The organism is Klebsiella sp. 2-CIP_Kleb., assembly GCF_050378715.1.
GTDB classification, from domain to species: domain Bacteria; phylum Pseudomonadota; class Gammaproteobacteria; order Enterobacterales; family Enterobacteriaceae; genus Klebsiella; species Klebsiella quasipneumoniae.
In genome coordinates this window covers 1-225,707 of record NZ_JBNRLG010000001.1, presented here as the reverse complement: position 1 = coordinate 225,707, position 225,707 = coordinate 1, and the positions used below count along the sequence as shown (strand labels likewise).

The 225,707-nt window shown below is 59.9% G+C and carries 207 protein-coding genes and 9 pseudogenes (1 of these 216 running past the window's edge); 99 read left to right on the top strand and 117 right to left on the bottom strand.

Translation table 11 applies throughout. The annotated features are described in order from the left end of the window. Positions 1-595, top strand: the 3' portion of a protein-coding gene (locus ACQUTP_RS01080) for a trypsin-like serine peptidase (protein ID WP_004206054.1). The gene continues 218 nt to the left of window position 1, outside the view; the window shows 595 of its 813 coding nt (coding positions 219-813); its start codon lies off the left edge, out of view; its stop codon occupies positions 593-595. Here ACQUTP_RS01080 and ACQUTP_RS01075 read toward each other — a convergent pair whose 3' ends face one another. Continuing rightward, positions 596-2,698, bottom strand: coding sequence for a putative bifunctional diguanylate cyclase/phosphodiesterase (locus ACQUTP_RS01075; RefSeq protein WP_225855523.1), 2,103 nt, complete (start codon positions 2,696-2,698; stop codon positions 596-598). On the opposite strand from ACQUTP_RS01075, the gene ACQUTP_RS01070 reads away from it, so the two are divergent. Beyond that, positions 2,670-2,783 carry an ArsR family transcriptional regulator gene (locus ACQUTP_RS01070; protein ID WP_224052065.1) on the top strand — a complete coding sequence of 38 codons (114 nt, stop codon included), beginning with the start codon at positions 2,670-2,672 and terminating at the stop codon, positions 2,781-2,783. The two genes, ACQUTP_RS01075 and ACQUTP_RS01070, sit on opposite strands and share 29 nt — an antisense overlap. A 74-nt stretch (positions 2,784-2,857) precedes the next feature. Here the strand turns inward: ACQUTP_RS01070 and kpnF are convergent, their stop codons facing one another. The 3 genes from kpnF to ACQUTP_RS01055 all read right to left on the bottom strand — a co-directional run bounded on the left by kpnF (position 2,858) and on the right by ACQUTP_RS01055 (position 3,840). Beyond that, a complete protein-coding gene (gene kpnF / locus ACQUTP_RS01065; RefSeq protein ID WP_004206057.1) occupies positions 2,858-3,187 on the bottom strand; it encodes a multidrug efflux SMR transporter subunit KpnF in 330 nt (109 codons plus the stop codon). After that, positions 3,174-3,536: a multidrug efflux SMR transporter subunit KpnE gene (kpnE, locus tag ACQUTP_RS01060; RefSeq protein ID WP_004206058.1), complete on the bottom strand. Its 363-nt coding sequence runs from the start codon at positions 3,534-3,536 to the stop codon at positions 3,174-3,176. Before kpnE ends, kpnF begins: the two co-directional genes overlap by 14 nt. A gap of 118 nt (positions 3,537-3,654) precedes the next feature. Then, a complete protein-coding gene (locus tag ACQUTP_RS01055; protein WP_004148297.1) occupies positions 3,655-3,840 on the bottom strand; it encodes a hypothetical protein in 186 nt (61 codons plus the stop codon). A gap of 138 nt (positions 3,841-3,978) precedes the next feature. On the opposite strand from ACQUTP_RS01055, the gene ACQUTP_RS01050 reads away from it, so the two are divergent. From ACQUTP_RS01050 to mdcH, 9 genes are all read left to right on the top strand, one after another. Next, positions 3,979-5,013, top strand: coding sequence for an AI-2E family transporter (locus ACQUTP_RS01050; RefSeq protein ID WP_049092628.1), 1,035 nt, complete (start codon positions 3,979-3,981; stop codon positions 5,011-5,013). Positions 5,014-5,234: 221 nt separating this feature from the next. After that, complete coding sequence (gene mdcA, locus ACQUTP_RS01045) at positions 5,235-6,890, top strand: malonate decarboxylase subunit alpha (RefSeq protein WP_004206060.1); 1,656 nt, start codon at positions 5,235-5,237, stop codon at positions 6,888-6,890. Continuing rightward, positions 6,890-7,732 (top strand): triphosphoribosyl-dephospho-CoA synthase, encoded by an 843-nt coding sequence (locus ACQUTP_RS01040; RefSeq protein ID WP_023318165.1) that lies wholly within the window; start codon positions 6,890-6,892, stop codon positions 7,730-7,732. The genes mdcA and ACQUTP_RS01040 overlap by 1 nt, the downstream gene beginning before the upstream one ends. A 17-nt stretch (positions 7,733-7,749) precedes the next feature. After that, positions 7,750-8,049, top strand: a complete 300-nt coding sequence (gene mdcC / locus ACQUTP_RS01035; protein ID WP_017900317.1) for a malonate decarboxylase acyl carrier protein — start codon at positions 7,750-7,752, stop codon at positions 8,047-8,049. Continuing rightward, complete coding sequence (locus ACQUTP_RS01030; protein WP_049003718.1) at positions 8,042-8,875, top strand: biotin-independent malonate decarboxylase subunit beta; 834 nt, start codon at positions 8,042-8,044, stop codon at positions 8,873-8,875. The genes mdcC and ACQUTP_RS01030 overlap by 8 nt, the downstream gene beginning before the upstream one ends. Beyond that, positions 8,875-9,675 (top strand): biotin-independent malonate decarboxylase subunit gamma, encoded by an 801-nt coding sequence (gene mdcE, locus ACQUTP_RS01025; protein ID WP_096833899.1) that lies wholly within the window; start codon positions 8,875-8,877, stop codon positions 9,673-9,675. Before ACQUTP_RS01030 ends, mdcE begins: the two co-directional genes overlap by 1 nt. 140 nt (positions 9,676-9,815) lie before the next feature. Then, positions 9,816-10,775 (top strand): AEC family transporter, encoded by a 960-nt coding sequence (locus ACQUTP_RS01020; RefSeq protein ID WP_428902327.1) that lies wholly within the window; start codon positions 9,816-9,818, stop codon positions 10,773-10,775. 3 nt (positions 10,776-10,778) lie between these two features. Beyond that, positions 10,779-11,396, top strand: coding sequence for a malonate decarboxylase holo-ACP synthase (locus ACQUTP_RS01015; RefSeq protein WP_017900313.1), 618 nt, complete (start codon positions 10,779-10,781; stop codon positions 11,394-11,396). Beyond that, positions 11,396-12,298, top strand: coding sequence for a malonate decarboxylase subunit epsilon (gene mdcH, locus ACQUTP_RS01010; protein WP_096833898.1), 903 nt, complete (start codon positions 11,396-11,398; stop codon positions 12,296-12,298). The genes ACQUTP_RS01015 and mdcH overlap by 1 nt, the downstream gene beginning before the upstream one ends. Here mdcH and ACQUTP_RS01005 read toward each other — a convergent pair. From ACQUTP_RS01005 to ACQUTP_RS00990, 4 genes are all read right to left on the bottom strand, one after another. Continuing rightward, the gene (locus tag ACQUTP_RS01005) at positions 12,288-13,214 is read right to left on the bottom strand and encodes a LysR family transcriptional regulator (protein ID WP_004206070.1); all 927 of its coding nucleotides are present in this window, start codon (positions 13,212-13,214) and stop codon (positions 12,288-12,290) included. The genes mdcH and ACQUTP_RS01005 overlap by 11 nt on opposite strands. 156 nt (positions 13,215-13,370) lie before the next feature. Further along, positions 13,371-14,981, bottom strand: a complete 1,611-nt coding sequence (gene mqo / locus ACQUTP_RS01000) for a malate dehydrogenase (quinone) (RefSeq protein ID WP_228958665.1) — start codon at positions 14,979-14,981, stop codon at positions 13,371-13,373. Positions 14,982-15,288: 307 nt separating this feature from the next. Beyond that, positions 15,289-16,209: an N-acetylmuramic acid 6-phosphate etherase gene (locus ACQUTP_RS00995; protein WP_017900310.1), complete on the bottom strand. Its 921-nt coding sequence runs from the start codon at positions 16,207-16,209 to the stop codon at positions 15,289-15,291. A 199-nt stretch (positions 16,210-16,408) separates the two neighbouring features. Next, entirely contained in the window at positions 16,409-16,729 is a 321-nt protein-coding gene (locus ACQUTP_RS00990) for a hypothetical protein (RefSeq protein WP_064794824.1), read from the bottom strand. Positions 16,730-16,884: 155 nt separating this feature from the next. Here ACQUTP_RS00990 and ACQUTP_RS00985 point away from each other — a divergent pair, with 155 nt between their 5' ends. Together ACQUTP_RS00985 and dcuR are read left to right on the top strand one after the other, a co-directional pair. After that, complete coding sequence (locus ACQUTP_RS00985; protein ID WP_064177876.1) at positions 16,885-18,501, top strand: sensor histidine kinase; 1,617 nt, start codon at positions 16,885-16,887, stop codon at positions 18,499-18,501. Continuing rightward, a complete protein-coding gene (dcuR, locus tag ACQUTP_RS00980) occupies positions 18,498-19,217 on the top strand; it encodes a two-component system response regulator DcuR (RefSeq protein ID WP_017900307.1) in 720 nt (239 codons plus the stop codon). The genes ACQUTP_RS00985 and dcuR overlap by 4 nt, the downstream gene beginning before the upstream one ends. On the opposite strand, the gene ACQUTP_RS00975 is transcribed toward dcuR, so the two are convergent. Both ACQUTP_RS00975 and ACQUTP_RS00970 read right to left on the bottom strand, forming a co-directional pair. Next, complete coding sequence (locus tag ACQUTP_RS00975; RefSeq protein ID WP_062913911.1) at positions 19,198-20,148, bottom strand: FAD:protein FMN transferase; 951 nt, start codon at positions 20,146-20,148, stop codon at positions 19,198-19,200. The genes dcuR and ACQUTP_RS00975 overlap by 20 nt on opposite strands. Before the next feature lie 65 nt (positions 20,149-20,213). After that, positions 20,214-22,991 carry a flavocytochrome c gene (locus ACQUTP_RS00970; protein ID WP_428902326.1) on the bottom strand — a complete coding sequence of 926 codons (2,778 nt, stop codon included), beginning with the start codon at positions 22,989-22,991 and terminating at the stop codon, positions 20,214-20,216. A gap of 642 nt (positions 22,992-23,633) precedes the next feature. Here ACQUTP_RS00970 and ACQUTP_RS00965 point away from each other — a divergent pair. The 3 genes from ACQUTP_RS00965 to ACQUTP_RS00955 all read left to right on the top strand — a co-directional run bounded on the left by ACQUTP_RS00965 (position 23,634) and on the right by ACQUTP_RS00955 (position 28,633). Further along, positions 23,634-25,145: an anion permease gene (locus tag ACQUTP_RS00965; protein ID WP_049092623.1), complete on the top strand. Its 1,512-nt coding sequence runs from the start codon at positions 23,634-23,636 to the stop codon at positions 25,143-25,145. A 54-nt stretch (positions 25,146-25,199) separates the two neighbouring features. Beyond that, a complete protein-coding gene (fumA, locus tag ACQUTP_RS00960; RefSeq protein ID WP_032455985.1) occupies positions 25,200-26,852 on the top strand; it encodes a class I fumarate hydratase FumA in 1,653 nt (550 codons plus the stop codon). Positions 26,853-27,016: 164 nt separating this feature from the next. Beyond that, a complete protein-coding gene (locus ACQUTP_RS00955) occupies positions 27,017-28,633 on the top strand; it encodes a mechanosensitive ion channel family protein (protein WP_131079793.1) in 1,617 nt (538 codons plus the stop codon). A gap of 754 nt (positions 28,634-29,387) precedes the next feature. Here the strand turns inward: ACQUTP_RS00955 and pcaC are convergent. Genes pcaC through ACQUTP_RS00925 form a run of 6 tightly spaced genes read right to left on the bottom strand, consistent with a single transcriptional unit; the run spans position 29,388 to position 34,452 of the window. Continuing rightward, the gene (gene pcaC, locus ACQUTP_RS00950) at positions 29,388-29,777 is read right to left on the bottom strand and encodes a 4-carboxymuconolactone decarboxylase (protein WP_096833897.1); all 390 of its coding nucleotides are present in this window, start codon (positions 29,775-29,777) and stop codon (positions 29,388-29,390) included. Next, a complete protein-coding gene (gene pcaD / locus ACQUTP_RS00945; RefSeq protein ID WP_048294806.1) occupies positions 29,767-30,534 on the bottom strand; it encodes a 3-oxoadipate enol-lactonase in 768 nt (255 codons plus the stop codon). The genes pcaC and pcaD overlap by 11 nt, the downstream gene beginning before the upstream one ends. Then, complete coding sequence (locus ACQUTP_RS00940; RefSeq protein WP_080935736.1) at positions 30,524-31,876, bottom strand: 3-carboxy-cis,cis-muconate cycloisomerase; 1,353 nt, start codon at positions 31,874-31,876, stop codon at positions 30,524-30,526. Before ACQUTP_RS00940 ends, pcaD begins: the two co-directional genes overlap by 11 nt. Positions 31,877-31,885: 9 nt before the next feature. Beyond that, a complete protein-coding gene (gene pcaF, locus ACQUTP_RS00935; RefSeq protein ID WP_004887005.1) occupies positions 31,886-33,088 on the bottom strand; it encodes a 3-oxoadipyl-CoA thiolase in 1,203 nt (400 codons plus the stop codon). A gap of 10 nt (positions 33,089-33,098) precedes the next feature. Further along, positions 33,099-33,755: a 3-oxoacid CoA-transferase subunit B gene (locus ACQUTP_RS00930; protein WP_004887008.1), complete on the bottom strand. Its 657-nt coding sequence runs from the start codon at positions 33,753-33,755 to the stop codon at positions 33,099-33,101. Positions 33,756-33,765: 10 nt separating this feature from the next. After that, on the bottom strand, positions 33,766-34,452 hold the full coding sequence (locus ACQUTP_RS00925) for a 3-oxoacid CoA-transferase subunit A (protein WP_004887011.1): 687 nt from the start codon (positions 34,450-34,452) through the stop codon (positions 33,766-33,768). Positions 34,453-34,621: 169 nt separating this feature from the next. On the opposite strand from ACQUTP_RS00925, the gene ACQUTP_RS00920 reads away from it, so the two are divergent. Further along, positions 34,622-35,428, top strand: a complete 807-nt coding sequence (locus ACQUTP_RS00920; RefSeq protein WP_004887014.1) for an IclR family transcriptional regulator domain-containing protein — start codon at positions 34,622-34,624, stop codon at positions 35,426-35,428. On the opposite strand, the gene smrA is transcribed toward ACQUTP_RS00920, so the two are convergent. Both smrA and ACQUTP_RS00910 read right to left on the bottom strand, forming a co-directional pair. Next, positions 35,425-35,988 (bottom strand): DNA endonuclease SmrA, encoded by a 564-nt coding sequence (smrA, locus tag ACQUTP_RS00915; RefSeq protein ID WP_004887017.1) that lies wholly within the window; start codon positions 35,986-35,988, stop codon positions 35,425-35,427. The two genes, ACQUTP_RS00920 and smrA, sit on opposite strands and share 4 nt — an antisense overlap. A gap of 101 nt (positions 35,989-36,089) precedes the next feature. Beyond that, positions 36,090-36,998, bottom strand: coding sequence for a LysR family transcriptional regulator (locus ACQUTP_RS00910; RefSeq protein ID WP_048324066.1), 909 nt, complete (start codon positions 36,996-36,998; stop codon positions 36,090-36,092). Between the two features lie 166 nt (positions 36,999-37,164). On the opposite strand from ACQUTP_RS00910, the gene ACQUTP_RS00905 reads away from it, so the two are divergent. The 3 genes from ACQUTP_RS00905 (at position 37,165) to abgT (ending at position 41,569) form a co-directional block, all read left to right on the top strand. Beyond that, on the top strand, positions 37,165-38,475 hold the full coding sequence (locus ACQUTP_RS00905) for a M20 family metallo-hydrolase (RefSeq protein WP_080935737.1): 1,311 nt from the start codon (positions 37,165-37,167) through the stop codon (positions 38,473-38,475). Continuing rightward, entirely contained in the window at positions 38,475-39,920 is a 1,446-nt protein-coding gene (locus tag ACQUTP_RS00900; RefSeq protein ID WP_096833896.1) for a M20 family metallopeptidase, read from the top strand. The genes ACQUTP_RS00905 and ACQUTP_RS00900 overlap by 1 nt, the downstream gene beginning before the upstream one ends. A 122-nt stretch (positions 39,921-40,042) precedes the next feature. Then, the gene (gene abgT, locus ACQUTP_RS00895; RefSeq protein WP_285755210.1) at positions 40,043-41,569 is read left to right on the top strand and encodes a p-aminobenzoyl-glutamate transporter; all 1,527 of its coding nucleotides are present in this window, start codon (positions 40,043-40,045) and stop codon (positions 41,567-41,569) included. 32 nt (positions 41,570-41,601) lie between these two features. On the opposite strand, the gene ACQUTP_RS00890 is transcribed toward abgT, so the two are convergent. After that, entirely contained in the window at positions 41,602-41,760 is a 159-nt protein-coding gene (locus ACQUTP_RS00890) for a phosphatidate cytidylyltransferase (protein ID WP_080935739.1), read from the bottom strand. Positions 41,761-42,027: 267 nt separating this feature from the next. Between ACQUTP_RS00890 and ogt the strand changes: the two genes are divergently transcribed. From ogt to uspE, 3 genes are all read left to right on the top strand, one after another. After that, positions 42,028-42,543 carry a methylated-DNA--[protein]-cysteine S-methyltransferase gene (gene ogt / locus ACQUTP_RS00885; RefSeq protein ID WP_004887029.1) on the top strand — a complete coding sequence of 172 codons (516 nt, stop codon included), beginning with the start codon at positions 42,028-42,030 and terminating at the stop codon, positions 42,541-42,543. Between the two features lie 194 nt (positions 42,544-42,737). After that, positions 42,738-43,490 (top strand): fumarate/nitrate reduction transcriptional regulator Fnr, encoded by a 753-nt coding sequence (gene fnr / locus ACQUTP_RS00880; protein WP_004887031.1) that lies wholly within the window; start codon positions 42,738-42,740, stop codon positions 43,488-43,490. A gap of 138 nt (positions 43,491-43,628) precedes the next feature. Continuing rightward, positions 43,629-44,579 carry a universal stress protein UspE gene (gene uspE, locus ACQUTP_RS00875; RefSeq protein WP_004887033.1) on the top strand — a complete coding sequence of 317 codons (951 nt, stop codon included), beginning with the start codon at positions 43,629-43,631 and terminating at the stop codon, positions 44,577-44,579. Positions 44,580-44,698: 119 nt separating this feature from the next. On the opposite strand, the gene ACQUTP_RS00870 is transcribed toward uspE, so the two are convergent. The 3 genes from ACQUTP_RS00870 to pntA all read right to left on the bottom strand — a co-directional run bounded on the left by ACQUTP_RS00870 (position 44,699) and on the right by pntA (position 47,964). Next, complete coding sequence (locus ACQUTP_RS00870; protein ID WP_004887037.1) at positions 44,699-44,887, bottom strand: YdiH family protein; 189 nt, start codon at positions 44,885-44,887, stop codon at positions 44,699-44,701. Between the two features lie 148 nt (positions 44,888-45,035). Then, the gene (gene pntB / locus ACQUTP_RS00865) at positions 45,036-46,424 is read right to left on the bottom strand and encodes a Re/Si-specific NAD(P)(+) transhydrogenase subunit beta (protein ID WP_004887040.1); all 1,389 of its coding nucleotides are present in this window, start codon (positions 46,422-46,424) and stop codon (positions 45,036-45,038) included. 10 nt (positions 46,425-46,434) lie between these two features. Further along, positions 46,435-47,964, bottom strand: coding sequence for a Re/Si-specific NAD(P)(+) transhydrogenase subunit alpha (gene pntA / locus ACQUTP_RS00860; protein ID WP_023318147.1), 1,530 nt, complete (start codon positions 47,962-47,964; stop codon positions 46,435-46,437). A gap of 521 nt (positions 47,965-48,485) precedes the next feature. On the opposite strand from pntA, the gene ydgH reads away from it, so the two are divergent. The 3 genes from ydgH to folM all read left to right on the top strand — a co-directional run bounded on the left by ydgH (position 48,486) and on the right by folM (position 51,755). Next, a complete protein-coding gene (gene ydgH, locus ACQUTP_RS00855; RefSeq protein ID WP_004887044.1) occupies positions 48,486-49,436 on the top strand; it encodes a DUF1471 family protein YdgH in 951 nt (316 codons plus the stop codon). Positions 49,437-49,613: 177 nt separating this feature from the next. Further along, positions 49,614-50,996 carry an amino acid permease gene (locus ACQUTP_RS00850; protein ID WP_428902325.1) on the top strand — a complete coding sequence of 461 codons (1,383 nt, stop codon included), beginning with the start codon at positions 49,614-49,616 and terminating at the stop codon, positions 50,994-50,996. 36 nt (positions 50,997-51,032) lie between these two features. Continuing rightward, a complete protein-coding gene (gene folM / locus ACQUTP_RS00845) occupies positions 51,033-51,755 on the top strand; it encodes a dihydromonapterin reductase (RefSeq protein ID WP_004887050.1) in 723 nt (240 codons plus the stop codon). Here the strand turns inward: folM and ACQUTP_RS00840 are convergent. Next, positions 51,752-52,087, bottom strand: a complete 336-nt coding sequence (locus ACQUTP_RS00840) for a GlpM family protein (protein WP_004887053.1) — start codon at positions 52,085-52,087, stop codon at positions 51,752-51,754. The two genes, folM and ACQUTP_RS00840, sit on opposite strands and share 4 nt — an antisense overlap. 128 nt (positions 52,088-52,215) lie before the next feature. Here ACQUTP_RS00840 and rstA point away from each other — a divergent pair, with 128 nt between their 5' ends. The 4 genes from rstA to tus all read left to right on the top strand — a co-directional run bounded on the left by rstA (position 52,216) and on the right by tus (position 56,101). Beyond that, positions 52,216-52,932: a two-component system response regulator RstA gene (rstA, locus tag ACQUTP_RS00835; protein ID WP_017898700.1), complete on the top strand. Its 717-nt coding sequence runs from the start codon at positions 52,216-52,218 to the stop codon at positions 52,930-52,932. Positions 52,933-53,165: 233 nt separating this feature from the next. Continuing rightward, positions 53,166-53,528, top strand: coding sequence for a hypothetical protein (locus ACQUTP_RS00830; protein ID WP_004887058.1), 363 nt, complete (start codon positions 53,166-53,168; stop codon positions 53,526-53,528). A 263-nt stretch (positions 53,529-53,791) separates the two neighbouring features. Further along, complete coding sequence (rstB, locus tag ACQUTP_RS00825; protein WP_080935743.1) at positions 53,792-55,093, top strand: two-component system sensor histidine kinase RstB; 1,302 nt, start codon at positions 53,792-53,794, stop codon at positions 55,091-55,093. Between the two features lie 75 nt (positions 55,094-55,168). Beyond that, positions 55,169-56,101 carry a DNA replication terminus site-binding protein gene (gene tus / locus ACQUTP_RS00820; RefSeq protein ID WP_017898702.1) on the top strand — a complete coding sequence of 311 codons (933 nt, stop codon included), beginning with the start codon at positions 55,169-55,171 and terminating at the stop codon, positions 56,099-56,101. Here the strand turns inward: tus and fumC are convergent. Both fumC and fumA (ACQUTP_RS00810) read right to left on the bottom strand, forming a co-directional pair. Beyond that, entirely contained in the window at positions 56,091-57,491 is a 1,401-nt protein-coding gene (gene fumC, locus ACQUTP_RS00815; RefSeq protein WP_004887066.1) for a class II fumarate hydratase, read from the bottom strand. The two genes, tus and fumC, sit on opposite strands and share 11 nt — an antisense overlap. Before the next feature lie 338 nt (positions 57,492-57,829). Then, positions 57,830-59,476, bottom strand: a complete 1,647-nt coding sequence (fumA, locus tag ACQUTP_RS00810) for a class I fumarate hydratase FumA (protein ID WP_023318141.1) — start codon at positions 59,474-59,476, stop codon at positions 57,830-57,832. A 200-nt stretch (positions 59,477-59,676) separates the two neighbouring features. Here fumA (ACQUTP_RS00810) and manA point away from each other — a divergent pair, with 200 nt between their 5' ends. Beyond that, a complete protein-coding gene (gene manA / locus ACQUTP_RS00805) occupies positions 59,677-60,855 on the top strand; it encodes a mannose-6-phosphate isomerase (protein WP_004204108.1) in 1,179 nt (392 codons plus the stop codon). 86 nt (positions 60,856-60,941) lie between these two features. Continuing rightward, positions 60,942-62,501 carry a YdgA family protein gene (locus tag ACQUTP_RS00800; RefSeq protein ID WP_032455952.1) on the top strand — a complete coding sequence of 520 codons (1,560 nt, stop codon included), beginning with the start codon at positions 60,942-60,944 and terminating at the stop codon, positions 62,499-62,501. Between the two features lie 39 nt (positions 62,502-62,540). Here ACQUTP_RS00800 and ACQUTP_RS00795 read toward each other — a convergent pair whose 3' ends face one another. Beyond that, on the bottom strand, positions 62,541-63,569 hold the full coding sequence (locus ACQUTP_RS00795; protein ID WP_023318138.1) for a Mal regulon transcriptional regulator MalI: 1,029 nt from the start codon (positions 63,567-63,569) through the stop codon (positions 62,541-62,543). Positions 63,570-63,742: 173 nt separating this feature from the next. On the opposite strand from ACQUTP_RS00795, the gene malX reads away from it, so the two are divergent. Together malX and ACQUTP_RS00785 are read left to right on the top strand one after the other, a co-directional pair. Next, entirely contained in the window at positions 63,743-65,335 is a 1,593-nt protein-coding gene (malX, locus tag ACQUTP_RS00790; protein ID WP_023318137.1) for a maltose/glucose-specific PTS transporter subunit IIBC, read from the top strand. A 52-nt stretch (positions 65,336-65,387) separates the two neighbouring features. Then, the gene (locus ACQUTP_RS00785) at positions 65,388-66,560 is read left to right on the top strand and encodes a MalY/PatB family protein (RefSeq protein ID WP_087832866.1); all 1,173 of its coding nucleotides are present in this window, start codon (positions 65,388-65,390) and stop codon (positions 66,558-66,560) included. A 13-nt stretch (positions 66,561-66,573) separates the two neighbouring features. Here the strand turns inward: ACQUTP_RS00785 and ACQUTP_RS00780 are convergent, their stop codons facing one another. After that, positions 66,574-67,602 (bottom strand): CorA family divalent cation transporter, encoded by a 1,029-nt coding sequence (locus tag ACQUTP_RS00780; protein ID WP_048294707.1) that lies wholly within the window; start codon positions 67,600-67,602, stop codon positions 66,574-66,576. Between the two features lie 308 nt (positions 67,603-67,910). Between ACQUTP_RS00780 and ydfZ the strand changes: the two genes are divergently transcribed. Next, positions 67,911-68,114, top strand: coding sequence for a putative selenium delivery protein YdfZ (ydfZ, locus tag ACQUTP_RS00775; protein ID WP_004151566.1), 204 nt, complete (start codon positions 67,911-67,913; stop codon positions 68,112-68,114). Positions 68,115-68,184: 70 nt separating this feature from the next. Here ydfZ and ACQUTP_RS00770 read toward each other — a convergent pair whose 3' ends face one another. Continuing rightward, on the bottom strand, positions 68,185-68,664 hold the full coding sequence (locus ACQUTP_RS00770; protein ID WP_075201775.1) for a hypothetical protein: 480 nt from the start codon (positions 68,662-68,664) through the stop codon (positions 68,185-68,187). Between the two features lie 239 nt (positions 68,665-68,903). On the opposite strand from ACQUTP_RS00770, the gene ACQUTP_RS00765 reads away from it, so the two are divergent. From ACQUTP_RS00765 to ACQUTP_RS00750, 4 genes are all read left to right on the top strand, one after another. Then, entirely contained in the window at positions 68,904-69,257 is a 354-nt protein-coding gene (locus ACQUTP_RS00765) for a DUF1304 domain-containing protein (protein ID WP_064150132.1), read from the top strand. A gap of 103 nt (positions 69,258-69,360) precedes the next feature. Next, complete coding sequence (yedE, locus tag ACQUTP_RS00760; protein WP_064150134.1) at positions 69,361-70,572, top strand: selenium metabolism membrane protein YedE/FdhT; 1,212 nt, start codon at positions 69,361-69,363, stop codon at positions 70,570-70,572. Then, the gene (gene yedF, locus ACQUTP_RS00755; protein ID WP_004204092.1) at positions 70,569-70,802 is read left to right on the top strand and encodes a sulfurtransferase-like selenium metabolism protein YedF; all 234 of its coding nucleotides are present in this window, start codon (positions 70,569-70,571) and stop codon (positions 70,800-70,802) included. Before yedE ends, yedF begins: the two co-directional genes overlap by 4 nt. 244 nt (positions 70,803-71,046) lie before the next feature. After that, entirely contained in the window at positions 71,047-71,439 is a 393-nt protein-coding gene (locus ACQUTP_RS00750) for a DUF1398 domain-containing protein (RefSeq protein ID WP_096833843.1), read from the top strand. Between the two features lie 39 nt (positions 71,440-71,478). On the opposite strand, the gene ACQUTP_RS00745 is transcribed toward ACQUTP_RS00750, so the two are convergent. Continuing rightward, on the bottom strand, positions 71,479-71,637 hold the full coding sequence (locus ACQUTP_RS00745) for a YqaE/Pmp3 family membrane protein (protein WP_002903230.1): 159 nt from the start codon (positions 71,635-71,637) through the stop codon (positions 71,479-71,481). Positions 71,638-71,919: 282 nt separating this feature from the next. Between ACQUTP_RS00745 and gap the strand changes: the two genes are divergently transcribed. Continuing rightward, complete coding sequence (gap, locus tag ACQUTP_RS00740; protein ID WP_131079794.1) at positions 71,920-72,918, top strand: type I glyceraldehyde-3-phosphate dehydrogenase; 999 nt, start codon at positions 71,920-71,922, stop codon at positions 72,916-72,918. A 48-nt stretch (positions 72,919-72,966) separates the two neighbouring features. Here gap and aldA read toward each other — a convergent pair whose 3' ends face one another. Further along, complete coding sequence (gene aldA, locus ACQUTP_RS00735; RefSeq protein WP_428902324.1) at positions 72,967-74,406, bottom strand: aldehyde dehydrogenase; 1,440 nt, start codon at positions 74,404-74,406, stop codon at positions 72,967-72,969. Between aldA and ACQUTP_RS00730 the strand changes: the two genes are divergently transcribed. Next, positions 74,405-74,542, top strand: coding sequence for a hypothetical protein (locus ACQUTP_RS00730; RefSeq protein WP_032425978.1), 138 nt, complete (start codon positions 74,405-74,407; stop codon positions 74,540-74,542). The two genes, aldA and ACQUTP_RS00730, sit on opposite strands and share 2 nt — an antisense overlap. Before the next feature lie 61 nt (positions 74,543-74,603). Here ACQUTP_RS00730 and ACQUTP_RS00725 read toward each other — a convergent pair whose 3' ends face one another. Beyond that, positions 74,604-75,404, bottom strand: coding sequence for a YdcF family protein (locus ACQUTP_RS00725; RefSeq protein ID WP_096833845.1), 801 nt, complete (start codon positions 75,402-75,404; stop codon positions 74,604-74,606). Positions 75,405-75,785: 381 nt separating this feature from the next. Between ACQUTP_RS00725 and ACQUTP_RS00720 the strand changes: the two genes are divergently transcribed. Beyond that, a complete protein-coding gene (locus ACQUTP_RS00720) occupies positions 75,786-77,111 on the top strand; it encodes an MFS transporter (RefSeq protein ID WP_004204084.1) in 1,326 nt (441 codons plus the stop codon). A gap of 204 nt (positions 77,112-77,315) precedes the next feature. Here ACQUTP_RS00720 and ACQUTP_RS00715 read toward each other — a convergent pair whose 3' ends face one another. Genes ACQUTP_RS00715 through ACQUTP_RS00690 form a run of 6 tightly spaced genes read right to left on the bottom strand, consistent with a single transcriptional unit; the run spans position 77,316 to position 84,827 of the window. Then, positions 77,316-78,746 carry an amino acid permease gene (locus ACQUTP_RS00715; RefSeq protein ID WP_087770987.1) on the bottom strand — a complete coding sequence of 477 codons (1,431 nt, stop codon included), beginning with the start codon at positions 78,744-78,746 and terminating at the stop codon, positions 77,316-77,318. A gap of 9 nt (positions 78,747-78,755) precedes the next feature. Then, complete coding sequence (astE, locus tag ACQUTP_RS00710) at positions 78,756-79,751, bottom strand: succinylglutamate desuccinylase (RefSeq protein ID WP_004204082.1); 996 nt, start codon at positions 79,749-79,751, stop codon at positions 78,756-78,758. A gap of 10 nt (positions 79,752-79,761) precedes the next feature. Further along, positions 79,762-81,102: an N-succinylarginine dihydrolase gene (gene astB / locus ACQUTP_RS00705; protein ID WP_004204080.1), complete on the bottom strand. Its 1,341-nt coding sequence runs from the start codon at positions 81,100-81,102 to the stop codon at positions 79,762-79,764. 21 nt (positions 81,103-81,123) lie between these two features. Then, positions 81,124-82,590 (bottom strand): succinylglutamate-semialdehyde dehydrogenase, encoded by a 1,467-nt coding sequence (gene astD / locus ACQUTP_RS00700; RefSeq protein ID WP_096833847.1) that lies wholly within the window; start codon positions 82,588-82,590, stop codon positions 81,124-81,126. Next, entirely contained in the window at positions 82,581-83,603 is a 1,023-nt protein-coding gene (astA, locus tag ACQUTP_RS00695) for an arginine N-succinyltransferase (protein ID WP_165473577.1), read from the bottom strand. The genes astD and astA overlap by 10 nt, the downstream gene beginning before the upstream one ends. An 18-nt stretch (positions 83,604-83,621) precedes the next feature. After that, positions 83,622-84,827 carry a bifunctional succinylornithine transaminase/acetylornithine transaminase gene (locus ACQUTP_RS00690; RefSeq protein WP_096833848.1) on the bottom strand — a complete coding sequence of 402 codons (1,206 nt, stop codon included), beginning with the start codon at positions 84,825-84,827 and terminating at the stop codon, positions 83,622-83,624. A 169-nt stretch (positions 84,828-84,996) separates the two neighbouring features. Between ACQUTP_RS00690 and ACQUTP_RS00685 the strand changes: the two are divergent. Both ACQUTP_RS00685 and ACQUTP_RS00680 read left to right on the top strand, forming a co-directional pair. After that, positions 84,997-85,143 (top strand): annotated as a pseudogene (locus ACQUTP_RS00685) (hypothetical protein). A 212-nt stretch (positions 85,144-85,355) separates the two neighbouring features. Beyond that, entirely contained in the window at positions 85,356-86,630 is a 1,275-nt protein-coding gene (locus tag ACQUTP_RS00680; RefSeq protein WP_004204074.1) for a Glu/Leu/Phe/Val family dehydrogenase, read from the top strand. Positions 86,631-86,693: 63 nt separating this feature from the next. Here the strand turns inward: ACQUTP_RS00680 and ACQUTP_RS00675 are convergent, their stop codons facing one another. Genes ACQUTP_RS00675 through ACQUTP_RS00645 form a run of 7 tightly spaced genes read right to left on the bottom strand, consistent with a single transcriptional unit; the run spans position 86,694 to position 94,176 of the window. Beyond that, positions 86,694-87,347 carry an HAD family hydrolase gene (locus tag ACQUTP_RS00675; protein WP_080935748.1) on the bottom strand — a complete coding sequence of 218 codons (654 nt, stop codon included), beginning with the start codon at positions 87,345-87,347 and terminating at the stop codon, positions 86,694-86,696. Beyond that, positions 87,328-88,113: an AfsA-related hotdog domain-containing protein gene (locus ACQUTP_RS00670; RefSeq protein WP_004204071.1), complete on the bottom strand. Its 786-nt coding sequence runs from the start codon at positions 88,111-88,113 to the stop codon at positions 87,328-87,330. The genes ACQUTP_RS00675 and ACQUTP_RS00670 overlap by 20 nt, the downstream gene beginning before the upstream one ends. Positions 88,114-88,126: 13 nt before the next feature. Further along, positions 88,127-89,332, bottom strand: coding sequence for an acetyl-CoA C-acyltransferase (locus ACQUTP_RS00665; protein WP_094334226.1), 1,206 nt, complete (start codon positions 89,330-89,332; stop codon positions 88,127-88,129). A 2-nt stretch (positions 89,333-89,334) separates the two neighbouring features. Then, a complete protein-coding gene (locus ACQUTP_RS00660) occupies positions 89,335-90,819 on the bottom strand; it encodes an FAD-dependent oxidoreductase (RefSeq protein WP_257707889.1) in 1,485 nt (494 codons plus the stop codon). Between the two features lie 60 nt (positions 90,820-90,879). Further along, positions 90,880-91,944, bottom strand: coding sequence for an aldo/keto reductase (locus ACQUTP_RS00655; protein ID WP_428902323.1), 1,065 nt, complete (start codon positions 91,942-91,944; stop codon positions 90,880-90,882). Further along, the gene (locus ACQUTP_RS00650) at positions 91,941-93,128 is read right to left on the bottom strand and encodes an MFS transporter (protein ID WP_017898721.1); all 1,188 of its coding nucleotides are present in this window, start codon (positions 93,126-93,128) and stop codon (positions 91,941-91,943) included. Before ACQUTP_RS00650 ends, ACQUTP_RS00655 begins: the two co-directional genes overlap by 4 nt. 49 nt (positions 93,129-93,177) lie before the next feature. Then, entirely contained in the window at positions 93,178-94,176 is a 999-nt protein-coding gene (locus ACQUTP_RS00645) for an aldo/keto reductase (protein ID WP_017898722.1), read from the bottom strand. Positions 94,177-94,276: 100 nt separating this feature from the next. On the opposite strand from ACQUTP_RS00645, the gene ACQUTP_RS00640 reads away from it, so the two are divergent. The 6 genes from ACQUTP_RS00640 to ACQUTP_RS00615 all read left to right on the top strand — a co-directional run bounded on the left by ACQUTP_RS00640 (position 94,277) and on the right by ACQUTP_RS00615 (position 100,657). After that, on the top strand, positions 94,277-95,191 hold the full coding sequence (locus tag ACQUTP_RS00640) for a LysR family transcriptional regulator (protein WP_117263079.1): 915 nt from the start codon (positions 94,277-94,279) through the stop codon (positions 95,189-95,191). A 135-nt stretch (positions 95,192-95,326) separates the two neighbouring features. Next, the gene (locus ACQUTP_RS00635; RefSeq protein ID WP_004204063.1) at positions 95,327-95,758 is read left to right on the top strand and encodes a MarR family winged helix-turn-helix transcriptional regulator; all 432 of its coding nucleotides are present in this window, start codon (positions 95,327-95,329) and stop codon (positions 95,756-95,758) included. Next, positions 95,758-97,410 carry an MFS transporter gene (locus ACQUTP_RS00630; protein WP_017898724.1) on the top strand — a complete coding sequence of 551 codons (1,653 nt, stop codon included), beginning with the start codon at positions 95,758-95,760 and terminating at the stop codon, positions 97,408-97,410. The genes ACQUTP_RS00635 and ACQUTP_RS00630 overlap by 1 nt, the downstream gene beginning before the upstream one ends. 28 nt (positions 97,411-97,438) lie before the next feature. Beyond that, a complete protein-coding gene (locus ACQUTP_RS00625) occupies positions 97,439-98,524 on the top strand; it encodes an HlyD family secretion protein (protein ID WP_004204059.1) in 1,086 nt (361 codons plus the stop codon). Then, positions 98,521-99,891 (top strand): efflux transporter outer membrane subunit, encoded by a 1,371-nt coding sequence (locus tag ACQUTP_RS00620; RefSeq protein WP_285755224.1) that lies wholly within the window; start codon positions 98,521-98,523, stop codon positions 99,889-99,891. The genes ACQUTP_RS00625 and ACQUTP_RS00620 overlap by 4 nt, the downstream gene beginning before the upstream one ends. Positions 99,892-99,997: 106 nt before the next feature. Next, the gene (locus ACQUTP_RS00615; protein WP_004204056.1) at positions 99,998-100,657 is read left to right on the top strand and encodes an O-methyltransferase; all 660 of its coding nucleotides are present in this window, start codon (positions 99,998-100,000) and stop codon (positions 100,655-100,657) included. A 133-nt stretch (positions 100,658-100,790) separates the two neighbouring features. Here ACQUTP_RS00615 and ACQUTP_RS00610 read toward each other — a convergent pair whose 3' ends face one another. Together ACQUTP_RS00610 and hrpA are read right to left on the bottom strand one after the other, a co-directional pair. After that, a complete protein-coding gene (locus tag ACQUTP_RS00610; RefSeq protein ID WP_285755225.1) occupies positions 100,791-101,666 on the bottom strand; it encodes a hypothetical protein in 876 nt (291 codons plus the stop codon). A gap of 148 nt (positions 101,667-101,814) precedes the next feature. Next, positions 101,815-105,717: an ATP-dependent RNA helicase HrpA gene (gene hrpA / locus ACQUTP_RS00605; protein WP_032455938.1), complete on the bottom strand. Its 3,903-nt coding sequence runs from the start codon at positions 105,715-105,717 to the stop codon at positions 101,815-101,817. 203 nt (positions 105,718-105,920) lie between these two features. Between hrpA and azoR the strand changes: the two genes are divergently transcribed. Further along, a complete protein-coding gene (gene azoR, locus ACQUTP_RS00600; RefSeq protein ID WP_002902889.1) occupies positions 105,921-106,526 on the top strand; it encodes an FMN-dependent NADH-azoreductase in 606 nt (201 codons plus the stop codon). Between the two features lie 3 nt (positions 106,527-106,529). On the opposite strand, the gene ACQUTP_RS00595 is transcribed toward azoR, so the two are convergent. The 14 genes from ACQUTP_RS00595 to paaA form a co-directional block, all read right to left on the bottom strand. Then, positions 106,530-106,973, bottom strand: a complete 444-nt coding sequence (locus ACQUTP_RS00595; RefSeq protein WP_025999094.1) for a GFA family protein — start codon at positions 106,971-106,973, stop codon at positions 106,530-106,532. Between the two features lie 9 nt (positions 106,974-106,982). Then, positions 106,983-107,579 carry a phenylacetic acid degradation protein PaaY gene (gene paaY / locus ACQUTP_RS00590; RefSeq protein ID WP_004204049.1) on the bottom strand — a complete coding sequence of 199 codons (597 nt, stop codon included), beginning with the start codon at positions 107,577-107,579 and terminating at the stop codon, positions 106,983-106,985. A 9-nt stretch (positions 107,580-107,588) separates the two neighbouring features. Then, complete coding sequence (paaX, locus tag ACQUTP_RS00585; protein WP_025999095.1) at positions 107,589-108,515, bottom strand: phenylacetic acid degradation operon negative regulatory protein PaaX; 927 nt, start codon at positions 108,513-108,515, stop codon at positions 107,589-107,591. A 129-nt stretch (positions 108,516-108,644) separates the two neighbouring features. Beyond that, complete coding sequence (paaK, locus tag ACQUTP_RS00580) at positions 108,645-109,961, bottom strand: phenylacetate--CoA ligase PaaK (protein WP_285755226.1); 1,317 nt, start codon at positions 109,959-109,961, stop codon at positions 108,645-108,647. 26 nt (positions 109,962-109,987) lie between these two features. Further along, positions 109,988-111,193, bottom strand: a complete 1,206-nt coding sequence (gene pcaF / locus ACQUTP_RS00575; protein ID WP_062913886.1) for a 3-oxoadipyl-CoA thiolase — start codon at positions 111,191-111,193, stop codon at positions 109,988-109,990. Next, positions 111,193-111,615, bottom strand: a complete 423-nt coding sequence (gene paaI, locus ACQUTP_RS00570) for a hydroxyphenylacetyl-CoA thioesterase PaaI (protein ID WP_004204043.1) — start codon at positions 111,613-111,615, stop codon at positions 111,193-111,195. Before paaI ends, pcaF (ACQUTP_RS00575) begins: the two co-directional genes overlap by 1 nt. Continuing rightward, on the bottom strand, positions 111,605-113,029 hold the full coding sequence (locus tag ACQUTP_RS00565; RefSeq protein ID WP_181962747.1) for a 3-hydroxyacyl-CoA dehydrogenase: 1,425 nt from the start codon (positions 113,027-113,029) through the stop codon (positions 111,605-111,607). Before ACQUTP_RS00565 ends, paaI begins: the two co-directional genes overlap by 11 nt. Further along, positions 113,030-113,818, bottom strand: coding sequence for a 2-(1,2-epoxy-1,2-dihydrophenyl)acetyl-CoA isomerase PaaG (gene paaG, locus ACQUTP_RS00560; protein ID WP_004204040.1), 789 nt, complete (start codon positions 113,816-113,818; stop codon positions 113,030-113,032). It lies immediately after the preceding gene. Between the two features lie 2 nt (positions 113,819-113,820). Further along, on the bottom strand, positions 113,821-114,588 hold the full coding sequence (gene paaF, locus ACQUTP_RS00555; RefSeq protein WP_057214843.1) for a 2,3-dehydroadipyl-CoA hydratase PaaF: 768 nt from the start codon (positions 114,586-114,588) through the stop codon (positions 113,821-113,823). Then, entirely contained in the window at positions 114,585-115,655 is a 1,071-nt protein-coding gene (paaE, locus tag ACQUTP_RS00550; RefSeq protein ID WP_428902322.1) for a 1,2-phenylacetyl-CoA epoxidase subunit PaaE, read from the bottom strand. The genes paaF and paaE overlap by 4 nt, the downstream gene beginning before the upstream one ends. A gap of 7 nt (positions 115,656-115,662) precedes the next feature. Then, positions 115,663-116,160 (bottom strand): 1,2-phenylacetyl-CoA epoxidase subunit PaaD, encoded by a 498-nt coding sequence (gene paaD, locus ACQUTP_RS00545; protein WP_004204037.1) that lies wholly within the window; start codon positions 116,158-116,160, stop codon positions 115,663-115,665. An 11-nt stretch (positions 116,161-116,171) separates the two neighbouring features. Beyond that, entirely contained in the window at positions 116,172-116,927 is a 756-nt protein-coding gene (paaC, locus tag ACQUTP_RS00540) for a 1,2-phenylacetyl-CoA epoxidase subunit PaaC (protein ID WP_096833853.1), read from the bottom strand. Positions 116,928-116,934: 7 nt separating this feature from the next. Continuing rightward, the gene (gene paaB / locus ACQUTP_RS00535; RefSeq protein WP_004224492.1) at positions 116,935-117,222 is read right to left on the bottom strand and encodes a 1,2-phenylacetyl-CoA epoxidase subunit PaaB; all 288 of its coding nucleotides are present in this window, start codon (positions 117,220-117,222) and stop codon (positions 116,935-116,937) included. Between the two features lie 11 nt (positions 117,223-117,233). Then, positions 117,234-118,163, bottom strand: coding sequence for a 1,2-phenylacetyl-CoA epoxidase subunit PaaA (gene paaA / locus ACQUTP_RS00530; RefSeq protein ID WP_004176377.1), 930 nt, complete (start codon positions 118,161-118,163; stop codon positions 117,234-117,236). A 286-nt stretch (positions 118,164-118,449) separates the two neighbouring features. On the opposite strand from paaA, the gene paaZ reads away from it, so the two are divergent. Next, positions 118,450-120,495: a phenylacetic acid degradation bifunctional protein PaaZ gene (gene paaZ, locus ACQUTP_RS00525; protein ID WP_085846197.1), complete on the top strand. Its 2,046-nt coding sequence runs from the start codon at positions 118,450-118,452 to the stop codon at positions 120,493-120,495. Between the two features lie 417 nt (positions 120,496-120,912). Here the strand turns inward: paaZ and ACQUTP_RS00520 are convergent, their stop codons facing one another. Further along, complete coding sequence (locus ACQUTP_RS00520; RefSeq protein WP_032425973.1) at positions 120,913-121,077, bottom strand: hypothetical protein; 165 nt, start codon at positions 121,075-121,077, stop codon at positions 120,913-120,915. 166 nt (positions 121,078-121,243) lie between these two features. Between ACQUTP_RS00520 and tynA the strand changes: the two genes are divergently transcribed. Continuing rightward, the gene (tynA, locus tag ACQUTP_RS00515; protein ID WP_062913881.1) at positions 121,244-123,511 is read left to right on the top strand and encodes a primary-amine oxidase; all 2,268 of its coding nucleotides are present in this window, start codon (positions 121,244-121,246) and stop codon (positions 123,509-123,511) included. 2 nt (positions 123,512-123,513) lie between these two features. Here the strand turns inward: tynA and ACQUTP_RS00510 are convergent, their stop codons facing one another. The 7 genes from ACQUTP_RS00510 to ACQUTP_RS00480 all read right to left on the bottom strand — a co-directional run bounded on the left by ACQUTP_RS00510 (position 123,514) and on the right by ACQUTP_RS00480 (position 129,998). After that, complete coding sequence (locus tag ACQUTP_RS00510; RefSeq protein ID WP_072500739.1) at positions 123,514-124,497, bottom strand: zinc-dependent alcohol dehydrogenase family protein; 984 nt, start codon at positions 124,495-124,497, stop codon at positions 123,514-123,516. 22 nt (positions 124,498-124,519) lie between these two features. Beyond that, the gene (locus ACQUTP_RS00505) at positions 124,520-125,338 is read right to left on the bottom strand and encodes a phytanoyl-CoA dioxygenase family protein (protein WP_004204030.1); all 819 of its coding nucleotides are present in this window, start codon (positions 125,336-125,338) and stop codon (positions 124,520-124,522) included. A 24-nt stretch (positions 125,339-125,362) separates the two neighbouring features. Then, positions 125,363-126,532 (bottom strand): acetylornithine deacetylase, encoded by a 1,170-nt coding sequence (gene argE / locus ACQUTP_RS00500; protein WP_004204029.1) that lies wholly within the window; start codon positions 126,530-126,532, stop codon positions 125,363-125,365. Continuing rightward, positions 126,525-127,199 carry a DUF1028 domain-containing protein gene (locus ACQUTP_RS00495; RefSeq protein ID WP_032455929.1) on the bottom strand — a complete coding sequence of 225 codons (675 nt, stop codon included), beginning with the start codon at positions 127,197-127,199 and terminating at the stop codon, positions 126,525-126,527. Before ACQUTP_RS00495 ends, argE begins: the two co-directional genes overlap by 8 nt. Continuing rightward, positions 127,196-127,630 carry a RidA family protein gene (locus tag ACQUTP_RS00490; protein ID WP_004190423.1) on the bottom strand — a complete coding sequence of 145 codons (435 nt, stop codon included), beginning with the start codon at positions 127,628-127,630 and terminating at the stop codon, positions 127,196-127,198. The genes ACQUTP_RS00495 and ACQUTP_RS00490 overlap by 4 nt, the downstream gene beginning before the upstream one ends. 26 nt (positions 127,631-127,656) lie before the next feature. After that, on the bottom strand, positions 127,657-128,913 hold the full coding sequence (locus ACQUTP_RS00485; protein ID WP_043522031.1) for a flavin-containing monooxygenase: 1,257 nt from the start codon (positions 128,911-128,913) through the stop codon (positions 127,657-127,659). Positions 128,914-129,083: 170 nt separating this feature from the next. Further along, on the bottom strand, positions 129,084-129,998 hold the full coding sequence (locus tag ACQUTP_RS00480; RefSeq protein ID WP_004204026.1) for a LysR substrate-binding domain-containing protein: 915 nt from the start codon (positions 129,996-129,998) through the stop codon (positions 129,084-129,086). Positions 129,999-130,486: 488 nt separating this feature from the next. On the opposite strand from ACQUTP_RS00480, the gene ACQUTP_RS00475 reads away from it, so the two are divergent. The 4 genes from ACQUTP_RS00475 to ACQUTP_RS00460 are packed head-to-tail and all read left to right on the top strand — an operon-like array spanning position 130,487 to position 134,497. Further along, positions 130,487-132,007, top strand: coding sequence for an amino acid ABC transporter permease/ATP-binding protein (locus ACQUTP_RS00475; protein WP_032455927.1), 1,521 nt, complete (start codon positions 130,487-130,489; stop codon positions 132,005-132,007). Positions 132,008-132,033: 26 nt separating this feature from the next. Continuing rightward, the gene (locus ACQUTP_RS00470) at positions 132,034-132,906 is read left to right on the top strand and encodes a phytanoyl-CoA dioxygenase family protein (RefSeq protein WP_163619097.1); all 873 of its coding nucleotides are present in this window, start codon (positions 132,034-132,036) and stop codon (positions 132,904-132,906) included. A gap of 23 nt (positions 132,907-132,929) precedes the next feature. Further along, a complete protein-coding gene (locus ACQUTP_RS00465; RefSeq protein ID WP_004204023.1) occupies positions 132,930-133,760 on the top strand; it encodes an ABC transporter substrate-binding protein in 831 nt (276 codons plus the stop codon). Positions 133,761-133,765: 5 nt separating this feature from the next. Further along, the gene (locus ACQUTP_RS00460; protein ID WP_017898742.1) at positions 133,766-134,497 is read left to right on the top strand and encodes a class II aldolase and adducin N-terminal domain-containing protein; all 732 of its coding nucleotides are present in this window, start codon (positions 133,766-133,768) and stop codon (positions 134,495-134,497) included. An 18-nt stretch (positions 134,498-134,515) separates the two neighbouring features. On the opposite strand, the gene ACQUTP_RS00455 is transcribed toward ACQUTP_RS00460, so the two are convergent. Continuing rightward, entirely contained in the window at positions 134,516-135,406 is an 891-nt protein-coding gene (locus tag ACQUTP_RS00455; protein WP_080935754.1) for an oxidoreductase, read from the bottom strand. A 124-nt stretch (positions 135,407-135,530) separates the two neighbouring features. Next, positions 135,531-137,030 carry an aldehyde dehydrogenase family protein gene (locus ACQUTP_RS00450; RefSeq protein ID WP_048294657.1) on the bottom strand — a complete coding sequence of 500 codons (1,500 nt, stop codon included), beginning with the start codon at positions 137,028-137,030 and terminating at the stop codon, positions 135,531-135,533. A 235-nt stretch (positions 137,031-137,265) separates the two neighbouring features. On the opposite strand from ACQUTP_RS00450, the gene feaR reads away from it, so the two are divergent. Next, on the top strand, positions 137,266-138,168 hold the full coding sequence (gene feaR, locus ACQUTP_RS00445; protein ID WP_428902321.1) for a transcriptional regulator FeaR: 903 nt from the start codon (positions 137,266-137,268) through the stop codon (positions 138,166-138,168). Here the strand turns inward: feaR and ACQUTP_RS00440 are convergent, their stop codons facing one another. Genes ACQUTP_RS00440 through ACQUTP_RS00430 form a run of 3 tightly spaced genes read right to left on the bottom strand, consistent with a single transcriptional unit; the run spans position 138,169 to position 141,321 of the window. Next, the gene (locus ACQUTP_RS00440) at positions 138,169-138,492 is read right to left on the bottom strand and encodes a YdbL family protein (protein WP_004204018.1); all 324 of its coding nucleotides are present in this window, start codon (positions 138,490-138,492) and stop codon (positions 138,169-138,171) included. Between the two features lie 7 nt (positions 138,493-138,499). Next, positions 138,500-138,685: a YnbE family lipoprotein gene (locus tag ACQUTP_RS00435; protein ID WP_049116249.1), complete on the bottom strand. Its 186-nt coding sequence runs from the start codon at positions 138,683-138,685 to the stop codon at positions 138,500-138,502. Beyond that, positions 138,682-141,321: a YdbH family protein gene (locus ACQUTP_RS00430; RefSeq protein WP_428902320.1), complete on the bottom strand. Its 2,640-nt coding sequence runs from the start codon at positions 141,319-141,321 to the stop codon at positions 138,682-138,684. Before ACQUTP_RS00430 ends, ACQUTP_RS00435 begins: the two co-directional genes overlap by 4 nt. A 206-nt stretch (positions 141,322-141,527) precedes the next feature. Here ACQUTP_RS00430 and ACQUTP_RS00425 point away from each other — a divergent pair, with 206 nt between their 5' ends. The 3 genes from ACQUTP_RS00425 (at position 141,528) to hslJ (ending at position 143,730) form a co-directional block, all read left to right on the top strand. Next, positions 141,528-142,028 (top strand): DedA family protein, encoded by a 501-nt coding sequence (locus ACQUTP_RS00425; protein ID WP_004204015.1) that lies wholly within the window; start codon positions 141,528-141,530, stop codon positions 142,026-142,028. Between the two features lie 148 nt (positions 142,029-142,176). Then, positions 142,177-143,166, top strand: coding sequence for a 2-hydroxyacid dehydrogenase (locus ACQUTP_RS00420; RefSeq protein ID WP_004204014.1), 990 nt, complete (start codon positions 142,177-142,179; stop codon positions 143,164-143,166). A 123-nt stretch (positions 143,167-143,289) separates the two neighbouring features. After that, entirely contained in the window at positions 143,290-143,730 is a 441-nt protein-coding gene (gene hslJ, locus ACQUTP_RS00415; RefSeq protein ID WP_069135590.1) for a heat shock protein HslJ, read from the top strand. 31 nt (positions 143,731-143,761) lie between these two features. Here hslJ and ACQUTP_RS00410 read toward each other — a convergent pair whose 3' ends face one another. Next, entirely contained in the window at positions 143,762-144,025 is a 264-nt protein-coding gene (locus ACQUTP_RS00410; RefSeq protein ID WP_004140155.1) for a putative hemolysin, read from the bottom strand. 361 nt (positions 144,026-144,386) lie between these two features. Here ACQUTP_RS00410 and nifJ point away from each other — a divergent pair, with 361 nt between their 5' ends. Together nifJ and ompK37 are read left to right on the top strand one after the other, a co-directional pair. Continuing rightward, the gene (gene nifJ / locus ACQUTP_RS00405; protein ID WP_017898746.1) at positions 144,387-147,914 is read left to right on the top strand and encodes a pyruvate:ferredoxin (flavodoxin) oxidoreductase; all 3,528 of its coding nucleotides are present in this window, start codon (positions 144,387-144,389) and stop codon (positions 147,912-147,914) included. A gap of 357 nt (positions 147,915-148,271) precedes the next feature. After that, a complete protein-coding gene (ompK37, locus tag ACQUTP_RS00400; RefSeq protein WP_023318087.1) occupies positions 148,272-149,396 on the top strand; it encodes a porin OmpK37 in 1,125 nt (374 codons plus the stop codon). On the opposite strand, the gene ACQUTP_RS00395 is transcribed toward ompK37, so the two are convergent. Then, on the bottom strand, positions 149,384-149,542 hold the full coding sequence (locus ACQUTP_RS00395; RefSeq protein WP_165453774.1) for a hypothetical protein: 159 nt from the start codon (positions 149,540-149,542) through the stop codon (positions 149,384-149,386). The two genes, ompK37 and ACQUTP_RS00395, sit on opposite strands and share 13 nt — an antisense overlap. Between ACQUTP_RS00395 and ACQUTP_RS00390 the strand changes: the two genes are divergently transcribed. From ACQUTP_RS00390 to ACQUTP_RS00380, 3 genes and pseudogenes are all read left to right on the top strand, one after another. After that, positions 149,541-149,753 (top strand): KTSC domain-containing protein, encoded by a 213-nt coding sequence (locus tag ACQUTP_RS00390; protein ID WP_004203998.1) that lies wholly within the window; start codon positions 149,541-149,543, stop codon positions 149,751-149,753. The genes ACQUTP_RS00395 and ACQUTP_RS00390 overlap by 2 nt on opposite strands. An 81-nt stretch (positions 149,754-149,834) precedes the next feature. After that, positions 149,835-150,269 (top strand): universal stress protein UspF, encoded by a 435-nt coding sequence (gene uspF, locus ACQUTP_RS00385; protein ID WP_017898748.1) that lies wholly within the window; start codon positions 149,835-149,837, stop codon positions 150,267-150,269. A gap of 338 nt (positions 150,270-150,607) precedes the next feature. Next, positions 150,608-150,775: pseudogene (locus ACQUTP_RS00380) on the top strand (SOS response-associated peptidase); the annotation flags it as partial. Between the two features lie 291 nt (positions 150,776-151,066). Here the strand turns inward: ACQUTP_RS00380 and ACQUTP_RS00375 are convergent. From ACQUTP_RS00375 to ACQUTP_RS00365, 3 genes and pseudogenes are all read right to left on the bottom strand, one after another. Further along, positions 151,067-151,327, bottom strand: coding sequence for a bacteriocin immunity protein (locus tag ACQUTP_RS00375; protein WP_077266838.1), 261 nt, complete (start codon positions 151,325-151,327; stop codon positions 151,067-151,069). A gap of 205 nt (positions 151,328-151,532) precedes the next feature. After that, a pseudogene (locus ACQUTP_RS00370) lies at positions 151,533-151,649 on the bottom strand (hypothetical protein); the annotation flags it as partial. Between the two features lie 172 nt (positions 151,650-151,821). Beyond that, the gene (locus tag ACQUTP_RS00365) at positions 151,822-152,142 is read right to left on the bottom strand and encodes a TonB family protein (RefSeq protein ID WP_071600372.1); all 321 of its coding nucleotides are present in this window, start codon (positions 152,140-152,142) and stop codon (positions 151,822-151,824) included. Positions 152,143-152,588: 446 nt separating this feature from the next. On the opposite strand from ACQUTP_RS00365, the pseudogene ACQUTP_RS00360 reads away from it, so the two are divergent. Further along, positions 152,589-153,023: pseudogene (locus ACQUTP_RS00360) on the top strand (tyrosine-type recombinase/integrase); the annotation flags it as partial. A gap of 48 nt (positions 153,024-153,071) precedes the next feature. Next, positions 153,072-154,007 carry a tRNA 2-thiocytidine(32) synthetase TtcA gene (gene ttcA, locus ACQUTP_RS00355; protein WP_004203988.1) on the top strand — a complete coding sequence of 312 codons (936 nt, stop codon included), beginning with the start codon at positions 153,072-153,074 and terminating at the stop codon, positions 154,005-154,007. Between the two features lie 45 nt (positions 154,008-154,052). On the opposite strand, the gene dbpA is transcribed toward ttcA, so the two are convergent. The 3 genes from dbpA to zntB all read right to left on the bottom strand — a co-directional run bounded on the left by dbpA (position 154,053) and on the right by zntB (position 156,936). Then, entirely contained in the window at positions 154,053-155,426 is a 1,374-nt protein-coding gene (gene dbpA, locus ACQUTP_RS00350) for an ATP-dependent RNA helicase DbpA (RefSeq protein WP_205426048.1), read from the bottom strand. Positions 155,427-155,440: 14 nt separating this feature from the next. Then, entirely contained in the window at positions 155,441-155,617 is a 177-nt protein-coding gene (locus ACQUTP_RS00345) for a hypothetical protein (protein WP_369707506.1), read from the bottom strand. Between the two features lie 335 nt (positions 155,618-155,952). After that, the gene (gene zntB, locus ACQUTP_RS00340; RefSeq protein ID WP_004203984.1) at positions 155,953-156,936 is read right to left on the bottom strand and encodes a zinc transporter ZntB; all 984 of its coding nucleotides are present in this window, start codon (positions 156,934-156,936) and stop codon (positions 155,953-155,955) included. Positions 156,937-157,214: 278 nt separating this feature from the next. On the opposite strand from zntB, the gene ACQUTP_RS00335 reads away from it, so the two are divergent. The 3 genes from ACQUTP_RS00335 to ACQUTP_RS00325 all read left to right on the top strand — a co-directional run bounded on the left by ACQUTP_RS00335 (position 157,215) and on the right by ACQUTP_RS00325 (position 159,470). Beyond that, on the top strand, positions 157,215-157,958 hold the full coding sequence (locus tag ACQUTP_RS00335; RefSeq protein ID WP_117130084.1) for a DeoR/GlpR family DNA-binding transcription regulator: 744 nt from the start codon (positions 157,215-157,217) through the stop codon (positions 157,956-157,958). Then, positions 157,921-159,039, top strand: coding sequence for an oxidoreductase (locus ACQUTP_RS00330; protein ID WP_053810501.1), 1,119 nt, complete (start codon positions 157,921-157,923; stop codon positions 159,037-159,039). Before ACQUTP_RS00335 ends, ACQUTP_RS00330 begins: the two co-directional genes overlap by 38 nt. Positions 159,040-159,275: 236 nt before the next feature. Further along, the gene (locus ACQUTP_RS00325) at positions 159,276-159,470 is read left to right on the top strand and encodes a hypothetical protein (RefSeq protein ID WP_004203980.1); all 195 of its coding nucleotides are present in this window, start codon (positions 159,276-159,278) and stop codon (positions 159,468-159,470) included. A 112-nt stretch (positions 159,471-159,582) separates the two neighbouring features. Here ACQUTP_RS00325 and ACQUTP_RS00320 read toward each other — a convergent pair whose 3' ends face one another. Both ACQUTP_RS00320 and ACQUTP_RS00315 read right to left on the bottom strand, forming a co-directional pair. Beyond that, on the bottom strand, positions 159,583-160,332 hold the full coding sequence (locus ACQUTP_RS00320; protein WP_428902319.1) for a hypothetical protein: 750 nt from the start codon (positions 160,330-160,332) through the stop codon (positions 159,583-159,585). Between the two features lie 250 nt (positions 160,333-160,582). Beyond that, the gene (locus ACQUTP_RS00315; protein WP_126066028.1) at positions 160,583-161,962 is read right to left on the bottom strand and encodes an amino acid permease; all 1,380 of its coding nucleotides are present in this window, start codon (positions 161,960-161,962) and stop codon (positions 160,583-160,585) included. A gap of 334 nt (positions 161,963-162,296) precedes the next feature. On the opposite strand from ACQUTP_RS00315, the gene ACQUTP_RS00310 reads away from it, so the two are divergent. From ACQUTP_RS00310 to ACQUTP_RS00300, 3 genes are all read left to right on the top strand, one after another. After that, a complete protein-coding gene (locus tag ACQUTP_RS00310; RefSeq protein ID WP_080846621.1) occupies positions 162,297-162,776 on the top strand; it encodes an Lrp/AsnC family transcriptional regulator in 480 nt (159 codons plus the stop codon). A gap of 251 nt (positions 162,777-163,027) precedes the next feature. Then, complete coding sequence (locus tag ACQUTP_RS00305) at positions 163,028-163,642, top strand: YitT family protein (RefSeq protein ID WP_004176405.1); 615 nt, start codon at positions 163,028-163,030, stop codon at positions 163,640-163,642. A 38-nt stretch (positions 163,643-163,680) separates the two neighbouring features. Beyond that, complete coding sequence (locus tag ACQUTP_RS00300) at positions 163,681-164,880, top strand: amino acid aminotransferase (RefSeq protein ID WP_064183121.1); 1,200 nt, start codon at positions 163,681-163,683, stop codon at positions 164,878-164,880. A gap of 28 nt (positions 164,881-164,908) precedes the next feature. Here ACQUTP_RS00300 and ACQUTP_RS00295 read toward each other — a convergent pair whose 3' ends face one another. Genes ACQUTP_RS00295 through ACQUTP_RS00285 form a run of 3 tightly spaced genes read right to left on the bottom strand, consistent with a single transcriptional unit; the run spans position 164,909 to position 167,395 of the window. Next, the gene (locus tag ACQUTP_RS00295; RefSeq protein ID WP_004203975.1) at positions 164,909-165,577 is read right to left on the bottom strand and encodes a methionine ABC transporter permease; all 669 of its coding nucleotides are present in this window, start codon (positions 165,575-165,577) and stop codon (positions 164,909-164,911) included. Further along, positions 165,570-166,583: a methionine ABC transporter ATP-binding protein gene (locus ACQUTP_RS00290; RefSeq protein WP_004203973.1), complete on the bottom strand. Its 1,014-nt coding sequence runs from the start codon at positions 166,581-166,583 to the stop codon at positions 165,570-165,572. Before ACQUTP_RS00290 ends, ACQUTP_RS00295 begins: the two co-directional genes overlap by 8 nt. 8 nt (positions 166,584-166,591) lie before the next feature. Beyond that, positions 166,592-167,395 carry a MetQ/NlpA family ABC transporter substrate-binding protein gene (locus ACQUTP_RS00285; protein ID WP_004203972.1) on the bottom strand — a complete coding sequence of 268 codons (804 nt, stop codon included), beginning with the start codon at positions 167,393-167,395 and terminating at the stop codon, positions 166,592-166,594. A gap of 220 nt (positions 167,396-167,615) precedes the next feature. Between ACQUTP_RS00285 and ACQUTP_RS00280 the strand changes: the two genes are divergently transcribed. Continuing rightward, entirely contained in the window at positions 167,616-168,791 is a 1,176-nt protein-coding gene (locus ACQUTP_RS00280) for an aminotransferase class I/II-fold pyridoxal phosphate-dependent enzyme (protein ID WP_064190169.1), read from the top strand. A 19-nt stretch (positions 168,792-168,810) separates the two neighbouring features. On the opposite strand, the gene ACQUTP_RS00275 is transcribed toward ACQUTP_RS00280, so the two are convergent. The 3 genes and pseudogenes from ACQUTP_RS00275 to ACQUTP_RS00265 form a co-directional block, all read right to left on the bottom strand. Further along, positions 168,811-169,170 carry a hypothetical protein gene (locus ACQUTP_RS00275; protein WP_023318077.1) on the bottom strand — a complete coding sequence of 120 codons (360 nt, stop codon included), beginning with the start codon at positions 169,168-169,170 and terminating at the stop codon, positions 168,811-168,813. Positions 169,171-169,375: 205 nt separating this feature from the next. After that, positions 169,376-170,287, bottom strand: coding sequence for an NmrA/HSCARG family protein (locus ACQUTP_RS00270; RefSeq protein WP_285755240.1), 912 nt, complete (start codon positions 170,285-170,287; stop codon positions 169,376-169,378). Then, positions 170,280-171,150: pseudogene (locus tag ACQUTP_RS00265) on the bottom strand (MBL fold metallo-hydrolase). Before ACQUTP_RS00265 ends, ACQUTP_RS00270 begins: the two are co-directional and overlap by 8 nt. A gap of 87 nt (positions 171,151-171,237) precedes the next feature. On the opposite strand from ACQUTP_RS00265, the gene ACQUTP_RS00260 reads away from it, so the two are divergent. Beyond that, entirely contained in the window at positions 171,238-172,161 is a 924-nt protein-coding gene (locus tag ACQUTP_RS00260; RefSeq protein ID WP_064177909.1) for a LysR family transcriptional regulator, read from the top strand. A 21-nt stretch (positions 172,162-172,182) separates the two neighbouring features. On the opposite strand, the gene ACQUTP_RS00255 is transcribed toward ACQUTP_RS00260, so the two are convergent. Next, the gene (locus ACQUTP_RS00255; protein WP_428902318.1) at positions 172,183-173,088 is read right to left on the bottom strand and encodes a LysR family transcriptional regulator; all 906 of its coding nucleotides are present in this window, start codon (positions 173,086-173,088) and stop codon (positions 172,183-172,185) included. 138 nt (positions 173,089-173,226) lie between these two features. Here ACQUTP_RS00255 and ACQUTP_RS00250 point away from each other — a divergent pair, with 138 nt between their 5' ends. Next, a complete protein-coding gene (locus ACQUTP_RS00250; RefSeq protein WP_285755244.1) occupies positions 173,227-174,156 on the top strand; it encodes an aromatic alcohol reductase in 930 nt (309 codons plus the stop codon). Positions 174,157-174,187: 31 nt separating this feature from the next. Further along, positions 174,188-174,394, top strand: a complete 207-nt coding sequence (locus tag ACQUTP_RS00245) for a DUF1471 domain-containing protein (RefSeq protein WP_032431226.1) — start codon at positions 174,188-174,190, stop codon at positions 174,392-174,394. Positions 174,395-174,444: 50 nt separating this feature from the next. Here ACQUTP_RS00245 and ACQUTP_RS00240 read toward each other — a convergent pair whose 3' ends face one another. Next, entirely contained in the window at positions 174,445-175,323 is an 879-nt protein-coding gene (locus ACQUTP_RS00240) for an AraC family transcriptional regulator (RefSeq protein WP_285755247.1), read from the bottom strand. A gap of 158 nt (positions 175,324-175,481) precedes the next feature. Here ACQUTP_RS00240 and ACQUTP_RS00235 point away from each other — a divergent pair, with 158 nt between their 5' ends. Continuing rightward, positions 175,482-176,237 carry an SDR family NAD(P)-dependent oxidoreductase gene (locus tag ACQUTP_RS00235; RefSeq protein WP_428902317.1) on the top strand — a complete coding sequence of 252 codons (756 nt, stop codon included), beginning with the start codon at positions 175,482-175,484 and terminating at the stop codon, positions 176,235-176,237. 4 nt (positions 176,238-176,241) lie between these two features. Here the strand turns inward: ACQUTP_RS00235 and ACQUTP_RS00230 are convergent, their stop codons facing one another. Further along, positions 176,242-176,835: a TetR/AcrR family transcriptional regulator gene (locus ACQUTP_RS00230; RefSeq protein WP_048323940.1), complete on the bottom strand. Its 594-nt coding sequence runs from the start codon at positions 176,833-176,835 to the stop codon at positions 176,242-176,244. A gap of 73 nt (positions 176,836-176,908) precedes the next feature. Here ACQUTP_RS00230 and bdcA point away from each other — a divergent pair, with 73 nt between their 5' ends. Continuing rightward, complete coding sequence (gene bdcA, locus ACQUTP_RS00225) at positions 176,909-177,622, top strand: SDR family oxidoreductase (RefSeq protein WP_004203956.1); 714 nt, start codon at positions 176,909-176,911, stop codon at positions 177,620-177,622. Positions 177,623-178,113: 491 nt separating this feature from the next. After that, complete coding sequence (locus ACQUTP_RS00220) at positions 178,114-178,680, top strand: DJ-1/PfpI family protein (protein ID WP_032446983.1); 567 nt, start codon at positions 178,114-178,116, stop codon at positions 178,678-178,680. Positions 178,681-178,821: 141 nt separating this feature from the next. On the opposite strand, the pseudogene ACQUTP_RS00215 reads toward ACQUTP_RS00220, so the two are convergent. Beyond that, positions 178,822-179,445 (bottom strand): annotated as a pseudogene (locus ACQUTP_RS00215) (SDR family NAD(P)-dependent oxidoreductase); the annotation flags it as partial. Here ACQUTP_RS00215 and ACQUTP_RS00210 point away from each other — a divergent pair. Both ACQUTP_RS00210 and ACQUTP_RS00205 read left to right on the top strand, forming a co-directional pair. Further along, positions 179,443-179,622 (top strand): annotated as a pseudogene (locus ACQUTP_RS00210) (LysR family transcriptional regulator); the annotation flags it as partial. The pseudogenes ACQUTP_RS00215 and ACQUTP_RS00210 overlap by 3 nt on opposite strands. Positions 179,623-179,924: 302 nt before the next feature. Further along, a complete protein-coding gene (locus ACQUTP_RS00205; protein ID WP_004183775.1) occupies positions 179,925-180,113 on the top strand; it encodes a hypothetical protein in 189 nt (62 codons plus the stop codon). A gap of 71 nt (positions 180,114-180,184) precedes the next feature. Here the strand turns inward: ACQUTP_RS00205 and ACQUTP_RS00200 are convergent, their stop codons facing one another. From ACQUTP_RS00200 to opgC, 5 genes are read right to left on the bottom strand one after another with little or no spacing between them, the layout of a single operon-like run. Next, entirely contained in the window at positions 180,185-180,628 is a 444-nt protein-coding gene (locus ACQUTP_RS00200; RefSeq protein WP_135721989.1) for an ATP-binding protein, read from the bottom strand. A 19-nt stretch (positions 180,629-180,647) separates the two neighbouring features. Then, complete coding sequence (locus ACQUTP_RS00195) at positions 180,648-180,986, bottom strand: STAS domain-containing protein (protein ID WP_004183770.1); 339 nt, start codon at positions 180,984-180,986, stop codon at positions 180,648-180,650. Further along, the gene (locus ACQUTP_RS00190) at positions 180,976-182,190 is read right to left on the bottom strand and encodes a PP2C family protein-serine/threonine phosphatase (protein ID WP_285755253.1); all 1,215 of its coding nucleotides are present in this window, start codon (positions 182,188-182,190) and stop codon (positions 180,976-180,978) included. Before ACQUTP_RS00190 ends, ACQUTP_RS00195 begins: the two co-directional genes overlap by 11 nt. 8 nt (positions 182,191-182,198) lie before the next feature. Next, positions 182,199-183,098, bottom strand: coding sequence for a hypothetical protein (locus tag ACQUTP_RS00185; RefSeq protein ID WP_044522506.1), 900 nt, complete (start codon positions 183,096-183,098; stop codon positions 182,199-182,201). Positions 183,099-183,108: 10 nt separating this feature from the next. Beyond that, positions 183,109-184,326, bottom strand: a complete 1,218-nt coding sequence (gene opgC / locus ACQUTP_RS00180; RefSeq protein WP_285755254.1) for an OpgC domain-containing protein — start codon at positions 184,324-184,326, stop codon at positions 183,109-183,111. A 276-nt stretch (positions 184,327-184,602) separates the two neighbouring features. Between opgC and ACQUTP_RS00175 the strand changes: the two genes are divergently transcribed. The 7 genes from ACQUTP_RS00175 to ACQUTP_RS00145 are packed head-to-tail and all read left to right on the top strand — an operon-like array spanning position 184,603 to position 195,986. Continuing rightward, a complete protein-coding gene (locus ACQUTP_RS00175) occupies positions 184,603-186,420 on the top strand; it encodes a glycosyltransferase family 2 protein (protein WP_023318062.1) in 1,818 nt (605 codons plus the stop codon). After that, positions 186,417-187,748, top strand: coding sequence for a DUF3131 domain-containing protein (locus ACQUTP_RS00170; RefSeq protein WP_080846607.1), 1,332 nt, complete (start codon positions 186,417-186,419; stop codon positions 187,746-187,748). The genes ACQUTP_RS00175 and ACQUTP_RS00170 overlap by 4 nt, the downstream gene beginning before the upstream one ends. Next, positions 187,745-189,292 carry a DUF3131 domain-containing protein gene (locus ACQUTP_RS00165; RefSeq protein ID WP_153245206.1) on the top strand — a complete coding sequence of 516 codons (1,548 nt, stop codon included), beginning with the start codon at positions 187,745-187,747 and terminating at the stop codon, positions 189,290-189,292. Before ACQUTP_RS00170 ends, ACQUTP_RS00165 begins: the two co-directional genes overlap by 4 nt. Then, complete coding sequence (locus tag ACQUTP_RS00160) at positions 189,277-190,671, top strand: DUF3131 domain-containing protein (protein WP_155009197.1); 1,395 nt, start codon at positions 189,277-189,279, stop codon at positions 190,669-190,671. Before ACQUTP_RS00165 ends, ACQUTP_RS00160 begins: the two co-directional genes overlap by 16 nt. Beyond that, on the top strand, positions 190,668-191,102 hold the full coding sequence (locus ACQUTP_RS00155; protein WP_004179506.1) for a globin: 435 nt from the start codon (positions 190,668-190,670) through the stop codon (positions 191,100-191,102). Before ACQUTP_RS00160 ends, ACQUTP_RS00155 begins: the two co-directional genes overlap by 4 nt. A 2-nt stretch (positions 191,103-191,104) precedes the next feature. Beyond that, positions 191,105-193,798, top strand: a complete 2,694-nt coding sequence (locus tag ACQUTP_RS00150) for a hybrid sensor histidine kinase/response regulator (RefSeq protein ID WP_080846605.1) — start codon at positions 191,105-191,107, stop codon at positions 193,796-193,798. After that, positions 193,788-195,986 (top strand): glycoside hydrolase family 2 protein, encoded by a 2,199-nt coding sequence (locus tag ACQUTP_RS00145; protein WP_017898780.1) that lies wholly within the window; start codon positions 193,788-193,790, stop codon positions 195,984-195,986. Before ACQUTP_RS00150 ends, ACQUTP_RS00145 begins: the two co-directional genes overlap by 11 nt. A gap of 24 nt (positions 195,987-196,010) precedes the next feature. Here the strand turns inward: ACQUTP_RS00145 and ACQUTP_RS00140 are convergent, their stop codons facing one another. From ACQUTP_RS00140 to ACQUTP_RS00130, 3 genes are all read right to left on the bottom strand, one after another. Continuing rightward, complete coding sequence (locus ACQUTP_RS00140; RefSeq protein ID WP_182971275.1) at positions 196,011-196,880, bottom strand: aldo/keto reductase; 870 nt, start codon at positions 196,878-196,880, stop codon at positions 196,011-196,013. Positions 196,881-196,958: 78 nt separating this feature from the next. Then, positions 196,959-198,161 (bottom strand): MFS transporter, encoded by a 1,203-nt coding sequence (locus tag ACQUTP_RS00135; RefSeq protein ID WP_182971276.1) that lies wholly within the window; start codon positions 198,159-198,161, stop codon positions 196,959-196,961. Between the two features lie 68 nt (positions 198,162-198,229). After that, complete coding sequence (locus ACQUTP_RS00130) at positions 198,230-199,363, bottom strand: alpha/beta hydrolase (protein ID WP_043521183.1); 1,134 nt, start codon at positions 199,361-199,363, stop codon at positions 198,230-198,232. A 169-nt stretch (positions 199,364-199,532) separates the two neighbouring features. Here ACQUTP_RS00130 and ACQUTP_RS00125 point away from each other — a divergent pair, with 169 nt between their 5' ends. Next, entirely contained in the window at positions 199,533-200,417 is an 885-nt protein-coding gene (locus ACQUTP_RS00125; protein WP_004203922.1) for a LysR family transcriptional regulator, read from the top strand. A gap of 302 nt (positions 200,418-200,719) precedes the next feature. Here ACQUTP_RS00125 and ACQUTP_RS00120 read toward each other — a convergent pair whose 3' ends face one another. Both ACQUTP_RS00120 and ACQUTP_RS00115 read right to left on the bottom strand, forming a co-directional pair. Then, positions 200,720-202,336: a peptide ABC transporter substrate-binding protein gene (locus ACQUTP_RS00120; RefSeq protein ID WP_032455964.1), complete on the bottom strand. Its 1,617-nt coding sequence runs from the start codon at positions 202,334-202,336 to the stop codon at positions 200,720-200,722. Then, a pseudogene (locus tag ACQUTP_RS00115) lies at positions 202,337-202,450 on the bottom strand (hypothetical protein); the annotation flags it as partial. A gap of 71 nt (positions 202,451-202,521) precedes the next feature. Between ACQUTP_RS00115 and mpaA the strand changes: the two are divergent. Then, the gene (mpaA, locus tag ACQUTP_RS00110) at positions 202,522-203,229 is read left to right on the top strand and encodes a murein tripeptide amidase MpaA (protein WP_023318054.1); all 708 of its coding nucleotides are present in this window, start codon (positions 202,522-202,524) and stop codon (positions 203,227-203,229) included. Between the two features lie 2 nt (positions 203,230-203,231). Here mpaA and ycjG read toward each other — a convergent pair whose 3' ends face one another. Then, positions 203,232-204,197, bottom strand: coding sequence for an L-Ala-D/L-Glu epimerase (ycjG, locus tag ACQUTP_RS00105; RefSeq protein ID WP_043521190.1), 966 nt, complete (start codon positions 204,195-204,197; stop codon positions 203,232-203,234). 102 nt (positions 204,198-204,299) lie between these two features. Here ycjG and tpx point away from each other — a divergent pair, with 102 nt between their 5' ends. Then, positions 204,300-204,806: a thiol peroxidase gene (tpx, locus tag ACQUTP_RS00100; protein WP_004203917.1), complete on the top strand. Its 507-nt coding sequence runs from the start codon at positions 204,300-204,302 to the stop codon at positions 204,804-204,806. A gap of 70 nt (positions 204,807-204,876) precedes the next feature. Here tpx and ACQUTP_RS00095 read toward each other — a convergent pair whose 3' ends face one another. The 8 genes from ACQUTP_RS00095 to pspA all read right to left on the bottom strand — a co-directional run bounded on the left by ACQUTP_RS00095 (position 204,877) and on the right by pspA (position 211,910). Then, positions 204,877-205,929: an AbrB family transcriptional regulator gene (locus ACQUTP_RS00095; protein ID WP_004203916.1), complete on the bottom strand. Its 1,053-nt coding sequence runs from the start codon at positions 205,927-205,929 to the stop codon at positions 204,877-204,879. A gap of 100 nt (positions 205,930-206,029) precedes the next feature. Beyond that, entirely contained in the window at positions 206,030-207,571 is a 1,542-nt protein-coding gene (gene tyrR, locus ACQUTP_RS00090; RefSeq protein ID WP_004203915.1) for a transcriptional regulator TyrR, read from the bottom strand. 226 nt (positions 207,572-207,797) lie between these two features. Further along, a complete protein-coding gene (locus ACQUTP_RS00085; RefSeq protein WP_017900790.1) occupies positions 207,798-208,859 on the bottom strand; it encodes a YcjF family protein in 1,062 nt (353 codons plus the stop codon). Beyond that, positions 208,856-210,253, bottom strand: coding sequence for a YcjX family protein (locus tag ACQUTP_RS00080; protein WP_017900791.1), 1,398 nt, complete (start codon positions 210,251-210,253; stop codon positions 208,856-208,858). The genes ACQUTP_RS00085 and ACQUTP_RS00080 overlap by 4 nt, the downstream gene beginning before the upstream one ends. 102 nt (positions 210,254-210,355) lie before the next feature. Further along, the gene (gene pspD / locus ACQUTP_RS00075; RefSeq protein WP_002901915.1) at positions 210,356-210,574 is read right to left on the bottom strand and encodes a phage shock protein PspD; all 219 of its coding nucleotides are present in this window, start codon (positions 210,572-210,574) and stop codon (positions 210,356-210,358) included. A gap of 28 nt (positions 210,575-210,602) precedes the next feature. After that, on the bottom strand, positions 210,603-210,962 hold the full coding sequence (gene pspC, locus ACQUTP_RS00070; protein ID WP_004203911.1) for an envelope stress response membrane protein PspC: 360 nt from the start codon (positions 210,960-210,962) through the stop codon (positions 210,603-210,605). Next, positions 210,962-211,186: an envelope stress response membrane protein PspB gene (gene pspB, locus ACQUTP_RS00065; RefSeq protein ID WP_002901911.1), complete on the bottom strand. Its 225-nt coding sequence runs from the start codon at positions 211,184-211,186 to the stop codon at positions 210,962-210,964. Before pspB ends, pspC begins: the two co-directional genes overlap by 1 nt. 55 nt (positions 211,187-211,241) lie before the next feature. Then, positions 211,242-211,910 carry a phage shock protein PspA gene (gene pspA / locus ACQUTP_RS00060; RefSeq protein WP_285755264.1) on the bottom strand — a complete coding sequence of 223 codons (669 nt, stop codon included), beginning with the start codon at positions 211,908-211,910 and terminating at the stop codon, positions 211,242-211,244. A gap of 152 nt (positions 211,911-212,062) precedes the next feature. On the opposite strand from pspA, the gene pspF reads away from it, so the two are divergent. Further along, on the top strand, positions 212,063-213,052 hold the full coding sequence (pspF, locus tag ACQUTP_RS00055; protein WP_165453715.1) for a phage shock protein operon transcriptional activator: 990 nt from the start codon (positions 212,063-212,065) through the stop codon (positions 213,050-213,052). Here the strand turns inward: pspF and ACQUTP_RS00050 are convergent. Both ACQUTP_RS00050 and ACQUTP_RS00045 read right to left on the bottom strand, forming a co-directional pair. Beyond that, on the bottom strand, positions 213,043-214,434 hold the full coding sequence (locus ACQUTP_RS00050) for an MFS transporter (protein WP_094311600.1): 1,392 nt from the start codon (positions 214,432-214,434) through the stop codon (positions 213,043-213,045). The genes pspF and ACQUTP_RS00050 overlap by 10 nt on opposite strands. A 25-nt stretch (positions 214,435-214,459) precedes the next feature. Next, the gene (locus ACQUTP_RS00045) at positions 214,460-215,629 is read right to left on the bottom strand and encodes a M20 aminoacylase family protein (protein WP_032455885.1); all 1,170 of its coding nucleotides are present in this window, start codon (positions 215,627-215,629) and stop codon (positions 214,460-214,462) included. Between the two features lie 171 nt (positions 215,630-215,800). Here ACQUTP_RS00045 and ACQUTP_RS00040 point away from each other — a divergent pair, with 171 nt between their 5' ends. Continuing rightward, positions 215,801-218,122 carry a helix-turn-helix domain-containing protein gene (locus ACQUTP_RS00040; RefSeq protein WP_285755270.1) on the top strand — a complete coding sequence of 774 codons (2,322 nt, stop codon included), beginning with the start codon at positions 215,801-215,803 and terminating at the stop codon, positions 218,120-218,122. Here ACQUTP_RS00040 and ACQUTP_RS00035 read toward each other — a convergent pair. Further along, on the bottom strand, positions 218,089-218,931 hold the full coding sequence (locus ACQUTP_RS00035) for a helix-turn-helix transcriptional regulator (RefSeq protein WP_260205410.1): 843 nt from the start codon (positions 218,929-218,931) through the stop codon (positions 218,089-218,091). The two genes, ACQUTP_RS00040 and ACQUTP_RS00035, sit on opposite strands and share 34 nt — an antisense overlap. Before the next feature lie 107 nt (positions 218,932-219,038). On the opposite strand from ACQUTP_RS00035, the gene ACQUTP_RS00030 reads away from it, so the two are divergent. The 4 genes from ACQUTP_RS00030 to ACQUTP_RS00015 all read left to right on the top strand — a co-directional run bounded on the left by ACQUTP_RS00030 (position 219,039) and on the right by ACQUTP_RS00015 (position 223,771). Further along, complete coding sequence (locus tag ACQUTP_RS00030; protein WP_162574778.1) at positions 219,039-219,947, top strand: SDR family oxidoreductase; 909 nt, start codon at positions 219,039-219,041, stop codon at positions 219,945-219,947. A gap of 334 nt (positions 219,948-220,281) precedes the next feature. Continuing rightward, positions 220,282-221,925 (top strand): ABC transporter substrate-binding protein SapA, encoded by a 1,644-nt coding sequence (sapA, locus tag ACQUTP_RS00025; protein WP_032455881.1) that lies wholly within the window; start codon positions 220,282-220,284, stop codon positions 221,923-221,925. Further along, on the top strand, positions 221,922-222,887 hold the full coding sequence (gene sapB / locus ACQUTP_RS00020) for a putrescine export ABC transporter permease SapB (RefSeq protein ID WP_032455880.1): 966 nt from the start codon (positions 221,922-221,924) through the stop codon (positions 222,885-222,887). The genes sapA and sapB overlap by 4 nt, the downstream gene beginning before the upstream one ends. 206 nt (positions 222,888-223,093) lie before the next feature. Then, positions 223,094-223,771, top strand: a complete 678-nt coding sequence (locus ACQUTP_RS00015) for an SOS response-associated peptidase (protein WP_065804477.1) — start codon at positions 223,094-223,096, stop codon at positions 223,769-223,771. A gap of 136 nt (positions 223,772-223,907) precedes the next feature. Here ACQUTP_RS00015 and ACQUTP_RS00010 read toward each other — a convergent pair whose 3' ends face one another. Both ACQUTP_RS00010 and ACQUTP_RS00005 read right to left on the bottom strand, forming a co-directional pair. Beyond that, a complete protein-coding gene (locus ACQUTP_RS00010) occupies positions 223,908-224,870 on the bottom strand; it encodes a PIN domain-containing protein (protein WP_065804476.1) in 963 nt (320 codons plus the stop codon). 200 nt (positions 224,871-225,070) lie between these two features. Further along, positions 225,071-225,595: pseudogene (locus ACQUTP_RS00005) on the bottom strand (DUF4113 domain-containing protein); the annotation flags it as partial. Positions 225,596-225,707 lie beyond the last annotated feature (112 nt).

Genomic DNA, 225,707 nt, shown 5'->3' with positions numbered 1-225,707 from the left:
CAACCTGGCGCTGACCGCGGGCCACTGCCTGTTAACGCCCCCGCGCGGCAAGCCGGACAAAGCGGTCGCTCTGCGCTTTATTTCCCGCAAGGGGAACTGGGTGTATGAGATCCACGGCATTGACGGACGAGTGGATCCCGGCTTAGGCAAGCGCCTGAAAGCCGACGGCGACGGCTGGATCGTTCCCTCCGCCGCGGCGCCCTCGGATTTTGGCCTGATCGTGCTGCGCTATGCTCCCTCAGGCATCACGCCGATCCCGCTCTTCCCCGGCAGTAAGGCCGATTTAACCGCGGCGCTGAAGGCGGCGGACCGGAAAGTGACCCAGTCAGGTTATCCTGAAGATCATCTGGATAATCTTTATAGCCACCAGGACTGCATCGTCACCGGCTGGGCGCAAAACAGCGTTCTGTCGCACCAGTGTGACACCCTGCCCGGCGACAGCGGCTCGCCGCTGCTGCTGAAAACCGCAGACGGCTGGCAAGTGATCGCCGTGCAAAGTTCGGCTCCCGGCCCGCAGGATCGCTGGCGAGCGGACAACCGCGCCATCGCGGTGACCGGCTTTCGCGATAAGCTGGAGGCGCTGGCCGGAGAGTAATTACCCCTGCTGCTGGCGCCGCTGCAACAGGTCGGCGATCGGCATCGGTTTACTGAAGTAAAAGCCCTGTAGCCGGTCGCAACCGGCCCGCCGCAGCAGCGCCAGCTGTTGCGGATCTTCAACCCCCTCAGCCACGACCGTCATCCCCAGCGCGCGGGCGATGCGCACCGTGCCGCGCACCATCTCCGCCGCCTGCGCATCACAGTCCACCCGCCCGGCGAGGGATTTGTCAATCTTCAGGCTGTCAAAACGAAAGCGGCGTAAATAGCCGATGCTCGAATAACCGGTGCCAAAATCGTCCAGCGCCACGGCGATGCCCTGGGCCTTCAGATTCTCCACCACCGCCTGCGAACGTTCCGGATTTTCCAGCACATAACTCTCCGTCACCTCCACTTGCAGGCGTGACGGCGGAAAGCGGCAGGCAGCGACCGTCTCCATCACCCGGCTTTCAAAGGCCGGATCGCGAAATTGCGCCGGGGAGATGTTCACCGACAGCAGCAGATCGCTCACCGGCTGCAGGTCGCTGCAGGCACGTTGCAGAACGAACTGGCCGAGGGTGTCAATCAGGCCGCTGCTCTCGGCAATGGCGATAAATGCATCCGGCGCCAGCGCACCCTGCGGGCGACGCGGCCAGCGCAGCAGCGCTTCAACGCCGGTCATCGTCAGGGTATCGGCATCGACTACCGGCTGATACCAGACCTCAAATTCATCCTGCTCCAGCCCCTGACGGATGCCATTCTCGATCATCAGCTGATGACGTCGCACGGCATCCAGCGCATCGTCATACCAGGCCGTCTGCCCCTTGCCGCTCTTCTTGGCGTGGTACATGGCGATATCCGCCCGGCGAAACAGTTCGGTACTGGAGCATTCCGCCGGGGTTCCGCTGGCGATGCCGATGCTGGCGCCGATATAAATTTTGCGTTTGCTCAGTGCCACCGGCGCTTTCAGCAGCTCCAGCGCCGCCCAGGCGAACGCCGCCGCCCGGTCGATCGCTTGTTCGCCGCTCACCGCCATGGCGAATTCATCCCCGCCCATTCTTGCCAGCATGGCCTCCGCCGGCACCCGTTTTTGCAGCGCGCTGGCGATATGGCGGATCAGGGCGTCGCCCACATCGTGGCCATAGTTATCATTCACATCTTTAAATCCGTCCAGATCGATAAACACCACGCACTGCATGTCGTGCTTACTCGTGTCACACACCTGGCTTAACCGCAGCAGCAGCGCTCGTCGGTTGGGCAGCCGGCTGAGCCAGTCAATCAGGGCGATCTCCCGCGCCTGACGTTCGCCGCGGGCCAGCTTATACATGCCGAGGCTGCTGAACAGAATAAACAGCAGGATCAGGCTGGCGGCCACCCCGGCGATCAGCCGCATACTGCCTGATGAGGCCAGGGCCGCTTCGGCGCCGGGCAGACGCGGCTGCCACGCCAGATAGCCCAGCACCTCGCCTCCCTGCGTGCGCAATGGAATACGGTGTTCGCCGGGGCCGTCGCTGAGATGGAGATGACTTATCTGGAAGGTGTCGCCTAAACGCTGCAGCAGCTGAGGACTGATGTGCCGGGTAATGACCAGATAGCGCCGGGTATCGTCAGCCACCTGCAGCCGGCCGGTCGTTGGCCGGATCAGACCGATGCCGACGAAAGCGATCCCTGCCTCGGTGCGCGTGATGCCGGCGAAGGCGTTTTTCCCCTCGCGCAGAGCTTTTGCATGATAACGGATCAGGCTGGTCAGCCCGGCGCCGAGAAATGAAAGGTCTGTCCGGGGCATCACCTGACTCTGAAAGGCGCCCCACAGAATGTGATAATGTTCATCAAGGACAAAGGTGCCGTCGTACAGGTTATTGATTTTGAAGCCCGATCCCCAGGTGTCGTACAGCCATTTTTGATCCAGTCTGGGGGCGTAAGTCTGGGTCACCGCATCGTCCCAGATGGCATTGTCCAGCACCAGGGACAGCACCCGGTTGACCGATGTCTGCACCGCCCCTTCCACCGACAGGACCGAACGCTGCTGGTCAATTTCATTGGATTTGCTGGCAATGAGGTGTTGCGACAGGTAAAGCAGGGAGATCACCGACGCGGTGAGGCCGAGCCCGGCGAGAAAAATCATTATTGACAACGTCCTGGCGGAAGGAATTTTCCGCCAGCCGAAAGCTGTGAACATGCGCAGTCCTCATCGTCACCGGGCACAATAACTGCGGGGCCGGTCTTGAGGTAAGCATACTACAGCGGACCCGTTTTGCCGCCTGGCTTTGCAGGCGGCGCGACGTCAGGCGAGTTTAATTAACACCATGCCGGCAACCAACAGGATGACTCCCGCCCAGCCTTTGTTATTCAGGCGCTGGCCAAACAGCACCCAGCCAGCGGCAATGGTCGCCGCGATACCGAAGCCGCCCCACAGCGCATAGGCAACCGACAGATCGATGCCTTTTACCGCCTGCGAGAGGGCGCTGAATGCGCCCAGCACCGCCGCCAGCGACAGAATGCCATAGACCTTGCGGCGGAAACCGTCGGAAAACTTCAAAAAGACGTTGGCAATAATCTCCAGAACAATGGCGATAGCCAACCAGGCGGCGTGGATCCACTCAAACTGCTGCATGAGCCACCTCCTGCTTCGACGACGCTTTTTTCTGGGTGCCGGACTTAATCAGGACGATCCCCACCACCAGTGTGGTCAGACCGGCTATTTTCAGCAGCGACAAGCTTTCATCAAATAACAGAACGCTGAACAGGGTGATCAGCAAAATGCCAATCCCTTCCCATAACGCGTAAGCCACGCCGAGGGCAATTTTTTTAACTGCAAAGGCGAGAAAAATATATGACAGAGCTATCATGGCCAGCATTAAAATATAGCCGGTATGCCCACCGCTGATGCTTGCCCATTTCATCGACAACGTGCCGGTAATTTCAGCAACAATAGCTAAAGCTAATAAAATCCAATAAAACATGATCCCTTCTCCTGCTTGAGAATATAATCCATTACCGTTTACGAGACGCGTAAACCGGAAAATTTCTGACGTAGATTTCGCTGTGCGCTTGGCGCCAGCTCAGGCAGAAAGAAGGTGACTATAGCGCCGAATGCCAGTGCTGTTCGCCGGCAAAACGGGAAAAAGTGAGGGATACTGCGGGGTGATTTAAAATATACATCCTGAACTGATTGTCCATAAAATTACAATTATCCGCGGTGTTGCTTCTCGTCCGGTGCGGATGGAAATTGTCCTCAGTAGTTAAACACAGGTAGATTTGTAGCATAGTGCTACATTTAATTCAAAGACTTTGCAATTCTTTACGCCGCGGTTTTGCAGCAATGCGTTTTTTCTGAAAAAAAACGTCATTATGCTAATGTAACGCAACCTGTTAACAGGCAAGGAAGATTGAGGACGGGATCCTATGGCTAAACCTATTATTACACTTAACGGACTAAAGATGGTCATCATGCTGGGCATGCTGGTGATCATCCTGACCGGCATTCGCTTTGCGGCAGACATTATTGTCCCGTTTATTCTCGCGATTTTTCTGGCGGTGATCCTTAATCCGCTGGTGCAGCTGCTGGTCCGCTGCCGGGTGCCGCGCGTGCTGGCGATCTCACTGCTGATAGGCCTTATCGTGATGTTAGCCGTTGTGCTGCTGGCCTCGCTGGGGACCTCGCTTAACGAGCTGGCGCGCACCCTGCCGCAGTACCGCAACTATCTCTACGAACCGATGCAAACCATCGCCCCCTGGCTGCAGCGCCTGGGTTTTACCGTCTCGGTGGTGGAGCTTAACAAATACATCGACCCCAACGCCGTGATGACCCTGGTCACCAGTCTGCTCACTCAGCTGTCGAACGCCATGTCCTCGATTTTTCTGCTGCTGCTGACGGTGGTGTTTATGCTGCTGGAGGTGCCGCAGCTCCCCGCTAAACTCCAGCAGCTGATGTCCCGCCCGGTAGAAGGCATGGGGGCTATCCAGCGCGCTATCGACAGCGTATCGCATTATCTGGTGCTGAAGACCGCGATTAGCCTGGTCACCGGGCTGGTGGTCTGGGGGATGCTGGTTCTGCTGGACGTGCGCTTCGCCTTTATGTGGGGGCTACTGGCCTTCGCGCTGAACTATATTCCCAATATCGGTTCCGTACTGGCGGCCATCCCGCCGATCCTGCAGGTGCTGGTGTTCGGCGGCCTGTACGAGGCGCTGGTGGTGCTGGCCGGCTATCTGATCGTTAACCTGGTGTTCGGCAATATTCTCGAACCGCGGATCATGGGGCGCGGCCTGGGGCTCTCCACCCTGGTGGTGTTCCTGTCATTGATCTTCTGGGGCTGGCTGCTGGGTCCGGTCGGTATGCTCCTGTCGGTGCCGTTGACGATTATCGTCAAAATTGCCCTTGAGCAGACCAGCGGCGGGCAGAGCATCGCCTTCTTATTAAGTGATGTGAGCAAACAGTAACCCTTCCCCGGGCCGGTGGCTGACCGGCCCTCCTCTCCTTGTCACCTGCAGTAGACCACTACGCCTTTTGTATTATTGATCCTCATCACAAAGGGCCACTCACCATTGTTACTCTCAGGCTAACGATTGGCCGCCGTGCTTAATTGATGCTCCGCGCCCCGCGTCGCACACTACTCTCCACCAGGACAAACAAAACGATTTGTCGAATCAGGAGGTTAATAATGAATGCCGAACAAACGACGGGGCGGGTCTGGAACCGTCGCCGGACGGAAAAGCAACGGCGGCTGGCCGAGGCCAACATCCCGGGCAAAGTCATCCCCACTGACCAGCTGGTCAGCGTACTGGAAAACCTGCTCGCCCCCGGCGACCGGGTGGTGCTGGAAGGCAACAACCAGAAGCAGGCCGATTTTCTCTCCCGCATGCTGGCGGAAGTCAATCCGCAGAAAATCCACGATCTGCATATGATCATGCCCAGCGTCGGGCGCAGCGAGCACCTTGACCTGTTTGAAAAAGGCATCGCCCGTAAGCTCGATTTCTCCTTCTCCGGTACCCAAAGCCTGCGCATTTCGCAGCTGCTGGAAGATGGGCTGCTGGAAATCGGCGCCATTCATACCTATATCGAACTCTACTCCCGCCTGTACGTCGATCTGTCGCCTAACGTCGCGCTGATCGCCGGCTACAAAGCCGACCGCAAAGGTAACCTCTATACCGGGCCGAGTACCGAAGATACCCCGGCGCTGGTGGAGGCCGCCGCCTTCCACGACGGCATTGTTATCGCTCAGGTCAACGAACTGGTGGACGACGAGTGCGATCTGCCCCGCGTCGATATTCCCGGCTCGTGGATTGATTACGTGGTGGTCGCCGACAAGCCGTTCTTTATTGAACCACTGTTCACCCGCGACCCGCGCCTGATTAAGCAAGAACACATTCTGATGGCGATGATGGCGATCAAGGGCATCTACGCAGAGCATCAGGTGCAGTCCCTCAATCACGGGATCGGCTTCAATACCGCCGCCATCGAACTGCTGCTACCGACCTACGGCGAACAGCTCGGCCTGAAAGGCAAAATCTGTAAACACTGGACCCTGAACCCGCATCCGACCCTGATCCCGGCGATCGAGAGCGGCTGGGTGGAGAGCGTGCACTGCTTCGGCGGCGAGCTGGGGATGGAAGAGTACATCCGCGCCCGCCCGGATATCTTCTTTACCGGCCCGGACGGCTCCATGCGTTCCAACCGCGCCTTCTGCCAGCTGGCGGGTCAGTACGCGGTGGATATGTTTATCGGTTCGACCCTGCAGGTGGATGGACTGGCTAACTCCTCGACCGTCACACGCGGCCGCCTTTCCGGCTTCGGCGGCGCGCCGAACATGGGCCACGATCCGCACGGCCGCCGCCACGCTACCCCTGCCTGGCTCAATATGATCACCGAGCCGGACCCAATGCAGCGCGGTAAAAAACTGGTGGTGCAGATGGTCGAAACCTTCCAGGCCGGCGTGAAACCGACCTTCGTTGAGACCCTCGACGCGGTCGACGTCGCTAAAACCTCCGGCATGCCGCTGGCGCCGGTGATGATTTACGGCGATGACGTCACCCACGTGCTGACCGAAGAGGGTATCGCCTATCTGTATCGTGCGGAAAGCCTGGAAGAGCGCCGGGCGATGGTCGCCGCAGTGGCCGGGATCACCGACATTGGCCTCGGGGTGGACGCAAAACGCGTGGCTGCCCTGCGTCAGAGCGGCAAAGTGGTCTACCCGGAAGATCTGGGTATTCGCCGCAGCGAGGCAACCCGTTCACTGCTGGCCGCCGGCAGCGTCGCCGACCTGGTGGAATGGTCCGACGGATTGTACAACCCACCGGCAAAATTCCGGAGCTGGTAATGAAAATTCTCTCTCCCCTGCACGCCGAAAGTCGCGTCAGCTGGCTGGCGGACACCGCCAGCGCCTGCCTGATTGACGAAGCCCGTCTGAGCCCGAAACCGGGTCTGGTCGACAGCCGCGGCAGCGGCGCGCATCAGGACCTCACGCTGGCGCTGATGGAACGCTCCGCCCGCAGCCTGCAGCCGACCTTCCATGCGCTGGCCCAGCAAAGCTGGCGCCGCCCGGCGGATATCGCGCTGCGCGAAACCGTCGGCCGCCTCGGTCGCGAAGGCGAAGCGCAGATGATGCAGGCCACCGGCGGGGTCAATACCCACCGCGGCGCCATCTGGGCGCTGGGGCTGCTGGTAAGCGCGGTGGCGATGTTGGGTGGAGAGGGTCAATCACAGACGATCGCCGACACCGCCGCCGCCCTCGCCCGCCTGCCCGACAGCCTGGCGCCGAAAAGCTTCAGTAAAGGGCTGCGCGCCAGCCGCCGCTGGCAGGTGCCTGGCGCGCGCGAAGAGGCGCAGCGCGGTTTCCCGCATATCACCGCCCTGGCGCTGCCGCAGTTACAGCAAAGCCGCGCCCGGGGCGCCAGCGAGCCGCAGGCGCGACTTGACGCGCTGATGGCCATCATGACCTCGCTGAGCGATACCTGCGTGCTGTCGCGCGCCGGCATGAGCGGCCTGCAGACCATGCAGCAGGGCGCCCGCGAGGTGCTGGCGGCCGGCGGTTGCGCCAGCGTCGCCGGACGCGCCGCCCTGGCGCGGCTTGACGCGCAGATGCTGGCGCACAACGCCTCGCCGGGCGGCGCCGCCGATCTCCTTGCCGCCACCCTGTTTCTCGACCGGGTTGCCGGCTAACGCATTCAGAGGATGTTATGGAACAGATTACATTGTCATTTCCTGCCAGCCGCGCCCTCAGCGGCAGAGCGTTGGCAGGGGTTGTAGGTTCAGGCGATATGGAGGTGCTCTATACCGCCGCCGGGAGCGATACGCTCCGCGTGCAAATTACCACCTCGGTGGATAACAGCCAGGCGCGCTGGCAGGCGCTGTTCGACCGGCTGAACCTGATCAACGGCCTGCCCGCCGGACAGTTGGTTATTCACGACTTCGGCGCCACGCCGGGCGTCGCCCGTATTCGTATTGAACAAGTCTTTGAGGAGGCCGCTCATGCGTAACGATCGCAGCTTTATCGAACTGCGCGCTCGCGAACGCGCCCACGCCCTGCTGGACGACGGCAGTTACCGCGAACTGCTGGATCCGTTTGACGGCATTATGTCGCCGTGGCTCGGCGCGCAGGGCATCGTCCCGCAGTCCGACGACGGTATGGTGGTCGCCAAAGGCACGATCAACGGCCAGCCGGCGGTGGTGATTGCCATCGAAGGCACCTTCCAGGGCGGCAGTATGGGCGAAGTCTCCGGCGCCAAAATGGCCGCCGCGCTGGAGCTGGCGGCGGAAGATAACCGCAACGGTATCCCGACCCAGGCGGTGCTGTGCCTCGAAACCGGCGGCGTACGTCTGCAGGAGGCCAACCTCGGTCTGGCCGCCATCGCCGATATTCATGCCGCGATTGTCGACCTGCGCCGCTACACCCCGGTGGTCGGCATCATCGCTGGCACCGTCGGCTGCTTCGGCGGTATGTCCATCGCCGCGGCGCTGTGCAGCTATCTTATCGTCACCCGTGAAGCCCGTCTTGGTCTCAACGGCCCACAGGTTATCGAGCAGGAAGCCGGCATTGAAGAGTACGACTCCCGCAACCGGCCGTTTATCTGGAGCATGACCGGCGGCGAAATTCGCGCCGCCAGCGGGCTGGTCGACGCGCTGGTTAACGATGGCGTTAACGCCGTTAAAACCGCGATGAACGAGGCGATCGCCAAAGGCGTACCGGCGCAGCACCGCAGCGACAATTATGACGATTACCTGCGCCGTTTAAGCCAGTTCGACACCCGCCAGCAGGCGGATACCGCGCAGATTAAACAGCTTTTTGCCCGGGAGGAGAAATAATGAGCCAGTTCCCAAACCGCGCCGCGCTGTGGCTGAACAAACTGGCGCCCGACGCGCCGCTGATGAGTGGTCTGTGCCCTTCGGTGCAGGTCGCAGATGGCCAGATTGATGGCGAAAGCGTCCGCTTTATCGCCGTGGTACCTGACGCTAACAACCACTACCCGCGCGCCGCCGGCGGCGAAGTCGGCCTGCTGGAAGGCTGGACGCTGGCGAAAGTGGTCAACGAAACCATCGCCGCTGACGCCGACCAGCCTGGTAAACGGCCGATCGTCGCCGTGATCGATGTGCCGAGCCAGGCCTATGGCCGTCGCGAGGAAGCTTTTGGTATTCACCAGGCGCTGGCCGGAGCGGCAGGCGCCTACGCCAAAGCCCGTCTGGCCGGCCACCCGGTGATTGGCCTGATTGTCGGCAAAGCGATGTCCGGGGCGTTTCTGGCCCACGGCTATCAGGCCAACCGCCTGATAGCCTTTAACGACAGCGGCGTACTGGTTCACGCGATGGGGAAAGCATCGGCCGCGCGCATTACCCTGCGCAGCGTAGAGGCGCTGGAGAAACTGGCGGCAACCATCCCGCCGATGGCCTATGACGTCAACAACTACGCCACGCTCGGCCTGCTCTCTGCTCTGCTTGATATCAACCATCCGGATGCGCCAGACGAAGGCGATCTGTCACTGGTCAGCCGTACCCTGCGCGACGCCATCGCTGACGCGCGCCAGGATCCCTCGCTGAAGTGCCGCCTGGGTGCGGAAAACCGCCGCAGTTCGCAGCAGGTCCGCGACCTTATGCGCGCCAGCTGGTAAGACGTTCGTTCGTACGTAAGTAGTAGAAGAAAACCTGCCGGAAGCCGTCCCCCGGAGCGCGTAATAACCGCGCCGGGCAGGGACGGCTTTTAGAAAAAATAACAATCGCGCCAGTACTCTATTTTATTTACAGGTGATTTATGACTTATGTGATTATTCATGCTCTTGCCCCGATTTTCGTCATTATGCTGCTGGGCTTCTGGGCCGGTAAGGCCGGTATGGTAGATAACAAAAACGTCTCGCTGCTTAATATTTTTGTAATGGATTTTGCCTTACCCGCCACGCTGTTTAGCGCGACGGTACAAACGCCGTGGGCCAGTATCGTCGCCCAGTCGCCGCTGGTGCTGGTGCTGACCGGCGCGATGTGGATCACCTACGCCGGGATCTACTTCCTCGCCACCAGCGTGTTCAAACGCACCCCGCAGGATGCCGCGGTGCTGACCCTCACCGTCGCGCTGCCGAACTACGCCGCGCTGGGCCTGCCGATCCTTGGCAGCGTGCTGGGTGAAGGCGCGTCAACCTCGCTGTCGGTGGCGGTCTCTATCGCCTGCGGTTCGGTCCTGATGACCCCCTTCTGCCTGCTCATTCTGGAACGTGAAAAAGCCCGCGCCGCGGGGGAAAACACCGGTTCTACGCTGGCGATGCTGCCGGTGCTGATGTGGCGTTCAGTGAAAAAACCGATCGTCTGGGGCCCGCTGCTTGGGGTGGTGCTTTCCGCGATCGGCATTAACATGCCGGACCTGCTGCTGGCCTCCATCAAACCGCTGGGCCTGGCCGCTACCGCAGCAGCGCTGTTCCTCACCGGGGTAATCCTCTCGGCGCGTAAGCTGCAGCTCAATGCGCTGATCGCCACCTCCACCCTCGTAAAACTGCTGGTACAGCCGTTTATCGCCTGGGGTCTGGTGATGCTGCTGGGTCTGCATGGCTCCATCGCGATTACCGCGATCTTGATGATTGCCCTGGCCGCCGGCTTCTTCGGCGTGGTCTTCGGCAACCGCTTCGGCGTGCAGTCCCCGGATGCTGAAGCCGTGCTGTTGTTAAGCTCGGTTCTGTGTATCCTGTCGTTACCGTTGTTTATCTCTTTGACTTCAGGACTGTAAACCATGTCATCAACGCCGCGTCCCCACGATTTAGTTTGGTTAAACCACGCCAGCGCCCTGGAAGATATTGCCGAGCCGTGGGTGGTTCAGCAGTGGCGAGCCGCGCTGCCGGTGGTGGTGAGGCGCGACGTTGACGGCCAGGCCCGCATCCCTGTTGGGGTGCGGGGCATGAAGCGCGAGCAGCGTGCCGCCGGCTGGGTACAGGCGCAGAATATCGTGCGCAGCGTCACCCCGGAGATGCTGGTGGAGCGCGAGCGCCTGCTGGGCTCCCCTTTTGTTTCGCAGCCGCCGGTGCAGGCGGCTATCGCCCTGACGCTGGACGACTGGCCCTGGCGCTGGGGCGTCACCGGCAGCACTGGCTACGCGCTGGCGACCGAAATCCCGGTACTCCATGCAGCAAGCGATCTGGATCTGCTGATCCGCGCGCCGCAGCCGCTGGCCCGCGAGGCGCTGCTGGAATGGCAGTCCCGGGTGGCCAAGCTCCCGTGCCGCGCCGATACCCAGGTCGAAACGCCGTACGGCGCCTTCGCCCTCAATGAGTGGCTACGCGATGGGCGGGCGCTGCTGAAAACGTCACACGGTGCGCGCTTAACTACTGCGCCGTGGCGCAGGGAGGAATGATGAAGATTTTGTTTACTTTTCCCGGACAGGGCGCCCAGCGTCCCAACATGCTGGCGGCTATCCCCGACCGCGAAGCGATCCTCAGCCAGGCGCGCGCCGTGCTGGGGGATGAAGTCGAGACTCTCGATAGCGCTGATGCGCTAAAACACACCCGTGCGGTCCAGCTCTGTCTGCTGATCGTCGGGGTAGCCTGGGCGCGCGAGCTACAGCGCCAGGGCGTTAATCCGCAGATGGTCAGCGGCCTCTCCATCGGCGCCTTTCCCGCAGCGGTCATTGCCGGCGCGCTCGATTTCGCCAGCGCGCTGCGGCTGGTAGCCCTGCGCGGCGATCTCATGGAACAGGCCTATCCTGAAGATTACGGGCTGACGGCGATTATGGGCCTGACCCGCCCGCGGGTTGAGGCGCTGATGCAGGGCCACGAGGTCTATCTCGCCAACCTCAACGCCGAAACGCAGATTGTAATCGCCGGACGCGATGAAGCCATGGCCGAAGTGGCACAGCTGGCGCTGCAGGCGGGCGCCAGCAAGGCGCAGCGGCTGGCGGTCAGCGTGCCATCGCACTGTGCGCTGCTGGATAAACCCGCCGCCGCGCTGGCAAAAGCCTTTGCCAACCTGACCTTAACGCGCCCGCAGTGCGCCTATTTAAGCGGCTCGACAGCGCGCGTGCTGTGGGATCCGCAGCGGATCGCCGACGATCTGGCGATGAACATGGCGCGCACCGTCCACTGGCAGGAGGCGATGATCGCCGCCGATGAACGCGACGCGAGACTGGCAATCGAGATGCCGCCCGGCGGCGTGCTCACCTGCCTGACCCGCCAGGCGGGCTGGCGCGGGGAGACCCTTTCGCTGGAACGCAGCGGCGTGGACGTTGCCCGCCATCTGGCGCAGCGGCTTAACGAATAAGGCTCCGGGCGTACATCCTTCCTTCCGCCGCCAGCGCCAGCAGGTCGGCATCGCGCTCGCGATGGTGTGAATAGACAATCGAGATCAGCTGGCGCATCTGGTACGGTTCCGCCAGCTTTAACAGCTGTACATCTTTTTCATAGACTTTCTTCATTCGCCCCGGCAGCAGCGCAAACCCGACGCCCGCCTGCACCAGGCTAATCATCGAAAAGATGTCATTCACCCGGGTGACGATCTCCGGCTCGAAACCAGCGATATGGAATGCTTCCCGAAATCCGGCATAGGTGGCGAACCCCTCCGCCAGCGACACAAACTTGCGATCGGCGTAATCGCGCAGGTCGGCGAGTTGTGAGGCATCCAGCTGCTCCGTCGCCGGGGCGGCGAGAAAAATATCGTCCTCAAACAGCGGCACCACGTCGAAAGCGGTATTATTGAATTCCCCTTCATTGGTGGCGATCAGGATAGCGTCGAGAGCGTCGTCTTCCAGCATATCCAGCAGCATCTGGTTAGAGCCCATGGTCAGATCCAGCTCCAGCTCAGGGCGCCGCAGCTTCATGCCCATGATAATGCGCGGGACGGTTTCCAGGGTCAGGGAATAAAGAGTGCCGATGCGCAGCCGCCCCTGGCCGACGCCGGCGACTTTGCGCGTCGCCTCAAGCCCCCGGCTCATCAGACTCATCACATCCTGACAATATTCCAGCAGCGTCCATGCCGCCTGCAGCGGCAGTAAATTGCGCCCTTTGTGAACAAACAGCGGGCAGCCCACCCCCTCTTCCAGCGTATGCAGCGCGCGGTGGACGCTGACGCTGCTGAGCTTCATCGCTTCGGCGGTTCTGGCGATATTGCCTTTCGCCATAAACATCATAAAGACCGACAACTTGCGGAAGGTGATCTCCTGGTTGATATCGTCTTGCATAGCCCTTCCACACTCCTGATTTGCTTTTCTTTTTCAATTCAAATCAGTATATCGTTTATGACGGCAAAGTTGCAGGCAGAGCGCGGCGCAGGCGGGGAATGGACGCAAAAAAGGGAAGACCGTGGTCTTCCCTTTTGTTCACTTTCAAGTTTGCTTTTACAGCGCCATATCATGCTGCGGCGAGGCGTCGCGCTGAGGCTCAACCGGCTTCGCGGTCGCGGTGGGCGCAGCCGCTGGCATCTGGATCACCGGCGGTTTCGTCAGCTGCAGGGTCGCGGCGGTATCATCCCAAACCTGCTGGGTCAGCGCCACGTTGCCGTTCAGCTTCTGGCCGTAGCTCGGCACGATCTGGTGGATACGGGTCTGCCACTCCGGCGAGTTAAACTGCGTCGGGAACATCTGCTTGAGCACATTGAGGGTGATCGGCGCAGCGGTGGAAGCCCCCGGCGACGCGCCAAGCAGCGCGGAAATGGTTTTCTGCTGATCGACCACCACTTCGGTGCCCAGTTTCAACACGCCGCCCTTCTCTGCGTCTTTCTTAATGATCTGCACGCGCTGGCCGGCCTGGATCAGCTTCCAGTCCTCTTTACGCGCGTCAGGGTAGTACTCTTTCAGCGCGGCGAAGCGGTCATCATCGCTGAGCATCACCTGGCTGACGAGATATTTCACCAGATCGAAGTTGTCGAGACCGACGTGGGTCATCGGCAGCACGTTGTCAGTGGTAGTGGTGCTCAACAGGTCGAAGAAGGAACCGTTTTTCAGGAACTTGGTCGAGAAGGTGGCGAAAGGCCCAAACAGCACCACGCGCTTGCCATCGAGGTAGCGGGCGTCAAGGTGCGGTACCGACATCGGTGGTGCGCCGACCGAAGCCTGGCCATACACTTTCTCGAGGTGCTGCGCGGTGACCGCCGGGTTCTCGGTCATCAGGAACGAACCACCCACCGGGAAGCCAGCATAGTTGTCCGCTTCCGGAATACCGGTTTTTTGCAGCAGCTTCAGCGCACCGCCGCCGGCGCCAATAAAGACGTATTTCGCATCGATGGTCTGCGCCTCGCCGCTCTGCACGTTCTTAATGGTCACGTGCCAGGAGTTATCGGCATTGCGTTTGAAATCGGTGACCTCAGAGGAGGTTTGCAGGGTGAAATGGCTGTTTTTCTTCAGGCTGCCGATCAGCTGCCGGGTGATTTCGCCATAGTTAACGTCGGTACCCACCGGCGTCCAGGTGGCAGCCACTTTCTGCTGCGGATCGCGGCCTTCCATCACCAGCGGCGCCCACTGTTTAATTTGCGCGTGGTCGGTGGAGAATTTCATCCCCTGGAATAAGGTGGTCTGCTGCAGCGCGGTATAACGCTTCTGCAGATAGTCGACATTATCGCCCCAGACGAAACTCATATGCGGCGTGGAATTAATAAAGGAGTGCGGGTCGTGCAAAATACCGCGCTTCACCTGTGCCGACCAGAACTGACGGGAAATCATGAACTGTTCGTTAATATCCAGCGCTTTGCTGACGTCAATCGATCCGTCCGCCCGCTCCGGCGTATAGTTCAGCTCCATATTCGCCGAGTGACCGGTACCGGCATTATTCCAGCCGTTGGAGGATTCCAGGGCCACGCCGTCCAGTTTCTCCACCATCGTCAGGTTCCAGTCCGGCTGCAGCGCCTGCAGCCAGGTGCCAAGCGAGGCGCTCATGATCCCGCCGCCAATCAGCAGGAAGTCGGTTTTTTTAGAGGTATCCGCTTCAGCATGCGTCGCCGCGCTGACGAACATCGCTAATGCGGTAAAGGAAATAATCGTTTTTTTCATTGCAGGCATAATAGAATTATCACGTAGCACACGGTAATAAGAGGCAGCATATTAACGCACTTTTACTTTATTTTAAAATATCATTTACACTCTCGCATTTTTAATCAAATAATTATTTAACTTAAAAAATCAGAGCAGCACTAAAAAATAAGCGTCGGCGTAAAATCTCACTGAAAATTCAGCGCAATTACCGGAATAAATAGAAGAGAGGAATTTCTTTAGTTAATAAATTGCAGGCGCGCATACCGTTTGTGCGCGCCTGGCTAAAGGCTTAATGGGCGGGAGTGACAGCGCTGCGCTGGGCTTCGCGCAGGGCGAGACGCAGATGATCGTGATGTTTGGTCAGCAGCTCCCGCGCGTGCCAGGCGTCCAGCCCGCTGAGCAGCATCAGGATGGCGGTGCGGCACTGGTGGTGGCAGCTGGTCAGCGCGGCTTTCGCTTCGCTGCGCGTGCAGTCGGTGGCCGCCATGACAATCGCCACCTGCCGCTCCGCCCAGTGTGGACTGTCAGCCTGCAGATCCACTCGCAGGTTGCTGTACACCCGGCCGTCACGGATAGCGAGGCCCGTCGACACCATGTTAAGGATCTGCCGCTGGGCCAGCCGGGCCTTCGGATTGGTCAAGCCCGCCACCGCTTCCGGCCCGGTTTGCGGAGCAATAATAATATCCGCCAGCTGCGCCGCCTCGCTGGCCGCCTGCTGAGTCACCACCGCGATCGGAGCCCCCAGCGACCAGGCGTGGCGCATCGCCCCCCAGACCCATGGGGTCTTGCCGCTAACGGTAAGCGCCAGCAGCATATCGTGGCTGGAAAAGTCCAGCGACTGCAGCTCGAAGGCGCCTAGATCGTAATTATTCGCCGCGGTCTCCCGCTCGGCCATCGCCGGCGTCTGCCCACCTGCAATCAGCCCCACCAGCGCGTGTTTGCCTTCCGGAGAGTAGTCGCTGACCGCCTGGACAGCCGTGCGGCCTGATTCCCCGGCGCCGATAATAACCAGACGCCCTCCCCGGCTCATTGTCGCGGTGGCAATATCAATCAACCGGGCGATATCCGGCAAACAGGCGCCAACCGCCTCCGATATCTGCTTATCATCCTGATGCAGCATCGCCAGCATGTCGGCGGTGGCGAGGCGATCGATGTGGGTGGTATCCGGGTGACGACGTGCCTGCATTGACGCGGTTAGCGAACTGCTCATAACAACCTCCATTTACGACAGAAAAAGCGCATCTCGGCGAAATCAGCGGCCTGATGCATATCCTTATATTCATCAGGACTATTTAACCTCTGTCGCCACTATAAGGGGAATCTTCCGCGCTTTACCGCCGTCGGGGTCACAGTTTACCGTCCCGATCGCCCATTCACGGGCAATTGCCGATTATCTGAACAATCCTGTCTCAGCTCTCATCTTCGCCGTCCGCCTGCATGGCCAGCCAGAAGGATTGTTGACAGAGGTTATAAAATTGTTTGCGCATTGGCTGCACCACCAGGCCGGCGCTATCGATAACCTGCCACTCGATCCAGCACTCCGGGCAGGAGGCGGCATCCTGTTGCGGAAGTTCGAGTTCGTAGCGGTGCTGGATCACCACCCCGCTGCGATGTCGCCAGCGCGCGATCTGCCACTCTGCTTCCGCTTCATGGTCCTGTTCACGATGCTGCGCCAGTTGTTCAACGTGCTGTTGCCGGAGAATATCCCGGACCAGAGATGCCAGTTCCATCATGTCTGCCTTAAGCCTGTGGCGAAAAGCGACAGTTTATCGTGGACGGGACGAGGCTACCGTAGCAAAAGCGGCCTTTTGCTTTGATTACACGGCTTTATGAATGCCACGCTATCAGCGATAATAATCGTTTACTGACTCTATCCGGGATCGTCATGAAGGCATCAGAGCACCCGCCTCGCGTTCGTCAACGCGCCTTACCGTTAAAGCTGAGCACCGCCGTCTCCTTGATGATCGGCAGCGTGATCGGCGCCGTGCTGCTGCTGGTCTATGCCCTGTGGTATATGCAGATCAGCAATGCCACTCGCGATGGTCTGAAAGAGACCGCGCTGGCGGTGGCGCGCACCATGGCCGATATGCCGCAGGTGAAGCGCGGACTGGAGGCGCCGCCGCAGCAGCAAATTATTCAGCCGCTGGCGCAGGCCATCACCCGGCGCAACGACCTGCTGTACGCTATCGTCACCGATATGCAGGGTATTCGCTATTCGCATCCGGACAGCTCAATTATTGGCAAACCCTTCATCGGCCACGATATCCAGCCGACGCTGCAGGGAAAAGAGAACGTGGCCATTAACCACGGCGTGCTGGCCCCGGCGCTGCGGGTGTTTACCCCGGTGTTCAACGATCAGCATCAGCAGATTGGCGTGGTGGTGGTCGGCATTTCGCTGAGTAAAGTGGACGAGCAGATCGCCAACAGCCGCTGGGACGTGCTGCTGACCATCCTGTTCAGCGCGCTGGTCTGCGCCCTCGGCACCTGGAGCCTGGTGCGCGGCCTGAAGCGCGTCCTGCTGGGACTGGAGCCGCACGAAATCTCCACTCAGTTTCAGCAGCGTCAGGCCATGCTTCACGCCCTCAAGGAGGGGGTGGTGGCCGTCGATGCCCATGGTGAGGTTAACCTGATCAACCCGGCGGCGCGCGAGATCCTCTTTTCCGGGCCGGACAAGACGCTCGCTCATACCCCGCTGCTCGCTGACCTGCAGACGGTTTTGCACAGCGGCGAGCCGATGTACGACCGCGAGCTGGGATGCAATGGCCTGTTGCTAATCAGCAACACGGTGCCTATCCGCAGCCAGGAGGCCGTGGTCGGCGCCATCTGTACCTTCCGCGATAAGACCGAAGTCAGCCAGCTGCTGCAGCGGCTGGACGGTATGATGAGCTATGTCGATGCCCTGCGCACCACCTCCCATGAATTTATGAATAAACTGCATGTGATCCTCGGCCTGCTGAATATGAAAAGCTATGGCAAACTCGAGGAGTACGTGCTGCAGACCGCCCATCGCTACCAGGCGGACATCGGCGATATTCAGCACCGCATAAAATCCCCGGTGGTCGCCGGCTTTCTGATAAGTAAAATGCAGCGCGCCACCGAGTGCGGCTTTACCCTTAAGCTGGCGGATGAGAGCCTGGTGCCGGATTGCCCGAATGAGAAGCAGGTCACCGTGCTGGTGACGGTGCTGGGCAACCTTATTGAGAACGCGCTGGATGCCATGAACGGTCAGGCGGAGGGCGAGATCGGCCTGCTGCTGCACTATCAGGACGGCTGGCTAAGCGGTGAAGTGAGCGACGACGGGCCGGGGATCCCGGAAAACAACATCGACGCTATCTTTAACAAAGGTTTCTCCACCAAAGGGGAGAATCGCGGCGTCGGGCTGTTTCTCGCCAACCAGCAATTACGCGAGCTGGGCGGCACCCTCGCCGTCGAGTCGGAACCCGGCGTATTTACTCAATTTTTTGTTCATCTCCCCTGGGATAGTAAAAGGAAACGTGCGTGATAAATGTGTTAATTGTTGACGATGATGCCATGGTGGCCGAACTGAATCGCCTGTACGTGGCAAGGGTTCCCGGCTTTCGTTGCAGCGGGAGCGCTTCGACGCTCAGTCAAGCCCAGGAGATGATTAACGATCCGCAGCAGGAGATCGATCTGGTGCTGCTGGATGTCTATATGCAGCAGGACAGCGGGCTCGATCTGCTGCCGACTATCCGTCAATCGGGGCGCGCCATTGACGTCATCATGATCACCTCAGCGGCGGATGCCGCCACGGTGCAGACCGCCATGCATTACGGGGTAGTCGATTACCTGATCAAACCCTTCCAGTTTCCCCGTTTTGAAGAGGCGCTCACTACCTGGCGGGAGAAGCGCAAGCTGATAACCGGCCAACCCTATTACGAGCAGGCCGACGTTGACCGCCTGCTGCACGGCGGCACGCCGGAGGCCAGCGACGCGCGCAAGCTGCCCAAGGGGCTTACCGCGCAAACCCTGCGCACGCTGTGCCAGTGGATTGACGCCCACCCGGACGTTGAATTCTCTACCGATGAGCTGGCGGCGGCGGTGAATATCTCCCGCGTATCCTGCCGTAAGTATCTGATCTGGCTGGCGCAGATCAATATTCTCTATACCACTATCCACTACGGCGCCACCGGGCGGCCGGTCTATCGCTACCGGCTGGTGGCCGAACAGTACAGTTTGCTTAAGCAGTACAGTCAATAACGCGGTAGCCGCTATCCAGCGCCGCAAAGCGCAATCGCTGCGGCGATGAAAGTATAATGTCGCGATTTTTGGTGACGAAAATCGCGTCGATATCCTGCCGTTGACGCAGCGCTGCACAGCCTTTCTCGACGCCGAGACCGAACAGCAGCGTGGTCCAGATATCGCCGTCTAAAGAATCAGTGGAAATCACCGTGACGCTGTCGAGTTCGTTATCCAGCGGGTAACCGCTGCGCGGGTCGAGAATATGGTGCCAGCGCCTGCCATCCTGCTCGAAATAACGTTCGTAGGTGCCCGAGGTGACCACCGACTGTCCGTTAACCGTCAGAGAGCCGATCAGCGCCTGCGCATCGGCAAACGGTTTTTTCAGGCCAATGGCCCATTCGCCAAGGGTATGCACGTTGCCGCCGAGGTTGATCAGCGCCTTTTCCACCTGCTGCTGACGGAGATAATCACGCACCCGGTCAGCGATATAGCCTTTGGCGATCGCCCCAAGATCCAGCTCCATCCCCGGCTGCTGAAGAAACACGCTGCCGGTTGCCTCATCCAGGATCACCTCTTGCGGGCGGGTCAGCGCCAGCCGGGCCCTGATTTCGCCGGCGTCAGGCACGCTGTGTCCCTGAAAGCCAATTCGCCACAGCTTCACCAGCGGCCCAATCGCGAGGTTAAAGGCGCTGTCGCGCACCATGCTGGCGGCTTTGGCGCACTGAATGAGCTGAAAGACCGGGCGGCTGACCGTCACCGGGTGACGTCCGGCGGCGTGGTTGATATCCATTACCTGCGACTCGGCGCGGTTAACGGTAAGCAGATCTTCGTAGCGTTTGATTAACTGAAATACGCGGGAGGCCAGCGCCTCATTATGGGAGCAGAGTTTGAGCTGGATGGGAGAACCCATCAGAACGGCGGAGTAGCTATAGACGCGGTTATCAGACATCGGGCTCTCCTTAGAAGGGATAAGCCGGGCGGCGAGAGCGCCAGCCCGGCATCAGCAATTACGTCTTATCCTCTGGCGCGTTTCGCCGCCTGGCGACCCGCGAGGGTGCCGAAGATGATGATATCCGCCACCGCGTTACCACCGATACGGTTGCCGCCGTGGATCCCGCCGACCACCTCACCGGCGGCGTAGGCACCGCGGATCGGCTGCCGGGCAACGTCCAGCACTTCGCCATCGGTGTTAATGGTCACGCCGCCCATGGTGTGGTGCACCCCCGGGGCGATACGGATGGCATGGAACGGACCTTCGTTAATCGGCGCGCGCAGCGCGGTGGTACGGCCAAACTGTTCATCATGCTGTTTTTCCACCGCCCCGTTGTAGCACTCAAGGGTGGCGAGGAAGGCATGGTAATCCATCCCCAGTTTATCCGCCAGTTCACGCGGCGAGCTGGCGCTGGTGACGAAGCCTTTGGCGATGTACTCATCGGCGGCTTTGTTTTTCGCCCGCACATGTTCGTCAAAGACGATGTACGCATAGTGTTCCGGTAGGGCGATAATCGCCGCGGAGACTTTATCGCGGGTCTCCATTTCGTTGAAGAAGCGGTTACCCTGCTGGTTGACGAGGATCGCCCCGCCGCCGCGAATCGACTCGGAAATCAGATAGGAGGTCTGCTGTTCAACGGTCGGGTGGATTTGAATTTCGCCCATATCCACGGTACCGGCGCCAATGCGCTCCAGCAGCGCGATACCGCTCCCGGTGGCCCCTTTGTGGTTGGTGGTGACGAAGCCTTCGAGGTCAGGACGATACTTCACCACCATCGCGCTGTTGGCGCTGAAGCCGCCGGTGGCCACCACAATGCTTTTAGTCTGGACTTCTACGATCTCGTTTTCGTCGTTGATCAGACGCACACCGCTGACTTCATCGCCGCTCATCAGGATCTCTTCCACCGAGGTATCCAGCAGGACGTCGATGCCGCGTTTGGTGATGTTGCGCACCAGGCCGCTAATCAGATAGCCGCCGACCGCTGACCCGTCGCGCGGACGGTGGGTGCGGTCAATGCTCATCCCGCCGGTGGTGGTGATATCGTTGAGCATAATGCCGCGGTCCGCCAGCCATTCAATGGCTTGCGGGGCATTCTCCACAAAGCGGCGCAGCAGCTGCGGATTGTTTTTATTGTGCCCGCCCCTCAGGGTTTCCTGATAGAACAGCTCTTTGCTGTCCTGAATGCCTTTCACGCGCTGGAAGCGGGTCTCCGCGGCGTTCATCCCGGCGGAAGCCTTGATGGTGTTCCCGCCAATGGTCGGCATTTTCTCGACGATCAGCACGCTGGCGCCTTCGTCGTGAGCCTGAATGGCGGCCGCCAGGCCGGCTCCGCCGCTGCCGACGACCACCACATCATAGCTTTTCGGCGCGGCGTCATTGCCGCCCTCTTCCGCCGCCAGCGCTTTGCTCGATTTCAGCATCGCTTTGGCGACCGCTTTTTTCACCGCCTCGCTCTGGCTGGTGGCCCCGGAAATGGCGTCGACGTGCGGGGTATTGGCGGTGAGAATACGTTCGCGGATCTCTTCGAAGCTGGTGGTGAACTCCACGGTCTGCACCGGGCTCGCCGCCAGTTCGATATCGGCGATATGGTCATTTTCGAGGCTGACGTTGATCACCAGTTCATTGGCGTCATCCTGAACGGTTTCAACAAACATCCCCGGCTTAAATTTAGCGTCGCCCATGCTCATGTCGCGGATCATCGCTTCCACCAGCGAGAAGCGCCACAGCGGTTCCGGAATGTGCAGCGCTTCGCGCTGGGTGCTGTCGATAAACAGCTCCAGCTCTTCACCCGCGGCGATACGAGCCGCCCAGTCAGGATAGGCGATGCAGGCGCGGCCCACAGCGATCAGGTCATAGCCGTGATCGAGGCCCAGCTCGGCATCGGCAACGTTAACCACCCCGCCGACGCCCATCACCGGCACCTGAGCCAGAGTGTCAGAGCGCATGGCGCAGTATTTCTCGATCAGCGGCGTCGGGTCGCTGGTATCGACGATAGAGGGACGCAGGGTCGCGCCCACCGAGAAGTGCAGATAATCGACGCCGCGAGCGGCCAGTTTTTCCAGCAGATACATGGTGTCATCGAAGCGGATCCCCGGGACCTCCATCTCTTCTGGCGAGAAGCGGTAGCCGATGATAAAGGCATCGTCAGCGTACTGGCGGGCCATTTTATGGGTGATGTCGAGAACCGCCAGCGGGAAGCGGGCGCGATTGTCGCGGCTACCGCCCCATTCGTCGTCGCGCTGGTTGGAGTTTGGCGAATAGAACTGCTGAATAAGGTAGGTGTTGGCGCCGTGAATTTCGACCCCATCGAAGCCGGCAAGGATAGCGCGGCGGACGCCCTCGCCAAACTTGGCGATCATCCCCTCCACTTCTTCTCCGCTCAGCGCCCGCGGCATCGCGGCGCCCTCACGCGGGGCGGCGATGGCGCTCGGCGCCACGGGCTGACGTCCGCCAATCAGCTGCGGGTCGACCATGCGGCCGCCGTGATAGATCTGCAGAATCGCTTTCGAACCTTCCGCTTTAATTGCTTCAGCGATTTTCGCCAGGCCGGCGATTTTTTCATCGTTATCGATACCGATAGCGCCCGGGAAGGCCAGACCGTAGTCATCAATAAAGCAGCACTCAACAATAATGGTGCCGATACTGCCGGCGCGGGCGCGGTAGTACTCCACCAGCTCGCTGGTGACAGTCCCGTCGAAATAACCGGTGCAGGTGGTCATCGGCGCCATCAGCAAACGGTTTTTCAGCTCCGTACCATTTGGTAAAGTAAATGGCTGCAAAATACATTCGTTACTGGTCATAAGTTACGCTCCAGATTTTGAAATATTAAAAATTCAGAATGGGGTGACGGAATCATTAATGGTTGTGGTTTTTCAATTCCTGTTGTCATGCTAATAATATAGCGACTTTTTTAGTTACTAAATCAATTATGTTAGTTATAAAACTATTTAACCCCAGCAATAACATCGCTACCCCTATTGTATTATTAAAATAATAAATAGCATTTACATAATACAAATGAAGGATAACATTTTAGATACTTTCGTTAACATTCAAAGCGACCAACCATCAAGATTATTTGTTTTTATTTCATAGACATAGGCATGTGTCGAGTAAAAACAGCATTAATTGTACATTTTTATTTTAACATTTATCGATATTTTCGCCAAAATAACACCTCATCAGATAGGGTTATATCGAAAATAAAAAAAATAGTGAAATCACCTGCTTTTCTTGATCTCGATCAATTGCAACGACCATTGAAAGCGCAATATATAAATAACCAACAAATTTAATTTAACGCCCATCAAACCGCGTTAAATAATCGCCAAGACGATACTCAGAAACGCAAAATAAAAACTAAAGTAATTTTTGTAATTAAAGAAATCACTGAGCGCATCGCTGGCGGAAACGTTATTTTCAACAACTTGCAGATACTCATTATGAAAGAGAAAAAGACAACCATACCGCCTGCCGGTGCAGTCAATCCAACGACTGCGAATAAAAAACGTCTCCTGATGATGGCGCTGCCGATTATCGTTGCTGTGCTATTACTCTTCGTCCCGGTCCCGGACGGCCTGCCGCCGTACGCCTGGCACTACTTCGCTATCTTCGTCGGGGTGATCGTCGGGTTGATTTTTGAACCACTGCCGGGCGCCGTTATCGGCATCACCGGCGTGGTGGTCATCGCCCTGTGCAGTCAGTGGCTGCTGTTCAGCCCGGAACAGATGGCCGCACCCGGCTTCAAAATGGCTGGCGCCTCCTTTAAGTGGGCGGTGAGCGGCTTCGGCAACTCCACCGTGTGGCTTATCTTCGGCGCCTTTATGTTCGCCGCCGGCTACGATAAAACCCAGTTCGGCCGCCGCCTGGCGCTGATTCTGGTGAAATATCTCGGCCGTCGCAGCCTGACGCTGGGCTACGCCATCACCTTCGCGGATCTGCTGCTGGCGCCGTTTACGCCGTCGAATACGGCGCGCAGCGGGGGCACCATTTACCCAATTATCGCCAACCTGCCGCCGCTGTACGGTTCAAAACCGAACGATCCTAGCGCGCGTAAAATCGGTTCCTATCTGATGTGGGTAGCGATCACCGCCGCCTGTATCACCAGCTCGATGTTCCTGTCGGCACTGGCGCCGAACCTGCTGGCGCTGGCGCTGGTAAAAAGCATCGTCGGTATCAACATCTCCTGGGGCACCTGGTTCATCGCCTTCCTGCCGCTTGGCGTACTGCTGATCCTGACCATGCCGCTGCTGGCCTACTGGTTCTACCCGCCGGAAGTGAAAGTCAATAACGAAGTGCCGCTGTGGGCCGCTCGTGAACTGGAAAAACTGGGCAAACTGTCGCGCAATGAGATCCTGCTGCTGGTGTTCGTCTGCTTCGCGCTGATGATGTGGATCTTCGCCGCCGACTGGATTGAACCGGCCCTGGCCGCCCTGCTGGTTATCGTGCTGATGCTGTGGACCGGCGTGCTCTCCTGGAGCGATATCACCAACAATAAAGCGGCGTGGAACACCTTTGTCTGGTTCGCCACCCTGGTGGCGCTGGCCGACGGCCTCTCCTCCACCGGCTTTATCGCCTGGCTGGGTAAAGAGGGCGGCGCGCTGATGAGCGGTATCTCCCCGGGGATGGCGACCATCGTCCTGCTGCTGGCGTTCTACCTGCTGCACTATCTGTTTGCCAGCACCACCGCGCACACTACCGCGTTGCTGCCGGCCATGCTGACCATCGCCGCCACCATTCCGGGAATGAATATGGAAGTGTTCGTTCTGCTGATGGTGACCTCGCTGGGCGTGATGGGGATCATCACCCCGTACGGTACCGGCCCGAGCCCGATCTACTACGGCAGCGGCTATCTGCCGACCAAAGATTACTGGCGCCTCGGCACCATCTTTGGCGCCATCTTCCTGGCCGCCCTGCTGCTGATTGGCTATCCGTGGATGTCCATGATGTTCTGATTCATAACCGCCGGGAGCACCCCGGCGGTTTTTATCTTTATGGAGTAAGTGATTATGTCGACTAAACCGTTTGTTTATCAGGATCCATTCCCGCTGGCGCACGACGATACCGAATACTATCTGCTCAGCAAAGAGCACGTCTCCGTCGCCGAGTTTGACGGCCAGGAAGTGCTGAAAGTGGAACCGCAGGCGCTGACCCTGCTGGCGCAACAGGCCTTCCACGATGCCGCCTTTATGCTGCGCGTCTCCCATCAGCAGCAGGTGGCCTCGATTCTGCTCGACCCGGAGGCCAGCGATAACGATAAGTATGTCGCCCTGCAGTTCCTGCGCAACTCGGAAATCGCCGCCAAAGGCGTCCTGCCCACCTGTCAGGACACCGGCACCGCCATCATCATGGGTAAAAAAGGCCAGCGCGTCTGGACCGGCGGCGGCGACGAAGCCGCCCTGGCGCAGGGCGTGTACAACACCTATACCGAAGATAACCTGCGCTACTCCCAGAACGCCCCGCTGGATATGTATAAAGAGGTCAACACCGGCACCAACCTGCCGGCGCAGATCGATCTCTACAGCGTAGACGGCGACGAATATAAATTCCTGTGCATGGCGAAAGGCGGCGGTTCCGCCAATAAAACCTATCTCTATCAGGAAACCAAAGCGCTGATCACCCCGGCGAAGCTGAAAAACTATCTGGTCGAGAAGATGCGCACCCTCGGTACCGCCGCCTGCCCGCCGTACCACATCGCCTTTGTCATCGGCGGGACTTCGGCGGAAGCGACGCTGAAGACCGTCAAGCTGGCCTCCACCCGCTACTACGACGGCCTGCCGACCGAAGGCAACGAGCACGGTCAGGCGTTCCGCGATGTGCAGCTTGAACAGGAACTGCTGCAGGAAGCGCAAAACCTCGGCCTCGGCGCGCAGTTCGGCGGCAAATACTTCGCCCACGATATCCGGGTGATCCGCCTGCCGCGCCACGGCGCCTCCTGTCCGATCGGCATGGGCGTCTCCTGCTCCGCCGACCGCAACATCAAAGCCAAAATCAACCGCGACGGCATCTGGATTGAGAAGCTGGAGAGCAATCCAGGAAAATATATCCCTGAACATCTGCGTCAGCAGGGCGAAGGCAAGGTGGTCAGCATCAACCTGAATCAGCCGATGAGCGAGATCCTGGCGCAACTATCTGCCCATCCGGTTTCCACCCGCCTGAGCCTCAACGGCACCATTATCGTCGCCCGCGATATCGCGCACGCTAAGCTGAAAGAGCTGCTCGACAACGGCGAGGAACTGCCGCAGTACGTGAAAGATCATCCGATCTACTACGCCGGCCCGGCCAAAACGCCTGCCGGTTACGCCTCCGGCTCCCTCGGCCCGACCACCGCTGGCCGCATGGACTCTTACGTCGATCTGCTGCAGTCCCACGGCGCGAGCATGGTGATGCTGGCGAAAGGCAACCGCAGCCAGCAGGTCACCGACGCCTGCCACCAACACGGCGGCTTCTACCTCGGCAGCATCGGCGGCCCGGCGGCGGTGCTGGCGCAACAGAGCATCAAGAGCCTCGAGTGCGTGGCCTACCCGGAACTGGGGATGGAGGCTATCTGGAAAATCGAAGTGGAAGATTTCCCGGCGTTTATTCTCGTCGACGATAAAGGCAACGATTTCTTCCAGCAGATCCAGAACAAGCAGTGCGCTGGCTGTAAACAGCACGGCTAACACCCCCTTCTGGCGCTAACAGCAGGCCGTCGCCGTTCAGGTGACGGCTTTTTTTATGCCCGCGCCGCGCCAGCTTGAATTCACTTCCTGCCAGGCTATGCTCAACTACAAGTCCTACCTTGCTTGCTGAAAAATAACAATAATTCTCTTTCTCAGGTGCTTCTATGAACAGGATAAGCGTGGTTATCCTCTGGGTACTGGCGCTGCTGGCGTTACAGCCGGCGCTGGCCGCAGAGCCTCGGCAGCAGCCAACCGCTCGCGAAAAGGCGCGCACGGTATATATTTTCCACCAGCCGGTAGTGATGTTGCAGGCGACCTTTGGCCAGACGACGCCAGAAGAGCGCGTGCTGCGCACCCGCAGCGCCCTGCGCGCATTTACCGAGGATGATATTCGCCAGCCGCTGCGGATCGTGCCGGTTATTCGCTATGGTCAGCCGGGACGGCTGTTTCTGATGAACGGCAAACCGGTGCTGCTGTTGAGCCAGGCGGATCTCGACGAGGGCGATGACTTAAGCCTCGACCAGGCGGCCCAGCGGGTGCTGGCGCGGATGGAAGCCCAGCGCACCGGCCTGCAGGAACAGTTCAATCAACGCTATCTGCTGATCTCCGCCGGTAAGGCCCTCGCCGGGGCGCTGCTGCTGGCGCTGTTTTACTACGGCGCTTTCCGCGCCTGGCGGCGGGTACGGCGCTTTTTCCAGCTGCGGATCCTCGAAAAGCGCAGCGCTATTCCTCAGCACTGGCGGCGCTTTCTCGGCAATATCGAGGTCCGATTGTATGCCGCGCTGGCGATCCTCGTCGGTGTCCTGGCCTGTTACATCTGGCTGAGCTGGGCCTTCAGTCTGTTTCCCTGGACGCGCGTATGGAGTGAATCGCTGGGTGACTGGTCGCTGGGGGTGATCCGCGATATCTCGCTGTCGATTGTCGCTTCCCTGCCGGGGCTGATGATCGTGGTGCTTATTTTTCTCATTACCTGGCTCATCATTCGCCTGGTGAAGGTGGTTCTCGACCAGGTCGCCGCCGGCCGCATTCAGGTTCCCGGCATTCATCCGGAGACCGTGAGCGCTACCCGTCGGCTTATCTCGGTGGTCATCTGGCTGTTCGCCCTCTCCGCCGCCTACCCGTTTCTTCCCGGCGCCAACTCCCTTGCCTTCAAGGGCATCAGCGTGTTCTTCGGCCTGATGCTGACCCTCGGCTCGACCGGGGTGATGACCCATGCGATGAGCGGCCTGGTGCTAATCTACTCCCGGGCGCTGCGTAAAGGCGACTGGATCCGCCTCGCTGACAATGAGGGACAGGTCAGCGAGATTGGCGTGCTGGCGACCAAGATCCTCACCCGTGAGAATTACATCGTGACGGTACCGAACGCGGTGGTAGTGAGCGGCAAGATTGTCAATCTCAGCGCCGAGAGCAGCGACGGCGGGTTCAATCTCACTACCAATGTCACCATCGGGTACGATACGCCCTGGCGCCAGGTTCATGCGCTTCTGGAGCTGGCGGCGAGACGCACCCCCGGGGTCGATCAGCAAATTGCGCCGGTGGTGCGTAAGCTGGGGTTGCTCGACTGGTACACCTCGTATGAGCTGCAGGTGCGCTTATTACCCGCGACGAAGCTGCCAGATGGCCGTAACGCGTTACACAGCAGCATTATTGATGTGTTTAACGAATTCGGGGTGCAGATTATGTCGCCGAACTATGTGATGCAGCCCCGAGCCGCAGTGGTGGTGCCGCAGGAAGCCTGGTACGCCGCCCCGGCTGTCGCGCCGCAGGAGCCTGAGAAATAAGGGTTAACGTATCGGGAATGTCGCCGGGTGGCGCTGCGCCTTACCCGGCCTACAGGATCCTCTCACAGGCTTACACCTCGCAGGCCCGGCAAGCGCAGCGCCGCTGCGCAATCTATCGGCGCCGTACCCGCCATTATGCCGGGTGGCGGCTACGCCTTACCCGGCCTATGTACGTACGACCTGCCGTTAATTTATTCACCATTGTTGCTGAAACTGCCGATGCTGGCGGCCTCAAAATCGCTGAGACGTTCCCGGAAGGCCGGGGCAGCCCGCATGGATGCGGGCTGAGGGCCGTGTTTTGCAGGGACGCTGCCTCGGCCCGACCCGAAGCCTGCAGGGATAAGTCGAAGGCACCACGCAGTGGCGATTTTGCTGGCCGGAGCCCGGGGGTACAGGGGGCGGCGGCGACTGGCCGCCCCCTGTGCGCTCCCTGCGCCATAAGAGACATAACGCAGAAGATCAACCGGGAGCGCAATCTGCCCGGAATTAACATAGACGTTGTAGCCCTGCCAAACGTTGTGGCCCTGCCAAACATAGTGCGAACAGGGACATTTCCGGTTGTGCCGTTATTTCGCCGGGTGGCGGCTACGCCTTACCCGGCCTACGGGGTCTACAGGCGATCTTCGCTTCCCAGGCCCGGCAAGCGCTGCGCCGCCGGGCAATCTATCGGCGTCATACCCGCCATTATGCCGGGTGGCGGCTGCGCCTTACCCGGCCTACAACAACTGCCGGGCAATCCGACTCGGACGACGACTTAACCCCGCCCGGCGTCGATGTCGTCAAACACCTGCTGCGCCAGATGCATCGTGGCATTGGCCGCCGGCAGTCCGCAATACAGCGCAGAGTGCATGATCAGCTCTTTCAGCTCATCGCGGGTCACCCCGTTGTTAAACGACGCGCGTAGATGCATCTTCAGCTCCGCCTCGCGATTGAGAGCGATCAGCATGGCAATGGTGATCATGCTGCGGGTGTGGTGGTCGAGCCCCGGACGCGTCCAGGTCTCACCCCAGGCGTAGCGGGTGATAAAGTCCTGAAACTCGTCATTCAACGGCGTCAGATACTGCAGGGTACGGTCGACGTGGGCGTCGCCCAACACTTTGCGCCGCACCGCCATTCCGTCCTGGTAGCGCTGTTTATCCTCCATGGCGTTCTCCCTGGAAAAAGCTCAGCAGCGCTGAAGTAAAGCTTTTCGCCGCCTCAATGTTTGACAGATGCGATGCCGGCAGAACCACCACCTGGGAAGCGGGGATCTGCTGCTGCAGAAAATTGGCGTCAGCGACCGTGGTGACAGGGTCACTTTCCCCGGCGATGATTAATGTCGGCAGCGGGATCTTCCCCGCTTCGCCCCGCAGGTCGGCGGCGGCCAGCGCCTCACAGCAGGCGGCATAGCCTTCGGCATCGGTATGGGTCAGCTGGTGACACAGGGCCTCCACCACCTCCGGCGCCTTCTGGCGAAACGCGTGGGTGAACCAGCGGTCCGCCGCCCCGGCGGCCACCACCGCCATTCCTTCCTGGCGTACCGCCCGCGCCCGCGACAGCCAGCTGGCCTGATCGCCGATGCGCGCCGCGGTGTTGGCGACGGCCAGACCATAAAAACGCTCTGGCGCAAAGCGGCCCAGCCACAGACCGGTCAGACCGCCCATCGAAATCCCGCAGAACCAGGCCCGGTCGATATTCAGATGATCGAGCAGCGCAATTACATCTTCCCCCAGCTGGGCGAGGGTCACTTTGCCATTTTTCGTCGTTTTACCGTGGCCGTGGGTGTCGTAGCGCAGCACCCGGAAATGGGCGGTTAGCGCCTCAATTTGCGGCTGCCACATCGCCCGGGTGGTGCCCAGCGAGTTGGAGAGAACGATAACCGGCGCACCTTCCGGTCCGTCGAGTTGATAATCAAGATTCATCATGTTGCTCCTGATAACGCGCCAGCACCTGGCGCACAAAGCATTCGGCGCTGCCGGTCGCCGTTGCCGGGTCCAGCAGCGTGGTTAAACGTTCGCGGGAGAGATACTGGCTGACCTGCGGATCCGCCGCGAGCAGATCGACCAGCGGACAGAGGCGGTCCAGCGCCTGACGGCACAGCGCCTCAATATGATGATGCGCCTCGGCTTTGCCGATGAATTCCGCCAGCGCCAGGGTCACCGCCTCAGCCATAATCAGCCCGTGGGTAATATCGAGGTCGGCGCGCATCTTCTGCGGGAAGACCTGCATGTCGCGCACCAGCGCCTCGCTTTGCGCCAGCGCCCCGCCCACCAGGGTAATCAGCTCCGGCAGCGTCTCCCACTCCGCCTGCCAGCCGCCCAGCGCCCGCTCGTGCTGCTGAATCTGGCTGGCGTAGAGGGTCGCCATCAGCCCCGGCGTGCGCTGGGCGGCGGTCAGGATCGCCGCGCAGGCCACCGGATTGCGCTTATGCGGCATCGTCGACGAGCCGCCGCGCCCTTCCGCTACCGGCTCGCCCACCTCAGCCACTTCGGTCTGCATCAGCAGGGAGAAGTCGTTAGCGAATTTCCCCAGGGTGCCGCAGACGCCGGCGAACCAGGCGCCCGCCTCCAGCAGCCGATCGCGCTGGCTGTGCCACGGGGTATCCGGCAGCGTCAGACCAAGATTCTGCGCCAGCGCCTGGCCAACCGCCGGCCCTTTCTCTTTTAGCGCGTCCAGGGTCCCCGCGGCGCCGCCGAACTGCAGCACCAGCAGACGCGGACGCATCTCGCGCAGCCGCTGCTGCCAGCGCAGGAGCGCGTCGAGGGTACCCGCCAGCTTCAGGCCAAAGGTCACCGGCAGCGCGTGCTGCATCCAGGTCCGGCCCGGCATCACGGTATCGCGATAACGATCCGCCTGGAGAGCCAGGGCCGCCAACAGCTGCTCAAGCAGGGTCTCAGCGGCCTCCAGCGCCCCGCGCAGCTGGAGCACCAGACCTGTGTCGATGGCGTCCTGACTGGTGGCGCCCCAGTGAACGTAGCGCGCGGCGTCCGGATCCCGCGCTTTTACCTGGGCCGTCAGCTGTTTCACCAGCGGGATCGCCAGGTTACCCGCCCCCACCGCCGCCTCGCCGAGGGCGGTAAAATCGATCGCCTCGTGGCGGCAGGCGGCGACAATCGGCCCGACCGCCGCCGTCGGCACCATGCCGCAGGCGGCCTGCGCCTGGGCCAGCGCCGCTTCAAAATCCAGCATGCCCTGCACCCGCTGCGCGTCGCTGAACCAGTCGGTCAGCGGACTGCTGCGCAACATCGGGGTCAACAAACTCATTCTGGCTCCTTAAACACGTTCAATAATCAGGGCGATCCCCTGCCCGACGCCGATGCACATGGTGCACAGCGCGTAGCGGCCGCCGGTCCGTTTCAGCTGGTAAGCCGCGGTCATCGCCAGGCGGCCGCCGGAGGCGCCGAGCGGATGCCCCAGGGCGATCGCCCCGCCGTTGGGGTTCACATGGGCGGCATCGTCCGGTAAGCCCAAATCGCGGGTCACCGCCAGCGCCTGGGCGGCGAAGGCTTCATTCAGCTCAATCACGTCCATCTGGGCTAAAGTCAGGCCGGTCTGCGCCAGCACCTTCCGCACCGCCGGCGCCGGGCCAAAGCCCATAATGCGCGGCGCCACCCCCGCCGTCGCCACGCCGACCACCCGGGCCAGCGGTTGAAGATCGTTGGCCGCCAGCGCGGTTTCGCTGGCCAGCAGCAGCGCGCAGGCGCCATCGTTAACGCCGGAGGCATTCCCGGCGGTGACGCTGCCGTCGGCGCGCACCACGCCGCGCAGTTTAGCCAGCGCCTCCAGCGAGGTGCTGCGCGGGTGTTCATCGCGGCTAAACCGCAGCGGCTCGCCTTTGCGCTGCGGCACCTGGACGGCGATCAGCTCATCGGCGAAACGTCCTGCCTCCTGGGCCGCGGCGGCGCGCAGTTGACTGCGCAAGGCGAACGCGTCCTGATCGGCGCGGGAGATGGCAAACTCATCGGCGACGTTTTCCGCCGTCTCCGGCATGGAATGGACACCGTACAAGGCTTTCATCTGCGGGTTAATAAAGCGCCAGCCGATGGTGGTATCTTCCATCTGCATGTTGCGGCTAAAGGCGCTCTCCGCTTTACCCATCACAAACGGCGCCCGGGACATGCTCTCCACCCCGCCGGCGATCATCAGCTGCGTTTCACCGCTTTTAATCGCCCGCGCCGCGACGCCGATCGCGTCGAGGCTGGAGCCGCACAGGCGGTTGATGGTGCTACCGGGCACGCTCTCCGGCAGCCCGGCCAGCAGCAGCGCCATGCGCGCCACGTTGCGGTTGTCTTCCCCGGCCTGGTTGGCGCAGCCCAGAATCACATCGTCAATGCGCGAGGGATCCAGCCCCGGGTTACGCTCCAGCAGCGCTTTCAGCGGCAGCGCCGCGAGGTCGTCGGCGCGCATCGTCGCCAGAGTACCACCAAAACGGCCAAAGGGTGTACGCACCGCATCACAGATAAATGCCTGATTCATCATAGGTTCCTTACGCGCTTTCCGCCAGTTGTTCAAAGGTCAGCGTCACCGGAGTGATGCGCTGCAGCTCTTCAAAAGAGAGACCGTTAAAGATTTCCCGCACCACCGGGCCGCGGTCGGTAATGTCGATCACCGCCAGGTCGGTATAGATCCGGCTAACGCAGCCGACCCCGGTCAGCGGATAGCTGCACTGTTCCACCAGCTTGCACTCGCCGTCGCGGGTCAGATGGTCCATCATCACAAACACCTGGCGAGCGCCGATGGCCAGATCCATCGCCCCGCCGACCGCCGGGATAGCGTCCGGCGCGCCGGTGCTCCAGTTGGCGAGATCGCCGCTGGCGGAGACCTGATAGGCCCCCAACACGCAGATATCGAGATGGCCGCCGCGCATCATGGCAAAGGAGTCGCCATGGTGGAAATAGCAGCCGCCCTGCAGGAGGGTGACGTACTCTTTTCCGGCATTGATCAGCTCCGGATCTTCTTCGCCAGGCAGCGGTTTCGGCCCCATGCCCAGCAGGCCGTTCTCGCTATGCAGGAACACCTCTTTGTCGGCGGGCAGGTAATTGGCAATCCGGGTCGGCAGGCCAATACCGAGGTTAACGTAAGCGCCTTCGGGGATATCGCGGGCCACGCGCTGGGCCATTTCGTCACGGGTCAGTTTTTGCATCTCGGGCTCCTCAGGCGCGTTGTGCGGCAGTCAGGTTTTCCAGCGAGAAGAGGCGCTGGACGAAAATGCCGGGGGTGATAATGTGTTCAGGGTCGAGGTCGCCCAGCGACACCAGCTGCGAGACTTCAACGATGGTGGTTTTCGCCGCCGTCGCCATAATCGGGCCAAAGTTGCGTGCCGCCTTGCGATACACCAGGTTGCCCCAACGGTCGCCCTGGTGAGCTTTAATCAGCGCGAAATCGGCTTTGATCGGATACTCCAGCACATAGTGGCGGCCGTCGATCTCCCGTGTCTCCTTCCCTTCCGCCAGCGGCGTGCCGTAGCCGGTGGGGGTAAAGACCGCGCCCAGCCCTGCGCCGGCGGCCTGGATCCGCGCCGCGAGGTTGCCCTGCGGCACCAGCTCAAGCTCCACTTTGCCGCGGCGATAGAGGTCATCAAAAATCTGTGAATCGACCTGGCGCGGGAAGGAGCAGATCATTTTGCGCACCCGGCCAGCCTTCAGCAGCGCCGCGAGCCCCACTTCGCCGTTACCGGCGTTGTTGTTAATGATGGTCAGGTCGCGGGCGCCCTGGTCTATCAGGGCGTCAATCAGAAAGGTCGGCTGGCCGGCAGGACCAAAGCCGCCGATCATAATAGTCGCCCCGTCGTGGATCCCGGCGATGGCCTCGCTCAGCGTCGATACGCTTTTATCAATCATCAGGTCGCTCCATTGATGTGCGGTAATCGCACTTTTATTCGTTGTTCGCACAAAATGTGACCCGCTTAACGATGTCGGTCAAGGGCGATAATCGAAATATGGTGCGATAATCGAACATCGGTTATCTTTAGCGAAAGAATGTGATCGATGGCAAATATGGGGAACAGAAATGGATAAGCATCCAGACGATTTACTGACCGGCGACGGAGATCCGTTTAAGGGCGATCCTAACTTTATGGCCTCGCTGGCGCGCGGCCTGGAGGTCATTCAGGCATTCACGCCGCAGCGGCCCCTGCTGTCTATCTCACAGATCAGTCAGAAGACCGGTATTCCGCGCGCCGCGGTGCGCCGCTGCCTGTATACCCTGAGCAAGCTGGGGTTCGTCTATGCCGAAGACGGTAAAAACTTTCAGCTACGGCCGCGGATCCTGGCCCTCGGTCACGCCTGGCTGGCCTCGACGCCGCTGGCGCGTTCGGCGCAGCCGGTGCTGCGGCATCTGAGCGAAATGCTCAACGAGTCCTGCTCCATCGCCACCCTCGATGGCGACGATATTCTGTATATCGCCCGCGCCTCCAGCTCGCGGATCATGACCATCGACCTCGATATCGGCAGCCGCCTTCCGGCGTGGGCGACCTCGATGGGCCGGGTGCTGCTCAGCCATCAGCCAGAGGAGAAGCTCAACGATATGCTGGCCAGGGTAACCATGATCCGCTATACCCCGCAGACGGTGGACTCGGTGGCGAAGCTGCGCGCCGAGCTGAAACGGGTGCATCAACAGGGGTATGCCCTCAACGATCAGGAGCTGGAGATGGGCCTGCGCTCCCTCGCGGTACCGCTGTTTAACGCCCAGGGTCAGGTGCAGGCGGCGCTGAACGTCGGGGTGCATGCGGGCCAGATGTCGGCCCGCGAAATGATCGACCGCGTGCTGCCGGAGCTGCAAAAAGCCGCCCGCGAGCTGACGCTGCTGATGCGCTAACGGCTGCGCTTGGCGTGCTGCTCCCAGGTCTCCTGCTTCGCTTCGGCCGATTTACGCAGCGCGACATAGCAGGCGCCGCTGCCGCCGTGGTGCGGAAGCGCGGCGCAGAAGGCCTGCACCTCTGGCAACTCTTCCAGCCAGCGCGCCAGATAGCTGCGGATGATATTGGCGTGGGACTGATCGTCGCGGCCTTTGCCGTGAACGATCAGCACATTGCGTAACCCCTCTTTCTGCGCCTGCACCATAAAGGCGAAGAGCATCTGCCGGCACTGCTCCACCGGCTGGCGCAGCAGGGAGAGGCTCGCCTGCTGGCCGTATTTCCCCCGCCGCAGCTTATCCAGCACGCCGCTCTGCAGCCCTTCGCGCTTAAACTCCAGCGGCGTGGCGAGCGGTACGATATCGAGATAGCCGGTAGTGAGAAAATTATCCAGTTGCAGGGTGTCGACGCGCTGCGGGGCGCGACTGTTGCGCCCGGGATGCCAGTGCACGTCATTGTTACGTTTCAGGGGCTGGACATCTTCCATGGCGTCAAGAAACAGGGATTTGTCATCAAGGTTCATGGGCTCTCCTCCAGCGGCTGTCGCCAGCTACTATAGCCGCCTCGTGCTCCCCCCTCAATGCGTTTATCCCCGTCTGCTGGCAAAGTGAGCGCGACGGGCGGTTAAGGAAAACATTGTCGACTCTGGCGGCGAAACAGGGTGATCAATGACGCCGTTAGCGGCGTCTGTCGGGTGTCGCGCCGCTGGATCAGAAAATAGGCCGCCGTCGGCAACGCTTCGCGGACGGGGATCATCATCAGCTTGTCCGCCATCAGCGGATCGTTGCCGAGCTCCACCGGCAGGATACTGAGAAAATCGCTTTTCACCACCAGGCTGATGCACGACGAGAAGGTCTCGCACACAATATTCACCTTTGGCGCCAGCCCGGCCTGATTAAACCTGTCCTGCAGCTGTTTAAAGTAGCTGCCGCGCGGCGTCGGCATGGTCCAGTGGTGATCCATCAGCTCCACCAGCGAGGTGGCCTGCGCCGCCGGATGCCCCGCCCGAGCGAACACCGCGAACGGTTTCTCAAACAGTTTTTCAAAGCTGAACTCATGGTCGTACGGCCCGGGATAGTAGGTATTGATGGTGAAATCCAGCTCCCCCTGGCGCAGCTCATTGATCATCGCAAGCAACTGGCCCTCCATGATCCGCACCTTCACCTGAGGATGCTGCTGATGAAAGCGGCAGATCACCGACGGCATCAGCGACCGGGCGACGCTGGCGCCAAGGCCAATATTGATCTGCCCGGCCTGCTCTCCCTGACGCTGCAGCAGTTCATCCTGCGCCGCCCGCAGCTCCTCAAGGATCAGGCTCGCATGTTGATAAAAACTTTCGCCATTGTCAGTCAGCGCCACCCCCTGGCGGCGGCGGACGAACAACTGAGCGGAAAGCCCCTCCTCGAGCTCTTTAATCGCTTTGGTCAGGGCCGGCTGCGAGATCGCCAGCGAGCGGCTGGCGCCGCGAATACTCCCTTCCCGGGCCACCTCGACGAAGGCGCGAATTTGATGAAATTTGATCTGAAAGGCCATGCTTTTGGTGATAACCGTTGTTTATCAGACGCAAGAAAATGACATCTACTGTAATCCATCAGGCTGTGGCAGGTTAAGAGCGTTAAGGCCTGTAGCGCGTCAGTGATAAATAAAAGCTATCACATCGTGAACGCCATCACATTTTTTACTTATGACAGGATAAGCTATGCCGCAACTTGATGAATACCTGCGCCAGCTGGCGCCAGCCATGACCCAATGGCGCCGCGATTTTCACCTGCACGCTGAATCCGGCTGGCTGGAGTTTCGCACCGCCAGTAAGGTGGCGGAGATCCTCGACGGGCTCGGCTACCAGCTGGCGCTGGGGCGCGACGTCATCGATGCCGACAGCCGGATGGGGCTGCCGGATGAGGAGACCCTGGCCCAGGCTTTCGAGCGCGCCCGCGAGCAAGGGGCGCCGGAACGCTGGTTGCCGGCGTTTGAAGGCGGGTTCGCCGGCGTGGTGGCGACGCTCGACACCGGACGTCCCGGCCCAACCCTGGCCTTTCGCGTCGACATGGACGCCCTCGACCTCAATGAGCAGCACGATGACAGCCATCGCCCCCATCGCGACCATTTCGCCTCCTGCAACGCCGGCATGATGCACGCCTGCGGCCACGATGGGCATACCGCCATCGGGCTGGGGCTGGCGCATGTGCTCAAGCAGTATGTCGCCCAGCTCAATGGCGTCATTAAACTGATTTTCCAGCCTGCTGAAGAGGGTACCCGCGGCGCCCGCGCGATGGTGGCCGCCGGCGTGGTGGACGAGGTGGACTATTTTACCGCCATCCATATCGGCACCGGCGTCCCGGTCGGCACCGTGGTGTGCGGTGGCGACAACTTTATGGCCACCACCAAATTCGATGTGCAGTTCAGCGGCGTGGCCGCTCATGCCGGCGGCAAGCCTGAAGATGGGCGCAACGCGCTGCTCGCCGCCGCCCAGGCCGCCCTTGCCCTGCACGCCATCCCACCGCACAGCGCCGGCGCTTCGCGGGTCAACGTCGGGGTGATGCAGGCCGGCACCGGACGCAACGTGGTGCCCTCCTCGGCTCTGTTAAAAGTGGAAACCCGCGGCGAAAGCGAAGCCATCAACCAGTATGTTTTTGACCGGGCGCAGCACGTCATCGCCGGGGCCGCGGCGATGTATCAAGCCGGGTACGAGTTACGCATGATGGGGGCCGCCACCGCCAGCGCCCCGTCGCCGGCGTGGGTGGCGTACCTGCGCGAACAGGCCGCGCGGGTGCCCAGCGTGCAGCAGGCGGTGGATCGCATCGCCGCCCCGGCGGGATCGGAAGACGCCACCCTGATGATGGCCCGGGTCCAGGCGCGCGGCGGCCTTGCGTCATACATGATATTCGGCACCGAACTGAGCGCCGGTCATCACAACGAGAAGTTTGACTTCGACGAGAGCGTAATGACGGTCGCGGTCGACACCCTGGCGCGCGTCGCGCTTAACTTTCCCTGGCAGCGGGGGGTGTGATGGACCCGATTTTTCAGTTTGTTGAAGAGGTAATTGAGGCAAGCCGCGAGACCTATTGCGCCATCGCCGATGATATCTGGGACCACCCGGAGACGCGCTTTGAGGAGTTCTGGTCCGCCCGGCGGCTGGCGGACGCCCTGGAAGCGGAAGGTTTCCAGCTAACCCGTGATGCTGGCGGGATCCCCAATGCTTTTATCGCAAGCGTCGGCGAGGGCCAACCGGTTATTGCCCTGCTGGGCGAGTTTGACGCCCTGGCGGGTCTCAGCCAACAGGCCCATTGCGCGCAGCCGACATCGTCAACGCCAGGGGGCAACGGTCACGGCTGCGGGCACAATCTGCTCGGGACAGCGGCTTTCGCCGCGGCGGTTGCCGCCAAAAAATGGCTGCAGCAGCACGGCGGCGCGGGCACCCTGCGCTTCTACGGTTGCCCGGGGGAAGAAGGCGGCTCGGGCAAAACGTTCATGGTGCGCGAAGGGCTGTTTGATGACGTCGATGCGGCCCTCACCTGGCATCCGGAGGCCTGGGCCGGGATGTTCAGCACCCGCACTCTCGCCAACATTCAGGCGGCGTGGCGCTTTACCGGCACCGCCGCCCACGCCGCCAATTCGCCGCACCTGGGGCGAAGCGCCCTGGACGCGGTCACCCTGATGACCACCGGCAGTAACTTCCTGAATGAACATATTATCGAAAAGGCGCGGGTTCATTACGCCATTACCGATACCGGCGGCGTCTCGCCCAACGTCGTCCAGGCCCAGGCGGAAGTGCTGTATCTGATCCGCGCCCCGGAGATGGCAGATGTAGAACAGATCTTCGCCCGCATTGAGAAGATTGCCCAGGGGGCCGCGCTGATGACCGAGACCCACGTCAGCTGCCGCTTTGAAAAAGCCTGTTCCAGCTATCTGCCCAACCGCACGCTCGAAGCGGCGATGTATCAGGCGGTAGCGCATTACGGCACGCCGGCATGGAGCGACGACGATCGCGCCTTTGCCGCGGCGATCCGCGCCACTCTCAGCGCCAACGATATCAACAACAGCCTGAACAATATCGCCGGCACCGGCGGCGAGGCGGGGAAAACCTTCGCTCGTCGCCACCGCGATACGCTGCTGATTGATGAGGTGGCGCCGTGGGCGGCCACGGATACGATTCTCGCCGGCTCCACCGACGTCGGCGACGTCAGCTGGAAAGCGCCGGTGGCCCAATGCTTCAGCCCCTGCTTCGCGGTGGGTACCCCGCTGCACAGCTGGCAGCTGGTGAGCCAGGGACGCACCGCCATCGCCCATAAAGGGATGCTGCTGGCGGGGAAAGTCCTCGCGGCGACGGCGATCCGTTTATTCAGCGACCGCGCGCTGCTGGAGGACAGCCAGCGAGAGCTCAGGCAGGCGCTGGCAGAACATCCTTACCGCTGCCCGATTCCGGCGGAGGTGAGACCGTCGGTTTTACGATAACCATAAGACCAGACCGCTCCTGACAGACGCTGACCGGCATAGCGGCACGCACCGACCATAATAACCGCCGGCAGTACGGGAGCAGGCCTGCCCAACACAACAACGACAACAGAGGAACGCCCATGAGTATGTCATCCATACCGTCGCCTTCCCCCGCCGGAAAGCGCTATGGCTGGGTAGAGAAGATCGGTAATAAGGTCCCGCACCCGTTTTTGCTGTTTATCTATCTTATCGTGGCGCTGATCGCCGCCACGGCGATACTCTCCGCCTTCAACGTCGGTGTGCAAAACCCGGCGGACGGGTCGCGGGTGGTGGTCAAAAACCTGCTCAGCGTGGAAGGGCTGCACTGGTTTTTACCGAACGTGATTAAAAACTTCAGCGGTTTCGCGCCGCTGGGGGCGATCCTCGCCCTGGTGTTGGGCGCCGGCTTTGCCGAGCGGGTGGGCCTGTTGCCCGCGCTGATGGTCAAGATGGCCTCCCACGTTAGCGCCCGTTATGCCAGCTATATGGTGCTATTCATCGCCTTTTTCAGCCATATCTCTTCCGACGCCGCGCTGGTGATCATGCCGCCGCTGGGGGCGCTGATGTTTCTCGCTGTCGGTCGGCATCCGGTCGCCGGCCTGCTGGCGGCGATAGCCGGCGTGGGCTGCGGCTTTACCGCCAATTTACTGATCGTCACCACCGACGTGCTGCTCTCCGGGATCAGCACCGAGGCGGCCAAATCCATCGATGCCTCTCTGCACGTCAGCGTGATCGACAACTGGTACTTTATGGCGACCTCGGTGATCCTCCTGACCCTCGTCGGCGGTTTAATCACTGACAAGCTGGTGGAGCCGAGGCTGGGACAGTGGCAAGGCAGCCGCGACGAAAAGCTGCAAACCCTGACCACTGAGGAGCGTTTCGGCCTGCGCATCGCCGGGGTAGCAACGCTGGCGTTTGTGGCGGCCATCGCCCTAATGGTGGTTCCTGAAAACGGCATTCTTCGCGATCCGGTTCAGCACACGGTGATGCCCTCGCCGTTTATCAAAGGCATCGTGCCGCTGATCATCTTTTTCTTCTTTGTCGTGTCGCTGGCTTACGGCATCGCCACTGGCAAAATTCGCCGTCAGGCCGATCTGCCGCAGTTGATGATTGAGCCGATGAAAGAGATGGCTGGATTTATCGTGATGGTCTTCCCGCTGGCGCAGTTCGTGGCGATGTTCAACTGGAGCAATATGGGCAAGTTTATGGCCGTTGGCCTGACGGACCTGCTGGAGAGCGCCGGCATGAACGGCGTCCCGGCGTTTGTCGGTCTGGCGCTGCTGTCGGCTTTTCTGTGCATGTTTATCGCCAGCGGCTCGGCCATCTGGTCGATTCTGGCGCCGATCTTCGTGCCGATGTTTATGCTGCTGGGCTTCCACCCGGCGTTTGCGCAGATCCTGTTTCGCATCGCCGATTCATCGGTGCTGCCGCTGGCGCCGGTTTCACCGTTTGTACCGCTGTTTCTCGGTTTTTTACAGCGCTACCGACCCGACGCCCGCCTCGGGACTTACTACTCGCTGGTGCTCCCTTATCCGCTGATTTTTCTCGCCGTCTGGCTGCTGTTGCTGGTGGGCTGGTATCTGGCAGGACTGCCCATCGGCCCTGGCATTTATCCGCGGCTCCCTTAAGCCGTTGAAGCGCCAGGGACGGCTGCTTACTCTTAACGCGGCACCTTCATTTTGACCTTACGGGGGACATCTGCGGCTCCGGCGAAGAAGCCGAAAAGCGCGCGATACCCGCGTTCGAGCAACAGCGAGAGGCCGTGGATAACCAGGCCGCTGAAGATCAATACGATTACGCCAGTCAGTATATATTGCATAGCCCCACCTCTGAGTTATTAACCGCGCCGCGACGACGCGGTGGCACCTTCCCGGGCGCGCAAAGCGGCGCGGAGGACCGGCGTCGTCAGCTTAAAAGTAGCAAAAACCATGCCCGATAACCCGCCAGAATCGATCCAAAAATAAATCAACGTACAGGCCGCAGGAAGCCGGCCGGGGATACGGGTTTATCTTTTGGGAGTATAGTTGACCGCCGCCGGCGCGTGGTATCGTGTGGCCCTCGTGTACGATGGTGGATGACTGAAACGATGTTGACCTTGCTGCAGGATAAAATGGATACCCCGCTGGGGGCGCTGTGGGTACTCTGCGACGAACAGTTTAATTTACGCGCCGTCGAGTGGGACGAGCACCGCGATCGGATGGAAACCCTGCTCGACGTACACTATCGCCGGGAAGGCTATCAGCGCGTTGACTGCCGCAATCCAGGCGGTCTCAGCAGTAAGCTGAACGACTATTTTGCCGGCGATCTGGCCGTTATTGAGACCCTGCCTACCGCCACCGCCGGCACCCCTTTCCAGCGCCAGGTCTGGCAAGCGTTGCGCGATATCCCCTGCGGCCAGGTGATGCACTACGGTCAGCTGGCCGAAGCGCTCGGTCGTCCCGGCGCGGCACGCGCGGTGGGGGCCGCCAATGGCGCCAACCCGGTGAGTATTGTGGTGCCTTGCCATCGGGTCATCGGACGTAACGGTACGATGACCGGCTATGCCGGCGGCGTGCAGCGTAAAGAGTGGCTTCTGCGCCACGAGGGCTATCTGTTGCTTTGACTGAAAATGCCTTTTCTGGAATTTTCAGGTAATTTTACAATCAAATGTGGCTGAATAATCTATTTTTAATCAAGCAGATATCAGCCTGTTTTGATTTCCCCTGCTGATATTACGTGTTTCAGAGCCTGAAGACTTACCTGCTCATCAAAAAGATGTTAAAATTGACCAATATCAATTAAGGCCTGAGCAGACATATGATCCCTGAGAAGCGAATTATTCGACGCATTCAGTCTGGCGGTTGTGCTATCCATTGTCAGGATTGCAGTATCAGCCAGCTCTGCATCCCCTTTACTCTGAACGAGCACGAGCTTGATCAGCTGGATAATATTATCGAGCGGAAAAAGCCCATCCAGAAAGGTCAAACCTTGTTCAAAGCCGGTGATGAGCTGAAATCGTTGTATGCCATTCGCTCCGGGACCATCAAAAGCTACACCATCACCGAGCAAGGCGATGAGCAGATTACCGGCTTCCACCTGGCGGGCGATCTGGTGGGCTTTGACGCCATCGGCACCGGCCTGCACCCGAGCTTCGCCCAAGCGCTGGAAACGTCGATGGTATGCGAGATCCCCTTTGAAACCCTCGACGATCTTTCCGGAAAAATGCCGAATCTGCGTCAGCAGATGATGCGCCTGATGAGCGGTGAGATCAAAGGCGACCAGGATATGATCCTGCTGCTTTCCAAAAAGAACGCCGAAGAGCGCCTGGCCGCGTTTATCTATAACCTGTCCCGCCGTTTCGCGCAGCGCGGTTTCTCTCCCCGTGAGTTCCGTCTGACCATGACCCGCGGCGACATTGGCAACTATCTCGGCCTCACCGTCGAAACCATCAGCCGTCTGCTGGGGCGTTTCCAGAAGAGCGGCATGCTGGCGGTGAAAGGCAAATACATCACCATTGAAAACGGCGACCTGCTGGCCCAGCTGGCCGGTCAGGCGCGTAACGTCGCTTAATCTCCGCGCAACACCTGGTCAGGATCGGCAATTTTTTCAGATTTGTTGATCTGACCAGGCTCCTCCCCTGTTTCAATTCATCCATATAGGTTATCTTTTTAATAACTGACGGTAGCTGCAGTTGTAAGGAGACCCTGTATGGCGAAGTATCAGAGCATGCTGGTAGTAATCGATCCTAACCAGGACGACCAGCCGGCGCTAAGGCGAGCGGTGTACCTGCACCAACGGATTGGTGGACGCATCAAAGCCTTTTTGCCGATCTATGATTTTTCTTATGAAATGACCACCCTGTTGTCGCCGGATGAACGGACGGCGATGCGTCAGGGCGTCATTGCCCAACGAACGGCCTGGATCCGCGAGCAGGCGAAATTCTATCTTGAATCCGGTGTGCCGATTGACGTGAAGGTGGTGTGGCACAACCGCCCCTTCGAAGCCATTATTCAGGAAGTGATCAGTGAGAAACACGACCTGCTGCTGAAGATGGCCCACCAACACGACAAGCTGGAAGCGGTGATCTTCACCCCGACCGACTGGCATCTGCTGCGTAAGTGCCCTTGCCCGGTCTGGATGGTGAAAGACCAGCCATGGCCAGAAGGCGGTAAAGCGCTGGTCGCCGTCAATCTGGCCAGTGAAGAAAATTATCACAACACCCTCAACGAGAAGCTGGTGCGCGAGACCCTGTCGCTGGCGGAAGAAGTCAACCACACTGAAGTGCACCTTATCGGCGCCTATCCGGTCACCCCGATCAATATCGCGATTGAGCTGCCGGATTTCGATCCCAGCGTCTACAACGACGCCATCCGCGGCCAGCATCTGCTGGCGATGAAAGCCCTGCGGCAGAAGTTTGGCATTGACGAGAAATTCACCCACGTGGAAAAAGGGTTGCCTGAGGAGGTGATCCCGGATCTCGCCGAGCATCTGCAGGCGGGGATCGTGGTGCTGGGTACGGTCGGACGAACCGGCCTCTCCGCGGCGTTCCTTGGCAATACCGCGGAGCAGGTTGTCGACCACCTGCGCTGCGATCTGCTGGTGCTTAAACCAGAGGCCTATCAGACGCCGGTGGAACTGGACGACGACGACGACGATTAATCTTCCCTCCCGGAACGTTCATCATCCCCCGCCTCGCGGGGGATTTTTTTGCCCGCTTTCCCTCAGGCACAAAAAAGGGCCGCTTGCGGCCCCGTCATGGCATGGCGACCCTGAACGACTCAGTGGATACCCAGACGCCAGGCCAGATCGATCTCTTCTTTCAGCTCCAGCGAGGAGAGCGCCATCAGGTCAGCAAACTCCAGTTCCAGCAGTTTAAGTTTTTTCAGATACTGCGCTGGAGTCATGACGGTGGTGTCGCGGCGTAAGAATTCGATGGCCATCTGCGTTGGGGTTAACTCGGTATCCATAATATCCTCTGTCTGATGTAAGAACCGGAACATTATATCACCTTTTACCGCTTATTTTATGAACAATCCCTGGCATCCTTGTGCATATAAAAAAGCCGTCTCACAGGAGACGGCTTATAAACAAACGTTGTAAAACAATAATGTTACATTACAGCGCTTTCAGGATCGCATCGACGCTGGCTTTGGCATCACCGAACAGCATATGGGTGTTCTCTTTAAAGAACAGCGGGTTCTGTACGCCGGCGTAACCGGTGTTCATCGAACGCTTAAAGACCACCACGTTCTGCGCTTTCCACACCTCAAGCACCGGCATGCCGGCGATCGGGCTCTTCGGATCGTCCTGCGCCGCCGGGTTGACGGTATCGTTAGCGCCGATGACCAGCACGGTGTCGGTATCGCTGAAATCATCGTTGATCTCATCCATCTCCAGCACGATGTCGTAAGGCACTTTAGCCTCCGCCAGCAGGACGTTCATATGTCCCGGTAGACGGCCGGCGACCGGGTGAATGCCAAAGCGCACCTTAATGCCGCGCGCCCGCAGCTTCTCGGTAATTTCTGCCACCGGATACTGCGCCTGGGCCACCGCCATACCATAGCCCGGGGTGATGATGACCGAGTGCGAATTTTTCAGCATCTCCGCCGTCTCTTCGGCGCTAATTTCACGGTGCTCGCCCACTTCTTCATCGCCGCCGCTGGAGGAACCATCGGTGCCGAAGCCGCCGGCGATCACGCTGATAAAGGAGCGGTTCATCGCCTTACACATAATGTAAGAGAGGATGGCGCCGGAAGAGCCCACCAGCGCGCCGGTGACGATCAGCAGGTCATTGCTCAGCATAAAGCCCGCCGCAGCCGCCGCCCAGCCCGAGTAGGAGTTGAGCATCGAGACCACCACCGGCATGTCCGCGCCGCCGATGGAGGCCACCAGGTGCCAGCCGAAGGCCAGCGCGATCGCGGTCATCACCAGCAGGCACAGGACCTGGGTGCCGGTGCTGTCGGAGCGCACAAAAATCACCATCAGGATGAAGGAAACCACCAGCGCCGCCAGGTTAAGCTTATGGCGATTAGGCAGCATCAGCGGTTTGGAGGAGATCTTGCCGCGCAGTTTACCAAACGCCACTACCGAACCGGTGAAGGTCACCGCGCCGATGAAGATGCCGAGGAACACTTCGGTCAAATGGATATTGACCAGAATCTGCTCCATGCCGGTTTCATGCTGCAGGTAGCTGTTAAACCCTACCAGCACCGCCGCCAGGCCAACGAAGCTGTGCAGGATGGCCACCAGCTCCGGCATCTCGGTCATTTCGACCTTCTTCGCCAGACGGATACCGATTGCCCCACCGATCACCATCGCGAGGATAATCCAGCCGACGTTGCCGGCGTCCGGACCCAGAATAGTGGCAATCAGGGCGATGGCCATCCCGGCGATGCCGAAATAGTTGCCCTGCTGCGAGGTTTCGTGTTTCGACAGACCCGCCAGGCTGAAAATAAACAGGATTGCAGCAACAATGTATGCAGCTGTAACTAATCCACCAGACATGTGCTACCCCTTATCCTTTGCGAAACATTTTCAGCATGCGCTGAGTCACGGTAAAACCACCGAAAATATTAATGCTGGCGATCAGTACCGCGATAAAGCTCAGGAAGCTGACCCAGCCGCCGTGGCCTATCTGCAGCAACGCGCCAACCACGATAATGCCCGAAATGGCGTTCGTCACCGACATCAGCGGCGTATGCAGCGCATGGGAGACATTCCATACCACGTAGTAACCCACCACGCAGGCCAGCGCGAAGACGGTGAAATGGCCGAGGAACTCTTTAGGCGCCACGTTGGCCAGCCAGCCGAAGAGAATAATCGCCAGCGCTATCAGCGCATATTTGCGCCACGGCGACGCCGGTTTCACCTCTTCTTTCGGCGCTTCCACTTTTTTCGCCGCGGCCTGCGGCTGAGCGGAGACCTGAATCGGCGGCGCCGGCCAGGTGATTTCGCCTTCACGCACTACGGTCACGCCGCGCACCACCACGTCATCGAAATCGATGACGATATTGCCGTCTTTCTCTTTGCACAGCAGCTTCAGCAGGTTCACCAGGTTGGTGCCGTAGAGCTGGGAGGACTGGGTCGGCAGACGGCCTGGCAGGTCGGTATAACCGATAATTTTCACGCCGTTGGCGGTGGTCACCACTTCGCCCGGCACGGTGTACTCGCAGTTGCCGCCGTTTTGCGAGGCGAGATCGACCACCACGCTGCCCGACTTCATGGCGTCAACCATTTCCCGGGTGATCAGCTTCGGTGCCGGCTTGCCCGGAATTAACGCCGTGGTGACGATAATATCGACCTCTTTCGCCTGGGCGGCGAACAGCGCCATTTCGGCCTGAATAAAGGCCTCGGACATCACCTTGGCATAGCCGTCGCCGCTGCCCGCTTCCTCTTTAAAATCCAGTTCGAGGAATTCGGCGCCCATACTCTGCACCTGCTCCTTCACTTCCGGACGGGTATCGAAGGCGCGAACAATCGCCCCCAGGCTGTTGGCGGCGCCAATCGCCGCCAGACCGGCCACCCCGGCACCGATAACCATCACCTTGGCGGGCGGAACTTTGCCTGCCGCGGTAATCTGCCCGGTAAAGAAACGGCCGAATTCATGGGCCGCTTCAACGATAGCGCGGTACCCGGCGATATTGGCCATTGAGCTGAGCGCATCCAGCGACTGGGCGCGGGAGATACGCGGCACCGAATCCATCGCCATCACGTTGATATTGCGGGCCGCCAGTTTTTCCATCAGCTGCGGGTTTTGCGCCGGCCAGATAAAACTAATCAGCGTGGTTCCTGGATTCAACAGGGCAATTTCATCGTCATTCGGAGCATTGACCTTGAGGATGACATCAGACTGCCACACCTCGTCGCCGGTCACGATCTCAGCCCCCGCCTGGGCGAAGGCCTCATCGTCAAAGCTGGCCAGCTTCCCGGCGCCGCTTTCTACCGCGACGCTAAAGCCGAGTTTGAGCAACTGCTCAACGGTCTTCGGCGTGGCGGCGGCCCGGGTCTCCTGGGCTAGCCTTTCTTGTGGTACACCAATACGCATAGTTTTCCCTTCCATCGGTTTTTGATGATGGTTTACTTTTCTGACCAACAACGACAGGACGGCAAAATCGTCCTCGCCGTCTTTCGCTGTCTGCAAAATGAAACAGTAACAAACTTTTTATAACCTACTGAAAATAGCGATTGTGATCTACAGCGATAAAACAGAAATTTTGATTTTATTGCTTATTGTCAGCACAGATGGTTCCGGGCAGCAATATTTACCTGAATTTGCCTTTCAGGCCTGATAATCCGCTTATCCAGTGGTATAAAACGCCATTTATCGCCATTGAGATCATTGTATTAACATTACATTAACTAATAAAAGTGGTATCGATTATCGTTTTTGCTGGTCAAGCGGCTGTTTTTTCAACATATCGAAAAATGTTATCTTTCCGTGGTATACGATTCGGGCGGCAAGCAAAAAATGACGCAGACAGTCACGGCGATTAAATGCAATAATCAAACGTTTTCAGTCAACAACAACACCAGTATATGGTTTGCGCAAGGCAAAGGATTATTTTTATGAAGCTTAAAAACACCCTCCTGGCGTCTGCTCTCCTGACAACCGCCACGTTGTCTGCCCACGCAGCGACCGAGTTGACCCCGGAGCAGGCGGCTGCGCTGAAGCCCTACGATCGCGTTGTCGTCACCGGCCGGTTTAATGCCATTGGCGACGCGGTGCAAGCGGTATCGCGCAAAGCTGACAAAGACGGCGCGGCCTCATTCTATGTTGTCGACACGTCGGATTACGGCAATGGCGGCAACTGGCGCGTCACGGCTGACCTCTATAAAGACGACGCGCCGAAAGCGGATGCGCCGAAAAATCGCATCATCAATGGCGTGATGGAGCTGCCGAAAGATCAGGCCGTTGAGCTGATGCCTTACGACACCGTCACCGTCCAGGGCTTCTATCGCAGTCAGCCGGAAGTGAACGACGCCATCACCAAAGCGGCGAAAGCGAAAGGCGCCTATGCGTTCTTCATCGTCCGCCAGGTGGACGCCAACCAGGGCGGCAACCAGCGCATTACCGCCTATATCTACAAAAAAGATGCGGAGAAACGCGTTCTGCAGAGCCCGGACGCAATCCCGGCTGATTCTGAAGCCGGCCGCGCGGCGCTGGCCAAAGGCGGCGAAGCGGCGAAAAACGTCGAAATCCCGGGCGTCGCCACCACCGCGGCGGTTGGCTCCGGCACCGGTGTAGGTCGTTTCTTCGAGACCCAGTCGTCGAAAGGCGGACGTTACACTGTCACGCTGCCGGACGGCACCAAAGTTGAAGAAGTGAACAAAGTGACCGCGGCGCAAATGGTGCCGTTCGATAACATCAAGTTCACCGGCAACTATGGCAACATGACGGAAATCTCTTATCAGACGGCGAAACGCGCGGCGAAGAAAGGGGCGAAGTACTACCACATTACCCGCCAGTGGCAGGAACGCGGCGGCAACATCACCATCAGCGCCGATTTGTACAAATAATCGCTGCTGACTGGCTAAAAAGGCGGCGCATCGCCGCCTTTTCATTTTTTTTCATCCCCCGCCATTGCATGGCCCCCGGACACTCCGTAAAATCCCGCGCCTTAGCGCAATCTTCCATTTTTATGCGATTTCGCAAAATAAATATTCTGGAACAGCCATTTTCACCTCGGGAATGCAATGGAAAAGAAACTGGGCCTGAGCGCCCTGACCGCCCTGGTCCTTAGCTCAATGCTCGGCGCTGGCGTATTCAGTTTGCCGCAAAATATGGCGGCCGTGGCCAGCCCTTCCGCTCTGCTCATCGGCTGGGCGATCACCGGCGTCGGGATCCTGTTCCTCGCCTTCGCGATGCTGCTGTTGACCCGTATTCGCCCCGACCTCGACGGCGGGATCTTCACCTACGCCCGTGAAGGGTTCGGCGAGCTGATCGGCTTCTGTTCCGCGTGGGGCTACTGGCTGTGCGCGGTGATCGCTAATGTCTCCTATCTGGTGATCGTCTTTTCGGCGCTCAGTTTCTTCACCGATACCCCTGAGCTGCGCCTGTTTGGTGATGGCAACACCTGGCAGTCGATCGTCGGCGCTTCAGTTCTGCTGTGGGTAGTCCACTTTCTGGTCCTGCGTGGGGTGCAGACGGCGGCGGGGATTAACCTGGTCGCGACCCTCGCCAAGCTGTTGCCGCTGGGGGCGTTTGTCGCCCTCGCCGCCCTGGCCTTTCAGCTGGATACGTTCCGCCTCGATTTCAGCGGCGTGGCGCTGGGCGTACCGGTGTGGGAGCAGGTTAAAAACACGATGCTGATCACTCTGTGGGTGTTCATCGGCGTCGAAGGCGCGGTGGTGGTCTCCGCCCGCGCGCGTCACAAGCGCGACGTTGGGCGCGCGACGCTGCTCGCGGTGCTTTCGGCCCTCGCGGTGTATCTGCTGGTCACCCTGCTGTCGCTGGGTGTGGTGCCGCGTAGCGAACTGGCCGAAATGCGCAACCCGTCGATGGCGGGACTGATGGTCAGACTGATGGGCTCGTGGGGTGAAATTGTGATTGCCGCCGGGCTTATCGTGTCGGTGTGCGGCGCCTATCTCAGCTGGACCATCATGGCCGCCGAAGTGCCTTACCTCGCGGCCACCCACAAAGCCTTCCCGCGCTTGTTCGCCCGTCAGAACCGCAACAACGCCCCCTCCGCCTCGCTGTGGCTGACCAATATCAGCGTTCAGGCGTCGCTGGTTTTGATCTGGCTGACCGGTTCGGACTACGGCACCCTGCTGACTATTGCGTCAGAGATGATCCTCGTGCCCTATCTGCTGGTCGGCGCCTTTTTGCTGAAAATCGGCACCCGTCCGCTGCATCAAGCGGTGGGTATCGGCGCCTGCATTTATGGCTTATGGTTATTATACGCGTCGGGACCTGTGCATTTGCTGTTGTCGGTGGTACTTTACGCTCCGGGTCTTCTGGTCTTTTTGTACGCGCGGCGTACGCACCAGCACGATCGTTCGCTCAAACGCCGCGAATTGGCGCTAATTGGTTTATTGCTGGTTGCCGCTGTGCCGGCAACGTGGATGCTGGTGGGGTAAGCGGTCGCCCTGCCGCCTAAATCAAAGGAGATACCCATGGCTGAACTACAGCCCCGCCCGGTTCTGATCACAGGAGGAGGCCGCCGCATCGGCCTCGCGCTGGCGCACCATTTTCTGCAGCAACACCAGCCGGTCATCGTCAGCTATCGCACGCCCTATCCGGCGATCGATGACCTGCGCCAGGCAGGCGCTCTCTGTCTGCAGGCCGACTTCAGCAGCGATGACGGCATTCTGACCTTTGCCGAAGCGGTTAAATCGCATACCAGCGGCCTGCGGGCCATCATCCACAACGCCAGTGACTGGATGGCGGAGAAGCCGGGAGTACCGCTCAGCACGGTGATCAACCGCATGATGCAGATCCACGTCCATGCCCCCTATCTGCTCAACCACGCGCTGGAAGAACTCCTGCGCGGTCACGGCCATGCCGCCAGCGACATTATCCATATCACCGATTACGTGGTGGAGCGCGGGAGCGATAAACATATCGCCTACGCCGCCAGCAAGGCCGCGCTGGACAACATGACCCGCTCCTTCGCCCGCAAGCTGGCGCCGGAGATCAAAGTCAACGCTATAGCCCCGTCGCTGATCATGTTCAATGAAGGTGACGACGAGGCCTATCGTCAGCAGGCGCTGGATAAATCGCTGATGAAAATCGCCCCGGGCGAGAAAGAGATCAGCGACCTTATCGACTATCTGTTTACCAGCCGCTACGTGACCGGCCGGTCATACGCCGTCGACGGCGGTCGCCCTCTGCGTTAGTGGAAGCGGCTCCAGCCAACAATCAACAGCCAGGCACACAGCCCCCAGCACCCCACTGCGCCTGCCAGCGCTAACGGCAGGCGCATGATGCCGGTGAAGTACCACAGCGACAGCAGATAGATAAAATAGGGAACGATCGACCACATGCCGAACACGATAGTGGCGCGCAGGGCTTCAATACCACGCTCGCTGGCAACAATATAGTGGGCGATGAGCGCAAAGGTGGGAAACAGCGGAATAAGCCCGGCGATGGCGTAGTTTTTGGTTTTCGCCAGCACGCCAATCAGCACCACCACCAGCGCGCCCAGCAGCCCTTTGATTAACAGCCCCATGTCCATATGCCTTAACAATGAATCAACAAGTTAGCGCAGCATAGCGGAATTAGCGCTGTTTATAAAACAGGAATGGCGGGTAAAATAGCCGCGGTGTATGTTATTTCTTTTACTGATGTGCAATAGACATGAATAAAATCGTTTTTGTTGAGGATGATCCTGAGGTAGGAGCGCTGATCGCCGCCTATCTCGGCAAGCATGATATGGAGGTGGTGGTCGAGCCTCGCGGCGACCGCGCAGAGGAAGTGATCGCGCGGGAGAAACCGGACCTCGTGCTGCTGGACATTATGCTGCCCGGCAAGGACGGAATGACCCTCTGTCGCGATTTGCGTGGGCAATGGCAAGGGCCGATTGTTCTGCTGACCTCGCTCGACAGCGATATGAACCATATCCTCTCCCTGGAGATGGGCGCCAGCGATTATATCCTGAAGACCACACCGCCGGCGGTGCTGCTGGCGCGACTGCGTCTGCATTTGCGCCAGCATATCGCCCCGGCGGGTACAGGCGCGCCTTCGACGCTGACCCCGCACAAGACCATCTCCTTTGGCTCACTGACCATTGACCCGGTCAACCGCCAGGTGCTGCTCGGCGGAGAAAGCGTCGCCCTGTCCACCGCCGATTTCGACCTGCTGTGGGAGCTGGCCACCCACGCCGGGCAGATTATGGACCGCGACGCCTTGCTGAAAAATTTACGCGGCGTCACCTACGACGGGATGGATCGCAGCGTTGACGTCGCTATCTCGCGCCTGCGCAAAAAACTGCTCGATAACGCCACCGAACCCTACCGGATTAAGACGGTACGCAACAAAGGCTACCTCTTCGCCCCCCACGCCTGGGATAACTGAGCGGTCCGTCTGCGGCCCTGAAAGGGGCCCGTTTCACCGCCTGTTCCCCGGCGGTAAGCGCATCACATTTTTTCCGCCGCCTTCGCGCTGGCTGACCGCCGCCCATTTGTCATATTGAGTAAATCAATATGTTTCGCCGTACAGAAGCCCATCACATAACCCCTCAATATGATTGTGCTCAAGGACTTAGCGTTATCAGAGTGGCATAAAGCCTGAAAACACAGGACTTTTGCATGATGAAATACGTTGTACTTTTGGCACTTACTCTCTTCACGTCACTCTCTGGCTGGGCTTTTTCTCTCGACAACGCCGATATCCGGCTCCTCTGTCCACAGCGCGGGCAGATTAAGGTGCTTCTTCACCGCTATCAACATACCCAGCAATCCTGGGGAGATCACCATTTCGAAACCGGCGGCGGATACGTGCGCCAGGGGCCGCTGCTGGTGATCCCGTTTGCTAATCTTGATCAGATGATTTACCACCAGACCACCGGCGAATTTGCTTACTGGTATGCCGAAGCAGAACAGCTGGTGCGCTGTCGGCTGCTGAGCCTGGCCACCCTCTATCCGGTGGATATACCCTACTATCGCGAGTAGCGCCCAGCGGCGCGCAGAATACGCTGGCCACAATCCTGGCCTCATGCAGACGTAAGCCCGCAATGAGTGACAGCGTCACATTTTTAACGGCGTCGCTCCCCCCGGCTGGCTATTGTCAGGGGGCATAAACCCTGCTTTGATAGCGTATCGGTTATGCCCGCGCGGGCTTCGGCTCGCCCCGGTAAATCCGTGACGTTTTCGCCCTGCCCTGCAGATGGTCCGGGGCGCCGGCAGGTTTCTCTTTTTGAATATGCGGTAATGTAATGAAAAAGCTGTTCGTGCAGTTCTATCTTCTGCTCTTCGTCTGCTTTCTGGTGATGACCATGCTGGTGGGCCTGGTCTATAAATTTACCGCTGAACGCGCCGGAAGGCAGTCGCTTGACGATCTGATGAAAAGCTCACTGTATCTGATGCGCAGCGAGTTGCGGGAAATTCCGCCTCGCGACTGGAGCAAGACGCTTAAAGAGCTGGACCTTAATCTGTCGTTCGACCTGCACATCGAGCCGATGAGCAAATTTAAATTGTCGGAAAGCTCGATGCAGCACCTGCGCGCTGGGGATATTGTCGCGCTCGACGACCAGTACACCTTTATCCAGCGCATCCCCCGCAGCCACTATGTGTTATCCGTGGGCCCGGTACCCTATCTCTATTTTCTGCATGAAATGCGCCTGCTGGACGTGGCGCTGATGGCGTTTATCGCTATCTCGCTGGCCTTCCCGGTGTTTATCTGGATGCGTCCGCACTGGCAGGACATGCTGCGCATTGAGACCGCCGCCCAGCGCTTTGGCGAAGGCCACCTCAGCGAGCGTATTCATTTTGACAGCATGTCCAGCTTTGAGCGGCTCGGGGTGGCCTTTAACCAGATGGCCGACAACATTAACGCGCTCATTGCCAGCAAAAAGCAGCTAATTGACGGCATCGCCCATGAGCTCAGGACGCCGCTGGTGCGACTGCGCTACCGTCTGGAGATGAGCGAAAACCTCACCGAGGCGGAATCGCAGGCGCTAAACCGTGATATCGGCCAGCTGGAAGCGCTCATTGAAGAGCTCCTGACCTACGCCCGTCTCGATCGCCCGCAGACGGAGCTCAGCCTGACCACCCCCGATTTTCCCGCCTGGATCAGCGACCACGTCGAGGATATCCAGATGGTCAACCCGCAGCGCGAGGTCTGCCTGGCGACGCTGACCCGCGGCAACTATGGCGCGCTGGATATGCGGTTGATGGAGCGGGTGCTGGATAATCTGGTGAATAACGCCCTGCGCTACAGCAGTCAGCGGGTGGCGGTCAGCCTGACCCTGCAGGGTGCCCGCGCGTCGTTGCAGGTCGACGATGACGGCCCGGGCATTGCCCCCGAGGAGCGCGAGCGGGTGTTCGAGCCTTTTGTTCGTCTTGACCCCAGCCGCGATCGGGCGACCGGAGGCTGCGGCCTCGGCCTGGCCATCGTCCACAGTATCGCCCAGGCGATGGGGGGCGAGGTTCGTTGCAAGGCCAGTCCTCTCGGCGGCGCCCGCTTCTGTTTTAGCTGGCCGGTCTATCATCAGTTGCCCGATTTTACCTCTGCCTGAATAAAAGTTGCGCAGCGGCCGCGGGCTGGGTATGCTGTAAAAATCGAATAGTATGTTGTAACTAAGGTGAATGCGATGGCCAGCTACGACCTCGTTGAACGTCTGAATGATACCTTTCGCCAGATCGAGCTGGAGCTGCAGGCGCTGCGCCAGGCGTTAACGACCTGTCGACTGCTGGCGGGCCGGGTGTTTGAGCTGCCGGCAATCAGTAAAGATGCCGAGCATGACCCGCTGGCGAACATTACTGTCGTCCAGCACACCGGGGAGGCGGCGCTGGATCTCGCCCTGCGACACTATGGCCATCTGTTTATCCAGCAGCAATCGGAAACCCGCAGCAGCAAAGCCGCCGTCCGCCTGCCGGGTGCTATCTGCCTGCAGGTCACCGCCGCGGAACAGCAGGCGCTGCTGGCGCGCATTCAGCAGATCAACACCCTTAAGGCCACCTTCGAGAAAATCGTCACCGTCGACTCTGGCCTGCCCCCCACCGCCCGCTTTGAGTGGGTGCATCGCCATTTGCCTGGATTAATTACCCTCAGCGCCTATCGCACGCTAACGCCCCTTCTCGACCCGAGCACTATCCGCTTCGGTTGGGCCAATAAGCACGTGATCAAAAACCTGACCCGCGACCAGGTGTTGATGATGCTGGAGAAAAGCCTGCAATCGCCACGGGCGGTGCCGCCCTGGACCCGCGAGCAGTGGCAGAGCAAACTGGAGAGGGAGTATCAGGATATCGCCGCCCTGCCGCAGCGGGCGCGGCTGAAAATTAAACGGCCGGTGAAAGTGCAGCCGATTGCCCGCGTCTGGTATGCCAGCGAGCAGAAACAGGTGCAGTACGCCTGCCCCAGCCCGCTGATCGCCCTGATATCCGGCAGCCAGGGGGTCAGCGTGCCGGATATTGGCGAATTGCTCAACTACGATGCCGACAACGTGCAATACCGCTACAAACCGGAGGCGCAGTCGCTGAGATTACTGATCCCTCGCCTGCACCTCTGGCTGGCTAGCGAGTAGCCAGGCTGCCGACCATCAGCTCCGGGCGCACCCAGCTGTCGAATTCGGCTTCCGTCAGGTAGCCCAGCGCCAGCGCCGAGGCCTTCAGGGTCAGCCCCTCATGGTGCGCTTTTTTGGCGATCTCCGCCGCTTTATCATAGCCGATATGGGTATTCAGCGCGGTCACCAGCATCAGCGACTCGTTGAGCAGCTGGTTGATCCGCTCGCGATTCGGCTCAATCCCCACCGCACAGTGCTCGTTAAAGCTCGCCATGCCGTCCGCCAGCAGACGCACCGACTGCAGGAAGTTGTGAATGACCATCGGCCGATAGACGTTGAGCTCGAAGTTACCCGAGGCGCCGCCGATATTCACTGCCACGTCGTTACCCATCACCTGGCAGCAGACCATGGTCAGGGCTTCGCACTGCGTCGGGTTGACTTTGCCGGGCATAATCGATGACCCGGGCTCGTTTTCCGGGATGGCGATTTCCCCTATCCCGCAGCGCGGCCCGGAGGCCAGCCAGCGGACATCGTTAGCGATTTTCATCAGCGAGGCCGCCAGACCTTTCAGCGCGCCGTGGGCATGGACCAGGGCATCGACGGTGGCCAGCGCTTCGAATTTGTTCGGCGCGGTGACAAACGGCTGTCCGCTGAGCGAGGCCAGTTCGGCCGCCACCCGCACGGCATATTCCGGATGGGTATTCAGCCCGGTCCCCACCGCCGTCCCGCCCAGCGCCAGCTCGGCGAGATGCGGCTGGCTGGCGTCAAGATGCTTCAGGTTGTGGTCCAGCATCGCCACCCAGCCGGAGATTTCCTGGCCTAAGGTGAGCGGCGTGGCGTCCTGCAGATGGGTGCGACCGATCTTAACGATATCCCTGAAGGCCACCGCTTTTTCGTTGAGCGTGGCCCGCAGCGCCTGCAGCGGCGGGAGCAATTTTTCCCGCAGGGCAATCAGCGCCGCGACGTGCATGGCGGTGGGGAACACATCATTCGAGCTTTGGCTTTTATTGACATCGTCATTGGGATGGATTTTTCGCGCCATCCCCCGCTCACCGCCGAGCAGTTCACTGGCGCGGTTGGCCAGCACCTCGTTCATATTCATATTGCTCTGGGTGCCGGAACCGGTCTGCCAGATAGCCAGCGGGAACTCCTGGGGGTGTTTTCCGGCCAGCACTTCGTCAGCGGCGGCGACGATCGCCCCGGCTTTCTCCGGCGTCAGCAGGCCAAGATCCTGATTGACCTTCGCCGCCGCCCGCTTGGTCAGCGCGAGGGCATATATCAGTTCCCCGGGCATTTTTTCGGTCGAGATGCGGAAATGCTCCAGAGAACGCTGGGTCTGGGCGCCCCAGAGTTTATCGGCCGGGACGTCGATGGCGCCCATCGAGTCTTTTTCACTGCGATGCGTTGTCATTACTTTCTCCTTGGATGAAAAGTGCGTCATAGCGACAAAGCTCACCTGCTTAAAAGAGTAAGTATTGGCCAGATTGAAAAGTTGTTTTGGTGGTTCGTGCCGCGGAGCGGCATAAAAAAACCGCCCCGAAGGGCGGCCCAGACCGCTGACAAAATGTAATCGTCGGGATTGCCCGGCGGCGCTGCGCTTGCACGGGCCTACAGAGAATTGCCTAACTGTTTAATATTGCTGTTTTTCGTAGGCCGGGTAAGGCGGAAGCCGCCACCCGGCAGAAAGGCGATCACAATAACGAAAACCGGTTTGTCATCGGCCATAGCCGCCCCGAAGGGCGGCCAGGTTTACTTCACGCAGCGGGCGCACTGCGATGTCTGGATCTGCTGGAAGAAGTCGTTGCCTTTATCATCGACGAGAATAAACGCCGGGAAGTCTTCCACGTCGATTTTCCAGATAGCCTCCATCCCCAGTTCCGGATACGCCACGCACTCAAGGCTGCGGATGCTCTGCTGAGCCAGTACCGCCGCCGGGCCGCCGATGCTGCCGAGGTAGAAGCCGCCGTGCTTGTGGCAGGCGTCGGTGACCTGCTGGCTGCGGTTGCCTTTCGCCAGCATGATCTTGCTCGCGCCGTGCGACTGCAGCAGATCGACGTAAGAGTCCATGCGCCCTGCGGTAGTCGGGCCGAGGGAGCCGGAGGCGTAACCGTCCGGCGTCTTGGCCGGGCCGGCGTAGTAGATCGGGTGATCTTTGACGTACTGCGGCAGGGCTTCGCCATTATCAATAAGCTCTTTCAGCTTGGCGTGGGCGATATCGCGGGCCACGATAATAGTGCCGCTCAGCGACAGACGCGTGGACACCGGGTACTGCGACAGCAGCGCCAGGATCTCGCTCATCGGCTGGTTAAGATTCACTTTCACCGCTTCGCCTTCCCCAGCCTGGCGCAGATGCTCAGGGATATATTTCCCCGGATTGCTCTCCAGCTTCTCAATCCAGATGCCGTCGCGGTTGATTTTGGCTTTGATGTTGCGGTCGGCGGAACAGGAGACGCCCATCCCTACCGGGCAGGAAGCGCCGTGACGCGGCAGACGGATCACGCGGATATCGTGGGCGAAATATTTGCCGCCGAACTGCGCGCCGAGGCCGAGGTTCTGCGCTTCCAGCAGCAGTTCTTGCTCCAGTTGCACGTCGCGGAAAGCCTGCCCATGTTCGTTACCTTCGGTCGGCAGGCCATCGTAGTATTTGGTGGAGGCCAGCTTGACGGTTTTCAGCGTCGCTTCCGCCGAAGTCCCGCCGATGACAAAGGCGATATGGTACGGCGGACAAGCGGCGGTCCCCAGGGTGCGCATCTTCTCGACCAGATAGTTTTTCAGCTTCGCCGGGGTGATCAGCGCTTTGGTTTCCTGGTACAGATAGGTTTTGTTAGCCGAGCCGCCGCCCTTGGCGATGCAGAGGAATTTATACTCATCGCCATCGGTAGCATAGAGGTCAATCTGCGCCGGCAGGTTGGTGCCGGTGTTAACCTCTTTATACATATCCAGCGGGGCGTTCTGCGAATAGCGCAGGTTGTCCTGGATATAGGTGTTGTACACCCCCTGCGCCAGGGCGGCCTCATCGCCTCCGCCGGTCCAGACGCGCTGGCCTTTTTTACCCATGATGATCGCGGTGCCGGTGTCCTGACAGGTGGGCAGAATGCCTTTGGCGGCGATATCGGAGTTGCGCAGGAACTGCAGGGCGACGTATTTGTCGTTTTCGCTGGCTTCCGGGTCGTTCAGGATATCCGCCACCTGCTGCTGATGCGCCGGGCGAAGCATAAAGGAGGCGTCGTGGAAGGCATGTTGCGCCAGAAGGGTCAGCGCCTGAGGGTCAACTTTTAGCACTTCCTGGCCGGCAAATTCGGCGACGGAGACGTAATCACTGCTGAGGAGATAATACTCGGTGTCATCCTTTTTGAGGGGAAAAGGATCCTGGTAAACAAACGGTTTATTCGACATTGTACTCTCACTTACTGCTTTGGCTGATTATGTTTCAGGCAGGGACTCCATGTGCCTGTAGAAAAGCGAGTCGATCAATCTTACACAATTTTTTAACAAAAACTGAGACAGGGACGACTTTTTCTTTCAGCAGTTGCTTCTCCAGCGTTTGCTGGTTTAATAGGGCGATAATTTTAATTTGATTGATACAGGGAATGAGAATGCAAAAGCTGATCAACGCCGTACAGAACTATGCCTGGGGAAGCCACACCGCCTTAACTGAACTGTATGGCATCGCCAACCCGGACAACCAGCCGATGGCAGAGCTGTGGATGGGGGCGCATCCGAAGAGCAGCTCGCAGGTCCTGACGGCCGATGGCCAGCCGCGTTCGCTGCGCGAGGTGATTGACGCGGATAAAGCCGCCCTGCTCGGCGAAAAAGTGGCGCAACGCTTCGGTGAGCTGCCGTTCCTGTTTAAAGTGCTGTGCGCCGCGCAGCCTCTCTCCATTCAGGTCCATCCTAACAAGCAGGCCTCCGAAGAGGGTTTCGCCCGCGAGAACGCCGCCGGCATCCCCCTCTCCGCCGCCGAACGTAACTACAAAGATCCGAACCACAAGCCGGAGCTGGTTTTCGCCCTGACCCCGTTCCTGGCGATGAACGCGTTTCGCGAGTTCAGCGAAATTGTCAGCCTGCTGCAGCCGGTGGCCAACGCACACCCGGCGATCGGCGCCTTCCTGCAGCAGCCGGACGCGACTCGCCTGAGCCAGCTGTTTGCCAGCCTGCTGAATATGCAGGGCGAGGAAAAAGCCCAGGCGCTGCAGGCGCTGCGCGAGGTGCTGGACCGTGAGCAGGGCGAACCGTGGCAAACCATCCGCCTGATCGCGGAATTCTATCCCGACGACAGCGGCCTCTTCTCCCCACTGCTGCTGAACGTGGTGAAGTTGAATCCTGGCGAAGCGATGTTCCTGTTTGCCGAAACGCCGCACGCTTATCTGCAAGGGGTAGCGCTGGAGGTGATGGCCAACTCGGATAACGTGCTCCGCGCCGGCCTGACGCCGAAGTACATTGATATCCCTGAGCTGGTGGCCAACGTTAAGTTCGAGGCTAAACCGGCGGGTGAGCTGCTGACCCAGCCGCAGCGCCACGGCGCGGAACTGGACTTCCCGATCCCGGTGGAAGATTTTGCCTTCTCGCTTCACGATCTCTCCACCGAGGCCAGCGATCTGGCCCAGGCGAGCGCGGCGATCGTTTTCTGCGTCGACGGCGAAGCCGTGCTGCGCAAAGGCGACCAGAGCCTGACCCTCAAGCCGGGCGAATCGGCCTTTGTGGCCGCCAATGAATCGCCGGTGCAGGTCAGCGGCCATGGCCGCGTGGCGCGCGTGTTCAATAAGCTCCAGTAAACGACTGACCTTTCAGGTCTCGCTTACTGATTATGACAACTCAGCCAGGCGGTCTCTCCGCCTGGCTTCATTTATGGACAAATGCTATGAAAAAATCGCTGGTCGCAGCAGGAATCATCGTGGCGCTGGGCGTGGTATGGACAGGCGGCGCCTGGTACACCGGTAAACAGCTGGAAGGCCGAATTGCCGATATGGTGCAGCAGGCTAACGCACAGCTACGCAGCAGCGCGCCGGAGTCAGGTCTGGAGCTGAGCTATCAGGACTACCAGCGCGGGCTGTTCAGCAGCCATCTGCAGCTGGTGGTGAAGCCCATCGCCGGTCAGGCTAACGGCTGGCTGGCCGCCGGACAGAGCGTGGTGCTTGACGAGGTGGTCGATCACGGCCCCTTCCCGCTGGCCTCGTTAAAAACCTTTAATCTGGCTCCGGCGATGGCTTCGGTCCACACCACGCTGGTGAAAAACGACGCCAGCCAGGCATTGTTCGAGATAGCCAAAGGCACTACCCCCTTCACCGTTGATACGCGCATCGCCTACAGCGGCGACAGCCAGTCGGCGATCGTTCTCAATGCCCTCGACTACGCCAAAGGGGATGAGAAAGTCACCTTCAGCGGCGGCCAGTTCCAGCTCGACGCCGACCGCGACGGCAAAAACATCAGCCTGAAGGGCCAGGCCGGCAGCGGTCAGATCGATGCCCTCAACGAATATAACCAGAAGGTGCAACTGCGCTTCGTCAACCTGACCACCGACGGCGCCACCGAGCTGGCCAGCTTCAACGAGCGTATCGGCCAGCAAAAAATGACCCTCGATAAGCTGGCCATCAGCGTCGAAGGCAAAGAGCTGGCGCTGGTTGACGGCATGGCGCTGGACGGCGGCTCGACGTTGACCAAGGACGGCAAAGGCGTGAACAGCCAGGTGAACTACACCGTCAACAGCCTTAAGCTGCAGGGTCAGGATATGGGCAGCGGCAAACTGACGCTGAAAGTGGATAACGTCGACGGTCAGGCGTGGCACCAGTTCAGCCAGCAGTACAGCGCGCAGTCTCAAGCGCTGCTGGCGAAGCCAGAGCTGGCGCAGAACCCGGAGCTGTACCAGCAGGCGCTTACCGAAACCCTGTTCAATGCGCTGCCGATCCTGCTTAAGGGCAATCCGTCGGTGACCATCTCCCCGCTGAGCTGGCGCAATGCCAAAGGCGAAAGCACCCTCAACCTCTCGGTTCTGCTGAAAGATCCGGCCCAGGTGACCGCTCCGCCGCAGACGCTGGCGGACAGCCTGGATCGCGTGGTGCAGTCCCTTGACGGCAAAGTGGTGATCCCGGTGGATATGGCGACGGAGTTTATGACTAAGATCGCCGGTCTGGAAGGCTACCAGCCAGCCGACGCCGCCAAACTCGCCGATCAGCAGGTCAAAGGCCTGGCGGCGATGGGCCAGATGTTCCGCATCACCACCATGGAAGATAACGCCATCAGCAGCAGCCTGCAGTACGCGAACGGCCAGGTGACGCTGAACGGCCAGAAAATGCCGCTGGAGGATTTTGCCGCGATGTTTGGTCTGGAAGCGCCTTCGCTACCGGACGGCGCGCCGCAGGACGGCCAGCCGCAGCAGGATGACGCCGCGCCTCAGCAGGACGACGCCGCCCCGCAGCCGTAACTTATCGGCTCAGGAGACGGCCACCGCGCGCCGTCTCCGTCATTTTCTCGTCACCAGCCGCGGGGGCATGATCTGGTTTCGCGTCTCGCCCGCGCCCTCCTCCAGCCGCCGCAGCATCGACTCCGCCAGCGTTTTGCCCATCTCGCGCGCCGGGGTGGTGACCCAGGTGAGCGGCAGGTCGTCAAGCGCGGCCTCGGGCACATCGGCGAACGCCGCCAGCGCCACCCGCTGCTCGAAGTAGCTGTCGACGCCATCTTCCCCGCTCTGCCTTCCAGCCCGCAGCAGACCGAACCACGCGCCGGTCGCCACCACGTTGTTGTAGCACACCACCGCGGTGATGGTCGGATTTTGCCCCAGCAGCGCGGTCATCGCCTCCGCCGCCTGCTTCTGGCTCGACTCGCACTCCAGCACCCATTCGCTGTGAAACGGCAGACCGTATTTCAGCAAGGTGGCGCAATAGCCGCCGACCCGCTCGGCGCGCGTTAGCGACGAGCTCTGGCCGCCAAGCCAGGCGATCCGCTGATGGCCGCGGCGGATCAGATGCTCGGTCACCAGCTGCGCCGCCTGCATGTTGTCCGGGCGGATCAGGTCGACATCGTCGAGATAGCTGGCGCGGGAAGCGAACACCAGCGGCACCCCCGCCTCCGCCGCCCGCTCGCGCAGCTCGCTGCCGCGGTCGATGGCCCCGGCGATGATCACCCCGTCCACCCCCTGCGCCGCCAGCGTATCAAACCGCTGTGCCATCTTCTCGCCGCTGCGTCCCCCCTGGGTGAGAAACACCATTTTCCCCTGCCTCTCCAGGGCATCGGTGAGGCCGGCGGTTAACTCGGCATAGAACGGTTTAGAGAGATCGCTGACGATAAGGCCAATCACCCCGCTCTGTCCGCCGCGCAGCGAGGCGGCCTGACGGTTGCGCACAAATCCCAGCTGCTCGATGGCCTGATTAACCCGCTCGCCGGTGGCGCTGGAGATGCGCCCTTTGCCGCTCAGCACCAGCGAAACGGTGCTCACGGAGACGCCGGCGGCCAGCGCTACATCATTGATGGTGATCTTTTTTGCGATTGCCATAACCTGCTGGCTGACTCCCTTGCCTGTCGATAAAACGTTTTATCATTGTGCGATCTTTATAAACCTTATTATCGCTTGAATATGTGATTTTTATCGCACTAAAAAGTGGTAAAACGTTTTATCTTGCCGTGGCGTTAGTTCTTCCCGACCACTTGAGAATCAGGAACCGTGCTATGACGGCGAAAACCGCACCAAAAATCACCTTGTGGGAATTTTTCCAGCAGCTGGGAAAAACCTTTATGCTGCCCGTGGCGTTGCTCTCGTTTTGCGGGATCATGCTGGGGATCGGCAGCTCGTTAAGCAGTCACGATGTTTTGACCCTGCTGCCGTGGCTGGATATGCCGCTGCTGCAGGCCATCTTTATCTGGATGAGCAAAGTCGGCTCCTTTGCCTTCAGCTTCCTGCCGGTGATGTTCTGTATCGCCATCCCGTTGGGGCTGGCGCGGGAGAACAAAGGCGTCGCCGCCTTCGCCGGTTTTGTCGGCTACGCGGTCATGAACCTGGCGGTCAACTTCTGGCTGACGGCGAAAGGCATTCTGCCCACCACCGACGCCGCGATCCTTAAGGCCAACAATATCCAGAACATCATCGGTATTCCCTCGATCGATACCGGGATCCTCGGGGCGGTTATCGCCGGGATTATCGTCTGGCTGCTGCATGAGCGCTTTCACAACATTCGCCTGCCGGACGCCCTGGCCTTCTTCGGCGGCACTCGCTTCGTGCCGATCGTCACCACCGTGGTGCTGGGTCTGGTCGGGCTGGCGATCCCGCTGGTGTGGCCGGTCTTCGCCATGGGGATCAACGCCCTCGGGAAGATGATCAACAGCGCCGGCGATTTTGGGCCGATGATCTTCGGCACCGGCGAGCGACTGCTGCTGCCGTTTGGCCTGCACCACATCCTGGTGGCGCTGATCCGCTTCACGGAAGCCGGCGGCACCCTCGACGTCTGCGGCCACAGCGTCAGCGGCGCGCTGACCATCTTCCAGGCGCAGCTGAGCTGCCCGACCACCCACGGCTTCGCCGAAAGCGCCACCCGCTTCCTGTCGCAGGGTAAGATGCCAGCCTTCCTCGGCGGTCTGCCGGGCGCCGCGCTGGCGATGTACCACTGCGCCCGTCCGGAAAATCGGCATAAAATTAAAGGCCTGCTGATCTCCGGGGTGATCGCCTGCGTGGTGGGCGGCACCACCGAGCCGCTGGAGTTCCTGTTCCTGTTCGTGGCGCCGGTCCTGTATGTCATCCACGCCCTGCTGACCGGTCTCGGCTTTACCATCATGGCGGTGCTCGGCGTCACCATCGGCAACACCGACGGCAATATTATCGACTTCGTGGTGTTTGGCATCCTGCATGGTCTGGCGACCAAGTGGTATCTGGTGCCGGTGGTGGCGGCAATCTGGTTTGCGGCCTACTATGCCATCTTCCGCTTCGCCATCACCCGCTTCAATCTGAAAACGCCGGGCCGCGATATCGACACCGCCGCCAGCGTGGAGAAAGCGGTCGCTGGCACCATTGGTAAATCCGGGTATAACGTGCCGGCGATTCTGGCGGCCCTCGGCGGCGCCGACAACATTGTCTCGCTGGATAACTGCATTACCCGTCTGCGTCTGTCGGTACACGATATGAGCAAAGTGGACGCTGCCGCGCTGAAAGCCCACCGCGCCATCGGGGTGGTTCAGCTCAACCAGCATAATCTGCAGGTGGTGATTGGCCCGCAGGTGCAGTCGGTAAAAGATGAAATGGCCACGCTGATGAATACCGTTCAGGCCTGATCCCACCGGTCCCCTTCCGGCACGGAAGGGGACCCTCGCTAAGGAAGTTCCGATGTTTGATTTTTCCATACCCATCGACCGCCACGGCACCTGGTGCACGCAGTGGGACTATGTCGCCGACCGCTTTGGCGTCCCCGACCTGCTGCCGTTCACCATCTCCGATATGGATTTCGCCACCGCGCCCTGCATTCTCGACGCCGTCAGCCGGCGGCTGGCCCACGGCGTGTTGGGCTACAGCCGCTGGCAGAACGAGGCGTTTCTCGGGGCGATTGCCCACTGGTACGCCAGCCGCTTTCACAGCGTCATCGATCCGCAAACGGTGGTTTACGGACCGTCGGTTATTTATATGGTGGCGGAAACCATCCGCCAGTGGTCGCAAGAAGGCGACGGCGTCGTCGTCCATACTCCCGCCTACGATGCGTTCTATAACACTATCACCGCTAACCGCCGACAGATCGCCCCGGTGCCACTGACCCTGACGGACAATCACTGGCACTGCGATATGGCGCGCCTGGAAGCGGCGCTGGCGGAGCCGAAGAATACCCTGCTGCTGCTCTGCAGCCCGCACAACCCAACGGGCAAAGTCTGGCGCCGCGAGGAGCTCCAGACCATGGCGGCGCTGTGCCAAAAGCATGGCGTCAGGGTGATTAGCGACGAAATTCATATGGACATGACCTGGGGCGACCACCGTCATATCCCGTGGAGCGAGGTGGCTCAGGGGCCGTGGGCGCTGTTCACCTCCGGATCAAAGAGCTTCAATATTCCGGCCTTTACCGGGGCCTATGGCTTTATCCCTGAGGCAAACTGCCGCGACAGCTATCTGCAGGCGCTGAAAGCGCGCGATGGACTCTCGTCGCCCTCGGTACCGGCGCTGCTGGCTCATATCGCCGCCTACCGCGATGGGGCGCCCTGGCTCGACGCCCTGCGCGACTACCTGCAGGAGAACCTGCGCTTTGTGGCTGATACGCTCAATCGCGCCTTTCCTGCGCTACGCTGGCAGCCGCCGGAGGCCACCTACCTGGCGTGGATCGACCTGCGCCCCCTCAACATTGACGACCGCGCACTGCAGCAGGCGCTGATCGCCGGGCAGAAGGTGGCGATTATGCCGGGATATACCTATGGTCCCGAAGGCAATGGCTTTCTGCGCCTCAACGTCGGCTGTCCACGCGAGAAGCTGGAGCGCGGTGTCGCAGGACTGATAGCCGCCCTGCGCAGCCTCAGTTGACGCGCGGCACTGACTACAGATCGTCACGCCGGCGGAACGCCAGGTAGCCGGCGCCGAGGGTAAAGATGCCGACAATCACCACCAGCAGGATAAACCCGTGGTGATTGCTCGCCAGCGGGATCCCGCCGACGTTCATGCCGAAGAAACCGGCCACAATGTTAATCGGTAGCGCGAGGACCGTGATCACCGTCAGTGTGTAGAGGGTGCGGTTGCTCTGCTCCAGCTGGCGGGCGCCGATCTCCTCCTGCAGCAGGCTGATGCGCTCGATCAGGCCGGACAGGTCATTAAGCACCACGCTAAACTCTTCGGTGAACTGACGAAATGCCTGCACCACCGCGCGATCCATCCACGCTGGCGGCCGGTTAAGCAGCCGGAACATTGCCGCCGGTTCCGGCGCCAGCAGCCGTTGAAAACGCAGCAGCATCCGCCGCAGCCGCGCCAGATCGGCCCGATTACGCTGCACGTGATTGCTCAGGAGCCGCTCTTCAATCAGGTCGACGTGGCGGCTGGCCTGGCGCACCACCTGCTCCAGCACCTCCTCCTGCTCCTCCAGCAAAAAGGCCAGCAGTTCAGCGGAGGTATGCACCTTAAGCGTATGCAGACGCGGCAGCATCCATTCGATAAACCGCAATGGTTTGAAACGCGCTGTCACCACCAGCTTCGGGCTACAGTAGAGCCACAGCGTGGCGGTTTCCGCGCTGGTGTCTTGCGGACGAAACAGCACGTCGTTAAGCACGGCGAACAGATTCTCCCCTTGCCGTTCAATACGGGTGGTATGCGAGCCGCTGCGGATCTCCTCAAAGAAAAAGTCCGCCACGGGAAAGTGACTGATTAGCCATTTTTCGGCGGTGGCGTGATTGAGATTAAGATGCAGCCAGATAAAGGCCTTATCGTCAGCCAGCGCCTGATAGCTGGCGCATACCTCACCAGAGGCAATAGGCTGTGGAGGGTGATCTTCATGAAACAGATAGCCATACACCAGGCCGGACACTTCCATATCAAAATCGGGTTTTAACATCTTCGCGGTGACGTCTTGACTCATGGCTCCCTCAGGACAGGCACTGGCACCGTTGATGCCCAGATAGCGCCATATTTCGCTATTTTTCGCGGACTGGCAAGGTTAATAATCCTGCCGCAAAACCGTCATCTGACGGACATATTTCGGGCAGCATGCCTGAGTCATACCCGGCGTGCTGACCAAGCGCGTCGCGCGACGATCTGGCCTTCTCGCTGTGTTTTTATCGTCACTATTAAAATAATTTTGATATTCCTCAAAACTTTTTTAGGCGGGAAGCGGTATTAATTTGGCCGCTTAATCATTGCTTACCCTGGTTTATTGAGGAGGAGACCATGAAAACCTATGACCGTAATCGTAACGCTATTGCTACCGGCAGTATGGTCATGATCGCTGGTAACGGTACGACGGGCGTGATTAAAGCGATCCATGGCGAGGGGAAAACCGCCGAGCAGCTGCGTCGGGCGGACTGCGTAGAAATCGACGGCTGCGAGGGACGCTTCTGCCCGTTAGATCTGATCCGTCTCGGTTTCCATTAATCCCTGCCGTCAAGGCACCATGAGCAGGCCACCCAGCGTGGCCTCTTCTTTTTCAGGCTGATCCAGGCGCTTAGCGAAAGCTCCACTGAATACTCATCACGAAGATCGCCGGTATAATAATCCCGCCCTCGACGCCGAAGTAATCGGTAAAGTTGTATTGCAGACCATGATAAATATAGGGCGAAAAACCGACGCCGGTGATTTTTTTGGCGGTGCGGTAGGTGCCTGAGTCGCCGCAGTGGCTGAAAGCGTCAAAGAAAAATTCCCCGGTATAGGCATACACGCCTTTCAGCAGCCAGCCGGTGTCGTTTTTCAGCCAGTCGCGGCGCACGCCGAGGGTCAGACAGCGATCGTCGAAGCTATTTTTCATGGTGCCGACCAGCGCGCTGTATTTTGAATCCGCTGAAAACTTGCGCTCCACCGAGAAAAAGTTGTTGTTGAAATGCTCGTTATATTGTCCGTGGTTACCGGTCATGTGATAAACATAGGAACCAGTATTCATCGAATAAAGATTGAATTCCCCGGCCTGCGCCGACGGCATGGCAACCAACAATAGCCCGGATAACAAAATCCATAATTTATTTAACATTCAGTAATCTACGCCACACCTGTAAAAAAAGAACCCGGCATACTATCACCGCGAAGCTAAACCAAAGGGCAATCAGATACACCGACGCTTTTCGCGGCAGGCAAACATGATGCTATAAGCACTATAGCAGTCGCCCTCTCGCCTGGTGAGCGCCAGCGGCTATACTGCTGACACATTCATCTTATTGATTAAGGACTGCTGTGTTAGCCACTCTCCTCGTTGCGCTGGTCGCTATCATTCATCTCGCCATCCTGGTGCTGGAGATGTTTTTCTGGGAAGCGCCCGCCGGGCGCCGGGCCTTTAACCTCAGCGCCGATTTCGCCCGGGAAAGCCGGGTGCTGGCGGCCAACCAGGGGTTGTATAACGGTTTCCTGGCCGCCGGCCTGGCGTGGGGGCTGTGGCTGGGGGCATCGGGCGTGCAGGTGGTGATCTTTTTCCTCGCCTGTGTGCTGGCCGCCGGGATATTCGGCGCGCTGACCGCCAGCCGCAAAATTCTCTATATTCAGGCGCTGCCCGCGCTGCTGGCGCTGCTTGTGGTGCTGGCGCAGGCGTAGGGTCTTGATCCAAAACAGAGAAAGCAGGCGCTAAGGCGGATACTATGTGCCCCCTTCGGTCGGTCATCGACCGTTAATACCTTCTGAGTTCAGAGGCATTTTTATGACATGGCAATCCTTCAAACAGGCCTGGCTTATCCGGTTCTGGTCTCCCGTCCCGGCGGTCATCGCCGCGGGCATTCTCTCAACCTACTATTTTGGCATCACCGGCACCTTCTGGGCGGTGACCGGCGAATTTACCCGCTGGGGTGGCCAGCTGCTGCAGCTGCTGGGGGTCCACAGCGAACAGTGGGGCTATTATCAGCTGATCCATCTCGACGGGACGCCGCTGACCCGCATCGACGGCAGGATGATCATCGGCATGTTCGGCGGCTGCCTGGCCGCGGCATTGTGGGCCAATAACGTCAAACTGCGCTTGCCACGCAGCCGGATCCGCATAGTGCAGGCCGTGGCCGGGGGCATCATCGCCGGGTTCGGCGCGCGGCTGGCGATGGGCTGCAACCTGGCGGCGTTTTTCACCGGCATTCCGCAGTTCTCCCTGCACGCCTGGCTGTTTGCCATCGCCACCGCCATCGGCTCCTGGTTTGGCGCTCGCTTCACCCTGCTGCCTCTATTTCGCATCCCGGTAAAAATGCAAAAGGTATCCGCCGCTTCGCCGTTAACCCAAAAACCGCTGCAGGCACGCCGCCGTTTCCGCCTGGGCATGGCGGTCTTTTTCGCCATGATCGGCTGGGGCCTGCTCACCGCCGCAGACCACCCTGCGCTCGGCCTGGCGATGCTGTTCGGCATCGGCTTCGGTCTGCTTATCGAGCGCGCGCAGATCTGCTTTACCTCCGCCTTTCGCGATATGTGGATCACCGGCCGGACGGTGATGGCGAAGGCGATAATCTTCGGCATGGCGGCGAGCGCCATCGGCATCTTCAGCTATGTGCAACTGGGGATGGCGCCGAAAATCATGTGGGCCGGTCCCAATGCGGCGATCGGCGGGCTACTGTTCGGCTTTGGCATCGTGCTGGCCGGCGGCTGTGAGACCGGCTGGATGTACCGGGCGGTGGAAGGCCAGGTTCACTACTGGTGGGTGGGGCTGGGCAACGTCATTGGCTCCACGCTGCTCGCCTGGTGCTGGGACGATATCGCCGCCCCGCTCGCCACCCACTGGCAAAAGGTCAACCTGCTGAACGCTTTTGGTCCCTTCGGCGGACTGCTGGCGACCTATCTGCTGCTGCTGATCGCCCTGCTGCTGGTGATCGCCTGGGAGAGACATTTTTTCCGCCGCCAGTCGGCAGCGGTCCGGACTGTGAAGGAGAGTGCATGAAAAACATCATCCCTGATTATCGCCTGGACATGGTCGGCGAGCCCTGCCCCTATCCGGCGGTCGCCACCCTGGAGGCGATGCCCTCCCTGCAAAAAGGCGAGATCCTCGAAGTGATAAGCGACTGTCCGCAGTCGATCAATAACATTCCGCTCGATGCCAGGAACCATGGCTATACGGTGCTGGATATTCAGCAGGATGGCCCGACCATTCGCTATCTGATCCAGAAGTAATCCCGTTTTCCCGCCGGCGACCTTCATCGCCGGCATGGATTTCCCCTCTCGCCATGTCCTCACCATCAGATGGGCCATGCAGGCAAACGATTGCAATAGATTGTAACACTTGAAACGGTGTTCCAGTTATCAAATAACCATTAATATAACGCGGCTATATTATTAAAATACGAATAAGTAACTTTGTGAATGGTTTCTGCCGCTACCGGCCAAAGCCGCACACAGCAATACAATAAGGATAGAAATGGAACTGCTGGCCAGGCTGGGTCATTTTTTTGAGCAAGTGCGTTCAGATGCCGATTTTGCCACCTTCGCCAGTGAACTGCGTCGGCATCAGGTCTCGTGTTATATCTACTTTGTCTCCACCGGCAATATGAATTTCGTGATGGCAAACGACAAGGTGATCACCATAAAAAGCGCCCGCGGCCTGCTGCGCGTGCGCAGCGTCCCCAGCCATCGGCTGACCTCGGCCGCGGTCATCCGCCATTTTGCCGGCGCCATCAACTTTGAACAGTACTGCAGGGATCTCGCCAGCGCCGGGGTGTTTAAGTGGAGCGTCGACCTGGACGAGGAGACTCGCCACTACTGGTCGAGGGATAACAGGCTGCTGTATAAAGAGAGCCTGATTCCCCCCTGAGCGGGTCCCGGGGGGAAGCCTGGCTTGAGGGGCCAGCCGTTAATCGCGGGTTTGCACCCAAAAGGCGTGGATCAGGCCGGGAATATAGCCCAGCAGGGTCAAAATAATGTTGAGAATAAACGCCCAGCCGAAGCCTTTCCCCAGCAGTACGCCCAGCGGCGGCAGAATGATAGTAAAAACGATTCTCCAGAATCCCATAAGCTCTCCCTTCATCTAATGTCAACATTTTACTAAGCTATTCAATAGTTAAGCATAGACGTTTTTCCCCGCTTCGCCAGCAGGCGGCGCCCTCATCTCCGGTAACAAAAATTATGTCCTGCCGTCACGGATAAAAAAGTCCGCCAAAACATCCACTTTTTTGCCTCATGCCGTGGGCCCGGCAGCGAACCGCACAGATTGTTAGTTGACCTGGCTGCGAGTCAGGACTAAGCCTGGAGGAGTTTTATCACATCGAGTCGTTTTACCAACCGGAGAATATCCATGAGTAAACTTGGGATTAATGGATTTGGTCGTATCGGCCGTCTGGTGTTACGCCGTTTATTAGAAGTCGACAGCAGCCTCGAGGTGGTGGCCATCAACGACCTCACCTCGCCAAAAGTGCTGGCCTACCTGTTAAAGCATGATTCAAACTACGGCCCCTTCCCGTGGAGCGTCGACTTCACGGAAGATGCGCTGATCGTGAATGGCAAGACCATCACCGTGTATGCCGAAAAAGAGGCGCAGCATATTCCGTGGCAGGCGGCGGGCGCGGAAGTGATTGTGGAGTGTACCGGGTTCTACACCTCGGCAGAGAAATCGCAGGCTCATCTCCAGGCCGGCGCGCGCAAGGTACTGATTTCGGCCCCCGCCGGCGAGATGAAAACCATCGTCTATAACGTCAACGATGACACCCTGACGCCGGATGACACCATCATCTCCGTCGCCTCCTGCACCACCAACTGCCTGGCGCCGATGGCCAAAGTCCTGCAGGATACCTTCGGCATCACCGTAGGCACCATGACCACCATCCACGCCTATACCGGCACCCAGTCGCTGGTGGACGGGCCGCGCGGTAAAGATCTGCGCGCCTCCAGGGCGGCGGCGGAAAACGTCATCCCGCACACCACCGGCGCGGCCAAAGCTATCGGCCTGGTGATCCCCGCCCTGAGCGGCAAGCTGAAAGGCCATGCCCAGCGCGTACCGACCAAAACCGGCTCAGTGACGGAGCTGGTGTCGGTGCTGGAGAAAAAGGTAACGGCGGATGAGGTCAATCAGGCGATGAAGCAGGCGGCCGAGGGCAATGAATCCTTTGGCTACACCGAAGAAGAGATTGTCTCTTCCGATATCATCGGCAGCCATTTCGGTTCAATCTACGATGCCACCCAGCTGGAGATTGTGGAGGCCGGCGGCGTACAGCTGGTGAAAACCGTCGCCTGGTACGACAACGAATACGGTTTTGTCACCCAGCTGATCCGCGTGCTGGAGAAATTTGCCCGCTAAGTGAACGGCGGACAGCCTGCGCTGCCCGCCGATTCCGCGTTAAGCGCCTCAGGCCTGCAGATAAACCACCTGGGTCTGCAGGTACTCATTCAGGCCGTGGCGGCCGTCTGCGCCGCCGATCCCCGATTTACGCCAGCCGGCGTGGAACCCCTGCATCGCCTCGAAGTTCTCGCGGTTGATATAGGTTTCGCCGAACTTCAACCCCTTAATCGCCTTCATCGCCACGTTGAGATCGCGGGTGTAGATTGAGGAGGTGAGGCCATAATCGCTGTCATTGGCCATCGCCAGCGCTTCATCGAGAGTTGAAAACGCCACCACCGGCAGCACCGGACCGAAGGTTTCCTCATGGATAATATCCATCTCCTGACGCACATCCAGCAGCAGGGTCGGCGGATAAAAATAGCCTTTCCCCTCCAGCGGCTGACCGCCCAGCGCTACCCGCGCCCCCTGCGCCACCGCCTTCGCCACTTTGCGCGCCACCTGATCCCGCGCGGCAGCGTTGATCAGCGGCCCCATCGCGATGTCATACCGCGCCGCCGGGTCGCCAAACTGCACGGCCTTCATCGCCTCGCCGAGGCGGTTGACGAAGCGGTCGTAAATCCCCTGCTGAACATAGACCCGCTCGACGCAGTTGCACACCTGCCCGGTGTTGATCACCCGCGAGTCCACCACCGCCTTCACCGCCAGCTCCAGATCCGCATCGTCCATGACGATGGCCGGCGCTTTGCCGCCGAGCTCAAGGCACACTTTAGTGATATTTTTCGCCGCGGCGGCCATGATTTTCTCCCCCGCCGCCACGCTGCCGGTCATGCTGACCATCGCCACCTTCGGATTGCCGGCCAGCTCCTGGCCGACGGTTTCCCCACGGCCGAGCACCAGGTTAAAGACCCCTTTCGGCAGCCCAACCTGGTGAACGATCTCGGCGAAAGCAATAGCGTTATTGGGCGTGAATTCGCTGGGCTTAATGACGATGGTATTTCCGGTGATCAGCGCCGGCGCCAGCTTGCGGGCGATAAGAAAGAACGGGAAGTTCCACGGCAGGATCCCGGTGGTCACCCCCAGCGCGCGTTTAAAGACAAGAATATTTTCCCCGGGACGGTCGCTCTGCACGATCTCCCCTTCATAACGCCGCGCCCATTCTGCCATGTAGTCGAGATAGTCGGCGGTGAACGCCACCTCCACCGCCGCCAGCTGCTGGATTTTGCCGCCTTCAGCGACGATCAGCCCGGCGATGTCATCGGCACGCTGACGGATGCCGGCGGCAATTTTGCGCAGCCAGCCCGCGCGCTCAATGGCCGGCAGCGCCTCCCAGGCCGGCTGGGCGCGCTCCGCCGCGTCAATCGCCAGCCGCGCCTCTTCCGCGGTCCCGTCCGGGATCCGCGACAGCAGCGCTTCGGTCGCCGGGTTAAGCACGTCGATCCAGCCGTCGCCGTGACCGGAAACGAACTGGCCATCAATATACATCTGGTGTTGAACGGGTGCTGTCATGGCTGCTCCTGTGGTGCATTTGTATTTAACAAGTGATTTTTTTGTTAAATATCGGGCGGATAAGCCGTGGCTTCGCAGCACATTGGCGCAGTTTTGTGAGCTGATTCATAAAACCGGGCCAAAAATACCCGGTTGAGGTTACATTTCAATAACACAAATTGCCCGTTTGCGATAAATCTGCCGCAAACGGGCATTTATCAGCCGAGGATGCGGGCCTGCAGCGCCCCGGCGAGCCGGTCATCCTCCCGCAGCTGTCGCCAGGCGTCGAGGATCTCCGGCGGGAAAGTCACGTGGCTGATAAAGTCTTTCCCCCGTGGACCGTACCCTTCAGGGGAATCCTGCAGACGCGGCAGTTCGCCGAGCAGCAGCGCCAGGTAGCGGGTCACCGGCCACAGCCCCGCCCCGCCGCCCACAAACCCCAGCTGGCCGTCGGTCTGTTCCAGCACCGGCGTGCAGCCGGGAAAGCTCAGCCACTGCGGCGGCGTCGTCGCCCCCTGCCAGACGCGGGCGAAGGTGGCCATCGTCCGCCGCTGCATGGTGGGGTCCTGAATGACGATCCCGCGACGATGGGGGATCCCCCGGCTCTCCAGCATTGCGCGGGTAAAGCGCGCGTTTTCGCCGCAGTTGGTCGACCGATCCTCCACCACCAGCCGCGGGCGAGGAATGTGCCAGAAGTCATGCGCAATATCCGCCAGAATATGCGCTTCCGGACGGCCCTCCACCGCGAGCGAACGGTAGCGGGGATCTTCGCGCACCGCCTCATACAGAAAACCGGTGGAGTGCCCTACGCCGCCGCTGATCAGCAGTGGAACTTCCTGCTCCGCCGCCAGCCGGCAGGCGGCGTCGATGGTAGGGATCACGGCGTTGCCAGCCAGCACCACCACATCCACCGCCGGCGGCGCGGTCAACGTCGCCAGATCGTTTTGCGCCAGCCAGCCGCCGGTCAGGTTAGCCGCCGCCAGCGTCGTCGCCGACAGCGGGGAAAAGTGTTCTGCCATTCTGATCTCCTTAATCACCTCTCAGCCGCGCAGAGAGAATAGTCTGGCCATCATAAACGCCGCCTGCCGGGGCGCAAAGCGAGGTTGATTTGTAACTATTTTGAAATAACAAGAAACATCTAAAAACACACAGGTTGCACCTGAATAACTGACCATGAAAATAACAAAAAACAGCAAAAACAGGTGGAAAATAAAAATTTACCTCGCGGTCACACCAGACAAAAGCGCATTTTCTCGCCCGCGTTGCAGAGGATAACTTGCCAATTGTAACCATCAACTCTAAGTTGCTTAACAATTACACAACCTTTTTCACATGAGGTTGCACCCTGCATACACAGAGTGACACCTGACCTTTTTACCGTGGCGGGAGAACGTTTCGTAATGAGCAATCCAGCAAGCAACACTGCATCCATTCTGCAGAAAAACAAGAAGGTACTGATCGCGAGCCTGACCGGCAGCGCCATCGAATGGTTCGATTATTTTCTCTATGGCACCGCCGCCGCGCTGGTGTTTAACAAAATCTTCTTTCCGATGGTCGACCCGGTCATTGGTCTGATCCTCTCCTGGCTCTCCTTTTCGCTCACCTTTTTTATCCGCCCCATCGGCGGAGTCATTTTCGCCCATATCGGCGATCGCATCGGTCGCAAGAAGACGCTGGTGCTCACCCTGTCGCTGATGGGCAGCGCCACGGTGGCCATTGGCCTGCTGCCCACCTACGAGATGGTGGGCCTGTGGGCGCCGGCCCTGCTGATTACCCTGCGCATTATTCAGGGCATGGGTATCGGCGGCGAATGGGGCGGCGCGCTGCTGCTGGCCTACGAATACGCCCCGGAAAAGCGGAAAGGCTTTTTCGGCAGTATTCCCCAGGCCGGCGTGACCATCGGCATGCTGATGGCAACCTTCATCGTCTCGCTGATGACCCTGTTCGATGAGGCGCAGTTTCTCGCCTGGGGCTGGCGAATTCCGTTCCTGCTCAGCTCCGTCCTCGTTTTCCTCGGCCTGTGGATCCGCAAAGACATCGACGAAACGCCCGCCTTTAAGCAGGTGAAACAGTCTGGCCAGGTGGCGAAGGCTCCGCTGCGCGAGACGCTCAAACACCACTGGCGGGAAGTGCTGATCGCCGCGGGTCTGAAAGTGGTGGAGACCGCCCCCTTCTATATCTTCTCCACCTTTGTGGTCAGCTACGCCACCACCACCCTGAGCTATCAGAAGTCGCAGGCGCTGGAATCCGTCACCCTGGGCGCGCTGGTGGCCACCGTGATGATCCCGCTGATGGGGCTACTGTCCGACAAGGTGGGTCGGCAAAAAATGTACACCCTGAGCGTGGTGCTGCTGGGGCTGTTTATCGTCCCGTGGTTCCTGCTGCTCGACACCGGCACCAGCTGGGGCATTATGCTGGCGACGATCGTTGCCTTCGGCATCCTGTGGGCGCCGGTGACCGCGGTGCTGGGCACCCTGTGCTCAGAGATTTTCAGCGCCAATGTGCGCTATACCGGGATCACCCTCGGCTACCAGCTGGGCGCCGCGCTCGCCGGGGGCACCGCGCCGCTTATCGCCACCGGTCTGCTGGCGAAATACGATGGTGACTGGCGACCGGTGGCCGTCTACCTGGGCGTGACGGTGGCGATTTCGCTGCTGGCGATATTCTGCGCCAGCCGGATGAAATCCGTCCCTGGCGCGGCGCGCTCCCGGGCGGAAAGCGCCTGACCGCAGCCGGTCCGGGCTATCTCGGCGCCGACCATCCTGCCCGGCGGCGCTGCGCTTGCGCGGGCCTACAGGGGGATCACGCCGCGGGGGAAACCGCACCTTCCGGGCCCGGTAAGGCGCCAGCCGCCACCGGGCAGACGAACGGGAACAACGGCTAAGACGCCCTGGCCACACCTCTTAGCCGGCCGCCAGGGCCGGCGGGTGTCAGGCGCTCTGATTGTCCAGCTGAAACTGCCCTTCGCGCCGCTGCTTCAGCTTCCAGAAGGCCCACAGCGCGATAAACCACAGCGGAGAAGCCAGCAGCGCCAGCAGCGTGTCCGGGTCAAAGATCATGATGAAGATGGCGAAGGCGAAGAACAGCAGGCTCACCCAGCTCATCACCACGCCAAAGGGCATCTTAAAGATCGACCCGGCATGCAGATCCGGACGCTGACGGCGATAAACCAGATAGGCCGCGAGGATCATCCCCCAGCTGAACACCACCATAATCGCCGCCAGGGTCGAGACGATGGTGAACAGGGTCATCACATTCGGCACCAGGAACAGCAGCAGCGTACCGATCAGCATGCAGAAGCAGGAGAACAGCAGGCTGCGCACCGGAATGCGGGTGCTGCGCGACAGAATGCGGAACTGCCAGTGCGCATGCTTCTCCACCGACAGGCCGTACAGCATGCGGGTGCTGGAGAAGACCCCGCTGTTGGCCGAGGACATCGCCGAGGTCAGCGCCACGAAGTTAATCACCGCCGCCGCCGCGGGCAGCCCGGCTTTGGCAAACAGCGTTACGAAGGGGCTGGTCTCCGCCGACACCCCCGGCCAGGAGGCGACAGCGATGATCACCACCATCGACAGCAGATAGAAGATGATAATCCGCAGCGGCAGCGCATTGATCGCCTTGGGCAAAATGCGCTGCGGATCGCGGGTCTCCGCCGTCATCGTCCCCAGCAGTTCGATACCGGTAAAGGAGAAGATCGCTATCTGGAAGCCGGCGAAAAAGCCGGTGATACCGTGAGGCATAAAGGCCGTCGGGTCGGTGAGATGGCTCAGGGAAGCCGTCACGCCGTCCGGAGAGGTCCAGCCGGTGGCAATCATCCAGCCGCCGGTGACGATCAGGGCGATAATGGTGATCACCTTGATCAGGGCGAACCAGAACTCCGCCTCGCCAAACATCTTCACCGACAGCAGGTTGAGCAGGAACAGGATAGCCAGCATGCTGAGGGCCGGCATCCACGCCGACAGCTCGGGGAACCAGTACTGCATATAGCTCCCGCACACCACCACGTCGGCGATACAGGTCACCACCCAGCTCAGCCAGTAGGTCCAGCCGAGATAAAAGCTGGCCTGCGGTCCGAGATACTCGCCGACAAAGTCGGCAAACGAGCGGTAGTCATGGCGAGTGAGCAGCAGCTCCCCCATCGCCCGCATCACCATATAGGTAAAGAACCCGACCAGCACATAGATAACCAGGATCGAGGTGCCGGCGACGGCGATGTTGCGCCCCGCCCCCATAAACAGCCCGGTGCCGATGGCGCCGCCGAGGGCAATCATCTGGATATGGCGGGCGCCAAGCCCGCGCTTAAGCTGTGACGCGCCTTCACCTCCGGCGGCAGATGGCGCCTGATGTTGATGTTCAGTCATGGTGTTTCCTCAGGCTGGTTGCGGGAGGTGAAGCGCCGCGGCGCGGAGCAGCAGCCCGGCGCGCTGGCCGGTAGCGACCCCGGCATTGGGAAAGAGGATATAGGGGGCACGGGCCTGCACCACCCACCGTTTCTCTGCCTGGCGGGCGATCTCATACCCTGCCGGGAGCGCGGTGAAGTTCTCGACGTTGGCCGCCAGATTGAGCGTAAATTCCCCTTCGCGCTTGATGATGCTCTCCTCGACCAGGAAGTAATCCACCGGCGCTTTATCGCGCGCCGGCAGCGGCGCGTCAGAAATCCAGGCCCGGATCGCCGCGTCGGCGGCGGCGAACAGGCTAAGATCGTTGGCGCCGAACGGCATCACTTTTCCCAGCTCAAGGGTGGCGCTTTGCGCGGCGAACTTTTCGCAGGTGAAGTGGGTGAAGGTCCCGCCCGCTTCGGTATGGCGCACGATGGCGTCCATCCCGCTGGCCTGCAGCAGCTGATAGAAGCCGGGCGAAAAATCCTCCTCGTGGGCCGGGAGCAGCGCAAACTGGCGATACAGCGACCCGCGAATGGCGGTATGCATATCGAGATGACTACGGCTGACCGGCCCCGCCGCATCGGCGGCGCGATAGAAGGCCTGCACCGCCTGCTCGAGAGCAAAAGCCCGCCGCGACTCATTGCCCGGGGTGACCGCCAGATGGCGGCCGCCGAACAGGCGATTGAGGTCGTTGTGCAGATAGCGACGCGCGGCGCGGATCGCCGGCAGGTTACCAAAAACGATCAGCAGCGCCTGGGTGAGCGGCTGCCGCCCCTGGCTCAGATCGTGAGTCAGCTGCAGCAGCAGCTCGGTCGGCGCGGTCTCATTGCCATGGACGCCAGCGGAGAGGATCGTCGCCTGACGCCACGGCGTGGCCGGCAGCAACTGCAGGATGCCCTCGCCCAGCCAGCGGGCCTCGATGTCCGCCGGAAAGGTCCACGCCTGCAGGCGGCAGTGCAGTAAATCGTTAACCAGATGCTCCATCTGCCGCTCCTTAACGCTGAAAATCATAGACAGCGCCCAGACGCAGGATCTGCGTCAGCTCATCCAGCGCCTGATAAACCTCGCGCAGCAGCTGCGGGTCTGCCAGATCGCGGGCGTGCAGCCGGTCACGGTAATGTTTTTCCACCCACGCCGTCAGCTGCTGGTAACGTTCGTCGTTCATCAGGCTGTGGGCGTTGACCGCCTTACGTTCAGACTCGTTGAGCACCACCCGCAGCCGCAGGCAGGCCGGGCCGCCGCCGTTGCGCATGCTTTCCCGCAGGTCAAAAACCGCCACTTCATCGATCGGCGACGCGCTGTCGGCCGCGAGATCGCTCAGGTAACGCCAGACGTTTTCCCGCTGGCGGCACTCCTCTGGCACCACAATCAGCATCTTGCCGTCGGGTTTGCTCAGCAGCTGGCTGTTGAACAGATAGGAGGCCACCGCGTCATCGAGCGACACCCGCTCGTCCGGCACTTCCACGCTGGTAAACGGAATATCGAGACTGTCGCTTTTTGCCCGCAGCGTCGCCAATACTGTCGACTGATCGACAAACGCCTGCTGATGGTGGAACAGCACATGGCGATTGCTGACCGCGATAACGTCGTTATGAAACACGCCGCGATCGATAGCCTGCGGCGCCTGCTGGGCAAACACCGTGTAGCGCGGATCCAGCTGATGCAGGCGAGCCACTGCTTCGCTGGCCTCGAGGGTCTGCCGCGCCGGATACTTCACCGGGGCGATCCCGCCGCTGGCGCGTCGACCGTAGACAAACAGCTGCACCCCCTGCCGGTCATACTCCCGACAGAAGCGGTTATGGTTGGCCGCACCTTCGTCGCCGAGGTCGCCATGCTGCGGCAGCGCCGCGTGGTGGGCGAAGTAGCGCGGATCGGCGAAGGTGGCGCGCAGGATCGCCGAGGTGGTGGGCGCCTCCTGCATGCGGTGCAGCTTATTGTTCAGGTTGGCGACGGTGAAATGAACTTTGCCATCGGCGCTATCCGCCGACGGCGAAACGGTCGCCGCGTTAGCAGTCCACATCGACGAGGCGGAGCTGAAGGCGGAGAGCAGCTGCGGCGCCGCCTGGGCCGCCTGGCGGATGACCTGCTCATCGCTGCCCTCGAATCCCAGGTCGCGCAGCAGACGCAGGTTCGGCCGCGGCTGCGGCGGCAGAATCCCCTGCACGAATCCGCGATCGGCAAGGGCTTTCATTTTATACAGCCCCTGCAGCGCCGCCTTTTTAGGGTTAGAGAGACCATCGCGGTTATTTTGCGAGGCTTCATTGCCGACGGAGAGTCCGGCATAGTGGTGCGTCGGGCCGACCAGGCCATCAAAGTTAGCTTCAAAACCAGACATATGTCCTCACAGGATCCGTTATCAGAATGGCAGGCCCGGCGATACGTTCGCCGGAAGCGTCAGCGTGTCGCTGACCAGAGAGGCCATCGGCCAGGCACAGTAATCGGCGGCGTACCACGCTGCCGCGCGGTGGTTACCGGAGGCGCCCACCCCGCCAAACGGCGCTTTACTGGAAGCGCCGGTCAGCGGCTTGTTCCAGTTGACGATCCCGGCGCGCGCCTCGTCCGCCAGCTGGTCAAACTGTGCCGCATCGCTGGAGATCAGCCCCACGGCCAGGCCATAGCGGGTCTGGTTGGCGAGGCGAATCGCCTCCGGGAAGTCGTCGTAACGGATAACCGTCAGCAGCGGGCCAAAGTACTCTTCATCCGGCACCTCGATACCGGTGACGTCGACGATCCCCGGGGTCAGCACCGTGGAGTGCGGGTCGGGCTGGCGCAGGCGCAGCAGCACCTTGCCGCCAAGCGCCTCCAGTTTCTGCTGCGCCGCCAGCATGTTCTGCGCCGCCTCAAGGGAAATCACCCCACCCATAAACGGCGCCGGCTGGTCATCCCATTTCCCGGCGCGGATCTGCGCGCTGGCCTCCACCAGCCGCCGCAGCAGCGCATCCCCCTGCTCGCCGCGCTGAACAATCAGCCGGCGCGCGCAGGTGCAGCGCTGTCCGGCGGAGATAAACGCCGACTGGATAATCACATGTAGCGCCGCATCAACATCGGCCACATCAGCCACGATCAGCGCGTTGTTGCCGCCCATTTCGAGGGCCAGCATCTTCTCCGGCTGGCCGCCGAAGTAGCGATGAAAGTGGAAACCCGCCGCTGCGCTGCCGGTGAACAGCACGCCGTCGATATCGCGGTTTTCCAGCAGCGCCTGGCCGGTGGCTTTCCCGCCCTGCAGCAGGTTAATCACCCCGTCGGGGACGCCCGCCTGCTGCCACAGCTGGACCGTCAGTTCCGCAGTGGCCGGCGTCAGCTCGCTGGGTTTAAATACGATAGTATTCCCGGCGATCAGCGCCGGAATGATATGCCCGTTGGGCAGGTGGCCCGGGAAGTTGTAAGGGCCGAAGACCGCCATCACGCCGTGCGGCTTGTGGCGCAGCAGCGCTTTACCGTCCGGCATCGTCGACTCGTGAAAGCCCGTCCGCTGGTGATAGGCCTCGATGGAGATGGCGGCTTTGCCGATCATCGCCTGCACTTCGGTGCGGGTCTCCCACAGCGGCTTGCCGGTCTCCCGGGAAATCAGGGTCGCCAGCGCCTCTTTATGCGTCTCCAGCAGCGCGGCGAAACGCTGTACGACGTCAATACGCTCGGCCAGCGGGCGGTGCGACCAGGGATAAAACGCGGCGCGCGCCGCGGCGCAGGCCGCCTGGACGTCGTCGGCCCCCGCGCTGGCCGCCTGCCACAGCAGAGACTGATCCTCCGGGGCCAGTTTGCTCATCGTTGCGCCGCTGCCCGGCTGCCACTGCCCGGCTATGAACTGTGCTTTTACCGCCATGATCTGTTTTCCTCTGGGTTCAGGGTTACCGTATAAACGCGGTCGGTCTCAGTGACCTGCAGCGCATCCAGCGCGGCGGCGTCCAGTGAGACCTGCTCTTCGTGGGCCACCAGCAGCGCCCGAAAATTGTCGAACTGACCGTTGGCGACGAGCGTCGGCGCCGACAGCGTGCCCGCCAACTGCTGAGCCGGCAGGCACTGGCAGTCGCGCACGGCGCGGATCTGATCGGTCTCCGCCTCCAGCACCGGACCGGCATCGAAAATATCCACCGAGCCGCGCCAGCTGAACCCCTCTTTCTCGAGGATCGCCCGCGCGGGGGCGGTGTTGGGGTGCACCTGGCCGATAACCTGACGGGCATTCTCCGGCAGCAGCGAGATATAGATCGGGTACGCCGGCATCAGCTCGGCAATAAAGGTTTTCATGCCGGTGCCGGTCAGCCGGTCGGCATCGGCGAACGGGATCTCGAAGAAGTGATGGCCCAGCGCATCCCAGAACGGCGACTGCCCTTGCTCATCGCTGCAGCCGCGCAGTTCGGCAAACAGGTGCGGCGAAAACCACTCGCGGAAGGCGGCGATAAACAAAAACCGCGCTTTGGAGAGCAGCAGACCGTTGCGGTTGCGCTGATACTCGGGGTCGAGAAACAGCGTACACAGCTCGCTGTGGCCGGTGTGGTCATAGCTCAGATTGAGCAGCTCCTGGGGCTTGTAGACCCCCAGCGCTTTCGAGGCGCGGACCGTTTTCTGAATGCGAAAATTGTAAAACGGCTCGTCCAGGCCTACCGCCACCTCAATGGCGCTGACCCCCACCACCCGCTCCAGCGTGGTGTCTTCCAGCACAAACAGAAAGCCTTGCTGGCCGCGCGGCAGCGCGCCGGCGAAAGTGTCAATGCTGCGGCGGATCCGGGCGGCCAGGCGCCCGGCATCATGGGGTAAGGAGGTCATGCCGATCCCCGCCCGCGCGGCAAGGCGGACGATGTCGTCAAGATCGTTTTCCCGTACGGGACGAAATAGCATCACAGGCCGTCCTCCCGGTTAGCGGATTAAGCGGGCAACGGCGCGATCGAGGCGCACGAAGGCTTCCGCAATATCTGCCAGCGGGATATTGAGCGCCGGCGCGAAGCGCAGCACGTCCGGACCGGCAATCAGGGCGATCACACCCTCTTCCGCCGCCAGGTTGGTCAGGGTTTTGGCCTTCCCGCGCAGCGGTCCCGCCAGCTCGGCGCCGATCAGCAGACCGGCGCCGCGCACGGCGCTAAACGCATCGTAACGGGCAGAGAGGGCATTCAGCTGGTCGACGATCAGCGCATGGCGCTCGCCGACGCCCGCCAGCAGCGGCGCATCCAGATGGGCCAGCACGGCGTTGGCGACGGTCGCCGCCAGCGGGTTGCCGCCGAAGGTGGTGCCATGGGTGCCTGGCTGGAAGACCTGCGCCCAGGCCTCTTTCGCCAGCATCGCGCCGATCGGGAAGCCGCCCCCCAGCCCTTTGGCGCTGGTGAGGATGTCCGGGACGACGTTGTAATGCTGGTAGGCGTAGAGATGGCCGGTACGCCCGGCGCCGGTCTGTACCTCATCAAATATCAGGGTGGCATGATGGCGATCGCAAAGGGCGCGCAGCGCCTGGAGGAACGCCGGGTCCGCCGGGATCACCCCGCCTTCGCCGATAATCGGCTCGACAATCACCGCGCAGGTGCGCGAGGAGATCGCCGCAGTCACCGCCTCGATATCGTTATAGGGCAGATGGGTAATGCCCTGCGGCAGCGGCGCATAATCGCTGGAATATTTCGGCTGGCCGCCGACGGAGACGGTGAACAGCGTGCGACCGTGGAAGGCGTGGTTGAAGGCGATGATTTCGCTTTTTTCACCGCCGAACTTATCGTGGGCATATTTCCGCGCCAGCTTAAGGGCCGCCTCGTTCGCTTCGGCGCCGGAGTTGCAGAAGAACACCTTGTCGGCAAAGGTGGACTGCACGAGGGTTTTCGCCAGCTGCAGCACCGGTTCGTTGGTATAGCCATTGCCGATATGCCACATTTTCGCCAGTTGCCCCTGCAGGGCCTCCGCCAGCGCCGGGTGAGCATGGCCCAGGGCGTTCACTGCGATGCCGCCCGCCATATCAATATACTCTTTCCCCTGCTGGTCCCAGACGCGGGAGCCCGCCGCCCTCACCGGAATAAACGGCGCGGGGGCAAAACAGGGAACCAGGTAAGCGTCAAAATCTTCGCGAGTCATGCTGCCTGACATAATTTATCTCCGGAACGTAAGGCGACGGAAAACGCTCCCGTCGCGTTGGACAATCGACATTAACCCTGACCCTCGGCTTATTTTGGGCACGAGCGCGCCCGCTGCGATGGTAAAAATATTCACCACAGAAAAGTTAAGCCCTATTCTTTGTGCGGGTAATTGTTAATTCATGGTTAATGCCATGTTGTTGTGTGGGCTAATGCTGGCCTGTGAACAATAAGATTGTCAATACGGGGAAACGCAATTTATTCACTTTTTGAAGATCATCAAGATAATGAAAAACATAGAAAAAATATTTTCCTATTCACTTAAGTGAATAAAAATTGAATTAAAATGCACAGCTTGCGGGTGGTTCTTGTGCGTAGTTATTCACTTAAAAAATAAAAAATCTAACAAAAATTTAAAAATCGGAATTGCCGTCAAATACCGCTTTATAAAATTGGTGATACCATTCATTGCACAGAGTTTACTGCTGTAGCTATTCCACGGTTTTACACGACATAAATAACACTGAGAAACAGGACTCTTATGGAAAAGTTATCTTACGCATCTGAAAGTAGTACATCTCCATGGACCACCTACCTGCGCCAGATCGACCGTGTCGCGCCTTATCTCGGCGATCTTGCCTACTGGGTGGAAACCCTGCGCCATCCGAAGCGTGCGCTGATCGTCGACATCCCTGTGCAGATGGACGACGGCACCATTCGCCACTTCGAGGGCTATCGCGTTCAGCACAATCTTTCGCGTGGTCCGGGTAAAGGTGGTGTTCGCTACCATCCGGATGTCGATCTTAACGAAGTCATGGCACTTTCTGCCTGGATGACCATTAAGTGCGCCGCGGTCAATATTCCTTACGGCGGAGCCAAAGGCGGCATCCGCGTCGACCCCTTCTCGCTGTCGGAAGGTGAACTGGAACGCCTGACTCGCCGCTACACCAGCGAAATCGGCATTATCATCGGGCCGCAGAAAGATATTCCGGCGCCGGACGTTGGCACCAACGGCAAAGTAATGGCGTGGATGATGGACACCTACTCCATGAACCATGGCACCACCATCACCGGCGTGGTCACCGGCAAACCGATCCACCTCGGCGGCTCCCTCGGTCGTGAAAAAGCCACCGGACGCGGCGTGTTCGTCACCGGCCGGGAAGTGGCCCGTCGCGCCGGAATCGAAATTGAAGGCGCTAAAGTGGCGCTGCAGGGCTTTGGTAACGTCGGTAGCGAAGCAGCGCGCCTGTTCGCCGGCGTCGGCGCCCGTATCGTGGTTATTCAGGATCACACCGCTACCCTGTACAACGAAGGCGGGATTGATATGGCTGCCCTCACCGCCTGGCAGGCGGAGAAAAAGCAGATCGCGGGTTTCCCGGGCGCCCAGGAGATTGATAAAGAGGCTTTCTGGACTACCCCGATGGACATCCTGATCCCGGCGGCGCTGGAAGGGCAAATCACCCGCGAGCGCGCTGAGAAGCTGACCTGCAAACTGGTGCTGGAAGGGGCCAACGGCCCAACCTATCCGGAAGCGGACGATGTGCTGGCCGAGCGCGGGGTGATCGTGGTGCCGGACGTTATCTGTAACGCCGGCGGGGTGACCGTCAGCTACTTTGAGTGGGTGCAGGACATGGCCAGCTTCTTCTGGAGCGAAGAGGAGATCAACGCCAAGATGGACCGCATCATGACCGACGCCATCATTCACGTCTGCGATAAAGCGGCCGAGAAAGAATGTACGCTGCGTACCGCCGCCTATATCGTAGCCTGCGAGCGCATCCTGATGGCGCGTAAAGACCGCGGCATCTACCCGGGCTGATCCCCGTCAGAAAGTGCACCAGGGGTGGCATTGCGCCGCCCCTTTTTTTTTGCCGTCGCGCCGTCAGCCGACGGTGGACCACAGCACTGGCCATCCCCGACGCTGCGCCTCCGCCAGCAGACCCGGACAGGGATTCACCGCGCAGGGGTGACCAACCACGGTGAGCAGCGGCAGATCCGAGATATGATCGCCAAAGGCGTAGCACGCCGCCAGCGGCTGGCCCTGTTTCTGCGCATAGCACTGGGCATGCGTCGCCTTGTGTTCGCCGATGGCGGTCCGCCAGAGCTCGCCGGTATAGCGGTCATCCACCACCACCGGCTCCGAGCACAGGGCATGTTCCACCCCCAGCGCCGCCATCGCCGGCCAGAGAATGTCGGTCATCGACCCGGAGACAAACACCACGTCATCCCCCCGCGCCTGATGCTGCCTGAGGCGCGCCACCACCTCGTGGTGAAAACCATATCCGCCTTCGCGATACAGATGCTCGGCGACCGCCCGCACCCGGGGGCGCGACTCGTGGCGAAACAGCGAGTAATAGTAGCGGTTGATCGCTTCCCGCGGTTGACCCGCTTCGCTAAGCGCCTGAAGCTGGCGGACAATCGCCGCGGCCGTCAAACCGCACTGCAGCGGATATTCCTCGGCATAGCGGTGCAGAAACAGGAACATACTTTTGCCGGTAATCAGTGTTTCATCCACATCAAAAAAGGCGATGCTCATCCCCGTCCCCCTGCTCAATACTGACCAGATAATGTTGATGGCACTGCGCCGCCTGCTCGCACTCTTTGCGAGTGATGTAGTTAAGGTCATAGACGCTGAAGCTAAAGCCAACTTCCGCTTTGCGGGTGCCGGTCTGGTCAAACCCCACCGAGCATTCGCAGGTAAAGCGGCCATGGGCTGAACTTTTGCGTGACACCACATTGAGGACGATGGTCACCGGCAGCGGAAAAACAAAGCAGGAAAAGGCCACCTGCAGCGAGCTCAGGGTAAAGTACTTCTCCGCCATTGCCACGCCGGCCTCCGCCAGCAGGAATTTTTCCGAGGTGGCGATGATGGTCTGCCGCGCCGCCTCGATCAGCACCATCCCCTGAATATGTTGCCCGGTCTGGTGGTCGCAGAGTAACTCCGAGGCATCCTGCAGGATCAGGCGCGCGCAATAGTTATCCTCATCGCGTTTTTCCGGCGAGGTGATGAGGATATTCGCTTTTTTACGTTTATGTACCAGCCGCTGATGATCGCGGTTGTTTTGATAATAGAGATCCTGCAGATTGACGATCTGGCGGATTTTATCCGGATAGTGCTGACGAATAATGCAGATGGTGCGGGAGATGTCGTCGAGCTGTACCCCCTGACCAATAACGATTTTATCGACGCCGGCCAGCTCGCCGCTCCAGACAAATCGCTCAAACTCATTAACCGTCAGCACATTCTCATGCCGCCGGGCAAAATCGGTAAATTTCTCACCCACCACAATTAATTTTTCCATGGCGCTTGTCTCCTCAGATCGTTTTCACCAGTAACGCAATCCCCATCCCGCCGCCGATGCACAGCGACGCCAGGCCGGTCGGTTGATTCTCCCGGCGCAGCGCGTGCACCAGGCTGACCACGATCCGCGTCCCGGAACTGCCCAGCGGGTGACCGAGGGCGATCGCGCCGCCATGGATGTTCAGGCGGGAAGTAATCTCCTCCTCCGTCATCTGATGCTCTCTGGCCAGTCCCTTGACCACCCCCAACACCTGCGCGGCAAAGGCTTCGTTAATCTCCAGCCGGGCCATATCGCTGAGCTGAAAACCACCGCGGCGCAGGGCGCACGCTATCGCCGGCAGTGGGCCGAGCCCCATCATGGACGGATCGACGCCGCCTTCGCCAAAGGAGACGATCTCCGCCAGCGGCTGCAGGCCATAGCGGGCAACGGCGCGCGCCGAAGCGAGGATCACCGACGCGGCGCCATCGTTCAGCCCGGAGGCGTTGCCCGCCGTGACGCTGCCGTCAGCGCGAAAAGCCGGTTTCAGCGCCGCCAGCTGCCCGGCGCTAAGATCATGGCGGATCGGCTCATCCTCGCGGACCGTGCTGACGCCCCGCTTCGCGCTGACCGTCACCGGCACAATCTCATCGGCAAAATAGCCGGCACGGCTGGCGGCGGAGGCTTTTTGATGGCTCTCCAGCGCATACCGGTCCTGCGCCGCGCGCGAGATCTGCTCCTGCGCGGCGATGGCCTCCGCCGTTTCCCCCATCGGGATCTGCAGCAGCGGATCGGTTAACCCGTCACGCTGGATCACATCCTCACTGCTGAATGCGCCGAATTTCATCCCGCCCCTTATCTCTCCCTGCAGCAAAAACGGCGCCTGACTCATATTTTCCATTCCGCCGGCGACCACCAGGTCGGCATAACCGCTCTGGATATGGATCGCCCCTTCGGTCATGCTTTTCATGCCGCTACCGCAGATCATATTCAGGGTGTAAGCCGGCGTTTGCACCGGGATCCCTGCCCGCAGCGCAACCTGACGCGCCGGTCCCATTCCCTGCCCGGCGGCGAGGACGCAGCCGCAGATCACCTCATCGATCCACGCCGGGTCAATGCCGGCCTGCTGCAGGTTGTGCCTGACGGTGAGCGCTGCCAGCTCCACCGCGGAGACCGTTTTCAGGGCACCAAGAAAGCGCCCCACCGGCGTACGGCAGGCCGCGACGATATAGACTTTGTTCATGATTATTCCATTACGTAGAGCGAGGAAAGATACTGCCGCGTCCCGGCTTCGCTGCCGGTAAAGCCCACATAGCCATCGGGATTAACCACCGCGTAGTCATCGGGACCGATCTGTAGCGCCTCAAGAAACGCCTTGTCCGCCGGCTCGAGGGGGCAGAACATAAACCAGCCGGCCTGCTTCAGGCGGGACAAAGGAGGACAGGCGGCGCGGGCGGAAAAGATCACCACCTTACCGCTGGCGAAGGCGTCATAGCTGTTGCGAAACGTCGCCTGCGGCGAGGCAAAAACGTACCAGGGAACATGGTGTCCTGTGAGGCCGTCCGGCTCCTGCGCCTGCGTCGCGGTGAAACCGGCGTACTGCAGCGGCAGCTGGTGACGATAGTAGTGACGGTTGCAAAACTCCGGAAAGTAGACCCCATCGATATGATTTCTCGGCACCAGACCGGCGATCAGGCCAGTATCATGGTCGGTGGAGCGCAGCACACCGCTCACCGCGGCGAAGCGCTGGGTGCGATAGGACGCCGGCAGTCGGTCAGTGGCCACGCCGTGCAGACAGAAAGCCAGCTTCCAGGCGAGGTTCACCGCATCCTGGACGCCGGTGTTCATCCCCTGCCCGCCAATGGGACTGAACAGGTGGAAGGCATCTCCCGCCAGCATAATATGGTGCTGCAGATTGTCATCGGCGATGCGGTTATAGAAATTGGCGCTGGAGGACCAGGTGAGCCTCTGCGCCGGCGGCACCTGAGGGCAGTAGCGCGCCAGCGCGGCGTTAATCTCCTGCAGGTCCGGCACCGGACGCGGCGACGGCAAGCGCCCGGCTTTTTTAATCACAATCCTGACCTGATTGTCCGGCATGGGCAGGAAAATCAGAAAGCCTTGCTCATCAATATGGTAGGAGGTCCCCGGGAGCGCCGCCGCGGGGTCGAACTGCACATCCGCCATCACAAAATGCAGCGGATAGTCATGACCGCTAAAGCCGATCCCGGCCAGCTCCCGGACGGTGCTGGCCGCGCCGTCGGCGCCGATAATATAGTCATAAGCGGCGGAACAGGCCCGACGGGCATCGTCGAGCAGGGAGACGTGATAGCGCTCCCCCTCCCGCCGCCAGGAGACCAGCTGGTGCCCGCGTTTTACCTCCCGCCCGGCGGCGGCTAATGCCGTTTCGAGGATCTTCTCCGTCCGCGGCTGCGGGATACTGACATGGAAGGGATAGCAGGTGGCGAGTCGGCGGTTATCAATATGCAGAAATTTGCGGTTTTTATAGTAAGCGTAGACTGACTGCACCTGTTTTCCCTGGGCGATCAGTTCCCCGGCAAGGCCTAAGCCGTGGAAGGCTTTAATGGTCGCCGGACTGACGCTCAGCGCTTTGGACCAGGTGGTGCTGTGGGTATTTTTATCAATGATATCAAAATCAATTCCATACTTATTCAGATAGCAGCCAATGATTAACCCTACCGGGCCGGCGCCAACAATGAGTACTTTTTTCACGATCGAGCCTCTCTGTATGCCCCATGTGGGGCATACGCGTGTTGCCTGGGTGCAGGGTGATTAGGGATAGATATCATCGGCCAGACGACGATCGCCGGCGACATTGCAGATATGCCAGTAGGGGTATGGTTTCTCTTTCTCGCTCACGCTGTTGAGGATCGCCGTCTCCTCGTCGCTCAGCGTCCAGTTCAGCGCCGTCAGGTTATCTTCCAGTTGGGCCAGTTTGGTCGCGCCGATCACCAGCGAAGCGATCCCCGGACGGGTACGCAGCCAGTTGAGCGCCACCTGCGCGACGCTGGCGTTGCGCTGGCGGGCAATCTCCTGCATCACCTCCAGGGTCTGCCAGGCCTGCTCGCGGTTGGCGATCGGCGCGGATTCGAACGGCGTGGCGTTCGCCAGGCGACTACCTTCGGGAAACGCCTGATTGCGCGGGTATTTGCCGGTGAGAAAGCCCCCGGCCAGCGGGCTCCAGACGGTGATGCCGACGTTCTGATCGACGCTGAGCGGGATAATCTCATGCTCCAGTTCACGCGCGGCGATATTGTAATAGCCCTGATAGACGCAGAATTTCTCCAGCCCAAGGCGCTCCGAGATCCCCAGCGCCTTCGCCAGCTGCCAGGCCGCGTAGTTGGAGACCCCGATATAGCGAATTTTCCCGGCGCGGATCAGGGTATCCAGCGTGCGCAGGGTATCCTCCAGTGCGGTGCGCGGATCGAACCCGTGAAGGTGATAGATATCGATATAATCGGTCTTCAGCCGCTGCATGCTGGCCTCGACGGCATTGATGATATGGTAGCGCGACGCCCCCAGCGCATTCGGGTTGGGGTCGGTTTGCCAGCGCCCTTTCGTGCCGATAATCACCTGCTGGCGTTTTCCCTTCAGCGCGTTGCCGAGCAGCTCTTCGCCCTGGCCGTTCTTATAACAGTCCGCGGTATCAAAAAAGTTAATCCCGGCGTCCAGCGCTTTGTACACCAGATCGTAGGCCGTCTGCTCAGGCACCACGCCGAATTCCGACCAGTTGCGCCCCGGCGCGCCGAGAAAGGCCCCTTTCTCACCAAACGTCATGGCGCCGAAACAGAGCTCCGAAACCGACAGCCCGGTGGAACCTAAATACCGATACTTCATGCTTGACTTCCTTTTAAAGGTGACAACGTCACACTAGCGATAACCAATCCGCTGGCGGTCAGGCAAGCACCGGCCAGAGGAATGTGAGATAGAGAGACGCCAGAGGCGAGCAGCAGCCCGCCAAACCAGGCGCCGCCGGCATTGCCGAGGTTAAAGGCGGCGATATTGCACGAGGAGACCATGCTTTTACCGCTCTCACTGCTGTCCAGCGCCTGCATCTGCAGCGGCGGAATGGTGGAGAACATCGCCGCCCCCAGCAAAAACACCGCCGCGCAGGCACCAGGCAGCGTCTGAATAGCCAACGGGAAAAGGCACAGGACGACGCTCAGCAAAGCGAGAGTCAGCAGCAGCGCCCGGCGGACGCCGCCGTCGGTCAGTCGGCCGCCAAGATGATTCCCGGCGACCATCCCAACGCCAAACAGCATCAGCACCGGCGGAATAAGGTGTTCGCTCATCCCGGTGACGGTTTTCAGCATCGGCGCGATGTAGGTGAAGGCGGCGAAGACGCCGGAGAACCCGAGGGCAGTGATCAGCAGGCTGCGCAGCACCGCGGGATGGCGGAGCACCTTTAGCTCATCACGGATCCGGCTCTGGGCCGACGGTTGCGCCTGACGGCCAGGCACCAGGGCAATGACTGCCAGGGCGGAGAGAACGCCGATCAGCGTGACCATATAGAAGGTATAGCGCCAGCCAAGGTACTGCCCCACCCAGGCGCCGAGCGGCACGCCCAGAATATTGGCCAGGGTGGCGCCGAGAAACACGGCGGAGACCGCCGAAGCTCGTTTATCTACCGGCGCCAGCTCCGCGGCATAGACTGAGCTTATTCCGAAAAACGAAGCGTGAGCGAAAGCGGTTATTACCCGGGCAATAATTAGCATGGTCATATTACCGGCGATCGCGCAGCCTAAATTTCCAATGGAAAATAAGATCATCAAAAATAACAGCGCCGGTTTTTTGCGATAACGGCTTAATAGCGGCGTAAGCAGCGGCGCGCCAATCACCACCCCACAGGCATAAGCGGTAATAGACCAGGCGGCAAGGGTAATGGATATATGAAAATCATGGGCCACATCGAGTAATAAACCCATAATCACAAATTCGGTGGTGCCAATACCAAATGAACCCACGGAAAGCGCATACACCGCCGCAGGCAATCCCGCCGGACGGGAAACAGCAATAGTCATAAGTTACCTTATCTCCCGCCAGAACGGCGGGAGGAACGTATTCAGGAGATTATTTATCGATTAAATTAAAGTCGCCCTGGTTATAGCGTAAGCCGGCGACGTTTTCGGCAGCGAAAATATGATCGATGGTGAGAATATCTTCAGGCGAGAGCATAATATCGGCCGCAGCGGCATTATCGCGCAGGTGATTGATTTTTCGTGCCCCGGGGATCGGCACGATATCTTCGCCTTTGCTCATCACCCAGGCGAGAGCCATCTGCGCCAGGGTGGCATCGTAGCGGCCGGCGACCTGCTGCAGATGGTCGAGCAACTGCTGGTTTTTGCGCATGGTTTCGGCCTGGAAGCGCGGCAGATTGCGACGAAAATCATCGGCAGCGAAGAGGCTGGGGTCGGTGATTTTGCCTGTCAGGAAGCCGCGCCCCAGCGGGCTGTAAGGGACAAAGCCCACCCCCAGCTCGCGGCAGGCCTTGAGGATGCCGCCCTCCGGCTCACGGGTCCACAGCGAGTATTCCGTCTGCACCGCGGTGATCGGATGCACCTTGCAGGCCCGGCGCAGCGTCTGGGCTGACACTTCCGACAGCCCGATGTGGCGAATTTTACCCTCTTTAACCAGGTCGGCCATGGTTCCCACCACCTCTTCCACCGGCACCGCGGGATCGACGCGGTGCTGATAGAGCAGATCGATGGTCTCGATATTCAGCCGCTTCAGCGACCCTTCCACCGCCTCGCGAATATGTTCCGGACGGCTGTCGACGCCGGCCATCCGCTCCAGCCCCTGGCCGGTCGGCAGAATACGAAAGCCAAATTTGGTGGCAATCTGCACCTTATCGCGAATGCCTTTAATCGCTTTCCCGACAAGGACTTCATTGTCAAAAGGCCCATACACTTCGGCGGAATCGAGGAAGGTCACGCCCATGTCCACTGCGGCATGGATGGTATTTATCGCCTGCGACTCCTCAGCGCCGCCATAGGCAAAACTCATTCCCATACACCCGAGACCCAATGCGGAAACCTGGAACTTCTCTTTTCCGAGATAACGTGTTTTCACCTTATTTTCCTTACGTGCTGAATGTTATTAAATATATACTTCCCTTTTACATTGATAACAATTAATCTATTCCGAACGCGGTGTTAGCTGGAAATTAACAATGAAAACGTTGCCTGATTTGCAACAAATTGAAATATTAATACTCATAGTGAAACATGGTAGTTTTCGACAAGCTGCCAGAGCATTAAATCTTTCACCGCCGGCCCTCACCAGCGCTATTAATCATCTGGAAGAAAAATTAGGCGTGCGCCTGCTCAATCGCTCGACGCGCAGTTTGTCTTTAACCGCCGTGGGTGAGGAATTTCTTAATAATATGACGCCGGTGGTGAATGATTATCGCCGGGTAGTCGACAGTCTGAATTATCACCGTCTGACCCCGGAAGGGGTGGTGAAAGTCAATTTACCGCGTATTGTTCTCGACCTTTTCTTTCAGCGCTATTTTATTGCTTTTAAAACCGCCTATCCTGACGTGACGCTGGAGCTGTTTACCACCGATCGGAAAGTGAATATTATCGAGTCCGGTTTTGACGCTGGCATTCGTTATTCCCGGGATGTGCCCAAAGATATGATTGCCATCCCCTTTGGCGAGAAACTGTCGCTGATCCCGGTAGCCAGCCCGGACTATCTCAGCCAGGCCGGAGCGCCCGACACCCCGCAGTCGCTGATCAATTTTCGCTGTATCAACCGATGTTTTCCCAGCGGCGAAAAGTATCGGTGGGAGTTTATCAGCCCCGACGGCGAGCCAGGCGAAGTCGCAGTCAAAGGCGATCTGGTCGTCGATTCCGATACGGCGATGATCCAGGCGGCGGAGAGCGGACTGGGGATCGCCTTTGTCTATCAGTCGCTGGTCTCCGCGCAACTGAACGCCGGCAGCCTGATCCGCTTATTGCCCAGCTACCGCTACCCGGCGGATCATTTCTGCGTCTACTATCCGAGTCGCAAACATATTCCCGCGCCCCTGCGCGCTTTTATCACCTGGGTGATGGCGCAGAATAAGAGCATCCTCCATGAGTAAATGGCCTGAGGGGGTATCCTCCTGTTCGCTACAATAAACGCACACACCGTTAACCCTTATTTATCCTTTCCCTTGAATTTCGTCGGTCGTCAGGCATAAACTCGTTAGAGCTCTAACGATTTTGGCAGACGACCTATGGACCATCGACAGCTTAACTTCTCCCATCTTTTATATCTGACCGCCCATCACTGGCGGCTGGCGGTTAATCGTCGGCTGAAAAACCTCGGCCTCAGCCAGGCCAGCTGGGTAGCGGTCGCCGCTATCGCCCGCCATCACCAGCCGCTGTCGCAAAGCGAACTGGCGCAGGAGCTGGGAGTGGAGAGCGCGACAATTGTGCCGCTGATCAACCGCCTGGTGACCCTCGGCCTGGTGGAGCGCGTCACTACCGACCGCGATAAACGCAAGCGGCTGCTGGTGGTCACCGACCAGGGGCAGGCCCTCTTCGAGCAGGTCAAAACGGTGGCGGACGATCTGCGTGAAGAGATCCTGACGGCGATTACTCCGCAGGAGCGGGAACAAACTCAGCGGGTGCTGGAAAAGCTGTTGCGTGAAGTGGAGAAGAAATAATGCCCCGTCGTCAGAGTAACCCTTACGCCCCCCATGACTGGGCGCCGCATGAAAAACCGGCCCTGCTCGGCTCGCCATCGACGCCGCTGCACAGCCCGGCGAAGCGCCTGGCCTACGGGGTGGTCGGGCTGCTGGTGTGCCTCACCGGCGCGCTGGGCAACGCGGTAGTCACCGCCAATCTGCAGCTGCTGCAGGGCACCTTCGCCGCCTGGTCGACGGAGATCGCCTGGCTGCCGGCGGTGTATGTCATGACCAACGTCTCCATCAACCTGCTGCTGGTGAAATTTCGTCAGCAGTTCGGGCTGCGCGCCTTTACCGAAGGCTTTCTGGTGCTCTATGTGCTGGTCACCTTCTTCCACCTGTTCGTCAACGATCTCAGCTCGGCGATGATGGTCCGCGCCGCCCACGGCATGGTGGCCGCGGCGCTCAGCTCGCTGGGGATCTACTATCAGGTGCAGGCCTGGCCCGCACGCCACCGCCTTAAAGGGCTGACCATCGGTATCACTGGCTCGTCGCTGGCCATTCCGCTGGCGCGCCTCTTTTCCACCGAGCTGCTGCAGACCGACGAATGGCGCGGGCTCTACTTCTTTGAACTGGGGCTGGCGCTGGTGTCGCTGGCCTGCGTCATCGCGCTGAAGCTGCCGCCGAGCGATCGTAAAAAGGTGTTCGAGAAGAAGGATTTTATCACCTTCTTCCTGCTGGCCCCCGGCATGGCGCTGGTGTGCGCGGTGCTGTCGCTGGGGCGGCTCGAGTGGTGGTTCGAAGCGCCGTGGATCGGCTGGTCGCTGGCGGCGGCGGTGGTGCTGATCGTCGCTGCCATCGCCTTCGAGCATAACCGCAGCAATCCCCTGCTCAATACCAAATGGCTCTCCAGCGGCAGTATCCTGCGCCTCGGTCTGATTATGCTGCTGATCCGCATCGTGCTGGCGGAGCAGAATACCGGGGTGATCGGCTGGCTGCAGTACGTTGGCCTGCAAAACGAACAGATGACCAACCTTGCGTGGTCAATTTTCGCCGGCATTCTGTGCGGGATCATTGCCAGCTGCCTGACGCTTAACCCGCAGAAGCTCTACTGGCCGACCGCCACCGCCCTGGCGCTGATCATGGTGGCCTCGCTGCTCGACAGTCAGTCCAACGCCCTCACCCGCCCGGAACAACTGATGTTCAGCCAGTTTTTGCTTGGCTTCGGCAGCGCCTTCTTTCTGGCGCCGGCGATGCTCGCCGGTATTGGCGGGGTGTTCGCCGATCCGCGCAACCTGGTCAGCTTCTCGGTGCTGTTCGGCATGAGCCAGAACATCGGCGGCCTGCTGGGATCGGCGATCCTCGGTACTTTCCAGACCTGGCGGGAGAAATTTCACTCCAGTCAGCTGGCGGATCAGATCACCACCCTCAACCCGCTGATCGTCGAGCGTCTGCAGCAGTACAGCCAGATGTACCAGAGCCAGATCGGCGACAGCACGCTGCTTAACGTCCAGGCCACGACGCTCCTGCAAAACGCCGCGACGCTGCAGGCCAATATTCTCGCCTGGAATGATACCTATCTGCTGACGGCGGCGATCTCCGCCGGGACGTTAGTGTGGGTTTTCTGGCGCTTAATTCGCTTACGACTAACCGCCCGTATCGCATTAAAACGCGCCACTGGCAGCAAATAATTATCATCATTTCATCTCTGGAGTCGTTATGAGTCAGCAGGATGCGGCCAAACAACAGGCCAATACCCGAAACAACATTCGCGTGGTCTCCATTTTTACCGCCGCGGCGATAGGCCTCGTCGGCGTACTGGTGATCCTCTATGCCTGGCAGCTACCGCCGTTCACCCGGCATAGCCAGTTTACCGACAACGCCTACGTGCGCGGGCAGACCACCTTTATCAGCCCACAGGTCAACGGCTACATCACTGCCGTCAACGTCAAGGATTTCGCCATCGTTCAGCCGGGCGAAGTACTGTTCCAGATAGACGATCGCATCTATAAGCAGCGGGTGCACCAGGCCCAGGCCACCCTGGCGATGAAGGAGGCGGCGCTGCGCAACAACCTGCAGCAGCGCAAAAGCGCCGAGGCGACGATCGCCAAAAACGAAGCCGCGCTGCAAAACGCCCGCGCGCAGAATCTGAAAATCCAGGCCGATTTAAAAAGGGTGCAGGAACTGACCGCCGATGGCTCGCTGTCGATCCGCGAGCGTGATTCCGCCCGCGCCAGCGCCGCCCAGGGGGCAGCGGATATTGAACAGGCGAAAGCGGCGCTGGAGATGTCGCGCCAGGACCTCGAATCGACCATCGTCAATCGCGATTCGCTGGAGGCCGACGTGGCCAGCGCCAAAGCCGCCCTCGAACTGGCGCAGATTGACCTGCAGAATACGCAGATCATCGCCCCCACCGGCGGCCAGCTGGGGCAGATTTCGGTGCGTCTTGGCGCTTACGTCAGCGCCGGAACCCATCTGACTTCGCTGGTCCCGCCGCAGCACTGGGTGATCGCCAACCTGAAAGAGACCCAGCTGGCCGATGTGCGTATCGGCCAGCCGGTTACCTTCACCGTTGACGCGCTCAACGGCGAGACCTTCCACGGCAAGGTGCAGAGTATCTCCCCGGCGACCGGGGTGGAGTTCAGCGCTATTTCGCCGGACAACGCTACCGGCAACTTCGTCAAGATCGCCCAGCGCATCCCGGTGCGCATCACGGTTAACGAGGGGCAGCGCAACAGCGAGCGCCTGCGCCCCGGCATGTCGGTGCAGGTGACCATTGATACCCGCGCGGAGAAGCAGCCATGATCCGCCCGGTCACCCTTGTCATCGTCCTGGCGCTGGTCGGCTGTCAGTCCGCCGATGTCCAGCGCGCGCAGCCGACCCTGACCATCCCTGCCGCCTGGCGGGCCGACGTTGGCCCTGCCAGCCCGGTGGAAGGCGTATGGTGGCGCAATTTTCATGACAGTGCGCTGAATCAGTATGTCGACCGGGCGCTGCGCTATAACAGCGATGTGCTGATCGCCCGCGAGCGGGTCAATGAGTATCAGGCGCGGGCGTATGCCGCCGACAGCAGCCTTTTTCCCTCGCTGGATGCCAGCCTGACCGGCACCCGCGCCCGCGCGCAGTCCGCCGCCAACGGCCTGCCGATCCACAGCACGCTGTACAAAGGCGGCCTGACCGCCAGCTATGATGTCGATATCTGGGGCGCGAACCGCAGCGCGGCCAGCGCCGCCGGGGCCAGCCTCGAGGCGCAGAAAGCCGCTGCCGCCGCGGCCAATTTGAGCGTCGCCGCCTCGGTGGCCGTGGGCTACGTGACGCTGCTGTCGCTGGATGAGCAGCTGCGGGTCACGCAGCAGACGCTCCAATCACGGGAAGACGCCTGGCGGCTGGCCAAACGTCAGTTTGAAACCGGGTATACCTCGCGCCTTGAGCTGATGCAGGCGGATTCGGAGCTGCGCTCAACGCGGGCGCAGATCCCGCCGCTGCAGCACCAGATTGCGCAGCAGGAAAACGCCCTCAGCGTGCTGCTGGGGGATAACCCCGGCGCGGTAAAACGCGGCGAATTCGCCGGGCTCACCCCGCTGCGTCTGCCCTCGCAGTTGCCGTCCACCCTACTCAACCGCCGCCCGGATATCGTACAGGCCCAGCGTCAGCTGGTAGCCGCCGATGCCACCCTGGCCTCGTCGCAGGCGCAGCTGCTGCCGTCTATCAACCTGACCGCCACCGGCAGCCTGCAGGACCGGACGCTGCCGGATCTGCTCGACGATCCGCTGCGACTGTGGAGCATTGGCGGTAGCATCCTGGCGCCGCTGCTTAACCGTCAGGCGTTAAACGCCCAGGTGGATGTCTCCATGGCCCAGCGCAATCAGGCGCTGTACAGCTATGAGAAAACGGTGCGCGGCGCGTTCAAAGAGGTCAATGACAGCCTTGACGCCATTAGCCGCTATGGCGAACAGTTGACCGAGCTGCAGGGACAGGTGGCGGTAGCGGAGGAAACATTGCGCATTGCGCAGAATCGCTACCGTAACGGCTACTCTTCGTATCTGGATGTGCTTGATGCCCAGCGAACGCTGTTCTCCACCCAGCTTAGCGTGGTCCAGGTGAAGAATAACCTGCTGTTGGCGCAGATCGATCTGTACCGGGCGCTGGGAGGCGGCTGGATGAACGCGTGAAAAGCCTGCTCGCGTCGGTCCGCCACCGTCCAGAGCGCGGAAGCCAGTATTCAGGCCGGGATAGCGTTGCGCCACCCGGCCACTACTACCACCAGGGAGTTAATCTATGCAACAACAGTGGTCTGCTGTCGATAATTACATGATTTCTTCGCTTATTCCTGATGATGACGTGCTGAGACAGGTTCTGGAAAACAACAAACGCGCCGGGCTACCTGAACATGATGTTGCGGCCAATCAGGGGCAATTTCTGGCGCTGTTGGTGCGCATGACCCAGGCGCGGCGGATCCTTGAAATTGGCACGCTCGGCGCCTATAGCGCCATCTGGATGGCGCGTGCGCTGCCCGCCGACGGAAAGCTGATTACCCTCGAGGCCGACCCGACGCATGCGGGGGTGGCGCGCCAGAATATCCGCCTCGCCGGGCTAAACGAGCGCATTGAGCTTATTGAAGGACCCGCGCTGAACACGCTGGAAAATTTCGAGGATGTGCAGCCATTCGACCTGATCTTTATTGATGCCGATAAACCTAATAATCCTCACTATCTGGAGTGGGCGCTGCACTATTCCCGCCCCGGGACGCTGATCGTGGGCGATAATGTGGTACGCGATGGCGAGGTGATTAATGGGCAAAGCGATGACGCGCGTGTGCAGGGCGTGCGTCGGTTTATCGAGATGATCGGCGATAACCCGCGGCTCACCGCCACCGCGCTGCAGACGGTGGGCATTAAGGGATGGGATGGCTTTACGCTGGCGCTGGTGAATGGCTGAGATCCGGGCGGCCTGATGCCCTCACCCCGGCCCTCTCCCCCAGAGAGAGGGAGAAACCCCGCTCTCCTGCCCGGCAGCACCAGCCTGCATGAACCTATGCTGCCGGGCCCGCGGGGCTTTCTGCCGCGGAGGATCATCGAGGATAATAGGTATACTGGTAGTGCAGAGACTGATCTTTCATTGCCCCTGCAGCAGGCTGCTCGCCATACTCCGCGGTACAGTTCCCCTCGGGATCCCACCCTAAACAACGGGCCTGGCGTGCTCCACTATACGTTGAGGTCGTTTCCCGGGATATCCAGCGCCCTTTTTCATCCCAACGCAGCGTCGAGGTGGAGTCCGAGTCAGCCATGCGGCTAAGGCGCCCATCCGTATAGCGGTAATCGACAGCAAGCATGACCATCATACCGCCGTTGACCGTTTTACGGACCAGGCGGTGCCGGTCGTCATACTGATAGGTGGTCGTATGCAGGACTTTGGGCGGTTGCTGCGTCGCGGACACGTTTTCGGCGCGCACAATCCGCCCGAGAGAATCGGTATAAAACTGTTCGCGCATCACCATCTTGCTGATATTTCCCGTCGCGCTCCGGGTCTGCCGGATATATTCCCGCATCCATCCTTTATCATTTCGCCAGCGAACATTATCTCTGACGATCGTTGAGCCATGTGCGGTGTTAAAGGTTTTTGCCCGCTCATAGCTTGCCAGCCGGCGGCATCGCGCGAAACGAAGGGCGCCATATTCGTTATTCTGGCTGCCGACGATTTGCACGCTCTGCACTTCGCCGTTCAGCGGCGGAAGGGAGGTCAAAATAAAAAAGTTCGCATCGTTGATCGCCCCCTGTGTTTCATCGCAGGAGGAAGCGTCAACGAAGGGTTTACACGCGGCCATCACAAGGATAGCCAGCGCCAGCATGAGGAATTTGTCCATATCAAGAAGGGTAAAAATAGACTCCGTGTTCTGGTTTTCCTGCGAAACAAGGCTAAAAATACGCGAAGACAGCCGATGACCCAAGCCGGCAGGTCGATTTTCAGATTCCGTTCATTTTTCATTCGGCGGGGAAGCATCAGGGCGGGGAGATAACCGGGTACGGCTTCGCGACCGCCCCCGGGTTTCCCCTGCCCGGCAAGCACTGCGCCGCCGGGCAGGGAAAAGGGTGGGATTACGGCGTCACCTGCTCCATCGCCTGCAGGACACGTTTGTCCGAGATGGGGTACGGGGTCCCCAGCTGCTGGGCGAAGAAGCTCACCCGCAGCTCCTCGATCATCCAGCGGATCTCCCGGACATCGTCGTCCTCACGGCGGTTCGGCGGTAGCTTATTCAGCCACTGCTGCCACGCCTGCTGCACGCTCTCAATTTTCAGCATCTGCGCGCGGTCGCGGTGCGGATCGATAGCCATCTTCTCCAGGCGCTTTTCAATCGCCTGTAGGTAGCGCAGCGTATCGCCAAGACGACGGAAGCCGTTGCCGGTGACAAAGCCGCGGTAAACCAGCCCCGCCATCTGCGCTTTGATGTCCGACAGCCCCAGCGCCATGGTCATATCCACCCGGCCTTTCAGCCGTTTGTTGATATTGAACACCGCAGTGAGGATCTGCTCGACCTGTTTGGCGATCTCCACCACCGTCTCGTTGAGCTCGGCGCGAACTTTATCGTGCAGCTGGTTGAAGCCCTCTTCCGTCCATACCGGACCGCCCGCCTCGTCGATAAGCTTATCCACGCCGCAGGAGATGCAGTCGTCAATCAGATCCAGCACTTTGCCGTACGGGTTGAAATAGAGCCCGAGCTTGGCTTTGTTCGGCAGTTTCTCGTGCAGATACTTAATGGGCGACGGAATGTTAAGCAGCAGCAGGCGACGCAGACCGCGCCACATGGCCTGCTGCTGTTCCTGTGGATTATCAAACAGCTTGATGGCCACGCTGTCGCGCTCGTCCACCAGCGCCGGCCAGGCTTTCACCTTATAGTTGCCGCGCTTCTGTTCATAGCTTTCCGCCAGGGTGCCAAAGCTCCAGATATGCAGCCCGCTCTGCTCGATGCCATCATCAGCAACCGCCGACAGCGTCTCCTGAACTTTGCCCTTCAGCGCCTCTTTCAGCGCCTGCAGCGAGCGCCCTTCCTGCAGCTTCTTGTTTTTATCATCCACCACCCGGAAAGTGATTTTCAGGTGATCGGGCACCTGATCCCACTGCCAGGCTTCGCGGTCGATGGTCACGCCGGTCATCTTACGCAGCTCGCGCTCCAGGGAATCGAGCAACGGCAGCTCAAGCGGCGTCGCCCGGCCAAGAAACGCTTCCGCATAGTTGGGAGCCGGGACAAAATTGCGCCGCACCGGCTTCGGCAGCGATTTTATCAGCGCGATAATCAGCTCACGACGCAGGCCGGGGATCTGCCATTCAAACCCGGCCTCCTCCACCTGGTTCAGCAGCGGCAGCGGAATATGCACCGTCACGCCGTCGGCGTCGGCGCCCGGCTCAAACTGATAGCTAAGCCGCAGCTTAAGGTTGCCCTGATGCCAGAAGTTCGGATAGTCCAGCTTGCTAACCTGCTCCGCCCCTTCCTTAATCAGCATGCTCTTCTCAAAGTTGAGCAGATCCGGCGTCTCTTTGCTGGCCTGCTTCCACCAGCTGTCGAAGTGGCGGGCGGAGATGACGTCGTGGCTGATGCGCTGGTCGTAGAATTCGAACAGGGTCTCGTCGTCCACCAGAATGTCGCGGCGGCGCGACTTATGCTCCAGCTCTTCGATTTCCGCCCGCAGCTTCAGGTTCTCCCGGAAGAAGGCGTGGCGCGTTTGCCAGTCGCCCTCCACCAGCGCGTGGCGGATAAACAGCTCGCGGCACAGCGCCGGATCGATCTGGCTGTAGTTGACCTTACGCGCGCCCACGATCGGCAGGCCGTAGACGGTGACCTTTTCCGTCGCCATCACCGCGCCCTGCGCCCGCTCCCAGTGCGGCTCGCTGTATGAGCGTTTGATCAGGTGCTGCGCTACCGGCTCCACCCACTCCGGCTCAATGCGGGCGGCAATGCGGCCCCACAGCCGGCTGGTCTCCACCAGTTCCGCCACCATCGTCCACTTCGGCGGCTTTTTAAACAGACCGGACCCCGGGAAAATGGAAAAGCGGGCGTTGCGCGCCCCGGTAAACTCCTGTTTATCGGCATCCTTCATGCCGATGTGCGACAGCAGACCGGTCAGCAGCGCGGTATGGATCTCGCGATATTCCGCTGGCTCGCTGTTGATCGGCAGGCCAAGCTCCTTCACCACCTGGCGCAGCTGGGTATAGATATCCTGCCACTCGCGCACGCGCAGATAGTTCAGAAAATCGACCCGGCACTGACGGCGGAACTGATTCGACGACAGGGCTTTCTGCTGTTCGCCGAGATAGTTCCACAGGTTCACAAAGGCAAGGAAGTCAGACTCTTTATCGTGAAAGCGGCGGTGTTTTTCGTCAGAGGCCTGCTGTTTGTCCATCGGCCGCTCGCGCGGATCCTGAATCGACAGCGCGGAGGTGATGATCATCGCTTCTCGCACGCAGCCGTGCTTCTGCGCCTCCAGCACCATCCGCGCCAGACGCGGGTCTACCGGCAACTGGCTAAGCTGACGGCCCATCGGGGTCAGCTTGTAGGCGGTGGCCTGCTCATCGGTGGTGATGGCGCCCAGCTCTTCCAGCAGGCGCACGCCGTCCTGAATGTTGCGCTTATCCGGCGCTTCAACGAACGGGAAGGCGGCGATATCGCCTAAGCCCAGGGCGGTCATCTGCAGGATGACCGACGCCAGGTTGGTGCGCAGAATTTCCGGATCGGTAAATTCCGGGCGCGACAGGAAATCGTCTTCTGAATAAAGACGAATACAGATCCCTTCCGAGACGCGACCGCAGCGGCCTTTACGCTGGTTGGCGGAGGCCTGGGAAACTGGCTCGATCGGCAGGCGCTGCACCTTGGTGCGGTAGCTGTAGCGGCTGATACGGGCGGTACCGGGATCGATAACGTACTTAATGCCCGGTACGGTCAGCGAGGTTTCCGCCACGTTGGTCGCCAGCACGATGCGTCGTCCACTGTGCGGCTGGAAGACGCGGTTCTGCTCGCTGTTGGACAAGCGAGCGTACAGCGGCAGCACTTCGGTATGGCGCAGATCCAGCTTATTCAGCGCATCGGCGGTATCGCGAATCTCCCGCTCGCCGCTCATAAAGATCAGAATATCGCCGGGTCCTTCGCGCCCGAGCTCATCGACGGCATCAAAGATCGCCTGCAGCTGATCGCGCTCGGTATCGTCCGCCTCTTCCACTATCGGCCGATAGCGCACTTCCACCGGGTAAGTCCGCCCGGAGACTTCGATAATCGGCGCATTATTGAAATGCTTTGAGAAACGTTCCGGGTCGATGGTCGCCGAGGTGATGATGATTTTCAGGTCAGGACGGCGCGGCAGCAGCTCTTTCAGATAGCCGAGCAGGAAGTCAATGTTCAGGCTGCGCTCGTGCGCTTCATCGATAATGATGGTGTCGTACTGCATCAGCAGGCGATCCTGCTGGATCTCCGCCAGCAGAATACCGTCGGTCATCAGCTTGACCATGGTGTTGTCGCTGACGTGATCGCTAAAGCGGACCTTATAGCCGATACAGCCGCCCGGCTCCGTTTGCAGCTCCTCGGCGATACGGTTGGCCACGGTTCGCGCGGCCAGACGGCGCGGCTGGGTATGGCCGATTAGCCCTTTCAGCCCGCGGCCCAGCTCCATGCAGATTTTTGGCAGCTGGGTGGTTTTACCCGAACCGGTCTCCCCGGCGACAATCACCACCTGGTGATCGCGTACCGCCTCGAGAATTTCTTGTTTTTTCTGGCTAACCGGCAGATTTTCCGGATAGGTGATGGCCGGACGCGCCGCTTCGCGCAGCAGGACTTTACTGGCTGCCTGGCTTATCTCCTGCGCCATCTCCTGAAGGATGGCCTGTTGCGATTCAGGATTTTTAACCTTCTTCACGCCGTGCAGACGGCGGGCAAAGCGCGTTTTGTCGCGCAGCATCAGGCCGTCGAGCTGTTGATAAAGCTGGGGGAAGGTGATTTTTTGTTGTTCTGTCATAGCGTTATCGGGCAGAGCTCTGCCGGGAAAATCTCTTTTGAAGTATTGCCTTAGAGTACCACATCTGCGCCACTCATGCCTTGTTCAAAAAATCTGAACATAGGATTCGATATATTGCGCTATCTCTGTGGCGCGATTGTGAATACAGTGTCATCAAGCACCAGGGCACTGACCCGTCAATCACATTAAAAAAGGAAACACCCATGAGCAAAGTATTAGTTCTGAAATCCAGTATTCTGGCAGGGTACTCACAATCTGGTCAGCTTTCCGACTATTTTGTTGAACAATGGCAGGAAAAACACCCGGGCGACGAGATCACCGTGCGTGACCTGGCCGCTAATCCGATCCCGGTTCTGGATGGTGAACTGGTTGGCGCCCTGCGTCCGAGCGACGCGCCGCTGACTCCGCGTCAGCAGGAAGCGCTGGCCCTTTCCGACGAGCTGATCGCTGAACTGAAAGGCAACGATGTGATTGTTATCGCTGCGCCGATGTACAACTTCAACATCCCGACGCAGTTGAAAAACTATTTCGACCTGGTGGCTCGCGCCGGCGTTACCTTCCGCTACACCGAAAAAGGGCCGGAAGGTCTGGTGACCGGTAAACGCGCGGTCGTCGTGACCAGCCGCGGCGGTATCCATAAAGATACCCCGACCGACCTGGTCACCCCGTACCTGTCCACCTTCCTCGGCTTCATCGGCATCACCGACGTGAACTTCGTGTTCGCCGAAGGTATCGCTTACGGCCCGGAAGTCGCGGCCAAAGCGCAGTCTGACGCGAAAGCGGCCATCGACAGCGTGGTTGCAGCCTAATAGTTAACTCCTCTCGCTGCCGGCGGGAGGAGATTTTTGCTTTTTCTCGTAGCGCAAATACCCCACCACGCCTCCGCCGCCATCTTTTGGATGATTCACGCCGTCGTTGACTTCCACGCAAGGAAAATCGAAAGGTGAAACGCCGTCAATGCAGGCCACATTCACCCCATACTGCTGTGGGTTTGATCGCCGTTGATGAAAGGTGTAGATCCCGCATACCGAGCAGAAAAAGTGCACGGCTTCCCCTGTATTAAAGCGATACTCTGTGAGCTTATCCCTGCCGCGTACCACATCGATTCCTGAACGCGGCGAAGAGACCGCGACCGCCCCACGCATTCGACAATATGAACAGTTACAGCGCCGAACGGTGTTGAAGCCGTCGCTGAGCTCAACGGTAAAGGCCACCGCACCGCAGTGACAGTGAGCGGATAATTTCTCTGCCATTATATTTACCCCTCAGGTGGAGGATTTTGGCCGCAGGTTTTCATCAAACTCCAGCCGCTTACGCCCGTCTTCCACTTCCCGTAATGGCTCAACCTGGTGCAGCGTCTGCTTACAGCGTTCCACCAGCACCTGGTATTCACGGGTACCGTGCTTTTTCCACGCCAGCTCCTGTTCGCTCAGGACGCGAATCGCTTTTGCCGGGCTGCCGATAATCAGATGGTTGGCGGGCATCTCGGCGTTGGCTTTGACGAAGGCCGAGGCGCCGACAATGCTGTTTTCGCCGATAGTCGCCCCGTCGATAATCACCGCGCTCATCCCCACCAGCGCATTGCGGCCAATTACGCAGCCGTGCAGAATAGCGCCGTGGCCGATATGGCCCTCCTCTTCCACCACCGTATCCTGGCCTGGGAAGCCGTGCATCACGCAGTTGTCCTGTATATTGGCCCCGTCTTTGACCACGATGCGGCCAAAATCGCCGCGCAGGCTGGCGTTGGGCCCAACATAGACCCCTTTGCCGAGGATCACGTCGCCAATCAACACCGCGGTCGGGTGGACGTAACTCTCCTCCGGCACCACAGGGGTCAGTCCATCAATCTGATAAATCGGCATGCAACCTCCTTATGCGCCCGGCAAACCGCCAAAGCGCTGATAATAGAGCGGGCCCGGCGCGGGAAGCTCGCCGACCGAGCTTTCACCTTTCTCGCTGACGAACGCCAGCGCGCCGGGACTCACCCGTTGGTAAATATTGATACATAGCTGGCGGGCGGTTTGCCCCGCCCAGTGCGCCGGCAGCAGCTCTTCCGGCAGCAGCGGATCTTTGAGCACCACTCGGCGATAGAAATGAATCAGCAGGAGCTGGATCTGAAAGCTGCGCTCCGGCGTTAACTCCGCGGGGTCGCAGTCACGGAGCAGCGGCAGTATCGGCCGGAATAGCGAGATGAACGATTCATACATCTCGTTTTGTTCGGTGAGATGCCAGCACTCCTCTACCCGGCTGCGCAGCGCCGCCCGGGAGAGCGCCAGCGGCGAGTGGGCTTCAAAACAGATGACGTTTTCGGCGACGCCTGCTTCGTGGAGCAGCGACTGGACATCCGCCAGCTTTTGCGACGGCGAGGCTAACAGGCTCGGCGCCAGCGCGCCAAATCCCTGCCACAGCAGCTGCTTTTTGACGTCGGCCAGCACATTTTTTTCCAGGCCTTCCGAGAGCAACAGCAGCCAGGTACCATCCCATTCCGGGGCGTTCGCGCGATAAATTTTATGTTCCGCACGACGGGTCAGGCGCAGCCCTTTGTCGCTCAGACGATAGAAGCTGCGGCGGCCGATACGGACGACATCAAGCCACTCTTCTTTATTGAGGCGAAACAGCGCGGTGCGGACGAAGCGCTCGCCGAAGCCTAATCCTTCCAGCAGCGCCGCGACGCTGCCCAGCCACACTTCCCCACCGCGTTGTAATAAGGCGTCGCCATACAGCGAGGCGATCAATGACGTGCCGCTGATCGGCGTCGCCGTCACGGCTTGTTGAATAAAGGCGTCGAGTTTACTCATCTGATTCATGCTGTTGTTATATTTTTCCTTTATGAATCATAGCACAGGAATTTCCCCGGCTGAGGGCGTAAAGGCCACAGCCGGGCTAACCGCGTAGCCCCGGTCAGCGCAGCGCCACCGGGGAGAGGTTTAACCGCTGACCACCGCTTTACGCAGATCAAATACCCGACAGGCTTTGCCTTCAGAGCGCGGAATGCTGCCGCAGTTGACGATAGTGATATCGGTGGAGATCCCGACCATCGACTTGATGCGGTGGCGCAACTGGTGACAAATCTGGCAGCGCTGCTCGTGACTCAGCGCCCGCCCGCTCTCTTTCAGCTCCACGCGCACCGCCAGCGAATCAAGATGGCCGCGGCGATTGACCTCCAGCTGGTAGTGCGGCGCCAGATGTTCAAACTTAAGGATCTCCTCTTCCAGCTGCGACGGGAAGACGTTAACCCCGCGGATGATCAGCATATCGTCGCTGCGTCCGCTGATGCGGTCCATACGGCGCATGGTGCGGGCGGTGCCCGGCAGCAGGCGCGTCAGATCGCGGGTACGATAGCGGATCACCGGCAGCGCCTCTTTGGTCAACGTGGTGAACAGCAGTTCGCCGTGTTCGCCATCGGCCAGCGGCGTGCCGTCGTCCGGGTTAACGATTTCCGGGAAGAAGTGGTCTTCCCAGATGGTCGGGCCGTCAACAGTCTCCAGACACTCCATCGCCACCCCCGGGCCCATCACCTCCGACAGACCGTATATGTCCAGGGCGGTGATCCCCAGCCGGCGCTCGATCTCCGCGCGCATCGCCAGGGTCCACGGCTCGGCGCCAAAGACGCCGACGCGTAATGAACAGCCGCGGGCATCGCCGTCCATCTGGCGCTCCAGCTCTTCAATCAGATTCAGACAGTAGGACGGCGTCACCATGATCATATCCGGCTTGAAATCACGGATCAGCTGCGCCTGTTTTTCGGTCTGTCCGCCGGACATCGGGATCACCGTCGCGCCTAAGCGTTCTGCGCCGTAGTGCGCGCCAAGGCCGCCGGTGAACAGGCCATAGCCGTAGGCGACGTGAATTTTATCTTTCGCCGTGCCGCCGGCGGCGCGCAGCGAACGGGCGACGATATTGGCCCAGTTATCAATATCGTTCTGCGTGTAGCCCACCACCGTCGGTTTGCCGGTGGTCCCGGAAGAGGCGTGAATGCGCACCACCTGCTCCATCGGCACCGCGAAGGTATCGAAGGGATAGTTGTCGCGCAGATCCTGTTTGGTGGTGCACGGGAATTTGGTCAGGTCGCTCAGTTCGCGAAAGTCGTCAGGGTGCACGCCGGCGGCGTCGAATTTGCGACGATACATCGGCACATTGTTATACGCATGATTCAGGGTCCACTTCAGCCGTTGGGTTTGCAGGGCCTGCAGCTCATCACGCGAGGCGGTTTCAATCGGATCTAATTTTGTAGTAGTTATCATTGTAGGGTACTCGCAGGTAAATTAGCTCACACTCGCTCGAGGATCATGGCGATGCCCTGACCCACGCCAATACACATCGTACACAACGCATAGCGCCCGCCGCGGCGCTGCAGCTCAAGGCTGGCGCTCAGCGCCAGACGCGCGCCGCTCATGCCCAGCGGATGGCCTAACGCGATGGCGCCGCCGTTGGGATTCACATGCGCCGCATCGTCCGGCACGCCAAGCTGTCTGAGCACGCCCAGCGCCTGAGCGGCGAAGGCCTCATTCAGCTCAATCAGATCCATATCGTGGATATTGAGTCCCGCCCGCTCCAGCACTTTACGCACCGCCGGTACCGGCCCCAGCCCCATCAGCCGCGGTTCGACCCCTGCCGTCGCCATCGCCACGATACGCGCGCGCGGAGTGAGCCCCTGGATAGCGGCCTGCTGTTCGCTGGCGACGATCAGCGCCGCGGCGCCATCGTTGACGCCGGAAGCATTGCCCGCGGTAATGACGCCGCCCTGACGGAACGGCGCTTTCAGTTGCGCCAGCTGCTCAAGCGTGGTTTCCGGGCGCGGATGCTCGTCCTCGCGCACATCGCTGACCGCCCCTTTCCGGCCGACAATCTGCACCGGCACGATCTCCTGCGCCAGAATGCCATCGCGCTGGGCCTGCGCCGTGCGATGCTGGCTGCGCCAGGCGAAAGCATCCTGATCGGCGCGGCTAATATTTAACAATTCAGCTACATTCTCGGCCGTTTCCGGCATGCTGTCAGTTCCGAAGTGTTGCGCCATGAGCGGGTTCACAAAACGCCAGCCAATGGTGGTGTCAAACAGCTCCGCCTGACGCTGATACGGCGCGCTGGCCTTCCCCATCACAAACGGCGCGCGCGACATCGACTCTACGCCGCCGGCAATCAGCAGATCGGCATCGCCGGCTTTGATCGCTCTGGCGGCAAAGCCGATCGCATCCAGACCAGACCCACATAGACGGTTAATCGTGGTGCCCGGTACGGTATGCGGGAAACCTGCCAACAGCGTCGCCATATGCGCCACATTGCGGTTATCTTCGCCCGCCTGATTCGCGCAGCCGTAAATCACGTCATCGATCGCGGTCGGGTCAAGCCTGGGGTTGCGGCTCAGCAGCGCCCGCAGCGGGATCGCCGCCAGGTCGTCGGCGCGCACGCTGGCCAGCGCGCCGCCGTAGCGGCCAATCGGCGTGCGGATCCCGTCACAAATAAAGGCCTCGCGCATTAGACTTCTCCTGTGATTGTGCCGCCGATGCGGTGCGATTTGCCGCGAAACAGGGCCACAATTTTTTGCTGTTGATTAACAATTTCAATGTCGTAGACCCCGGTCAGCTTGCCCTGCTGTTTGACTCGGGCGGTGGCGACCAGCCGGTCCCCGGCAAACGCCGGGCGAAGGAAATCAATGCTGGCCGCCGAAGCCACCGCCGCCAGCCCCTGGCTGTTACAGGCGTAGGCGAAAGCGGTATCGGCAAGGGTAAATAGCTGACCGCCGTGACAGGTTTGATGGCCGTTAAGCATGTCCGGCGAGACGGTCATGGTCATCTGCGCAAAACCATCGTCCATTTCGATAAGTTCGATCCCCATCTTTCTGGCGCAGGTATCTTTTTCGTACATCACGCGCGCGTTGCGCCACGGATCATTGCTCATGGTGCTTCTCCATTAGCGCCTTCTGGCGCAACAGGGAACCGGGGCGATAGCGCTCCTCGCCATAATGGTGATGCAGGTTCTCCAGCAGGCGCAGCACGCGGCGCCAGCCGAGGCTTTCCCCCCACGCCAGCGGGCCCTGCGGGTAGTTGACGCCAAGACGCATGGCGGTATCGATATCCTGCGCGCTGGCCACCCCTTTCTGCAGTGCGTCCAGCGCTTCGTTAACCAGCATCGCCACCGTGCGCCACACCAGCAGGCCGGGATAATCGGCGATGCGCAGCACTTTCTTGCCCTGCTGCTGGAAATAGTGCACCGCTTTGTCCGTCGCCGCCGGCGCGTTGGTCGCCGCGGCGGCCAGCACCACCGTATCGCTGGCGCACAGGTCATACACCACCACCGGACGACGATGCTTAACGCTCAGCGCCAGGGCGGTTTCGCCTTCGGTCTCCAGCAACAAAAGCTCGTCCAGCTCGGTGACACTGTCACTTACCGTCATCACGGATTGCGCGCCAGTGGCGACCGGCGGCAGCGTCACCTCCGGCTGCGTCTCCGCAGGCCAGCGATAGACGCCGTGACCGCTCTTTTTCCCCAATCGCCCGGCCTGCGCCAGCTCCTGCTGCAGGAGCGATGGCAGGTAACGCCGGTCCTGCCAGAAGGCGTTAAATACCGAGCAGGTCACGGCGAAGTTGACGTCCTGGCCAATCAGGTCCGTCAGCGCCAGGGGCCCCATCGGGAAGCCGCCGCCGTCACGCAAAGCGGCATCGATAACTTCCGGGGCGGCCACCTGCTCCTCCAGCGCCCGCCAGGCTTCAGCATAGAACGGACGCGCCACGCGGTTAACGATAAAGCCGGGCGTCGAGCGGCAGCGAACCGGCCGTTTCCCCCAGCCGCTCACGCACTGGCACAACTGCTCCACCACTTCCGCAGACGTCGCCAGGCCGCTCACCACCTCGACCAGCTTCATCACCGGCGCCGGATTAAAAAAGTGCAGCCCGGCCACCCGCTCCGGGTTTTTGACCCCGGCGGCGATGGCGGTAATCGAAATCGACGAGGTGTTGCTGGTCAGCAATGTTGACGGCGAGCAGATCGCCGCCAGCTGCGCGAACAGCGCCGCTTTCACCTCCAGCCGTTCAGAGGCCGCTTCGATCACTAAATCTGCGTCGGCCAGCGCGGCTAAATCGTGGGCCGGATGCAGGCGCGCCAGCAGCGCGTCGGCCTGCTCAGGGGCCAGTTTGCCGCGCGCAACGCGCGACGCCAGACGCCCGGCGATGCCCTCAATCGCCTGGCCTACAGCCTTAGGGTTAATATCAAAAATACGCACCGGATGTCCTGCGGCAGCAGCCACTTCGGCGATGCCGGCCCCCATGGTGCCGCTGCCGATCACCGCCACGTTGGCTAAGGATGTCGTCATCATCTATTTCCCGCTGAACTGTGGTGGCCGTTTGGCCAGAAACGCGCTGACCCCTTCGCGGTAATCATCGCTGCGCCCGGCGAGGCGCTGATAATCGCGCTCCAGATCCAGCTGCGCGTCGAGACTGTTGGTTTCCGCCGCCAGCAGCGCCTTTTTAATCAGCCCAAGACCAAACGTCGGCTGGGCCGCCAGATGGCGCGCCAGCTGCAGACTGGTATCCGCCAGTTCGGCATCGTCCACCAGTTGCCAGATAATCCCCCACTGCGCGGCCTGTTCCGCGCTGAGGCTGTCGCCCAGCAGCGCCAGCCCCATCGCGCGCGCGCGGCCGGCCACCCGCGGCAGGAACCAGCTGCCGCCGCAGTCCGGCACCAGCCCGAGCTTGCTGAACGCCATCACAAACTTGGCCGAACGCGCGGCCAGCACGATATCGCAGCCCAGCGCCAGGGTGGCCCCTGCGCCTGCGGCTACGCCGTTGACCGCGCAAATCACCGGTTTCGGCAGCGCCGCCAGACGGCGTACTAACGGGTTGTAAAAGCGTTCCACCGACAGGCCAAGATCCGGCGGCGGCCCACTGGGGTCGACGTTGCGGTCATTCAGATCCTGGCCGGCGCAAAAGCCGCGGCCGGCGCCGGTGATCAGCAGGCAACGCACGCCGTCGTCGCGCTCGGCCTGCTTCAGACATTCCGCCAGCTGCTGATGCATCCGATCGTTAAAACTGTTGAGGCGGTCCGGGCGATTGAGAGTGATGGTCATGACGCCCTGTTCCACTGCGCTGAGAATGAAAGCTTCCACGATTAGCGTCCTTTAAAGTCCGGGTTACGTTTTTGTAAGAAGGCGTCGATGCCTTCGCGGCGGTCTTCGGTGGCGCTCAGCAGGCTGAACAGCTGGCGCTCCTGCTGGAGGCCGGCCTGCAGGCTCACTTCCTGCGACAGACGCAGCGACTGTTTCGCCGCCCGCAGCGCCAGCGGCGCATGGCGGGCGATGGTGGTCGCCAGTTGCAGGGCATATTCATCGGTTAACGCCGCCGGATGGACATCGCTCACCAGCCCGGCCTGCTGCGCCTGACGGGCGTCAATACTCTCGCCGCTCAGCACCATCCGGCTGGCCAGCGCCTTGCCAACGCTGCGGATCAGCCGCTGGGTGCCGCCAGCGCCCGGCATTATGCCGAGGGTAATTTCCGGCAGGCCAAAGCGGGCGTTGTCCCCGGCGACAATCAGATCGCACAGCAGGGCCAGCTCGCAGCCGGCGCCGAGGGCGTAGCCGTTGACCGAGGCGATCAGCGGTTTGGGGAAGGCATCGATACGCGCCCACAGCCGCGGGCGGATATCGTCCAGGGTCGCCGGGAGATCTTTCTCCGCCATCTCATTCAGGTCGGCCCCGGCGGCAAAGAAGCGCGGGTTACCGCTGATGACGCAGACGCTGACGTGGTTATCAGCGGCCGCGGCCTCCAGCGCCTCGGCAATCTGGGTTAATAAGGCATTGTTCAGCGCATTGCGGGCCTGCGGACGGTTGAGCGTCAGCTGCAGCACCCGGCCATGGCGGTGGATCAGCAGCTCGCTCATGCCATCCCCCGCGCGTCAAAGTCGACCACCACGTCGCCGCTGGTGGGCAGCGCCTGGCAGCTCAGCACATAACCCGCCGCCAGCTCATCCGCTTCGAGGCTATAGTTGGCGGCCATCGCCACTTCGCCGCGCAGCACTTTGCATTTACAGGTGGCGCACACCCCGCCCTTGCAGGCAAACGGCAGGTCTGCCCCCTGACGCAATGCGGCATCCAGGATGCTGTCGTCTTCGGCGCTGAGGGCGATCAGCCGATCGCGCCCGTCCTGGCGGATGGTGACCGTGCGTCCCTCCGCCTGCACCCCGGCGGCGCGCTTAACGCTGCCGCCCGGCGTATTGAAGCGTTCGAGATGAATCGATTTCTCCGCTACGCCAAGTTCACGTAACGTTGCTTCCGCCTCGTCCATCATCGTCGCCGGACCGCAGATAAAGGCCTCGTCGAAACGGCTGAAATCCAGCAGATGGTCAGCGAGCTGGCGCAGTTTGTCGCCGTCGATGCGCCCCTGCAGCAGATCGCTGTCCATCGACTCCTGGCTGAACAGATGTATCACCTGCAGGCGCTGCGGAAAGCGGTCTTTTAGATCGGCCAGCGCCTGGCGGAACATCATGCTGTGGCTGCTGCGGTTACCGTAGATCAGCGTGAAGCGACTGTACGGCTCGGTGGCCAGGGTGGCGCTAACGATCGCCATCATCGGCGTGATCCCGGAGCCGGCGGCAATCGCCAGATAGTCGCCCTGCCGTTCGGCCTGCGGCTGATAGCCGAAATGCCCCTGCGGCACCATCACCTCCAGCTCCATCCCCTGCTGGATATCGTGCTGGGCGTAGCGCGAGAAGCGCCCGCCGTCGATGGCTTTGATCGCGACGCTGATCTCTCCCGGCGTGCGGCTGCGGCAGATGGAGTAACAGCGGCGCAGCTCTTCACCGCCCAGACGGGCTTTTAGCGTCAGATGCTGGCCCGGGCGAAAACAGTATTCCGCCTGCAGGGCTTGCGGGATCGCAAAAGTGATGGTCACCGCATCGCGGGTTTCCGGCTCGACTCTCGCCACCTTAAGCGAATGGAACGTCGTCATGGCAACCTCAAATACATTTAAAGTAATCAAAAGGTTCCCGGCAGCTGTCGCAGCGATAGAGCGCTTTGCAGGCCGTGGAACCGAATTCGCTAAGCAGCGAGGTATGGGTGCTGCCGCAGCGTGGACAACTCACCTCGGCGGGCATATCCGCATGGCAGGCGTGCCCCTGCGGCGGGCTGATGCCGTACTGGCGCAGGCGCTCGCGGGCATCCTGACTCATCCAGTCGGTGGTCCACGGCGGATCCAGCTGCAGGACGATGTGGACCGGCAGATAACCATGCTCGCTCATCACTGCGCGGATCTCCCCCAGCAGATGCTCCGTCGCCGGACAGCCCGAATAAGTCGGGGTAAAGCCAATCACCCAGCCGTCGCCGTGGCGCGCGACGCTGCGCACCATGCCGAGATCGGTGATGGTCAGCACCGGTACTTCCGGGTCCGGGATCGCGCTTAACAATCCCCAGATAGCGCGCACCTCGGCGGGAGCGATGTCATCTAAACGTTGCATCTTCTCCTCCCTTACCACTGCAGGCCGGGATGCGAACGCTGCAGATATTGCATCTCCGCCAGTAGCGGGCCGAGATGTTCACTGTGCAGCCCCTGTTTGCCGCCGCTGCGGAAGGCCGCTTCCTGCGGGATCGATAAGCCTGAGTCAAGCAGCGCGGTATGCACGGTGCTTTGCCATTCGGCCTGAAGCTCGCGCGGATCAACCGCAATGCCTTGCCCGACCAGGCTGAGCTCCAGGTCATCGGCAAGGAACAGTTCGCCGGTGAAGCGCCACAGATTGTCGACCGCCTGCTGCATTTTGCGATTTGATAATTCGGTGCCGTTGCCAAGACGCTCCAGCCAGCCACGGCTGAAGCGCTGGTGGTAACGCACTTCTTTCAGCCCTTTAGCGGCAATTGCCGCCAGCTGCGCATCGCGGCTGTTCACCAGCCGGCTGTACAGGGCGACGTGCCAGACGTCGATAAAGAACTGGCGGGCGATGGTGTCGGCAAAATTGCCGTTGGGCTGCTCCACCAGCAGCAGGTTGCTGAACTGGCGCTCATCGCGGCCGAAGGCCAGGGTATCTTCGTCGCCGCAACCGTTAAGCTCGGCGGCATAGCTTAAAAAGTTGCGCGCCTGGCCGAGCAGGTCGAGGCCGATGTTGGCCAGCGCAAGATCGATCTCCAGCTCCGGGGCATGGCCGCACCAGGCGCCTAAACGCTGGGCCAGCACCAGACCATTGTCGCCAAGCCGCAGGGCGTAGGTGGCGATGGGATTCGGGTTATTCATCGCCGCCTCACATATGTTCCATGCCGTCCGGCACGGTATAGAAAGTCGGATGGCGGTAGACTTTGCTTTCCGCCGGGTCGAAGAATTCGCCGCGCTCTTCCGGCTGCGAGGCAACGATTTCGCTGGCCTTCACCACCCAAATTGAGCAGCCTTCGCTGCGGCGGGTGTAGGCGTCGCGGGCGTTTTCCAGCGCCATTTGATCGTCGGCGGCATGCAGGCTGCCGACGTGACGATGGGAAAGCCCCTGTTTGCTGCGAACGAACACTTCATATAACGGCCAGTAAACTTTGCTCATGTTGTCTCTCCTTATGCCGCGCTGCGGGCCTGCTGTTTTTGCGCATGGGCCAGCGCGGCTTCGCGCACCCATTCGCCCTCTTCCCAGGCCTTACGCTTGGCGGCCAGGCGTTCGTGATTGCAAATCCCACGGCCGCTAATCACCTCGTTAAATTCCTGCCAGTCGATTTCGCCGAAGCGGTAGTGGCCGCTGGCTTCATCAAACTGCAAATCCGGGTCCGGGACGGTCATACCGAGGATCTCCACCTGCGGCACGGTGTTGTCGACGAAGCGTTGACGCAGCTCGTCGTTGGAGTGCAGTTTGATTTTCCACGCCATGCTGCGGGCGCTGTTTGGCGAGTTGTCGTCGTTGGGGCCAAACATCATCAGCGCTGGCCACCAGAAGCGGTTAATGGCGTCCTGCAGCATTTGCCGCTGCGCGTCATTGCCCTGCGCCAGCGCCATGCAGGCTTCGAATCCCTGGCGCTGGTGAAAGCTTTCTTCTTTGCAGATTTTGACCATCGCCCGGGCATAGGGCCCGTAGGAGGTCCGGCACAGCGCCACCTGGTTGACGATAGCCGCACCATCGACCAGCCAGCCGATCACGCCGATATCCGCCCAGCTCAGCGTCGGGTAGTTAAAAATGGAGGAGTATTTCATCTGCCCGTCGAGCATCTTCTGATACAGGTCTTCCCGGGCGCAGCCAAGGGTTTCCGCGGCGCTATAGAGATAGAGCCCGTGTCCAGCCTCATCCTGTACCTTAGCCAACAGGATCGCTTTGCGGCGCAGCGTCGGCGCGCGGGTGATCCAGTTGCCTTCCGGCAGCATACCGACGATCTCCGAGTGCGCGTGCTGGCCTATCTGCCGAATCAAGGTCTTACGGTAGGCATCCGGCATCCAGTCCTGCGGTTCGATGGCCGTTTCCTGCGCGATGCGCTGGTCAAAGCGTTGTTCTTCTGTCACGTCATCACCTTTATGATTCCGATATTCACAAAAAAAACATTAATGTGAATCACTTTGTTTATTGAAGGTTACATATTGGTTAAATAAAACCACAAATTTTGTTTGCTCTTTTTGTGATAATCTCCGCAAAACCTTTTGTAAACCACAACAAATACAGTAAGTTAAGCATAATGTGTAACGCAATCGCGATCACAATGTTAATAATTTATTAAATGCGGGCTTGCATTTTATGATTCATAAAAGAACTATTTATAGATATCACACGTAACACATTTGGAGATTTGCGATGCAGCAGTTAGCCAGCTACTTATCCGGCGCCTGGCAGACCGGCCGGGGCCGCGCCCGTACTATTCATCACGCCATCACCGGCACGGCGCTGTGGGAGGTGACCAGTGAAGGTCTGGATATGGCGCAGGCGCGCCGCTTCGCGATTGAGCGCGGCGGTAAGGCGCTGCAAGCCATGACCTTTATTGAACGCAGCGCGATGTTAAAAGCGGTAGCGAAACATCTGCTGGCGCAGAAAGACCAGTTCTACGCCATCTCGGCGCAAACCGGCGCCACCCGCGCCGACAGCTGGGTGGATATCGAAGGCGGCATCGGCACCCTTTTTACCTATGCCGGGCTCGGTAGTCGCGAACTGCCGGACGATATCCTGTGGCCGGAAGACGAGCTGATCCCGCTCTCAAAACAGGGCGGTTTTGCCGCGCGTCATGTGCTGACATCAAAATCAGGCATCGCCGTCCATATCAACGCCTTCAACTTTCCCTGCTGGGGAATGCTGGAAAAACTGGCCCCCACGTGGCTGGCCGGTATGCCAGCTATCATTAAACCGGCCACCGCTACCGCCCAGCTCACCCAGGCAATGGTGAAAGCGATTGTCGACAGCGGCCTGGTGCCGGAGGGCGCCATCAGCCTGATTTGCGGCGGCGCGGGCGATCTGCTCGACCACCTCGATAGCCAGGACGTGGTGACCTTTACCGGCTCTGCCGCCACCGGCCAGCAGCTGCGGTCGCACCCCAACCTGGTGGCCAAATCGATTCCCTTTACCATGGAAGCGGATTCGCTCAACTGCTGTGTGTTAGGCGAAGACGTCACGCCGGAGCAACCGGAGTTCGCGCTGTTTATCCGGGAAGTGGTCCGCGAGATGACGGCGAAAGCCGGACAAAAATGTACCGCTATCCGCCGCATCATCGTCCCGCTGGCGCAGATCAATGCGGTTAGCGATGCGCTGATCGCCCGCCTGCATAAAGTGACCGTCGGCGACCCGGCGCAGGAAGGGATTAAGATGGGGGCGCTGGTTAATCACGAGCAGCGTCGGGACGTACAGGAGAGCGTCAATAAACTGATTGCCGCCGGCTGCGAAGCGCTGCTTGGCGGACAGGCGGACCTCAGCGCGGCCGGAGCCTTTTTCCCGCCGACGCTGCTCTACTGCGCGCAGCCGGATGAAACCCCGGCGGTTCACGCCATTGAAGCCTTTGGCCCGGTGGCGACCCTGATGCCCTACCAGGACCGCCAGCATGCGCTGACGCTGGCACGCGCCGGCGGCGGCAGCCTGGCGGGGACGCTGGTTACCGCCAGCGGCGAACTGGCGCGCGAGTTTATCCTCGGCGCCGCCCGCGCGCATGGTCGTATTCAGATCCTGAACGAAGCATCCTCCGCAGAATCAACCGGCCACGGTTCGCCGCTGCCGCAGCTGGTGCATGGCGGCCCCGGCCGCGCCGGCGGCGGAGAGGAGCTCGGCGGACTGCGTTCGGTGAAACACTATATGCAGCGCACCGCCGTCCAGGGCAGCCCAACGATGCTGGCGACCATCGGCCAGCAGTGGGTACGCGGCGCCCAGGTGAGCGAAGATCGCATTCACCCGTTTCGCAAATATTTCGAAGAGATCCAGCCCGGCGACAGTTTGCTGACCCCGCGCCGTACGCTGACCGAAGCGGATATCGTTAACTTCGCCTGTCTGAGCGGCGACCATTTCTACGCCCACATGGACAAAATCGCCGCCGCCGAGTCGATTTTCGGCGAGCGGGTGGTCCACGGCTATTTCCTGATCTCCGCGGCGGCCGGTCTGTTCGTCGATGCCGGCGTCGGGCCGGTTATCGCCAACTACGGCATGGAAAACCTGCGCTTTATTGAGCCGGTCAAACCGGGCGACACTATTCAGGTTCGCCTCACCTGTAAGCGGAAAACGGTCAAGCGGCAGCGCAGCGCTGAGGAGAAAGCCACCGGCGTGGTGGAATGGGCGGTGGAGATTTTCAACCAGCACCAGCAGGCGGTGGCGCTGTATTCCATTCTCACCCTGGTGGCGCGCCAGCAGGGGGATTTCCCGGCGTAATGGCGGAAAATAGACCGCTGGCGCTCTGTTGGCCGGTCCTTGAGCTATTGCTTCTGCAATCGGTTTGCAACGGTTTCGCCCCGGGAAAACGTTTGTTCTGTGTGATTTATCTCAAGGCGCAGGGGGCGAAAACAGCTACCGGACAGATCCTTCTCCCTCCGGTAGAGGGTCAGGGTGAGGGGAAGTACTGAAGTGTGGTTCTTTATGTTATCTGTGGCTTCAGCGCACATTGCGCTCCCGGTTAATTTTTCTTCATTCTGTTTTCCGTGGCGCAGGGAGCGCACAGGGGGCGGCCAGTCGCCGCCGCCCCCCTGTACCCCCGGCTCCGGCCAGCAAAATCGCCGCTGCGCGGTCCCTTCGACTTATCCCTGCAGGCTTCGGGTCGGGCCGAGGTAGCGTCCATGCAAAACACGGCCCTCAGCCCGCATCCATGCGGGCTGCCCCGGCCTGCCGGGAACGTCTCAGCGATTTTGAGGCCGCCAGCACCGGCAGTTTCAGCGGCCCCAGCGCTAGCGCCAGCAGTGATTTGGGACTGTAGGCCGGGTAAGGCGTTAGCCGCCACCCGGCAAAAAATCGGCGCACGTGTTCAATGCCTCTGCGGAGGCATTTTTTACGTCCCTCTGGCAAAACTGACAAATAACCTGGCAAGAGCAAACAAACGCTACGGCGCCGCGGGCTGGTAGCTTAAGGGTGACAAAGCCGACATTCGCAGCGGCATAAGACAACACAACAATAAGATGAGGTCACAATGGCAAACGGCTTGAAATTTTCTCCTCGTAAAACCGCACTGGCTCTCGCTGTCGCGGTGGTTTGCGCCTGGCAATCACCGGTCTTCGCTCACGGTAGCGAAGCCCACATGGTACCGCTGGATAAAACGCTGCAGGCGTTCGGCGCTGACGTGCAGTGGGATGACTATGCGCAAATGTTTACCCTGATAAAAGATGGCGCTTACGTCAAAGTGAAGCCCGGCGCCAAAACGGCGATCGTCAACGGTAAATCCCTTGACCTACCGGTGCCGGTGGTGATGAAGGAAGGTAAAGCCTGGGTCTCCGATACCTTTATCAACGACGTGTTCCAGTCCGGTCTCGACCAGACCTTCCAGGTGGAAAAACGCCCTCACCCGTTAAACTCGCTCTCGGCGGCGGAAATCAGCGAAGCGGTGACCATTGTCAAAACCGCGCCGGAGTTCCAGCCGAATACCCGCTTTACTGAGATTTCCCTGCACGAGCCGGATAAAGCGGCGGTATGGGCCTTTGCCCTGCAGGGAACGCCCGTTGATGCCCCCCGCACTGCCGATGTGGTGATGCTCGATGGCAAACATGTCATTGAAGCCGTCGTCGATCTGCAAAACAAAAAAATCCTCTCATGGACGCCGATCAAAGGCGCGCACGGCATGGTGCTGCTCGATGATTTCGCCAGCGTGCAGAACATCATCAACGCCAGCAGCGAATTCGCGGCGGTGCTGAAAAAACACGGTATTACCGATCCTGGCAAGGTGGTCACCACCCCGCTCACCGTCGGCTACTTCGATGGCAAAGATGGCCTGCAGCAGGATGCGCGTCTGCTGAAGGTGGTCAGCTATCTCGATACCGGCGACGGCAACTACTGGGCGCACCCGATTGAAAACCTGGTGGCGGTGGTCGACCTGGAAGCAAAGAAAATCATCAAAATCGAGGAAGGCCCGGTGATTCCGGTGCCGATGGAACCGCGTCCGTATGATGGCCGCGACCGCAACGCCCCGGCGGTGAAACCGCTGGATATTACTGAACCGGAAGGCAAAAACTATACCATTACCGGGGATACCATTCACTGGCGGAACTGGGATTTCCATCTGCGTCTTAACTCGCGCGTCGGGCCAATCCTCTCGACGGTGACCTACAACGATAACGGCAAAAAACGCCAGGTGATGTATGAAGGTTCGCTCGGCGGGATGATCGTCCCCTACGGCGACCCGGACGTCGGCTGGTATTTCAAAGCCTATCTGGACTCCGGCGATTACGGCATGGGCACCCTGACCTCGCCGATTGTACGCGGCAAAGACGCGCCGTCGAATGCGGTGCTGCTGGATGAAACCATCGCCGACTACACCGGCGCGCCGACCACCATCCCGCACGCCGTCGCCATATTCGAGCGCTACGCCGGGCCGGAATATAAGCACCTGGAGATGGGCAAGCCCAACGTCAGTACCGAGCGCCGGGAGCTGGTGGTGCGCTGGATCAGCACCGTCGGCAACTACGACTATATCTTTGACTGGGTATTCCACGACAACGGCACCATCGGCATCGATGCCGGCGCCACCGGGATTGAGGCAGTGAAAGGCGTGCTGGCGAAAACCATGCACGACCCGAGCGCCAAAGAAGATACCCGCTACGGAACGCTGATCGACCATAATATTGTCGGCACCACCCACCAGCATATCTATAACTTCCGCCTCGACCTCGACGTGGACGGCGAAAACAACACCCTGGTGGCGATGGACCCGGAGGTGAAGCCCAACACCGCCGGCGGCCCGCGCACCAGCACCATGCAGGTGAATCAGTACACGATTGACAGCGAACAGAAAGCGGCGCAGAAATTCGACCCGGGTACGATTCGCCTGCTGAGCAACACCAGCAAAGAGAACCGCATGGGTAACCCAGTCTCTTACCAGATCATCCCTTACGCTGGCGGCACCCATCCGGCGGCGACCGGCGCCAAGTTCGCCCCCGACGAGTGGATCTACCATCGTCTGAGCTTTATGGATAAACAGCTGTGGGTGACGCGCTACCACCCGAGCGAACGCTATCCGGAAGGCAAATACCCCAACCGCTCCGCTCACGATACCGGGTTAGGCCAGTATGCCAAGGACGATGAGTCGCTGACGCACCAGGATGACGTGGTGTGGATCACCACCGGCACCACCCACGTGGCGCGCGCTGAAGAGTGGCCGATCATGCCAACCGAATGGGCGCACGCCCTGCTGAAGCCATGGAACTTCTTTGACGAAACGCCGACCCTCGGCGAGAAGAAACAGTAATCTCAACCCACGGTGAAATCGAGCAGGATTTTACCGCCTCTTCCCGGCTGGCCGGCGGCGGCAATCGCCTCGCGCCAGTCGTTCAACGCCACCCGCTGGGCCGGCGGTTGCGTAGTCGTCGGCAGCCGCTGCCAGATCTCATCGAACGCCGCCCGCCATGCCGCCACGCTGAGGCCAGGCAGCGCCTCCCGCAGATGAAACTTGCGCACCGCCGCGCTGGCGCGCGTCTGGATCAACGGCCGCCCGGATAATAAGCCGTAGGAGACCAGGGTCGACGACGCGGGCAGCACCGACAACAGCGTGTTCCCCAGCTCCCCGCCCACCGCGTCAAACACCAGATCGCTGTGCTGGCTGACCTTCTCCACCAGCGCCCGGTCGGCGTCGAGGATCGGATAGATCCCGGCCTGCTCCAGACGCGCCCGATGCTGCGGCGAGCGAATAATCCCGCTTACCGAACGGGCGCCCATGGCCAGCGCCCACTGCCCCAGCAGGCTGGCGCAGGAGGAGGCGGCGGCGGTCAGCACGATCTGTTTCCCGGCAACCGGCCAGCGACTGAGCATCAGCATCGCCGTCAGCGGATTGATATACCCGCGGGCGGCCAGCAGATCGTCCACCGCCGGGGGAACCGGCACCAGCCAGGTCTCATCGAGATCGATAAACCGTTGCCAGGTGCCGCCCCCGCGCAGGGGCAGCACCCGCTGGCCCGCGGTCAGCCGGCTGCCGAATGGCGCGGCGACCACCTCGCCAAGGCCTTCGTAGCCGGGGACGGCCGGCAGTCGGGTACGGTGGCGATAGGCGCCGGTGATGGGGATCAGATCTGAAGGATTCACCGGGGCATAGCGCATCCTGACCCGCACCCGTCCACCGGCCAGCGGCGCCAGCGGGGCGCGTTTCAGCGTTAGCACCGCGGCCGGCGGCCCGTAGCGGTCATAAACAATGGCGTCGTTGAACATCGACTGGCTCCAGACAACGAAAGACGGGATCATAGCAGATCCCGTCCGAAGCCGCTTACGCTGGTGGCCAGACCTGGGGGAACAGTGGAGAATCCAGCGGGTCGCCGTCCCGCAGGGTCAGCTCGGGGAACGGCGGCGACGTCACGCCGCCGCGGTCGGCAAAGGCGGCGTCATCCCCCACCCAGCGGGCGGAGAAGACCCGTCGCGCCCGCGCTCCAGGGTTGCCGCGGGCGCCATGGACGGTGCGAAAATGAAAGGCCACCGCATCCCCCGGCTCCAGCGCCCAGCTGACGATATCGTACTCGTCCTCATGGGCGTCGATATCCGGCAGCGCGCTGAACCGGGTGTGCTCGTAGAGCCTGGTGCCATTGAAGCGGGTGGGACTGTACTCCGCCTCCCAGCGATGCGACCCGCGAATGCAGCGCAGCGAGGTGGCCTCTGCTACCGGGTCCAGCGGGATCCAGAAGCTGACGTTCTGTCGGCCGGAGACGCAATAGTAAGGCTGGTCATGATGCCAGGGGGTGACTGTGCTGCCCCCGGCGGGTTTGACCAGCGTATGCTCATGGAAAAATTTCGCCGTCTGCGACTGCATCAGCGCCGCGGCGATTTCGGCGGCGGCCGACTGGAAGACAAACTCGCTAAACGCCGGGATCCGCGACCAGTTGCAGTAATCCTGAAAAAAAGGCGGCGAACCATCTTTGGGGATCACCGTGCGCGCATGACCATATTCGCTGGGGCTGGCCATCAGCGCCGTGACCCCCTCGGCGAGGCGCTCAACCCAGGGGGTAAAAACGCCCTTCAGTAATACCACGCCATCCGCCTGCCAGCGGTCGACTGTCGCTTGATCGATATGGTGAGAGTGTTGGTTGTGCATCGCTTGGGTTCCTGTGTGGGTGGATCAGGTAAGCGGTTCTGCGGGCTCGGCGCGCATCCACGCGCAAAGCTGGCCCAGCATCGCCATGCAGCGTTCGGTCTGGTCGATGCTGATGTACTCATCGGCCTTATGGCCCTGGGCCATGCTGCCCGGCCCGCAGACCAGGGTCGCGACGCCCATCTCGTCGAACAGCCCCCCTTCGGTGCCGAACGCCACGGTGGAAAACCGATCGCTGCCGCACCACTGCGCCAGCCAGCGGGCGAAGTCGGACTGTGGATCGCTGAGCAGCGGCGGGTAGTGGCTCAACAGCTGAAACTGGATGTCGCTTCCGCCGCCGACCCGGCGCATCTCCGGCAGCAGCCGGCGGCGGGCGTAGGCCGCCAGCGCTTCGGTAACCGCTTCGGGACGCATCCCCGGCAGGTAGCGGATTTCAAAATCAAAGCGACAGGACTGCGGAACGATGTTCAGCGCGGCGCCGCCCTGAATGGTGCCCACCTGCAGGGTGCTGAAAGGCGGCGAAAAGCGGCTGTCCAGCTGCCGGGCCAGACGCTCGCCCAGCCGATCCAGGCGGTTGATCAGCCTGGCCGCGTAGCGGATGGCGTTCACCCCCTGCGGGGCATAGGCCGAATGGCAGGCCTGGCCCTCAATGCAGCAGCGCATGGCCAGTTTGCCTTTATGACCGAACACCGGCTGCATCTCCGTCGGCTCGCCGATGAGGCACAGCGCCGGTTTCTCCGGCGAGGCCTGCAGAAAATCCACCAGGCTGCGCACGCCGAGGCAGCCGACCTCTTCGTCATAGGAGAAGGCCAGATGCAGCGGCATCCGCAGCGGCGCCGCCAGAAAGTCATCCACCGCCGCCAGCACGCAGGCGAGAAAGCCCTTCATATCGGCGCTACCGCGGCCGTAGTAGCGGCCATCGCGCTCGGTCAGGCTGAACGGCGGCACGCTCCAGTCCTGCCCGTCCACCGGGACCACGTCGGTATGGCCCGAGAGCATCACCCCGCCGCCGCCGGACGGCCCCAGCCGAGCGTAGAGATTGGCCTTTCCCCCCGACGGGTCATAAAAGCGGCGGGACGCCACGCCGCGGGCGGCGAGAAAATCGGCGATCCAGTCGATCATCGCCAGGTTCGAATGGCGGCTGGTGGTATCAAAGGCCAGCAGCGCGGCAAGGATCGCTCCCGGCGTGTTATTCATCGCCAGGCACGCCATAGGCCGGCGCCTCGCGCGGGTCGAGCGCCCGGGTAATATAGGCCTCCATTTGCGGCTCCCACGCCAGCCACAGCTGCTCAAGGGCCGCCAGCGGATCCGCTTCCGCCCAGTCAATGCGCAGGTCGACCACCGGCCACGGGTAATCGTCCACCACCTTCACCGCCGCCGAGTGGACCGGCCCGGCCTCGCCCCCGGCGACGATCCCGGCGCGCAGTCCGGCCAGCAGCCGGCTGGTCAGCTCACCGGTGGCGGCCTCAAAGGCGCCCACCATCGCAGCGATTACCCCCTCACTGGCCAGCATGTTGCCCGCCGCCACGCAGTTATCCCCCGCCAGGGCGCCGCCGATCCCGAGGGTGAATTCCCCGCTGAACACCGCCGTGTCGCCGTTGGCGTCAATCGCCGCGACCTGGCGATATTCGCGGAAGCGATCCTCCGCCAGCGCCTGCTTCAGGGCCTGCTCAACGCTGGCTCCCGCTTCGAGCGCGCTGAGGATCTGCGGCCCCAGCGACGGCAGGGTAATGTTCTGGCTGGAAACCGCCCCCACGCCGGGCAGCAGCCACGGACAGCGCGACCCGACGGCCATGCTCGATGAACTAATGGCGATGCCCAACTGACCCGTTTCCGGGCAACGGGCGGTAAGGGAAAGGGTCATTCTGCCGCCTCCCCCTGCCAGTCGTCAGGGATCACCGCCGTGACGTCAATCTCCATCAGCCACTGCGGCTGCGCCAGGGCCGACACCACCACCCCGGTGGAGATGGGAAAGACCCCTTTCAACCATTTTCCCACCTCCTGATAGACCGGCTCGCGATAGCGGGGGTCGATCAGATAAGTGGTGGTCTTGACGATATGCGAGAGGTCGCTGCCGGCCTCTTTCAGCAGCTGCTCGACATTCTTCATCGCCTGTTCCGCCTGGGCTCGCGGGTCGCCGAGGCCGATCAGGTTGCCGGCGAAATCGGTGCCGACCTGGCCGCGAACGTAGACAGTATTCCCGGCCCGCACCGCCTGGCACAGATCGTTGTTCAGCGCCTGGTTCGGGTAGGTCTCTTTGGTGTTAAACATGCGAATACGGGTATGGGTTGGCATCAAAGCACTCCTTCAGGAAACGGTTATCAGGACGGCTGGTAACGCTGATACTGGCGCTGAATGGCGATCTGGTCGGCAATATATTTGGCATCGTGCCAGACGCCCCAGATAAAGGTGGACCCGCGCCGCGACAGCCACGGCAGGCCGAGAAAATAGACCCCCGGCTCCGTCGACACGCCGCGGTGATGCTGCGGCCGCTGCGCGTCATCGAAGGCGTTGACCTTCAGCCAGCGATAGTCGGTGGTATATCCGGTCGCCCAGATGATGGCGCCGATCCCGGCCTCGGCCAGGTCGAGGCTAAGCAGCGGGTCGCTGACGCAGGCCGGATCGGGCAGAAACTCACGGGCGGAGGGCTCTTCAGGCAGATCAGAACCGTTGCGCGCTACCCAGTCGTCGGCGGCGTCGAGCAACGCAAGATAAGAGGCATCGCCGCGGCGGATATTCTCCGCCAGGTCGGGGTGGAACAGCGCCCTGGCGCCGTCAAAGCCGCGGGTCTGCCCCACCAGGGTGACCCCCTGATGCGCCAGTTGGCGAAAATCGACGGTATGGCCGCCGCGCGCGCCGCTCACCGCGATAGTGACATGCTCTTTCCCCGGCGCATTGGCCGCGGCGTCCCACATTCCCAGCACCCCGAGCCACCAGCAAAAATCGCGCTGGCGATAGCGACGCGGCGGCCGGTCGTGCGCCCCCACCGACAGCCACACCGCGCGTCCGGCACGCTGCAGCTCATCGGCAATCTGGACGCCGGAGGAGCCGGCCCCCACCACCAGCACGCCGCCCTCCGGCAACTGCTGCGGATTAAAATAGTGCGCCGAGTGGAGCTGCTGAATAGCCGGACTCTGCGGGGCGATGGCCGGGATCGTCGGGCGCTGAAAGGGTCCGGTGGCCGCTACGATCCGCTGCGCCTCAATCACCCCCTGGGAGGTGTCGACACGAAAGCCCGGTCGCCCGGCGAGGCGTTCGGCGCTGTACACCTCCACCCCGGTACGGATCGGCGCATTGAAGCTGCGGGCATAGGCGGCAAAATAGTCCGCAACCTGCTCTTTGCCGACAAAGCTATCCGGCGGGCAGTCCGGGAACACCATCCCCGGAAACCGATCGTGCCAGGCCGGGCCGTTGGCCACCAGCGAATCCCAGCGCCCGCTGCGCCAGGCCTGGGCAATACCCTGTTTCTCCAGCACCAGGTGGGGAATATCCAGCCGGGTCAGATGCTCGCTCATGGCGACGCCCGCCTGCCCCGCGCCGACCACCAGGGTATCGATCTCGGTTATCTGTTCAGTCATTTCTCTATCCTTCAAGCACAGTTGCCGACGAGGTCGCCGGAATTGACGGCTTTCAGGTTATTTAACTGTGACGAATTGGTAAAATATTATAAAACGATCGACTGAATAGAATTTTACGAGGCTGATTGACGACAAAAAAAATAACGCCTGCCGGATCGACAGGCGTTATTTCAGCCGTGAGAGGGGGTTAATTCGATACTGCGGCAATAATCCATAAACAGTTGCGTTGGCCGCGTCGGCTCATTATTAGCGAGATGCGCCATAATTAAGGTTGAGGCGGGCATATCGTCGGCAATATCCCGCTGCACCACCCTTTCACCATCGTAGGTCATATCGCAGCAGGGCCGGGTGACCAGCACCGAAAAACCGAGTCCCTGACCGACCATACAGCGCACCATTTCGATAGAGGGTGAGCTGTAAGCTACTTCCGGGTGATAGCCTTTTTCCTTAAAGATGGAGATGAAATAATTTTTGCTCGGGACCGCATCAAGGAGGATCATCGGCTCGCGGCTCAGCTCCTGCAGCGTCACCTGCGCCTTTTGCGCCAGCGGATGCGCGGCGGGCAGCAGCGCGTAGGGTTTATGCGGGGCGTTAAGCCGTTCTTTATTGATCGAGTGGCCAAGCTCCAGATCGTAGACCAGCGCCAGGTCAAAGCGGCCGCGGTGCAGGCCATGCATCAGCTCATGCTGTTCGCCGTCATACAGATGCAGCGTAATTTCCGGATAGCATTTCTTAAATCCAGCCACCAGCTTCGGCATATACAGCGGAGCTACCGATTCAAAGCAACCGATGGAGATCATGCCAGAAACCAGCTCTTTATCCGCCCGCGAATTCTGCTCAAATTCCCACGACAGGCGCAGCAGCTCCTTCGCTTTATCGTAGATCCGCCGACCGCTGGACGTGAGCGAGACGCCCTGCGCGTGGTGGCGAATAAACAGCTGCTGGTCGAAGGTGCTCTCCAGATTCTTAATGGCAATGGAAATCGACGGCTGCGCAATGTGCAGCTGGCGGGAGGCCTCGGCGATACTCTCCGTCTCCACCACGGTGACGAAATATTTGAGCTGCTTCAGGGTAAATCGGTTCATAGCATCACCATTGATAAAATATGGTCCGGCGCACGCAGGAAATAGTTTTCCTCTAAGTCCCAAGCAATCCGCGTGCCACCCGCGAAAAATGGCGGCGCATTGCCCGCCAGGGGGCGATATTATTTATTCTCCTCCCGCGCCGGCACGGTTTATTTCCGCTTTTGCACCATCATGCAACACGCTGCACATTGAGCAGGCAGCGGTCGCCCCAGTTTCGCGCAAAATAACCTGCCTGCATAAAATATCGTTATTCAATTGCAGCTATTGTTTTTAAATTGTTTACGCAAAGTATCCTGATAATCACTTTAAATTCCATATCGTTAATAACGCTGTATAGTTTTTTTAAACTTAAAGACCAAAAATTTACTAATTGCCTCTGAAAGCATCCTGCCAGCATAGTGTATTCGCACGATGAACACCGGCGGCTCCCCATTAATGCACAGCCGAGCCGCTTTCATTTAGGTTAATTATGACGAGTGAAATAGCCCATGACGTTTAACTGGAACTACATGTTAAGCCTGCTCAGCGATGCCGATTTTTGGTGGGCCACCTGGACCGTCATTAAATTAAGTCTGCTGACCTGGGGCTGCAGTATTGTGCTCGGCTTTATTCTGGCGCTGGCTAAACAGTCGCCGCGCGGCTGGTTATCCACCCCTGCCCGGCTGTATATCTGGTTATTTCGCAGTATGCCGCTGCTGGTCCTGCTGATTTTTGTCTACAACATGCCGCAGGCGCTGCCCTCCTTCGCGCCGGTGCTGAACGATCCCTTCTGGGCCGGCCTGCTGGCGATGGTCCTCAGCGAAGCGGCCTATATTGCCGAGATCCATCGCGGCGGGCTGCTCTCCATCCCCCGCGGGCAGAGTGAAGCCGCGCGGGCCCTGGGTTTACGCTACGCCGGGATCCAGTGGCGGGTGATCATTCCCCAGGCGCTGCGCGTCGCCCTACCGGCGCTGGCCAATGAGTATATCGCCATCGTGAAGCTCAGTTCGCTGGTGTCGGTGATCTCCCTGACCGAAATATTGATGGTCGGCCAGCAGCTCTACTCGCAGAACTTTCTGGTCATGGAGACCATGACCGCCGTGGCGTTTTATTACATCTTTATCGTCACGGTGTTCGATTTTCTGCTGAAACGTCTGGAGAACTACCTCGATGTCACCCGACGCGACACCGCCCGGCCGGTGGATGCCGAGATGCAGCAGTTGGCGACCGCCCGGCGCCCGGCGATGGCGCGCAGCGTCTCCCAGGGCCAGGAGCCGGCGCTGCAGGCCTCTAAGCTGCATAAGGCCTACAACAATGTCGAAGTGCTGGGGGCGGTGAGCCTGCAGATCCAGCCCGGCGAAGTGGTCTCGGTTATCGGCCCGTCGGGCTCGGGGAAAACCACCCTCATTCGCCTGCTAAACGGTCTTGAGCAGATCGATAACGGCGAAATTCAGATTAACGGCCAGCCCTTTATTCATCTCGACCGTCAGGGGCAGCAGAAGCCGCGCTTTATGGAGAATGCCGAACACCGTCTGAATATCGGCATGGTGTTCCAGAGCTTTAACCTGTTCCCGCATCTGACCGTGTTCGGCAATCTGCTGCTGGCCCCGCGCTATCACCATCTGGCGAGCGACACGGAGCTGCGCCAGCACGCCTGCGAGCTGCTGCACAAGGTGGGCATGCTGGAACACGCCTGGAAGTATCCGCACCAGCTCTCCGGCGGTCAGCAGCAGCGGGTGGCGATCGCCCGCGCCCTGATGATGCGTCCGCAGATCATGCTGTTCGATGAGCCCACCTCGGCGCTGGATCCGGAAAAAGTGAATGAGGTGCTGCAGGTTATCGAATCCCTGGCCCACGAAGGCATCACGATGGTGATCGTCACCCACGAGATGAATTTCGCCTTCAAAGTGTCTGACCGGATCGTGTTTATGGAGAAAGGCCGGGTGGTGTGCGATGACACGCCGCAGGCGATGCGCAGCGGGCAACACCCGCGGGTCGAGGCCTTTCTGAAAGATGTTTCTCTGGCTTAATTATCGGGACGTGAAGAGGAAAAACTATGATTGCGCAGTGGCAAATTGAGCAGTTTCATCAGCAGGGTTATCTGGTGGTCGAAGGGGTGCTTTCCGCCGCCGACATCGCCACGCTGCAGAGCGATTTCGACGGCTGGGTCGAGGAGAGCCGCCGTCACGCGACGGCGTGGGGAGAAACCCTTGACGGGCGGCCGCGTTTCGATATCGAACGCGACCATGCTCCCGACCATCCGTCGCTGCGCCGGGTCGCCTCCCCGACGGAGATCTCCGAGGCCTATCGCCATACTGCGCTGAATTCGCGGATGGCGACCATTGCCGCGCAGCTGATCGGCGGCAACGGCACCCGTTTTCACCACAGCAAAATTAACTCCAAGCTGCCGCACACCGCCACCGAGGTGAAATGGCATCAGGATTTCCTCTTCACCCCGCACAGCAATGACGACATTATCACCGCCCTGCTGATGGTCAGCGAGGTGACTCCTGAGAATGGCCCGCTCAATGTGGTGCCGGGCAGCCATCAGGGGCCGCTGTGGTCCCACTGGCAGGAGGGTCGCTTCACCGGGGCGGTGGATGACGAGGTGGTGACGGCTCACTGCCAGCAGCCGCAGGCCTGTTTTGGCCCGGCGGGCTCAGTCTGCTTTATGCATACCCGCCTGCTGCACGCCTCCAGCCCCAACGAAACCGCCCTGCCGCGCACCCTGTTCATCAGCGTCTACGCCGCCGAGGATGCGCTGCCCTTCGGCGAAAACCCGCTGCCGAGCCGCCATGCCGGCCAGCTGGTGGCCGGGGAAGAGAGCGGTCTGGTGCGCAGCACCAATAACCAGCTTCGCCTGCCGCAGAAGCCGCGCGGCGCTTCGTTTTTTGTTCAGCAGGCCGGTGCCGATCGCGCCAGCATCTAATTCGCCCACACTCCGGAGGTTTTATGACACGCTTTTTCGCACCACGCCCGCTGGCTCTGCTGCTCTGCGCAGCGGGGGCTCTGACATCCCTGAACGCGCTGGCCTTCCAGCAAAGCGGCAAGATCACCGCCGGTTCGGACATGACCTTTTTCCCTTACGAGTACATGGAGAACAACAAACCGGCGGGGTTTGATATTGAACTGCTCGACGGTCTGGCGAAGAGCATGGGCCGCGAGGCGGTGAATATCGACACCCGCTTCCCCAACCTGATCCCCGGACTGCAGGGCGGGCGCTTCGATATCACCAACTCGTCGATGTACATTACCGCCGAGCGCCTGAAGGTGATCGACATGGTGCCGTACCTGAAAAGCGGGGAAGCGATCCTCGCCCGCAAAGGGAGCGACTACCAGCCCAAGACGCCGGAAGACTTCTGCGGGCATAAAATCGGCTCGATGGGCGCCACCTCGTGGCTGGCGCAGTTGCAGAAGCTTTCCGCCGACTACTGCGTGAAGAAAGGGCTGAAGCCAATTGCGCTGAGCGTCTATACCACCGACCCGCAGACCACCCAGGCGCTGCTGTCCCGCGCAGTGGATGCGCAGATCACCGACGCCGCCGTGGCGCGCGGGGTGGTGGAAAAGCTGGGCGACCGGGTGGCGATCTCCTCTGACACCCTGATCTATCCGGTGCTGAACGGCTTTGGCGTTAAAAAAGGCAACACGGAGGTGAAAACCGCCCTCGAACAGGCGCTGAAAAAATACAGCGCGACGCCGGAATATGCCGCCTTGCTGAAGAAATATCACTTCCAGGCGCCGACGGCAGAGGATCTGCAGACCCTGATGCCGAAAGCGGAGTAATGCCCATGCGCGATTCCGATGAAGAGCAGATCCGCATCGACCTGGCGGCCACCTTTCGCATCATTGCCCATCTCGGCATGCATGAGGCGGTGGCCAACCATTTCAGCGCCGCGCTCTCCGCTGACGGGAAAACGTTTTTACTCAACCCGAAGTGGAAACACTTTTCGCGCATCCGCGCCAGCGATCTGCTGGTGCTGCACGCCGATGATGAACGTTGCGCCGCGCGACCTGACGTCGATGCCACCGCGTGGGCTATTCACGGGCAGATCCATCAGCGACTGCCTGACGTGCGGGTGGTGCTGCATCTGCACCCGGTGTACACCACCAGCCTCGCCTGTCTGGCGACGCCGCAGATCCTACCCATCGACCAGAACACGGCCCGCTATTTTAAGCGGGTCGCCGTCGATACCCTGTACGGCGGGATGGCGGACACCGCGGCAGAAGGCGCCCGGCTGGCGGGGCTGCTGACGGATAAACGCCGTCTGCTGATGGGCAACCATGGGGTGCTGGTGACCGCCCCGACTATCGGCGAAGCGTTCGACGATATCTGGACCCTGGAGCGCGCCTGTCAGATCCTGATCACCGCCTGGTCAACCGGCCAGCCGCTGAAGGTGCTGTCGGACGCGGTGGCGGAAAAAACCGCCCAGGACTGGGAGAAAATTGCCGATTTCTCCCGGCAGCACTTTGCCGAGATGAAGCAGTTGATGATCGACCTCGATCCCTCCCTGGTGGATTAACCCCGCGCCAGCCCGGGGTCAGCCCGGGCCGTCGCTGGCCGCCGCCAGCAGCGGCACGATGATATCGCTGAGCGGCGTCGGTATGCCGTGTTGACGCCCGCGACGCTGTACCACCCCGTTACGAATATCCCACTCCAGCGGTCGGCCATGCAGGCGATCGATCATAATAGAGGTGCTTAAGTCGGCAGGCGCCCGATGAAAGCCGGCGATGATCTCCTCCGGCACACTGTCGCTCAGGACGGCCCCTTCCGCCCGCGCCACCTGCAGGCATTCGCGCAGATAGGCCAGTCCGAGGGCGGTGATCTCCTCCCGGGCGAACATCCCGGCGCGTCGTCCGGTCAGCACCATCAGTCCGGCGACGGCGTTCTGCAGCAGTTTACGCCAGGCGACGCTGGTAAAATCCGCCGCCAGCTCCACCGCGCAGTGGGTTCCCGCCAGCGCCTGCTGCACCCGCTCCGCCCCCGGCAGATCCGGCAGCGTTAGTCGCGGCGCGGCGCGCAGCCAGACCGAAGCATCGGCGTCGCGCTGCGCCGGAAACCAGACCACCGACGGCAGCACCGTCGCGCCGCCGGTCAAAGGGGCAAACTGCTGGCGCTGCTCGACGCCGTTTTGCAGCACGCACACCACGGTGTCTGGCGAACACAGGGCCGCCAGCCACGGGGCGATGGCCTCCGTTTGGGTGGCCTTCACCGCGACAAACACCAGGTCGAAGGGGGCGGCTATCGCCGTCGGGTCGGTGAGCACCGGGCCGGGCACCACGATCTTACCCTCATCAGTGCGCAGCACCAGCGAAGAATGGGCAGTGCGCCCGCAGACCACCGGCGCCCTCCCCACCGCAAACAGGGCGGCGGCGATCGTCGTACCGATGGCGCCGGGACCAATTAGTGCAACTTCAGGAAATGCAGTCATGCCGAAGACCTCCTCATCATTCTCCGCCCTGCGCGGGCAAAGATTGCCCTCCACAGTAGCGAGAAAGAGCGGAGGTCGGCAAGCGGGACGTCGGGAAAAGCGATGCGCCTTCCCCGACGGAGGGCTAGTAACGCACGCAGACGGATTTGGTTTCGCACCAGCCGTCGAGCCAGTCCGGGCCGAAATCGCGACCGGTGCCGGACTGCTTCATGCCGCCGAACGGCAGGTTGGCGTCAATCAGGGTATGACTGTTGACCCATACCGTCCCGGCCTGCAGGCGATCGGTATAGTTGAGAGCCTGGGTCAGGTCGCGGGTCCAGACGCTGGCGGTCAGGCCAAAATCGCTGTCATTGGCCAGGCGCAGCGCCTCCTCGCCGTCGGCCACCCGCACCAGGTTCACCACCGGGCCAAACACCTCCTCGCGGGTGAGGCGCAGTCCGGCGTCCGGGTTAACCACCAGCGTCGGCGGAATATAGTACCCCCCCGCATCCGGTCCGGCGCTGCCGCTGATAAGCTCCGCCTTCTGCTGTCGGGCCTCTTCAAGGTAGGCCGCCACCTTGTCGCAGTGGGCCCGGGAGACCACCGGGTTGATCTGCGCCGTCTCCAGCATTCCCGGCCCTACCTGCAGCGATTTCACCGCCTGCTCGAAGCCGCTGACCAGGGTGTCAAACAGCGGCGCTTCAATGTAGATCCGCGAGCTGGCGGCGCAGACCTGCCCCTGGTTAAGGAAGCTGCCGGTCATCAGCCCCTCAATGACCCACTGGGGATCGGCGTCTTTAAGCACAATCGCCGGGTTCTTGCCGCCCAGCTCCAGCGTCACGCGGGTCAGGCGGTCGGCGGCCACCCGCGCAATCTGTTTCCCGGTGGCCGTCGAGCCGGTAAAGCTCACCTTCGCCACCTGCGGATGGGCGGTCAGCGCCGCGCCGCAGCCGGCGCCGCTGCCGGTGACCACGTTGAACACCCCGTCAGGAATGCCCGCCTGGGTCGCCAGCTCCGCCACCCGCAGCAGGGTCAGCGGGGTGGTTTCTGAGGGTTTAATGACGATCGAACAACCCGCCGCCAGCGCCGGCATCACCTTCCACATACCGATCATCAGCGGGAAATTCCACGGAACGATGCCCGCCACTACCCCCACCGGCTCTTTTTTGGTCCACGCCTGATAACGCGCCCCTTGCGGGAACGGGATCGAGACGTCCAGCGTCCGGCCGCTGATTTTAGTGGTCAGCCCGGCGGTGTAGCGCATCCAGTTCAGGGTGCAGCCGACCTCGAAGGCGCGGGAGATGGCGATGGATTTACCCTGCTCGAGGGTTTCCAGCTGCGCCAGCTCCTCGCCGTGCTGCTCCACCAGATCGGCAAAGCGCAGCAGGATGCGCTCGCGGTCGGCCGGGGTGCGCCCGGCCCAGCGGCGGTCGACGAAGGCACGCCAGGCAGACATCACCGCCCGGTCAACATCCGCCGGGCTGGCGTCGGCGGTGGTGGCGATCGCCTGCCCGGTGGCCGGATCCCAGACGGTTAACCGGTTTTCGCTCTGCGCGGCGCAGGGGGCGCCGTCGATATACAGGCCATGCTGACGGTCTAAAAACTGCTGGACGCTGGCAAGCAGCGCTATCTGAGAGGTGGACATACCCTTTCCTTATTCTTCGCGGATAGTGCTTTCAGTCTATGTCCGGTTGGCGGCTGGCGCTTTTTTCTCTGTGACATTCGTTTGCGCCGCTGTGACAGTCGCCGCAATTCCGTCGCCTGCCCTGACAGAAATGTGCCGCAGGTAATAGTTCTTTCATATACCCGACATCGCGCCCTTGCCTGAGGCGGCATAAATGCAACAATGCAGAAACATTATTATTACAGGAGAAGGGCGAATGATGACCACGGCTGAGGGGGGGCTGGCGTACCAGCGCTGGCTGGCGACGATCAATCAGGTCTGCGGCCATTTCGCCGCCCGGCCGCTGGAGGGCCGCTTTCACGGCGAGATTGACGCCCGCTACGCCGGCAGCCTCAAGGTCAGCACGGTCACCGCCGCCGGCGTCAATCTCTACCGCACGCGCAATGAGATAAAACGCGATAACGACGCCTGGTTCTATACCGTGTTTCAGCTCGCCGGCGAAGCGGTGATCGAACAGGACGATCGCCAGGTGACCCTGGCGGCGGGGGATATCACGTTGATCGATGCCGCCCGCCCGTGCTCTATCGTTTGGCGGCAGACCTCGCGTCAGGCTTCGCTGCTGCTGCCGCGCCAGCGGGTGGCGCCGACGGGCGAGATAGTTACCGCCTGCCGGCTGGATAAGTCTCTGCCGATGGTGCAGCTCAGCCAGCGACTGCTGCTGGAGAGTATGGGCGGCACGGCGCTCTCCGCCAGCGAAAGTGAAGCGGCGCTGGAGGCGATCGCCTGCCTGTTGCGCCCGGTGCTGCGCCAGCATGAGCCGACCCCGTCCCGGCGGGACAAGCAGTTTCAGAAGATAATAGCGTTAATCGACGCATCCATTCAGTCGGAGCATCTGCGGCCGGAGTGGCTGGCCAGCGAGATGGGAATGTCGGTGCGCAGCCTCTATCGGCTGTTTGCCGACAAAGGGCTGGTGGTGGCGCAGTATATTAAGAACCGGCGGCTGGATCTGTGCGCCCGGGCGTTACAGGACGTCCACGATGACGAAAAGCTGGCGGGGATCGGCTACCGCTGGGGCTTCAGCGACCATAGCCATTTCTCCACCGCCTTTAAGCAGCGCTTTGGCGTCTCGCCGGGCGAATACCGCAAGCGCTGCCGCTAATTATTTGCGCAGCCACTGGCCGTTTAGCCCCTGAACGTACTCGCCGGGTTGAGCGCGGGCAACCAGCTTCTGTCCGGCCATTTTCGCTACCTCATCCACCGGCAGATTGTTGTCATCCGCCAGCTGCTGGTAGCTTTCACTGCGCGCGGCGTTGATCTGTTTCACCAGCGCCAGCGTCTCTTTATCCTGACGCAGCGGCGCCAGATAGCCGTTCAGCGTCTCCCCCACCCGCCCCTGCTGGCGCGCTTCGCTCAGGGTTAACGCCAGCGCGGGCGCGCTGAGCAGAGTCAGCGCCAGCGCCGCGGTTAACAGTCGTTTTCTCATCGTCGCCTCAGAACAAATCGCTGCGGGATTTCAGCAGGTTTTCCACATCCTTATCGACCTTGATATGGATCTCATGCTCAATTTTGACATTCATATTGATGGTGATGGGCTCTTTCGACGCCGCAATTTCGATACGCGGCGTACAGCCGGCGAGCAGCATCGACGCCACCAGGGCCAGTAACAGCTTCTTCATTTAGGTTCCTTACATGTCTTACCGTCCGTACAGCGCCGCACGGGCAGCGTGGCATTTTGCTCAAGCCACGCCTGTAAATTGTCGCCGAAGCGTAAACTGCGCCACAGATCGAAAATATTCTCCTCATGAGCGTAGTTTAAATGCACGGTACTGCTTTTCCCGTCCACCCGGCTGGTGCCGTTGATGGCGGCCTTAAGCGTCAGCACGCCCAGATTGTTCAGGTTAATCTGCGTCGATGAACGGGAGATCTCCATATAGCGCAGCCAGTTGATCGCCGCCCCGGCGGAGACGTTGTCCGCCACCAGCGCATCGGCGGTGTCTTTATCCAGCCGCAGGGTCATCGGTCCGTCATTGCGCAGCCAGCCGTCGTGGATAATCCATTGATTGTTCTCCAGCCACAGCGGCAGCGCGCCGCTCACCGCCCCGGACATGGCGAACTGCTTCACCTTGACCGCGCTGGTCAGTTCGCTGCTGGAGATGTGCTGCAGACGGATCAGCGCCGGGTCGCGCTGCGGCATGCGCAACTGCAGCAGGGTCAGCTTGCCGCCTAACAGGTCGACGCTGACGTCGCTAAGCTGCAGTGGATTGGCCTCGCTCCACGGCCAGGTGCCCTGCAGGTCCGCCGTCAGGTTGCGCGCGGTGACCTGGTTGACGATTTCGCCAATGCGCAGGGAGACCGGACGGCGGGTGCCCAGCTGCCAGTGGCCGTCGCTGAAGCGGAACGGCAGAACGAAGTCGACGCCGTTGATCTGGTTATCCGGCATCCAGGCGCTGCCGCCCTTCAGGACGCCATGGCCGCCTGCCTCAAATCCCTGCCCGGCTGCCGCCGAGAAGGCCACCTGCGCATAGAGACTGCCTTCGCGCAGGTTCATCTTCCAGTCCGGCGGCACCAGCGGCTGGAATACCGTCAGCGACTGTTTTGGCCACCACGCCTGGCCGCGCAGCCGTTCGCCATCCCAGCGCCCGGTCAACCGCACCGGGCCAATGGTATCGGCGTGCAGCGCGCCGGTGAACTGGAACCACGTCGGGTCCCGGCCGTCGAGGGCGAATTTCAGCGTCGACGCCGGAAGATAGCTGCCGCCGGTGAAGGTAGTTTTTGCCGCATCCAGCGACAGCGCGCCGGTCAGCCGAGGATGCTCAGCATCGCGCAGCCAGCGGATCGGCTGCTCGAGGGTCAGACGCGGCGTGCTGACCCGCATCGTGCCGTACTCGAGCTTGTCGAAGCCAGTGGAGAGGCTGCTCAGCGTAATGGCATTGTCCCGCCACTCACCGCTGCCCTTCACATCCCAGCGCGCCTGCATCGGGGTGAAATGCCCCTCGCCCCAGTAGCGCCACTGCCAGCGGCCGCTGTCGGGCAGAAAATCGTTCGCCAGACCGTCCAGATGCAACGTAAAGTCGCCCATCTGCTGCTCATGGGCGCGGAGGATCGCCTGCAGGCGGCCATCGACGCCCTGCTGCGTGACCTTTACCCCGGCCAGCGGCCAGCGAATTTCGTCAATGTTCAGCGCGTCGATCACCCGCCCGCGCGAACGCAGCAGCGCCCCGGGGTGAAACGCCAGCTGCGGGCTGACCAGCGACCCGCTGAGCTGGGCCGGCAGCGCGGCGTAAAAGATCATCTCCCCCAGCTTGGCCTCGCCGGTGAGTCGCAGCGGCAGGTCGCTGTTATCCATGCTCAGCTTGCCCGGACCGATATTCAGCACCGCGTTGCCTTTTCCGGCATGCCCCTCGGTGAGAACATTCAAGCGACCGCTGACGATCATCTGTTCCGTGCCCTGCTGCCAGTTACCCACCGACAGCGCCACGCGGCCGCTCAGCGGATACGCCTCGTAGCGGGTGCGCCAGCGGCCGTCGCTGATGGTGATCCGCTCCGGAGTGATCTCCCACGGCAGGTCGAGAATGGGCTCCACCTCGCCGCGCGGGGTGACCAGCAGCTGGCCGCGATTATGCTGCCACGTCAGCTCGGCATCGATCCATTCCGCAGTCTGCGGGAATTCGAAGGTGCCCTGCATCTGGCCATCGACCGGCAGGCCATCCGGCACCAGCGGCAGATGGAAGGTCCCCACCAGCTTCACCGGCGGCTGATCGTCAGCCAGCCGGGCGCTGAACTGGCTGACGGTAAGCGCCTGGCCGCGCAAGCGCGCCTGCAGGCTCAAATCGTTACCGGCAAAGCCGATATCCTGCTGCGCAGGGGTCAGTGACATCACCAGCCGCCCCTGCCATTTTTCCCACGGCGACAGCCGCAGGTTATCAATAGTTAACCAGCTGTAGGGCAGCATCGATTGCCATTCGGCAAGGGTGCGCGGCGATCCGGGCGTGGGATCGCTGGCCGGCAGTTTGCTCAGGCAGGCGCTGTTGATGTCAAGTTGGCCAATATGCAGCCGCCAGCGGCTGGGGCGCGAGAGACGGGAATCGGTCACCCTGGCGAGTTCACACTCGCCCACCAGATAGCGCAGATCGGGGATCAGCAGGGCGGAACGCGTAAGACGCGGGCTCTCCTGCATAGCGATATGAGTGCCCACGGGCAGCCAGATGCCCGCCAGCGTCGGCACCCAGTGGGTCAGCGTCAACAGCAGGGTTAGCGGCAGTAACACCAGCGCTAACACCAGCGCGATGGCGGCTTTATATTTACCCTTCATGGGCAGTTAATATCCTGATTCAACATAAGTAAAAGCCGAAAGGCGCCCATTGTGACACGTTCGACCAGTGAGTGAAAGTTTGCGACCTGTTAAAGCATAGTTGCCAGCCGGTATCGCGGCGCGGCGATCGGCCGTCACCATTTAACTTTTGTTTAAGCACCCCCTGCCACACTCCAGAAAGATAGGTATTGCTTGCGGGAGAGACGGTGTCGTTAATTATCTCGCTCATTGAGAGCGCACAGGGCCACTATCCATTGGTATTACTGATGGTTTTCTTGCTCACTTTCACTAAATCCTGCGCGCTGGTGTCGCTGGCCATCCCGGGCACCTCCGGCCTGCTGCTGCTGGGGACATTCGCTTCCGCCAGCCTCGGTCATTTCCTGCTAATGTGGTCCAGCGCCAGCCTCGGCGCCATCGGCGGATTCTGGCTCTCGTGGTGGTTGGGCGTTCGCTATCGTCACCGCCTTACGCAGTTACGCTGGCTGACCGCCGAGCGGCTGGCCCGCAGCCGACTCTTTTTTCAGCGCCGAGGGCTGTGGGCGGTCTTTTTCAGCCGCTTTCTCTCTCCCCTGCGCGCCACCCTGCCCCTGGTCAGCGGCGCCAGCGGCCTGCCGCTGTGGTCGTTTCAGCTGGCTAACGTCAGCTCCGGTCTGCTGTGGCCGTTTCTGCTGCTCTCCCCCGGCGCGTTAAGCCTGAGTTTGTGGTAAAAAAAACTTTGTCTTTCAAAGAGATTCCTCAAATTCGCGATATGCTCTAGAATTAGGATAAGCACCTGCCATTTAAACTATTTTTTAATAATTGTACGATTATTTTAAATATGCTACCGTGACGTTATAATCACTGGAGAAAAGTCTTATGAAAATCGCGGTTTACAGTACGAAGCAGTACGATAAAAAGTACCTGCAGCACGTGAATGATACCTACGGCTTTGAACTGGAATTCTTCGACTTCCTGCTGACAGAGAAAACCGCCAAAACCGCCAACGGTTGCGAAGCGGTATGCATCTTCGTCAATGATGACGGCAGCCGTCCGGTGCTGGAGGAGCTGAAGGCCCACGGCGTGAAGTATATCGCCCTGCGCTGCGCCGGGTTTAACAACGTCGACCTCGAGGCGGCGAAAGAGCTTGGCCTGCGCGTCGTGCGCGTCCCGGCCTACTCGCCGGAAGCGGTGGCTGAGCATGCGATCGGCATGATGATGTCGCTTAACCGCCGCATCCACCGCGCCTACCAGCGTACCCGTGATGCTAATTTCTCCCTGGAAGGCCTCACCGGTTTCACCATGTATGGTAAAACCGCCGGGGTGATCGGCACCGGGAAAATTGGCGTGGCGATGCTGCGGATCCTCAAAGGTTTTGGCATGCGTCTGCTGGCGTTCGACCCGTACCCAAGCGCCGCCGCGCTGGAGTTGGGGGTGGAATATGTCGACCTCGCCACGCTGTACAAGGAGTCGGACGTGATCTCCCTGCACTGCCCGCTGACCGACGAAAACTACCATCTGCTCAATCGCGGGGCCTTCGATCAGATGAAGGACGGAGTGATGGTGATTAACACCAGCCGCGGCGCGCTGATCGACTCCCAGGCGGCCATCGATGCCCTGAAGCACCAAAAAATCGGCGCGCTGGGGCTGGACGTTTATGAGAACGAACGCGATCTGTTCTTCGAGGACAAATCCAACGACGTGATCCAGGATGACGTCTTCCGTCGTCTCTCCGCCTGCCACAACGTGCTGTTCACCGGCCATCAGGCGTTCCTCACCGCCGAGGCGCTGATCAGCATTTCGGAGACCACCCTGGGCAATCTGCAGCAGGTCGCCAACGGTGAAACCTGCCCAAACGCTATCGTCTGATTCCTTTCCCTTTTGTGCTCCTCTCCCCGGGGGGAGCACATTCAGATAATCCCCACAGATCCCCGCTGCGATACCGTTACACTGGCTTTGTTTTATTAGTAATGTGAATGTTTTGGAGTGAAAATGAACAAATTTGCGGCATTACTGGCGGCAGGGTTGCTGCTGTCCGGCTGTGTCTATAACAGTAAGGTGTCCACCGGCGCGGAACAGCTACAGCATCATCGTTTCGTGCTGACCAGCGTCAACGGCCAGGCGGTAAACGCTGGCGACCGGCCGCTGGAGCTGAGCTTCGGCGAGAAGATGGCTATTACCGGCAATATTTATGTTTCGGGCAATATGTGCAACGGCTTCAGCGGGGAAGGTAAGGTGTCGGACGGCGAGCTGAAGGTCAAATCGCTGGCGATGACCCGGATGCTGTGCCACGATGCCCAGCTTAATACCCTTGATGCGACCATTGGTAAGATGCTGCGCGAGGGCGCGCAGGTCGATCTGACGGAAAACCAGTTGACGCTGGCGACCGCCGACCAGACGCTGGTCTATAAGCTCGCCGACCTGATGCACTAGCCGGCGTTTTGAGCCCGCTGCGGGGCTGCCATTAATAGCCGCAGCTTCCGCCCGCCAGCGCCTGCTCGCTGCAGCGTTTACCGTTCGGCAGCGCGCACATGCCAATCGCTGAACCATCGAGCTGACGAGCCACCGATAACGAGCCGCCTATCATGGCGCAGTTGGCCTGACCGGCGTCGCTCATTGCCGCCCGCATTCCTGGCGTGACGTGCGCCGCCGTGGCCTGCTGAACGGGTTCACTACTGCACGCCGACAGCAACAGCGCCGCACATCCCACTAACATCGCAGCTCGCATTTTCTCTCCCCTCGGAAACGTCTTAAAAAGCAAACCCAAGAATAATAGGCAGCGTGGCGCGCGGCGTCGAGAGGGGAAGTACGTATTTATGCGTCTCATTAACATTTTCTAGCAAATTTCTGCGTAAAGGTTGATCTGCACCGGGATAGTCACCGGGCGATGGCTCGCCTTCACGTCCAGAAAAGCTACTTTCTCCGCGAACCGCGCAAAATATTGATCTGGTCACGGGTAGCCGTCGTATTGAGGACACAAATGCAAAAATGGCGGCGCCAACGGTTTGCTAAACTACCTCTTATATAATTACAGGGCGCGTCGCGGTTTCACGCGTCCATTCTTTTGCGCAATGTAAGGGTGTCTTCATATGATTACGATTGATGGTAATGGCGCGGTCGCTTCCGTCGCGTTTCGCACCAGTGAAGTTATCGCCATCTACCCGATCACGCCCAGTTCAACGATGGCGGAACAGGCTGACGCCTGGGCCGGCAATGGGCTGAAAAACGTCTGGGGCGATGTGCCACGCGTGGTCGAAATGCAGTCGGAGGCAGGCGCCATTGGCGCCGTACATGGCGCGCTGCAGACTGGCGCCCTCTCCACGTCCTTTACCTCATCGCAGGGCCTGCTGCTGATGATCCCCACGCTGTACAAACTGGCCGGCCAGCTGATGCCGTTTGTCCTGCACGTCGCCGCCCGCACTGTCGCCACCCACGCGCTGTCGATCTTCGGCGACCATTCCGATGTGATGGCGGTCCGTCAGACCGGGTGCGCCATGCTGTGCGCCAGCAGCGTTCAGGAAGCGCAGGATTTCGCGCTGATCTCGCATATCGCCACCCTGCAAAGCCGGGTGCCGTTTATTCATTTCTTTGATGGTTTCCGCACTTCGCACGAAATCAACAAAATCGCCCCGCTGGCGGATGACACGATTCGCGCCCTGCTGCCGCAGGAGAAAATCGCTGAGCATCGCCAGCGCGCGCTCAATCCGGAACACCCGGTGATCCGCGGGACCTCCGCTAACCCTGACACCTACTTCCAGTCGCGGGAGGCCACCAACCCGTGGTACGACGCGGTTTATGATCATGTCGAGAAAGCGATGGATGACTTCGCCGCCGCCACCGGCCGCCAGTACAAACCGTTTGAGTTTTACGGCCATCCGCAGGCGGAACGCGTGATCGTCATTATGGGCTCGGCCATCGGCACCTGCGAAGAGGTGGTCGATGAACTGCTGAGCCGCGGCGAGAAAGTCGGCGTCCTGAAAGTGCGCCTCTATCGCCCATTCTCCGCCGCCCACCTGCTGGCAGCGCTGCCGGAGAGCGCCCGGGCGGTGGCGGTGCTGGATCGCACCAAAGAACCTGGCGCGCACGCGGAGCCACTGTATCTCGACGTGATGACCGCCCTGGCGGAAGCCTTTAACCGCGGCGAGCGCGAGACGCTGCCGCGGACCATCGGCGGCCGCTACGGTCTCTCTTCCAAGGAGTTCGGTCCGGAATGCGTGCTGGCGATATTCCATGAGCTGCAGGCCGCCCAGCCGAAGCCGCGCTTTACCGTCGGCATCTATGACGACGTGACCAACCTGTCGCTGCCGCTGGGCGAAAATACTCTGCCATCAGAGGCCAAGCTCGAAGCGCTGTTCTACGGCCTCGGCAGCGACGGCAGCGTGTCGGCCACCAAAAACAATATCAAAATCATCGGCAATTCCACCCCGTGGTTCTCCCAGGGGTACTTTGTCTATGACTCGAAGAAGGCGGGCGGCCTGACCGTCTCCCATCTGCGGGTCAGCGAAAAGCCGATTCGTTCTTCGTATCTGATTTCGCAGGCCGATTTCGTTGGCTGCCACCAGCTGCAGTTTATCGATAAATACCAGATGGCCGAGCGGCTGAAGCCCGGCGGCATTTTCCTGCTCAACACGCCGTACAGCGCCGATGAAGTCTGGTCCCGCCTGCCGCAGGAAGTGCAGGCCACCCTGAATCAGAAAAAAGCGCGTTTTTACGTGGTCAACGCGGCGAAGATCGCCCGCGAATGTAGCCTCGGGGCGCGCATTAATACCGTGATGCAGATGGCGTTCTTCCATCTGACTCACATCCTGCCTGGCGACAGCGCGCTGGCGGAACTGCAGGCGGCCATCGCCAAAAGCTACAGCAGCAAAGGCCAGGAGCTGGTGGAACGCAACTGGCAGGCGCTGGCCCTGGCCCGCGAGTCGCTGGCGGAAGTGCCGCTGCAGCCGGTGAATGCTAACAGTCCGAACCGCCCGCCGGTGGTCTCCGACGCCGCGCCGGATTTCGTCAAAACGGTCACCGCCGCGATGCTGGCCGGTCTCGGCGATGCGCTGCCGGTCTCCGCCCTGCCGCCGGACGGCACCTGGCCCATGGGCACCACGCGCTGGGAGAAACGCAACATCGCCGAAGAGATCCCCATCTGGAAGGAAGCGCTATGTACCCAGTGCAACCACTGCGTCGCCGCCTGCCCGCACTCGGCGATCCGCGCCAAAGTGGTCGCGCCGGAAGAGATGGAGAACGCCCCTGCCAGTCTGCACTCGCTGGACGTCAAGTCCCGCGATATGCGCGGGCAGAAATACGTACTGCAGGTCGCCCCGGAAGACTGCACCGGCTGCAACCTGTGCGTGGAAGTGTGCCCGGCAAAAGATCGCCAGAATCCGGAGATCAAGGCCATCAATATGATGTCGCGCCTGGAGCATGTGGAAGAGGAGAAAGTGAATTACGATTACTTCCTCAACCTGCCGGAAATCGACCGCAGCAAACTGGAGCGTATTGATATCCGCACTTCGCAGCTGATCAGCCCGCTGTTTGAATACTCCGGCGCCTGCTCCGGCTGTGGCGAAACGCCGTATATCAAACTGCTGACCCAGTTGTATGGCGACCGGATGCTGATTGCCAATGCCACCGGCTGCTCATCCATTTACGGCGGCAACCTGCCCTCGACCCCGTACACGACCGACGCCAACGGCCGCGGCCCGGCGTGGGCCAACTCGCTGTTTGAGGATAACGCTGAATTCGGGCTCGGCTTCCGCTTAACCGTCGATCAACATCGCCAGCGCGTGATGCGCCTGCTGAGCGAATTCGCCGACCAGCTGCCGGCAGAGCTGAACGCGGCGCTGCATGCCGAGGCGACGCCGGAAGCGCGCCGTGAACAGGTGGCGGCCCTGCGCCAGGCGCTGACCGGGGTGCAAGGCGCTGAAGAGCTGCTGACCGATGCCGACGCGCTGGTGGAGAAATCCGTCTGGCTGATCGGCGGCGACGGCTGGGCCTACGATATCGGCTTCGGCGGCCTGGATCATGTGCTGAGCCTGACGGAAAACGTCAACATTCTGGTGCTGGATACCCAGTGTTACTCCAACACTGGCGGCCAGGCGTCAAAAGCCACCCCGCTGGGGGCGGTCACTAAGTTTGGCGAGCACGGTAAACGCAAGGCGCGCAAAGATCTTGGCGTCAGCATGATGATGTATGGTCATGTCTATGTGGCGCAGATTTCGCTGGGCGCGCAGCTGAACCAGACGGTGAAAGCGATTCAGGAAGCGGAAGCCTATCCGGGGCCGTCGCTGATCATCGCCTACAGTCCTTGCGAAGAGCATGGCTACGATCTGGCGCTCAGCCACGATCAAATGCGTCAGCTGACCGCCACCGGCTTCTGGCCGCTCTACCGCTTCGACCCACGTCGGGCGGAAGAAGGCAAGATCCCGCTGGCGCTGGACTCTCGCCCACCGTCAGACGCCCTGGCTGAGACGCTGCTCAATGAGCAACGCTTCCGTCGCCTGAATGCGCAGCAGCCGGAAGTGGCGGAGCAGCTGTGGAAAGATGCTGCCGCCGACCTGCAGAAGCGCTACGACTTCCTCGCCCAGCTAGCTGGCAAAGCGGAGAAATCACCGAGCGAGAGCTAAGGTTATTTTCCATCCCGCAGCCATAAAAAAAGCCCGAATATGAAGTTCGGGCTTGTCGTTTTACCGATAACAAAACCATTCCGCAGAATGAGACGGCAAATAAAAATGCTTGGCATGACAATAAAGGCATATAACGCTCGAATAATACGCGATCAAACTGACCATGTATAATTTTTATTTTGTATATTAGTTGAAGATGTATTCATCATAATTATCACCATTACTTCAGTATTATTTTATTTAGAATTTACTTATATCGTAACAATTGAGTCTTACCATATCTCAGACCGCTCCTTTAGCATGAGTTCACTTCCTTCCCGGAAGCTAAAACATAAAAACAGTTAAAGGAATTTCTTCATGAAAAGAAAAGTACTGGCCCTCGTTATTCCGGCTTTATTAGCCGCTGGCGCCGCACATGCGGCGGAAATTTATAATAAAGACGGAAATAAATTAGATGTCTATGGCAAGGTAGACGGTCTGCACTATTTCTCCAGCGACTCGAAAAAAGACGGCGACCAAACTTACGTTCGCTTTGGCTTTAAAGGCGAAACCCAGATCAACGATATGCTCACCGGTTACGGCCAGTGGGAATACAACGTTCAGGCCAACAATACCGAAAGCGCCGGCGATCAGGCGTGGACCCGTCTGGCCTTCGCCGGTATCAAAGTGGGCGATTACGGTTCCTTCGACTACGGTCGTAACTACGGCGTGCTGTACGACGTCGAAGGCTGGACCGATATGCTGCCGGAGTTCGGCGGCGACTCTTACACCTATGCGGATAACTTTATGGCAGGCCGCGCCAACGGCGTCGCGACCTACCGTAACAGCGACTTCTTCGGTCTGGTAGACGGTCTGAACTTCGCCCTGCAGTATCAGGGTAAAAACGAAGGCCAGAACGCCCAGGACATCAACGTCGGCACCAACAACCGCAGCAGCGACAGCGATGTTCGCTTTGACAACGGCGACGGTTTCGGTCTCTCTACCTCCTATAACTTCGGCATGGGCATCAGCGCGGCAGCGGCCTACACCTCATCTGACCGTACCAACGACCAGATGACCCAGACCAACGCCCGTGGCGATAAAGCTGAAGCCTGGACCGCTGGCCTGAAGTACGACGCCAACAATATCTACCTGGCGACCATGTACTCTGAAACCCGCAACATGACCCCTTACGGCAACGACGGCGTGGCCAACAAAACGCAAAACTTCGAAGTCACCGCTCAGTATCAGTTCGACTTTGGTCTGCGTCCGGCTATCTCCTATCTGCAGTCCAAAGGCAAAGATCTCTATAATACCGGCAGCTACGCCGATAAAGATCTGGTCAAATATATGGACGTCGGCGCCACCTATTACTTCAACCGTAATATGTCCACCTACGTTGATTACAAAATCAATCTGCTGGATGACAACGACAGCTTCTACAAAGACAACGGTATCTCTACCGACAACATCGTCGCGTTGGGCCTGGTTTACCAGTTCTGATGCGCCAGCCCGCCGATTCCGGCGGGCTTTCTCTCTCTTTGCATCGCACCAGCTAAAACAAAACAATATATCCCACCGCTTAAAATAGCCGTCCATTTAGTGATATAGTCGTGCTCAGTCAGTGCCTGCCCGAGGACGTCCATCATGCATCATCACCCGGTAAAATCTTCCCGAATTATCTCTGTCGCCTATGATGACGCTTCCGCCACGCTGGAAATTTGTTTTTATCACCAGCCGCCGTTGCAATATACCGGCGTTCCACCGCGTATTTTTCGTGACTTTTTACAGGTGGTGTCAAAGGGTCGCTTTTATGACGGCGTGATAAAGGGAAAATTTCCCGAACACAAGTCACGTTAATGTCAAAGTGTGACTGCGGTCATGATACAAAACGTGTCATAATGCCGTACAATATGAGGGGATACTTAAACAGGAGGTTTTATGAGCAGAATGATTCTTGTCCCCATCGATATCTCTGATAAAGAATTTACTGAACGCATTATCAGTCACGTTGAATCGGAAGCGCGGATTGACGACGCTGAGGTCCATTTCCTCTCCGTTATCCCTTCCCTGCCTTATTATGCCTCACTGGGAATGGCCTATACCGCCGAACTGCCTGGTATGGATGAGCTGCGTGAAGGAACGGAAACGCAGCTTAAAGAACTCGCGAAACAGTTCTCTATCCCGGAAGATCGGAAACATTTTCACGTTGCCGAAGGATCGCCAAAAGATAAGATCCTGGCCCTCGCCAAGTCGCTACCCGCCGACCTGGTGATCATCGCTTCGCACCGGCCGGATATCACCACCTATCTGCTGGGCTCCAACGCCGCCGCGGTGGTCCGCCACGCCGAGTGCTCGGTGCTGGTCGTCCGCTAGCGCCACAGCCCGCCGCCCGGCGGGCTGTTTATTTTTACTTCTGCTCCACCAGCTTGCCTGCCCGCAGCGGAAAGTGCCGGAAAGATGCTGACATTCCGCCCATGAATCCGTACCATACACGCCACGGTTGTCTGTCAGACCTCATTAATTGCTACGCGCCAGCGCCACGTTGTCCAGCGGCTGGCAGAACGCGTGCTCTTCTGATGCCACACTATGAATTGAGCCACTATTACATGCTGCAAAATCAAGAAATCAGTAAAAATGTACAACACCAATAAGTTGTGCCCCCTCCAACCAACTGAATTTATTTTATATTTACATACAGCCAGCCCCCACAGCGCCGGCCGCTGGTCCTGGTACCTGAATCCACCCGGGAATGGATGAGGCAGGCTATTCGAGGAAAAGAGGTGAATGAGATAATTGCAGATGGTGCGGAACCTGCTGATCATTTCACATGGCACCCCGTTTTCCGAGCGGTGGACAACGTTAGGAATCAGGGGGCGTAATTGATTGAGGCTATTAAAATCCAATAACCTGATAATACCCGCACTATGCTGAAAGCAGACCTTGGTGTTCTGATTGCCTTTTGCATCGGGAATGCCCTCAAAGCGCATAAGTTAAGGAAGTTGCTCAGGCTCCGACGGCATCTTTAGGGCTGGTTGATAAAAAATCAAAATTGTGAACTACTTTCACCGATAATAAATTCAACGTAATAAAAAACCGCCGGCGCGAGTTTCAATCAGAAGTCATCTATTATCACGTTAAGATAGGTAAGATAACGCAACTGTACCGATCAGCTACTCTTTGAAACCAGGCTTGCCATTCCTGGCCCGCCATTCTTTCACTTCCTTAACAACCCTTTCCGGACTATCCTCTCGGCCCTTTGGAGGATAGAAAATTACATCAGAACCATTAGGGTGTTCAGTGATACGTTCAAACTCTAAAACATTTTGCACATCTTCATCTTCGGTTGTATTATCCGGTTTAAATATCTTTTCCACAAAAGCTAAAAACTCAGATTCGGTGTAATCAGAAATGCTTTTTTTATTGTCCATCATTTACCACCATTGCTTAGTGAACTTCGACATGGCTTTTTGTGCATCATAACTCGCCAGTTCTCAATACCATACACATCACCGGTATTTTAATAGCTTTTGCGTGTTCTAATTCATGTTTAAGCCTTCCCCCGACATGCTCATTTTACGAATGAACGACCATGTTTCTAACTTGATACCCCCTAAGCTAGCTTGTCAAACCGCTCAGTTAGCTCAGTGGTATCAGAAACCGCCTTCCTGAAAGCTCTCCGAATGAATGAAAGTTCGAAAACTCACAGCCACGAAATTTTTCAGCAATCACACTGGGAACAGGAGAGCCTAACTCGTCTCCAGTTTTTTTTCAGCCAACCATGACTAACCTGCTCCCCTTAACCAGTGATTTTGCCAGGTAAATCTCTAGAGCTTGCCAACATAACATCACTTGGCTCGACTCCCATTGCAAGAGCATCAGGCTGCTAGATCTCTCAGTACAGAAAATCCAGGTAGGCTAGCAGTATTTACGGTTGAGATGGACGAAATCTTATTGTTCCACGCGCAATGCCTGGCTTTCCGGGCTCATACTTGCATTTTCTCATTGCTGATCTTGTTTCTCTAAAAAAGAGCTCAGCACCAGTTGTCTCAACAGAAGTTACTTCCCCTTTTTCATTTACTGAGGCAGCGTAATTTACAGTGCCACTAATCCGATTAGCCATGGCAGAAACTGGATAATAAGGATTAGGGCAACTTATCCGCACAGGCACCACTTCTTCTTTATTTCCTGCAGCAAGTGCCAAGTTTGATATAAGAACAGCGCAAACCAGAAGTAATGTTTTTTTCATAACCGATACCAATTGTTGTTTTCCTTATGTCTATAGATCCCTAATACGCCTTTTTCATGCAACGCCGGAGGATGCGGCTCCACTTCTTCATCCCCGCTGGTATGGAGGGGATTATATATCACAGCCGGGTTAGCTGCGCGCTTTGCGTTCTGCGGGGGATTGAGGCATCGCCATTCTTCCGCAGGGCTACTCCTTCCCTATAACGCTTCCATTCACCTATATTCCATTAAAAAATGAGGAGTTTCGACTTATCATTTAGGGTCAAGTAAAGTAAACACCTCTCTTACAGCCAGATTTCCAATCTTATGTGAGCCCCAAAACCCGGCACTGATTGCCGGGTATTTTATTGCTTCCCAGGTGCTTTTACGGTTTCTCACGCCCGGCACATCTCCGGCGAGTTACCTCTCACCAGCGCCTCAGCAAAAGGCCTCGGTATGGCATTAGCAGCAGGAAACCGGACGATACAATTGCTCGGCGCTGCCCTGGACGCGCTCAAAGCGCAGCATGAACTGACAGCTGGACATCCGCTCGCCACTATCACGTTTCACCACAGGGAATACGGCTCAAGCGAGGAACAGAATTTGCGACTTGTTTTCATGCCGCGGAGACGGAAAGGCGAGCAAAAACCCTGCTACTCGCACAGCAGCATAGGCAGCAGATGGGAAGCTGCAGTAAAACGCGCTGGCATTCGCCGCAGGAATCCGTACCATACGCGGCATACTTTTGCCTGCTGGCTCCTGACGGCTGGCGCAAACCCGTCTTTTATAGCCAATCAGATGGGGCATGAAAACGCGCAAATGGTGTACGACGTTTATAGTACATGGATAGAAGAAATGAACGGCGACCAGGTTTCTATGTTGAATTCCCGGCTTGGGCTTTAACACGTTTTGCCCCCTATATGCCCCTTTTAGATTTTGAGAATGTTAACAATGCAAGAAAATCAAGAACTTACAAAGAAAGAGAAATACAACATCGATAAGCTGCAGAAACGTCTGCGCCGCAACGTCGGTGAGGCGATCGCCGACTTCAATATGATTGAAGAGGGCGACCGCATTATGGTTTGTCTGTCAGGCGGCAAGGACAGCTATACCATGCTGGAGATCCTGCGTAACCTGCAGAAAAGCGCGCCCATCTCCTTCTCGCTGGTGGCGGTGAATCTCGACCAGAAACAGCCTGGGTTCCCGGAGCATATTCTGCCGGCGTATCTTGAGCAGCTGGGCGTTGAATATAAGATTGTTGAAGAGAACACCTACGGCATCGTCAAAGAGAAGATCCCGGAAGGGAAAACCACCTGCTCGCTGTGCTCTCGCCTGCGTCGCGGCATTCTCTACCGTACCGCCACCGAACTTGGCGCCACCAAGATTGCCCTCGGCCATCATCGAGACGACATCCTGCAGACGCTGTTCCTGAATATGTTCTACGGCGGCAAAATGAAAGGAATGCCGCCGAAGCTGATGAGCGACGACGGCAAACACATCGTCATCCGCCCGCTGGCCTACTGCCGCGAAAAGGACATCGAGCGCTTCTCCCAGGCCAAGGGCTTCCCGATCATTCCTTGCAACCTGTGCGGTTCGCAGCCTAACCTGCAGCGCCAGGTGATCGCCGATATGCTTCGCGACTGGGATAAGCGTTATCCGGGACGCATTGAAACCATGTTTAGCGCAATGCAGAACGTGGTGCCTTCGCACTTGAGCGACGTTAATCTGTTTGATTTTAAAGGCATCACCCACGGCTCCGAGGTGGTGGACGGCGGCGATTTAGCGTTTGACAGGGAAGAGATTCCCCTGCAGCCTGCCGGCTGGCAGCCGGAGGAAGAGGACGCCCGGTTAGATGAGCTGCGTCTGAACGTAGTGGAAGTGAAGTAACCCGAAAGCGTCTCAGGCCGCCGCCTGAGACGCGCTATTCTGCCCTTACTTCAGCAGTCGTACGCGGCAGGCTTTGCCTTTGATCTTGCCGTTTTGTAACTGCTTATACGCTTTCTGCGCCATGTTCTGGCGGATCGCCACATAAACGTGGGCCGGGTGGACGGTAATTTTGCCGATATCGGCGCCATCAAACCCCATATCTCCGGTCAACGCTCCCAGCACATCTCCCGGGCGCATTTTCGCCTTTTTTCCGCCGTCGATGCACAGCGTCGCCATCCCCGCCGTCAGCGGCGTGATAGCGTTGCCCGTCGGCGCCGGCAGCCAGTTAAGGGGTAATTGCAGCATGTCGGCCAGAATGGTGGCGCGCTGCGCCTCTTCCGGCGCGCAGAAGCTGATAGCCAGGCCTTGTTCGCCGGCGCGGGCGGTACGGCCGATGCGGTGAACATGCACCTCCGGATCCCAGGCCAGCTCGAAGTTCACCACCAGCGCGAGAGATTTGATGTCCAGGCCGCGGGCGGCGACGTCGGTCGCCACCAGAACCCGGACGCTGCCGTTCGCGAAGCGCACCAGCGTTTGATCGCGGTCGCGCTGCTCGAGGTCACCGTGCAGCGATAATGCGCTCTGCCCGGCGGCGTTGAGCGCATCGCAGACCGCCTGGCAATCGCGCTTGGTATTGCAGAACACCACGCAGGACGCCGGCTGATGCTGGCTGAGCAGACGCTGGAGCAGCGCAATCTTGCCGTGACGGGAAACTTCAAAGAACTGCTGTTCGATAGCCGGTAGCGCATCGACGCTGTCAATCTCAATCGTTTCCGGATGACGCTGCACCCGACCGCTGATCGCCGCGATCGCCGCAGGCCAGGTGGCGGAAAACAGCAGCGTCTGCCGGTCAGCCGGCGCGAAGCGGATCACCTCGTCGATGGCGTCGCTGAAGCCCATATCGAGCATGCGGTCCGCTTCATCCATCACCAGGGTCTGCAGCGCGTCGAGAGAGACCGTCCCCTTCTGCAGATGATCGAGCAGACGGCCCGGGGTGGCGACGATAATATGCGGGGCGTGCTGCAGTGAATCGCGCTGAGCGCCAAACGGCTGCCCGCCGCAGAGCATCAAAATCTTGATGTTCGGCAGGCAGCGCGCCAGACGGCGCAGCTCGCCGGCAACCTGATCGGCCAGTTCGCGGGTCGGACACAGCACCAGCGACTGGGTCTCAAAGCGCGACGGATCGATATGCTGCAACAGACCCAGCCCGAAGGCGGCCGTTTTTCCGCTGCCGGTTTTTGCCTGCACGCGCACATCTTTCCCCGCGAGGATCGCCGGCAGGGCGGCGGCCTGAACCGGCGTCATCGACAGATAACCCAGCTCGTTAAGGTTGGCTAATTGGGCGGCAGGTAAAACAGTCAGGGTAGAAAAAGCGGTCACAATGTATTCTCGTATTAAAGGACAGACGATCTGCAGGCGCGTATCCTCGCAGATCTCCGCGCCTGATGCGACAATTTAATCGGCTCTTCATCAGGCGGCGGATCGGGCTGCGGCTGCGGACGCGGTCGTGGATCGGGTAAAGGAACCGGATCGTTCGGCTCGGGCGAGATGGGGATAGACTGGGCTGTCAGCCCTGAAGCGTAATGCATAGTGGCCTCCCGGAAAGTGATACGGGCGTACCCGCAGGCGTAAACGGCCTGAAGACCGTCGGGTGTCTTAGTAAGCGTAGAAGCTGGTCAGGAGAGCGCAAAAAAAAAGCCGACTCAACAAAGTCGGCGTCGTACGAATCAATTGTGCTATGCAGTAATTCAAAAAAGGAAGTAAGACAATATGGAGCGCAACGCCCATCGCTTGACGTTGCATTCACCTGCGAGAGAGATATTGCCCTGAATGGGTAGAGGGTTTATTGATTTCGCTCAAACATTGCCGGGTTTTCCCGGCATCGTCGCTGCTAAAAGGCGATTCTTTACAACCATTTACTGCGATGTAACCACCATGCAACACCACCGATGACAACGACTAACATCAGGCAGAAGAGGCTAAACCCCAGATGCCAGCTGTTGCCAGGGATCCCGCCGAGGTTGACGCCGAACAGGCCAGTTAAAAAGGTGCTGGGCAGAAACACCATCGCCATCAAGGACATCGTATAGGTCCGCCGCGCCAGCGACTCCTGCATAATCTGGGCGATCTCATCGCTCATGATCGCCGTGCGGGCGATGCAGCTGTCGATCTCATCCAGCCCGCGCCCCAGCCGCTCGGCGATATCCTGCATCCGCCGCCGCTGATCGTCGCTCATCCACGGCAGTCGCTCGCTGGCCAGCCGGGCGTAAACATCGCGCTGCGGCGCCATATACCGGCGCATCACGATCAGCTGTTTACGCAGCAGGGCAAGGAAACCGCGCGGCGGCACCTGCTGATCGAGCAGGTCGTCTTCGAGGTCGATTATTCGGTCGTGCAGTTGTTCAATAAACTCACTGGCATGATCGGTCAGCGCGTCGCAGACTTCCACCAGCCAGCTGCCGCAGTCCGTCGGCCCATTGCCCTCCTTCAGGTCACCCAGCACATCGTCGAGCGCCAGCACTTTGCGCTGACGAGTGGAGACGATCAGCCGCTCATCCATATAGAGACGCATCGCCACCAGCTGGTCTGGGCGTTCATCGGTGCTGCCGTTGATGCAGCGCAGGGTGATCAACGCCCCGTCGCCGATCCGCGTTACCCGCGGTCGGGTGCTCTCGCCCGCCAGGGCATCGCGCACGTTATTAGGCAGTAGCGGGGTGGCAGCCAGCCAGTCGGCGCTGTCGCTATGGGTATAGTTGAGATGCAGCCAGCAGGGCTTCTCTTTGTCGATAATATCGTTATCGGCGAGCGGCTTCACGCCCCCCTGCCCGTCGAGCACCCACGCGAAGATCGCGTCCGGTATCTGCAACTCCGAGCCTTTAATCGCGTCCACTCAACCTCCGTTAATCCATGCCTGTCACATTGCACGCACTCTGTATAAGGTACGCGAAAGCGCGCTTTTTCGCTGTTTATTGCCCGGTGAAAGGGGCTAATCGCTTCATTAAAAAGCGCTTTCCCCCGGGCCGCGCCCACCTTCCTCATTTAACGTTAAAGTGTAGTGAAATCAAGTTCTTCAGGTTTTGCGCGCCTCAGTGCGACTTTTTGCGGTTTATTTTGCGACTTTATGCTGTATTATGCCGCTTATTGCGTCAACTTGCGGAGTCTCTCGTCATGCATAAGCTCGCCCGACAAAAACACATCCTCGACCGGCTGAGTGAAACCGGTCAGCTGAGCATCAGCGAACTGGTTGATGCGCTGCAGGTGTCGGCCGATACCATACGCCGGGATCTCAGCGAGCTGGAAAACCAGGGGGTATTGCAGAAAAGCCACGGCGGCGCCATCGCGCTTAACGTCCCGGCGATGACGCGCCAGGGAAGAAACGCCCTGCTCCCCGGAACCAAGCAGCGTCTCGGCCAGCAGGTCGCCGCGCGCATCCCCTCCGGCTCGACGCTGTTTCTCGACGCCGGCAGCACACTGCTGGCCGTCGCTAGCCAGCTGAAAGGCCCCATGACCGTGATCACCGCTTCGCTGGATATCGCCCAGCTGTTTAGCGACCGCGCCGATATCCAGCTCATCCTGCTTGGCGGCCAGTGGGACAGTGAGCAGCGGCTGTTCGCCGGCAGCGCCACGCTGTCGCTGGTGTCGCGCTACCGCGCCGATATCGCGATTCTCGGCGCCTGCGCGTTGCATGCCGAACTGGGCCTGAGCGCCAGCCAGGAGGCCGATGCCGACGTAAAACGCGCCATGCTCGCCGCCAGCGCGGAACACTGGCTGGTGGCGGACCATACCAAAGTCAACCATTGCGAACCCTGGCTGGTGGCCGGTCTCAGCGACATAGACCATCTTTTCCTCGATCGTCCCTGGCCTGAGCTGGGGGATGACCCTGCCCTCTCTGTACATATTGCTGACGCTTAACAACGCGGAGAACCTGATGAGTAACAACACGATAAATATCGCCCTGATTGGCTATGGCTTCGTCGGTAAGACCTTCCACGCGCCGCTTATCCGTTCGGTGCCGGGCCTGAACCTGGCCTTCGTCGCCTCGCGCGATGAAGAGAAAGTCAAACGCGACCTGCCGGACGTCACGGTGATCGCCTCCCCGGAAGCGGCGGTCCAGCATCCGGATGTCGATCTGGTGGTCATCGCCTCCCCCAACGCCACGCACGCGCCGCTGGCCCGCCTGGCGCTGAACGCCGGCAAGCATGTGGTGGTGGACAAACCCTTTACCCTTGATATGCAGGAGGCCCGGGAGCTGATCGCCCTGGCGCAGGAGAAACAGCGCCTGCTCTCCGTCTTCCATAACCGCCGCTGGGACAGCGACTATCTCGGGATCCGTCAGGTTATTGAGCAGGGCGCCATCGGCACGGTGAAACATTTTGAGTCCCATTTCGACCGTTTCCGCCCGGAAGTCCGCGTCCGCTGGCGCGAGCAGAACGTTCCCGGTAGCGGCTTATGGTTCGATCTGGGGCCGCACCTGATCGATCAGGCGCTGCAGCTGTTTGGTCTGCCGCAGTCGGTACAGGGCAACATTGCCACCCTGCGCGACGGCGCGGAGATCAACGACTGGGCGCACGTGGTGTTAAACTACCCGGCGCATAAAGCGATCCTCCACTGCAGCATGCTGGTCGCGGGGGGCTCCTCGCGCTTTACCGTACATGGCGATAAAGGCAGCGTTGTCAAAGCGCGGGCCGACCAGCAGGAGAGCCAGCTGCTGGCGGGTGTGGTACCGGGGAGCGCCGGCTGGGGTCAGGATGATGACAAGCTGGTGATCTATGACGCCTCGCTGCAGGCCCAAACTCAGCCTACCCCGTCGGGCGATCAGCGCCAGTACTATATGCAGATCCGCGACGCGCTGAAGGGCCAGATCGCCAATCCGGTGCCGCCGGTTGAAGCGCTGGCGGTAATGGCCGTTCTGGAAGCGGCGGTGCGTTCCGCGGAAAGCGGCGTGGCGCAAACCCTCGACCTGACCGCCGACGAGCGCAACGCGCTGCGCTAAGCCTGTCGCTACTCCGGTTATCTGCGCGGCCCGCAGGTAACCGGGTCACCGCCCTGACTCCAGAAATAATCACTACCTGTCAGCAGATTATCCTTTCTTTATCCTGCCTTTTTGCGTAAAGCACCGCTGGAAATTTCAGCCAATTGGGAGGAGGATAGAGAACAGATCGATCGTGATGAGAAAAAGGTTGCTGACGCTGTGGACGCGGTGACCGCAATACCGGACAGGAGAAGCTCATGTACTACACGTTAGGAGATACCACTCTCCATTTTTATCGCTATCAGTGCAAATTTTACGTCGCCCACTGGGAAGGAGGGAACGTGATGGACGAAAAATTTAAACCGTTTATCGAGCAGATCACTGAGAAGACCGGGCTTGACGCGAAGCGCGTCGAGACCGCCGCGCGCGATTATTTTACTAACGTGGATTAACAGGCAGCCTGTTGCTGTATACCAAAGGCCAGGCCGACGCGCCTGCCGTTGATGTTTCCCCTTCCGCCGCCAGGGCCCTCGTTGTCGCTGGCGGCTTTTCTTCCTGCCGGCGCTAAACGGTGGTCAGTTTTGCAAGGATCGCGGCGAAGGTGTCGCTGACGTTATCGCCGGCGAGCATTTTTTTGCGCAAGGTGATACTTCTGCCTGTCGACGGGATGAGCAGCCGGACTTTCGCATCATGACTGCCGCGCTCAGCGAGAACTACATCGCGCAAAGGAATAATGTAGGTGTCGGCATAGAGACCCGGCGTAAATATCATCGACTCGCCGCTGACGCCAATCACCACCCGATTCTGCAGACGATAGCCGTTGCACAACGCCAGAATACCGGCGGCAATAAATACGCCGCCAATACCCATGCCAATCTTTAAGATAATTATCCCGGCGATGAGCGCCAGCGCTCCCTGCGGATAAAAAGCGGATGCATTAAAGGTTAATAGCTGGTGATTATCGTCGCGGCTCATCGCCCCGGTTGTTGACCGCCACGGGGTAAAACCGGCGTTAATCCGCGTTTGAAAGCTGAACAGGCTGCCGACCAGAAAGATCATGCTGATGGGTATCATCACGATACCGCCAATAAAGGCTAGCACAATGGCCATATAAGGATAGCGGCCAGACAGCATAATGCTGAGCGCCTGAACCACCACGGCGATAAACAGGGCAAGAACCAGCCAGGACCACATGCTGTCCACCCGACTATGGAAATTCAGTTGTCCTTCATCGAGTAATAAATTACGCGCGACAAAACAGATAATAATATTGACGAACAGGCCAATCCAGGCCAGCTTGTGCACATGCTTCATACCCTACTCCATTATGTATTTTACCATTCCATTTCCAGGCATTATAAAATAAAGACTCAATGCCGGCTGGATAGTAGCAAAGCGGTACGCAAGATCAATAAAAAGCGCGCGGTCACCTCACATTCTCATTTATATTCAGCGTGATATTGTTAGTTATCATTTATCGTAATTATATAAACCATCCTATATATTGGCGCTATATGTTTTCAGCGCAACAATATCGCCCTGCCGCCACGCAGGGCATCGCAGATTAACGCTCCTCCAGCGCCGCCACCGGCTCCAGCGCGCTTTTCCTGCGCAGCAGATAGCCTGCGGCAAGGATCAGCAGCCATACCGGGATCAGGCAGACGGAGATGCGGATGTCCGGGGTCAGATACATCACTCCGAGGATCCCGGCGAGAAACAGCAGACACAGCCAGTTTGTCAGGGGATAGGCGAAACTCTGGAAAGCCGTTACCTTCCCGGCCCGCTGCATGGCGCGGCGGAACTTAAGATGAGTGATGCAGATCATCGCCCAGTTGATGACCAGGGCGGCCACCACCAGGGCCATCAGCAGGGCAAAGGCTTTCCCGGGCATCACATAGTTAATCACCACGCAAAGCGCCGTGGCGACGGCGGATACCGCCAGGGCGGTCAATGGGATCCCGCGGTGGTTCACTCGCAGCAGCGCACGCGGGGCGTTGCCCTGCTGAGCCAGGCCGAACAGCATCCGGCTGTTGCAGTAGACGCAGCTGTTGTAGACCGACAGCGCGGCGGTGAGCACCACCAGATTGAGGGCGTTGGCCACAATATTGCTGTCAATGGCGTGAAAGATCAGCACAAAAGGGCTTCCCCCTTCCACGACGTTCCGCCACGGGTAGAGTGACAGCAGGACCGCCAGCGACCCCACGTAAAACAGCAGAATCCGGTAGATCACCTGGTTGGTGGCTTTGGGAATGGTTTTATGCGGCTCATCGGCTTCCGCCGCGGTGATCCCCACCAGCTCAAGCCCGCCGAAGGAGAACATGATCACCGCCATAGCCATCACCAAGCCCGTGATGCCGTTAGGGAAAAATCCCCCGTCCTGCCATAGGTTGGCCACCGTCGCCGCCGGGCCGCCGTGACCGCTAAATAACAGATAGCAGCCAAAGGCGATCATACTGATGATGGCGGCCACTTTGACAATCGAGAACCAGAACTCCAGCTCGCCATACACTTTGACGTGCGTCAGGTTGATGGCGTTGATCGCCACGAAGAAGATCGCCGCCGACAGCCAGGTGGGTATCTCCGGCCACCAGTACTGAATATAGATCCCCACCGCCGTCAGCTCCGCCATGCTTACCAGCACGTACAACACCCAGTAATTCCAGCCTGACATAAACCCGGCGAAGGGCCCCCAGTAGCGGTTGGCGAAATGGCTGAACGAACCCGCCACCGGCTCCTCTACCACCATTTCGCCAAGCTGACGCATGATAAAGAAGGCGATAACCCCGGCGATGGCGTACCCCAGCAGGACCGAAGGGCCTGCCATACGGATCGTTTGCGCAATACCTAAAAACAGTCCAGTGCCGACCGCCCCCCCGAGGGCAATCAACTGGATGTGGCGGTTTTTTAACCCGCGTTTTAACTGATGCTCTTGCTGCGTTGTCATCTCTGACCTGCCCCTGTCTGTAAAAAGTCACTTTCGCCGGTAGCAACTTTCAGGCCAGCGGATCGCCGCGCAGCGGCAGAGAAAAATTAATTCATTGAATTATATTGAATTATTGTTTTCGCATCAGTTCCGGTAGCTGCTCATCGCGGCGCTGACCTGGCGCATCACACGCGAAAAATGGCCAGATTACGCACAGATCATGAGAAAAAGAGCGACTTAATGCATGAACCTGACCCGTTTTGGTGCATCCGCTTTGCCGCCGTCCGCCCAGGCTTCACGCCAGGCAAAAAACTGTTAGGCTGTTAGCCACTTTTACGTTCCGCTAGTGGCCACTATGTACAACATCGACGACTATGATCTGAAAATTCTTACCCTGCTGCAGGCCAATGGCCGTTTAACCAATCAGGAACTGAGCGAGCTTATCGGACTGTCCGCTTCCCAGTGTTCGCGCCGCCGTATCGCCCTTGAACAGGCGCAGCTTATCCTCGGCTACCATGCGCGTCTGGCGCCGGATGCCGCCGGGCAGGAGATGCTTGGCCTGATTGAGGTGCGTCTGCTGAATCACACCCCGCAATGCGTGGAGAGCTTTCATCAGATGCTCAGTGAAGTGGACGCCATTCTGGACGCCTGGAAAACCACCGGCGACGCCGATTATCTGCTGCGGGTAACGGTCCCGGACCTGCCCGGTCTGAGCCATTTGATCAGCCATATTCTGGCGCAAAACAAAGGGGTGGCCCATCTGAAAACTGCCGTTGTGCTCAACCGCCTGAAAGAGAACGGCCAGCTGATGCCGGGCACGCTCCCGCTGCGCTGAACCGGGGCACAGTGCCCTGCGCTGGTGCAGACGCGGGGCCAGACAATGAGCGACAAGCGGCAAATTCGCACAATTCACGCATTAGGCAACCATAAAACGCACGACACGTGCAATCTTCTCTTCCTGTCAGAACAACAGGTTAGGCTTTACCACGGCTGTTTTTTCCGCAAACGATCGCCCGGGCACTCTCCGCTGGTGCGATTTTTGCAAACAAGAGCTTATCCTTGTTAACGAAAAGATAGTGCTTATTTATGGATAACGTCCTTTCCCCTGAAAAACTGACTCACACCTGGCTGGAGGATGCCCTGGCGCTGCTGTTCGGCACGCTAATGATCTCCTTTGGTATTATCCTGTTTCGTCAGGCCGGTGCCCTGACCGGCGGGACGGCAGGCATGGCCTTTCTGATCCACTACGCCACCCACCTGCCGTTCGGCGTGGTTTTCTTCGCCATTAATCTGCCCTTCTACTGGCTCTCCGTCCGGCGGATGGGCGCCGCCTTCACGCTGAAAACCTTCTGCGCGGTCGGACTGGTGTCGCTGTTCTCCGACCTGCACGGCTACTTTATCCATGTCGATCGCCTGAACCCCTATTACGCCACCCTCTTCGGCAACATCATGGTCGGTATCGGCTTTGTGGTGCTGTTCCGCCATAAAGCGAGCCTCGGCGGCGTCAATATTCTGGCCCTCTATCTGCAGGATAAAAGCGGCATCCGCGCCGGTAAATTCCAGATGGTAGTGGACGCCTGCATCGTCACCGCCTCCCTGTGGGTGGTTAGCCTGCCGATGCTGCTGGTCTCTGTCCTCGGCGCCGTGATTTTGAATTCGATTATCGCCATGAACCACCGCCCCGGACGCTATGCGGTGTAATGGCTTCACCTTTAACGGTCATTTCAGGAGTAACCACTGTGTTCCAGAACGTCGACGCCTACGCGGGCGATCCTATCCTGTCGCTGATGGAAGCCTTTCAACAGGATCCCCGGGCAGACAAAGTTAACCTCAGCATCGGGCTGTACTATAACGAGCAGGCCATCATTCCTCAGCTGGAGGCGGTCCGCCAGGCCGCTGACCGGCTACAGAGCCAGTTGCAAAAGGCCAGCCTCTATCTGCCGATGGAGGGACTGGCGCCCTATCGCCGCGCGGTCCAGACGCTGCTGTTTGGCGAACATCATCCGGCGTTGCGTGCCGGACGCATCGCCACCATCCAGACGCTGGGCGGCTCCGGCGCGCTGAAGGTGGGCGCGGATTTTCTCAAGCGCTACTTCCCCGACTCCGCGGTCTGGGTCAGCGATCCGACCTGGGAGAACCATGTGGCCATCTTTGCCGGGGCGGGCTTCGAGGTGCATACCTATCCCTGGTTCGACAGCGCCACTCGCGGGGTCAATTTCCCCGCCATGCTTGCCGCCCTCCAGCAGCTCCCGTCGCGCAGCATCGTGCTGCTCCATCCTTGCTGCCATAATCCGACGGGGGCCGATCTCACCCCCGAGCAGTGGGATCGGGTGATTGAGGTGTTGATCGCCCGGGAGCTGATCCCGTTCCTCGATATTGCCTACCAGGGCTTTGGCCGTGGGCTGGATGAAGATGCCTATGCCATCCGCGCCATCGCCAGCGCCGGGCTGACGGCGCTGGTTAGTAACTCGTTCTCGAAGATTTTTTCGCTGTACGGCGAGCGTGTCGGCGGCCTGTCGGTGGTCTGTGACAATGCCGATGCCGCCGGGCGCGTGCTGGGCCAGTTGAAAGCCACCGTGCGCCGCAACTACTCCAGCCCGCCGGGGTTTGGCGCCCAGGTGGTGTCGCAGGTGCTCAACGATCCCGAGCTGAATGCCCTGTGGCAGGAAGAAGTGGAGGCCATGCGCACCCGCATCAGCGCCATGCGCGTCGCGCTGGTGAAATCCCTGCAGACAGCCCTGCCGGCGGAGGATTTTTCCTATCTGCTGACCCAGCGCGGCATGTTCAGTTACACCGGCTTTAGCGCCGATCAGGTAGACGTTCTGCGCGAAGTGCACGGCATCTATCTGATCGCCAGCGGTCGGGTCTGTGTGGCCGGGCTCAACCACGGCAATATTGCGCGGGTAGCCAGCGCCTTCGCCGCGGTCTGCGCACGCTAGCCGGGGCAACCCCGGCGCGGATTAGCGGTTATTCGCGACGCAGCCGGCGAGCCAGGCGGGTACCCAGCGTCTGAATAAGCTGGACAATAACAATCAGCACCAGGGCGGTGGTGAGGGTGGCAAAGGCGTCGAAGCGCTGATAGCCGTAGGTGATCGCCAGATCGCCGATCCCGCCGCCGCCCACCGTTCCCGCCATGGCGGTCGCGCCAAGCAGACCGATGGTCGCGGTGGTAAGGGCCAGAATCAGCGACGCCGCCGCCTCCGGCAGCATAAAGTGCCAGACGGTCTGCAGAGGGGTAGCGCCCATGGCGTCTGCGGCCTCAAGGATCCCCTCATCCACCTCCAGCAGCGAGCTCTCCACCAGCCGGGCAATATAGGGGGCGACAAAAACGATCAGCGGCACGATGGCCCCCGCGGTGCCGATAGTCGTGCCCACCAGCAGCCTGGTGAAGGGCAGGATCACAATCAGCAAAATGATAAACGGCAGCGAGCGCAGCACGTTAATCAGCGGATTCAGCGCCTGATGCACCACCGGGTTGGCCACGATGCCGCCGGGACGGCAAACCACCAGCACAATTCCCAGCGGGACGCCGATCAGCGCGCCAAAGCCCAGTGAGATGGCGACCATAATCAGGGTATCATGCAGCGCCAGCAGAAACTGCTCGCCGGTAATGGCGGTATCAATCAGATCAAACATGGGTGATTTTCACTCCTGCGTCGGCCAGATGGGTGATAGCGCGTTCGGTTTCGTCAGGCTCGCCGAGGAGTTGCACAATCATAAATCCCAGTATCCGGCCCTGAACTTCGGACATGCTGGCAAACAGGATATTCACCTCGACAGCATACTCGCGGATCAGGTGGTTAATGATCGGCTGCCGGGCCGTCGCGCCGATAAATTCGAGGCGTAAAGCCCGGGCGCCGTTATCGCGCTGCAGGAGCGACGCCACCCGCTGCGGCAGGCGATCGTGCACCACCGACTGCACGAAACTGGCGGTGACCGGATGCTGCGGCTGGGCAAAGAGATCGAACACCGTCCCCTGCTCAACAATGCGCCCGGCCTGCATCACCGCCACCTTGTGACAGATTTTCTGGATCACTGACATTTCATGAGTAATCAGCACAATGGTGATGCCATAGCGGCGATTAATCTCCTGCAGCAGCAGTAAGATCTGTACCGTGGTGTGGGGGTCGAGCGCCGAGGTGGCTTCATCGCACAGCAGCACCGACGGGTTGGTGGCCAACGCCCGGGCGATACCGACCCGCTGCTTTTGCCCTCCCGACAGCTCATTAGGGTAGCTGTGCATTTTGTCGCTCAGGTCGACAAACGCCAGCAGCTCCGCAACCCGCGCCTGGATAAAGGCCTTGTCGCGGCCCTGCAAAATAAGCGGGATAGCGATGTTATGAAATACCGTTTTCGAATTCAGCAGATTAAAATTCTGAAAGATCATGCCGATATCTTTTTTGATCGCCTGCAGTCGCTGGCCGCTGCAGTCCTGTAGCGGCTCACCATTCAACACCACCTCGCCCTCGCCCGGCGTTTCCAGCCGATTAATCAGCCGCAATAAGGTGCTTTTTCCTGCGCCGCTGTAGCCAATAATGCCGAAAATATCGCCCCGGTCGATACTGAGATTAATATCCTGCAGGGCCAGAACCGGATGCCCTTTTCTGGAAAAGGTTTTACTGACATGGCGAAATTCTATCATTGCGTTATTCATTTTAAATAATCAGGCAGCAGGTAACCATCATACTGCGGATGGCTGAGAATATATTTTTTGAAATCGGCAGAGTGATAGCCGTCGATAATATCTTTGGCAAACTGCGCCTTCTGATTTTTACCGGCAACGGTTACGACGTTAATAAAATGGCTGGTGGCGGCCTCCAGCTTTAATGCCGAGGTGAGCGCCATGCCGCTGGAGACGGCGAAATTGCCCTGAATCAGGCCATAGTCGACGTCCGGCAGCGCGCGAACCTGCTGGGCATTGTCCATCTCCTTAAGCACGATTTTATAGGGGTTAGCAACGATATTGCGCTGGGAAAAGGTGGCGGGATCGCTGTCCGGTTTAATCTTCACCCAGCCCAGACTTTCCAGCACCAGCACCGCGCGATATTCGTTCGACGGCTGGTTTGGCACCGACACCACCGTGCCGGCTGCCGGGGTGCCCAGGGTGGTCAGTTTGCCGCCATACAGGCCCATCGGCGGTGTGGGTACCTGCACAATGCCCACGTTATCGGTCCCCAGCCGCTCATTGATCGCTTTCAGGTATACCGGATGCTGCATAATATTCGCTTCGATATCGCCGCGGGCTACCGCGTCATTGACCTGAATACCGTCGCTAAAATCTTTATATTCGATTTTATACCCTTTACTCAATAAATAGGGGGCGACCCCTTTTTCAAATTGCTCTTTATACGGCCCGGGATTGAAGCCGATACGAATAATTTGATCTGCGGTGGCGTAAAAAGAGGTAGCGGATAACAGGGCAAGCGTCATCCCGAGCGCAACTGACTTGTTCATAAGGTATTTTCCTGGAAGGTTGGCGATATTGAGCGATTAAATCACAGCCGCAAGAGGGTTGTAAGCCAGAACGCCGGATTTCCTTTTGCTTATTCCTCATAACCTTTTGCCATCCCGACATATCCTAAAAATAATCATCCTTTGCAGATATTGTTATTTAGCCAGGCGCCATAAATCCCTTAAAGATGGCAGATTATTGATGACGTAAACCGGGAAAATTATGCCTGATTTTGCTGCTTCACCGCTGGTGGACGCCCTGGAAGAGAATCTGTTCAGCCTGCTGGAAAACCTGGCCGCGGAGGTCAACACCGACATGCTGCCGTTGATCGACCTCTCCAGCGGCAGTCCGGATCAACCCACCCCGCCGGAAGTGATTGACGCGCTGCAGAGCGCCATTCATCGTCGTGAAAACCATGGCTACCCCTCATTCTGGGGCAAGCCGCAGGTCCGCGAAGCGATCGCCCATTTTTATCGCCGCCAGTATGATGTGGAATTCGATCCGCACAGCGAAGTCGCGGTATTTCAGGGCTCGCATATCGGTATTGGCGGCATCCCGCGGGCGCTGCTCCGTCCCGGGCAATACCTCATCTCCACCGATCCCTGCTATCCCATTTATCGCTCAGCGGCGCTGCAGTCCCAGGCGACGTTTTATGGCCTGCCGCTCAGGGCTGAGAACCATTTCCTGCCGGATTTTAACGACCTCCCCCGGGAGGTGGCTGACAAGGCCGGGCTGGTGGTGCTTAACTATCCGCATAACCCCACCGGCGCCCTCGCCACGCCGGCGCTGTTCGCCAGCGCCCTGCAGTTTGCCCACCATCACCAGGTGCCGATCCTGCACGATTTTGCCTATGCGGCCATCGGCAGCGCGGCCAGTGACGCGCCGCTGAGCCTTTTCTCTCAGCCCGGCGCGAAGGCGTGGGGAGTGGAAACCTACACCTTCTCCAAGACCTTTAATATGGCCGGCTGGCGCTTCGGCTTCGCGGTCGGCAACGCCTCGATTATTCGGGCATTTAAAAAGCTGCACACCCACAGCTACAGCACGGTGTTTGGCGCGATTCAGGATGCGGCGATCGCCGCGCTCAGCCTGCCGGCAGAACGGATTGCGCAGCTGCAGGAGGCGTATCATCAGCGCCGGGAGTGGGTTCTGCGTCGACTGGCCGCGCTGCGCTGGCCGGTTCGTACCGCACAAGGCACGTTCTTCCTCTGGCTGAGCGTGCCGCCCGGGTACCGTTCACAAGAGTTTGCCCGCCTGCTGCTGCAGGAGGCGCATATTCTGGTGGCGCCAGGCACTGGTTTTGGCGAAGGGGGCGAAGGGTTTATCCGCATCAGTCTGACGGCTGGGGACGACGCGCTGAGCAACGCGCTGGACCGTCTCGCCCGACTGGCGCTGTTTTAGCGCCCGCCTCGCGGGGCCGTTACACCTTCAGGTAGCCCGCCATGCGTTGAATACGCGCGGCGGAATAGTCATAGCAGGCGCTGGCGGGTTTACCCAGTACGCGATATTTGGCGCCATTGTAAAAGGCGGTCTTATTCTCCTCTTCCAGAAAGCGCCGGGAGACGGTGTCGCTGAAAATACGGTCGCCATCCGACTGCGGTTGATAGCGGCTAGATTTGACGCTCTCCCACGCCACGCCGATCGGCTTATGGTCATAGCCGGTCATACAGAACAGCCGGTTGGAGGCCAGCAGATCGGCCTCGATGGTTTTAAATTCCGCCGCCGTAGCGGCGCAGGTCATGCTTAACAGGCAGGCCGAAGCCCATCGGTAAATTGTCATTATTCAGGCGATCCCAGAGTGTTTCCTCCATTGTAAGCGGCTGAAAATTCTGGATGTTCGCTTTTACCTATCGTTGTGCGTGAAAACCGCTTAAAATTTTACAATCGTACTCCTCGTGAGTTGTCTTAACGACCTGTAGGCCCTCCCTGCGCAGGTCATCACGCCGGCCAAACACCGAGACGCCGGCGCAGAGGAGGTATCGCCTTTAACGATTAAACGCCCAGCTGGCCCCGCTGGTCAGCGCCCGCTCGAAGGCGGAACGGCCGGGGCCCGCCAGCCAGCCGGCGAAGGTGTGCAGCTGCGGATGCAGCTGGCGCAGGGCGTCGAGGTCGGCGTGCCCGGCCAGCCGCCCGTCGTCCACCAGCCCGGTCAGCTTGTGCAGAAAAGGGCTGGCGGCCAGCACCTCATCGGAAAATCGCGAATAGGGGATCGGCCGTCCCGCCGCCGCGGAGAATAACGCCTCCAGTTGACGGCCGGTCACGCTGTCGCTGGCGATCTCAAACGTCTTGCCGGCAAACCGCGCTGGCGCGGCAAAAACTGCCGCGACTAGATGGCCGATATCCTCCACCGCCAGCACCTGCATCCTCCCCTCCGGCAGCATAAAAAAGTGAAAATGACCTTCATCAAGGCCAAAACCGGGCATCACCAACAGCTCCATAAAGGTGGCGGGACGCACGATGGTCGCCGCCAGCGGCAGGCGGCGGATATGCCGTTCAATTTCCGCTTTGGTGTCATAATGCGCTACGCCGGTGGGCGTCTCCCCCGCCGCGCTGCCGGAGCTGTACACCAGATGCTTCACCCCGCACTCGACGGCGAGGTCGGCGATGGTTATCCCGTAGCGTACCTCCTGCTCATCGGTCACCGTCCCTCCCGGCGAACTGGGCTGGACGCTGAAGACGCCGTCGACCCCGGCCATTGCCGATCGCATTGCCGCCCGGTCTTCAAAGGTACCCACCACCAGCTCGGCTCCCCGCGCCGCCAGCGCGACGGCCCCGGCGGAGAAAGGATCCCTGACCAGCGCCCGAACCCGCCAGCCGCGGTGCAGCAGCGCCCGCGCCACCGAGCCGCCCTGCTGACCGGTGGCGCCAAAAACCAACACGCTTTGCGTATTATTCATCACTGTTTCCCCTTATCTGCAGCTTGTTGCCCGGCCTCTCGCCAGCGATAGTCACCTTGCTTATCCTTCTCCAGCCAGCCGCAGGAAGACCCGGCAAAATGCCCGGTGAACCATTGAGCATGATGGCTGGCTCCCCACGCCATCATCTCCCGTCGGGAGGCTTCCGCCTGCCGGGGATCGCCGCAGAACGCCGAGTTCCAGTGCGGATGGGTAAACTGGCGCGGGGAATGAAGAAGATCGCCGGAGAAACAGGCGTAATCATCTCCGGCGGCGAGGATCAGCGCGGCATGGTCCGGACTGTGGCCGGGGGTGGGCACAAAGGCGATCCGCCCGCCGACCCGCGGCCGGGCCGCCACATCGACGGTTTCCAGCAGGCCGGCTTCGATCACCGGCAGCAGGCTGTCGAGCCACAGCGCCCGGTAGCGTTCGCTGTTTTTCACCCGCGTCAGCTCTTTTGCCGAGCACAGGTAGCGGGCGTTGGGGAACAGCGGCACCCAGCGATCGTCCTGCCAGACGGTATTCCACCCGACATGGTCGGTATGCAGGTGGGTCAGTAGCACCAGGGTCACGTCCTCCGGGTTCACTCCCGCGGCGCGGAGATTCTCCAGATACGGCGTGTTAAGTTGATGATAGAGCGGATTGCCGCCGCGCTCCCGACCGTTGCCGGTGGCGGTATCGATAACAATCAGATCGTGGGGAGTCTGTACCACCCAGCTGTGGATCGACAGCGCGATTGGCTGATTATCGGCGTCCGCCTCCGTCGCAGGGAACGCTGCGGGATAGAGCGCCGCCGGCTGCAGGCTAATCTCGCGCTCCGGAACTTTGAATATCAGGCTGTCGCCTGTCTGGTAAGCTTGCATCACTCCCTCCGCGCGCATTGCGCTGGTTGATTTATCGGGGTGATATTCACTATGCTGCCGGGATAACCCACATTCAAATTGATTATTATAATGAAGAAAATCATTGAAAATGATTTTAGTCGTATCGATCTGAATCTGTTGACGGTCTTGATGGTGCTGTACCGCGAAGCCAGCGTCACCCGCACCGCAGAGGCGCTGCATCTTGGCCAGCCGGCCATCAGCGGGGCGCTGAAACGGCTGCGCGAGATGTTTGACGATCCACTGTTCGTGCGCAGCGCCAGAGGCATGCTGCCGACGCCGCGGGCGCAAGCGCTGATGACCGAGCTGCAGCCGCTGATGGAACACCTGCATTCGGCAATGTTTGGCGCCGGGGAGTTTTCCCCCGCCAGCGCCCAGCAGCTTTTCCGCGTCGGCCTCAGCGACTGGAGCGAACACTGGCTGATGCCCCAGCTGTTACCCGGACTGATGCAGGAGGCGCCCGGGGTGTCGCTCCAGACACTAGCCGCCGACCCCTTCCAGGTACGCCAGCTGTTGGAGGAGGATCGCATTGATGTCGCGGTATCCCTCAACAAACAGAGCCGCGGGGAGATCGTCAGTGAACCGGTGATGAGCATGGGGGTGACCACTCTCTGGTCGCCGCAGCAGATCCCCTGCCGCGGGCCGTTGTCGGTGGGCGATTTCGTCGCCTGGGAACATGTGATGGTGGCCTATCGCGAAACCGGCCACGGGGAAATAGACCGCCAGCTCGCCAGTCAGGGTCTCGCGCGGCGCGTGCGCTTTGCTACGCAGAATTTCTCCACCTTTCCCCTGCTGCTGACCACCCTGCCGCTCTTCGCCACCGTCCCCCAGGGGCTGGCGCAGCGCTGGCAGGAGCAGTATGCCCTGCGCGCGGACGCCCCGCCGGTGGCCTACCCGGAATTTACCCTGTGTATACTGCGTCACAAACGCCGGGCGCAGGATCCGGCGCTGAACTGGCTGATAGCGAGGATAAAACAGGCCATGCGCGGACCATAGCGGGAGCGAATACCACCGACATCAGGCCTCGCTGAGCGGGGGTTGCAGAACGCGTCTGCTCCAGTCATAAAACGCGCGTACCGCCGGCGGCAGATAGCGGTTTTGCGGATAGACCAGCGACAGGGGAAGATCAGAAGCGGCCTGCTCCAGACAGGCGACCAGCGCGCCGCTCTGCAGATAAGGTTGCGCCAGATAGCTGGCGACGCGGATCAGGCCCAGCCCCTGAACGCCGGCCTGGATATAGGCATCGGTATCGTCGACCACCAGCGTCTCCTGCATGCGGATCGCGCAATCGCCGTCATCGAGGGAGAAAAGCCAGTCGATGGTCCGCCCGGTACGGTGGTTCAGGTAGCCCACCGCCCGGTGCTGGTGCAGATCGTCGATGCTCTGCGGCCGGCCGTGGGCCGCGAGCCAGGCCGGCGAGGCGAGGACCATCCAGCGGTAGCGGGCCAGAGGACGCGCCACCAGGGTGGTGGAATCTTCGATTTGTCCGCTACGGATCACGCAGTCGAATCCCTCCTGGATAATATCTTCCACGTTGTCGCTTGAGCGGAGGATCAACTCCAGGTCGGGATACTGCTGCAGAAACTCGCCGATCCTTGGCAATACGCAGTGCCGGGCAAGAGATTGCGGCATCCCCACCTTGAACCGCCCGGCGGGCTGGGCCGAGCGGCCGGGAAAGGAGGCTTCCATCGCCGCCATCTCGGCCAGCAGCCGTTTACACTCCGCGTAATACCGGCGTCCCTCGGCCGTCACGCTGAGCTTGCGGGTGGTGCGCTGAAGAAGCTGCGCCCCCAGCCAGGCTTCCAGCTCCTTCACTACCCGCGACACCGTTGAGCGCGGCTGCCCCAGCACCTCCGCCGCCCGGGCGAAGCTGTGGGCATCCACAACCGCAACATACAACTGCATGGCATCCAGTCTGTCCATTTCGTTCTCCACTGGCGGTTATTATCCCATTAAGACGAACAGTCTAACCCGAAATCCTGTTCTTATCTAATGATGCCCACCCCCCTACACTGAGCCTGTAGCCAGTCAATACAAGGCTTAACTGAGTAAGGAGTTAAAATGAAATCTGATAATCTTAACCACGAGGAAAAGGCATTGGTGCTGGGAGCGGGACAACTGGGCGCCGCCGTACTGGATGCGCTGGTACCTGCGGTGATCCAGCGCCATGGCGCGGTCTCGGTTATCGTCTCGCCGGCGGCCTGGGATGAAGCCGGCCAGCTGCGGTCGGCAAACCACCGGGCGCTGGCCGACGCCGGGGCCACCTTTCTCGCCGTCGACATTGCCGGTAGCGACATGGAGACGCTGGCTGGTCAGTTTAGCGGATTCACCACCGTGATTAACTGCATGGGGTTTGTCGCCGGTCCGGGGACGCAGCTAAAAATTACCCGCGCGGTGCTGGCCGCCGGAGTGCCCCGCTATTTTCCCTGGCAGTTTGGCGTCGATTACGATGTGGTCGGCAAAGGCAGCGGCCAGCCGGTGTGGGACGAGCAGTATGATGTCCGGACCCTGCTGCGCGCGCAGCAGGCCACGGAGTGGGTCATTGTCTCCACCGGCATGTTTACCAGCTTTCTCTTCGAGCCAGACTTCGATGTGGTGAATTTATCCACCCGAACCCTTCACGCCCTTGGCGGCTGGGACACCCAGGTGACCGTCACCTCGCCGGCGGATATTGGCCGCCTGACCACCGCGATTTATCTGCATCAGCCGCGGATCGTCAACGAGGTGGTGTTTGTTGCCGGCGAAACGACCTCTTACCGCCAGCTGGCGGAAACTGTGGAACGCGTGACGCAGCAGACGTTCAGCAAAGCCGTTCACACCCTGCCCACCCTGCTGGACCAGCTGCGGACGGATCCGGATAACGCCATGCTGCGCTATCGCGCTGCCTTCGCCCGGGGGGATGGCGTGTGGTGGCCGATGGGCGACACCTGGAATGCCCGCCACCATCTGCCGACCCAGGACATTGCCGGCTGGCTGCAGGCCGCGCGCTGATTTTCTCTCACAGGACAGAATGAAAATGAAGATGAAAAAGTTAATTCCACTGATCGTATTGAGTTGTCTGCTGCCGCTGGCGGTCAACGCCAGAACCATCACCGTCACCGGCGATACCCTGGACAACGCGGAGAGCAAAATTCGCCAGCAGGCCGCCCGCGAGGGCGCAACCGCCTATCGGATCATTGAGGCGCGAATGGGCAACAAAGTGCATATTACGGCGACACTCGACAACTGAACCACCGCTACCCGGCTCAGGGAGGAGCCGCCGCCATCCCGCGCGCCAGGTCAGGCGCTCATTTTTTCCCGTCGGCGATCGCGGCCCGGCGGCGCACCGTACAGGCGAGCATATTCCCGGGTGAACTGGGACACGCTGATATAGCCCACCTCGCCGGCCGCCTGGGCAATGCTCATCCCTTCCGCAAGCATCAGGCGGCGGGCGTGGATCAGGCGCAACTGCTTCTGAAACTGCAGGGGCGACAAGGTGGTCATGGCGCGGAAATGACGGTGAAAGACAGAGACGCTCATCCCGGCGGCGTCGGCCAGCGCGTCGACGCTGACTGGCTGCATAAAATCCCGGCGCAGCATCGCCACCGCCCGGCGGATCCGCGCCGAATGGCTGTCTACAGCGCCCAGCGCCCGGATGGCTGGCCCGTGAACACTCTGCAACAGCCAGTAATGCAGCTCCCGCCGCAGCCCTTCGCCTAACACCGCCAGCGCCCCCGGTTGATCAAACAGCCTTGCCAGCCGATAAGCGGCGTCCGTCACGTCAGCATTCATCGGTTCGATACCGACGCGGGGCGCCTCATCCGGACCAGATGGGCCGGCCTCCTGCAGCTCGCGCAGGATAGCCAGGTCCAGCTCCAGCACCAGCGCGTAATAGGGAAAGCGCTGACTGGCCTCGGTGATCTGGCTGGTGGTGGGAACATCGGCGGCGATCACCATCGCCTCCCCCGGACCGTAGTCAAAGCTTGCCAGGCCGGTGGTCACGCTTTTGCGCCCCTGCAGCAGCATGGCCACCAGTGGCCTGGCGATGGCCGCCTGCAGATCGCCGGGGTGCAGGGCCCGCACCAGGGTGAGGCCGGGAACCGGGGTGACCGCCACCCCGCTGCTATCGACATGAGCATCGGCATACCGGCGGCAGAGAGCGAAGAGTTCGTCGCGCATAAGATCCTTTCAGGCAAGTTTTAAAGCCTGAGTATGCGCTATTTCCCGCCAGAGGGGAGTGTATGGAGAGGAATGGGCAAAAAATAACAAGGATTGGGCAACCCGGTCTGGTAGGCCCCCCCTATTGTAAGGACTCCACATACCAGAGAGGATCGAACATGACTAAGATTGCACTTATCACCGGCGCCAACCGCGGCCTTGGCCGTCAGACCGCACTGGGTATCGCCCGCCAGGGCGGGGACGTCATCGTCACCTACCGCGGCAATATTGAACAGGCGGAAGCGGTGGTGGCCGACATTCACGCTCTCGGCCGCAAGGCCATCGCCCTGCCGCTGGATATGGCGCAGACCAGCCGCTTTCCGGCCTTCGCCGACAGCCTGAGCGCTGCGCTGGCCAGCGTCTGGGGACGGGACACCTTCGATCATCTGATCAATAACGCGGGACACGGCGAATTTTCCCCGCTGGCCGAAACGCGCGAGGCCCAGTTCGACGGGCTGTTTAACGTCCACGTCAAGGGGGTGTTTTTCCTCGTTCAAACCCTGCTGCCGCTGCTGGCTGACGGTGGACGGATCGTTAACTTCTCCTCCGGACTGACCCGCGTCTCATATCCTGGCTTCTCCGCCTACGCTGCGGCCAAAGCGGCCGTGGAGATGCTGAGCGTGTACATGGCCCGCGAGCTGGGCGGGCGCGGCATCACCGTCAATACCATCGCCCCCGGGGCTATCGCCACTGATTTTGGCGGCGGGATGGTGCGGGACGACGCGAGTGTTAACGCGCAGTTTGCCGCGATGACGGCGCTGGGACGGGTGGGCGTTCCCGAGGATATTGGGCCGATGATCGCCAGCCTGCTGCGTGACGATAACCGCTGGGTAACCGCCCAGCGGATCGAAGTCTCGGGAGGACAGACTATCTGACCACTCAGGCCGGCAGGATACGCTCCAGCGCCACGCCTGCCAGCCGCACGGTCTCCAGAAGACGCGGGAGGCTATCCCCCTCCCGCGCTTTCGCCGACAGACCAAGCATCAGCGTATCCATATAGTCAGTCACCCGCAGCGCATCCTTCGGGTGATGGCGGGCGATATACTGCTGGATTTTGGCCCTCGCCGCAGCATGCCATTCGCCTGCCGCCACCCGAGCGTCGGCATCCTGACAATGTCCCCCCTCCAGCACCAGGCAGCCGGCGGCGGCCGGATCGGCTACATAGCGTCGAGCCGCCTCCTGCAGCACGGCGATGAGCGACGCCGCCACCGGTTGGTCGTCCTGCAACAGCGTCTCTATGGGGATGGCCCCGGTCTGGCTGTAGCGCTGCAGGACGCGGGTATACAGGCCGAGCTTGCTGCCGAAAGCGGCATAAAAGCTTGGGGGGTTGATGCCGAAAGCCTGGGTCAGATCGGCCACGCTCACCGCGTCGTAGCCTCGCGCGTGAAAGAGGCGCTGAGCCGTTTCAATAGCCTGTTCCGCATTGAACTGACGGGGGCGCCCCGGGGTACGCCCTTGTTTTGTAGTGGTCACTATATTAATCCTTGACAGCCTGTTTTGCCGCAGCATATTGTAATCATCACTACAATATCATGAGGTGCGGGATATGACAGCGTTTCACAACAAATCAGTGCTGGTTTTAGGTGGAAGTCGGGGAATTGGCGCGGCGATCGTCAGGCGCTTTGTCGCCGACGGCGCGTCGGTCAGGTTCAGCTATTCCGGTTCGCCGGAGGCGGCCGAGCGGCTGGCGGCGGAGACCGGCAGCACGGCGGTGCAGGCGGACAGCGCCGATCGCGATGCGGTGATAAGCCTGGTCCGAGACAGCGGCCCGCTGGACGTGTTAGTGGTCAATGCCGGGATCGCCATTTTTGGCGATGCCCTGGAGCAGGACAGCGATGCCATCGATCGCCTGTTCCGCATCAATATTCATGCCCCCTACCATGCCTCCGTGGAAGCAGCGCGCCGGATGCCGGAAGGCGGGCGCATTATTGTCATCGGTTCGGTCAATGGCGATCGCATGCCGGTGCCGGGAATGGCGGCCTATGCGCTCAGCAAGTCAGCCCTGCAGGGGCTGGCGCGCGGTCTGGCACGGGATTTTGGCCCGCGCGGCATCACGGTCAACGTCGTCCAGCCCGGCCCAATTGATACCGATGCCAACCCGGAGAACGGCCCGATGAAAGAGCTGATGCACAGCTTTATGGCCATTAAGCGCCATGGCCGACCGGAAGAGGTGGCGGGCATGGTAGCCTGGCTGGCCGGTCCGGAGGCGTCGTTTGTCACAGGCGCCATGCACACCATCGACGGAGCGTTTGGCGCCTGATGATCCTCGGCGGCGGCGCGCGCTTTGCCACGCCGCTGTCCTGACGTCATGGCCACTGGATTCATCAGGCCAGGCTGTCGATCGCCATAAAAATACGATCTTCGGTGAGGATCAGTCTCGCCTCAGGGGACTGGTGCGCTTTGCGGATCCGTCCCCGGCGCCAGACTTAGATAACAAACCTCTCGCGCCACCGCGCCGCCGGGTGCCTCAAGGCTCAGAATTAAAACCCCTTTTCCATGCCATCCCACAGCTGCTGCGGCACGATATTGCCGCGGCGCTCGCCGTTTTTACTGCAGCGCGGTGTGCCCCTGAACAGGACGCTTTTCTGTGGTAACAGACATTAGCATTGGCGAAAAAGTTGCCGTTACCAAAAAAACATGAACCCGGTTACAAGATGCGCACGCCACCGTCTTCAGCATCCTGAGGAGGTCGCATTCTGCGGATCGCCAGGCTATATCTATGACACCTTTCTCCCACAACGAGTAAAAATAATGAGCAAGAAGATCCTGATGCTGGTCGGCGATTACGCCGAAGATTACGAAACGATGGTCCCTTTTCAGGCTCTGCAGATGATTGGCCACCAGGTCGATGCGGTCTGCCCGGATAAAGCCACCGGCGACTATGTGATGACGGCGATCCATGATTTTGACGGAGCCCAAACCTACAGCGAAAAGCCGGGGCACCGCTTCACCCTGAACGCCGATTTTGCCGCGGTGAAGGCCGAGGATTACGACGCGCTAGTGATCCCCGGCGGCCGGGCGCCGGAGTATCTGCGTCTGAACGAGCAGGTGATTAAACTGGTACAGGCGTTCGACGCCGCGCGTAAACCTATCGCCGCCGTCTGCCACGGGCCACAGCTGCTGGCCGCCGCCGGTATTCTGCAGGGGCGGACCTGCAGCGCCTATCCGGCCTGCGCCCCGGAGGTGCGTCTGAGCGGCGGGCATTATGCCGATATCGGTATCGATCAGGCGCATGTTGACGGCAATCTGGTCACTGCTCCCGCCTGGCCGGCCCACCCGCAGTGGCTGGCGAAATTCGCCGCCCTGCTGGCGGAGTAACGCATTTTCTCTGACCAGACAAATGGACTATCGCCGCGCTGGTGCTCTCTTGCTTACCGGCCGGCGGTTTTCGAGCTGCCGTTTCCGCTACAGTCAAACCTGACCAGCTCAGCGATACGCTGGCCGGGTTATCTCCTCGACTCAGATGCGCATTCCCCCGGAAACTTCAATGCGCTGAGCATTAACCCAGCGATGATCATCGGATAACAGCGAGGCGATCATCGGCCCGATATCTTCTGGCACCCCCGGTCGGCCAAGCGCCGTCATGTTCGCCACCGCCTGAGCGACCTGCGGGTTATCCCGCACCACCCCGCCGCTGAAATCCGTGGCGATGGCGCCCGGCGCTACGCAGTTTACCGTGATCCCGCGGCCGCCCAGCTCAAACGCCATATAACGGGTCAGGGTTTCCACCGCAGATTTCATGATCGCATAGGGCGCCCGGTTCGCCATCACGATACGGGTCAGTCCGGACGAGATATTCACAATTCGCCCGCCATCCGCCAGCAGCGGCAATAATTTTTGGCTGAGGAAAAAAACCCCCTTCACATGGATGCGATAAAGCGCATCGAACTCCGCTTCGGTAGCATTCAGAAACCCCATGCCGCTGGCATTGCCGGCATTATTAACCAGGTAATGAAACCGATCGGCCCCCAGCGCCGCCAGCGCCTCCTGAAAGGCGCTGACAAACCCGTCAAAGGTGTCGGTTTCGCCGGCGCTGAAGGGCAGCGCGATCGCCCGCGAGCCCTGAGCTTTAACCCGCTCGATCTGGCATCCGGTGTGTTAACGGAGGTGCTGGCTGATTTTCGCCCTGCGCCGCTGCCGCTCTCCCTGCTCTACCCCAGCAGCCGGCAGCTCTCTGCCCGGGTACAGGTATTTATCGACTGGGTGACGGCGCTGATGAAGGCGCTCCTGGCGCAGCAGGCATCCGGAAGGCTAAAATAATGTTTGCTATTATTTGCGGCTCGTGCGTTAATCGTTAAGTTGATTTACCAGACGAAAAGTTATTATCTAAGTACGTGTTCTCATCTCCAGGCGTTATCCCTGATACCACCTTCCTTTGAGCAGTCCCGTTAGTATTTTGCTTTTTCTGTAAACAGGCCCTGTCAGCCCCCTGTTGGCTCGTTAAACAAGCCCTCCGACTGACCCAATACCCGGCTTACTCCTAACAAAAATCAGCCGCGTTAATTTCCCTGAAAACGACCATTGTCTTTTCAACAGAACATTACCCATACAAGGTTTACATTATGATTGAACATATCCATTTTAGATGCCCATGCTGCCATGGCTCCCAGTACAGAACGTCCCAGTTTGACGTGACGGAAAAAAATCCCTTTGGTGCGAAATGCATTTTCTGCAAATCGGCCATGATGACGTTAGATACTCTTCGCCCTTATCACCTGGGCGCGCTGTCCACCGCTCAGGCCCAGCCATAAGACGGATGAAGCCGGTGAACGCGGGCGGGAAAATTCCCCCGGGGATTCACCTGGGGGCAAGCTCTGTTCCTTCACCTGACGCGATCGTCGGTGGAATGGCGAAGAGCGGCATCCGGCAACGCTTTTATCAGGGTCGTCACATTCTCCCCGGCGCGGGTTTCCACATTAAAATAGTCCACCGTGCGCAGAATAAGCCGCAAACCTCTGCCGCTTTCCGCTAACGGATCGACATCGAAGCGCTCATCGCCACGCGCCAGCGCCAGGCGCTCGGCCGGAAAGACCTCTCCCGCATCAATAAAGCGCAGCGTCACCCGGTCTTCCGTTGCGATAAATTCGACACGAAAAACACGTTGCCGATCCTCATGCAACGCATAGCGAATGATATTGGTGGCCGTCTCACAGACGGCAAGATCGAGCGCGAAGCGCCACTCCTCCCCGACGGGCAGCGGCGCCATTTGTTGAGCCAGCCACGCCGCCAGCGGTGATAGCGAGCTGAGTTGGGCAGGAAAATTCATGACGTTATTCACGGGCGCGTCACGGATTGAACTGCGCAAGGGCTGAAGTGCGATCCTCGCAAATACGAAAAATACGATCCATCCTGGTCAGGGTAAACATATTGCGGATGCCGGGGTTCAGCGCGCACAGTGTCATTTCTCCTTTACCGTTCATCATTTTCATCAGGGAAACCAGCGTTCCCAAACCGCTGCTGTCGATAAAATCGATTTTACTGAAATCAACAATCAGATCGGTGCTATCTTCGCCTATCTCCTGGGCGATTGCCGCCTTAAAGGCTACCGCGACGGAAGCATCCAGCCGACGCACCGCCGGCGTCAGGATCGTCACCGAGGCCTGCCGTTCAGTTTCAATTTTCATCACTGTCCCCTGTACGTTCAATAATCAAGAGTGAAACATCATCGGCCATCGCCTGGGTCTCCTGCGCGTCGCCACTGCGCCAGCGGATCAGGTGCCGGGCAAAACGCGGCAGCAGCGCGGGCAGCGGCTGCGTCACGCTGTCCTGCAGCCACGCTTGCAAGCGCGCCTCGCCAAACTGTTCACCGCTCCGGTTTTCACATTCGGTGATACCGTCGCTGAACAGGCACAGCCGCTCTCCCGGCGCCAGCGAAAAACTGACATCTGCCCACGAGAGATGGTCTATCAACCCCACCGGCGCCCCGCCGCTGCCGACCGGGCGGACGGTAGCGTCCGGGCTAACGATAAAAGGCGTGGGATGCCCGGCCTGACAGAGTTTGCCCGCACCGGTCTGCAGGTCGATCACGCCATAGATCAACGTGAAATAGCTGACGATCTCTGTTTCGTCACTGCAAAAACGACCATTGAGGATCGCCACCACCTCGGCCGGCGACGCCGGCTGGTTGTCTGCCGTAAAAAGAAAGCGCTCAACGGCCCTGCCATGCAGAAACTGGCGGGCGACGGCGAGCGACATCATCGCCGCCCCCACGCCGTGTCCGGAGACATCCACGCAGTAAAATCCGAGACGATCGCCCAGCGGGAAGACGTTAAAAATATCCCCCGACACCCAGGCCGAGGGCAGGAAAATCCAGTCGGAGAAAAATCCCTGATAGCGCAGCTCATGAGCCGGGAGAACCGACTGTTGAATGCGCGCCGCCAGCTCCAGATCCTGTTCAATCTGTCGCAGCGCTTCGCTCAGCCGCGCATTGCGCGCGGCGAGGTCAGCCTCGAGGGAGAGGATCCGCGCCCCGGCGTGCAGCCGCGCCCGCAGCTCGCTCTGCTCTACCGGTTTGCTGAGAAAATCATCGGCCCCGGCCTCAAACCCCTGCGTTAGATCGCCAGGATCTTCGCGGGCGGTGAGCAATATCAGATAAACGTAGTGACCAAACTGGCGGCGGCGCACTTCCCGGCACAGCGTCAGGCCATTCATCTCCGGCATTTCCCAGTCGCTTATCACCAGGCTGACAGGCTGGTTTTCGAGGATCGCCAGCGCGGCGACGCCGTTTTCCGCCTCACTGACGATATAGCCCCACTGCGTCAACATCCGGCTTAGCAGCCGACGATAAACCAGCGAATCTTCAACAATCAGGACGTGCTGTGCCGACATCGCGCCTCCTAAATCGGCAAGAACCAGATAAGGCTGATCGTGCCTTCACGAAACTTGCCGCTGCCGCTGTCATGCCCCGGGTAGCGGGTACCGGCATAGTTGGCATACTGCACAGAGAACGATCCCGGCGTATAGCCCGCGTAGCCGAAACTGTAACTGTAGTCGCCATTCCACGGCTGCTGCTGACTACTGTCCGGATACCAGAACGCGGTGGCGCGCACAAAAAAATGCTGCTTAAAGGTATATCCGCACCCCCCGAGCAGGACGTTTTTGTTTTTACGGATGTCATCGCTCTCCAGATCGTAATAGCGCGGCACCCAGCTGTAGCCTACCTGGCAGATAATGGCATCGCCTTTGTTAATCAACAGCGCATGCTCCATGGGCTTCGGCAGCGAAAACTTATACGCCAGGGTAATCGCCCCCTGCTCAAAATAGGTGTGACGCTTGCTGCCCGAGGTCCAGAAGTGGTTATCGCCATAGTTACTGTAAACCAGGCTGACGGTGTTGGCATGCCAGTCGTCGTAGCCAAAACTATAGCGAAAATCGGCGGTATAGCGGCTGGTGTCAGTCACCGGTAAACGGGATGTCACGTTGGCGAACCAGAAGCTGTAGGGCGAGTATTGCAGGCTAAGATTCAGCGTCTGATTATATTTTTTCTTCTGTTCTGCGCTGTCTGAGCTGTTGGGGACGGTCATCCACTGCTCTTTTAAACCCGAACTAAAGCTCAGCGCTCCCGAAAACACCTTGTCATTCCCGGAAAAAAGCCGTCCCCAGCGGCTGGTAAACACGCCGGCCTGCACCGGTTCACCATTTTTATCACGCAGCGGTTGTGCGTCGTTCTTCTCTGCGCCTTCCGCACCTGCGATGGCGCACCATAGCGCGCAGGCCAGCATATATTTCTCCCGCATTTGCCCTTCCTTAGTTAGGTATCCAGCGTGCGGCGACGCGGTATTTGGCCATCAGCCACAGAACGCCCAGCGCAGCGGCATGGATCAAGGTGTTCACTATCCACGCCTGGCGCCACAGATCGAAGGTGACCAGCTGGCTTACGGCGAGCACGATGTAAACATGCAAAATAAAGGTGTAGAGCGAACGCTGCCCGAGCGGGATCAGGAACCAGCCTGCCAGCCGGTTAAGGGGGCGCCAGCACCAGGTCAATAGCAGATAAATGGTGACCATCAGACTGATATCATTGAGGATCCGTACCGGACCGAGGCCGTTTTTCGCCGCCCAGGTATGGTAAAAGGCGTTAAAATCCGCCGGCGGGATTACGTGCATCAGCAGCGCGGGCGGCATAAAAGGATTGGTATGATTCTGGGCGACAAACGCAAGGATAAGCGCGATGAACACCAGCGCCGCCAAGGCGACTTTGCCGGGCGGCGTGCGGGCGAAAGAGATCAGTTCCGCTTTGTACCAGCCGCAGCACATGCCCAGCACAAAGATAAATTGCCAGGCCAGCAAGGGAAAGGCGAATTCAAATTCGCAGGGCGTGACCCGTATCGGCCAGCGTTGCCAGCAGCCGTATATCAGCAGCGAGGCGCCCAGTAAGGGGTAGACGTGACCCTTTTGCAGCATTCCCAGAAACAGCGGGCTGAGCAATAACAAAAAAATATAGAGTCCGAGGATCTGCGTCTGATGCGGGCCAATCTGCAGATAGAGGATAATGTTAAACCACGTCTCTTTTATTTGCGGGGTTAGCGGATAGAGCGACCAACTGGTCCCGGAAAAGCGGTCGGTAAAATGAGTGACTTCATAGACATTAATATAAGGCAAATATCTCAGCAAAAGAAAAGAGACAATAATAATAATATTAACCTGATATATTTTCCATGCGCGAAGATAAAGCCCCCAGCTCACCGTCAGTAATACTGCCTTTTGTAATCTGACACGATTTAGCATCCCTAACATGAAGCCGGACAGGATCACAAAGCCCTCGGCACCGGTGGTCAAACCAAATCGTTCCCAGCTGAAAATATTAAATATCGACATCACTTCGGTATGCGCCACCACCATCATCACGAGAGCAATACCGCGCATAAAGTCGATACGCAGGTCGCGTTCCCCGGTCAGAGAGTAACGCCAGGGCATTGATTTATGAGTTTCTTTTTGCGAAATCGCTGAAGCAACCTGGCTCATTAGGGATCCTGCCGTCTACCCTGCAACATTTATTACAAATTATTTAGATAGTGTAGAATGGGCTATCTTGCAATGCTCGTTTTATAAATTCCGCCGGCGTGCATCACACTATGTTAAGTCATCCCGGTGACTATCAGTTCGCGCTGTTGAAATTTTTGTGCCACCATCTACACTCACTTTACTGTTATTTATAAGCCCCTGTGCGTTCTGCAGAACGCCCCCAATCGATAACAGACCTGTCATTCAAACCCAGCGCGGAATCAGGATATCCTTGCTATGGATTTTTATTTTTCCCGTTTTGAACATCGCCGACCGCCTGAACCGCTCAGCACCCCGCGCTGGGTGAGAATGATTTGGCAGGTATTAGCTGTGGCCGCCCTGGTTCTTGGCGCTAATTATATTTACTGGCGCTGGACCGCCTCCTTAAACACGGACGCCCTGTGGTATGCGATTCCTCTGGTGCTGGCGGAAACCCTGGCGTGGATTGGCACAGTTCTGTTCACCATTAATTTATGGCAGGAGAAAGATCCTCCGCCAGGGGTCCCCCCGACGGAGATCAACGACTGTCTGCGCGCGGATGAAGCGGTGGAGTCGAGGCCGATTAAAGTCGATCTGTTTATCGCCACCTACTCCGAAGACGTGGAGCTGGTCAGGCTATCGATTCGTGACGCCATGCGGATGACCTATCCTGGTCCGCTCGATTATAAGGTGCATGTCCTTGACGACGGGCGTCGCCCGGAGATGAAGGCGGTCTGCGAGCAGGAGGGGGCGAACTATATCACCCGTCAGAGCAATATCGGCTATAAGGCCGGTAACCTGCGCAACGGGCTGGAACATACCGATGGCGACTTTCTGATCATCTGTGATGCCGATACCCGCGTTTTCCCGACCCTGCTGAGCCACACGCTCGGCTATTTTCGCGATCCGGACGTCGCCTGGGTGCAGACCCCACAATGGTTTTTCGATCTCCCGGAGGGGGAGGATCTGGCGCGCTGGCTGCGGCGTAAAGCAGGCGGCGCAGGCTATGGCGTGGGCTGGCTGGCGCAGAAAATCGTCGGTCCGGTGACCATTGGTCGCGATCCTTTTTTCAACGATCCGCGCATGTTTTACGACGTGATTTTACGGCGCCGCAACTGGGCTAACGCCGCGTTCTGCTGTGGCGCCGCCTCCGTTCACCGACGGGAAGCGGTGATGCAGGCGGCGCTGCGCAGCTACGTCTGGAGCGTTGACGCCGAAATCGCGCGTCATACGCGGGATATTCGCGACCCGGCAACGCGGGAAGCGTTGCAGGACGCCATGCGCCCCCACGTTGCCTTTGATACTGAACTGACGCCCTATAAGTTCCACGTCTCGGAAGATATTTATACCTCCATCCTGCTGCACGGCGACGCTGCCCGCCGCTGGCGCTCGGTAATGCACCCGCGGATCGAGTCGAAAATGCTCTCTCCGCAGGATATGCTGACGTGGATGATCCAGCGCTTTAAGTACGCCGCCGGATCGCTGGATATCCTGTTCCATGACAACATCTTCAACCGACGCCGCTTTAAACTCTCGCTGCCGCAAACGCTGATGTACGCGACCACCTTCTGGTCGTATCTGGCCTGCGTGTGGAACACCGTGTTCTTGATCTCGCCTGTTATCTATCTCTTCACCGGCATTCCGCCGGTGTCGGCGTGGTCTACCCCTTTCTACCTGCACTTTTTACCCTTTTTTATTGTCTCCGAACTGGCCTTTATGTTCGGCACCTGGGGCATTTCTGCCTGGGACGGCCGGGCCTCTTACCTCTCCTTTTTCTCGATGAATCTGCGGGCGCTGGACACCGTTTTGCGCGGGGAGCAGATCAAATTTCACGTTACGCCGAAAGAGCGACAGACGGGCCGTTTTCTCTATCTCGTCAAGCCGCAAATTGCCATCGTTTTGCTCACCCTGACGGGGCTGATATGGGGCGGTATTCAGGTGGCGCGCGGTCAGGTTGACGACCCCTCCGGGTACGTCATCAACATTTTCTGGGGCGCGGTGAATATTGCCGCCATGCTGCCACTGATCTTCGCCGCCATGTGGACGCCCCCCGAAGAGCAGGAGGCGAGCCGATGAGGATCCGCGACGCCCTGCTATCCGCGCGCAGCTATCTCACTATCCTCATTGGCTTCCTGCTGGGTTTTGCGATTGTCGTGTGGGTGGAAAAACAAATGCCCGCGCGCGTCGAGAGCAGCGGCGGGATGACGTTGAGCCAGGATTTTCCGCCGCTCCCTCCCCCGCGCGAGCTGACCTTTGACGAGGCGATCTGGGCGCGGGTGGCCTGGCAGTATTATGTCAACAATACCCAGCCAAACGGCCTGGCCAACGCGCACGATGGCGAACCCTGGCTCAGCCTGTGGAGCGTCGGCAGCTATCTTTTCGCCGTGGTCGCCGCAGAGCAGCTGCATATTGTGACCGCCGCCGAAGGTGATGAGCGCATTGCCGCCGCCCTGTTTACCCTCGGTCAACTGCCCCTCAACGCCCAGGGATTGCCCGCCGCTCAGTACCATGCCGACACGCTGCAGATCCTCGGCAACCCGGACTCCTCCGCCATCGGTATGGGACGCCTGCTCACCGCCCTGCAAACCCTGCTCTGGCGCTATCCTCAGCACGCCGCCGCGGTGCGGGATCTGTTTAATCAGTGGCGGGTCGGCGCGCTCATCAGCAACAGCCCCGCCAGCCAGGCCGCGGCGCCGCTGCACCACTGGGCGCTGGCGGCGGATGAACCGCGGGACAGCTTTGGCTACCGGCTGTACGCCAGCCATACGCTGCGGTTGATCGACAGCGCGGCGGGGCTGGCGGTGACCAACCCGCCGCAGGGGCAGCAGATGATCGATATCGACGGCATCATGGTGCCCGATGAGGGGCTGCGCACGCCCTGGGGTCGGCAGCCTTCGCTGATCAGCCTGCCGTACCTGCTCACCGGACTTGAGCTGGGCTTTGACGCGCAGAGTGCGGAGATCGCCTGGCGCATCATGCAAATCCAGCAGCGCCGTCATAGCCTGAGGGTCAGCAAGCCGCCGATCAGCACTGACTACGCCGAGCCCGCGCCGGATTATGCCAGCGCGCTGGCGGACCGGCAGCCGCAGAGCGCCTTCGCCCCACGCAGCGCCGCCCCGGAGCAAACGGCGATCACCTCCACCCGCACCGCCTTTGCCTGGTACGCCCTGTTCCGTAATAGCTGGAGCGAGGCGCTGCGCCAGCAGGTGCAGACGCTGCAGGTCCCGGGCAAGGGCTGGCAGCGAGGGTTAAATCTCAACCGCAGCGTCAACGACGTTATTGACGGCGATACCAACGCGATCGTGCTGGAAAGCCTGGCCTACATTTCCCGGGGGCAGATGCTGTGTCTGGCCTGCCTGAGCCCTGCCCCTCTATCCTCGTCCTCAGCAGGAGCAACGCCATGAAGCTGACCTATTTTTCCCGTTTTCCCCTGCTGGCCGGACTCATGGCGCTGTGGCTCTCGCTCTCCGGCGCGCAGGCCGCGACCGGTCTGCCGGCTGCGGAATACGCCCCGCGCAGCGGGGAGCTGACGCCGAGGGAGATGACTATCGCCAGAAACGCCTGGCAATACTTCGTCGCCAACTTTCAGCCCACCACCGGGCTGGTGAATGCGGTAAACAAATACCCCTCCACCACCATGTGGGACAGCGCCTCCTATCTGGCCGCGATGACCGCAGCCCGTGAGTTGGGGATTATTGATAAGGCGGAGTTTGACCGTCGGATGCTGAAGTTTCTCGCCACGTTGAATAAGCTCGATTTATTCCGTAACGAACTACCCAACAAAGCCTATAACACGATAAGCGGACAAAAGGTTAACTACCAGAACAAGCCGGGTGAAATCGGCTTTTCGGCGCTGGATATCGGCAGAATGCTGATCTGGCTGAAGGTGATCAAGGAGCGCTATCCGGAATACAGCAACAGCATCGATAATGTGGTGCTGGGGTGGGATTTTAGCCATGTGGTCGATCCCTGCGGCACGCTGTACGGGGCGTATCTGGAAAACGGCCAGCCCAAATACGTTCAGGAAGGCCGTCTGGGATACGAGGAGTACGGCGCGGCGGGCTTTCAGCTGTGGGGATTTAACACCTGTCAGGCCAGCCGGCCGCAGCCCTACGAGCTGGCGGAGATTTACTGCGTGCTGGTCCCCTATGATTCGCGCGACCCACGGCAAACCAGCCAGCATAACTATGTGGTCAGTGAATCCTACGTGCTGTATGGCATGGAGTTTGGCTTTGATAACCCTGGTGACCGGAACAACAGCCCGCGCGAGTACTCCCATCCCTGGATGAAAAACTTCGCTGACCGGGTCTACCAGGCCCAGGAGAATCGCTACGCCATCACCGGGCTCCTCACCGCCCGCTCCGAGCATCAGCTCGATAAATCCCCGTACTTTGTCTATGACACCGTGTTCAGCGACGGCTTTAACTGGAACACCATAACCGACAAGGGCCAGTTCGTACCGAATAGCGCCGCCGTGTCGCTCAAAGCGGCGATGGGGATGTGGGTGCTGTGGAACTCGCCCTATACCGATCGTCTGCTGGACGCCATAGAAAACGCGAACGAAGCGGGAAAAGGCTATTACGAGGGGTTGTATGAGAACGGCGACGGGCCAATCAATGAGTTTACCGCCAACAACAACGGCATCATGCTGGAAGCACTGCTATTTAAAAAGGAGGGAAAACTGCTGCAGTTTTCCAGCGACAATCCGAAAAACCGCGATTTCGCCCCGTCGCTGTGGGACAAGAAGCTGGTGGATCTCTTTGAACCCAATAACGGCCCGCGCAATCGCCCGTTCCTGAGCAACACCCCCGCCGTCAAAACATGGTGCGAGCAGACCGGGACCACGCAGCGCACCAAACCCGCCTGCCAGGCCTGCCAGTGTGCCGCCTGCAAGGCTGACGAGCCCATTAAACTTCCGCCGGTGACCGCGCAATGCTTAAAACCATAGCCCGCTGGCTGGCCATCGCCGTCGTCCTTTTTCTTATCGCCCTGGCGCTGTTTTATCGCGAAGGCGCGGGGTGGCGCTGGCTGACCAAAGGCGGCTGGCACACCACTGCCCGCATCAGCAGCCTGACGCCGCAGGAGCGCACGTGGGCGCAGATCGCCTGGCGGTACGTCGAGAACAATACCCAGCCGCAAACCGGCCTGGTCAACGGCAGCGACAAACAGCCCCGCGCAACGCTATGGCAGATGGGCGACACCCTTATCGCCCTGCTCGCCGCCAGAGAGCTGGGGTTGCTAAAGGAAGCGGAATTCGACGCCCGCCTGACGCCCCTGCTCGGCACCCTCAATCGCCTGACGCTGACCGACGGCGGTTCGCCGGGCAGGCTATACTCCACTCAGACGGCGACCCCTGTCGACTTCAGCGGCAAACCGGCGGCCAGCGGCTGGTCAGCAAAAGATATGGCCCGACTGATGCTCGCCCTGCGGCTCACCGCCGAACGCGCGCCGCAGTATGGTGAATACATTGATAAAATTGTCCTGCGCTGGAACTTCTGTCCGGTTATCGATAAAGACGGGGAGCTGTGGTCCGCCTCACTGCAGAACGGTCAGCGGACGATCCGCGAGGAGCTCCGGCTGGGAGACAGTGAATACGCCGCCAGCGCGTTTCGCCTGTGGGGATTTCCGGCCGGCAAGGCCCTCTCCCCCCCGGCGCGCCATGTGATTATTTATCAGCGCCGCCTCGCCGTTGACGACCGCGACCCGCGAACCACCTGGCAACCCGTGGTGCTCTCTACACTGCCCGCCATGCTGCCTGGACTGGAGTTCGGCTGGCGGCCGCCCGGCGTGCCGGAGATGGCGCAAAAAGCCATGCGCGAGCGGGCGGAAGGGATATGGCTCAGCCAGAAAACGCGCTGGACGCAGGATAAGGTGCTTACCGCCCGGGCCGATTTTTCGCTTACCCAGGCGCCCTGGCACGTGGAAGACACCGTCTGGGGGAATGGCTACGCCTGGAATACGCTCGGGGACGACGGGAAGTACTACCCCCGGCTGGCGCAGGTGACCACCAAAGCGGTCTTTGTCCTGTGGACGCTGTGGGAAACCGAGTATACCGATGCGCTGATGGCGGTCACTACCCATCTTAACGACCCGCAGCGCGGCTGGTTTGAAGGACGGGTCGAGGCCACCGGCGACGTCAACGCCACCCTCACCCTCTCCACCAACGCCATGGTGCTGGAGGCGCTGTTTTACAAACACAACGCCGGGCCGTTGTTCAAAAACGGCCTCGCGGATGACAACAGCTACTTTGCCCACCGCGCGACGGACGAATTTAACCCGCCCCGCCGCTGCCTGCCGGGCGAACGGGTCATGAGGAGCGCACCATGAAGTTTTATCGCGATCTCTTTGAAGCCAGCCTGAATCGCGTCGTACCAGAGCACGACAAACAGCGCTTCTTCCAGGCCTTCTACAGCACCTTTATCCATATGTCACCGGAAACCGAGCAGCACTTCTCCCAACGCTCCGGTGAGGAAGGCCAGCAGATGATCTTTAAGAGCTTTTTCGCCATGCTGGCGGTCAACGGCGACCTCTTTGTACCCGATTTTCTGGAACGGCTGGCGCGAGCGCAGAGCGAGGAAGGCCTGCGTCTACCGCCGCGGTTTTTTGCCCTCTGGCGGGAAGCGATGCTCAAAACCGTCCGCGCCTGCGATCCGCTGTGCGATGAGGAGATCCTCACCGCATGGGCAATGGCCATCGCCCCTGGGCTCGAGTATCTGCGCCGCCAGGCGGAGCTCCACTATCAAACTGTTGGCCAGTAATCATGCATGCCGCTAACCGTAACGACCTTAACCTCCTGCCCTCGGCGGTGATGATCTACGATGAGCGCGAACGACTGCAGGCCTGGAATGATAAGGTGGCGCTGTTTTATCCAACGATCGCGCCCTGGCTCGCCGTCGGCGCCTCTCTTGAGAGCCTGGCGGAGAAGTTTATCGATGCCGGATATAACATCGACCCAGGCCGGCAACAGACGCTGCGCGAGGCGATTATCCGCAACTGCCGCCAGACGAACCACTGCGAGGTCCGCCAGTCGGGCAACCGCCGGATTTACGTTCAGCATCAGCGGCTGGCGGATGGCGGGATTGTCAGCCTGCATACCGACATCACCGAGCTTGACGAGGCCCGGCGTTCGCGTCATCAACTGCATGATGACTTTTTATTCACCGCGGAGTCGATCCAGATCGGCATCTGGGACTGGCAGGTCTCCGGCGACAGCCTGCAGGTGAATGACACCCTGCTGGCGATGGTCGGCCAGTCGCGGGCGCAGTGGCGCTTTCCGCTGCGCTTTATGCTCAACCTGGTCCACGAGGACGATCGCGCCACTCTGCAGCAGGCGATGATCGCCTCGCAAAACGAGCACATGCCGGTTTTTGAATGTGAGCTTCGCGTCCAGCACCCGACGCAAGGCTGGCGCTGGATGCTGCTCTCGGGGCAGATCGTCACCCTCAACATGCAGCAGCAGGCAGAGCGGGTGATCGGCACCTTGCAGGATATTACCCGGCGCAAAGCCGCAGAGCTGCTGGCCATTGAGGCGGCGAAGGAGGCCCGTGAGGCGAACGAAGCGAAAAGCGCTTTCCTCGCCAATATGAGCCACGAAATCCGCACCCCGATGAACGGCATTCTCGGCATGACGCAGCTCTGCCTCGACACGCCGCTGACCGCGGAGCAGCGGGAGTACCTTTCGCTGGTGATGAGCTCAGCCCAGTCGCTGCTGCACATTATCAATGACATTCTTGATTTTTCACGCATTGAGTCGGGCAAGATGCAGGTGGACGTAGAGCCGCTGGAGATCCGCCCTTTTGTTCAGTCGCTGATCCGCCCGCATATGCCTGCCGCCAGCGAAAAGGGCATTGAGCTGCTGGTGGATATCTCCCCTGCGGTGCCTGAGGTGCTGATCGTCGATGGCCCCCGGCTGCGGCAAATCCTGACCAACCTGCTGGGTAATGCTCTGAAGTTCACTCATCAGGGGGAGGTCCTGCTGGCGATAGCGCCGGCCGAGGACGACAACCGCTGGCGCTTTCGCATTCGCGATACCGGCATCGGCATTGCCCCGGAGAAGCAAAAGGCGATCTTCGAGGCCTTCAGCCAGGCCGATAGCTCCACCACCCGTCGCTACGGCGGCACCGGACTGGGGTTAACCATTTCGGCCCGCCTGGTCAGCCTGATGGGCGGTGAGCTGACGGTGGAGAGCCAGCCTGGGGCAGGCAGCGAATTTGCCTTCACCCTGCCGCTGGAAGGCCTGAACGCCGCGGCCTCCGGTAGCGCCCCGCTGAGCCGCTTCAACCACCAGCGGGTGCTGGTGGTTGACGACAACAGCACCAACCTGCGCCTGCTTGACGCCATGCTTCGCCAGATGGGACTGATGCCAACCTGCGTGAACAACGCTGGCGAGGCGCTACGCCGGGCCGCCGAAGGCCCGCCATGGCCGCTGATCCTGCTGGACGCGCAGATGCCGGATATGGACGGCGTATCCCTGGCGCTGGAGCTCTCCGCTTTGCCTGAAGCCAGGCAAAGCCAGATTATTATGCTCAGCTCCATGAGCCGTCATTTTGACGCCAATATGCTTAAGCGCATCGGCATTGCCCACTATCTGCATAAACCGGTGGCACAGCGCGAACTGCATCAGGTTATCGCCGGCATTCTGGTGCCCACGCCGGTGGTGACGACAACGCCTGCCCCCGTTGCGCAACCGGTCAGGGACCAGACCGGGCTAAATATCCTGCTCGCCGAGGACAACCTGGTAAACCAGAAGGTCGCCAGACGGCTGCTGGAGCAGTTGGGTCACCGCTGCGAGGTGGTGAACAACGGTCGGGAAGCGCTGGAGCGCTGGCGCGCAGCCTGCTGGGATCTTCTGCTGATCGATCTGCAAATGCCGGAGATGGACGGTGAAACCGCCATCCGCCTGCTGCGGGAAGAGACCCAGGCGCAGGGCAGACAACATCAGCCCACGATTGCCATGACCGCCCACGCTATGCAGGGCGATAGAGAACGCTGTCTGGCGATGGGTTTTGACGGCTATATCGCCAAGCCGGTGAGCCAGGAGGCGCTACGGGAAGCCATCGCCCGCGTCGGCGCGGCGGAAGATAGCGCGCCGGAGGAAGAGGAAGGCCTGCCGGACGAAGCCCGCCTGCTGAAACAGTGCGCCGACGATCCTGAGCTTGTCGAGGAGTTGCTGGGACTCTTCGCTGCAGGACTTAATGCTGCGGCCGCCGCCCTCAACCACGCCATTGACGCCAATGACCGGGAGACATGGCGCCGCGCCGCCCACAAGCTGCGCGGCGAGGCGGCCACCCTAGGTTTTCAACGCCTTGCCAGTGTGCTCCAGCGGCTGGAGAGCCAGGCGGCCTCGCCAGACCAAAGCGTGCCGGGCGACCTGCGCGACGCGCTGACCGAGGCGATCGCGGGCTGCCACCTGTGGCTGCGCCGCAGAACGCAGGAGGTTCCCCGTGATCGCTAGACGTCTACTGCTGCTGGTCATTTGCCTGCCGCTGGCGCACGCCGGTTCTGCGCCGGTGACCTGGTCACTGGCCGGACAATGGCGGGTGCATGACGCCAACGACAGCGCCTTCGCCGGCGCGCAGGCTTCGGACGGCGACTGGCGCACGCTGCGGGTACCGGCAAACTGGTACAGCGCCGGATACGATCATCAGGGCGCCCTGTGGTATCGCCATCAATTTACCCTGCATGGCCTGACGCCGGACGCCATGGCTACGCTGGTGTTTGACGGCGTCGATTACTTTGCCGAGGTGGCGCTCAACGGCAAGACGCTGACCCGGCACGAAGGCTATTTTCAGCGCTTCCCGGTGGACATCACCGGGGCCGTTCGCCGCCATAATCAGCTCGCCGTGCGGGTCGACAGCCCCTATGAAGACCCGCAAAAGATCTGGCCGCTGCACAAGACGCTGATGAAAGGGATCCTCAATCAGCACGATACCCGTCCGGGCGGCGCCTGGTCGGTTCAGGGGCAGGATGCCAACTCCGGGGGGATCTGGGCGCCGGTGAAGCTCCATCTGAGCCGCGGCGTCACTATCGACGAGGTGATCCTGCGCCCGGACTGGCGACAGGGGCTGGAGAAGCCCATGCTGCGTGCCGAAATCCGCTATCGGGCCGTGACGCCCGGCCCCGTCACGCTGCGCCTGACGGCCACCCCGGACAATTTTTCTGGCCCGCCTTTTCAGCAGGCCTTTGCGGTCACCCTGGAGAATACCGCAGGCACTCTGCGCGTCTCGCTGCCCATGCCCTCGGCAAAGCTCTGGTGGCCGGTGGGCACAGGTAAACCGAACCTGTACCGCGTGCGCGCCACCCTCGTGGATAAGCGGGGGATCATGGATACCGCCGTCACCCGCACCGGATTACGTAAGGTGGAAGCGCTGGCGGATAATCAGGGCTGGCGCATCAATGACAGACGGCTGTTCATCAAGGGCAGCAACTATATTGGCTCGCCGTGGCTGAGCACCATGACGCGGAAAAAGTATCTCCGGGATTTCAGACTGGTCACGGCGATGAACGCCAACGCCATCCGCGTTCATGGCCACGTGGCGGGCCGCGCGCTGTATGAGGTGGCCGATGAGATGGGACTCATAATTTGGCAGGATGTCCCGCTGCAGTGGGGTTATGATGACAGCGCCGCCTTCGCCGATAACGCCGTGCGCCAGACCCGGGCGATGATGGACCAGTTCGGCAATTCGCCGGCGATTATTGTCTGGGGCGGTCACAACGAGCCGCCGTGGAACTCGCCGTGGATGGAGAAACGCTTCCCCGACTGGCGTAAAACCTTAAACCAGACCCTGACGCAGCGGGTGGGCGATGCGCTGGCGGAAGACACCTCCCGCATCGTGCATCGCTTTTCCGCTGTCGAAGAGCACTACTGGGCAGGGTGGTATTTCGGCACCCTGCGCGACCTGCTCGCCCCGGCGAAAACCGGGATTATTACCGAGTTTGGCGCCCAGGCGCTGCCCCGCCTCTCCACCCTGAAGACCATTATCCCGGCCCGTCTGCTGTGGCCGAAAACCACCGCCGCCGACGATCCCGGCTGGGTGCGATGGAAGTACCATAATTTTCAGCCTTTCCAGACCTTTAAATTCGCCGGGATTCCGCGAGGCAACAATATTCAGGAGATGATTGAAAACACCCAGGCGTATCAGGCCAGGCTGGTGGCCCTGGCGGCGGAGAGCTATCGTCGCCAGCGTTATCAGCCGGTGACCGCCCTGTTCCAGTTTATGTTTGTCGAGACATGGCCCTCCATCAACTGGGGGGTGGTGGATTATCTGCGCCAGCCAAAGGCGGGTTACTATGCCCTGCAGCGCGCCTATCAGCCGATCCTGCCGTCCATCGAGCCGGTGACCGCCAGCTGGCGTCAGGGTAGCCCGGCGACGGTGCGCCTGTGGGCGATTAACGATACCTGGACAGCCTGCGAGGATTGTCGCCTGACCTGGCAGGTCAGGCAAAATGGTCGGATACTGACTCAGGGGGAAACCACGCGGACCCTGCCGCCCGACGCCGGCCAGATGGTCAGGGAGCTGACCGTCACCCCCGCCGGCCAGCAGCCCGTGACGATCGTCTACCGTATTGACAACCGTCGCGGCAAACGCGTGGGGGCTAACCAGCATAGCGAACCCGTCGCCGCGGCTCAGGCAGCGAAATGAAGGAGGCTTCCCGCTGAGCCGCGATCAGTCGTGGATTTTCACCCCCAGACAACCGCGAACGAATTCAGGGTTAAAGTGCTTTACCGCTTCGCCGACATAGCCTAAATCCAGAGCGCTGATTTGCGCCATTTCGCGCGCGGTGAGCGAGAAATCCCAGATGGCAAAGTTCTCTTCAATACGCTCCTGGCGGGTGGATTTTGGAATTACCGTGACGCCACGCTGCACGTTCCAGCGCAGGATAACCTGCGCAATGGTTTTATGATGGGCATCGGCAATCTCCTGCAGCGTTGCCTCTTCATACGGGTTCTGTCTGCCGCCGCCTAACGGCGCCCAGGCTTCCGGCTGAACGTGATAGTGCTTCATGGTTTCCAGCGCCGCGGGCTGGGCGAAATAAGGATGCAGTTCGACCTGGTTCACCATCGGCTTAATTCTGACGGTTTCGCAGAAGTTCGCTAACACATGGGCGTAGAAATTGGACACGCCAATCGCTTTCAGGATACCGGCCTCATAAGCCTCCTCCAGCGCGCGCCAGGCGCTGAAATAATCGCCCATCGCCTGATGCAACAGATAAAGATCGAAGTATTCCAGCCCGGATTTTTTTAAGGACGCGGCGATACCGGCTTTCGCCATCCGGGCGTTGGCCATGTCCTGAACCCACAGTTTGGAGGTGATAAATAGCGCCTCGCGGGTACACAGACCTTCGGCGATGGCTTCGCGAACGGCCTCCCCCACCGCATCTTCATTATCGTAGACGGCAGCGGTATCGATAAGGCGATAGCCGGTACGAATAGCGTTCAGCACCGCCCGCTTACACTCTGCTTTATCGGTCACCTTAAAAACGCCAAAACCCAGCATCGGCATTTTACGGTTGTTACTTAATACACAATATTCCACGGTGCAGTCTCAGTTTGTTAAAAATTTCATGATAGACCAGAAACATCGCCGCGATTACCCCGTCATTTGTGATTTGACTTATGCATCCAGCTCATTAATCGCAGTGCGCTGATATCTCCTGTGTTTGACAGAAAGCAGGAAGCTCCCCCCTGCCGCGCCCATAAGTAACAGACCGCTCAGAGCAAAAGTGCTGCGCCATCCCAGACTATCAAACACCAGGCCTCCTGCCGTTGACCCGAGGGCAATCGATAGTTGGATCACGGCGACCATCAGACCACCGCCCGCCTCCGCATCCTCGGGCAGCGTCCGCGCAATCCATGTCCACCAGCCGGTGGGCGCTGCCGTCGCCAGCAGGCCCCACAGGCTTAACAGTACGGCGACTGAACCTGTGTGGTGCCCGGCCAGCAGAAGCGTTCCGGCAATCGCGGCCATTAACAAAGGGATAGCCACCAGTGTCGGATAAAACCGGGCGTTCAGAACGGTCGTAATAAGCAGCGTGCCGACAAAACCGGCGGCGCCAATCGCCAGTAATATCAGGGAGAGGCCAGAAGGCGTGACTCGAGTCACTATCTCCAGAAACGGTCGCACATAGGTAAATAAGGTAAACTGCCCCATAAAGAACAGCCCGCAGGCCAACAATCCAAGGGATACCGTCGAGCGACGGAACAGACGCAGCACGGTTCCCTGCCGCTCTGGTGCGCGCTGACTTTTCATCGATGGCAGGCTAACGCATTGCCAGATGAAGGCTACCATCGCCAGCGGGACGAGACATAAAAAGGCGCCGCGCCAGCCGACGGTGGCCCCCAGGTAGCTGCCCAGCGGGGCCGCGACGACCGTGGCCAAGGCGTTACCACCGTTAAAAATGGCCAGCGCGCGGGGAACCTGGCGTTGCGGCACCAGCCGAATGGCCGTTGCTGCCGACAATGACCAGAATCCGCCGATGACGATCCCGATGAGCGCCCTGCCCAGCATATAAACCGGAAAACTGGACGCCTGGGCAATCATCAATCCTGAGGCCGCCATCAGCGCCGTGAGCCCCAGCAGCAGCCATTTACGGTCCAGCGACCCGGTAAGAGGGGAAATCGTCAGGCTGGTCAGTACCGCCAGCGCGCCAGAAAGCGCGATCCCCTGGCCTGCTAATCCCTCGGTAATGTGTAAATCACCCGCGATGGGTGTCAACAGACTGACCGGCATAAACTCTGAGGCAATGAGCACAAATACGCAGAGCGTCATCGCCAGGACGCCGCTCCAGTATGCGCGGGTGTTATGTAATCCAGACATTATTTATCTCCGACAAAACAAAGCCGCCAGCAGGCGGCTTTGGGGATGTCTCCGGCACAGGAGAGCGATTACAGGTTGGTTTCGAAAAACTGCGCGAACGTAGCAAAGGGAATTTTGCCCGCGGCGTTGTCATAGAGGTCGACATGGTTTGCCCCAGGGACAATCACCAGCGCTTTCTCTTTGCTGCCGATCGCCTTGAAAGCATCTTCGGCAAAATAGCGTGAATGGGCTTGTTCGCCGGTCACAATAAGCGTCGGAATAGTCACTTCGCTGGCGTAACTCAGCAGCGGCATATTCATAAACGACAGCGGCATCGTCGCATTCCATGCCCCGGTTGAATTAACCGAACGCGCATGGAAACCTCGCGGCATACGGTAATAATCGAAGAACTCTTTCAGCACCGGGTTGGGGTTGGCGGGCAAGGTTTCCGGCAAAATACGAGCGGCAGCGCTGACGTTGCCTTTATCATCAACATATATGTCATGCCCACCTGGGGCGAAAGTGCCGTTTGCCGCATCCTTCCAGCGCTGCGCGTTCAAGTACTGCAGTACCGCTCGGCGGTCGGCTGTCGTGTAGCGGTCTTTGCCATCGCCTACCCCATGACCCATCGCGCGGCTCATGTCATACATGACGCTGGTCGCCACCGCTTTGACGCGTGTATCCATCGCCGCGTCGTTTAGGGCCATACCACCCCAGCCGCAAATGCCGAGCAAACCGATACGGTTGCGATCCACCTCTTTTTGCAGGCCCAGAAAGTCCACCGCGGCACTGAAATCCTCGGTATTGATATCCGGTGAGGCCACGTTGCGTGGGTAGCCACCGCTTTCGCCCGTATAGGATGGGTCAAACGCCAGGGTGACAAACCCCTGTTCGGCCAGCGTCTGGGCATACAGGCCGCTGGACTGCTCTTTTACCGCGCCGAAGGGACCGCTCACAGCAATAGCTGCCAGTTTGCGTTCACCGCGATCCTTCGGCAGGTAGAGATCTCCAACTAAGGTAATCCCGTAGCGGTTCTGAAAGGTCACCTTACGGTGATCCACTTTTGCGCTCTCCGGGAATGTTTTATCCCATTGTTCAATCAATGAAACAGGTGCGTTCGGGTTAGTTGTATCAGCATAACTCATCGTTGTGGCTCCACTTAATAAGGCGCAAAGCAGCATGGCGGGTATCGTGGCTGTCATTTTTTTGCTGAAAACCGTCATTAAATCCCCCTAAATAAACGTGTGAAAACCAGTCTCCAGAGGACAACGCTGCTGGGCTTTGTTGTCATGCGCTTATTGTAGCTAGCAATAAAAGTGCTTATTAGAGGCTAAAAAATGCTAAGATTAATACCATTTAGTTCTAAATAGCGCGATTGTTACGAGGCGGAAGATGGCGAAACGGGAAAACTATAATGACCTCTACCTGTTTATGCAGGTGGTGCGGGAAGGCAGTTTTACCGCCGCAGCGCAACGACTGGGTCTGGCGCAGTCCGGGATCAGCCGTGCGGTTCGCGAACTCGAAGAGCGGCTGGGCGTTCAGCTTCTGGTGCGCACCACCCGCAGGTTGTCGCTCACTCAGGCGGGTGAGCAGCTCTATCACAATGTCGAATCCGGTTTCGACGCCTTAGATATGGGACTCGCCACGCTGGCCCATTATCGGCAAACACCGTCCGGTACGGTTCGCATCAATGCCAGCCAGCACGCTATTGATAAAGTTCTGCTGCCTAAGCTGGCGATATTTAAACAACGCTATCCCGATATCCGCCTGGAACTGATCACCGAAAGCCGGTTCGTCGATATTATTGCGGAGCGTTTCGATGCGGGCGTGCGTCTGGGCCCGGAAGTGGGGAGTGGCATGATTGCGGTACGTATTTCGCCCGATATGGAGATGGCGGTTGTCGGAACCCCGGAGCATTTTCGTCGCTACGGCTTTCCGCAAACCCCTGCCGATTTAACCGGTCATCCCTGCATCGCCTATCAGTTCGGCGACGGCAGCCTGTACGCCTGGGAACTTAACGTGGAAGGCAAAAAAATTACCCACCCGCCTCAGGGACAGTGGGCTTTCGCCGACAGCTATATGGAGGCCAAAGCGGCGCGGCTGGGGCTGGGACTAGCTTATGTCCCGGAGGAGCTGGTCACAGATGATCTGCAACGCGGTACGCTTATCCGGGTGCTCCAGCGCTATAGCCAGCGTCTGGAAGGTTCATTTCTCTATTACCCGCACCGAAATGTGTCGCCCGCGCTGAGAGCGGTCATTGATACATTGCGAATGTAGTAGAGGTCGCCTTCAGGCTTAGAGAAAACTGGTATTTTCACTTAAGTCGATCTTCGGTGCGACCAGTTACTGAATATATAATATGAAAAGGACAGCCTTTTTATATATTTCGAACATGAAAAATTATTTAGTTCTGGTTTTTCATTATATGAAGACGATATTAATTTTTAAGATCTGGCAAAGCTTAAAGCACCAAATTCTCAATTGGCTGATTTACTTATTAATAAATAACTGGCGCCGCAATCCGCGCCAGCTCTGGGTTCAGCAATGGCTACCTGCCCTGAGCAGGAGGCCAGTACGCATCAGTGTTTAACGATATACATGGTACGGCTGTAGGCCACATCTTCCGGGTTGGTGATCGGGTAGCCTTTCAGCCACGGCTTAATCAGCCGACCGTTGGTGTACTGGTAGATCGGCGCAATTGGCGCTTTGGCCATAATGATCTTCTCCGCCGCGTTGTAATCGTCGTTACGCGCTTTGGCCGAATTCTCCACCGCCGCCTGGGCGAGGATTTTGTCGTACGCCGGATCGTTAAAGCGGGAAATATTTCCGCTGTGGGTGGAAGTCAGTAGCGACAGGAAAGTGGACGGCTCGTTGTAATCCCCTACCCAGGAGGCGCGGATCACATCGAAATTGCCGGTGTTGCGGCTGTCGATATAGGTTTTCCACTCCTGATTCTGCAGCTTCACATCCACGCCGAGGTTCTTCTTCCACATCGACGCCACTGCGATGGCAATTTTCTGATGGTTCTCAGAGGTGTTATACAGCAGCGTCAGCTTTAGCGGGCGATTCGGGCCATAGCCGGCGGCGGCCAGCAGGGCTTTCGCCTGGGCGTTAAGCTCGGCCTGACTCATACTCTCAAACTGCGACGGCTGCGGCGTGAAGCCCGCCGTTACGTCCGGTGTGAAACGCCAGGCCGGTTTTTCCCCGGTCCCTAGCACTTTCTCCGCCATCACCCGGCGATCGATGGTCATACTCAGCGCCAGTCGCACCCGCTCGTCCGCTGTCGGCCCTTTTTGGGTATTAAAGGCGTAATAGTAGGTGCCCAGCTGCGGCGGGGTATACACCTGTCCAGGAATATCCTTCAGCAGCTTCTGGTACATATTTTTCGGGAAAGATTCGGTGATATCGATATCGCCGGCCAGATAGCGCTTGGTGGCGGCGGACTCCTGGTTGATCGGCACAAAGGTGACCTGCTGGATCACCGTTTTGGCGTTATCCCAGTAGTGGTTGTTCGGCACCAGCACCAGCTTTTCATTCACGACGCGATCTTTCAGAACATAGGCGCCGTTGCCCACCAGGCTGCCGGGCCGCGTCCAGTTCGCGCCGCTGTCGACATTGGCTTTTTGCACCGGATAGAAGGCAAAGCTGGCGGTCAGGTTGCTGAACCATGGCAGCGGCTTATCCAGCTGCACCCGCAGGGTGTGGGCGTCGACGGCGGTGACCCCCAGGGTCTCCGGCGCGGCTTTGCCGTCGATGATGTTCTGCGCGTTGGCGATCCCCGCCAGCGCCGCGAACCAGGCGAACGGCGAAGTGGTTTTCGGATCCACCAGACGCCGCCAGCTATAGACGAAATCCTCGGCGGTGACCGGCGTACCGTCGGACCAGCGGGCGTTATCGCGCAGGGTAAAGGTCCAGACGCGGTTATCATTGCTCTGCCAGCGGGTCGCCACCCCCGGCACCAGGTTGCCTTTCGCATCCTGATTGACTAAACCTTCAAACAGATCGCGGATCACCTGGATTTCCGGCAGGCCCACCGCTTTGGCGGGATCTAACGAGGCGGGTTCATCTTTGATATGGCGCACCAACTGCTGTTTTTCCGCCAGTACCGTGCCCGGCGGTACGTCCGCCGCCCAGGCCAGAGAAGATACGCTGGCTAACCACAGCGCGCCGCATGTCAAAGCGACAGGATACTTCATAAGATCCCCTTTAAAATGAGAAAAAACACCGCCAACAGAGCGATAATTATTTGTTTCATCACCTGAAATTGCAAACAACATATGATAGAAAATTGATGTGCCGTCGGATTTCACGCCTCGGGAATGGGTTTGATTCCAACACGCTTTTCGCCAACACTGAATAATAACGACACACAGGAAGCTCTATGTCTATTTCACGTCCTCGCCCGCAGCGCGGCGACTTTCCGCCGGGAACCCGGCAGTACGGCAGCTCGGAACTGGGCGCGCCGCTGCTGTGGTTTCCTGCGCCGATGGCCGACAGCCGCAGCGGCCTGATTATTGCCGGCACCCACGGCGATGAGAATTCGTCGATTGTGACCCTCTCCTGCGCCCTGCGCACCCTGAAGCCGGAGCTGCGCCGCCACCACGTGGTCCTGACGGTCAATCCTGACGGCTGTCAGCTCGGGCTACGCGCTAACGCCCGCGGCGTGGACCTCAACCGTAACTTTCCAGCCGCTAACTGGAGACAAGGGGAAACGGTGTACCGCTGGAACAGCGCGGCGGCGGAACGAGACGTGGTGCTGTTGACCGGCGAGCAGCCTGGTTCGGAGCGGGAGACCCAGGCCCTGTGTCAGTTGATCCATCAGATCCATCCGGCGTGGGTGGTCTCCTTTCACGATCCGCTGGCCTGCATCGAAGACCCGGGACACAGCCCGCTGGGACACTGGCTGGCGGACGCCTTCTCACTGCCGCTGGTGGGCAGCGTGGGCTACGACACCCCAGGTTCCTTTGGCAGCTGGTGCGCCGATATCGGGCTCCCCTGCATCACCGCCGAGTTTCCGCCGGTCTCCGCCGACGAGGCAACGGAGCGTTACCTGCCGGCGATGACCGACCTGCTGCGCTGGCAGGCTTAAACTTAAAGATGAAGCACGCCGGTGCTGAACCGCAGCGCCGGCTCAACGTCCACCGCCAGCCATGTCGGGCCGTCGAGGTCGGCGAAGCGCGCCAGCGGCGCCAGGGGGAGCGCGGCGGCGATCCCGCGCGAGGTGCAGAGCATACAGCCCAGCATCCGTTCAAAGCCCTGCCGTTCCGCCTCCCCGGCCAGGGCCAGCGCTTCGGTCAGGCCGCCGGTTTTGTCCAGTTTGATATTGATCATCTCATAGCGCCCGCGCAGCCTCGGCAGGCTCTCCCGGGTATGGCAGCTCTCGTCGGCGCAAATCGGTAACGGATGAACGAAGTTTTCCAGCGCCGCATCGGCGTCGGCGGGGAGCGGCTGCTCAAGCATCGCCACGCCGAGGTCCGCCAGCAGCTGGCAGCGCGCCGCCAGCCCCTCGCTGTGCCAGGATTCATTGGCATCGACAATCAACGTGGCCTGCGGCGCCGCCTGGCGAATAGCGATTAACCGCTCGCTGATAAGCCGGTCGTCGAGCTTCACCTTCAACAGTTGAGCACCCTTCTGCCACAGCGCCGCGGCGCTGGCCGCCATCTGATCCGCCGTGCCAATGACCACCGTCTGGGCGGTGATCACCCGCTCGGGCAACGTCACTCCCAGCAGTTGGGGCAAGGTTTTGCCTTCGCGCCGCGCCTGCAGATCCCACAGGGCGCAGTCAATGGCATTGCGCGCGGCGCCTGCGGGCAGCAGCCGCTGCAGCTGTTCGCGGGTAAGTCCCGCCTCCAGCTGCTCGCCGATCGCCATCACCTGGGCCATGACCGACGCGATGCTTTCGCCATAGCGTGGATAAGGCGTGCATTCGCCCACGCCTTTCACACCGTCCTCTTCCAGTTCCACCACCACCACTTTTGCTTCGCTGCGGCTGCCGCGGGCGATCACAAAGGGGGTGTGGAGCGGCCAGGCTTCCTCATACACTCGCACGTTACGCATTCCCTTGTCCTCTCTGGTCAATGTTAAATAGGGTTTGCCGTGTAGCTGGCGGATGTCATACACTACTCGCGACGTTAACTATATGTAAACAGGAAGATAACCATGTCACAAACCGTGCATTTCCAGGGCAACCCCGTTTCTGTTCAGGGCACCATTCCGCAGGCAGGCGCTAAAGCGCAGCCGTTTACGCTGGTCGCCAAAGATCTCTCTGACGTCGCGCTGAGCCAGTACGCCGGCAAACGTAAAGTACTGAATATTTTCCCGAGCATTGATACCGGCGTGTGCGCCGCATCAGTGCGTAAATTCAACCAGCTGGCCGCTGAACTGGACAACACCGTGGTGCTGTGCATTTCCGCTGACCTGCCGTTCGCCCAGTCTCGCTTCTGCGGCGCCGAAGGCCTGAGCAACGTGGTGACCCTTTCCACGCTGCGCGGCGCATCGTTCCTCGCTGACTACGGCGTCGCTATCTCTGCCGGTCCGCTGGCTGGCCTGGCCGCTCGCGCCGTGGTCGTTATCGATGAAAACGATCAGGTCGTCTACAGCCAGCTGGTGAACGAAATCACCGAAGAGCCAGACTACGACGCCGCGCTGGCCGCCCTGAAAGCCTGATAACAGACTGCCCTGGCGCAGCGCGCCTGCGGACATTCGCTTTGCTCAGCCCCCGCTCTGCGGGGGCTTTTTATTGCCGCGGCGCATAGCGGGAAATCGTCCGCGCCATCGCCGGACCGGTCAGCAAAATGGTAAACAGCCGCAGCGTCTGCAGCGCCATGATGAACGACATATCCGCCCGGGTACCGGCGGCGATAATCGCCACGGTGTCCAGCCCGCCGGGGCTGGTGGCCAGATAGGCGGTCATAAAGTCCATCGGCAAAATATGAGTCAGGGCAAGGGCCATCAGGGCGCACATCAGGATCAGCCCGAGGATGGAGGCGATAATCTGCGGCAGCGTCTTCAGGGCCAGTAGAAAAACCGCTTTGTTAAACTGCAGGCCCACCGTCCAGCCCAGCACCGCGTAGGCCATCGCCAGCAACCACTCCGGCAGCTCCAGCATCACCCAGCCGCCGCCCTGGACCAGCGCGCCGAACAGCATCGGCAGCAGCATGGCTCCGGAAGGGATACGCAGCCGGACGCCCAGCCAACAGGCCGCCGCCGTCAGCAACAGCGTGATAGGAAAATTGAGGGTCAACGGCGCAAACCAGACGATGGCCTGGCTCATTGCCTGCGCCTCGTTGCCCAGGGCATAGCGCACCACCAGCGCCGCCGCGCCGACGACAAACAGCACCCGTAGATACTGCATCAGCGCCACCAGCCGCACATCTGCCCCGTACTCCTGAGCCATCACTACCATTGCCGACGCCCCGCCGGGAGAGCTTCCCCAGGCGCCGGTGGCGCCCGGCAGCGCGCTATAGCGAACCAACAGCCAGCCGGTGAGACCACTGATCGCCAGGGTGGTCAACAGGATCGCCAGCACCAGCGCCCAGTTAGCGAACAGTACGCCAAAAACAGAGGGATTAATCGCCCTGGCGATCATGCAGCCAACAATGGCCTGCGCCGCCAGATAACAGGGGCGAGGGATGCTCAGCTTCACCCCGCGCAGGCTCAAAATGAGACCGGCGATCAGCGGCCCCAGCAGCAGCGCTGCCGGCAAATGAAGGCGTAACAGCAGCGAGGAAAAGAGAACGGAGAGCAGCAGCAATATCAGCCACTGCCCGATCGCGCGACGCGACGCCAAGATGCACCACCCCGGAAAAAGAATTAAACAACCAGTATATACAGGTTTGGCCCGCTTTGCAGGCCGAATGCCGGCGACATAGGTCGCCGGCCTGGCGGGATTATTCGTCGCCCTTTTTCTGACTCAGACCATATTCACGCAGCTTATTAGCGATGGCGGTATGCGACACCCCCAGCCGCTTCGCCAGCTTACGGGTGCTGGGGTAGCTGCGATAGAGCTGGGTCAGCACCGAGCGCTCAAAACGGCGGGTAATGTCGTCCAGCGACCCTTCCATGGCCTCCTCGCCCACCGGCAGCGAGGCGACGTCGTGGTCCGGCAGCAGAATGTCCTGCGGACGCAGTTCGAATCCTTCCAGCTGGGTTAGCGCGCGATAGACAGCATTTTTCAGCTGACGAACATTGCCGGGCCAGCTGTAGCGGGTAAGCACCGTACTCAGGTCGGCGGAGAGCTTCGGCCGCGGGATCCCCTGCTCATCAGCAAAGCGGGCAACAAACAGCTCCGTCAGCGGCATAATGTCCTGCGGGCAGTCGCGCAGCGGCGGCAGATACAGGGTCAGGACGTTGAGGCGATAGTAGAGATCTTCGCGGAACAGTCCTTTCTGCACCAGCTCGACCAGGTTTTTCTGCGTCGCGCAGATCACCCGCACATCGACGTGTACTTCATGATCCTCGCCGACGCGGCGGAAGGTGCCGTCGTTGAGAAAGCGCAGCAGCTTGGTCTGCATTCGCGGCGACATCTCGCCAATTTCATCCAGCAGCACCGAACCGCCGTTGGCCTGCTCGAAGAAGCCTTTTTTGCCCTGCAGGGCGTCGCCGAACAGTTCGCTCTCGACCGCGTCCTCGGGAATGGAGCCACAGTTAAGCGCCAGATAGGGTTTGCCCGCCCGCGGGCTGGCCAGATGGCAGGCATGCGCCAGCAGATCTTTGCCGGTGCCCGTATCGCCGACAATCAACAGCGGCGCGCTGAGCATCGCCAGCTTGCGCGCTTGCTCCACCACGTGGCGCATTTTCGGCCCCACCGCGAGGATCTGACTGAAGGCGCTGGTGTCCTGGCTGGTCATGGTCTGCAGCTGCCGTCCCATGCGCACGGTTGAGCGCAGCATCGCCACGGCGCCGGTCAGCACTCGCTCGTTATGCTCCCCTTCCAGATAGACCGGGGTCACTTCCAGCAGGTAGTTCTGCCCGTTCACCACCACATGCTCCGCATGCGTCTCCTGCGGGCTACTTTCCAGCCAGCGCTGGACGTTGAAATCGGCGATCAGCTGGGCCACCGGATGGTTACGCAGCTTCGCCTGGCTTTGGCCAAACAGCAGGCAGCTGGCGGGGTTGGCCAGTTCGACCCTGCCTTTGGTATCCAGCGACAGCACCGGCTCCGGCATCGCCACCAACAGCGCGCTGAGCGCCAGATGTTCACGCTCAGATGGCATCCACGGCACGGTGCGCACGTCTGTCACGCCGGCGATACGGCGGATCTCCGCCATCAGGCTGCTGAAGGTGGCGAACTCCAGTTCGGCAAAATTGAGGTAGATACGGCCAATAGGGTCAATATCGATACCACGCAGATCAATGCCGCGCAGCACCAGCAAATCGAGCAATTCACGAGTCAGACCGAGGCGGTCTTCACAAAAGACTTCAAGACGCATGGGAGTGTTCACCCTAAAAGTGCCAATGACCGGAGAATAATAGGCCAGGAATGGACTTTCGGGAAGCTAACTGTCAACAATTATTGACAGTGTGGCGGAAAAATGGGCGCTGCGCCGTAAAGTCAGGCGGTCAGTGGTGAAATTAACGCAGGGCGAGCCGGGATTCAACATAACCTCAAGGCCGGGCAAGGCGAAGCCGCCGCCCGGCAATGTCTCTGAGCGGAGGTTACTTCTCCGGACTGGTTTTGCTTTTCTGCAGGGTTTCTTTCAGCTGGCCAATCAGCTCACGACGAAAATCGCCGAGCCGCGGTTTATCATCGGCGAGCCACGGCAGCGGGCGGCACAGCTCCATTGCCTTAATCCCGAGGCGGGCGGTGAGCAGGCCGGCGCCGATGCCCTGCGCGGCGCGCGCCGACAACCGGGCCGCCAGATCCTGCGACATCCAGTCCATGCCCACCTCGCGCACCAGTTCGCTGGCGCCGGCGAAAGCGATATTCAGCAGCACCAGGCGAAACAGGCGCAGGCGGCTGTAATACCCGAGCTCAATGCCGTACAGGGTGGCAATCCGGTTGATCAACCGCAGATTGCGCCAGGCGATAAACGCCATATCCACCAGCGCCAGCGGGCTGACGGCGATCATCAGCGTCGACTCCGCCGCCGAACGGCTGATTTCCCGCCGCGCCTGAGCATCAAGCACCGGCTGCACCAGTTGGGCATAGAGGCTGACCACTTCCCGGTCGCTTTGCGTTTCGTGGATGGCGGCATACCAGCGCTGCAGCGCCGGATGCGACTGATCCAGCCCGGCCTGCTGCGCCAGCTTCTCACAAAAGGCTTTCCCTTTACCGACCGCGTGACTGTGCAGCATATCGCGGGCTTCATCGCGTTCGTGGGCGCGCTGGCGCAGTCGCCACAGGCGGCGCCACTCGGTGGCCACCGATCCGACGCCGGCGCCGACGATCAGCGCCCCGGCGACGCAGCCGCCCAGCGCAATCCAGTCCTGGGTCTGCCAGGCGTTGGCGGTCCACTGTACCCCTTGCGCCACGACGCTGACGCCGAAGATCGCCAGGCCTGCGCTGACCATCCGCCGCCACAGACTGCGTTTCGGCCGCAGCACTGACTCGACCACCGCCTCTGCCGCCCCCTCTTCCTCTTCGCCGGTCACCAGACGCGCCGGCGCGAAGTTATCGGCTTCCAGTCGGTCGAAGGCGCGAGCGCTTTTCAGCGGCGGCGTTTTTTCCGCCTGCAGCGGGCCATCAAAATCAATCCGCGGTTTTAACGGTTCGCTCATCGCAGTTTATCTCCAATCAAAAATTCCAGCGCCGCGTCGAGGCGTATGTGCGGCAAGGGCCGATCGACATCCATGACCTGCGGACGAAAGTTTTCAAACTGAAAGCCCTGCTGCTGCCAGAAGGCCTGGCCCGGCAGGCGCGCCGGCACCTCGCCGGGATAGATGGTCAACGGCTGGCCGTCGCTCAGCCGATTGCCGCGCAGGGCGGGAATTTTCTCGCCGTTCAGCTCAATCAGCCCGCTCTGGGTCGCCTGAATGGACGCCAGCCCCAGGCAATCCATACTGATCCCCTCGAAGGCGGCATTCTGCCACGCATCCTGGATCAACTGCTGCAGGAGCGACACCATATTGCTGTGCTGATCCACCGTGACGTGGTCGGCTTTGGTGGCAGCGAACAGCAGCTTGTCGATGACCGGCGAAAACAGCCGGCGAAATAAGGTGCGCTGCCCGTAATGGAAACTTTGCATCAGCTGGGTCAGCGCCAGGCGCATATCGTTAAACGCTTGCGGCCCGCTGTTGAGCGGCTGCAGGCAGTCCACCAGCACAATCTGCCGGTCGAAGCGCAGGAAGTGCTCTTTGTAGAACCCCTTCACTACCTTTTCGCAGTAGTACTTATAGCGTTCGCGCAGCATGCCGGCGTTGCTGTGTTTATCAGCTTGCGCCAGCTTGGCTTCGCCGACGGCGTCGACGTCTGGCCATGGGAAGAACTGTAGCGCCGGCGCGCCGGCCATTTCGCCGGGCAGGACAAAGCGCCCGGGCTGGATAAAGTGCAACCCTTCACGCTTACAGGCGTGCAGATAGTCCGTCCAGGCGGCGGCGATGTCGGCCAGACGGGCCTCGTCGGCAGGAGCCAGCGGATCCAGCCCGGCGCAGAGCTGCCGCCAGCGGGCCGACCACTCTGCACGCTGTCCCTGCAGGAGTCCGGTCATCTGCCGCGACCAGCTCAGATAATCCTGCGCCAGCATCGGTAAATCGAGCAGCCACTCCCCCGGATAGTCGACAATCTCCAGATACAGCGTGGAGGTGTCTTTAAAGTGGCGCAGCAGGGAGTCATTGGAACGGTAGCGCAGCGCGAGACGGATCTCGCTCACGCCGCGCGTCGGGGTTGGCCACATGGGCGGCTGGCCGTACAGCTGGGCCAGCCCTTCATCGTAGGTGAATCGCGGAATGCCGAAGTCCCGCTGCGGCACGCGCTTGACCCCAAGCAGTCGCTCTTCGCGCGCGGCGCTCAGCAGCGGCAGGCGGGCGCCGGTGTGAATATTTAGCAGTTGGTTGACCAGCGCGGTGATAAACGCCGTTTTGCCGCTGCGGCTCAGGCCGGTCACCGCCAGGCGTAAATGCCGGTCAACCCCGCGGTTGACCAGCGCATTCAGTTCAGTTTTCAGTCGCTTCATCGCCAGTCCGTTATGCCCTGAAGGTGTGTCTCGTCATCATAAGCTATCCGCCGGGAATAAGCAGGACAACGTTAATCCTTTTGCGCCTTCCCCACGGCGGCGTTATTTCATCCCGCGCGTGACGCGGTTGGCCAGCCGGCTGAGCAGCGGCTCCAGCGCCACCGCCAGCAGCATTTTCAGCGGCCGCCGCGCGACCGATTTGACCGCCCAGCCGGCAACGCCCGCCGGGCCATAACGCAGCGCGGTCAGCAGCGCCAGCTTACCGACGATTTTCAGACCGGGCTTCACCTGCTGCCCGGCGCGTTGCCATTTGCTATTCATGCGTTGCCTCACTCGTTAACAACAGGGTTTACAGCTGACGAAAGCGGCTGCGCAGCGTGAAGGTGTCGGAGGTGACGTACCGTTCCATCTCACGCAGACGCTGTTCGCCGGAGGCCAGTTCGGCATCCACGGCGGCCAACAGATCGCCATTGCTCGGCGCTTTATGGCCGTACAGCTCACTGTCCGGCATCGGGTCCAGGGCGAAGGTCAGAATGATGTAGGCCACCAGGACGAAGAAAAAGAGGCCAAAAATCATCGCCAGCACGGTAATCAGGCGCACCAGCTTCACCGGGACGTCAAGATGCTGAGCAATGCCCGCGCAGACGCCCTTCACCATTCCGCGCTGCGGAATACGCCACAGTTTTTTATTCAGATCCAGTCCAGCCATTATTTGTCTCTCCAGTTCGGATGTTCGGCATCCAGGATCGCTTCCAGCGCCTGAATGCGCTCGCGCATCCGCTTCGCGTCATCGGTCAACTGCAGCAGCCGTTGCTGCTCATTTTGCGTCAGACTGCCGTTGGCGCCGCGATTGTTGTAGTGCAGCCATAGCCAGACCGGCAGAACAAACAGCACAAACAGCGTCAGCGGAATGGCGAGAAAAAGCATGCTCATGTGTACTCCTTACAGGGGGTGAGCCGCGGCGCAACGCCGCGCCGCGCAATCGTACTTACTGGTTGGACTGATTCATTTTGGCTTTCAACGCCGCCAGCTGCTCGCTGATTTCATCGTCCGCTTTCAGTTCGGCAAACTGCTGATCCAGCGTCTGCTGCTTGCCAAAGCGGTGGCTCTCCGCTTCCGCTTCCATCTGATCGATGCGACGCTCAAAGGATACAAAGCGCGCCATCGCCTCATCCAGTTTACCGCTGTCCAGCTGGCGACGCACATCGCGCGACGAACTCGCCGCCTGATGACGCAGCGCCAGCGCCTGCTGACGAGCGCGGGTTTCGCTGAGTTTGTTCTCCAGCTCGCCAATCTCTTTCTTCATCCGCGCCAGCGTTTCATCCACCAGCTGCACTTCGTGGTCCAGCTGAGCAATAAGGTCGGTCAGCTTCTGTTTTTCGATCAGCGCCGCCCGGGCCAGATCCTCTTTCTCTTTGCGCAGGGCCAGCTCGGCCTTTTCCTGCCATTCCGCCTGCTGGGCGACCGCCTGCTCAATACGACGGGTCAGCTGTTTCTTTTCGGCCAACGCGCGGGCCGACGTGGAACGTACCTCAACCAGCGTGTCTTCCATCTCCTGGATCATCAGACGCACCAGCTTTTGCGGGTCCTCAGCTTTCTCCAGCAGGGAGTTGATGTTGGCGTTCACGATGTCGGCAAAACGAGAAAAAATACCCATAATTTCAGTCCTCATAGTTCTGGTTGCAGGCATTCACCTGTGGGTTAGCTAATACAAATGGCGTGCCAACTTTTTATCTTATTGATTTTAAACAGAGTGGTTGCGAATTGCGCAGGGCATTGCTACATTCACCTGGTTAATCCCACTATTTAATGGCGAAATTCATCATGGCGCAGTACAAGGATAATCTGCTGGGCGAGGCCAACAGCTTTCTCGAGGTGCTGGAACAGGTTTCCCGACTGGCTCCGCTGGATAAGCCGGTGCTGGTCATCGGCGAGCGCGGTACCGGGAAAGAGCTTATCGCCAACCGTCTGCACTACCTCTCCGCCCGCTGGCAGGGGCCGTTTATCTCGCTGAACTGCGCGGCGCTGAACGACAATCTGCTCGATTCGGAACTATTCGGCCACGAAGCCGGGGCCTTCACCGGCGCCAGCAAGCGCCATCCCGGGCGCTTCGAGCGCGCCGACGGCGGGACGCTGTTTCTCGATGAGCTGGCGACAGCCCCAATGCTGGTGCAGGAGAAGCTGTTAAGAGTGATTGAATATGGCGAGCTGGAGCGCGTGGGCGGCAGCCAGCCGCTGCAGGTTAACGTCCGGCTGGTGTGCGCCACCAACGCTGACCTGCCGCGCATGGTGGAGGAAGGCCACTTTCGCGCCGACCTGCTCGACCGTCTGGCCTTCGACGTGGTGCAGCTCCCGCCGCTGCGCGAACGGCAGAGCGACATCATGCTGCTCGCCAACCAGTTTGCCATTCAGATGTGCCGCGAGCTCGGTCTGCCGCTGTTTCCCGGCTTCAGCGAACGAGCCACCGCCACACTGCTCGGCTACCGCTGGCCGGGGAATATTCGTGAACTGAAGAACGTCGTCGAGCGCTCGGTCTATCGCCACGGCGACAGCGAGCACGAGCTGGACGCCATTATCCTCAACCCTTTCCGTCAGACCGCCGCCGCCGTGCCGGAGGCCGCGTCCGGGGACGAGCTGCCCGCCCTGCCGCTGGATCTGCGCGATTTTCAGCTCCAGCAGGAAAAACGCCTGCTGCAGCGGAGTCTGCAGCAGGCGAAGTATCATCAGAAGCAGGCGGCGGAGCTGCTGGGGTTAACCTATCACCAGCTCCGCGCGCTGCTGAAAAAGCATCAGCTGTGAGAAGTGCGCGGCAGCAGCAGCGCGCTCACCGCCATCGCCCCCAGGCATAAGGCGGCGTTGAACCACAGGGCATACTGGGCGGCATGGGCCATGCCCAGCGGCAAAAACAGCGCGAAAAGTGACGCCGTCACGGCAATGCCCATCGCCCCGCCCAGCGAGCTGCCCATCTTGTAGATCCCCGAGGCGACGCCAATTTTGTTCTCCGGCGCGTTGGCCACCGCCGTATCCGTTGACGGCGTGGCGTAGCAGCCCAGCCCGAGGCCGAACAGCACGTTGCTGGCGAACACCACCCCGATATACAGCGCCTTATCGAGGAAGGTGCAGGATATCAGGCCGATGGCGATGGCGGTCAGCACCGGGCCGGCCATCATCGGCAGCCGGGCGCCATAGCGCTGCAGCAGCTTCTCGCCGACCCGGATCATCGCCAGGACGGTGACCAGATATCCGAGGGTCATCATTCCGCTCTCCAGCGGCGTCAGGTGGTGCCCTTGCTGTAGCCAGATGCTGGCGATCATCATGGTGCCAATCGCCCCGTTGAGCAGAAAGTTCGACAGCACCGCCGCACCGTAGGCCCGGTTGCGAAACAGCGCAAAATCGATCAGCGCTGCCTCGCCTTTGCGCAGCCCGCTGCGAATAAACACCGCGCCAGCGATCAGCGCCCCCGCCAGCATGGTCAACGACAGCGGACTGGCCCAACCCCAGCCGTGGCCTTTGCTGATAAACAGGTTCACCAGCACCAGCCCGACGATCAGGCTCAGCAGGCCGCCAACGTCCAGCTTATGCTGGCTGGCGCTGGCGCTGCGGCTCTCCGGCGTGCCGCGCAGCAAAAACAACGCCAACAGAGCGACGGCAATGGAGAAGACGAAGATCCAGCGCCAGCCCAGACCGGTGGCGATAGCTCCGCCAACGAAAGAGCACAGGCCGCTGCCGCCCCACGAGCCGATGACCCAGAAGCTGACCGCCCGCTGCCGCGCACGCCCCTCATACCAGGTCTTAATCAGCGCCAGCGTCGCCGGCATAATGCACGCCGCCGACAGCCCCTGCAGCACCCGGCCGGCGAGGAACAGCCCCGGCCCCTGGGCCAGTACCAGCATGGCGCTGCCGATGATGCTCAGCCCCAGTCCGAGGGTGGTCATCCGCATGCGGCCAAACTTGTCCGCCAGACCGCCGCTGGCCACCACGAAACAGCCGCTGAACAGCGCGCTGAGGCTGACGGCCAGGGTTAGGGTCTCAAGGGAAATATCAAGACTGCTTTTCATCGCCGGCACGACGTTAATCACCGACTGGGCAAACAGCCAGAAGGTTAAAACGCTCAGCACAATCCCTACCAGCAGACGATCGCTGCCGACAAAGGAGGTGTCGCTTACGGTGACAGTGCTCATTGCATGGCCCTCCCGTTTCCGGTGATTAACGCAGATAGTGTTCCGTCAGGCCGCACCACAGCGCCGCCCCGCTTAGCAACAGCGCGTCGTTGAAGTCATAGCCCGGGTTATGCACCATGCAGCGATCCGGCTCGTCCCCAGCGCCGATAGTGAAATAACTGCCGTGGGGGTGCTGCTCCAGCATGAAAGCGAAATCTTCACTGCCCATAAACGGCTTCACCTCGCCCACCTGCTCTGCGCCAAACAGCGCTGTCGCCACCTCCCGCACCATAGCGTTTGCCGCCGGATCGTTACGCAATACCGGGCTGCCGTTGACGTGGGTCAGCGTGGCCGTGGCGTTGAAGCTCTCCGCCTGGGCCACGGCAATGTCATGGATCCGCTGCAGCACGGTCTCACGTACCTGCTCATTGAGGGTGCGCACCGTGAGCTTCATCAGCACGTGATCGTTAATGATATTGGGCGCATGTCCGGCCTGGATGCTGCCGACGGTCACCACCGCCGGCTCAAACGGGGTGATATTGCGCGAGACGATGGACTGCAGCGCGAGGGTAATATGGCAGGCCACCAGCGTGGCATCCACCGTATGCTCCGGCACCGCGCCGTGGCCGCCAACGCCCTTCACTTCAATATGCAGCGTATCGGAGGAGGCCATCATCGCCCCGTCGCGCAGGCCGATTTTACCCAGCGGCTGACCCGGCATATTGTGCAGGCCGAAGATGGCGTCGCAGGGAAACTGGTCAAACAGACCGTCCTCGACCATTACCCGCCCACCGTACAGTAACTCTTCCGCAGGCTGGAAAATCAGCTGCAGCGTCCCGTTAAACTGGCGTGTGCGCGCCAGATATTCAGCCGCGTAGAGCAGCGTAGTGGTGTGCCCGTCATGGCCGCAGCCGTGAAAGCGCCCTTCGACCTGGCTTGCCCACGGCTTCCCGCTCCGCTCCTGCATCGGCAGCGCATCCATATCGGCCCGCAGGCCGAGGCGTTTTTTTCCGTGGCCGACGCGCAGCGTGCCCACCACTCCGGTGCCCGCCAGGCCGCGGTGAACCTCGTATCCCCACTCGCCAAGCAGTCGGGCGATCTCGCTGCTGGTCTGATGCTCTTCAAAGCCGATCTCCGGCTGCTGGTGGAACCGGCGACGTAAGGCAATAAATTGCGCCTCGTTGACCTGCAAGGCTTCAAGCAACGGATGTGTCATTTTTTTTATTCCTGTGTTGTGTTTGCACGACACTTTCGAGTTTATGCGGGTGAAACAGCTTTCAGGCGCGGTTTTTTGTTTTATATTGACGAGAAATCAATGAGTGTTTTTCATACATATCGGTTATGACAAAAAACAACCGGTTGCTTTTTGTCGACAGAGGAGAGCCATGTGGAGCAGCATTCAGGCGACTTTAGCGTCACCGTGCGCGATGTGCGTCAGCTGAGCCAGCCGGAAAGCGATCTGCTGACGCTGCTGTGGGTGCTGGAAGGGAGCGTAAATCTAACGGAGGCGGAAGGTGCGCCGCAGCAGCTTGCCGTCGACGAGCTGGCGATCGTTAACCGCAACCGTCGCTGGAGCCTGCGCAGCGCCGGGGGCAACGCGGTGATGATCCTGACCCTCGCCGCCAGCTGGCTGGCCCGCCTCGACACCACTTTTTTTGCCGTCGACTACCAGATATCGCCGCGCACCCGGGATGCCGATGACGGCCTGCGCCGCCTGATGCGCCAGCTGCTGGTGAGCGGTCTGGTCAATCATCCCGGCCATTACCGGCTGGAGGCCAACCGCTGGTTGAGCGAGATAGCGCTGCTGCTGGCCACGCGCTTCAGCCAGCCCATCGTCTCCACGCCGCGGCGCGATTCAGAAAAATGGAGCCGGAGGATAGCCAGCGTGGTGGCGCGGATCGACGCCAACTATCAGCGCCGTCTCTCTTTACAGGAGGTGGCGGCCGCAGAGTTTGTCTCCGAGGCCTGGCTGTCACGCCTGTTTCACAAGGAGGTTGGCGTCAGTTTTGTTCAGTACCTCACCGCGCTGCGCCTGCGCCACGCCGCCGACCAGCTGTTAACCACGCGCAAACCCGTTCAGCAAATTGCCCGCGAACAGGGGTTCGCCAGCACGCGAATGATGAGCGATCTGTTTAAGCGCCACCATGGCGTGACGCCGCGCCAGTATCGCGAGCAGTCCCCCCGGGAGCCTGGCCGACCGCGCCCGCCGCAGGGAGATCGCTGGCAGCCGGTGGCCGTGGACCGGCTCTACGCCCGCCTTAATGAGCCGGAACCACCCGACAGGGAGAGCCAGCCGCTGCTGATCAATCCGCCGCAAACCCGGGAGATCAACCTGCACCAGCGACCGGCGCGCGCCGCAGTGCTGCGCCATACCCGGATGGTGGTGACCGTGCGCGAGCTGGACGATCTGCTGCGGGAGGACGTGCGCCGCGAGCTGGAGCAGTTGCACCGCGTCCTGCCTGTGTATGCCATCGATATCAACGACGCCTTTCTCAGCAGCCGCCTGTTCGGCACCGGCTGGGACGATCCGCAGATGGCTGGCTACGCCTGCTGGTACAACCTGCAGCAGATCTTCAGCTGGCTGGCGGTGATGGGCTGGCAGGTGATCCTGCATACCGGGGTCACCACTCGCAGCGACCTGCTGCAGCGCTTCCTGCAACTCGCTGCCAACCATTTTCCGCCGGCGACGCTCAGCAGTTGGCGCTTTGTCTGGCACTGGTCGCCGCAGGCGAGCGAAGCGGCTCGCCAGGCCGCCTGGCGGCAGCAGCGCGAGGTTCTTCACCGTCTTCTGCCCCAGCCGCAGCTGGGGATCTGGCACCGCTTTGCCGCCAGCGCACCCGGGGACGATCCCCTGTTCCACTCGCCGCTGCTGGCGGAAGCCGATTTTCTCGCCTGCCAGGCGGATGCCAACGAACAGCTCGATCTGGCCCAGGCGGACAGCAGCAGTCTGGCCTTCAGCGAGCACTATCCGGCGCATAAGCTGCGGCAGATCCACAGCGCCCTGCGTCAACGGCAGCTCAACCTGCCGCTATGGCTGCTCTCGTGGAATACGCTGACCGGCGATACGCGGGACACTAACGGGCGCTTTTTTCGCGGCGCGCTGTTGATGGATAATCTGCTGGGGGTCGCTGACCAGGTCTGGCTGGCGGGCTTCTGGTTAAATTCCGGCCTTCAGGGCGAAGCCCGCGCCAACGGCAAGCTGGATACCTCAAGCCTGGCGCTGCACTATCTGCACGGGCTGCCGCGCCCGGTTTACTGGGTGCTGTGGCTCTGGCGACGGCTGCGCGGCGAGATCCTGTTCCACGACAAAAACCTGCTGCTGCTCCATCATCAGGGGCACTACCAGCTACTGCTGCGCAATACGGTGGTCTACAACCCCTGGCTCTCCAGCGAAGCGGCTTTTATTCAACGCTTCAGCCAGCCGTACAGTGTGCGGCTGCAGGGGCTCAAGGGCCGCTGGCGCGTCAAACAGCACCTGTTCGATCAGCACCACGGCGCGCTGTTCCCGCTGGTGGACGCCTTTCGCAGCCGCAGCGGCCCCGACGCCGAAGATTATCAATGGCTGATGCATCAGGCTCGTCCGGCGCTCAGCGTGGAGGAGGCCCGGCTCGATGGCCACTGGCTGCGGGTCGACTCGCTGGAGAGCAACGCACTGGCGCTGTACGAATTTACCCCTCAGCTCTCCCCCGGCGAGGATCCTGACGCCTGAAGCAAACCGTGAATTTTGCGCTGGCTCTCCGTCGTCGCCGAATTGAAAACCAGCAGCGACAGATCGGGACGGCCTTCCACGGCAAAAGAGGTGAACTCCAGATCGAGCGGGCCCATCTGCGGGTGGTTAATGCGCTTATAGCCTTCGCCGTGGCCGGCGACGTCATGGCTTTGCCAGAAACGGGCGAACTCGACGCTCTGCTGGCTGAGCTCCGCGATCAGCTGGTCAGTTTCTTTCGTGGAGCCCATCCGCGTGACGTCGGCGCGGAAGGCGTTAACGATAAGCTGCCCAACCGTCTGCCAGTCCTCCAGGGTGCAGCGGGCCTCAGGCCGGGTAAACAGGCGGCGCAGCACGTTGCGCTCCGCCAGCGGCAGCTGGCCGTAGTCGGTCAGCACCCTGGCCGCCGCCGTGTTCCAGGCGATCACGTCCCAGCTGGCGGTACGGATAATCGCCGGAATGGTGAAGGCGTCAAGCACCCGCTGCAGCCGCGGCGTCATATCATCCGTGACCGTCAAACGGGTCTGCGGCGGATGGCCGAAGGCGAGAATAAACAGATGTTCGCGCTCCGGGGTGGTCAGCCGCAGACCGCGGGCGATCCGCTCCAGCACCTCGCGGGAAGGCGCCCCGCCGCGGCCCTGTTCAAGCCAGGTATACCAGGTCGGGCTGATGCTGGCCAGCTGGGCGACCTCTTCACGACGCAGGCCCGGCGTGCGCCGGCGTCCCGCCGGGAAGCCAAACGTCGCCGGGTCGAGACGCTGACGCCTGGCGCGGAGAAAATCACCTAAAGCATGATTGTCAGAAGTGTTCATCATCTGCCTGTGAGTCTGCCTGTTAGAATTTATACCCCGATAATGTCTCTACTTTTATAGTATGACATCGTGGGTAGGATACGCCTGAAAACCCGTTCAGGAGGTTCATGATGCGTATATTTCTTACCGGCGCGAGCGGATTTATCGGCTCGCGTATTCTTCCGGCGCTACAGGCGTCGGGTCATCAGGTTATCGGCCTCGCGCGCAGCGACGCTACGGCGCAGGCCCTGGAAGCGGCAGGCGTCGAGGTGCATCGCGGCACGCTGGATGCCCCCGATTCGCTGCTGGCGGGCGTCGAGCGCGCCGACGCGGTGATCCATACCGCTTTCGACCACGACTTCAGCCGCTTTGCCGCCAACTGCGAGAAAGACCGCCAGGCGATCCTGACCATGGGCCAGGCGCTGCGCGGCAGCGAGCGGCCGCTGGTCATCACCTCCGGCACGCTGATGGGCGACGACGGGAGCGGCGCCCCGGCCCGCGAGTCGTGCTTTAACGCAGCGCACCCCAGCCCGCGCACCGCTTCAGAGCTCGCCGGCCAGCAGCTGCTGGAGGCGGGAGTGGACGTCCGGGTGGTTCGCCTGCCGCAGGTGCATGACACCGTGCGCCAGGGGCTGCTGACCTGCTATATCGAGAGCGCGGTCGCCAGCGGCGCGGTGGCCTTGCGCGGCGAGGGGAACAACCGCTGGTCCGCCGCCCATGTCGATGACGTCGCGCGCCTTTACGTCAGCGCCCTGCTGCAGGGCGCTGCGGGCGAACGCTACCATGCGGTGGCTGAAGAGGGGATCGCGTTACGAGAGATCGCCGCAGTCATCGCCCGGGGTTTAAATCTGCCGCTGACCCAGTTGGATGAGACGCAGGCCGACGCCTGGTTCGGCTGGTTTGCCCCCTTTACCACCCTTGAGCTGCGCGCCAGCTCGGCATGGACCCGCGAGCGATTGCAGTGGCAGCCGGTCGGCCCCGGGCTGCTGGAGGATTTACGGAATATGGATTACCAAAAAGTGACGTTGTCACAATAAGCAAAGACGTTCCGCTCCTTTATTACACCCGACGGGTAGGGTTAGCCGCCCGTCGGACCATCTGCTTTCTCCCCGCTATACTGAATTTATCCTCGGCGTTAGCGTCGCTTCCACCGTCCGGTCAACCGCGGCCAAACAGAGCTGACTGGCGATATCGGCGATAAAAAGTTACCATGTTTCATTATACAGACTCGGTTCCGCGACTATTTTAATCAATTGACTGAATACTATACGCCCCCGGTAACCGCATTATCCCTCAGGCTTGTTGAAGGCGGTGGTGAATGTCTATGAATCTTAATAAGATAGAGTTCAACTCTATAATCAAACAGAAAATATGCGCCTGAAATTGTCATCTCTCCTGGCAGCGGTTTCCCTGCTGTGTGGGCAGGCTTTTGCCGCCCCTGCGCTTCCCGACCGCGCCGATATTCGCGACAGCGGTTTCGTCTATTGCGTCAGCGGCCAGGTGAATACCTTTAATCCGCAGAAAGTGAGCAGCGGACTGATCGTCGATACGCTGGCTGCGCAGATCTACGATCGCCTGCTTGACGTCGACCCTTATACCTATCGGCTGGTCCCCGAGCTGGCGGAGAGCTGGGAAGTCCTTGATAACGGCGCCACCTACCGTTTTCACCTGCGCCGCCACGTCCCGTTTCAACGCACGGCATGGTTCTCCCCTACGCGGGATTTCAACGCCGATGACGTGATCTTTACCTTTGGCCGCATCTTTAACCGCGATCACCCTTGGCACAACGTCAACGGCAGCAGCTTCCCCTACTTCGACAGCCTGCAGTTTGCTGACAGCGTGGAAAGCGTCCGCAAGCTCGATAATCAGACCGTGGAATTTCGCCTCAAGCGGCCGGACGCCTCATTCCTCTGGCATCTTGCCACCCACTATGCGTCGATTACCTCCGCCGAATATGCCGCCCGCTTAACGCAGGACGATCGTCAGGAACAGCTCGATCGCCAGCCGGTGGGCACCGGCCCGTTCCAGTTGTCCGAGTACCGCTCCGGACAGTATGTTCGCCTTCAGCGCCACCCCGGCTACTGGCGCGGCAAACCGTTGATGCCGCAGGTGGTGGTCGACCTCGGCTCCGGCGGTACCGGCCGCCTGTCAAAACTGCTGACCGGCGAATGCGACGTGCTGGCCTGGCCGGCCGCCAGCCAGTTGACGATCCTGCGTGACGACCCGCGCCTGCGCCTGACGCTGCGTCCGGGGATGAACATTGCCTGGCTGGCCTTCAACACCGCCAAGCCGCCGCTGGACAACCCGGAGGTACGCCACGCGCTGGCGCTGGCCATCAACAACCAGCGCCTGATGCAATCCATCTACTACGGCACCGCGGAGACGGCGGCGTCGATGCTGCCGCGCGCCTCCTGGGCCTACGATAACGACGCTAAGATTACCGAATATAATCCCCAGGAGGCTCGTGCTCGTCTGAAGGCGCTGGGGCTGGAAAATCTCACCCTCAAGCTGTGGGTTCCCACCAGCTCGCAGGCGTGGAACCCCAGCCCGTTGAAAACAGCCGAGCTGATCCAGGCAGATATGGCGCAGATTGGCGTCAAAGTAATCATCATGCCGGTGGAGGGGCGCTTCCAGGAGGCGCGGCTGATGGACATGAACCATGACCTGACGCTCTCCGGCTGGGCGACGGACAGTAACGATCCGGACAGTTTTTTCCGGCCGCTGCTGAGCTGCGCGGCGATCGCCTCGCAAACCAACTTTGCCCACTGGTGTAACCGGGAATTTGATGACGTGCTGCAAAAAGCGCTGCTCTCGCAACAGCTCTCCTCGCGGATGGACGCTTACAAAGAGGCCCAGCGCATCCTCGCCCGTGAACTGCCGGTCCTGCCGCTGGCCTCGTCGCTGCGGTTGCAGGCCTATCGCTATGATATGAAAGGTCTGGTGCTTAGCCCCTTCGGTAACGCTTCCTTCGCTGGCGTATCGCGGGAGAAAACCGAAGAGGTGAAAAAACCATGATTATTTTTACCCTGCGCCGTCTGCTGCTGCTGTTGGTCACCCTCTTTTTTCTGACCTTTGTCGGCTTCAGCCTGAGCTACTTCACTCCCCATGCCCCGCTGCAGGGCGCGACCCTGTGGAATGCGTGGCTGTTCTGGTTTGAAGGGGTACTACACTGGGATTTTGGCGTCTCCAGCATCAACGGCCAGCTGATTTCCGATCAGTTGCGCGAGGTGTTCCCGGCGACCATGGAGCTGTGCATCCTCGCCTTCGGCTTTGCCCTGCTGATTGGCATTCCGGTGGGGATGATCGCCGGCGTGATGCGCAACAAATGGCCCGATACCCTGATCAGCGCCGTTGCGCTGGTCGGTTTTTCGATCCCGGTCTTCTGGCTCGCGCTGCTCCTGACCCTCTTCTTCTCCCTGACCCTCGGCTGGCTTCCGGTCTCCGGCCGCTTCGACCTGCTGTATGAGGTGAAAAACGTCACCGGTTTCGCGCTGATCGACGCCTGGCTTTCGGACTCACCGTGGCGCCATGAGATGATCGTCAGCGCCGCCCGGCATATGGTGCTGCCGGTGCTGACCCTGGCGGTAGCCCCTACTACCGAAGTGATCCGCCTGATGCGCATTAGCACCAGCGAGGTCTATGACACCAACTACGTCAAGGCGGCCGCCACCCGCGGCGTGTCGCGACGCAAAATTCTACTGCGCCACGTGCTGCACAACGCCCTGCCGCCGGTGATCCCGCGCCTCGGCCTGCAGTTTTCCACCATGCTCACCCTGGCGATGATCACCGAGATGGTGTTCAGCTGGCCCGGACTGGGCCGCTGGCTGATCAACGCCATTCGTCAGCAGGACTACGCGGCGATCTCCGCCGGAGTAATGGTGATTGGCGCGCTGGTGATTATTGTCAACGTGATTTCCGATATTCTCGGTGCCATGGCTAACCCACTGAAACATAAGGAATGGTATGCCCTACGATAGCACCTACAAAATGATTATTTTTGTCAATTAAAAACAATGAGTTAAACTTTTAAATTGTGCAATTTTCCTGATTTTAATACACAATTTTGTACACTTTGTTTTTGACGTCATCTCCGACAGTCATCAGTTAGATGGCTGTCGGAGTTCCCCCCTCCTACGTTTCCTCCACACCTTCTATACTTTCAGTCTGAAGACTGGAGGTAACCATGTGCGGACGATTTGCTCAATCCCAAACCCGTGAAGAATATCTGGCATACCTAGCGGATGAAGCCGAGCGCGACATCGCATACGACCCTGAGCCGATTGGGCGTTACAACGTGGCTCCGGGGACTAAAGTTTTGCTCCTGAGCGAACGAGACGAACAGCTGCACCTCGATCCGGTTCACTGGGGTTACGCACCCGGGTGGTGGGATAAACCACCGCTGATTAATGCCCGGGTGGAGACCGCAGCCACCAGCAGGATGTTTAAACCGCTTTGGCAGCACGGTCGAGCGATCTGCTTTGCCGATGGCTGGTTCGAATGGACAAAAGAAGGCGACAAGAAGCAGCCCTACTTTATCCATCGTGCCGATGGCCAACCGATATTCATGGCAGCGATCGGCAGCGTACCTTTTGAGCGCGGCGACGAAGCCGAAGGGTTTTTGATAGTGACCGCTGCGGCCGAGCAGGGGTTGGTCGATATTCACGACCGCCGGCCACTGGTTTTGACGCCGGAAGCAGCACGCGAATGGATGCGCCAGGATATAGGCGGAAAGGAAGCCGAAGAGATAGCAGTCGACGGAGCAATATCAGCCGACCATTTCACCTGGCACCCGGTATCGCGAGCGGTTGGTAATGTGAAAAATCAGGGGCCTGAATTGATTGAGGCTATCAAAAGCCTGTAGCTTTGATGACGTCTGGAATGTGCCATAAGTGGACATGGCTGATATCATCATGTACTAATCAACGGGGAGCAGGTCACTTAAACTGTTTAACTAAAAAAGGACTCCAAAGAGTCCTCTGAATGTGGCATACCCTGTTTTAATTACCGTTAATGAAATTTTTGAAGTGTTCAGCAAACTCATCATTGTCTTCGTTCTTGCCAGCCACATATTCTTCGAGAATTTTCCTACCAAATTTACGAACGTCCTGATCATGTCTGATATATCCAACTTGATCATTGTCAAAGTAGATGTGCATTAACTTAAGGATCTGGTTCTGGTTAAAGTCTTTATACTTCGAAAGTTTCTCGATTACTCTATGAGTTGCATGGAAATTAGGAGATTCTTCGAGATCCTTGATTGTAAGTTCTACTTCAAGATCAGCAAGGTTTGTTGCTTGTGGGAAGTGGTCTTTGATGAACTCAGACAAACGAGCATACATGTGCGGCTCCGACTTTTTCTTTGTCTTCCACTCATGCTTCATGTACTCGTTCATATCACCTTCAATGAAGGGACTTTTGTAGTCTGAGTCTTCGGTGATCAGGTAAAGATCCTCACGTTCTGGAATCTCTTTCAGCAAGCATTCCCAGTTAACAGCGTCGCCGTAAGATTTGTTCTTACCCGGTGGATTGCCGAGATCATAACGCAGCATACCTTTCTTAATCGTTTCTTCATCTGCCTCAATTATCGTAGCTACATCAAAAATCCTTTTAATAACAATATCGGCGGCTAAAGTTTCAGTCTTGAACTGTTCCTGAATATGACTAAAGATTATGTTCTTGATTTTATTTGATTCAGTGACAGCCTTGTTGAACTCTCTGATATCATCATGCTGTCTGAAGATGTGAGGAAGAACGGGTTTGTAGTCCTTCTCAATATCTTTGATGTTGTCAGCTACAACTTTAGAGCGATTACGCCAGAACTCATTCTTCAGAAGCGCCGGAAGCCAAAGTTTAAGTTTTCCGTACTGGTGTAATGCAAAAACCTTGTCTAGCTCGTCTAACTTATCCTTACCCATACGGTAGAAGTCTAAGAATAGATTGGTATCAATGAAGACGTTCATCAGATTTCCTTTCCATAAACATAAGAAAAACCACCCTATCAGACAATTCTTAACCATGCATCAGATATCAGTAAGTTTTCACATAATTTTCACTGACCTGATCTGCCGCCTGTAGATTCGCATAGAATACTGTTAGTAATCTCCACTCCTCGCTCTAACGGACTGTAGTAACAGCATAACCACTACCGTTAATGGCCGAATCATCTAACTTTGAGCAGGTCACAGAACCTCGTAGTATAGCGCGGGGATAGCATTTCTCGTTTCATCTGCCAGGCAGGCTGGATCCCCTGCCCTGCAAAATACAGAGTTCCTCTGCCGTCTTTCGCATTGAGATGGTCGAGTACTTCCATGAGTTTTTCACTGTTCTTTCGTGGTGCGTTGTCATCAAACAGGTTGAGTTGCGCTACGCCCTGGCTGTAGAAATCTCCAAGCATCACCCCTGCTTTTTGGTAGCGATGACCGTCTCGCCAGATTACATCGAGGCATTTCGTCGCCGCGGTAATTATGTCCCGACTGTCCTGGGTCGGAGTTAGCAGCTTTACTGATGCGCTGTTTCCGTAGTATGGCTCGTTAAGCGCAAAGGGGCTGGTTTTGACGAATGCAGAGATAAATCTGCAATACTGATGCTCGCCACGAAGTTTCTCCGCTGCACGTGAGGCGTAGCTGCACATCGCCTGCCTCATCTCATGGTATTCAGTGATACGGCCGCCGAACGAACGGCTGCACTGAAGTGGTCAACAAAAACTGGCCACCGCGTTAGAGTTTTTCCAGTATCGGTTTTCTGATTCGTTTGGTGGTAACCCACCATTATATTCGTGCGGTCTTAGTGCGCTGTAA

Excerpts from the sequence above, each read along its gene's own strand:
- ACQUTP_RS00195 (WP_004183770.1), bottom strand. The coding sequence starts at position 180,986 with ATGAAAATTGAAACTGAACGGCAGGCCTCGGTGACGATCCTGACGCCG.
- ACQUTP_RS00565 (WP_181962747.1), bottom strand. The coding sequence starts at position 113,029 with ATGATGACGACATCCTTAGCCAACGTGGCGGTGATCGGCAGCGGCACC.
- ACQUTP_RS00505 (WP_004204030.1), bottom strand. The coding sequence starts at position 125,338 with ATGCACAACCAACACTCTCACCATATCGATCAAGCGACAGTCGACCGC.
- ACQUTP_RS00795 (WP_023318138.1), bottom strand. The coding sequence starts at position 63,569 with ATGGCAATCGCAAAAAAGATCACCATCAATGATGTAGCGCTGGCCGCC.
- sapB (WP_032455880.1), top strand. The coding sequence starts at position 221,922 with ATGATTATTTTTACCCTGCGCCGTCTGCTGCTGCTGTTGGTCACCCTC.
- ACQUTP_RS00635 (WP_004204063.1), top strand. The coding sequence starts at position 95,327 with ATGGACCATCGACAGCTTAACTTCTCCCATCTTTTATATCTGACCGCC.
- astB (WP_004204080.1), bottom strand. The coding sequence starts at position 81,102 with ATGTCTGGTTTTGAAGCTAACTTTGATGGCCTGGTCGGCCCGACGCAC.
- fumC (WP_004887066.1), bottom strand. The coding sequence starts at position 57,491 with ATGACAACGCATCGCAGTGAAAAAGACTCGATGGGCGCCATCGACGTC.
- malX (WP_023318137.1), top strand. The coding sequence starts at position 63,743 with ATGACGGCGAAAACCGCACCAAAAATCACCTTGTGGGAATTTTTCCAG.
- ompK37 (WP_023318087.1), top strand. The coding sequence starts at position 148,272 with ATGAAAAGAAAAGTACTGGCCCTCGTTATTCCGGCTTTATTAGCCGCT.
- ACQUTP_RS00930 (WP_004887008.1), bottom strand. The coding sequence starts at position 33,755 with ATGCAAAAACTGACCCGTGACGAAATGGCCCAGCGCGTGGCCCGCGAT.
- yedF (WP_004204092.1), top strand. The coding sequence starts at position 70,569 with ATGAAAAACATCATCCCTGATTATCGCCTGGACATGGTCGGCGAGCCC.
- ACQUTP_RS00440 (WP_004204018.1), bottom strand. The coding sequence starts at position 138,492 with ATGAGAAAACGACTGTTAACCGCGGCGCTGGCGCTGACTCTGCTCAGC.
- ACQUTP_RS00975 (WP_062913911.1), bottom strand. The coding sequence starts at position 20,148 with ATGTCTGATAACCGCGTCTATAGCTACTCCGCCGTTCTGATGGGTTCT.
- ACQUTP_RS00450 (WP_048294657.1), bottom strand. The coding sequence starts at position 137,030 with ATGTCCACCTCTCAGATAGCGCTGCTTGCCAGCGTCCAGCAGTTTTTA.
- yedE (WP_064150134.1), top strand. The coding sequence starts at position 69,361 with ATGACATGGCAATCCTTCAAACAGGCCTGGCTTATCCGGTTCTGGTCT.
- ACQUTP_RS00615 (WP_004204056.1), top strand. The coding sequence starts at position 99,998 with ATGCAACAACAGTGGTCTGCTGTCGATAATTACATGATTTCTTCGCTT.
- ACQUTP_RS00395 (WP_165453774.1), bottom strand. The coding sequence starts at position 149,542 with ATGATGGACGTCCTCGGGCAGGCACTGACTGAGCACGACTATATCACT.
- ACQUTP_RS00375 (WP_077266838.1), bottom strand. The coding sequence starts at position 151,327 with ATGATGGACAATAAAAAAAGCATTTCTGATTACACCGAATCTGAGTTT.
- ACQUTP_RS00985 (WP_064177876.1), top strand. The coding sequence starts at position 16,885 with ATGAAGGCATCAGAGCACCCGCCTCGCGTTCGTCAACGCGCCTTACCG.
- astA (WP_165473577.1), bottom strand. The coding sequence starts at position 83,603 with ATGCTATTTCGTCCCGTACGGGAAAACGATCTTGACGACATCGTCCGC.
- ACQUTP_RS00890 (WP_080935739.1), bottom strand. The coding sequence starts at position 41,760 with ATGCAATATATACTGACTGGCGTAATCGTATTGATCTTCAGCGGCCTG.
- ACQUTP_RS00280 (WP_064190169.1), top strand. The coding sequence starts at position 167,616 with ATGCCTGATTTTGCTGCTTCACCGCTGGTGGACGCCCTGGAAGAGAAT.
- mdcC (WP_017900317.1), top strand. The coding sequence starts at position 7,750 with ATGGAACAGATTACATTGTCATTTCCTGCCAGCCGCGCCCTCAGCGGC.
- ACQUTP_RS00390 (WP_004203998.1), top strand. The coding sequence starts at position 149,541 with ATGCATCATCACCCGGTAAAATCTTCCCGAATTATCTCTGTCGCCTAT.
- ACQUTP_RS00900 (WP_096833896.1), top strand. The coding sequence starts at position 38,475 with ATGGACCCGATTTTTCAGTTTGTTGAAGAGGTAATTGAGGCAAGCCGC.
- ACQUTP_RS00365 (WP_071600372.1), bottom strand. The coding sequence starts at position 152,142 with ATGAAAAAAACATTACTTCTGGTTTGCGCTGTTCTTATATCAAACTTG.
- pspC (WP_004203911.1), bottom strand. The coding sequence starts at position 210,962 with ATGGCTGGACTGGATCTGAATAAAAAACTGTGGCGTATTCCGCAGCGC.
- ACQUTP_RS00170 (WP_080846607.1), top strand. The coding sequence starts at position 186,417 with ATGAGGATCCGCGACGCCCTGCTATCCGCGCGCAGCTATCTCACTATC.
- fnr (WP_004887031.1), top strand. The coding sequence starts at position 42,738 with ATGATCCCTGAGAAGCGAATTATTCGACGCATTCAGTCTGGCGGTTGT.
- ACQUTP_RS00080 (WP_017900791.1), bottom strand. The coding sequence starts at position 210,253 with ATGAAGCGACTGAAAACTGAACTGAATGCGCTGGTCAACCGCGGGGTT.
- ACQUTP_RS00655 (WP_428902323.1), bottom strand. The coding sequence starts at position 91,944 with ATGAAGTATCGGTATTTAGGTTCCACCGGGCTGTCGGTTTCGGAGCTC.
- ACQUTP_RS00640 (WP_117263079.1), top strand. The coding sequence starts at position 94,277 with ATGAAAACGTTGCCTGATTTGCAACAAATTGAAATATTAATACTCATA.
- ACQUTP_RS00330 (WP_053810501.1), top strand. The coding sequence starts at position 157,921 with ATGACCCTGCCCTCTCTGTACATATTGCTGACGCTTAACAACGCGGAG.
- ACQUTP_RS00965 (WP_049092623.1), top strand. The coding sequence starts at position 23,634 with ATGAAAGAGAAAAAGACAACCATACCGCCTGCCGGTGCAGTCAATCCA.
- pspB (WP_002901911.1), bottom strand. The coding sequence starts at position 211,186 with ATGAGCATGCTTTTTCTCGCCATTCCGCTGACGCTGTTTGTGCTGTTT.
- paaD (WP_004204037.1), bottom strand. The coding sequence starts at position 116,160 with ATGCAACGTTTAGATGACATCGCTCCCGCCGAGGTGCGCGCTATCTGG.
- ACQUTP_RS01050 (WP_049092628.1), top strand. The coding sequence starts at position 3,979 with ATGGCTAAACCTATTATTACACTTAACGGACTAAAGATGGTCATCATG.
- ACQUTP_RS00620 (WP_285755224.1), top strand. The coding sequence starts at position 98,521 with ATGATCCGCCCGGTCACCCTTGTCATCGTCCTGGCGCTGGTCGGCTGT.
- pcaF (WP_062913886.1), bottom strand. The coding sequence starts at position 111,193 with ATGCGCGAGGCCTTTATTTGTGACGGGATCCGCACGCCGATTGGCCGC.
- ACQUTP_RS00495 (WP_032455929.1), bottom strand. The coding sequence starts at position 127,199 with ATGACCCTTTCCCTTACCGCCCGTTGCCCGGAAACGGGTCAGTTGGGC.
- folM (WP_004887050.1), top strand. The coding sequence starts at position 51,033 with ATGGCTGAACTACAGCCCCGCCCGGTTCTGATCACAGGAGGAGGCCGC.
- ACQUTP_RS00485 (WP_043522031.1), bottom strand. The coding sequence starts at position 128,913 with ATGACTGAACAGATAACCGAGATCGATACCCTGGTGGTCGGCGCGGGG.
- ACQUTP_RS00220 (WP_032446983.1), top strand. The coding sequence starts at position 178,114 with ATGAGCAAGAAGATCCTGATGCTGGTCGGCGATTACGCCGAAGATTAC.
- ACQUTP_RS00925 (WP_004887011.1), bottom strand. The coding sequence starts at position 34,452 with ATGATTGATAAAAGCGTATCGACGCTGAGCGAGGCCATCGCCGGGATC.
- ACQUTP_RS00035 (WP_260205410.1), bottom strand. The coding sequence starts at position 218,931 with ATGAACACTTCTGACAATCATGCTTTAGGTGATTTTCTCCGCGCCAGG.
- fumA (WP_032455985.1), top strand. The coding sequence starts at position 25,200 with ATGTCGACTAAACCGTTTGTTTATCAGGATCCATTCCCGCTGGCGCAC.
- pntA (WP_023318147.1), bottom strand. The coding sequence starts at position 47,964 with ATGCGTATTGGTGTACCACAAGAAAGGCTAGCCCAGGAGACCCGGGCC.
- ACQUTP_RS00190 (WP_285755253.1), bottom strand. The coding sequence starts at position 182,190 with ATGTCGGCACAGCACGTCCTGATTGTTGAAGATTCGCTGGTTTATCGT.
- mdcA (WP_004206060.1), top strand. The coding sequence starts at position 5,235 with ATGAATGCCGAACAAACGACGGGGCGGGTCTGGAACCGTCGCCGGACG.
- pspD (WP_002901915.1), bottom strand. The coding sequence starts at position 210,574 with ATGAATAGCAAATGGCAACGCGCCGGGCAGCAGGTGAAGCCCGGTCTG.
- fumA (WP_023318141.1), bottom strand. The coding sequence starts at position 59,476 with ATGTCGAATAAACCGTTTGTTTACCAGGATCCTTTTCCCCTCAAAAAG.
- ACQUTP_RS00665 (WP_094334226.1), bottom strand. The coding sequence starts at position 89,332 with ATGAACAAAGTCTATATCGTCGCGGCCTGCCGTACGCCGGTGGGGCGC.
- ycjG (WP_043521190.1), bottom strand. The coding sequence starts at position 204,197 with ATGCGTAACGTGCGAGTGTATGAGGAAGCCTGGCCGCTCCACACCCCC.
- ACQUTP_RS00840 (WP_004887053.1), bottom strand. The coding sequence starts at position 52,087 with ATGGGGCTGTTAATCAAAGGGCTGCTGGGCGCGCTGGTGGTGGTGCTG.
- uspE (WP_004887033.1), top strand. The coding sequence starts at position 43,629 with ATGGCGAAGTATCAGAGCATGCTGGTAGTAATCGATCCTAACCAGGAC.
- ACQUTP_RS00680 (WP_004204074.1), top strand. The coding sequence starts at position 85,356 with ATGGAAAAGTTATCTTACGCATCTGAAAGTAGTACATCTCCATGGACC.
- feaR (WP_428902321.1), top strand. The coding sequence starts at position 137,266 with ATGATGACCACGGCTGAGGGGGGGCTGGCGTACCAGCGCTGGCTGGCG.
- sapA (WP_032455881.1), top strand. The coding sequence starts at position 220,282 with ATGCGCCTGAAATTGTCATCTCTCCTGGCAGCGGTTTCCCTGCTGTGT.
- ydgH (WP_004887044.1), top strand. The coding sequence starts at position 48,486 with ATGAAGCTTAAAAACACCCTCCTGGCGTCTGCTCTCCTGACAACCGCC.
- tus (WP_017898702.1), top strand. The coding sequence starts at position 55,169 with ATGGCCAGCTACGACCTCGTTGAACGTCTGAATGATACCTTTCGCCAG.
- ACQUTP_RS00325 (WP_004203980.1), top strand. The coding sequence starts at position 159,276 with ATGTACTACACGTTAGGAGATACCACTCTCCATTTTTATCGCTATCAG.
- mdcH (WP_096833898.1), top strand. The coding sequence starts at position 11,396 with ATGAAGATTTTGTTTACTTTTCCCGGACAGGGCGCCCAGCGTCCCAAC.
- ACQUTP_RS00130 (WP_043521183.1), bottom strand. The coding sequence starts at position 199,363 with ATGACGGTTTTCAGCAAAAAAATGACAGCCACGATACCCGCCATGCTG.
- ACQUTP_RS01075 (WP_225855523.1), bottom strand. The coding sequence starts at position 2,698 with ATGATTTTTCTCGCCGGGCTCGGCCTCACCGCGTCGGTGATCTCCCTG.
- paaC (WP_096833853.1), bottom strand. The coding sequence starts at position 116,927 with ATGAATAACCCGAATCCCATCGCCACCTACGCCCTGCGGCTTGGCGAC.
- ACQUTP_RS00270 (WP_285755240.1), bottom strand. The coding sequence starts at position 170,287 with ATGAATAATACGCAAAGCGTGTTGGTTTTTGGCGCCACCGGTCAGCAG.
- ACQUTP_RS00125 (WP_004203922.1), top strand. The coding sequence starts at position 199,533 with ATGGCGAAACGGGAAAACTATAATGACCTCTACCTGTTTATGCAGGTG.
- paaF (WP_057214843.1), bottom strand. The coding sequence starts at position 114,588 with ATGAGCGAGCTGCTGATCCACCGCCATGGCCGGGTGCTGCAGCTGACG.
- astE (WP_004204082.1), bottom strand. The coding sequence starts at position 79,751 with ATGGAGCATCTGGTTAACGATTTACTGCACTGCCGCCTGCAGGCGTGG.
- ACQUTP_RS00650 (WP_017898721.1), bottom strand. The coding sequence starts at position 93,128 with ATGACTATTGCTGTTTCCCGTCCGGCGGGATTGCCTGCGGCGGTGTAT.
- ACQUTP_RS00410 (WP_004140155.1), bottom strand. The coding sequence starts at position 144,025 with ATGCGAGCTGCGATGTTAGTGGGATGTGCGGCGCTGTTGCTGTCGGCG.
- ACQUTP_RS00470 (WP_163619097.1), top strand. The coding sequence starts at position 132,034 with ATGATTGCGCAGTGGCAAATTGAGCAGTTTCATCAGCAGGGTTATCTG.
- ACQUTP_RS00940 (WP_080935736.1), bottom strand. The coding sequence starts at position 31,876 with ATGAGTTTGTTGACCCCGATGTTGCGCAGCAGTCCGCTGACCGACTGG.
- pspA (WP_285755264.1), bottom strand. The coding sequence starts at position 211,910 with ATGGGTATTTTTTCTCGTTTTGCCGACATCGTGAACGCCAACATCAAC.
- ACQUTP_RS00295 (WP_004203975.1), bottom strand. The coding sequence starts at position 165,577 with ATGTTTGATCTGATTGATACCGCCATTACCGGCGAGCAGTTTCTGCTG.
- ACQUTP_RS01055 (WP_004148297.1), bottom strand. The coding sequence starts at position 3,840 with ATGCTACAAATCTACCTGTGTTTAACTACTGAGGACAATTTCCATCCG.
- uspF (WP_017898748.1), top strand. The coding sequence starts at position 149,835 with ATGAGCAGAATGATTCTTGTCCCCATCGATATCTCTGATAAAGAATTT.
- ACQUTP_RS00725 (WP_096833845.1), bottom strand. The coding sequence starts at position 75,404 with ATGGCAGAACACTTTTCCCCGCTGTCGGCGACGACGCTGGCGGCGGCT.
- ACQUTP_RS00420 (WP_004204014.1), top strand. The coding sequence starts at position 142,177 with ATGAAAATCGCGGTTTACAGTACGAAGCAGTACGATAAAAAGTACCTG.
- ACQUTP_RS00830 (WP_004887058.1), top strand. The coding sequence starts at position 53,166 with ATGATGAAATACGTTGTACTTTTGGCACTTACTCTCTTCACGTCACTC.
- ACQUTP_RS00250 (WP_285755244.1), top strand. The coding sequence starts at position 173,227 with ATGAAATCTGATAATCTTAACCACGAGGAAAAGGCATTGGTGCTGGGA.
- kpnF (WP_004206057.1), bottom strand. The coding sequence starts at position 3,187 with ATGCAGCAGTTTGAGTGGATCCACGCCGCCTGGTTGGCTATCGCCATT.
- ACQUTP_RS00955 (WP_131079793.1), top strand. The coding sequence starts at position 27,017 with ATGAACAGGATAAGCGTGGTTATCCTCTGGGTACTGGCGCTGCTGGCG.
- ACQUTP_RS00675 (WP_080935748.1), bottom strand. The coding sequence starts at position 87,347 with ATGAGCATCGCCTTTTTTGATGTGGATGAAACACTGATTACCGGCAAA.
- paaB (WP_004224492.1), bottom strand. The coding sequence starts at position 117,222 with ATGAGCAAAGTTTACTGGCCGTTATATGAAGTGTTCGTTCGCAGCAAA.
- ACQUTP_RS00235 (WP_428902317.1), top strand. The coding sequence starts at position 175,482 with ATGACTAAGATTGCACTTATCACCGGCGCCAACCGCGGCCTTGGCCGT.
- mqo (WP_228958665.1), bottom strand. The coding sequence starts at position 14,981 with ATGTTCGTCAGCGCGGCGACGCATGCTGAAGCGGATACCTCTAAAAAA.
- ACQUTP_RS00970 (WP_428902326.1), bottom strand. The coding sequence starts at position 22,991 with ATGACCAGTAACGAATGTATTTTGCAGCCATTTACTTTACCAAATGGT.
- paaZ (WP_085846197.1), top strand. The coding sequence starts at position 118,450 with ATGCAGCAGTTAGCCAGCTACTTATCCGGCGCCTGGCAGACCGGCCGG.
- pntB (WP_004887040.1), bottom strand. The coding sequence starts at position 46,424 with ATGTCTGGTGGATTAGTTACAGCTGCATACATTGTTGCTGCAATCCTG.
- ACQUTP_RS00285 (WP_004203972.1), bottom strand. The coding sequence starts at position 167,395 with ATGAACAAGTCAGTTGCGCTCGGGATGACGCTTGCCCTGTTATCCGCT.
- rstA (WP_017898700.1), top strand. The coding sequence starts at position 52,216 with ATGAATAAAATCGTTTTTGTTGAGGATGATCCTGAGGTAGGAGCGCTG.
- ACQUTP_RS00315 (WP_126066028.1), bottom strand. The coding sequence starts at position 161,962 with ATGACAACGCAGCAAGAGCATCAGTTAAAACGCGGGTTAAAAAACCGC.
- ACQUTP_RS00625 (WP_004204059.1), top strand. The coding sequence starts at position 97,439 with ATGAGTCAGCAGGATGCGGCCAAACAACAGGCCAATACCCGAAACAAC.
- ACQUTP_RS00085 (WP_017900790.1), bottom strand. The coding sequence starts at position 208,859 with ATGAGCGAACCGTTAAAACCGCGGATTGATTTTGATGGCCCGCTGCAG.
- ACQUTP_RS00870 (WP_004887037.1), bottom strand. The coding sequence starts at position 44,887 with ATGGATACCGAGTTAACCCCAACGCAGATGGCCATCGAATTCTTACGC.
- ACQUTP_RS00155 (WP_004179506.1), top strand. The coding sequence starts at position 190,668 with ATGAAGTTTTATCGCGATCTCTTTGAAGCCAGCCTGAATCGCGTCGTA.
- paaK (WP_285755226.1), bottom strand. The coding sequence starts at position 109,961 with ATGATAACTACTACAAAATTAGATCCGATTGAAACCGCCTCGCGTGAT.
- gap (WP_131079794.1), top strand. The coding sequence starts at position 71,920 with ATGAGTAAACTTGGGATTAATGGATTTGGTCGTATCGGCCGTCTGGTG.
- argE (WP_004204029.1), bottom strand. The coding sequence starts at position 126,532 with ATGAATAACACGCCGGGAGCGATCCTTGCCGCGCTGCTGGCCTTTGAT.
- ACQUTP_RS00205 (WP_004183775.1), top strand. The coding sequence starts at position 179,925 with ATGATTGAACATATCCATTTTAGATGCCCATGCTGCCATGGCTCCCAG.
- ttcA (WP_004203988.1), top strand. The coding sequence starts at position 153,072 with ATGCAAGAAAATCAAGAACTTACAAAGAAAGAGAAATACAACATCGAT.
- astD (WP_096833847.1), bottom strand. The coding sequence starts at position 82,590 with ATGGCGGTAAAAGCACAGTTCATAGCCGGGCAGTGGCAGCCGGGCAGC.
- ACQUTP_RS00460 (WP_017898742.1), top strand. The coding sequence starts at position 133,766 with ATGCGCGATTCCGATGAAGAGCAGATCCGCATCGACCTGGCGGCCACC.
- pcaF (WP_004887005.1), bottom strand. The coding sequence starts at position 33,088 with ATGAATCAGGCATTTATCTGTGATGCGGTGCGTACACCCTTTGGCCGT.
- ACQUTP_RS00165 (WP_153245206.1), top strand. The coding sequence starts at position 187,745 with ATGAAGCTGACCTATTTTTCCCGTTTTCCCCTGCTGGCCGGACTCATG.
- paaX (WP_025999095.1), bottom strand. The coding sequence starts at position 108,515 with ATGAGTAAACTCGACGCCTTTATTCAACAAGCCGTGACGGCGACGCCG.
- ACQUTP_RS00910 (WP_048324066.1), bottom strand. The coding sequence starts at position 36,998 with ATGGCCTTTCAGATCAAATTTCATCAAATTCGCGCCTTCGTCGAGGTG.
- ACQUTP_RS00690 (WP_096833848.1), bottom strand. The coding sequence starts at position 84,827 with ATGTCAGGCAGCATGACTCGCGAAGATTTTGACGCTTACCTGGTTCCC.
- tynA (WP_062913881.1), top strand. The coding sequence starts at position 121,244 with ATGGCAAACGGCTTGAAATTTTCTCCTCGTAAAACCGCACTGGCTCTC.
- smrA (WP_004887017.1), bottom strand. The coding sequence starts at position 35,988 with ATGAACCTTGATGACAAATCCCTGTTTCTTGACGCCATGGAAGATGTC.
- kpnE (WP_004206058.1), bottom strand. The coding sequence starts at position 3,536 with ATGTTTTATTGGATTTTATTAGCTTTAGCTATTGTTGCTGAAATTACC.
- ACQUTP_RS01015 (WP_017900313.1), top strand. The coding sequence starts at position 10,779 with ATGTCATCAACGCCGCGTCCCCACGATTTAGTTTGGTTAAACCACGCC.
- ACQUTP_RS00310 (WP_080846621.1), top strand. The coding sequence starts at position 162,297 with ATGTACAACATCGACGACTATGATCTGAAAATTCTTACCCTGCTGCAG.
- manA (WP_004204108.1), top strand. The coding sequence starts at position 59,677 with ATGCAAAAGCTGATCAACGCCGTACAGAACTATGCCTGGGGAAGCCAC.
- ACQUTP_RS00030 (WP_162574778.1), top strand. The coding sequence starts at position 219,039 with ATGATGCGTATATTTCTTACCGGCGCGAGCGGATTTATCGGCTCGCGT.
- ACQUTP_RS00745 (WP_002903230.1), bottom strand. The coding sequence starts at position 71,637 with ATGGGATTCTGGAGAATCGTTTTTACTATCATTCTGCCGCCGCTGGGC.
- ACQUTP_RS00920 (WP_004887014.1), top strand. The coding sequence starts at position 34,622 with ATGGATAAGCATCCAGACGATTTACTGACCGGCGACGGAGATCCGTTT.
- ACQUTP_RS00305 (WP_004176405.1), top strand. The coding sequence starts at position 163,028 with ATGGATAACGTCCTTTCCCCTGAAAAACTGACTCACACCTGGCTGGAG.
- ACQUTP_RS00240 (WP_285755247.1), bottom strand. The coding sequence starts at position 175,323 with ATGCGCGACGAACTCTTCGCTCTCTGCCGCCGGTATGCCGATGCTCAT.
- pcaD (WP_048294806.1), bottom strand. The coding sequence starts at position 30,534 with ATGAATCTTGATTATCAACTCGACGGACCGGAAGGTGCGCCGGTTATC.
- tyrR (WP_004203915.1), bottom strand. The coding sequence starts at position 207,571 with ATGCGTCTTGAAGTCTTTTGTGAAGACCGCCTCGGTCTGACTCGTGAA.
- ACQUTP_RS00120 (WP_032455964.1), bottom strand. The coding sequence starts at position 202,336 with ATGAAGTATCCTGTCGCTTTGACATGCGGCGCGCTGTGGTTAGCCAGC.
- ACQUTP_RS00720 (WP_004204084.1), top strand. The coding sequence starts at position 75,786 with ATGAGCAATCCAGCAAGCAACACTGCATCCATTCTGCAGAAAAACAAG.
- ACQUTP_RS00510 (WP_072500739.1), bottom strand. The coding sequence starts at position 124,497 with ATGATCCCGTCTTTCGTTGTCTGGAGCCAGTCGATGTTCAACGACGCC.
- ACQUTP_RS01020 (WP_428902327.1), top strand. The coding sequence starts at position 9,816 with ATGACTTATGTGATTATTCATGCTCTTGCCCCGATTTTCGTCATTATG.
- mdcE (WP_096833899.1), top strand. The coding sequence starts at position 8,875 with ATGAGCCAGTTCCCAAACCGCGCCGCGCTGTGGCTGAACAAACTGGCG.
- hslJ (WP_069135590.1), top strand. The coding sequence starts at position 143,290 with ATGAACAAATTTGCGGCATTACTGGCGGCAGGGTTGCTGCTGTCCGGC.
- ACQUTP_RS00670 (WP_004204071.1), bottom strand. The coding sequence starts at position 88,113 with ATGGAAAAATTAATTGTGGTGGGTGAGAAATTTACCGATTTTGCCCGG.
- ACQUTP_RS00465 (WP_004204023.1), top strand. The coding sequence starts at position 132,930 with ATGACACGCTTTTTCGCACCACGCCCGCTGGCTCTGCTGCTCTGCGCA.
- aldA (WP_428902324.1), bottom strand. The coding sequence starts at position 74,406 with ATGACAGCACCCGTTCAACACCAGATGTATATTGATGGCCAGTTCGTT.
- pspF (WP_165453715.1), top strand. The coding sequence starts at position 212,063 with ATGGCGAAATTCATCATGGCGCAGTACAAGGATAATCTGCTGGGCGAG.
- ACQUTP_RS00480 (WP_004204026.1), bottom strand. The coding sequence starts at position 129,998 with ATGAACCGATTTACCCTGAAGCAGCTCAAATATTTCGTCACCGTGGTG.
- ydfZ (WP_004151566.1), top strand. The coding sequence starts at position 67,911 with ATGAAAACCTATGACCGTAATCGTAACGCTATTGCTACCGGCAGTATG.
- ACQUTP_RS00800 (WP_032455952.1), top strand. The coding sequence starts at position 60,942 with ATGAAAAAATCGCTGGTCGCAGCAGGAATCATCGTGGCGCTGGGCGTG.
- ACQUTP_RS00160 (WP_155009197.1), top strand. The coding sequence starts at position 189,277 with ATGCTTAAAACCATAGCCCGCTGGCTGGCCATCGCCGTCGTCCTTTTT.
- rstB (WP_080935743.1), top strand. The coding sequence starts at position 53,792 with ATGAAAAAGCTGTTCGTGCAGTTCTATCTTCTGCTCTTCGTCTGCTTT.
- ACQUTP_RS00150 (WP_080846605.1), top strand. The coding sequence starts at position 191,105 with ATGCATGCCGCTAACCGTAACGACCTTAACCTCCTGCCCTCGGCGGTG.
- ACQUTP_RS00255 (WP_428902318.1), bottom strand. The coding sequence starts at position 173,088 with ATGGACAGACTGGATGCCATGCAGTTGTATGTTGCGGTTGTGGATGCC.
- bdcA (WP_004203956.1), top strand. The coding sequence starts at position 176,909 with ATGACAGCGTTTCACAACAAATCAGTGCTGGTTTTAGGTGGAAGTCGG.
- paaE (WP_428902322.1), bottom strand. The coding sequence starts at position 115,655 with ATGACGACGTTCCATTCGCTTAAGGTGGCGAGAGTCGAGCCGGAAACC.
- ACQUTP_RS00630 (WP_017898724.1), top strand. The coding sequence starts at position 95,758 with ATGCCCCGTCGTCAGAGTAACCCTTACGCCCCCCATGACTGGGCGCCG.
- hrpA (WP_032455938.1), bottom strand. The coding sequence starts at position 105,717 with ATGACAGAACAACAAAAAATCACCTTCCCCCAGCTTTATCAACAGCTC.
- ACQUTP_RS00990 (WP_064794824.1), bottom strand. The coding sequence starts at position 16,729 with ATGGAACTGGCATCTCTGGTCCGGGATATTCTCCGGCAACAGCACGTT.
- ACQUTP_RS00455 (WP_080935754.1), bottom strand. The coding sequence starts at position 135,406 with ATGACTGCATTTCCTGAAGTTGCACTAATTGGTCCCGGCGCCATCGGT.
- ACQUTP_RS00435 (WP_049116249.1), bottom strand. The coding sequence starts at position 138,685 with ATGAAGAAGCTGTTACTGGCCCTGGTGGCGTCGATGCTGCTCGCCGGC.
- opgC (WP_285755254.1), bottom strand. The coding sequence starts at position 184,326 with ATGAGCCAGGTTGCTTCAGCGATTTCGCAAAAAGAAACTCATAAATCA.
- ACQUTP_RS01005 (WP_004206070.1), bottom strand. The coding sequence starts at position 13,214 with ATGCAAGACGATATCAACCAGGAGATCACCTTCCGCAAGTTGTCGGTC.
- ACQUTP_RS00320 (WP_428902319.1), bottom strand. The coding sequence starts at position 160,332 with ATGAAGCATGTGCACAAGCTGGCCTGGATTGGCCTGTTCGTCAATATT.
- paaI (WP_004204043.1), bottom strand. The coding sequence starts at position 111,615 with ATGAGCAATGATCCGTGGCGCAACGCGCGCGTGATGTACGAAAAAGAT.
- ACQUTP_RS00430 (WP_428902320.1), bottom strand. The coding sequence starts at position 141,321 with ATGAAGGGTAAATATAAAGCCGCCATCGCGCTGGTGTTAGCGCTGGTG.
- ACQUTP_RS00275 (WP_023318077.1), bottom strand. The coding sequence starts at position 169,170 with ATGACAATTTACCGATGGGCTTCGGCCTGCCTGTTAAGCATGACCTGC.
- nifJ (WP_017898746.1), top strand. The coding sequence starts at position 144,387 with ATGATTACGATTGATGGTAATGGCGCGGTCGCTTCCGTCGCGTTTCGC.
- azoR (WP_002902889.1), top strand. The coding sequence starts at position 105,921 with ATGAGCAAAGTATTAGTTCTGAAATCCAGTATTCTGGCAGGGTACTCA.
- ACQUTP_RS00780 (WP_048294707.1), bottom strand. The coding sequence starts at position 67,602 with ATGAGTCAAGACGTCACCGCGAAGATGTTAAAACCCGATTTTGATATG.
- ACQUTP_RS00730 (WP_032425978.1), top strand. The coding sequence starts at position 74,405 with ATGGCTGCTCCTGTGGTGCATTTGTATTTAACAAGTGATTTTTTTGTT.
- ACQUTP_RS01030 (WP_049003718.1), top strand. The coding sequence starts at position 8,042 with ATGCGTAACGATCGCAGCTTTATCGAACTGCGCGCTCGCGAACGCGCC.
- ACQUTP_RS00200 (WP_135721989.1), bottom strand. The coding sequence starts at position 180,628 with ATGAATTTTCCTGCCCAACTCAGCTCGCTATCACCGCTGGCGGCGTGG.
- ACQUTP_RS00175 (WP_023318062.1), top strand. The coding sequence starts at position 184,603 with ATGGATTTTTATTTTTCCCGTTTTGAACATCGCCGACCGCCTGAACCG.
- ACQUTP_RS00245 (WP_032431226.1), top strand. The coding sequence starts at position 174,188 with ATGAAAAAGTTAATTCCACTGATCGTATTGAGTTGTCTGCTGCCGCTG.
- ACQUTP_RS00715 (WP_087770987.1), bottom strand. The coding sequence starts at position 78,746 with ATGACTGAACATCAACATCAGGCGCCATCTGCCGCCGGAGGTGAAGGC.
- ACQUTP_RS00135 (WP_182971276.1), bottom strand. The coding sequence starts at position 198,161 with ATGTCTGGATTACATAACACCCGCGCATACTGGAGCGGCGTCCTGGCG.
- abgT (WP_285755210.1), top strand. The coding sequence starts at position 40,043 with ATGAGTATGTCATCCATACCGTCGCCTTCCCCCGCCGGAAAGCGCTAT.
- ACQUTP_RS00490 (WP_004190423.1), bottom strand. The coding sequence starts at position 127,630 with ATGCCAACCCATACCCGTATTCGCATGTTTAACACCAAAGAGACCTAC.
- ACQUTP_RS00785 (WP_087832866.1), top strand. The coding sequence starts at position 65,388 with ATGTTTGATTTTTCCATACCCATCGACCGCCACGGCACCTGGTGCACG.
- ACQUTP_RS00290 (WP_004203973.1), bottom strand. The coding sequence starts at position 166,583 with ATGATAGAATTTCGCCATGTCAGTAAAACCTTTTCCAGAAAAGGGCAT.
- ACQUTP_RS00905 (WP_080935737.1), top strand. The coding sequence starts at position 37,165 with ATGCCGCAACTTGATGAATACCTGCGCCAGCTGGCGCCAGCCATGACC.
- ACQUTP_RS00475 (WP_032455927.1), top strand. The coding sequence starts at position 130,487 with ATGACGTTTAACTGGAACTACATGTTAAGCCTGCTCAGCGATGCCGAT.
- ACQUTP_RS00335 (WP_117130084.1), top strand. The coding sequence starts at position 157,215 with ATGCATAAGCTCGCCCGACAAAAACACATCCTCGACCGGCTGAGTGAA.
- ACQUTP_RS00995 (WP_017900310.1), bottom strand. The coding sequence starts at position 16,209 with ATGAGCAGTTCGCTAACCGCGTCAATGCAGGCACGTCGTCACCCGGAT.
- ACQUTP_RS00850 (WP_428902325.1), top strand. The coding sequence starts at position 49,614 with ATGGAAAAGAAACTGGGCCTGAGCGCCCTGACCGCCCTGGTCCTTAGC.
- tpx (WP_004203917.1), top strand. The coding sequence starts at position 204,300 with ATGTCACAAACCGTGCATTTCCAGGGCAACCCCGTTTCTGTTCAGGGC.
- ACQUTP_RS00750 (WP_096833843.1), top strand. The coding sequence starts at position 71,047 with ATGGAACTGCTGGCCAGGCTGGGTCATTTTTTTGAGCAAGTGCGTTCA.
- ACQUTP_RS00045 (WP_032455885.1), bottom strand. The coding sequence starts at position 215,629 with ATGACACATCCGTTGCTTGAAGCCTTGCAGGTCAACGAGGCGCAATTT.
- mpaA (WP_023318054.1), top strand. The coding sequence starts at position 202,522 with ATGTCTATTTCACGTCCTCGCCCGCAGCGCGGCGACTTTCCGCCGGGA.
- ogt (WP_004887029.1), top strand. The coding sequence starts at position 42,028 with ATGTTGACCTTGCTGCAGGATAAAATGGATACCCCGCTGGGGGCGCTG.
- ACQUTP_RS00010 (WP_065804476.1), bottom strand. The coding sequence starts at position 224,870 with ATGAACGTCTTCATTGATACCAATCTATTCTTAGACTTCTACCGTATG.
- paaY (WP_004204049.1), bottom strand. The coding sequence starts at position 107,579 with ATGCCGATTTATCAGATTGATGGACTGACCCCTGTGGTGCCGGAGGAG.
- ACQUTP_RS00185 (WP_044522506.1), bottom strand. The coding sequence starts at position 183,098 with ATGCGGGAGAAATATATGCTGGCCTGCGCGCTATGGTGCGCCATCGCA.
- ACQUTP_RS00015 (WP_065804477.1), top strand. The coding sequence starts at position 223,094 with ATGTGCGGACGATTTGCTCAATCCCAAACCCGTGAAGAATATCTGGCA.
- ACQUTP_RS00260 (WP_064177909.1), top strand. The coding sequence starts at position 171,238 with ATGAAGAAAATCATTGAAAATGATTTTAGTCGTATCGATCTGAATCTG.
- ACQUTP_RS00050 (WP_094311600.1), bottom strand. The coding sequence starts at position 214,434 with ATGAGCACTGTCACCGTAAGCGACACCTCCTTTGTCGGCAGCGATCGT.
- pcaC (WP_096833897.1), bottom strand. The coding sequence starts at position 29,777 with ATGGAGGATAAACAGCGCTACCAGGACGGAATGGCGGTGCGGCGCAAA.
- ACQUTP_RS01040 (WP_023318165.1), top strand. The coding sequence starts at position 6,890 with ATGAAAATTCTCTCTCCCCTGCACGCCGAAAGTCGCGTCAGCTGGCTG.